The 230,686-nt window shown below is 71.9% G+C and carries 186 protein-coding genes, 3 tRNA genes and 18 pseudogenes (2 of these 207 cut by a window edge); 116 read left to right on the top strand and 91 right to left on the bottom strand.

The genetic code is table 11. From position 1 onward, the window contains the following. Together OV079_RS13425 and OV079_RS13420 are read right to left on the bottom strand one after the other, a co-directional pair. A protein-coding gene (locus OV079_RS13425; RefSeq protein ID WP_267768776.1) for a tetratricopeptide repeat protein crosses the window boundary here: on the bottom strand, positions 1-1,897 show its 5' portion. Its footprint begins 404 nt before the window's first position; only the first 1,897 of its 2,301 coding nucleotides appear in the window; the start codon lies at positions 1,895-1,897; its stop codon lies off the left edge, out of view. Beyond that, positions 1,786-2,709, bottom strand: a complete 924-nt coding sequence (locus OV079_RS13420; RefSeq protein ID WP_267768774.1) for a hypothetical protein — start codon at positions 2,707-2,709, stop codon at positions 1,786-1,788. Before OV079_RS13420 ends, OV079_RS13425 begins: the two co-directional genes overlap by 112 nt. A gap of 440 nt (positions 2,710-3,149) precedes the next feature. Between OV079_RS13420 and OV079_RS13415 the strand changes: the two genes are divergently transcribed. Both OV079_RS13415 and folD read left to right on the top strand, forming a co-directional pair. Next, a complete protein-coding gene (locus OV079_RS13415; RefSeq protein ID WP_267768772.1) occupies positions 3,150-3,467 on the top strand; it encodes an FmdB family zinc ribbon protein in 318 nt (105 codons plus the stop codon). Further along, positions 3,464-4,321: a bifunctional methylenetetrahydrofolate dehydrogenase/methenyltetrahydrofolate cyclohydrolase FolD gene (gene folD, locus OV079_RS13410; protein ID WP_267768771.1), complete on the top strand. Its 858-nt coding sequence runs from the start codon at positions 3,464-3,466 to the stop codon at positions 4,319-4,321. The genes OV079_RS13415 and folD overlap by 4 nt, the downstream gene beginning before the upstream one ends. A gap of 400 nt (positions 4,322-4,721) precedes the next feature. On the opposite strand, the gene OV079_RS13405 is transcribed toward folD, so the two are convergent. Both OV079_RS13405 and OV079_RS13400 read right to left on the bottom strand, forming a co-directional pair. Next, on the bottom strand, positions 4,722-5,657 hold the full coding sequence (locus OV079_RS13405; protein WP_267707790.1) for a ParB/RepB/Spo0J family partition protein: 936 nt from the start codon (positions 5,655-5,657) through the stop codon (positions 4,722-4,724). Further along, positions 5,654-6,478: a ParA family protein gene (locus tag OV079_RS13400; protein ID WP_267768770.1), complete on the bottom strand. Its 825-nt coding sequence runs from the start codon at positions 6,476-6,478 to the stop codon at positions 5,654-5,656. Before OV079_RS13400 ends, OV079_RS13405 begins: the two co-directional genes overlap by 4 nt. 112 nt (positions 6,479-6,590) lie before the next feature. Between OV079_RS13400 and OV079_RS13395 the strand changes: the two genes are divergently transcribed. Then, a complete protein-coding gene (locus OV079_RS13395; RefSeq protein ID WP_267707788.1) occupies positions 6,591-6,764 on the top strand; it encodes a hypothetical protein in 174 nt (57 codons plus the stop codon). 128 nt (positions 6,765-6,892) lie between these two features. Here the strand turns inward: OV079_RS13395 and OV079_RS13390 are convergent, their stop codons facing one another. The 5 genes and pseudogenes from OV079_RS13390 to OV079_RS13375 all read right to left on the bottom strand — a co-directional run bounded on the left by OV079_RS13390 (position 6,893) and on the right by OV079_RS13375 (position 10,166). Continuing rightward, a complete protein-coding gene (locus OV079_RS13390) occupies positions 6,893-7,315 on the bottom strand; it encodes a hypothetical protein (protein ID WP_267768769.1) in 423 nt (140 codons plus the stop codon). Then, positions 7,312-7,812, bottom strand: coding sequence for a hypothetical protein (locus OV079_RS13385; protein ID WP_267768767.1), 501 nt, complete (start codon positions 7,810-7,812; stop codon positions 7,312-7,314). The genes OV079_RS13390 and OV079_RS13385 overlap by 4 nt, the downstream gene beginning before the upstream one ends. Positions 7,813-8,339: 527 nt before the next feature. Further along, positions 8,340-8,534 carry a helix-turn-helix domain-containing protein gene (locus OV079_RS60595; protein WP_276603388.1) on the bottom strand — a complete coding sequence of 65 codons (195 nt, stop codon included), beginning with the start codon at positions 8,532-8,534 and terminating at the stop codon, positions 8,340-8,342. Beyond that, positions 8,526-9,234, bottom strand: a pseudogene (locus OV079_RS55845) (sigma-54 interaction domain-containing protein); the annotation flags it as partial. The pseudogene OV079_RS55845 and the gene OV079_RS60595, both read right to left, overlap by 9 nt. An 83-nt stretch (positions 9,235-9,317) precedes the next feature. Beyond that, the gene (locus OV079_RS13375; protein WP_267768765.1) at positions 9,318-10,166 is read right to left on the bottom strand and encodes an FHA domain-containing protein; all 849 of its coding nucleotides are present in this window, start codon (positions 10,164-10,166) and stop codon (positions 9,318-9,320) included. A 250-nt stretch (positions 10,167-10,416) separates the two neighbouring features. Here OV079_RS13375 and lon point away from each other — a divergent pair, with 250 nt between their 5' ends. The 14 genes and pseudogenes from lon (at position 10,417) to OV079_RS13300 (ending at position 29,121) form a co-directional block, all read left to right on the top strand. Next, positions 10,417-12,813, top strand: coding sequence for an endopeptidase La (gene lon, locus OV079_RS13370; RefSeq protein WP_420829519.1), 2,397 nt, complete (start codon positions 10,417-10,419; stop codon positions 12,811-12,813). 277 nt (positions 12,814-13,090) lie between these two features. Next, on the top strand, positions 13,091-15,034 hold the full coding sequence (gene dnaK / locus OV079_RS13365; RefSeq protein WP_267768761.1) for a molecular chaperone DnaK: 1,944 nt from the start codon (positions 13,091-13,093) through the stop codon (positions 15,032-15,034). Between the two features lie 228 nt (positions 15,035-15,262). Continuing rightward, positions 15,263-16,129: a penicillin-insensitive murein endopeptidase gene (locus tag OV079_RS13360; RefSeq protein ID WP_267707783.1), complete on the top strand. Its 867-nt coding sequence runs from the start codon at positions 15,263-15,265 to the stop codon at positions 16,127-16,129. Positions 16,130-17,509: 1,380 nt separating this feature from the next. Beyond that, positions 17,510-18,124, top strand: coding sequence for a MerR family transcriptional regulator (locus OV079_RS13355; protein ID WP_267768760.1), 615 nt, complete (start codon positions 17,510-17,512; stop codon positions 18,122-18,124). A gap of 106 nt (positions 18,125-18,230) precedes the next feature. Continuing rightward, on the top strand, positions 18,231-18,845 hold the full coding sequence (locus tag OV079_RS13350) for a sigma factor-like helix-turn-helix DNA-binding protein (RefSeq protein WP_267768758.1): 615 nt from the start codon (positions 18,231-18,233) through the stop codon (positions 18,843-18,845). Then, a pseudogene (gene purH, locus OV079_RS13345) lies at positions 18,842-20,448 on the top strand (bifunctional phosphoribosylaminoimidazolecarboxamide formyltransferase/IMP cyclohydrolase). Before OV079_RS13350 ends, purH begins: the two are co-directional and overlap by 4 nt. Positions 20,449-20,468: 20 nt before the next feature. After that, complete coding sequence (purD, locus tag OV079_RS13340; protein WP_267768755.1) at positions 20,469-21,791, top strand: phosphoribosylamine--glycine ligase; 1,323 nt, start codon at positions 20,469-20,471, stop codon at positions 21,789-21,791. Positions 21,792-21,866: 75 nt separating this feature from the next. Further along, positions 21,867-23,162, top strand: coding sequence for a DUF1015 domain-containing protein (locus tag OV079_RS13335; protein WP_267768754.1), 1,296 nt, complete (start codon positions 21,867-21,869; stop codon positions 23,160-23,162). Beyond that, positions 23,159-24,409, top strand: a complete 1,251-nt coding sequence (locus tag OV079_RS13330) for an ATP phosphoribosyltransferase regulatory subunit (RefSeq protein WP_267768753.1) — start codon at positions 23,159-23,161, stop codon at positions 24,407-24,409. Before OV079_RS13335 ends, OV079_RS13330 begins: the two co-directional genes overlap by 4 nt. Next, positions 24,379-25,688: pseudogene (locus OV079_RS13320) on the top strand (adenylosuccinate synthase). Before OV079_RS13330 ends, OV079_RS13320 begins: the two are co-directional and overlap by 31 nt. 406 nt (positions 25,689-26,094) lie before the next feature. Beyond that, positions 26,095-26,661, top strand: coding sequence for a GYF domain-containing protein (locus OV079_RS13315; RefSeq protein WP_267768747.1), 567 nt, complete (start codon positions 26,095-26,097; stop codon positions 26,659-26,661). Next, positions 26,633-27,787 carry a hypothetical protein gene (locus tag OV079_RS13310; protein ID WP_267768746.1) on the top strand — a complete coding sequence of 385 codons (1,155 nt, stop codon included), beginning with the start codon at positions 26,633-26,635 and terminating at the stop codon, positions 27,785-27,787. The genes OV079_RS13315 and OV079_RS13310 overlap by 29 nt, the downstream gene beginning before the upstream one ends. A 307-nt stretch (positions 27,788-28,094) precedes the next feature. Further along, positions 28,095-28,889 (top strand): hypothetical protein, encoded by a 795-nt coding sequence (locus tag OV079_RS13305; protein ID WP_267768744.1) that lies wholly within the window; start codon positions 28,095-28,097, stop codon positions 28,887-28,889. Between the two features lie 160 nt (positions 28,890-29,049). Continuing rightward, a tRNA-Cys gene (locus tag OV079_RS13300) sits at positions 29,050-29,121 on the top strand. A gap of 57 nt (positions 29,122-29,178) precedes the next feature. Here the strand turns inward: OV079_RS13300 and OV079_RS13295 are convergent. The 4 genes from OV079_RS13295 to OV079_RS13280 all read right to left on the bottom strand — a co-directional run bounded on the left by OV079_RS13295 (position 29,179) and on the right by OV079_RS13280 (position 32,147). Further along, positions 29,179-30,156: a hypothetical protein gene (locus tag OV079_RS13295; RefSeq protein WP_267768742.1), complete on the bottom strand. Its 978-nt coding sequence runs from the start codon at positions 30,154-30,156 to the stop codon at positions 29,179-29,181. Positions 30,157-30,303: 147 nt separating this feature from the next. Continuing rightward, complete coding sequence (locus tag OV079_RS13290) at positions 30,304-30,792, bottom strand: N-acetylmuramoyl-L-alanine amidase (RefSeq protein WP_267768741.1); 489 nt, start codon at positions 30,790-30,792, stop codon at positions 30,304-30,306. A gap of 345 nt (positions 30,793-31,137) precedes the next feature. Beyond that, on the bottom strand, positions 31,138-31,944 hold the full coding sequence (locus tag OV079_RS13285; protein WP_267768740.1) for a metallophosphoesterase: 807 nt from the start codon (positions 31,942-31,944) through the stop codon (positions 31,138-31,140). Beyond that, complete coding sequence (locus OV079_RS13280; RefSeq protein ID WP_267768738.1) at positions 31,941-32,147, bottom strand: hypothetical protein; 207 nt, start codon at positions 32,145-32,147, stop codon at positions 31,941-31,943. The genes OV079_RS13285 and OV079_RS13280 overlap by 4 nt, the downstream gene beginning before the upstream one ends. A gap of 189 nt (positions 32,148-32,336) precedes the next feature. Here OV079_RS13280 and OV079_RS13275 point away from each other — a divergent pair, with 189 nt between their 5' ends. The 4 genes from OV079_RS13275 to OV079_RS13260 are packed head-to-tail and all read left to right on the top strand — an operon-like array spanning position 32,337 to position 38,606. Further along, on the top strand, positions 32,337-34,421 hold the full coding sequence (locus OV079_RS13275) for a TrkH family potassium uptake protein (RefSeq protein ID WP_267768736.1): 2,085 nt from the start codon (positions 32,337-32,339) through the stop codon (positions 34,419-34,421). Next, entirely contained in the window at positions 34,355-35,020 is a 666-nt protein-coding gene (locus OV079_RS13270; RefSeq protein WP_267768735.1) for a potassium channel family protein, read from the top strand. The genes OV079_RS13275 and OV079_RS13270 overlap by 67 nt, the downstream gene beginning before the upstream one ends. 20 nt (positions 35,021-35,040) lie before the next feature. Beyond that, entirely contained in the window at positions 35,041-35,472 is a 432-nt protein-coding gene (locus OV079_RS13265) for an MCP four helix bundle domain-containing protein (RefSeq protein ID WP_267768734.1), read from the top strand. Continuing rightward, positions 35,448-38,606 carry an SPFH domain-containing protein gene (locus OV079_RS13260; RefSeq protein ID WP_267768732.1) on the top strand — a complete coding sequence of 1,053 codons (3,159 nt, stop codon included), beginning with the start codon at positions 35,448-35,450 and terminating at the stop codon, positions 38,604-38,606. The genes OV079_RS13265 and OV079_RS13260 overlap by 25 nt, the downstream gene beginning before the upstream one ends. Positions 38,607-39,007: 401 nt before the next feature. On the opposite strand, the gene OV079_RS13255 is transcribed toward OV079_RS13260, so the two are convergent. The 4 genes and pseudogenes from OV079_RS13255 to OV079_RS13240 form a co-directional block, all read right to left on the bottom strand. Beyond that, positions 39,008-40,609, bottom strand: coding sequence for a multinuclear nonheme iron-dependent oxidase (locus OV079_RS13255; protein WP_267768731.1), 1,602 nt, complete (start codon positions 40,607-40,609; stop codon positions 39,008-39,010). 75 nt (positions 40,610-40,684) lie between these two features. Further along, on the bottom strand, positions 40,685-40,924 hold the full coding sequence (locus OV079_RS57815) for a glutathione binding-like protein (RefSeq protein ID WP_267778531.1): 240 nt from the start codon (positions 40,922-40,924) through the stop codon (positions 40,685-40,687). Positions 40,925-41,132: 208 nt separating this feature from the next. Further along, positions 41,133-41,234, bottom strand: a pseudogene (locus tag OV079_RS57810) (thioredoxin domain-containing protein); the annotation flags it as partial. Positions 41,235-41,373: 139 nt separating this feature from the next. Continuing rightward, positions 41,374-43,245, bottom strand: a complete 1,872-nt coding sequence (locus tag OV079_RS13240; protein ID WP_267768729.1) for a radical SAM protein — start codon at positions 43,243-43,245, stop codon at positions 41,374-41,376. 219 nt (positions 43,246-43,464) lie between these two features. Between OV079_RS13240 and OV079_RS13235 the strand changes: the two genes are divergently transcribed. The 5 genes from OV079_RS13235 (at position 43,465) to OV079_RS13215 (ending at position 47,304) form a co-directional block, all read left to right on the top strand. Continuing rightward, positions 43,465-43,950, top strand: a complete 486-nt coding sequence (locus tag OV079_RS13235) for a hypothetical protein (RefSeq protein ID WP_267768727.1) — start codon at positions 43,465-43,467, stop codon at positions 43,948-43,950. A gap of 486 nt (positions 43,951-44,436) precedes the next feature. Further along, positions 44,437-45,222, top strand: a complete 786-nt coding sequence (locus tag OV079_RS13230; RefSeq protein WP_267768725.1) for a hypothetical protein — start codon at positions 44,437-44,439, stop codon at positions 45,220-45,222. Then, positions 45,207-45,605 (top strand): hypothetical protein, encoded by a 399-nt coding sequence (locus OV079_RS13225; protein ID WP_267768724.1) that lies wholly within the window; start codon positions 45,207-45,209, stop codon positions 45,603-45,605. The genes OV079_RS13230 and OV079_RS13225 overlap by 16 nt, the downstream gene beginning before the upstream one ends. A 92-nt stretch (positions 45,606-45,697) precedes the next feature. Beyond that, on the top strand, positions 45,698-46,372 hold the full coding sequence (locus OV079_RS13220) for an aKG-HExxH-type peptide beta-hydroxylase (protein ID WP_267768723.1): 675 nt from the start codon (positions 45,698-45,700) through the stop codon (positions 46,370-46,372). 2 nt (positions 46,373-46,374) lie between these two features. Then, the gene (locus OV079_RS13215) at positions 46,375-47,304 is read left to right on the top strand and encodes a radical SAM protein (RefSeq protein ID WP_267768722.1); all 930 of its coding nucleotides are present in this window, start codon (positions 46,375-46,377) and stop codon (positions 47,302-47,304) included. Positions 47,305-47,560: 256 nt separating this feature from the next. On the opposite strand, the pseudogene uvrA reads toward OV079_RS13215, so the two are convergent. Beyond that, a pseudogene (uvrA, locus tag OV079_RS57805) lies at positions 47,561-50,407 on the bottom strand (excinuclease ABC subunit UvrA). Positions 50,408-50,634: 227 nt separating this feature from the next. Between uvrA and OV079_RS13205 the strand changes: the two are divergent. Beyond that, positions 50,635-50,713, top strand: a tRNA-OTHER gene (locus tag OV079_RS13205). Positions 50,714-50,987: 274 nt separating this feature from the next. Here the strand turns inward: OV079_RS13205 and OV079_RS13200 are convergent. From OV079_RS13200 to OV079_RS13190, 3 genes are all read right to left on the bottom strand, one after another. Then, complete coding sequence (locus OV079_RS13200) at positions 50,988-52,127, bottom strand: hypothetical protein (protein ID WP_267768720.1); 1,140 nt, start codon at positions 52,125-52,127, stop codon at positions 50,988-50,990. 141 nt (positions 52,128-52,268) lie between these two features. Continuing rightward, positions 52,269-53,675, bottom strand: a complete 1,407-nt coding sequence (locus tag OV079_RS13195; RefSeq protein ID WP_267768718.1) for a HAMP domain-containing sensor histidine kinase — start codon at positions 53,673-53,675, stop codon at positions 52,269-52,271. Further along, positions 53,672-54,334: a response regulator transcription factor gene (locus OV079_RS13190; protein ID WP_267768716.1), complete on the bottom strand. Its 663-nt coding sequence runs from the start codon at positions 54,332-54,334 to the stop codon at positions 53,672-53,674. Before OV079_RS13190 ends, OV079_RS13195 begins: the two co-directional genes overlap by 4 nt. Positions 54,335-54,551: 217 nt before the next feature. Here OV079_RS13190 and OV079_RS13185 point away from each other — a divergent pair, with 217 nt between their 5' ends. Together OV079_RS13185 and OV079_RS13180 are read left to right on the top strand one after the other, a co-directional pair. Further along, positions 54,552-55,130 (top strand): hypothetical protein, encoded by a 579-nt coding sequence (locus tag OV079_RS13185; RefSeq protein WP_267768714.1) that lies wholly within the window; start codon positions 54,552-54,554, stop codon positions 55,128-55,130. Continuing rightward, positions 55,114-56,538 carry an OmpP1/FadL family transporter gene (locus tag OV079_RS13180; RefSeq protein WP_267768712.1) on the top strand — a complete coding sequence of 475 codons (1,425 nt, stop codon included), beginning with the start codon at positions 55,114-55,116 and terminating at the stop codon, positions 56,536-56,538. The genes OV079_RS13185 and OV079_RS13180 overlap by 17 nt, the downstream gene beginning before the upstream one ends. 113 nt (positions 56,539-56,651) lie before the next feature. On the opposite strand, the gene OV079_RS13175 is transcribed toward OV079_RS13180, so the two are convergent. After that, positions 56,652-57,251: a fasciclin domain-containing protein gene (locus OV079_RS13175; protein WP_267768711.1), complete on the bottom strand. Its 600-nt coding sequence runs from the start codon at positions 57,249-57,251 to the stop codon at positions 56,652-56,654. A 138-nt stretch (positions 57,252-57,389) separates the two neighbouring features. Here OV079_RS13175 and OV079_RS13170 point away from each other — a divergent pair, with 138 nt between their 5' ends. The 6 genes from OV079_RS13170 to OV079_RS13145 all read left to right on the top strand — a co-directional run bounded on the left by OV079_RS13170 (position 57,390) and on the right by OV079_RS13145 (position 64,578). Beyond that, complete coding sequence (locus tag OV079_RS13170; RefSeq protein ID WP_267768709.1) at positions 57,390-58,442, top strand: vWA domain-containing protein; 1,053 nt, start codon at positions 57,390-57,392, stop codon at positions 58,440-58,442. 22 nt (positions 58,443-58,464) lie between these two features. Next, positions 58,465-58,866 (top strand): PaaI family thioesterase, encoded by a 402-nt coding sequence (locus OV079_RS13165; protein WP_267768707.1) that lies wholly within the window; start codon positions 58,465-58,467, stop codon positions 58,864-58,866. A 46-nt stretch (positions 58,867-58,912) separates the two neighbouring features. Continuing rightward, positions 58,913-60,667 carry a thiamine pyrophosphate-binding protein gene (locus tag OV079_RS13160; protein ID WP_267768705.1) on the top strand — a complete coding sequence of 585 codons (1,755 nt, stop codon included), beginning with the start codon at positions 58,913-58,915 and terminating at the stop codon, positions 60,665-60,667. Positions 60,668-60,797: 130 nt separating this feature from the next. Beyond that, on the top strand, positions 60,798-63,407 hold the full coding sequence (locus OV079_RS13155; protein ID WP_267768703.1) for a penicillin acylase family protein: 2,610 nt from the start codon (positions 60,798-60,800) through the stop codon (positions 63,405-63,407). A gap of 230 nt (positions 63,408-63,637) precedes the next feature. Then, positions 63,638-64,411, top strand: a complete 774-nt coding sequence (locus tag OV079_RS13150; protein WP_267768701.1) for a tetratricopeptide repeat protein — start codon at positions 63,638-63,640, stop codon at positions 64,409-64,411. After that, on the top strand, positions 64,327-64,578 hold the full coding sequence (locus OV079_RS13145) for a hypothetical protein (RefSeq protein ID WP_267768699.1): 252 nt from the start codon (positions 64,327-64,329) through the stop codon (positions 64,576-64,578). Before OV079_RS13150 ends, OV079_RS13145 begins: the two co-directional genes overlap by 85 nt. A 433-nt stretch (positions 64,579-65,011) precedes the next feature. Here OV079_RS13145 and OV079_RS13140 read toward each other — a convergent pair whose 3' ends face one another. Then, complete coding sequence (locus OV079_RS13140) at positions 65,012-66,004, bottom strand: ribulose phosphate epimerase (RefSeq protein ID WP_267768698.1); 993 nt, start codon at positions 66,002-66,004, stop codon at positions 65,012-65,014. 410 nt (positions 66,005-66,414) lie between these two features. Further along, positions 66,415-71,130 (bottom strand): NAD-glutamate dehydrogenase domain-containing protein, encoded by a 4,716-nt coding sequence (locus tag OV079_RS13135; protein ID WP_267768696.1) that lies wholly within the window; start codon positions 71,128-71,130, stop codon positions 66,415-66,417. A gap of 221 nt (positions 71,131-71,351) precedes the next feature. On the opposite strand from OV079_RS13135, the gene OV079_RS13130 reads away from it, so the two are divergent. Further along, positions 71,352-72,677: an aminopeptidase P N-terminal domain-containing protein gene (locus OV079_RS13130; protein WP_267768693.1), complete on the top strand. Its 1,326-nt coding sequence runs from the start codon at positions 71,352-71,354 to the stop codon at positions 72,675-72,677. Positions 72,678-73,358: 681 nt separating this feature from the next. Beyond that, positions 73,359-74,678 carry a lysophospholipid acyltransferase family protein gene (locus OV079_RS55825; protein ID WP_267768690.1) on the top strand — a complete coding sequence of 440 codons (1,320 nt, stop codon included), beginning with the start codon at positions 73,359-73,361 and terminating at the stop codon, positions 74,676-74,678. Positions 74,679-74,855: 177 nt separating this feature from the next. Here OV079_RS55825 and OV079_RS13120 read toward each other — a convergent pair whose 3' ends face one another. The 8 genes and pseudogenes from OV079_RS13120 to OV079_RS13080 form a co-directional block, all read right to left on the bottom strand. Further along, the gene (locus tag OV079_RS13120) at positions 74,856-75,371 is read right to left on the bottom strand and encodes a peptidylprolyl isomerase (RefSeq protein ID WP_267768688.1); all 516 of its coding nucleotides are present in this window, start codon (positions 75,369-75,371) and stop codon (positions 74,856-74,858) included. 472 nt (positions 75,372-75,843) lie between these two features. Further along, on the bottom strand, positions 75,844-76,491 hold the full coding sequence (locus tag OV079_RS13115; protein WP_267768687.1) for a hypothetical protein: 648 nt from the start codon (positions 76,489-76,491) through the stop codon (positions 75,844-75,846). 31 nt (positions 76,492-76,522) lie between these two features. After that, entirely contained in the window at positions 76,523-77,320 is a 798-nt protein-coding gene (locus OV079_RS13110; protein WP_267768684.1) for a phosphotransferase family protein, read from the bottom strand. A 65-nt stretch (positions 77,321-77,385) separates the two neighbouring features. After that, positions 77,386-77,589: pseudogene (locus OV079_RS57800) on the bottom strand (phosphotransferase family protein); the annotation flags it as partial. A gap of 68 nt (positions 77,590-77,657) precedes the next feature. Next, positions 77,658-78,862: pseudogene (locus OV079_RS57795) on the bottom strand (acyl-CoA dehydrogenase family protein). Between the two features lie 12 nt (positions 78,863-78,874). Next, positions 78,875-79,924: a histidine phosphatase family protein gene (locus tag OV079_RS13090; RefSeq protein ID WP_267768683.1), complete on the bottom strand. Its 1,050-nt coding sequence runs from the start codon at positions 79,922-79,924 to the stop codon at positions 78,875-78,877. A 181-nt stretch (positions 79,925-80,105) separates the two neighbouring features. Then, positions 80,106-80,462 carry a hypothetical protein gene (locus OV079_RS13085; protein ID WP_267768681.1) on the bottom strand — a complete coding sequence of 119 codons (357 nt, stop codon included), beginning with the start codon at positions 80,460-80,462 and terminating at the stop codon, positions 80,106-80,108. A 125-nt stretch (positions 80,463-80,587) separates the two neighbouring features. Next, on the bottom strand, positions 80,588-82,282 hold the full coding sequence (locus OV079_RS13080) for a protein kinase domain-containing protein (protein ID WP_267768679.1): 1,695 nt from the start codon (positions 82,280-82,282) through the stop codon (positions 80,588-80,590). Positions 82,283-82,855: 573 nt separating this feature from the next. Between OV079_RS13080 and OV079_RS13075 the strand changes: the two genes are divergently transcribed. From OV079_RS13075 to OV079_RS13060, 4 genes are read left to right on the top strand one after another with little or no spacing between them, the layout of a single operon-like run. Continuing rightward, on the top strand, positions 82,856-83,452 hold the full coding sequence (locus OV079_RS13075) for a hypothetical protein (RefSeq protein WP_267768678.1): 597 nt from the start codon (positions 82,856-82,858) through the stop codon (positions 83,450-83,452). Further along, positions 83,449-88,980 (top strand): tetratricopeptide repeat protein, encoded by a 5,532-nt coding sequence (locus OV079_RS13070; RefSeq protein WP_267768677.1) that lies wholly within the window; start codon positions 83,449-83,451, stop codon positions 88,978-88,980. The genes OV079_RS13075 and OV079_RS13070 overlap by 4 nt, the downstream gene beginning before the upstream one ends. A gap of 22 nt (positions 88,981-89,002) precedes the next feature. Further along, positions 89,003-89,965: a hypothetical protein gene (locus tag OV079_RS13065; RefSeq protein ID WP_267768676.1), complete on the top strand. Its 963-nt coding sequence runs from the start codon at positions 89,003-89,005 to the stop codon at positions 89,963-89,965. Then, on the top strand, positions 89,893-90,321 hold the full coding sequence (locus OV079_RS13060) for a hypothetical protein (protein WP_267768674.1): 429 nt from the start codon (positions 89,893-89,895) through the stop codon (positions 90,319-90,321). Before OV079_RS13065 ends, OV079_RS13060 begins: the two co-directional genes overlap by 73 nt. Before the next feature lie 22 nt (positions 90,322-90,343). Here the strand turns inward: OV079_RS13060 and OV079_RS13055 are convergent, their stop codons facing one another. Then, a complete protein-coding gene (locus tag OV079_RS13055; RefSeq protein WP_267768672.1) occupies positions 90,344-92,350 on the bottom strand; it encodes a hypothetical protein in 2,007 nt (668 codons plus the stop codon). A gap of 248 nt (positions 92,351-92,598) precedes the next feature. Here OV079_RS13055 and OV079_RS13050 point away from each other — a divergent pair, with 248 nt between their 5' ends. From OV079_RS13050 to OV079_RS13000, 12 genes and pseudogenes are all read left to right on the top strand, one after another. After that, entirely contained in the window at positions 92,599-93,075 is a 477-nt protein-coding gene (locus OV079_RS13050; protein ID WP_267778529.1) for a YbhB/YbcL family Raf kinase inhibitor-like protein, read from the top strand. 320 nt (positions 93,076-93,395) lie between these two features. Then, positions 93,396-93,590 (top strand): annotated as a pseudogene (locus tag OV079_RS57790) (type II secretion system protein N); the annotation flags it as partial. Next, positions 93,524-93,910: pseudogene (locus OV079_RS57785) on the top strand (penicillin-insensitive murein endopeptidase); the annotation flags it as partial. The pseudogenes OV079_RS57790 and OV079_RS57785, both read left to right, overlap by 67 nt. A 3-nt stretch (positions 93,911-93,913) precedes the next feature. Then, positions 93,914-94,210 (top strand): hypothetical protein, encoded by a 297-nt coding sequence (locus OV079_RS13040; protein ID WP_338088893.1) that lies wholly within the window; start codon positions 93,914-93,916, stop codon positions 94,208-94,210. Positions 94,211-94,358: 148 nt separating this feature from the next. Continuing rightward, positions 94,359-94,619, top strand: a complete 261-nt coding sequence (locus tag OV079_RS13035; protein ID WP_267768670.1) for a hypothetical protein — start codon at positions 94,359-94,361, stop codon at positions 94,617-94,619. Between the two features lie 65 nt (positions 94,620-94,684). Further along, positions 94,685-96,098, top strand: a pseudogene (gene hflX, locus OV079_RS57780) (GTPase HflX). A 213-nt stretch (positions 96,099-96,311) separates the two neighbouring features. Further along, positions 96,312-96,722 carry a hypothetical protein gene (locus OV079_RS13025; RefSeq protein ID WP_267768668.1) on the top strand — a complete coding sequence of 137 codons (411 nt, stop codon included), beginning with the start codon at positions 96,312-96,314 and terminating at the stop codon, positions 96,720-96,722. After that, positions 96,703-96,939: a ParB N-terminal domain-containing protein gene (locus tag OV079_RS13020; protein ID WP_267768666.1), complete on the top strand. Its 237-nt coding sequence runs from the start codon at positions 96,703-96,705 to the stop codon at positions 96,937-96,939. Before OV079_RS13025 ends, OV079_RS13020 begins: the two co-directional genes overlap by 20 nt. Next, on the top strand, positions 96,936-98,096 hold the full coding sequence (locus tag OV079_RS13015; protein ID WP_267768665.1) for a hypothetical protein: 1,161 nt from the start codon (positions 96,936-96,938) through the stop codon (positions 98,094-98,096). Before OV079_RS13020 ends, OV079_RS13015 begins: the two co-directional genes overlap by 4 nt. Before the next feature lie 14 nt (positions 98,097-98,110). Beyond that, complete coding sequence (locus OV079_RS13010) at positions 98,111-98,710, top strand: hypothetical protein (RefSeq protein WP_267768663.1); 600 nt, start codon at positions 98,111-98,113, stop codon at positions 98,708-98,710. Next, complete coding sequence (locus OV079_RS13005) at positions 98,698-98,958, top strand: hypothetical protein (protein ID WP_267768660.1); 261 nt, start codon at positions 98,698-98,700, stop codon at positions 98,956-98,958. Before OV079_RS13010 ends, OV079_RS13005 begins: the two co-directional genes overlap by 13 nt. Then, complete coding sequence (locus OV079_RS13000) at positions 98,946-99,227, top strand: hypothetical protein (protein WP_267778873.1); 282 nt, start codon at positions 98,946-98,948, stop codon at positions 99,225-99,227. The genes OV079_RS13005 and OV079_RS13000 overlap by 13 nt, the downstream gene beginning before the upstream one ends. Positions 99,228-99,236: 9 nt before the next feature. On the opposite strand, the pseudogene OV079_RS57775 reads toward OV079_RS13000, so the two are convergent. The 4 genes and pseudogenes from OV079_RS57775 to OV079_RS12980 all read right to left on the bottom strand — a co-directional run. Then, positions 99,237-99,626, bottom strand: a pseudogene (locus OV079_RS57775) (DGQHR domain-containing protein); the annotation flags it as partial. A gap of 23 nt (positions 99,627-99,649) precedes the next feature. Next, positions 99,650-99,937: a DGQHR domain-containing protein gene (locus OV079_RS12990; RefSeq protein WP_420829518.1), complete on the bottom strand. Its 288-nt coding sequence runs from the start codon at positions 99,935-99,937 to the stop codon at positions 99,650-99,652. A gap of 242 nt (positions 99,938-100,179) precedes the next feature. Next, positions 100,180-101,496, bottom strand: coding sequence for a tRNA-guanine transglycosylase DpdA (gene dpdA / locus OV079_RS12985; protein WP_267768658.1), 1,317 nt, complete (start codon positions 101,494-101,496; stop codon positions 100,180-100,182). Beyond that, positions 101,493-102,326, bottom strand: a complete 834-nt coding sequence (locus tag OV079_RS12980) for a hypothetical protein (protein WP_267768656.1) — start codon at positions 102,324-102,326, stop codon at positions 101,493-101,495. The genes dpdA and OV079_RS12980 overlap by 4 nt, the downstream gene beginning before the upstream one ends. 303 nt (positions 102,327-102,629) lie before the next feature. On the opposite strand from OV079_RS12980, the gene OV079_RS12975 reads away from it, so the two are divergent. The 3 genes from OV079_RS12975 to thrC all read left to right on the top strand — a co-directional run bounded on the left by OV079_RS12975 (position 102,630) and on the right by thrC (position 105,147). Then, entirely contained in the window at positions 102,630-103,025 is a 396-nt protein-coding gene (locus OV079_RS12975) for a hypothetical protein (protein ID WP_267768655.1), read from the top strand. 56 nt (positions 103,026-103,081) lie between these two features. Continuing rightward, entirely contained in the window at positions 103,082-103,405 is a 324-nt protein-coding gene (locus tag OV079_RS12970; RefSeq protein WP_420829517.1) for a YbjQ family protein, read from the top strand. A 383-nt stretch (positions 103,406-103,788) separates the two neighbouring features. Next, positions 103,789-105,147: a threonine synthase gene (thrC, locus tag OV079_RS12965; RefSeq protein ID WP_267768652.1), complete on the top strand. Its 1,359-nt coding sequence runs from the start codon at positions 103,789-103,791 to the stop codon at positions 105,145-105,147. A gap of 329 nt (positions 105,148-105,476) precedes the next feature. Here thrC and OV079_RS12960 read toward each other — a convergent pair whose 3' ends face one another. Then, positions 105,477-105,767 carry a polyhydroxyalkanoic acid system family protein gene (locus OV079_RS12960; RefSeq protein WP_267768650.1) on the bottom strand — a complete coding sequence of 97 codons (291 nt, stop codon included), beginning with the start codon at positions 105,765-105,767 and terminating at the stop codon, positions 105,477-105,479. A gap of 225 nt (positions 105,768-105,992) precedes the next feature. Here OV079_RS12960 and OV079_RS12955 point away from each other — a divergent pair, with 225 nt between their 5' ends. After that, the gene (locus OV079_RS12955) at positions 105,993-106,859 is read left to right on the top strand and encodes a penicillin-binding transpeptidase domain-containing protein (protein WP_267768649.1); all 867 of its coding nucleotides are present in this window, start codon (positions 105,993-105,995) and stop codon (positions 106,857-106,859) included. A gap of 359 nt (positions 106,860-107,218) precedes the next feature. On the opposite strand, the gene OV079_RS12950 is transcribed toward OV079_RS12955, so the two are convergent. From OV079_RS12950 to hxsA4, 3 genes are read right to left on the bottom strand one after another with little or no spacing between them, the layout of a single operon-like run. After that, on the bottom strand, positions 107,219-108,100 hold the full coding sequence (locus OV079_RS12950; protein WP_267768648.1) for a hypothetical protein: 882 nt from the start codon (positions 108,098-108,100) through the stop codon (positions 107,219-107,221). 28 nt (positions 108,101-108,128) lie between these two features. After that, complete coding sequence (gene hxsC4 / locus OV079_RS12945; protein ID WP_267768645.1) at positions 108,129-109,181, bottom strand: radical SAM protein HxsC4; 1,053 nt, start codon at positions 109,179-109,181, stop codon at positions 108,129-108,131. Further along, the gene (gene hxsA4 / locus OV079_RS12940; RefSeq protein WP_100792712.1) at positions 109,150-109,413 is read right to left on the bottom strand and encodes a His-Xaa-Ser repeat protein HxsA4; all 264 of its coding nucleotides are present in this window, start codon (positions 109,411-109,413) and stop codon (positions 109,150-109,152) included. The genes hxsC4 and hxsA4 overlap by 32 nt, the downstream gene beginning before the upstream one ends. Positions 109,414-109,582: 169 nt before the next feature. On the opposite strand from hxsA4, the gene OV079_RS12935 reads away from it, so the two are divergent. Then, positions 109,583-110,506 carry a hypothetical protein gene (locus OV079_RS12935; RefSeq protein WP_267768644.1) on the top strand — a complete coding sequence of 308 codons (924 nt, stop codon included), beginning with the start codon at positions 109,583-109,585 and terminating at the stop codon, positions 110,504-110,506. Between the two features lie 216 nt (positions 110,507-110,722). Here the strand turns inward: OV079_RS12935 and OV079_RS12930 are convergent, their stop codons facing one another. Further along, positions 110,723-111,091 carry a hypothetical protein gene (locus OV079_RS12930; RefSeq protein WP_267768643.1) on the bottom strand — a complete coding sequence of 123 codons (369 nt, stop codon included), beginning with the start codon at positions 111,089-111,091 and terminating at the stop codon, positions 110,723-110,725. Here OV079_RS12930 and OV079_RS57770 point away from each other — a divergent pair. Continuing rightward, positions 111,009-111,194, top strand: a pseudogene (locus tag OV079_RS57770) (OmpA family protein); the annotation flags it as partial. The gene OV079_RS12930 and the pseudogene OV079_RS57770 overlap by 83 nt on opposite strands. On the opposite strand, the gene OV079_RS12925 reads toward OV079_RS57770, so the two are convergent. Continuing rightward, positions 111,194-111,364, bottom strand: a complete 171-nt coding sequence (locus OV079_RS12925; protein ID WP_267768640.1) for a hypothetical protein — start codon at positions 111,362-111,364, stop codon at positions 111,194-111,196. The pseudogene OV079_RS57770 and the gene OV079_RS12925 sit on opposite strands and share 1 nt — an antisense overlap. Positions 111,365-111,463: 99 nt before the next feature. Here OV079_RS12925 and OV079_RS12920 point away from each other — a divergent pair, with 99 nt between their 5' ends. Next, the gene (locus OV079_RS12920) at positions 111,464-111,850 is read left to right on the top strand and encodes an AgmX/PglI C-terminal domain-containing protein (protein WP_267768638.1); all 387 of its coding nucleotides are present in this window, start codon (positions 111,464-111,466) and stop codon (positions 111,848-111,850) included. A 145-nt stretch (positions 111,851-111,995) separates the two neighbouring features. On the opposite strand, the gene OV079_RS12915 is transcribed toward OV079_RS12920, so the two are convergent. The 5 genes from OV079_RS12915 to OV079_RS12895 form a co-directional block, all read right to left on the bottom strand. Beyond that, entirely contained in the window at positions 111,996-115,253 is a 3,258-nt protein-coding gene (locus OV079_RS12915; protein ID WP_267768636.1) for an error-prone DNA polymerase, read from the bottom strand. Between the two features lie 11 nt (positions 115,254-115,264). Further along, complete coding sequence (locus tag OV079_RS12910; protein ID WP_267768634.1) at positions 115,265-115,567, bottom strand: hypothetical protein; 303 nt, start codon at positions 115,565-115,567, stop codon at positions 115,265-115,267. 11 nt (positions 115,568-115,578) lie between these two features. Then, positions 115,579-116,895, bottom strand: a complete 1,317-nt coding sequence (locus OV079_RS12905; protein WP_267768632.1) for a Y-family DNA polymerase — start codon at positions 116,893-116,895, stop codon at positions 115,579-115,581. A gap of 536 nt (positions 116,896-117,431) precedes the next feature. Further along, complete coding sequence (locus tag OV079_RS12900; protein WP_267768631.1) at positions 117,432-117,575, bottom strand: hypothetical protein; 144 nt, start codon at positions 117,573-117,575, stop codon at positions 117,432-117,434. A gap of 35 nt (positions 117,576-117,610) precedes the next feature. After that, on the bottom strand, positions 117,611-118,189 hold the full coding sequence (locus OV079_RS12895) for a hypothetical protein (RefSeq protein WP_267768630.1): 579 nt from the start codon (positions 118,187-118,189) through the stop codon (positions 117,611-117,613). A 179-nt stretch (positions 118,190-118,368) separates the two neighbouring features. Between OV079_RS12895 and OV079_RS12890 the strand changes: the two genes are divergently transcribed. Together OV079_RS12890 and OV079_RS12885 are read left to right on the top strand one after the other, a co-directional pair. Further along, on the top strand, positions 118,369-119,280 hold the full coding sequence (locus tag OV079_RS12890; RefSeq protein WP_267768629.1) for a cation diffusion facilitator family transporter: 912 nt from the start codon (positions 118,369-118,371) through the stop codon (positions 119,278-119,280). 1,316 nt (positions 119,281-120,596) lie between these two features. Then, a complete protein-coding gene (locus OV079_RS12885) occupies positions 120,597-121,184 on the top strand; it encodes a peroxiredoxin (protein WP_420829516.1) in 588 nt (195 codons plus the stop codon). Positions 121,185-121,254: 70 nt separating this feature from the next. Here OV079_RS12885 and OV079_RS12880 read toward each other — a convergent pair whose 3' ends face one another. Beyond that, entirely contained in the window at positions 121,255-122,403 is a 1,149-nt protein-coding gene (locus OV079_RS12880; protein WP_267768626.1) for a DUF3570 domain-containing protein, read from the bottom strand. Beyond that, positions 122,388-122,480 (bottom strand): DUF4266 domain-containing protein, encoded by a 93-nt coding sequence (locus tag OV079_RS57765; RefSeq protein ID WP_346660429.1) that lies wholly within the window; start codon positions 122,478-122,480, stop codon positions 122,388-122,390. The genes OV079_RS12880 and OV079_RS57765 overlap by 16 nt, the downstream gene beginning before the upstream one ends. A gap of 243 nt (positions 122,481-122,723) precedes the next feature. Here OV079_RS57765 and cmk point away from each other — a divergent pair, with 243 nt between their 5' ends. The 21 genes and pseudogenes from cmk (at position 122,724) to OV079_RS12775 (ending at position 147,630) form a co-directional block, all read left to right on the top strand. Next, positions 122,724-123,452: a (d)CMP kinase gene (gene cmk / locus OV079_RS12875; protein ID WP_276603370.1), complete on the top strand. Its 729-nt coding sequence runs from the start codon at positions 122,724-122,726 to the stop codon at positions 123,450-123,452. A gap of 96 nt (positions 123,453-123,548) precedes the next feature. Next, positions 123,549-125,260, top strand: a pseudogene (locus tag OV079_RS12870) (30S ribosomal protein S1). Between the two features lie 188 nt (positions 125,261-125,448). Beyond that, a complete protein-coding gene (ribH, locus tag OV079_RS12865; protein ID WP_276599918.1) occupies positions 125,449-125,976 on the top strand; it encodes a 6,7-dimethyl-8-ribityllumazine synthase in 528 nt (175 codons plus the stop codon). A 44-nt stretch (positions 125,977-126,020) separates the two neighbouring features. Then, positions 126,021-126,458, top strand: coding sequence for a transcription antitermination protein NusB (locus tag OV079_RS12860; RefSeq protein WP_267768623.1), 438 nt, complete (start codon positions 126,021-126,023; stop codon positions 126,456-126,458). Between the two features lie 138 nt (positions 126,459-126,596). Further along, positions 126,597-126,974: a response regulator gene (locus OV079_RS12855; RefSeq protein ID WP_267768621.1), complete on the top strand. Its 378-nt coding sequence runs from the start codon at positions 126,597-126,599 to the stop codon at positions 126,972-126,974. Continuing rightward, on the top strand, positions 126,971-129,166 hold the full coding sequence (locus tag OV079_RS12850) for a chemotaxis protein CheA (RefSeq protein ID WP_267768620.1): 2,196 nt from the start codon (positions 126,971-126,973) through the stop codon (positions 129,164-129,166). Before OV079_RS12855 ends, OV079_RS12850 begins: the two co-directional genes overlap by 4 nt. After that, entirely contained in the window at positions 129,156-129,722 is a 567-nt protein-coding gene (locus tag OV079_RS12845; RefSeq protein ID WP_267768619.1) for a chemotaxis protein CheW, read from the top strand. Before OV079_RS12850 ends, OV079_RS12845 begins: the two co-directional genes overlap by 11 nt. A gap of 101 nt (positions 129,723-129,823) precedes the next feature. Next, a pseudogene (locus OV079_RS57760) lies at positions 129,824-130,036 on the top strand (chemotaxis protein CheW); the annotation flags it as partial. 406 nt (positions 130,037-130,442) lie between these two features. After that, entirely contained in the window at positions 130,443-131,063 is a 621-nt protein-coding gene (locus tag OV079_RS12835) for a hypothetical protein (protein WP_267768617.1), read from the top strand. After that, positions 131,060-133,096 (top strand): HEAT repeat domain-containing protein, encoded by a 2,037-nt coding sequence (locus OV079_RS12830; protein ID WP_267768615.1) that lies wholly within the window; start codon positions 131,060-131,062, stop codon positions 133,094-133,096. The genes OV079_RS12835 and OV079_RS12830 overlap by 4 nt, the downstream gene beginning before the upstream one ends. After that, on the top strand, positions 133,093-133,953 hold the full coding sequence (locus tag OV079_RS12825; protein WP_267768614.1) for a CheR family methyltransferase: 861 nt from the start codon (positions 133,093-133,095) through the stop codon (positions 133,951-133,953). The genes OV079_RS12830 and OV079_RS12825 overlap by 4 nt, the downstream gene beginning before the upstream one ends. 10 nt (positions 133,954-133,963) lie before the next feature. Continuing rightward, positions 133,964-135,085 (top strand): chemotaxis-specific protein-glutamate methyltransferase CheB, encoded by a 1,122-nt coding sequence (gene cheB / locus OV079_RS12820; protein WP_267768612.1) that lies wholly within the window; start codon positions 133,964-133,966, stop codon positions 135,083-135,085. Between the two features lie 142 nt (positions 135,086-135,227). Continuing rightward, a complete protein-coding gene (locus OV079_RS12815) occupies positions 135,228-136,043 on the top strand; it encodes a GAF domain-containing protein (RefSeq protein ID WP_267768610.1) in 816 nt (271 codons plus the stop codon). Beyond that, the gene (locus OV079_RS12810) at positions 136,040-136,441 is read left to right on the top strand and encodes a response regulator (RefSeq protein WP_267707700.1); all 402 of its coding nucleotides are present in this window, start codon (positions 136,040-136,042) and stop codon (positions 136,439-136,441) included. The genes OV079_RS12815 and OV079_RS12810 overlap by 4 nt, the downstream gene beginning before the upstream one ends. Beyond that, complete coding sequence (locus OV079_RS12805) at positions 136,438-137,436, top strand: site-specific tyrosine recombinase (protein WP_267768608.1); 999 nt, start codon at positions 136,438-136,440, stop codon at positions 137,434-137,436. Before OV079_RS12810 ends, OV079_RS12805 begins: the two co-directional genes overlap by 4 nt. Before the next feature lie 293 nt (positions 137,437-137,729). Beyond that, positions 137,730-138,437 carry a site-2 protease family protein gene (locus OV079_RS12800; RefSeq protein WP_267768606.1) on the top strand — a complete coding sequence of 236 codons (708 nt, stop codon included), beginning with the start codon at positions 137,730-137,732 and terminating at the stop codon, positions 138,435-138,437. Positions 138,438-138,466: 29 nt separating this feature from the next. Beyond that, on the top strand, positions 138,467-141,952 hold the full coding sequence (locus tag OV079_RS12795) for a segregation/condensation protein A (RefSeq protein ID WP_267778526.1): 3,486 nt from the start codon (positions 138,467-138,469) through the stop codon (positions 141,950-141,952). Between the two features lie 950 nt (positions 141,953-142,902). Then, complete coding sequence (gene scpB, locus OV079_RS12790) at positions 142,903-144,951, top strand: SMC-Scp complex subunit ScpB (protein ID WP_267768604.1); 2,049 nt, start codon at positions 142,903-142,905, stop codon at positions 144,949-144,951. 876 nt (positions 144,952-145,827) lie between these two features. After that, positions 145,828-146,868 (top strand): pseudouridine synthase, encoded by a 1,041-nt coding sequence (locus OV079_RS55815; RefSeq protein ID WP_267768603.1) that lies wholly within the window; start codon positions 145,828-145,830, stop codon positions 146,866-146,868. Between the two features lie 65 nt (positions 146,869-146,933). Further along, complete coding sequence (gene rpsN / locus OV079_RS12780) at positions 146,934-147,239, top strand: 30S ribosomal protein S14 (RefSeq protein WP_267684656.1); 306 nt, start codon at positions 146,934-146,936, stop codon at positions 147,237-147,239. 25 nt (positions 147,240-147,264) lie between these two features. Then, positions 147,265-147,630 carry a type B 50S ribosomal protein L31 gene (locus OV079_RS12775; protein ID WP_267768602.1) on the top strand — a complete coding sequence of 122 codons (366 nt, stop codon included), beginning with the start codon at positions 147,265-147,267 and terminating at the stop codon, positions 147,628-147,630. 765 nt (positions 147,631-148,395) lie between these two features. On the opposite strand, the gene OV079_RS12770 is transcribed toward OV079_RS12775, so the two are convergent. Continuing rightward, the gene (locus OV079_RS12770; protein ID WP_267768601.1) at positions 148,396-149,376 is read right to left on the bottom strand and encodes a beta-ketoacyl-ACP synthase III; all 981 of its coding nucleotides are present in this window, start codon (positions 149,374-149,376) and stop codon (positions 148,396-148,398) included. A gap of 300 nt (positions 149,377-149,676) precedes the next feature. Between OV079_RS12770 and OV079_RS12765 the strand changes: the two genes are divergently transcribed. From OV079_RS12765 to OV079_RS12745, 5 genes and pseudogenes are all read left to right on the top strand, one after another. After that, positions 149,677-151,230 (top strand): tetratricopeptide repeat protein, encoded by a 1,554-nt coding sequence (locus tag OV079_RS12765; protein WP_267768600.1) that lies wholly within the window; start codon positions 149,677-149,679, stop codon positions 151,228-151,230. A 79-nt stretch (positions 151,231-151,309) separates the two neighbouring features. After that, positions 151,310-152,542 carry an FHA domain-containing serine/threonine-protein kinase gene (locus tag OV079_RS12760; RefSeq protein WP_267768599.1) on the top strand — a complete coding sequence of 411 codons (1,233 nt, stop codon included), beginning with the start codon at positions 151,310-151,312 and terminating at the stop codon, positions 152,540-152,542. A 9-nt stretch (positions 152,543-152,551) separates the two neighbouring features. Continuing rightward, positions 152,552-153,598: pseudogene (locus OV079_RS57755) on the top strand (hypothetical protein); the annotation flags it as partial. 209 nt (positions 153,599-153,807) lie between these two features. After that, the gene (locus tag OV079_RS12750) at positions 153,808-154,755 is read left to right on the top strand and encodes a hypothetical protein (RefSeq protein WP_267768596.1); all 948 of its coding nucleotides are present in this window, start codon (positions 153,808-153,810) and stop codon (positions 154,753-154,755) included. An 82-nt stretch (positions 154,756-154,837) separates the two neighbouring features. Beyond that, positions 154,838-155,272: a hypothetical protein gene (locus OV079_RS12745; protein ID WP_267768594.1), complete on the top strand. Its 435-nt coding sequence runs from the start codon at positions 154,838-154,840 to the stop codon at positions 155,270-155,272. A 91-nt stretch (positions 155,273-155,363) separates the two neighbouring features. Here OV079_RS12745 and OV079_RS12740 read toward each other — a convergent pair whose 3' ends face one another. From OV079_RS12740 to tilS, 3 genes are all read right to left on the bottom strand, one after another. Beyond that, positions 155,364-156,446 (bottom strand): hypothetical protein, encoded by a 1,083-nt coding sequence (locus OV079_RS12740; RefSeq protein ID WP_267768593.1) that lies wholly within the window; start codon positions 156,444-156,446, stop codon positions 155,364-155,366. Between the two features lie 158 nt (positions 156,447-156,604). Then, the gene (gene ftsH / locus OV079_RS12735) at positions 156,605-158,524 is read right to left on the bottom strand and encodes an ATP-dependent zinc metalloprotease FtsH (RefSeq protein ID WP_338088892.1); all 1,920 of its coding nucleotides are present in this window, start codon (positions 158,522-158,524) and stop codon (positions 156,605-156,607) included. Next, on the bottom strand, positions 158,521-159,681 hold the full coding sequence (gene tilS, locus OV079_RS12730) for a tRNA lysidine(34) synthetase TilS (RefSeq protein ID WP_267768592.1): 1,161 nt from the start codon (positions 159,679-159,681) through the stop codon (positions 158,521-158,523). Before tilS ends, ftsH begins: the two co-directional genes overlap by 4 nt. A gap of 29 nt (positions 159,682-159,710) precedes the next feature. Here tilS and OV079_RS12725 point away from each other — a divergent pair, with 29 nt between their 5' ends. Beyond that, on the top strand, positions 159,711-161,456 hold the full coding sequence (locus tag OV079_RS12725) for a DUF6178 family protein (protein ID WP_267768591.1): 1,746 nt from the start codon (positions 159,711-159,713) through the stop codon (positions 161,454-161,456). A 375-nt stretch (positions 161,457-161,831) separates the two neighbouring features. Here OV079_RS12725 and OV079_RS12720 read toward each other — a convergent pair whose 3' ends face one another. From OV079_RS12720 to OV079_RS12715, 3 genes and pseudogenes are all read right to left on the bottom strand, one after another. Further along, positions 161,832-162,230, bottom strand: a complete 399-nt coding sequence (locus tag OV079_RS12720) for a hypothetical protein (RefSeq protein WP_267768590.1) — start codon at positions 162,228-162,230, stop codon at positions 161,832-161,834. Beyond that, positions 162,200-162,403, bottom strand: a pseudogene (locus tag OV079_RS57750) (PDZ domain-containing protein); the annotation flags it as partial. The gene OV079_RS12720 and the pseudogene OV079_RS57750, both read right to left, overlap by 31 nt. Beyond that, positions 162,316-163,347 (bottom strand): S1C family serine protease, encoded by a 1,032-nt coding sequence (locus OV079_RS12715; protein ID WP_267768589.1) that lies wholly within the window; start codon positions 163,345-163,347, stop codon positions 162,316-162,318. The gene OV079_RS12715 and the pseudogene OV079_RS57750, both read right to left, overlap by 88 nt. Before the next feature lie 647 nt (positions 163,348-163,994). Between OV079_RS12715 and OV079_RS12710 the strand changes: the two genes are divergently transcribed. The 10 genes from OV079_RS12710 (at position 163,995) to OV079_RS12665 (ending at position 172,720) form a co-directional block, all read left to right on the top strand. Continuing rightward, positions 163,995-164,306, top strand: a complete 312-nt coding sequence (locus OV079_RS12710; RefSeq protein ID WP_267768588.1) for a hypothetical protein — start codon at positions 163,995-163,997, stop codon at positions 164,304-164,306. Next, a complete protein-coding gene (locus tag OV079_RS12705; protein ID WP_267768586.1) occupies positions 164,240-165,013 on the top strand; it encodes a polyprenyl synthetase family protein in 774 nt (257 codons plus the stop codon). The genes OV079_RS12710 and OV079_RS12705 overlap by 67 nt, the downstream gene beginning before the upstream one ends. Positions 165,014-165,124: 111 nt before the next feature. Further along, a complete protein-coding gene (locus tag OV079_RS12700; protein ID WP_267768584.1) occupies positions 165,125-165,892 on the top strand; it encodes a ubiquinone/menaquinone biosynthesis methyltransferase in 768 nt (255 codons plus the stop codon). Then, a complete protein-coding gene (locus tag OV079_RS12695; protein ID WP_267768583.1) occupies positions 165,889-166,713 on the top strand; it encodes a UbiX family flavin prenyltransferase in 825 nt (274 codons plus the stop codon). Before OV079_RS12700 ends, OV079_RS12695 begins: the two co-directional genes overlap by 4 nt. Then, positions 166,710-167,438 carry a hypothetical protein gene (locus OV079_RS12690; RefSeq protein WP_267768581.1) on the top strand — a complete coding sequence of 243 codons (729 nt, stop codon included), beginning with the start codon at positions 166,710-166,712 and terminating at the stop codon, positions 167,436-167,438. The genes OV079_RS12695 and OV079_RS12690 overlap by 4 nt, the downstream gene beginning before the upstream one ends. Then, on the top strand, positions 167,435-168,673 hold the full coding sequence (mqnE, locus tag OV079_RS12685) for an aminofutalosine synthase MqnE (RefSeq protein WP_267768579.1): 1,239 nt from the start codon (positions 167,435-167,437) through the stop codon (positions 168,671-168,673). Before OV079_RS12690 ends, mqnE begins: the two co-directional genes overlap by 4 nt. An 802-nt stretch (positions 168,674-169,475) precedes the next feature. Next, positions 169,476-169,763 (top strand): hypothetical protein, encoded by a 288-nt coding sequence (locus tag OV079_RS12680; protein WP_267768578.1) that lies wholly within the window; start codon positions 169,476-169,478, stop codon positions 169,761-169,763. Next, positions 169,718-170,878 (top strand): glycosyltransferase family 2 protein, encoded by a 1,161-nt coding sequence (locus OV079_RS12675; RefSeq protein WP_267768577.1) that lies wholly within the window; start codon positions 169,718-169,720, stop codon positions 170,876-170,878. Before OV079_RS12680 ends, OV079_RS12675 begins: the two co-directional genes overlap by 46 nt. A 10-nt stretch (positions 170,879-170,888) precedes the next feature. Beyond that, the gene (locus OV079_RS12670; RefSeq protein ID WP_267768574.1) at positions 170,889-172,295 is read left to right on the top strand and encodes a hypothetical protein; all 1,407 of its coding nucleotides are present in this window, start codon (positions 170,889-170,891) and stop codon (positions 172,293-172,295) included. Then, positions 172,259-172,720 carry a hypothetical protein gene (locus OV079_RS12665; RefSeq protein WP_267768573.1) on the top strand — a complete coding sequence of 154 codons (462 nt, stop codon included), beginning with the start codon at positions 172,259-172,261 and terminating at the stop codon, positions 172,718-172,720. The genes OV079_RS12670 and OV079_RS12665 overlap by 37 nt, the downstream gene beginning before the upstream one ends. A 378-nt stretch (positions 172,721-173,098) precedes the next feature. Here OV079_RS12665 and OV079_RS12660 read toward each other — a convergent pair whose 3' ends face one another. The 3 genes from OV079_RS12660 to OV079_RS12650 form a co-directional block, all read right to left on the bottom strand. Then, on the bottom strand, positions 173,099-173,902 hold the full coding sequence (locus OV079_RS12660) for an SPOR domain-containing protein (protein WP_267768572.1): 804 nt from the start codon (positions 173,900-173,902) through the stop codon (positions 173,099-173,101). A gap of 235 nt (positions 173,903-174,137) precedes the next feature. Continuing rightward, complete coding sequence (locus OV079_RS12655; protein WP_267768569.1) at positions 174,138-176,132, bottom strand: hypothetical protein; 1,995 nt, start codon at positions 176,130-176,132, stop codon at positions 174,138-174,140. Between the two features lie 231 nt (positions 176,133-176,363). Then, the gene (locus OV079_RS12650; RefSeq protein WP_267768566.1) at positions 176,364-177,938 is read right to left on the bottom strand and encodes a VanW family protein; all 1,575 of its coding nucleotides are present in this window, start codon (positions 177,936-177,938) and stop codon (positions 176,364-176,366) included. Positions 177,939-178,276: 338 nt separating this feature from the next. Here OV079_RS12650 and OV079_RS12645 point away from each other — a divergent pair, with 338 nt between their 5' ends. The 4 genes from OV079_RS12645 to OV079_RS12630 are packed head-to-tail and all read left to right on the top strand — an operon-like array spanning position 178,277 to position 181,128. Then, positions 178,277-178,486 carry a hypothetical protein gene (locus OV079_RS12645; protein ID WP_267768564.1) on the top strand — a complete coding sequence of 70 codons (210 nt, stop codon included), beginning with the start codon at positions 178,277-178,279 and terminating at the stop codon, positions 178,484-178,486. Continuing rightward, positions 178,420-179,589, top strand: a complete 1,170-nt coding sequence (locus OV079_RS12640) for a HEAT repeat domain-containing protein (RefSeq protein WP_267768562.1) — start codon at positions 178,420-178,422, stop codon at positions 179,587-179,589. Before OV079_RS12645 ends, OV079_RS12640 begins: the two co-directional genes overlap by 67 nt. A 53-nt stretch (positions 179,590-179,642) precedes the next feature. After that, positions 179,643-180,503, top strand: a complete 861-nt coding sequence (locus tag OV079_RS12635) for an SCE4755 family polysaccharide monooxygenase-like protein (protein ID WP_267768560.1) — start codon at positions 179,643-179,645, stop codon at positions 180,501-180,503. Positions 180,504-180,561: 58 nt separating this feature from the next. Further along, complete coding sequence (locus OV079_RS12630) at positions 180,562-181,128, top strand: SCE4755 family polysaccharide monooxygenase-like protein (protein WP_267768559.1); 567 nt, start codon at positions 180,562-180,564, stop codon at positions 181,126-181,128. A gap of 464 nt (positions 181,129-181,592) precedes the next feature. Here the strand turns inward: OV079_RS12630 and OV079_RS12625 are convergent, their stop codons facing one another. Then, a complete protein-coding gene (locus OV079_RS12625; protein ID WP_267768558.1) occupies positions 181,593-182,054 on the bottom strand; it encodes a hypothetical protein in 462 nt (153 codons plus the stop codon). Between the two features lie 325 nt (positions 182,055-182,379). Between OV079_RS12625 and OV079_RS55810 the strand changes: the two genes are divergently transcribed. The 3 genes from OV079_RS55810 (at position 182,380) to OV079_RS12610 (ending at position 183,459) form a co-directional block, all read left to right on the top strand. Then, complete coding sequence (locus OV079_RS55810; RefSeq protein ID WP_267768555.1) at positions 182,380-182,619, top strand: Kazal-type serine protease inhibitor family protein; 240 nt, start codon at positions 182,380-182,382, stop codon at positions 182,617-182,619. 232 nt (positions 182,620-182,851) lie between these two features. Continuing rightward, a complete protein-coding gene (locus OV079_RS12615; RefSeq protein ID WP_267768553.1) occupies positions 182,852-183,181 on the top strand; it encodes a hypothetical protein in 330 nt (109 codons plus the stop codon). A gap of 202 nt (positions 183,182-183,383) precedes the next feature. Further along, a tRNA-Thr gene (locus tag OV079_RS12610) sits at positions 183,384-183,459 on the top strand. Between the two features lie 457 nt (positions 183,460-183,916). Here the strand turns inward: OV079_RS12610 and OV079_RS12605 are convergent. The 6 genes and pseudogenes from OV079_RS12605 to mnmG all read right to left on the bottom strand — a co-directional run bounded on the left by OV079_RS12605 (position 183,917) and on the right by mnmG (position 192,429). Further along, on the bottom strand, positions 183,917-184,354 hold the full coding sequence (locus OV079_RS12605) for a hypothetical protein (RefSeq protein WP_267768552.1): 438 nt from the start codon (positions 184,352-184,354) through the stop codon (positions 183,917-183,919). A 162-nt stretch (positions 184,355-184,516) separates the two neighbouring features. After that, positions 184,517-184,654, bottom strand: coding sequence for a hypothetical protein (locus OV079_RS12600; protein ID WP_267768551.1), 138 nt, complete (start codon positions 184,652-184,654; stop codon positions 184,517-184,519). A 287-nt stretch (positions 184,655-184,941) separates the two neighbouring features. Beyond that, positions 184,942-185,283 carry a hypothetical protein gene (locus tag OV079_RS12595; RefSeq protein WP_267768550.1) on the bottom strand — a complete coding sequence of 114 codons (342 nt, stop codon included), beginning with the start codon at positions 185,281-185,283 and terminating at the stop codon, positions 184,942-184,944. 554 nt (positions 185,284-185,837) lie between these two features. Next, positions 185,838-188,954, bottom strand: a complete 3,117-nt coding sequence (locus OV079_RS12590; RefSeq protein WP_267768549.1) for a hypothetical protein — start codon at positions 188,952-188,954, stop codon at positions 185,838-185,840. A 665-nt stretch (positions 188,955-189,619) separates the two neighbouring features. After that, positions 189,620-190,312, bottom strand: coding sequence for a hypothetical protein (locus OV079_RS12585; RefSeq protein WP_267768548.1), 693 nt, complete (start codon positions 190,310-190,312; stop codon positions 189,620-189,622). Between the two features lie 360 nt (positions 190,313-190,672). Beyond that, positions 190,673-192,429 (bottom strand): annotated as a pseudogene (gene mnmG, locus OV079_RS12575) (tRNA uridine-5-carboxymethylaminomethyl(34) synthesis enzyme MnmG). 496 nt (positions 192,430-192,925) lie between these two features. Between mnmG and cobA the strand changes: the two are divergent. The 3 genes from cobA (at position 192,926) to OV079_RS12560 (ending at position 196,945) form a co-directional block, all read left to right on the top strand. Next, on the top strand, positions 192,926-194,485 hold the full coding sequence (gene cobA / locus OV079_RS12570) for a uroporphyrinogen-III C-methyltransferase (RefSeq protein ID WP_267768543.1): 1,560 nt from the start codon (positions 192,926-192,928) through the stop codon (positions 194,483-194,485). A 133-nt stretch (positions 194,486-194,618) separates the two neighbouring features. Then, on the top strand, positions 194,619-195,869 hold the full coding sequence (locus tag OV079_RS12565; protein ID WP_267768542.1) for a cytochrome P450: 1,251 nt from the start codon (positions 194,619-194,621) through the stop codon (positions 195,867-195,869). Positions 195,870-196,381: 512 nt separating this feature from the next. After that, positions 196,382-196,945: a ferritin-like domain-containing protein gene (locus OV079_RS12560; RefSeq protein WP_267768540.1), complete on the top strand. Its 564-nt coding sequence runs from the start codon at positions 196,382-196,384 to the stop codon at positions 196,943-196,945. 55 nt (positions 196,946-197,000) lie between these two features. Here the strand turns inward: OV079_RS12560 and OV079_RS12555 are convergent, their stop codons facing one another. The 12 genes and pseudogenes from OV079_RS12555 to OV079_RS12495 all read right to left on the bottom strand — a co-directional run bounded on the left by OV079_RS12555 (position 197,001) and on the right by OV079_RS12495 (position 208,601). Then, positions 197,001-197,420: a hypothetical protein gene (locus OV079_RS12555; protein ID WP_267768539.1), complete on the bottom strand. Its 420-nt coding sequence runs from the start codon at positions 197,418-197,420 to the stop codon at positions 197,001-197,003. A gap of 76 nt (positions 197,421-197,496) precedes the next feature. After that, a complete protein-coding gene (locus tag OV079_RS12550; RefSeq protein WP_267768538.1) occupies positions 197,497-197,886 on the bottom strand; it encodes a hypothetical protein in 390 nt (129 codons plus the stop codon). A 546-nt stretch (positions 197,887-198,432) separates the two neighbouring features. After that, complete coding sequence (locus OV079_RS12545) at positions 198,433-199,695, bottom strand: type III PLP-dependent enzyme domain-containing protein (protein ID WP_267768537.1); 1,263 nt, start codon at positions 199,693-199,695, stop codon at positions 198,433-198,435. Positions 199,696-199,938: 243 nt separating this feature from the next. Continuing rightward, positions 199,939-201,291 carry a hydroxysqualene dehydroxylase HpnE gene (hpnE, locus tag OV079_RS12540; RefSeq protein WP_267768536.1) on the bottom strand — a complete coding sequence of 451 codons (1,353 nt, stop codon included), beginning with the start codon at positions 201,289-201,291 and terminating at the stop codon, positions 199,939-199,941. 75 nt (positions 201,292-201,366) lie between these two features. Beyond that, entirely contained in the window at positions 201,367-202,272 is a 906-nt protein-coding gene (locus OV079_RS12535; protein ID WP_267768535.1) for a phytoene/squalene synthase family protein, read from the bottom strand. A gap of 19 nt (positions 202,273-202,291) precedes the next feature. Next, on the bottom strand, positions 202,292-203,266 hold the full coding sequence (gene hpnC, locus OV079_RS12530; protein WP_267768534.1) for a squalene synthase HpnC: 975 nt from the start codon (positions 203,264-203,266) through the stop codon (positions 202,292-202,294). A 109-nt stretch (positions 203,267-203,375) separates the two neighbouring features. Next, positions 203,376-204,892 (bottom strand): annotated as a pseudogene (locus tag OV079_RS12525) (hydroxymethylglutaryl-CoA reductase, degradative). After that, positions 204,889-205,629, bottom strand: coding sequence for a mevalonate kinase family protein (locus OV079_RS12515; RefSeq protein WP_267768532.1), 741 nt, complete (start codon positions 205,627-205,629; stop codon positions 204,889-204,891). Before OV079_RS12515 ends, OV079_RS12525 begins: the two are co-directional and overlap by 4 nt. Continuing rightward, a complete protein-coding gene (gene mvaD, locus OV079_RS12510; protein ID WP_267768530.1) occupies positions 205,626-206,621 on the bottom strand; it encodes a diphosphomevalonate decarboxylase in 996 nt (331 codons plus the stop codon). The genes OV079_RS12515 and mvaD overlap by 4 nt, the downstream gene beginning before the upstream one ends. Then, positions 206,618-207,541: a mevalonate kinase gene (gene mvk, locus OV079_RS12505; protein ID WP_267768529.1), complete on the bottom strand. Its 924-nt coding sequence runs from the start codon at positions 207,539-207,541 to the stop codon at positions 206,618-206,620. Before mvk ends, mvaD begins: the two co-directional genes overlap by 4 nt. Further along, the gene (fni, locus tag OV079_RS12500; RefSeq protein WP_267768528.1) at positions 207,538-208,434 is read right to left on the bottom strand and encodes a type 2 isopentenyl-diphosphate Delta-isomerase; all 897 of its coding nucleotides are present in this window, start codon (positions 208,432-208,434) and stop codon (positions 207,538-207,540) included. Before fni ends, mvk begins: the two co-directional genes overlap by 4 nt. Then, entirely contained in the window at positions 208,392-208,601 is a 210-nt protein-coding gene (locus tag OV079_RS12495) for a hypothetical protein (RefSeq protein WP_267768527.1), read from the bottom strand. The genes fni and OV079_RS12495 overlap by 43 nt, the downstream gene beginning before the upstream one ends. A gap of 620 nt (positions 208,602-209,221) precedes the next feature. Here OV079_RS12495 and OV079_RS12490 point away from each other — a divergent pair. After that, complete coding sequence (locus tag OV079_RS12490; RefSeq protein ID WP_267768526.1) at positions 209,222-210,103, top strand: hypothetical protein; 882 nt, start codon at positions 209,222-209,224, stop codon at positions 210,101-210,103. A 149-nt stretch (positions 210,104-210,252) separates the two neighbouring features. On the opposite strand, the gene OV079_RS12485 is transcribed toward OV079_RS12490, so the two are convergent. Then, positions 210,253-210,501, bottom strand: coding sequence for an acyl carrier protein (locus OV079_RS12485; protein ID WP_267768525.1), 249 nt, complete (start codon positions 210,499-210,501; stop codon positions 210,253-210,255). A 521-nt stretch (positions 210,502-211,022) separates the two neighbouring features. On the opposite strand from OV079_RS12485, the gene OV079_RS12480 reads away from it, so the two are divergent. Continuing rightward, entirely contained in the window at positions 211,023-211,430 is a 408-nt protein-coding gene (locus tag OV079_RS12480) for an AraC family ligand binding domain-containing protein (protein ID WP_267768524.1), read from the top strand. Then, a complete protein-coding gene (locus OV079_RS12475; protein WP_267768523.1) occupies positions 211,427-212,077 on the top strand; it encodes an HAD family hydrolase in 651 nt (216 codons plus the stop codon). Before OV079_RS12480 ends, OV079_RS12475 begins: the two co-directional genes overlap by 4 nt. 257 nt (positions 212,078-212,334) lie before the next feature. Here the strand turns inward: OV079_RS12475 and OV079_RS12470 are convergent, their stop codons facing one another. Further along, positions 212,335-213,636 (bottom strand): D-arabinono-1,4-lactone oxidase, encoded by a 1,302-nt coding sequence (locus OV079_RS12470; protein ID WP_267768520.1) that lies wholly within the window; start codon positions 213,634-213,636, stop codon positions 212,335-212,337. A gap of 11 nt (positions 213,637-213,647) precedes the next feature. Further along, a complete protein-coding gene (locus tag OV079_RS12465; RefSeq protein WP_267768518.1) occupies positions 213,648-214,787 on the bottom strand; it encodes a lipoxygenase family protein in 1,140 nt (379 codons plus the stop codon). A 67-nt stretch (positions 214,788-214,854) separates the two neighbouring features. On the opposite strand from OV079_RS12465, the gene OV079_RS12460 reads away from it, so the two are divergent. Next, a complete protein-coding gene (locus OV079_RS12460; protein ID WP_267768516.1) occupies positions 214,855-215,373 on the top strand; it encodes a hypothetical protein in 519 nt (172 codons plus the stop codon). Positions 215,374-215,881: 508 nt separating this feature from the next. Here the strand turns inward: OV079_RS12460 and OV079_RS12455 are convergent. From OV079_RS12455 to OV079_RS12425, 7 genes are all read right to left on the bottom strand, one after another. Beyond that, positions 215,882-219,775, bottom strand: coding sequence for a hypothetical protein (locus OV079_RS12455; protein WP_267768514.1), 3,894 nt, complete (start codon positions 219,773-219,775; stop codon positions 215,882-215,884). A gap of 115 nt (positions 219,776-219,890) precedes the next feature. Then, complete coding sequence (locus tag OV079_RS12450) at positions 219,891-220,058, bottom strand: hypothetical protein (RefSeq protein ID WP_267768513.1); 168 nt, start codon at positions 220,056-220,058, stop codon at positions 219,891-219,893. Further along, complete coding sequence (locus tag OV079_RS12445) at positions 220,040-220,474, bottom strand: hypothetical protein (RefSeq protein ID WP_267768511.1); 435 nt, start codon at positions 220,472-220,474, stop codon at positions 220,040-220,042. The genes OV079_RS12450 and OV079_RS12445 overlap by 19 nt, the downstream gene beginning before the upstream one ends. 16 nt (positions 220,475-220,490) lie before the next feature. Further along, complete coding sequence (locus OV079_RS12440; RefSeq protein ID WP_267768509.1) at positions 220,491-220,868, bottom strand: hypothetical protein; 378 nt, start codon at positions 220,866-220,868, stop codon at positions 220,491-220,493. A gap of 111 nt (positions 220,869-220,979) precedes the next feature. Beyond that, the gene (locus OV079_RS12435) at positions 220,980-221,798 is read right to left on the bottom strand and encodes a hypothetical protein (protein ID WP_267768506.1); all 819 of its coding nucleotides are present in this window, start codon (positions 221,796-221,798) and stop codon (positions 220,980-220,982) included. Positions 221,799-221,880: 82 nt separating this feature from the next. Continuing rightward, positions 221,881-222,540 (bottom strand): hypothetical protein, encoded by a 660-nt coding sequence (locus OV079_RS12430; protein WP_267768504.1) that lies wholly within the window; start codon positions 222,538-222,540, stop codon positions 221,881-221,883. Further along, positions 222,537-224,339, bottom strand: a complete 1,803-nt coding sequence (locus tag OV079_RS12425) for a hypothetical protein (protein ID WP_267768502.1) — start codon at positions 224,337-224,339, stop codon at positions 222,537-222,539. Before OV079_RS12425 ends, OV079_RS12430 begins: the two co-directional genes overlap by 4 nt. Positions 224,340-224,420: 81 nt before the next feature. Between OV079_RS12425 and OV079_RS12420 the strand changes: the two genes are divergently transcribed. Next, a complete protein-coding gene (locus tag OV079_RS12420; protein WP_267768500.1) occupies positions 224,421-225,578 on the top strand; it encodes a hypothetical protein in 1,158 nt (385 codons plus the stop codon). Positions 225,579-225,654: 76 nt separating this feature from the next. On the opposite strand, the gene OV079_RS12415 is transcribed toward OV079_RS12420, so the two are convergent. After that, the gene (locus tag OV079_RS12415; RefSeq protein WP_267768499.1) at positions 225,655-225,990 is read right to left on the bottom strand and encodes a hypothetical protein; all 336 of its coding nucleotides are present in this window, start codon (positions 225,988-225,990) and stop codon (positions 225,655-225,657) included. A gap of 3 nt (positions 225,991-225,993) precedes the next feature. On the opposite strand from OV079_RS12415, the gene OV079_RS12410 reads away from it, so the two are divergent. Continuing rightward, positions 225,994-226,329: a hypothetical protein gene (locus OV079_RS12410; protein ID WP_267768498.1), complete on the top strand. Its 336-nt coding sequence runs from the start codon at positions 225,994-225,996 to the stop codon at positions 226,327-226,329. A 284-nt stretch (positions 226,330-226,613) separates the two neighbouring features. Here the strand turns inward: OV079_RS12410 and OV079_RS55805 are convergent, their stop codons facing one another. Further along, positions 226,614-229,307, bottom strand: a complete 2,694-nt coding sequence (locus tag OV079_RS55805) for an alpha-amylase family glycosyl hydrolase (RefSeq protein ID WP_267768495.1) — start codon at positions 229,305-229,307, stop codon at positions 226,614-226,616. A 26-nt stretch (positions 229,308-229,333) separates the two neighbouring features. On the opposite strand from OV079_RS55805, the gene OV079_RS12400 reads away from it, so the two are divergent. Further along, positions 229,334-230,686, top strand: the 5' portion of a protein-coding gene (locus tag OV079_RS12400) for a glycoside hydrolase family 15 protein (RefSeq protein ID WP_267768493.1). The gene runs 1,002 nt beyond the window's last position; 1,353 of the gene's 2,355 nt are visible here — the first part of the coding sequence; the start codon lies at positions 229,334-229,336; the stop codon falls past the right edge of the window.

Below are 230,686 nucleotides of genomic sequence, written 5' to 3'. Positions count from 1 at the left end.
CGCGGTCGCGGTCGGCGAGGTCGCCTCCGCGCGCCAGCGAGGCGCACGCGAGGGCGATCATCAGACCTTCGTGCTCCGGAGCGGCGAACCGGCGCAGCTCGGTGGCGGCCGCCGGAGCGCTGCTGCGGGCCAGGGCCCACGCGGCGGCGTACCAGCTCTCCCGCGAGGCGTCACCGGTGCGCAGCAGGTCGGCGAACACCGGCACGGCCTCGGGCTCGTCGAGCGCGCCGGCGGCCTGGATGGCGGCGGCGCGGGCCTGCTCGAACGCGGTGCGGACGGTGCGGGTGGCGTCGCGCGGCGGGGTCAGCTGCGCGCCCATGCGCGCGAGCGGCAGCGCGGTCTGGGGCAGGGCGAGGCGGCCGAGGTGCTCGGCGGCGCGGAGGCGACCGGTGACCGGGCCGCGCGCGAGCGCCTCGACCAGCGAGCGCCGGAGCGCGCCGGTCCGCGCGGTGCGCTCCGGCTCGTCGCCGCTGGCCAGCCACGTCTTGACCGCGGAGGTGCTGGCGCGATCGAGGGCGTCGAGCAGCAGCACGCGGCCCTCGTCGGCGCTCGGATCGCGGCGCGCCCGCGCCAGCGCGAGATCGAGGATCGGGGCGATCGCGCCGCGCGTCTCCGCGAGGTCGAGCGCGCGCCGGCCGGCCTGCTCGACGACTTCGGGCGCCCCGCCTTTCTCGACGATCGCGCGCAGCATCGCCTCGGCGCGCTCGGGTCGCCCGCGCGCGAGCTCGATCTCCGCCAGCCGCAGGCGCGCCGGCGCGTTGGTCGGATCGCGCTGCAGCAGCCCCTCGTACAGCTTCGACGCCTGGTCGGGCTCGCCGCGGCGCTCGTACAGCTCGCCGATTCGAATGAGCACCCGCGCGCTGTCGGCCTTGTCGAGCTCGGTGTGCGCGGCGGCCAGCAGCACGCGCTCGATGTCACCTGACTCGAAGGCCACCTCCGCCAGCTCGGCCAGGACGTCGGCGCTGCGCTTCGGGTCGAGCGACATCATCCGCTCGAGGGCGTCCATCGCCGCGTCACCGCGGCCGGCGCGGCGCAGGGCCAACGCCAGCTCCGCCAGGCGCTCCGGGTCTTGCGGCCGCAGGCGCGCCAGCTTCTCGTGGACCGCGACCGCCTTGGCGTACTTCTCCTCGCGGGTGTAGATCTCGGCGAGGAGCAGACCTGCCTCAAAGGCCAGGTCCGTGTCCTTGCCCTCGAGGTCGAGCAGCGCCAGCTTCTCGATCGCCTGGCGGCGGCTGGTGAACTGCGACAGCGTGCCGCCGACCAGGATGTCGACGATCCGCGTGCGCGCCTCGTCGTGGAGGATCCGGTGCTCGGGCGCGCGGGTCAGCTCGAACACTTGCTGCCAGGTGGCGAGCGCCTGGTGCGGCAGGCGATCGTCGGTCTCGAGGATCGCGCGCAGGCGCAGGTACTTCGGCTCGCGCGGCGCGGCGGCCAGGGCCTTCTGCAGCGACAGCACGGCCTCGGGCCGGCGGTGCTCGGCCAGGATCTCCGCGTGCCGGGCCCAGCCGGCGTGGCCCGGGCGGACGAGGCCCGGGAGCAGCGCCCACTCCTTCATCGCCTCCGGCTCGCGGTTCATCTGGAACAGCTGCTCGCCGAGGGCCACGCGCGCGTCGGGGTCGCGGGGGCGGGCGCGGACCAGCCGCTGCGCCACCGCGAGCGCGCGGTCGGGCTCGTCGTGCAGGTTGTAGAAGTCGAGCAGCCGCAGCAGCGCGTCGCCCTGGGCGGTGGCCGACGCCTCGAGCTCGGCCGCGACCTTGAGGCCTTGCTCGCGCTTGCCGGTGCCGATCAGCCGCGCCGCCAGCTCGAGCCCGAGCTGCAGCCGCTCGGCGCTCTTGGGCCCGAGCTTGGCGTACTCGGCCAGCGCAGCCTCGGCCTCGCCACCTGACTCGAGGGACATGACCAAGCAGCACGTGCCTCGGGGTCGTCGGGATCGGCCGCGAGCGCGCGGCGCCAGGCGTCGACCGGATCGGCGCCGCCCGCCGCTTGCGCCCGGGCCAGCGCGCGCCAGCCCGCGCCGTCGCGGGCCTGCTCGGGGCGGCCGAGGAAGCGCTCGATCCGCGCCGGCGTGTCGCCGCTGGCCTGGCGCGCACCTGCCTCGAGGACCAGGTCCCACGCCGACGCGCGTTCGGGGCTGCCGACGCGGGTCGCCTCGACCTGCGCCCACGCCAACTCACCGGCGCCCGCGGCGTCTCCCGCGGCGAGTCGGGACCGGGCCCATTCTTCGCGCGCGTTCAGTTGATCCGCGCCTCGGAGGGCCGCCACCGCCTTGGCGTAGGCGGCCTCGGCAGGCGCTGTTTGCCCCGCGCGGGCGGCAGCGCGGGCGAGTCGGAGCTGGGCTGCGCCGTTGCCGGGATCGCGGGCCAGCGCCTGCGCGAGTCGCAGCGCTTCGGGGCCGAGCTGGTGGCGATCGGCGATGTCGAGCGCTTGCAGGCGCAGCGCGTCGTCGTTGCTCGCCTGGGCCGCGGCTTCGAGGGCGGCCACGGCTCCGCGCGCGTCGCCGCCGGCCTGCAGCGCTTCGACGCGCAGCTTGAACACGCGGCTGCGCAGACCGCCGGCGCGCGGCTCGAGCTCGGCGAGGCGCGCGGCGGCGGCCCGTGGATCGCCGAGGCCGAGCTTGGCCCGCGCGTCGAGGATCCCGAGGGACAGGTCACCTGGCGTTCGGGACAGGCCGGTCTCGATCCGCTTGGCCAGGCCGGCCTTGCCGAGCACCGCCTCGAGCGCGCGCCACTGGGCCTGATCGAAGGGCTGTTTGCGCAGCTTTCGAACCGCTGCTGGACCAGCGCGGGGTCGGCGGCGCTGCGCTCGACGCTCCAGTCGTCCTCTGCCGGAGCGGCGTGAGCAGGCCCGCCGCTGAGGAGGGCGAGGGCGAGCGGGATCCATCCGGTCAGCGCGTGAGCCCCAGCACGCGGGCGAGCCGTTCGCCAACTCGGCGCGAGGCGGGGCCGGAGGACCATCGCAGCGAGCCTAGCAGGTTTGCCGGCGGCGTCGCGGGCGAAGGCCGGCGGGTCGCAGCGCACGGCGAAGCGAGCGCACCCGGCTGCGACGCGCGCCCGGGCCGACCGGACCGGGGTCCGGCGCAAAGTGGCGCGCGGCAGGGTGGGTCTTGACCACAATTCATGCACCCTACATTCCCGCGCGAACCCACGGTCATGCCGATCTACGCCTATCGTTGTCTGCAATGCGAAGCCGAGCCCGAGTTCATCCAGAAGATGAGCGACGACCCGATCACCGTGTGCGAGGCCTGCGGCGGCCAGCTGGTCCGCAAGGTGACGGCCGCGTCGTTCCACCTCAAGGGCGGCGGCTGGTACAAGGATGGTTACGCCAGCACCAAGCCGGGTGAGGGCGGGGACAAGAGCAAGGCCGGGGAGTCGAGCTCGACGCCCGCGAGCGACAGCTCCACCAGCAAGCCCGAGTCGACCGCCAGCAAGCCGGCCGAGTCGACGAGCGCGAAGGCGGCCACGTCATGAGCGCGCGCCGGCTCGACGGCAAGGCTCGCGCGGCCCGTCTGCTCGCGGAGGTCGAGCAGCGGGTCCGAGCCTGCACCGAGCGCGGCGTCCGGCCTTGCCTGGCGGTCGTGCTGGTCGGCGACGATCCCGCGTCGCAGGTCTACGTCCGCAGCAAGGAGAAGCGGGCCGCCGAGATCGGCATCGAAGCCCGCGACCATCGCCTGCCGGCGACCACCACCACCGACGAGCTGCTCGCCCTGGTCGCCGCGCTCAACGCCGATCGCGGGGTCGACGGCATCCTCGTGCAGCTGCCGCTGCCGCCGCAGTGCGACGCCCAGCGGATCCTGCTGGCGGTCGATCCCGCCAAAGACGTCGACGGTTTCCACCCCGACAACCTCGGGCGCCTGATGCTCGGTCAGCCGCGGTTCGTCGCCTGCACGCCGCAGGGCTGCATGTTGCTGCTCGCGGACGCCGGGCTCGCCCTGAGCGGCGCGCGGGCGCTGGTGATCGGCCGTTCCACGATCGTCGGCAAGCCGATGGCGCAGCTGCTCGTCCACGCCGACGCGACGGTCATCGTGACGCACTCGCGCACGCGCGACCTCGCGGCCGAGGTGGCCCAGGCCGACGTCGTGGTCGCGGCGATCGGCCGGCCCGAGTTCGTGCGCGGCGAGTGGATCAAGCCGGGAGCCGTGGTGATCGACGTGGGCATGAACCGCCTGGCCGACGGCCGGCTGGTCGGCGACGTCGAGTTCGCGGCCGCCGAGGCGCGCGCGTCGGCGATCACGCCGGTGCCGGGCGGCGTCGGCCCGATGACGATCGCGTGCCTGCTCAACAACGTCGTGCTCGCCGCCGAGCGGCGCGCCGGCCTGAGCTGAAGAGCATGTCAACGTCGTGCTCGCCGCCGAGCGGCGAGTCGGCCTGAGCTGAAGAGCATGTCAACGTCGTGCTCGCCGCCCAGCGGTGAGCCTGTCTGAACTGAAGGGCATGTCTTTCAGGGCATGCTCTTCAGGGCATGTTCTGCGCGACATGCATGTAGAAACATGTGTTTGGGGACATGGGCCGTGGCGCTCGTCCTGGACGCGCCGAGGCCCGCTGCGGCTGCGGCTCGCAGTTATCGGCCCTGCCGATGCCCGCCGCGGCTGCGAGGTCGCCGCCCGCGGCCTCGGTATCGATTTGCCATGAGCGGCGTCGTCGAGGCCTCACTGGGCTCGCTCAGACTTCGTCGTCACCGCATGGCGCGCTCAGACATCGTCGTCGCGGCGTCGCAGGGCGCGCTCAGGCCTCGTCGTCGCTGCGCTCGCCGAGCAGGTGCTCGAGCAGGCGGTCGAGCTCGTCGAGGCTGCCGTAGGGGACCTCGATGGTGCCCGAGCCCTTCTTCTTCGAATCGCTGCGCACGGCGACCTTGACCCCGAGGCTGCGGCGCAGCCGCTCCTCGAGGTCGCGGACGATCACTGCTCGCTTGTGCGTCTCCGGGTCGGGCTCGGCCTCGGGTTCGGCCGGCCGCAGGCGCTCTCGCACCGCGCGCTCGACCGCGCGGACGCTGAGGCCCTTCTCGATCGCCTCGTAGGCGAGGGACAGCATGTCGGCCGCGTGCTCGAGCGCCAGCAGGGCGCGCGCGTGGCCCATGCTGAGGCGGCCGTCCTGCACGAGGTCTTGCACCTTCGAGGGCAGGCGGAGCAGCCGCACCGCGTTGGCGATCGTGCTGCGGTCCTTGCTCAGGCGCTCGGCCAGCTGGTCCTGCGTGTAGCCGCGGACGTCGATGAGCTGGCGGTAGGCCTGCGCCTCCTCGATCGGCGTGAGGTCGAGGCGCTGGAGGTTCTCGAGCACCGCGAGCTCGAGGCGATCGCTCTCCGGCGTGTCGCGGACGACGGCCGGCAGCTCCTGCAGCCCGGCCAGCTGCGCGGCGCGCCAGCGGCGTTCACCGGCGACGAGGATGTAGTGCCCGGGGAGGCCGGGGTTGGGCGTCACGACCACCGGCTGCAGCAGCCCGTGACGCTTGAGGCTGTCGGCGAGCTCGCGCAGGAGCACCGGCTCGAACTGCTTGCGCGGCTGGTCGGGGTTGGCCGCGATCTGTTCGATGGGCAAGGTGCGCAGCGCCGGTCCCGACGGGGCGGCGGCTGGGGTGTCGGCAGCGGCGGCCGGCGCCGGCGCCTGCGGGATCAGAGCGCCGAGGCCGCGGCCGAGGGCAGGGGGCCGTTTGGGGAGGTTCACGCGTCGGGCCTCGCTTCGATGCGGGACAGCAGCTCCTGGGCGAGCTCGAGGTAGGCGCGGGCGCCCTTGCTCTCGATGTCGTAGAGGAGGACCGGCTTGCCGTGGCTCGGGCTCTCGCTCAGGCGGACGTTGGGCGGAACGGTCGTGGCGAACACCTTGTCCGCGAAGTGCTGGCGGACCTCGGCGACGACCTGCTGCGCCAGGTTGGTGCGCCGGTCGAACATGCAGAAGACGATGCCCTCGATCGCAAGGCGGGGATTGAGCGCGGCGCGGACGCGGTCGATGGTGCCGGTCAGCGCGCCCAGGCCCTCGAGCGAGAAGTACTTGGCCTGCATCGGGATCAGCACCGTGTCGGCGGCGACCAGCGCGTTGAGGGTGATGAGGCCCAGCGACGGCGGGCAGTCGAGGATGACGAAGTCCCAGTCGAGCTCGGCCTCGGCCCGCTCGAGCGCGACCCGCAGCACCGACTCGCGGCCGTGGACGCCCACCAGCTCGATCTCGGCGCCCGTCAGGTCGGCCGAGGCGGGGACGACCTGCAGCGTGGGCAGCTCGGTCGGGTGGACCACGTCCTTGAGCGGGGCGGCGCCCAGCATCAGCTCGTAGGTGCCCTTGTCGACCTGGCCGCGGGGATAACCGACCGCGGAGCTGGCGTTGCCCTGGGGGTCGAGATCGACGAGGAGGACCTTGCGCTCGGCTGCGGCCAGGCTGGCGGCGAGGTTGACGGCGGTGGTCGTCTTGCCCTCGCCGCCCTTTTGGTTGCTGACAGCGACGATCCGCGGTCGCCGCCGCGCGGGCGACCTCGATGCGGTGACCTTCGGCACGGGGCCACTCCCTACCACGGCCGGAGCCGCGCCGCTCGCCCGCGAAGAGGGAGGGTGTGTGATTCAAGGTCGTTTTCTTGCCCACATGTAGGACAACACTTACAAGGTGGGCATGAGCTACTACCGCAACGCGTTCACCAGCTTTGAAGAGTTTCAGCGCGAGGCCCTCCACGGCGACCGCGACGAGCTCGGCAAGGAAGAGCTCGAGCTCATCTATGACCTCGAGGACAGCGACAACCTGGTGCGGCCGGCCGCTCGCGCGCGTCGGCGACGGAGCCGCGAGTAAGCCATGGCCGCGCTGACCGGGACCTTCGCCGCGAACCCCATCGCGGCCGCCCAGGGGGGCGATCTGTCGACCCTCCTGCTCGGCGCCTCCAAGCTGATCGTGTTCGCGATCTTGAGCTGCGCCGTCGCTCAGAGCCCCGGGCTCGGCGCCGCGAAATCCCAGCTCTCCGGCGCGTCCGGTGCCTCCGGCGCGACGCGAACCAGCGCGGCCTCCTGGGTCGCCGGATCCGGCGCCGCCAGCGGGTCCCGCCAGACGCGGTAGCTGCTGCGCAGCTCGCCCAGGTCGTCGCGCAGCACGACCGCCTCGAAGTTGCCGAGCCCCGCGTTGGCCAGCGCGTTGTCGTCGGTCCTCAGGACCAGGGCGTCGCCGACAGGTCCTTCGTACAGGGATCCGACGAGCAGGGCCTTTCGACCCGGTGCGAGGCAGGTGCTCGGCGCGCAGCCGCCGTCGCCGCTGAAGTAGAGCAGGGGATCGGCGCCCGGCGCCTCGGGATCGACCGAATCGGCGAGCGTGAACGCGGCGAGGTCGACGTCGCCGGGTCCGAGGTTCAAGACCTCGACGAACTCGGCGTGCTTCTCGAGGCTGGCCGGTCCGGGCGGGTTGCTGAGCACCTCGACGATCGCCAGCGTCGCGGGGAGGGCGGGTCACCGGTGGTGTCGTCGCCGAGATCGGGCAACTCACCGGGGCTCGGGGCGCAGGCGATCCAGTCGGCGGCGCTGTCGCTGTCGACGGCCGGGTCGACGCGGCACAGCGACTCGCCGGCGCCGGGCACCGCCACCGGCGGGCCGCTCCACAGCGCGGGATCGTCGAAGGGCGCCGGCTGAGCCGCGCCGTAGAGGAGGGCGTCGCCGAGGTTGCCGTCCTGGTCGCGCAGACCGACGGCCCCGTCGTCGTTGCGCAGGCCGCCGCCGTCGGCGAACGCAGCGCGCAGGACCTCGCCCTCGCGCAGGATCGATGGGACAGGTAGATCGGCCGGGCTGGCGTAGCGCACCAGCAGCAGGCGTTCGCCGGGGAGCAGCACTTCGCCGCCGATCCCGAGATCGCCCATCCACAGCTCGGGCCATGCGGGCGACGACGACCAGGCCGCCGAGCGTCAGCGGGCTGTCGCCGACGTGGGTGACCTCGACGAACTCCGGACTCGCAGCGCCGCCGTCCTTGCCGTCGGGATCGGCCATCACCTCCGTGATCCGCAGCACGCTCAGGTCGATGCCCGGCTCGCCGCCCGTGTCCGTGAGGACAGGTCCTCCGGAGCCTGTCCCGAAGGTCGAGGTGGGTTCGGGGAGCCCGAGGTCGACCGGGGCCGCGCCCCAGTCGGTCTGGTTCGGCCACGTGGTGCCCTCGAAGGTGGTCGAGGTCCCGGCGCCGCTGCTGCCGGAGGACGTGGTCGAGGTGTCGCTCGGGACTTCGGCGGGCTGCGGAGTCCAGGCGCCGCAGGCGGAGGTGAAGAAGAGGAGGGGAGAGGAGGTGTCGTGGATGCACACCCCGAGGTCGTGGTTCGCGGGCTCCGCTTTGCAGCCTCGACGCGAATTTCGGCGGCAGCGGCTCGTGAGCGGGCGCGCCAACTCCCGTTGGGCCTCAGCCGAGCGCGTAGTCCTTGAGCTTGCGATAGAGCGTGGTGCGGTCGATGCCGAGGAGCGCGGCGGCGCGGGCCTTGTTGCCGTCGGTGGCCGCGAGGGCGCCGAGGATCGCCTCGCGCTCGAGCTCCGCCAGCGGGCGCACGAGCCGTGCATCGGGCGGGGCCTCGGCCGGGGCGATCGGCGCGGCGCGCATCAACTCGGGCGGGAGGTCGTCGAGGTCGAGGATCGGCCCGTCGCCGAGGACCATGGCCCGCTCGATGACGTTGCGGAGCTCGCGGACGTTGCCCGGCCAGCGGTAGCGCGTCAGCACCTCGAGCGCGGCCGGCGAGACGTCGGTGAGCCGCCGACCCAGGCTCTCGCCGAACAGCTTGGCGAAGTGGAGGGCGAGCCGCGGGATATCGTCGCGACGCTCGCGCAGCGGCGGGATGGTCGTCTGGATGACGCTGAGCCGGTACAGCAGGTCTTCGCGGAATCGGCCCGATTCGACCATCTGCGGCAGGTTTCGGTGGGTGGCGGCGATCAGGCGCACGTCGACCGAGAGCTCCTTGGTGCCGCCGACGCGCATCAGCGTGCGGTTCTCGAGCACGCGGAGCATCCGCGCCTGCGCGGGCAGGCTGAGCTCGCCGATCTCGTCCATGAACAGCGTGCCGCCGTGGGCTCGTACGAACACGCCTTCGTGTTGGCTGACCGCGCCGGTGAAGGCGCCTTTCTCGTGGCCGAACAGCTCGCTCTCGAGCAAGCCCTCCGGATGCGGCGCAATTGACGGCCACGAACGGCCGGGCCGCCCGCGGCGACAGAGCGTGGACCATGCCGGCGGCGAGCTCCTTGCCGGTGCCGCTCTCGCCGAACAGGAGCACCGTGGTCGGCGTGGCCGCGACGCGCTCGAGGAACACGTGAAGGCGCTGGATCGCCGGCGAATGGCCGATGATCTGGCCGGGCGTGGAGCCTGGCTTTTGGGACAGCTTCGCCGCGGCCGTCAGCTGCTGCCGCTCGCCAGCGCTCTCGCCGCTGGCGCTGACGAGCTGGGCGGCGCAGACCAGGAGGAGCAGGGCTTGCTCGTCGTAGGTCGCCCGCACGGCGCGCGCGCGTCCCACTCGGCGTAGAAGATGAGCCCCTCCGCGGGCGCGGCCATGGCCCCGACGATGCCGCGCAGCTGCACGCTGCGGCGGTCGGCCAGGTCGGGCTCGGCGAGCACGTCGCGCAGCAGGAAGCCGCGGCGCTCGCGGAGCACTCGGGCGAGCAGGGCGGGCGACAGGGCCAGGTCGCAGACCGGGCCGGCGGTCGCGCTGCTCAGGATGTCGCTGCCGTCGGGGCTGAGGAGCAGCGCCCGCGTCGCCGGCAAGGCCTCCAGCGCCCACGCCGTGGCGGCGCGGAACACCCCCGGCAACGAGCCGCAGCGGGCGAGCTTGTCGCCGAGCGCGGCCAGGGACGCCAGGCGATTGCGACCTTCGGGGCTGGAGATCGCCCGCGCCGCATCGAGCTCGACCGTGCCGCGGACCGGCCCGGCGGGCTCGGGCGCGGCGAAGCCGAGGGTCGTGTTGCCGAGAGTGAAGGCCGCGCCCGGTGCCAGCTCCTGACCCGCCTTCAGCGCCAGGCGCTGGCCCTCGGCGACGCTCCACACGGGGTTGACGCCGGCGACTTCGACGACGCGGAGGCGGCCGGCGGCGCGGTCGAGCTGGATCGTGAGGTGATGGCGCGAGACCGCCCCGTCGCCGAGTTGCAGGCCCTCGCCCTGGCCGCGGCCGATCGTCAGCGGCCCGTCGCCGAGCTCGAGCTGTCGCCCGCGATCCGGTCCGGCCTGGACGATGAGCAGAAAAGGATGCACTTACCGCGACTATAACATCGTCGCTGCGCCCGGCCGGGGCGCGCGCCGATTCTCGCGGAGTATCGGCGAATTGACGACGCGTCCGTCCGCGCCCGAGACCGCAAATTCCGTTCTCCGGGCCACGAATCAGCCGTCCGCGCGCGTGGAACTCGCGTGGTTGACAGCCTAGGGCCGAGTGTTACGTTTCCGGCACTCTTGTGACCGAAAACACCCTTACTCCGCCCCCAGGTCGCCGCGAAGAGCCCCGGAGCTGCCCGAGGTCATCTCGCTCCTGCCCCTGCGCAACTCGGTGTTGTTCCCCGGCTCGATCATCCCGATCGACGTGGGGCGGCCCAAGTCCGTCAAGCTGATCGAAGAGGCGATCGCGAACGAACGGCCGATCATCGGCATCGTCACGCAACGCGAGGCTCGCGTCGAGGAGCCGACCGAGGCCGATCTGCACGCGGTCGGCTGCGCGGCGCGGATCCTCAAGGTCATCAAGCTCGCGAAGGACAACTACAGCGTCATCCTGCAAGGGGTGATGCGGATCTCGATCGAGCGCGTGGTCACCAGCGAGCCGTTCCTCAAGGCCCGCGTCACCGAGCTGCCCGACGTCGAGGGCGAGGACGTCGAGGCCGTCGCGCTGGTGCAGAGCATCAAGGAGACGGCCAAGCGGCTGATCGCGCTGGTGCCCGAGCTGCCGCGCGAGGCGGCGGCGCTGCTCGACAGCGTCAGCGATCCCAGCCAGGTCGCCGACCTCGTGATCAGCAACCTCGACATCGAGGCCGGCGAGAAGCAAGAGGTCCTGGCCGCCAACAACGTGCGCGAGCGCCTGCGCAAGGTGCTGATGCTGCTCACGCGTCAGCTCGAGATCCTCAAGGTCCGCGAGCGCATCAACTCGCAGGTCCAGGAGGAGATGGGCCACTCGCAGCGCGAGTACGTGCTGCGCCAGCAGCTCAAGGCGATCAAGGGCGAGCTCGGCGAGATCGACGACGAGTCCGGCGACATCGAGGAGTTCCAGAAGAAGATCGTCGACGCGAAGATGCCCGAGGAGGCGGAGAAGGTCGCGCGCAAGCAGCTCGACCGGCTCAAGGCGATGCAGCCCAGCAGCGCCGAGTACACCGTCACCCGCACGTACCTCGAGTGGCTCGTCGACCTGCCGTGGTCGATCTCCAGCGAGGACCAGCTCGACATCGCCACCGTCCGCACGGTGCTCAACGAGGACCACTACGACCTCGAGAAGGTCAAGAAGCGCATCCTCGAGTACATGGCGGTGCTCAAGCTCAACGCCAGCAAGAAGGGCCCGATCCTGTGCCTCCTGGGCCCGCCCGGCGTCGGCAAGACCTCGCTCGGCAAGAGCATCGCCCGCGCGATCGGCCGCAAGTTCGTCCGCATCAGCCTCGGCGGCGTGCGCGACGAGGCCGAGATCCGCGGCCACCGACGCACCTACGTCGGCTCGCTGCCGGGCCGCATCATCCAGGGCATCAAGCGCGCCGGCACCAACAACCCGGTGATGATGCTCGACGAGATCGACAAGCTCGGCCACGACTTCCGCGGCGACCCGGGCTCGGCGCTGCTCGAGGTCCTCGACCCCGAGCAGAACTGGTCGTTCAGCGACCACTACCTCGAGGTGCCGTTCGACCTGTCGCGGGTGATGTTCATCGCCACGTCGAACTACCTCGACCCGATCCCGCCTGCCCTGAAGGACAGGCTCGAGATCCTGCGCCTGCCGGGCTACACGCGCCAGGAGTCGCTGGCGATCGCCAAGCGCTTCCTGCTGCCGAAGCAGATCAGCGAGCACGGGCTCGAGAAGACCGACCTCAAGGTCAGCTTCACCGACGACGCGCTGCTCGAGATGATCGACAGCTACACCCACGAGGCCGGCGTCCGTAACCTCGAGCGCGAGATCAGCTCCGTCATCCGCGGGATCGCGGTCAAGGTGGTCGAGGGCGAGGTCAAGGACGAGGTCGTCATCACCAAGGACGTGATCCCGGAGTACCTCGGGCCGCAGAAGTACCTGCCCGAGGTCGCCGAGCGCACGGCCGAGCCAGGCGTGGCCACCGGCCTCGCCTGGACCCCGGTCGGCGGCGAGATCATGTTCGTCGAGGCGACCCAGATGCCCGGGAAGGGCGGGCTCATGCTCACCGGCCAGCTCGGCGACGTCATGAAGGAGTCGGCCCAGGCGGCGATGAGCTACGTGAAGAGCCACCTCGGCCCGCTCGGCATCGAGAAGTCGGCGATCGAGAACATCGACATCCACGTCCACGTGCCCGCGGGCGGGATCCCGAAGGACGGCCCTTCGGCGGGCGTGGCGATGTTCGCCGCCATCACCTCGCTGCTCACCGGCACCTGCGTCCGCCCGGACGTGGCGATGACCGGCGAGATCACCCTGCGCGGCCTCGTGCTCCCGGTCGGCGGCATCAAGGAGAAGATGCTCGCGGCCCACCGCGCCGGCATCAAGCGCGTGATCCTGCCCGAGCGCAACCAGAAGGACGTGGTCGACGTGCCGGAGGAGATCCGGCAAGACATGACGATCCTCTGCGTGAAGAACGTGCACGACGTGGCCGAGCACGTGTTCGAGCGCCCGGTGGTCCCGGCCGACGCGACGCCCGAGGTCAGCTCGACCGAAGGCGCTCGCGGCGAGCCGCCCGCCACGGCCGCCACCTGAGCGCGGCTTTTGCGGACCGCTGGGCCCTGGGAGTCCCATCCCCGGGCCCGCGGCCTTTGGTTGCGAGCGACCAATTCGTTCGGTCGCCAGAGGCGCTGCGACCCGGTGCATTTTCCGGGCCCTCCCGCCTGCTCGGGCCGCTCGCCGGCCGATTGACATGCGAGAACCGGGCCTTACTCTGCGCCCGTAACGCTTCCCGGCCTTGTGGGCTCGAGAGGGAAGCAGAAGTCCCCCGGCCCGTACGGGCCACAAGTCCGAGAAAGGTCAGAGTTCCACAATGGGCAAGATCATCGGTATCGACCTCGGCACGACCAACTCCGTCGTCTGCGTGATGGAGGGCAGCGAGCCGAAAGTCATCCCCAACGAAGAGGGCGGTCGCACGACCCCGTCGGTGGTGGCCTTCGAAGCGAACGGCAACGTCCTCGTCGGTCAGCAGGCGCGGCGCCAGGCGATCACCAACCCCGAGAACACCGTCTACTCGGTCAAGCGCTTCATGGGCATGGGCCTCGACGTGTCGTCGCACGAGGTCAACCGCGTGCCCTACAAGGTCGTCAAGGCGCCCAACGGCGACGCGCACATCTCGATCCGCGGCAAGGCCTACTCACCGCCCGAGATCAGCGCGCGCATCTTGATGAAGCTCAAGAAGGCCGCCGAGGACTACCTCGGCGAGACGGTCAACGAGGCGGTCATCACCGTCCCGGCGTACTTCAACGACGCCCAGCGCCAGGCGACCAAGGACGCCGGCAAGATCGCCGGCCTCGACGTGAAGCGCATCGTCAACGAGCCGACCGCGGCCGCGCTGGCCTACGGCCTCGGCAAGGGCAAGAGCGCCAAGGAGCAGACCATCGCGGTCTACGACCTCGGCGGCGGTACCTTCGACATCTCGATCCTCGAGGTCGCCGAGAGCGTGGTCGAGGTCATCTCGACCAACGGTGACACCCACCTCGGCGGCGACGACTTCGACGACCGCATCATCAAGTGGCTGATCGCCGAGTTCAAGAAGGAGACCGGCATCGACGTCGGCGGCGACAAGCTCGTGCTGCAGCGCCTCAAGGACGCGGCCGAGAAGGCCAAGATCGAGCTGTCGCAGGCGATGGAGTCGGAGGTCAACCTGCCGTTCTTGACCGCCGACGCGACCGGGCCGAAGCACCTGCAGATCCGCCTGTCGCGCGCCAAGTTCGAGGCGATGATCGAGGACCTCGTCAAGAAGACGATCGAGCCGGTCAAGAAGGCGCTCGCCGACGCCAAGAAGTCGCCGGGCGACATCGACGAGATCCTGCTCGTCGGCGGCTCGACCCGCGTGCCGATGGTCCAGAAGTACGTCAAGGAGTTCTTCGGCAAGGACCCGAACCGCAGCGTCAACCCCGACGAGGTCGTCGGCCTCGGCGCGGCGGTCCAGGCAGGCGTGCTCGCCGGTGATGTCACCGACATCGTGCTCGTCGACGTCACCCCGCTCAGCCTCGGCATCGAGACCCTCGGCGGCGTGACCACCGTGCTCATCCCGCGCAACACCACGATCCCGACCAAGAAGACCGAGGTGTTCACCACGGCCGCCGACAACCAGCCGTCGGTCGAGGTCCACGTGGTCCAGGGCGAGCGCAGCATGGCGACCGACAACCGCACGCTCGGCCGCTTCAGCCTCGGCGGCATCCCGGCCGCGCCGCGCGGCGTGCCGCAGATCGAGGTCACGTTCGACATCGACGCCAACGGCATCGTGAAGGTGTCGGCCAAGGACCGGGCGACCGGCAAGGAGGCCAACATCACCATCACCGCGAGCAGCGGCCTCAAGCAGGACGAGATCGAGCGGATGGTCAACGACGCCTCGAAGTTCGAGGCCGAGGACAAGAAGCGCCGTCAGGCGATCGAGAACCGCAACGGCCTCGAGGCGCTGATCATCCAGACCGAGAAGCTGCTGGCCGAGAACGGCGACAAGTTCCCGGCCGGGCCGAAGGCCGAGGTCGAGTCGGCCATCACCGACGCGAAGGCGGCGTTCGACTCCAAGGACGACGACCGGATCGCTACCGCCAAGGACAAGCTCATGCAGGCCTCGCACAAGCTGGCGCAGGCGGCGTACGGGCAGCCCGGCGGCGAGCAGCAGGGCCCCGGCGGCCCCGGCGGGCCGGGTGGTGCCGGTCCGGGCCCGGGTGGTCCGGGCGGAGCGGGCGCCGGCTCCAAGAGCGAAGGCGACGTGATCGACGCCGAGTTCGAAGAGAAGAACTGACGCGCTTCGGCGCGCACCGGGCCGAGTCCTCGCGGGGCTCGGCCCTTTTCGCTCGCCCCCGTGCGCGCGCAACTCGGGCGCCGCGCGGGGGCTCGGGGCTCTCCTCGGCTCGGGCGGCGGTTCGCGGCGGTCGCCGGGTCTGCAACCTCGGACGCGGCACGACGCGCGCCAGCGCGAGTTTGCCCGTCTTTGGACAGCGTGACGCGGAGGGACTAAAAGAATGAGGGTATGCGTCGTCGCGCGAAGGCCGTCGCGCTCGCGTTCGGGCTCGTCCTCACCAGCTGCGCCGGTCCCAACCTCTGGACCGATGGCACCAGCGTGTCGACGGGCCTGTCGAGCCACGGCCGCCTGCGCCGGCCGGCCAAGCTCGAGCTGACGGGCAGCGGCTTCTCGGTCGGCGAGCGCTGGAAGACGCGCGGCTTCCAGTACGGCACCGAGGAGTTGGTCAGCGCCCTGGGTCGCGCGGCCAAGACGGTGCGGGGCGGGGCGAAGAAGGCGACGCTCGGCATCGCCGACCTCAGCCCGCAGCGCGGCGGCAAGTCGAAGTGGCACAGCAGCCACCAGAGCGGCCGCGACGTCGACCTGATCTTCTACAGCGTCGACGAACAGGGCAAGCCGCTGGCGCCCCCGGAGAACGACATGATCCGCTACGACGGCGAGGGCAAGCCGTACGTCCGCGGCAAGGGCACCTACAACGACGCGATCTGGCAGGAGCGTCGCTTCGACACCGCGCGCAACTGGGCCTTGGTGGAGGCGCTGCTCAGCGACGCGACCATCCGCGTGCAGTGGATCTTCGTGTCGCTGCCGCTCGAGGACCGGCTCCTCGAGTACGCGACGCGCCACAAGAAGCCGCGCTGGCTCATCGAGTACGCGCGTGCGGTCATGTACGACCCGCCCGACGCACCGACGCACAGCGACCACTTCCACGTGCGGATCTACTGCCCGCGCGACGACCGGTTCCACGGCTGCGTCGACCGCGGCGTGGTCTGGCAGCACGAGAAGAAGTCGTATAAGTACGGCGGCCCGGAGCGCTACGACCCGATCGCCTGGCGCTCGCTGGCGTCGCTGTCGACCATCGCGCTGTCGCCGGGTTGAACGAACGCTCGCGCGGCCACGCGAGCGTTCGGCAGCGTGCGACGCGGTGACGCGAGCGAGCGACGTGGGCACCTGTCCTTCGGGACAGCCATGCACGAGCGCGAATTTCAGGGTCGCGTTCGCCAGTCGCTGCGCGGGCCGCTTCTCGCCATGCCGGTACGCGGCGGGTGCTCGAGGAGCCGTGCTCGAGCCACAGGCGGTGCACCCGTACGTGCCTCGACGGCTCACAAGCGGAGCCGATCCGAGGGCCGCAACCCTCAGGCTTCAGGCCGCGCGCGAGTGAGCGCAGGGTCGGTGAGTGGCCGCGGGTCGACGCCGGTGGTCGCACTCGCAAGTTGCGATCGGCGCTCGGGATAGCGGCCAGCCGGCCGGTGCGGAGGTGCGGCCGAGGCTCGCGGGTCGAGGGCAGCGGGCCTCGCAAGTTGCGATCGGTCGGGTAGGGCGGGCCGCGGGGACGTGGCTCGCAGGTTGCGAGCGACGGATCTCTCCTCGCAAGTTGCGAGCGGTCGGGTAGGACGGGCCGCGGGCTCGCAAGTTGCGAGCGGCGGATCTCTCCTCGCAAGTTGCGAGCGGTCGGGCCGAGCGAGCGGCGAGGGCAGGGCTCGCAGGTTGCGAGCGCCGCTGCCTTCCTCGCAACAGGCGACCGCGCGGCGCTCGAGGGCCCAGTCCCGGGAGCGTCACGCCGGCCCCACGCGGGCCGACTCGCAACTTGCGAGAGAGCGCAGCTCCGGCGCAGCGAGCTCGTCTCGGGTCGTGCTGCGTCCCGCAAGTCGGCTCGTGAAGCCGACTTGCTGCGTCGTGATGCTCGCAAGTCGGCTCGTGGAGCCGACTTGCTGTGCACGTGAGAAGGTGGCCGGCAATGCGAGCCGGCTTCGCAGATTGCGATCGCGGGAACCCGCGCTGATCGCCCGTCTGCTGCGGTTTACGGCCAGATCGCGTGAAGCGAGTCGGCGGCTGCGCGCATGCGCCGTCGGCTGCGCCTGGCTCGAAGGTCAGGCGGCGCGAGGCGAGATCTCGGCGATGGAGATCTGCACATCGAGTCGACGAGCGCGTGTCACTGCGATCGCTTGAGTAGATCGAGCCGGCGGTCGGCCATGTCGTGGTGGCGGCGAGATCTCGCGTCTGGCCGGCGTTGCGGCGGCTGAGGCTGTTGCTCGTGCGACGGACTCGCGGGCGCGACAGCTGCTCGTACGGCGCTTCAACTGAATGCCTGGGCAGGGGGGTACTGAACGTTATCGCAGAATGCGAGACGACCGAAACTTGCCGACCTCGCGTGAAAGTGCTTCTAGTGATCTACTCAGTAGATTATATTGCGGACCCACAAGCCAACCTGATCGCGCCAAAGGAACTACACGGCTTGGATCGCACCTCCGCTACCTTGTGAAGCCTCTCCGTCCGGGCACCGCCGTCCACGCGCTCCCGGCCGCGACTCTCCCCGCAGCACCCGCCATGCCGACCGCGCTCACCGAAGCCCAGATCCGCGACATCGAAGCGAGCAGCCCCGAGGGGTTGTCGTCGCAGCAGCTCGTCGCGGTGTTCGAGGACGCCGACGTCAAGTTCAGCGAGGCGAACCTGCGCCGCTACGTGCAGCTCGGCCTGGTGCCGCGCTCGCGGCGGGTCGGCCACAAGGGCAAGCACCTCGGCTCGCACGGCGTGTACCCGATCCGCGCGGTGCGTCGCATCAACACCATCAAGAAGTTGATGGCGGAGCGCTACACGATCGAGGAGATCCAGGCCAAGTTCCTCACCTTCAAGGACAGCATCGAGATCCTCGACGAGGCGCTCGAGGAGCTGCTGTCCGCCTTCGCCGCGAAGATCGACGCCGAGGATCCGTCGCCGCGGCGCGACAGCCTCTACGGCGAGCTCCGCTCGCTCCGCTCGGCCGCGGACGCGCTGCTGTCCGGCGTCTACCGCCTCGAGAAGCTGCTCATCGCCGGCGGCGGCGCTGTCCGTCCACGGGGCGGTGGGGCCGCGAGTCCGACTGAACTTTTGTAACTGTCCTTTTGGACCTGTCCTTTTAGACCTGCCCGTTCGTTCCGCTCACCACCGCGCATTTTTGGGGATAACGGCGCCGCTCCGCGCGCGCCGCATGGGGATCATCATGCTGAAGAACAACTCTCTCGCCACCGGCAGCGACCTCGATCGCGACAGCGACCTCGACGAGGGCCGCGACCACGACACCGACCACGAGATCGCGAGCGACGCCGGTGAAGAAGCCGGCGACGAGGACGCCGGCGACGACGGCGACGATCCGCGGCCGATCGTGCGGCGCGCCCGCGCCAAGACGATCGCCATGAAGCGGCTCACCAAGGAGGAGCTGCGGATCGGCGCGCTGCTCTACCCGGAGCGCAGCTACTGGCGGCCCAAGTCGCGCGGCGAGTGTGCCAACGTCGCCCGCCCGTGCCCGTACGTCAGCTGCAAGCACCACCTCTACATCGACGTGAACCCGGCGACCGGCAGTATCAAGATCAACTTCCCCGACCTCGAGGTGTGGGAGCTACAGCACTCCTGCGCCCTCGACGTCGCGCAAGGCGGCGGGATCACGCTGGAAGAGGTGGGTGAGATCCTCAACCTCACGCGCGAGCGCATCCGCCAGGTCGAGGTCCGCGGCCTGCTCAAGCTCAAGGAAGCGGGCGGCGAGGATCTTCTCTCGTACCTGGCCCGCGAAGAGGTTGACCCGGCCGCCGCGCGGGTGGTACCGCGGGCGCGCCTATGACCGCGCCCACGCCGATCCGTCGCGCCCTCGTCAGCGTCAGCGACAAGACCCACCTCGAGGTCCTGGCGCAGATCCTCATCGACTCCCAGGTCGAGGTGCTGTCGACCGGAGGGACCTACCAGGCCCTCGAGGCGCTCGGCGTCGCGGTCGTCAAGGTGAGCGAGTACACCGGCGCGCCCGAGATCCTCGGCGGGCGCGTCAAGACGTTGCACCCGAAGATCCACGGCGGGATCCTGGCCCTGCCGACCCCGGCGCACGAGGCCGAGCTGCGGCTCCACGGCATCGCGCCGATCGACCTCGTGGTCGTCAACCTCTATCCGTTCCGCCAGGTCGTCGCCAAGCCCGGCAGCAGCTTCGAGGACGCGGTCGAGAACATCGACATCGGCGGTCCGGCGATGGTGCGCGCGGCGGCCAAGAACTGGCAGCGCGTGGCGGTGGTCGTCGACCCGGCCGACTACGCGCGCCTCGGCGAGGCGCTGCGCGAGCACGGCGGCGCGCTGCCCGAGAGCCTGCGCCGCTCGCTGATGCGCAAGGCCTACGCGCACACGGCCGCCTACGACGCGGCGATCGCCGGCTACCTGGCGCGCTTCGACGACGCCGGCCTGTCCGTCGGGACAGATGCGCTGCCCGACCGGCTGTTCGTCGCCGGCGCGGCCCAGGGCGAGCTGCGCTACGGCGAGAACCCGCACCAGCCGGCCCGCTTCTACGCGACCGAGCTGGCGGCCGGCGAGCCGGCCGGGCTGCACCGCGCGGTCCAGCACCAGGGCAAGGCGCTGTCGTACAACAACCTGCTCGACGCCGACGCGGCGCTCGGCCTGTGCCGCGACCTCAGCCGCCTGGGCCTGGCGGCCGCGGTCATCAAGCACGTGTCGCCGTGCGGCGCGGCGATCGCCCGCGGCGACGAGTCGCTCGCCGACGTGTACGTGCGCGCCCGCGAGGCCGACGCCGAGAGCGCGTTCGGCGGGATCGTGGCGCTGTCCGGACCGGTCGACCGCGCCGTCGCCGAGCGGCTGGCCGAGACCTTCCTCGAAGTCGTGATCGCCCCGTCGTTCAGCCCGGAGGCGCTGGCGCTGCTGGCCGGCAAGAAGAACCTCCGCCTGTTGTCGCTCGAGGACATGCTCGTCGGGACAGGTCCCGAGAGCCAGCCGGCCCTGCGCCTGCGCTCGATCGCGGGCGGCCTGCTGGCCCAGCGCGAGGACGCCGTGACGGTGGGGGCGGCGCAGGCCAAGGTGGCGACCCGCCGCGCGCCCACGGCCTCGAGCTGCGCGACCTCGAGCTGGCGCAGATCGTCGGCAAGGCGGTGCGCTCGAACGCGATCGTGCTGTGCAAGGACGGCGCGACCGTCGGCATCGGCGGCGGCCAGACCTCACGCGTCGAGGCGGCCCGGCAGGCGACGGCCCGCGCGGGCCAGCGCGCGCAGGGGGCGGTGCTCGCCTCCGACGCGTTCTTCCCGTTCCGCGACGGGGTCGACGCCGCGGCCGCGGCCGGGGTGACGGCGATCGTCCAGCCCGGCGGCTCGGTCCGCGACGAGGAGGTCGTGACCGCCGCCGACGAGCACGGCCTGGCGATGGTGTTCACCGGTCAGCGGCACTTCCGTCACTGACTTCTTGCGCTGCTGACTTTTTGCGCAGGTCCGAAAGGCCAGGTGCGATCGTGCATGTCCCGAAGAGCAGCTTGAAGGTCCTGATCGTCGGCGGCGGCGGCCGCGAGCACGCGCTGGCGTGGCGCTGCCGCGTCGAGGGCCACGAGGTCCACGCCGCGCCGGGCAGCGACGGCATCGCCGAGGACGCGATCTGCCACGCGGTCGGCGTCGGCGACCTCGCGGGCCAGGTCGCGCTGGCCGACGCGCTGCGCCCGGACCTGGTGATCGTCGGCCCCGAGCAGCCGCTGGTCGACGGGCTGGCCGACCGCCTGCGCGCGGCCGGTCACGCGGTGTTCGGGCCGTCGGCGGCGGCCGCGGAGCTCGAGGGCAGCAAGGCGGTGGCCAAGGCGTTCATGGCCCGCCACGCGATCCCGACGGCGGCGCACGTGACGGTCACCGGGCTGGGCGAGGCGCTGGCGGCGGTGCGCTCGTTCGCCAGCCCGCCGGTGATCAAGGCCAGCGGCCTGGCGGCCGGCAAGGGCGTGGTCGTGCCCGAGAGCTTCGAGGAGGCGGAGCTGGCCGTTCGGTCCTGTCTCGAAGGACATGTCTTCGGCGACGCCGGCGCGACGGTGGTGCTCGAGGAGCGGCTGCACGGCGAGGAGGCGTCGCTGTTCGTGCTGACCGACGGCGAGCGCTGGAGCCTCCTACCGCCCGCCCAGGACCACAAGCGCCTGCGCGACGGCGATGAGGGGCCGAACACCGGCGGGATGGGCGCTTACTGCCCGGCGCCGGTGTGTGACGCGGCGGTGCTGCGGCGGGCGGAGCTGGAGATCGTGGGGCCGACGCTGGCCGGGCTGCGCGCCGAGGGGCGACGCTTCGTCGGCGTGCTGTTCGTCGGTCTGATGATCGCGCCGGACGGCGCGCCGAAGGTCATCGAGTACAACTGCCGCTTCGGCGATCCGGAGGCGCAGCCGGTGCTGTTCGGCCTGCAGACGCCGATCGTCGCCGACCTGCTGGCGGCCGCCCGCGGCGAGCTGACGCCGCGGACCTACGCGGCCGCGCCGGCCGCCAGCGTGGTGGTGGCGGCGGCCGGCTATCCCGGCGAGACCCGGCCGGGTGCGGCGATCCGCGGGCTCGAGACGGTCGCGGAGCTCGCCGAGGTCAAGGTGTTCCACGCCGGTACGCGTCGCGGCGCGCTCGGCTGGGAGACGCGCGGCGGCCGGGTGCTCGGGGTCTGCGCCCGCGGCGTCGACTTGCGGGCGGCCATCGAGCGCGCCTACGCGGCGCTCGCCGACATCGAGGTCGAGGGCGGCCAGTTCCGCCGTGACATCGGCGTGCGAGCGCTCACCCGTCGAGCGGAATGAGACAACCTGCGGAGGCCTGCAGCTGCGAGCCGGGGACGCCCGCGCCGCGCGCGAGAGCGTGGTATACGGCGGGCGATGGCACACGTCCGTCCGCTCCGCGGCTTCCGTTACGACCTCCCCCGCCTCGGCGACGCCGGTCTGCTGCTCGCGCCTCCGTACGACGTCGTCGACGCGGCCGGCCGCGAACGCATCGGCGCTCGCTCGCCGCACAACTGCATCCACGTGATCCTGCCCGCCGGGGAAGGCGACGCGAAGTACGAGGAGGGCGCGCAGCGCTTCGCCGCGCTCGAGCGCGAGGCGCTGGTGCGCGACGACAGCCCGAGCTTCTACGTCTACCACCAGACGTTCACCTCGGAGGGCCAGCAGTACACCCGCAAGGGCTTCATCGGCCTCGTCGAGCTGACCCGCTTCGGCGCTGGGCCGGTGCTCGCGCACGAGCGCACGCTCTCGGGTCCGAAGGCCGACCGCCTCAAGCTGATGCGCGCGTGCGGGGCCCACCTCGAGCTGGTGTTCGGCATGTTCTCGGACCCCGGCCGCGCGTGGGAGGCCGCGACGACGCGGGCTCTCGGCGCGCCGGTGCTCGAGGGCGACTTCGACGGCACCCACCACGTGCTCTACCGCGTCGACGATCCGGCGGCCACCGCCGCGCTCAGCTCCGTGCTCGAGGACAAGAAGATCTACATCGCCGACGGCCACCACCGCTACGAGACGATGTGCACGTTCCGCGACGAGCTCGCGGCCGCGGGCAAGGGCGAGGTGGCGCGCTGGGGCCTCATTTTCCTGTCGAACCTCGATGACCCGGGCCTCGTGGTGCTGCCGACGCACCGACTGATCCACAGCGTGCCCGGCCTCGACCTCGCGGCCGCGCTGGCGCAGGTCGAGCCGTTCTTCACCATCACCCGCGAGCCGCTGCCGGCCGACGCGGCGGCAGTGCGCGCGCGCCTGGCCGAGGTGGGGGCGAGCGGCGCGGCGTTCGGCCTGGCGGTGCCGGCGAGCGGCGAGCTCGTCGTGCTGGCCCTGCGCCCCGACTTCGACCCGGCGGCGGCCGGGCTGCAGCACCTGGCGCCGGCGCTGCAGCGCCTCGACGTCGCGCTGCTGCACGAGCTCATCCTCGATCGCGGCTTCGGCGTGACGCGCGAGGCGCAGGCGCAGAACACCAACATCCGCTACTACAAGTCGACCGACGAGGCGCTGGCGGTGGCCCGCGCCGGCGGCAGCGACGTGCAGCTGGTGTGCTTCATGAACCCGACGCCGGTCCGCGACGTCCGGGCGGTGTGCGACAGCGGCGAGGTGATGCCGCAGAAGAGCACCTTCTTCTACCCGAAGATCCCGACCGGCCTGGTGTTCCACGACCTCAAGGCAGGGCTTTGAGCGCGCGACTCCCCGAGGGCGTCGACGCGGTGCTCCCGCGCGGCGCCCGTGATCTGCTGCCGGTCGCCGCGCGCCGCCGTCGCGCCGTGACCGAGGCGCTGCTCGCCGTGTTCGACCGCTGGGGCTACGACCCGGTGGTGACGCCGGCGATCGAGTACTTCGCGGTGTTCGGCCGCTGGCTGGCCGAGCGCGAGCGGCAGCGCTGCGTCCGCTTCATCGAGGCGGGCTCGGGCGAGCTGGTGACGCTGCGCTCCGACATCACGCCGCAGATCGCCCGCCTCGCGGGGCAGCAGCTGCGCGAGCGGCTCGCGGCCGGGGAGGCGGTGCGCCTGTGCTACGCGGCCGACGTCGTGCGCCTGTCCGAAGGGACACATGAGCAGAGCGAGCGCCACCAGGTCGGCGTCGAGCTGCTCGGCGACGACGCGCCCGAGGCCGACGCGGAGCTGATCTTGCTCGCGGACGAGGCGCTGCGGGCCGCCGGGGTGCAGGGCGCGGCGCTCGAGGTCGCGGACGTCGGCATCGCCCGCGGGCTGTTCGAGCGCCTGCCGAGCTGCGACGTCGAGGCGCTGCACGGGCTGCTCGCGCGCAAGGACGCCGGCGGGGTCGCGCGCTTCGCCGCCGGCCTGGCGCTCGGCGAGGAGCCGCGGCGCTGGCTCGGGCTCCTGTGCGAGCTGTTCGGAGCGCCAGGTATTTTAAAACATGTCCCGGCGGACATCCGCGCGCGCTGGCCATGGCTGGCCGAGCGGCTGGCCCGGCTCGAGGCGACGCTCGCGGTGGTCGAGGCGCGAGCCCCGGAGCTGCACGCGCGCCTCGTCGTCGACCTCGGCGAGGTGCGCGGGTTCGACTACTACACCGGGCTGCGCCTGCGCGCGTGGGCGCCGGGCTCGGCCAGGCCGCTGGTGGTCGGCGGGCGCTACGCGGGCGGGGCAGGCTTCGCGGTCAAGCTCGACGCGCTCGAGGCCTCGCTCGACGCCGACGCGGCGGTCGTGGCGGGGCGAGCGGGCGGCGTGATGGTGGCGATCCACAGTCGAGAGCCGCAGGCGCGCGCCCTGGCGACCGCGCGTGCCGAGGCCGAGCGGGCCGCCGGTCGGCGCGCGTGGGTCCAGGCGGGGCTGTCCCTCGAGGCAGCTCAGGCCGCGGCCGCGGAGGCCGACGTGCTGGTGTACTTCGGCGCCGACGAGCGGGCCGAGATCTGGTCGCAAGGACAGCCGGGCGCGTGGCGCCGGGCGGAGGAGAGCGGAGCATGACGACGCTGATCGTGGTCGGCGCACAATGGGGCGACGAGGGCAAGGGCAAGGTGGTCGACTACCTCGCCAGCCAGGCGCAACTGGTGGCGCGCTACGCCGGTGGCAACAACGCCGGGCACACGCTGGTGATCGGCGGGCGCAAGCTCGTGACCCACCTGGTGCCGTCCGGCTGCGCCTACCGGGGACGCCGTGCGTGCTCGGGGCAGGGATGGTGATCGATGTCGACGTGTTCCGCGCCGAGGTCGAGGAGCTGCAGACGGCCGGGATGCTGCACGGCGGCGAGCTCCGGGTCTCGCGCGACGCTCACGTGATCTTCCCGCACCACCGCCTGCTCGACGGCCTGCGCGAGGACCGGGCCCAGGCGGCCAAGATCGGGACCACGCGCCGCGGGATCGGCCCGGCGTACGAGGCGAAGGCGGGCCGCCGCGGGGTGCGGGTGCGCGACCTGTTCCGCCCCGAGCGGCTGCGGGCGCGCCTCGAGCTGGCGAAGGAGGTCGTGGACGGCGAGATCGCGCGCCTCGGATCCAGCGAACGGGTCGACGTCGCGGCCGAGCTGGCCCGCGCGCAGGCGTGGGCGGCGTGGCTCGCGGACAAGGTGTGCGACGCCGGCGAGCTGGTCGACGCGGCCATCCGCGCCGGCAAGCGCGTGCTCTTCGAGGGCGCGCAGGGGGCCCTCCTGGACCTCGACCACGGCACGTACCCGTTCGTGACGTCGTCGACGACCCTGGCGGGCGGCGTGTGCTCCGGCATCGGCGTCGGCCCGACTGCGATCGACGGGGCCTGGGGCATCAGCAAGGCCTACGCCACGCGCGTCGGCGCCGGCCCGTTCCCGACCAAGCTCGAGGGCCCGCTCGGCGATCAGCTGCGCATCGCCGGCGACGAGTTCGGCGCGACCACGGGTCGCCCGCGCGACTGCGGCTGGCTCGACCTGCCGGCGCTGCGCTACGCGGCGCGCCTCAACGGCCTCACCGGCCTGTGCATCACCAAGCTCGACGTGCTGGCGGCGATGCCCGAGGTCCAGGTCTGCCGCGCGTACGCCGACGGAGCTTCGCCCGGCGACGTCGAGCTCGACGAGGTCGTGCCCGTGCTCAGCCCGGCGCCCGGCTGGGGCGATCCCTCGCTGCGCGGACGAATCTCGGCCGCCAGGCGCCTCGAAGATCTCCCCGCCGCCGTGCGCGCCTACCTCGACCTGATCGCAGACGAGGTCGGCGTCCCCATCACTCTGGTCTCGCTCGGGCCCGATCGAGAGCAGACCATCCTGCTGCGGGACCCGTTTTGAGCCGATTGCCCGTGAGCCGCCGTCACGACCCTGCAGCGCTCTGGCCCTTCGGGCTGGTCGCCCCGCGTCGTGACGGCTCGAAGGTCGCGCCGGCACCGCAGCAGCCCCGAACTCGCTCCATGAACCCTCTGGAGCGCCGCCGCGCGTTTGTCGCGCCAAGCGGTCAAACCCGCGCTGCCAGGCTCCCAGAGGCCGCTGGGCAGATGTCCGGTGGGGTGAGCCCGAACTCGTGTGGGGCAGGGGTCGGCGAAGGGCGGCGCCACGCGACCCTGGCTGCGGCCGTCGGCTGTTTTCTCCGTCTGGTTGTACCTACCAGCCGCATTTCCTATACTGGCGGCCCCGCGGACGTAGTCACTTCTGCAGGACGCCGTCGCGCTCTGGCGAGCGAATCCCAGGAATCACGCTCATGAAGATCGAATGCGATAAGTGCGGAGCCAAATACTCGATTGCGGACGACAAGGTCCGCGGCAAGACCTTCAAGATCCGCTGCAAGAAGTGCAGCAACGTCATCATCGTCCGCGACAAGGCAGGCGGCGCAGAGGATGGTGGTGATGCGCCAGCCGACGAGCCGGGCTGGCACCTTGCGATCGGTGGCGAGACCGTGGGGCCGATCAGCGAGGCCGAGGTCCGCGAGCGCTTCGCCGCCGGAGAGATCGACAAGGACACTTCGGTCTGGCAGGAGGGCTTCGAAGATTGGCTGCCCCTGGGTGACGTGGGCGCGTTCTCCGATCTGGCCGCAGCTCCCCGCCAGCTCGGCGCCCGATCCGTTCGCGGGCGGCAGCGACGACGACTACAGCGCGCCCGCTCCCGCGGCGACGCCGAGCTCCTCGAGCTACGACCGCCAGCCCGAGCCCGCGCGCCAGCCCGCCGCGGCGGCGCCCGCGGCAGCGACCAGCGGCCCGAAGGCTTCGGCCTCGCCGGCAGCCAGCGGCGAGAACCCGCGCGTGTCCTCGCTGACCGGCGCGCGCAATGAGAACTCGGTGCTGTTCTCGCTCGACAGCCTCTCCTCGATCGCGATGGGCAGCAAGCAGGGCGGCGGCGGTCCGGCGCCCAGCGGCCCGTCGTTCTCGCTCGGCAGCGGCGGCGGCGGCGGCGGCGGTGCTCCGGCGGCCTCGCCGACCGGCAACAACGAAGGTTCGGGCCTCATCGACATCCGCGCCATGAGCGGCATGATGGGCGGCGGCGGTGGCGGTGGCGGCGGCGGCGGCGGCGGCGAAGAGGGTCGTGACGACTCGATGCTGCCGAGCTTCGGCGGCACCGGCTTCGGCGGCCTCTCGGCTGCGCCGCTGCTCGTGACGCCGGCCCAGCCGGTGGTCGAGGCGCCGGCCCCCGAGCCGCAGCGCTCGTCGAACGCGCCGCTCTACGCGCTGATGGCGATCCTGCTGCTCGGCATGGGCGGCATGGCTTGGTACATCCTCACCAGGCCACCGCCGACGCCGGAGACGAAGATCGTCGAGGTCATCAAGCCGGCCGAGGTGAAGGAGAAGCCGGAAGACGAGGACGACGGCGACAAGCCCAAGAAGAAGAAGAAGGAAGAGGACGAGGAGGCGGACGAGACCGGCGCCGCCGATACGCCGCCCGCGACCCCCGACGACAAGAAGGGCACGGTCGCCAAGACGACGACGAAGAAGACCGACAAGAAGGGCGAGAAGACGGACAGCAAGTCGACCGCCGTCGACGGTAAGACCGAGCCGAAGACCGAGCCGAAGAAGGAAGAGAAGAAAGAGGACTACAGCGTCGACTGCATCCTCGACCCGTCGAAGTGCGGCAAGAAGAGCGGCGGCGGCGGCGACAGCGGCTCCAAGCCGCCGTCCGACTCCAGCCTGCCGGAGAAGCTCGAGCTCTCCGACATCCAGGCGGGCGTCAACCCGGTCAAGGCCAGCGCCAAGAGCAACTGCGCCAAGAATGCCAAGGGCGGCGAGAAGGTCTCGATCAAGCTGTCGATCAGCGGTCCGTCCGGCACCGTGCTGAGCTCGACCGTGGTCGACGCCGCGGGCAACGACGGCCTCGCCAACTGCGTGGCCGCGGAGCTCAAGAAGGCCACCTTCAAGAAGGTCCAGAAGGAGCAGATCGGCACGCAGGTGTCGGTGAGCTTCTGACCTTCGGCGAGCACGCCGCTGCACAGTCGAGCGGGGTCGTCCTTCGGGGCGGCCCCGTCGCATTTTCGCCGGTCGTCGCCCGCGCGCGGGTTCGTCGCCGCGGACCCGTGGCCGGCCGCACGGCGTCGCTGTGAGCGCCCGGACACGAGGGGCTAGGCAGCGCCATGGTTTTGCGGCAACCTGAAGTTCTGCGCCGCGGCGCTGGCCGAGACCTTGCCTCGGTCGTTCGCGTTGGACCGCCGACCGCCGGACCGAAACTGACTTCCCGGCCCTCCACGGGCCCCGATCTCCAGGAGCACTGCTCGCCATGTCGAACACCGAGAACTCCGCCCTCATCGCCCTGAGTGAGCTCAAGAACCTCGAGGCCGCCCGCGTGGCCGAGGTCGAGAGCGAACGGCGCGCCAAGGAAGACGCAGAGCGCCGTGCCCGTGAAGAGGCCGAACGCAAGGCGCGTGAGATCGCCGAACGCAAGGCCCGCGAGGAAGCGGAGCGGATCGCCAAGGAGACGGCGGAGCGCGAGGCCCGTGAGCGAGAGGAGCGCCTGCGGCTGCAAGAGGCCGACCTGCGCGCCCGCGCCGAGCAAGAGGCCCGCCTCAAGGAAGAGCAGATGCGCCTCGACGCGCAGGTCAAGCTGGCCGAGAAGAAGGCCCGTCCGATGTGGCTGTACGGCATCCTCGCCGTGCTGGTCATCGGCTTCGGCGTCGGCGGCTACTTGATCTACGACTACATCCAGAAGCGCGACGAGGCCGAGCGGATTGCGCAGATCGAGCAGAAGAAGAAAGACGACGAGCGCGCGGCCGAGATGGCGTCCCTCATGAAGGAGCTGAAGGGCCTTCAGGAGGAGCAGAACAAGATCAAGTCGCAGAAGGACGAGATCGAGAACCAGCTCAAGAACGTCAAGGACGAGACGGAGCGGCAAGCTGCTGGCGGAGAAGGCCGCCCTCGACGCTCAGCGGCGGCCAACGAGGACAAGCAGAAGAAGAACAAGGGCAAGTCGAGCAGCGGCAGCAAGTCGAGCGGCGACGGCGAGCCCAAGTCGGAGAAGCCGAAGGGCGGGATCTCGGTCAGCAAGAACGTCGACGATCCGCTCGACGGCCTGTGATCGCCTCCTGCCTGCGGCGCGCGAGCTCCTCGCCGCCGCAGGGCCCGAAGCCGCGGCCGAGGCGATTCGGCCGCGCCGCGGGCGAGACTCGGAGCCGGGAAAAATGCGTGAGAGTGGGCTTGCTCGGCGTTTTTTCCCGTGATAAAGAAGTCGCCCCTTCGGCCTGGTAGCCAAGTGGTAAGGCAGAGCTCTGCAAAAGCTCTATTCGCCGGTTCGATTCCGGCCCAGGCCTCCCGAAGAAGACAGAGCCCCTGCGACTCCGCAGGGGCTCTTCGCTTTGGTCGCGCGCTCAGCGGAACTCGAGCTCGATCCGCGGCAGGCCGAGCTTCGCGTGCTCCTCGGCGGTGAGCATCGTCGAGGACTGCAGCTGCAGCGAGACGCTCCAGCGCAGGTAGCCGAGCTCGACGGCGCGGAGCTCGAGGCGGGCGTCGTAGCGCAGCTCCAGCTGACCATAGAGGCCGTCCGCGACGGGTTGGGCGTAGGCCGGATGGGACAGGACGTAGCCGTCGCTGCGGCTGCCGTCGGCGTGCAGGTGCTGCGAGTCGGGCGGGCCGAGCCAGGCGCGGACCTCGGCCAGCGGGGCTCGCGGTCGAGTGACGGTGCTCTGCAGGAACGCGGCCAGCTCGCGCTGGCGTGCGGGCTCGGGCGTCGCTGCCGCGCGCAGCCCGGCCCAGTGAGCGGGATCCCAGCGCCCGCCGGCGAACTCGCCGCTGCGCGACGCCGGGACTCGCTCCGCCGCGGCCTCGGCTTCCGTTTGGTCGAGGTCGATCACTGCGAGCACCTCGTCGGGGCCCCAGCGATCGTGCATGCCTCCGAGCGCCTGGGAGTCGGCGAGGAGCGCCTGTCCCTTGGGACCTGGCCGAAGAAGCAGAAGATAGCGACGCTCCTCGGCGTAGGCGCGGGGGTAGGCGGGCCCTCGCAGGGCGTGCAGGTCGAGATCGACGCCGGGCGCGTGCGCGGCCCCGCGGACGACCTGCAGCGCGGTGAAGCGGTCCTGGATCAGCATGTCCAGCGAGCCGTCGGGGCCGGGCCGGCACGGGTAGGTGCCCGGCTGGTAGCGGGTCACGAGCCACACCGGCGCGCTGTCGGCGAGTTGCGGGTCGAACGGGTGCCACGGCTCGACGAGGCCGGACAGGCCGGCCGGCAGCTCGGGCGCCTCAGGGACGCTGGGAGCGGGGCGCGTCGGGCCCGACGTCGGCGTGCAGGCGAGGGCGAGGAGGAGGGGACGACGAGGCGCGGAGTCATGGGAGCAGGGTGATCGGTTCACGCTGCAACGCGCGGGGGCGTGGCGACGAGCCTGTCTCGTGGGACATGTCGCGTGCGAGGGAGGTTCGGGGAGGCGCGCCGGCCGGGGAGCCGGGGCGCCCGGCTCGGGCCGGGCCGCTGAGACGGGCCGACAGCGAGAGCACATGGCTCAACGGACAGGTGGGCCCTCGAGCCCGAGGTCGGCCACGCGCGCGCGGACCTTGGCCATGAAGGCGGGGCCGGGGTCGGCCTTGCGGGTGCGGTACTTGGGATCGCGCTCGACGAAGTAGGGGTGGCCTTCCATCGCCAGGTACTCGTGGTGGCCGATGAGGTGCGTGATCGCGGGGAAGCGGGCCTTGAGATCGCGGACCAGCGCGGCGTCGGCCTCGACCTGGGCGTCGGTGAGGAGGTGCGCGTCGAGGTCGCCGACGTTCTCGACGCCGATGGCGACGTGGTTGAGGCCGACGCAGTGGCGGGCCATCGACGTCTCCGGCATGAGGCGGAAGATCGTGCCGTCGCGGTCGACCAGGGATTGCGACGACACGTTGAGGTCGCCGGCGTCGGCGATCGTCTTGCGCGCGCTCTCGATGGTGGGCCGGTCGAAGTAGCGCCAGGTCGCGTCGGCCGAGCCGCCGCCGGTGTGGTGGAGGATGATCATGCGCGGCTCGATCTCGACGCCGCTGGCGGCCAGGTCCTGGTGCGCGCGGCGGTAGGCGATCGTGCGGGCGATCCGGGCCTCGTCGTAGGTGATGGGCCGGTCGACGATCGCCAGCGGCGGGGGGCCGGCTCGGCGGGCGGAGGAGCGGGCGCGTCGGAGGGTCCTGACGCGCTGTCCTCCGGAGCATGTTCGATGGGACCTGGTGGATCGGGCATGTTCGAGGGAACATGTCTCGAAGATCCGGCAGCCGGCGGGGCAGGGGCCGGCTCGGGGGCGACGCAGGCGGCCGCGAGCAGGACGAGCGCCAGCGTCGGCGCGGCCCTGGACGACTTCGCGTCGCGGCGCTCAGCGGTCATCGCCGTCGCTCCGCGGGCGGGCGCGGGCGGCCTTTCGCTCGCGTCGCTCGCGCTTGGCCTCGACCTGCTGGATCCGCTTGTTGCGCTGCTTCTCGGTGGGCGGGCGGCCGGGCAGCGCCGGCTGGTCGACGTGGTGTTCTTCAAAACTCCCGGGCGCTGCGCCGAGCTCGAAGAGCGTGACCTCGCGGCGGGCCCGTTCGCCGACGCGGAGCGGGATCACGGCCGCACCGATGCCTGCGCCCACGTACACCGCGCCGCGCGGGCGCACGTCGACGCGCGAGCCGTAGAGGCCGTGGACGTACTTGTGACCGATGAGGCGGCCGAGCGCGAGCTCGTTGAGGCGGGCGAGGGTGACCTGGCCGGCGTGGGTGTGTCCGGACAGCACGAGCTGCACGCCGGCGGTCCAGAGATGATCGGCCTCCTCGGCGATGTGCGACAGGCCGAGGGTCGGGAGGTCGTGGCGCAGGCCTCGCGTCGCGCGTTCGACGTCGGCGTGGCCGGTGTAGGCGTCGTCGAGGCCGACGACCTGGAGCGCCTGGCCGCGCAGGGTGATGGTGGTGTGGACGTTGTCGAGGACCTCGGCGCCGGCGCGTCGCAGGGCCCTGCGCACCTCGGGGCCGCCGGACCAGTGATCGTGGTTGCCGAGCACCGCCATCACCGGGGCTTCGTAGCGGCGGATGAGCTCCTCGAGCTGGTCGAGGAAGGCCTGGCTGTGGCACACGAAGTCGCCGGTGATGCACACGAGGTCGGGGCGCTCGGCGTTGACGAGGTCGACCGCGGCCCGCTGGATCTTCATCGGCGTGATCCGGCCGACGTGGATGTCGGTGACGTGGGCGACGCGGAGCGGGTGGCGAGCTGTTCCACGAAGGACGCCGGGCCGGCGAACCGGCGCACCTCGATCTGCGCGCTGGTGTCGAACCAGGCCAGCGGGTTCAGCATCCGCGATCGCGCGAGGGCGGCGGCCAGTCCGGCGCCGGCGGGCTTGGGCGAAGCGGGCACGTCTAAAGGAGTATAAAGATCGCGGCCGGACATTCCAGCCTGGGGCGCCTGGACCGCGGCTTAGGTCGGTGATAAAGGCAGGCCGAGCCTCGTCGGCCCGTCGCCATGAGCGCCGCTCCCGTCCCCCGTCCGTCTCGCCGTCTGCAGGCGGCCCGCGTCGCAGGCGCGAGTCTGCTCAGCGTGCTGGGCGTGCGGATCGTGGCGGACCTGCACCGCAACAACTTCCTCGGGCCCGTCGACCAACTGCTCAGCCTCGGCAACCTGTACGCGATCGCCGTCGGGCTCACCACGCTCGTGGTGATCGCGGGGCTGCTCGGCGGTCGCCGCTGGGCGTTCGTGCTCGTGCCGCTGCTGCTCTCGGTCAACGTCGGCATGTTCGTGCCGGCGCTCGCCTCGGACGTCCAGATCGCCGGGTTCCTCATCGTCTGGAACCTGGCGCTGATCGGCGACAGCCTGTTCGCGATCAGCAGCCCGGGCGCGCGGGCGCGGCGGGTCGGCGACCGCGGGGCCTCGTTCGCGTGGCTGCAGCGCTACGGGGCCGCGGCGCAGCACCTGCTGCTGGTGTCGCTGCTGGCCGGGCTGGCGCTGTTCGGCTTCGAGGTCGAGCACGAGTTCATCCCCGATCTGATCGGCGTGGTGTTCGCGCTCACGACCCTCGCGTTGGTCTCGCCTTACGTGCTCGAGCTGCTGCGGCAGCGGCGACGCTACGTCGTCGTGCTCGTGGCGATGCTGGTGCTGTTCGTGGCCACCGCGGTCGCCAGCCCTGGGGCGGCGATCGGGCTGCTGTGGGCGTTGCAAGCGGCGGTGCTGCTGGTGATCGTCGCCCGCGGGCCGGTGTTCGCCGACCTGCTGCAGAGCTTCTATGCCCGACCGGCGCTGCTCATCCTGTCGACGTTCGGCCTCATCGCGTTCTCGGGCGCGCTGGTGCTGACGTTCCCGGCGGCCTCGGCCACGGACCGCTCGATCGCGTTCATCGACGCCCTGTTCACGGCGATGAGCGCGACCTGCGTGACGGGGCTGATCGTCCTCGACACGCCGGTCGCGTTCTCCCACTTCGGCCAGGTCGTGATCCTGCTGCTGATCCAGCTCGGCGGCCTCGGGATCATGGTGCTGTCGACGTTCGCGGCGGTGCTGCTCGGCGGACGCCTGGCGCTGCGCGGGGAGCAGGCGCTCGAGGAGGTGCTCGACCTGGCCAGCCCGGGCTCGGCCTACACGCTGACGCGCTTCATCGTCGCGTCGACGCTGCTCATCGAGGCCGTCGGTGCGTTGGCGCTGGCCCTGCTGTTCCACTTCGGCTACGGCTTCGAGCCGGGGTCGGCGCTGTGGCGCGGCACGTTCCACGCGGTGTCGGCGTTCTGCAACGCCGGCTTCGCGCTGTGGAGCGACAACCTGATCCAGTTCCAGTCCGACGGCCCGATCCAGGCGGTGCACGGCACGCTGATCACGCTCGGCGGGCTCGGCTTCCCGGTGCTCCTGGCGCTGTGGCTGCGGTCGCGCGGATCCGAGCGACGGCTGCCGCTGCAGGCGCGGGTGGTCCTGTGGGTGTCGCTGAGCCTGGTGGTCGGCGGCGCGCTCCTGTTCGCGGCCGCCGAGTGGGACGCGTCGCTGCACGGGCTGTCGCTCGCCGACAAGATCATCAACTCGGTGTTCCAGAGCGTCACGCTGCGGACGGCGGGCTTCAACAACGTCGACTTCTCGGCGCTCGAGCGCTCGACGATCCTGATGATGGTCGTGTGGATGTTCATCGGCGCCTCGCCGGGCAGCACCGGCGGCGGGATCAAGACGACCACCCTGGCGGTGGTGCTGGCGGCGATCCCGGCGCTGATCCGCAATCAGGCGCGGGCCCAGCTGTTCCGGCGGACGATCCCGCACGACATCGTCTACCGCGCCGGGACCATCATGACCCTGGCGACGATGGTCGCGGTGGTCGTCACCTTCGCGCTGCTCGTCAGCCACGACATGCCGTTCGAGCGGGCCCTGTTCGAGACGGTCAGCGCCCTGGCGACCGTCGGCCTGTCGATCGGGGCCACCGCCGAATTGAACGCGCTGGGCAAGTGGCTCATCATCGTGACGATGTTCATCGGCCGCGTCGGTCCGATCTCGCTCGCCCTCGCGCTCGGTACGCCGCGCGGCGCCACGTCCAGTTCCCCGAGGCCAAGATCATGGTCGGCTAGCGCCGGGCCTCATCGCAACCTGAACTCAAGGACATGTCCTCGCGAGCGGAGGAATTCGCGGTCATCGGCCTCGGGCAGTTCGGACGGGCGGTCGCGCTGAGCCTCGTGCGCGAGGGCGCGGCGGTGCTGGCGATCGACCAGCTCGAAGAGCGGGCCCAGCTGGTCGAGTCCGAGGTCGACGCGGTCGCCTGCGCCGACGCGACCGACGAGCGCGCGCTCAACGAGCTGGGGCTCGAGCGCATGTCGTGCGTGGTGGTGGCGATGGGGGCCCGCGCCCGCGAGACGTCGATCCTCACCACGTCGCTGCTGCGCCAGCGCGGGATCCCGCGCATCATCAGCCGCGCGGCCAACGAGCTGCACGCGCGCGTGCTGCTGGCCGTGGGCGCGCACGAGGTCATCAACCCCGAGCTGCAGATGGGCCAGCGCCTGGCCCGCAACCTGGCCCACCCGACGATCCTCGAGCAGATCGCGCTCGACGAGAACACCAACCTGGTCGAGGTCGCCACGCCCGAACAATTCATCGGCAAGTCGATGAACGAGCTCGACATGAAGCGCCGCTACGGGGTGTCGGTGATCGCCATCCGCCGCGGCGAGCAGGTGCTGCCGCAGGTCGCCGGCGACGAGCGACTGGCGCGCGGCGATCGTCTGCTCATCGTCGGCCAACCAGCGTCGGTCCGCCGCGTGGCCAGCCTGGCGTAGACCCCGGAGCCCGCACCGCCATGACCCTCCGCACCCGCCTCCTGCTCGGCTACGGCTACCTGATCGCGCTGCTGCTGCTGAGCGTCGGCACGGCCGCGTTCAACTCGCAGCGGGTCGCCCGCAACGTCCAGGTGGTGGTGCAGAACAACCTGGTGAGCCTGAGCGCGGCGGTGGCGATGCTCGACCAGATCGAGCGCCAGGACAGCGCGACGCTGGTCGGGCTGATGCAGCGCAGCGAGCCGACCGAGATGACGGCGGCCGAGGAGGACTTCGAGAAGGCGCTGGTGCAGGCCCGCAGCGCGGCGATGACGGACGACGACATCGCCATGCTGAAGAACCTGCAGGAGAACTACGAGGTCTACCGCAAGGCCCGCGACGAGCTGCTGCGCAGCATTCCGAGGAGCCGTACGCGGCCTACCACGAGTCGGTGTTCCGCGTGTTCGAGGAGCTGAAGCGCGACGTCAACCAGTACCTCGAGGCGAAGAAGACGGCGCTCGGCGACGCCAACATCGAGGCGTCGCAGTCGGCGATCGAGGCGGCGGTGCTGCTCGGGGTGCTGGTGACCGTGGCGCTGCTGTCGCTCGGGCCGCTGTCGCGCAGCCTGCAGCGCGACGTGCTCGGGCGCCTGTCGGAGGTCGGCAGCGTGACCGAGGCGATCGCCAGCGGCGACCGCCGCCGTCGCGTGCGCGACTTCTATCAGGACGAGCTGGGGCAGGTGGCGCGCCAGCTCAACGCGGCGCTCGATCGCCAGCAAGAGCTCGAGTCGCAGATGCAGGGCCGACTGCTCGAGCAGCGCCGCGTGCTGGTCGGTCTGATGAAGCAGTGGCCGATGCCCGCGGCGCTGATCGGCATCGACGGCAAGCTGGTGGCGTCGACGCTGAGCGAGGACGACGAGGCCGAGCTCGATCGCCTGACGCCGCGCGTGCGCATGGCCGCGAAGGTGCTGATGACGCGCCGCTTCGTCCGCGCGGAGGAGCTGTCGGCCGACATCAAGGCGAGCGACGGCGTGCGCGTGGTGCAGATGCGCGCGCTGGCGTCCGGCGACAATCAGATCGCGGGCTGGCTGGCGTCCTTCGTCGATCCGCGGGTGGGCGTGCTGGCGCCGCCCGGGCCGGGCGATCCGCGCCGTGCGACGAGGCGAGCGAGGAGACGGCGGAGCGCGCAGGCGAGGCCAGCGAAGCGGCGGCGAGCGAGAACGACGAACCGGCAGCCGCCGCCGGCGAAGCGGGCGAAACCGCAGTCGCCGCCGCGGCGGTCGACGACGATCCCGCGTTGCGCTCGGGCTGAGCGCGCACGCCAGGGCCTAGCGAGGCCTGGTGTACGATGCGGGCATGGCGCAACAGCGGAAATCAGGCTCGCCCAGCGGCGGCCAGATCCTGGGGGACCTCCAGGGGAAGCTCAAATCGATGACCGGCGGCGGCGAGGCTCGAGCTGGTTCGACTGGGTGTGGATCGGCGGGGCGCTGATCGCCGGGCTCGTGTTGATGACGACCTCGTTCACGGCGATCGAGCCCGGCCAGGTGGCGGTGCGGATCAACAACGTCACCGGCGGGCTGGTGACGGTGACGCAGCCGGGCTGGATCACGCGGCTGCCGTTCGGGATCCATTCGGTCTACGTGCTCGACGCGAGCCCGCAGACGTTCTCGATGCACGGGTCGAAGAACGTCGACGACCTCGAGGTCAGCGAGCTGACGGTGCGCGCCAGCGACGGCTCGAACTTCCACTTCTCGGACACGACGATCATCTTCCAGATCGCCGGTGACGAGGCGCAGACGGTCATCCGCGACGGCGGCGAGGACCGCGGCTACCTCAAGTGGATGCGGCCGTACGCGCGGGCGATCCTGCGCGACGAGTTCGGCCGCGAGTCGACGATCTCGGTGTCGAACCCGACCAAGTTCGGCGAGGCGACCGAGCGCGCGAAGAGCCGGCTCAACGAGCTGCTCGGCGTCCACGGGGTGATCGTGACCCAGATCGTGACGCCGCGGCCTGCAGTTCAACGACGAGTACGAGAAGCTGATCGAGGAGCGCAACAAGCTCGGCAACCAGCTCGAGGTCATCAAGTCCAACCTGGCCGCCGCGGAGACCAGCCGCGAGCGCCGGCTGGCCGAGGTCAACCGCGACCAGAACCGATCGATCCAGGAGAAGCGGACCGAGCTCGAGTCGGCGCTGGCGACCGCGATCGCGGCCCAGGCCGACGCGACCCGCGAGGCCGACACCTACAAGATCTCGAAGGTCGCCGAGGGCCAGGCGGCGCTCAGCGCGGCCAAGCAGCAGGCGGCCAAGCTCCGCGGCCAGCTCGACGCGGTCTACCGCGCGCGCAAGGCCGAGATCGACGCGTTCCGCTCGCAGCCGGTCGAGCGCGTGATGGAGCGGCTCGGCGAGCGCCTGCGCGGCGTGACGATCGCGATCGAGCCGTGGGCCAACGACGCCAACCCGTCGCGGGTCGAGGTCGAGAAGATCGGGGGTGCGCAGTGAAGGGCTTCGTCCGGATCTGTCAATTGACGCTGCTGTCGCTGCTGTTCCTGTGGATCGCGCCGACCTGCTTCATCTCGACGGTGCCGCTCGGCAAGATCGGGGTGCGCAGCAGCAACGCGTCGGGCGTGCTCGCGGCCGACCTCGAGCCGGGCTGGACGCTCAACATGGCGGGGATCCACGCCCTGACGCTGCTGCCGAGCCACTACCTGTTCCTCGACTACGGCTCGGAGGACGGCCAGGGCCTGCAGATCCGCACCCGCGACAACAACAACGTGTTCGTCGACGTCAGCGTGCCGTACCGCATCAAGCCCGGCGAGGCGCATCAGATCATGATGGCCGGCAACCACGTCGAGAGCACCAACGGGCAGTACCGGTTCCAGCGGCTGGCGCAGGAGACCACGGTCAGCGTGCTGCGCGAGGGCCTGGCCAACCTGACGAGCTCGGACTTCTACCACGCCGACACGCGGCTCAAGGTCGCGGACGAGACGCTGGCGCGGCTCAACCAGGAGCTGGCGCCGCTGCACCTCGAGGCGCAGGCCGTGCTGGTGCGGGCGGTGACGTTCCGCGAGGAGTACGAGAAGCAGCTGCAGCAGATCCAGCTCAACGAGCAGAACAAGCTGCTCGACGGGGCGCGCGAGAAGGTCGCCAAGCAGCAGCAGGAGCTCGACAACTACGAGCTCGGCACCAACGCCCTGGCCAACGCGCGCCAGCAGGACTGGATCAAGCGCCAGGCCGACCTCGAGCGCGCGTACCAGGTCGGCTTCGTCGACACCAAGGGCGACAGCACGCCGGGCTCGGCGCGCCGGGCCCTCAAGGCGCTGACCGAGGAGGAGCAGGTCAAGCTGCGCGAGCAGGTCGGGAAGGTGCTCGACATCGACGCGCCCGAGGCGATCGCCGACGGCTACTTGCTCGGGATCCAGAACATCTCGGCCGAGACGCTGGAGTACCGCCAGCGGGTGAACGCCGAGTCCGACGGCGTGTCGCAGCGCCTGTCGGCCGAGGGCGCGGCCGAGGTCGCCGCGGTCCAGGGCGAGTTCGAGGCAAGATCAACGCGCTGCTCGGCAGCCCGGCCGGCCGGGCCTACGTCGCCTACAAGAGCGCGGAGAACGTGAAGTTCGCCGAGACGCTGACCTTCCAGAGCACCGACGGCATCCCGGCGGTGCTGCGCCTGCGAGACTTCGCGCTGCGCTTCATGGGCGGCAGCTGAGACGCAGGCCGAGCCGACGAGCGAGCGACGCGCGACCTCGAGGCGAGGCAGCGCGCCGCTCGTGGGGCGTCGTTCCGTCGCGCATCACCCGGCGGCCTCGGCTCACGTCCGTGGGCGAGGCAGCGCGTCGCTCGTGGGGCGTCGTCCCGTCGCGCATCACCCGGCGGCCTCGGCTCACGTCCGTGGCCGCTGTTTCGCGTCCGTCGTCGCGCCTGCGGAGCCTGCGGGCGCGTCGCTCCCTGCCACGGGAGGCGGCCGCATCGCCGGGTCAACGCGCGACGAGCAGGCCGTCGGCGACCAGGCCTGTCAGCAGCTCGTCGGCCTCGTGTGGCTCGGCGCCGAGCCGCACCGCCTCGGCAGCCAGCGCGGCGTGCAGGCGGCCGTCAGCGGCGAACAGCAGCAGGCGGACCAGCGGCTCGCTGGCTGTCCCGAGGGACACCTCACCGCCCGGGCCGGCCTCGACCAGCAGCGGCTCGCGATCGGGCCCGCGCGGCGGACGCTCGCGCGTCGGGCGGGCCTTCGCCAGCGCGGCGGCCGGGTCGGGGCCGAGGCGGGCGCGGACGCGCTCGGGCAGGCCAAGCTGCCGACCGGGACCAGCAGCGGCGCGACGCACGGGTTGCACGCCAGGCCCTCGCCGGCGCCGGGGCGCGGGCGGCGGGCGCGGGCGATCGCGGCCTCGATCCGGCCCGGGCCACCGGCCTGGCCTCCGAGCCATGTCCCGAAGGACAGGGCCATCGAGCCATGTTCGAACGCGCAGGTGCGGAAGGCCGCGCTCGGAAGAAGGCGTCGACCGCCGGCACGCCGAGCAGGGCGGCGGTGGCCGGGTACTCCTCGAGCAGGGCGTGCACGGCCCGCGCGCGGCGGTACGGATCGACCGCGAGGGCCCGCGGGTCGACGGCGCGCAGCAGCTCGCGCTCGCGCTCGGCCAGCTCGGGCAGCGGCCCGGTCCCGCGCACCGCCGCGGCGTAGGCCGGATCGAGGTGCATGCAGACCAGCGCGGCCTGGACGCGCCGCGGGTCGAGGCGGCTCACGCGGCCTCCGGATCGCGGGCCGGCCACAGCGCGGCGACGCGGTCGAACAGCGGCAGCACGGCGTCGATCGGGTTGCGCTCGCACTCGACGACGATCGCCCGCAGGTTGACGGCCCGCGCCACCGCCTCGGCGGCGATCTCCCAGGTGTCGGGCAGGACCTCGGTGCCGTGGTCGTCCTCGACCCCGCGAGCCCCGCCGTGTCGTGCACGCGCCCGCCGGCGACGTGCAGCTCGACCACGCGGTCCCACGGGAAGCCGTCGAAGCCGGTGCGCGGGGCGTGGCCGCGGGCCCGCTGGAACATGGCCAGGTGGGCGCAGTCGAGCAGCAGGCCGGTGTCGGCGCGACAGGCGACGCGAGCGAAGAAGTCGAGCAGGTGCAGCTCGCCGACGAAGGCCGCGCCGGGCGGGTTCTCGGGCAGCACCTCGAGGCCGGTCGCCTCGCGCAGCGCGACCAGGCCGTCGGCCAGCGGCGCGACGGCCTCCTCGACGAGGATCGGCGGCAGCAGCAGCATGTGCCCGCGATCGCGCCGGCCGAGGTGCCACAGGCCGGCGTCGCCGCACAGCCACGCCGGCCGCAGCTCGGCGGCCAGCGTGCGCACGGCGGCGAGCCAGGGCGGATCGAAGTCGTCGGGGTCGTCGAGGTTGATGTCGAGGAAGTGGTAGGTGGTCGGCAGGCCGGCCGCGGCCCAGGCCCGCGCGTCGTCGTCGAGGCCCTTGACGACCTCGACGCCGACCTCGAGGAAGCCGGCGCAGTCGGGCCGGCGCCGCCGCAGCTCGAGCGGATCGAGCGCGCCGTCCTGCCGCCGCGCGCCGTACTCGGTGCTGACGCCGAGGCCGAGGCGGGGGAGGGCGCGGACGCGGGCGAGGAAGTCGGGCATGAGGGACAGGTCCTGAGGGACATGCCCGAACGGGCAGGTTTTGAGGACCTGTCCGCTCGGACATGGCGAAAAGCGCTAGGCGCCGTGGGCGGCCTGGTTGGCGGGCCGGCGGGTGCTGCGGTCGAGCCAGGCGGTCAGGTTCGACAGGCCGGAGGTGTCGACCTTGATGAAGCTCAGGGCCCAGGCGATCGCGGCGGCGTTGGCGGCGTCGACGAGGGTGAAGCGGTCGCCGAGCAGGTACTCGCGGCCCTGGAGGCGCTGCTCGAGGATCTTGAGCTGGGCCTCGAACTCCTTGCCGGCGGACTCGGCCTGCAGCGCGTTGCGCGAGTCGGCCGGGAACCACTCGCTGGTGTTGTGGAAGATGCGGAAGATGGTGCCGCCGAGGGTGACCGAACCCCACGATCCACGCCAGCGCCTCGGCGTGCTCGCCGGAGCCGACGCGCGGCCACAGGCCCTTGTCGACGCCGAAGCGGTCGCCCAGGTAGATGATGATCGCCAGCGACTCGAACATCGGCGTGCCGTCGACCACGAGGGCGGGCACCTTGGCGTTGGGGTTGATGGCGAGGAACTCCGGCTTGTGCTGCTCGCCGGCGCGGAGGTCGAGCTTGACCTTGTCGTAGGGGATCCGAGCTCTTCGAGGACCCAGTGCACGCGCGAGGCGCTGGTGTTGGGGGTGTAGTAGAACGTGATCGACATCGGTCTCCGCGGCTTGTGTACGCGATCGGGCGGGGAGCGGTAGGCGAGCGCAGCGGTCGGGAACCGCCTCAGGCGAGGCTGTAGACCAGCAACCACTGGTTGCTGGTGCCCGGGCCGATGTCGCGGCGATCGAGGGCGGCGAGGCTCACGCCCAGCCCGGCCGCGGCGGCCTCGATCCGCCCGGCGGCCTCGACCGCGGTGTCGTTGCGGTAGTGCTCGCGCCGGACGCTCGAGCGCTCGCCGCGGGTGGTCTGGGCGGGGGTGCGGGCCAGGCCGAACGCGGTGTTGTCGCAGACGACGAGGACGCCGCCGCGACGCAGCCGCAACAGGGCCGTGACGAGCACGCGATCGGGGTCGCGCAGGTGGTTGTAGCTGCGCAAGATCGTGACGGCGTCGAAGCGGCGCTCGCCGAGCTCGAGGGCCTCGGCGTCGCCGACCTCGAGCGCGGCGCCGGGCGGCAGGCGAGCGCGCAGGCGGGCCAGCGCGGCCTCGTCGGGGTCGACGCCGGTGTAGCGGATCGCGCCGCCGGCGATCCGCGGGGCCAGGACGTCGAGGTAGGGCGCGTCGCCGCAGCCGAGGTCGAGCACGTCGCCGCCGAGCTCGGCCAGGCGCGCGCGCACGACGGCGTCGTCGCGGGTGAAGATGTCCTCGAAGACAGGTTCGAACATCCCTGTACACGAGGACAGGTGCGGGCAGCCGGCGCACAGCGGGCTGCGGGCCAGCGGGACCAGCTCGCGGGCGAAGTCCTGGGGGGCCGGGCCGCGGGCGGCGTCGACGTAGACCTGGCCGAGGTCGTGCTTGACCGCGGCGATCTCCTCGTCGGTGAAGTCGCGGGTGTCGGCGCGGTAGCGGGCGATCGCGGGGCCGCGACGGACGAACAGATGCCGGCCGCGCTCCCACGGGGTGACGCCGAGCGGACCCTGGCGCAAGGGACAGGTGGCCTCGGGGGCCTCGTGGACGGCCTCGAGCGTGTAGTTGAACGAGTTGGCGCGCGGGCGATCGGTGACCGGGCGCAGCTCGCCGTCGCCGTGGACGTCGAGGTAGCCGCGGTAGAGCCCGGGGCAGCCGCCGCGCAGGCTGCAGCCGGCGCAGGCCGGCGGGTGGCGCTTGTTGTCGTCGTCGACCGGGAACAGGTCGGGCTCGCCGATCTCGACCATCGTCCAGTAGCGGTGGCTGCGGAGGTCGCTGTAGCTGTCCTCGAGGCCAGGTAGGAGGCAGCGCGGGATCCCGCCGTGCTGGACCCGGACGCCGCGCTGGCGCGCGTGCGCGGCCGCGGCGAGGACGGCCTCGGCGACGGCGCCGATCCGCGGCACCAGCAGCTCGAAGTTGCGCGCAGCGCCGCCCTTGGGCTCGACCATCGAGAACTTGAGGGTGACGTCGGCGAACGCGGCGACGAGGTCGACGAGGCCGCGCAGGTGGGCGAGGTTCTGGCGGGTGACGACGCAGTTGACGGTGAGGTCGAGGCCGCGGCCGCTGAGGTTGCGCAGGGCGGCGACGGCCTGATCGAAGGCGTCGCTGCGGACCAGGCGGTTGTGCACGGGGGCGCTGCCGCCGTGGAGCGAGAGGTAGACGTAGCGCAGGCGGTGGGCGACGAGCTTGTCGGTGAGCTCGGCGTAGGCGAGGGCGCGGCCGTTGGTGACGAGGCCGAGGTCGAGGCCGAGGCCGGCCACCTGCGCGGCCCAGCGGAGCAGCTCGGGGCGGATCGTCGGCTCGCCGCCGGACAGGACGACCATGGCGTGCCCCAGCTCGGCGGCGCGGACGATCTTCCGCTCGACCTCCTCGGCGTCGCCGTCGATCGGACGCACGTCGAGGGTGTGACAAAAGGTGCAGTGCTCGTTGCAGCCGTAGCCGACCTTGATCAGCGCCTTGTAGTCCCCGGGCTGGAGCTTCGGCGGCTGCGAGGGCCGCGCGGCGCGTCCGAGGTGGCTGCGGTCGTCCATGCGCGGCGCCGATGCTAGCGCGTCCTCGCGGCGGTCGCCGGGCGCCCGGCGTGGTCGAGGGCTCACGCGCCGTCTCGGTGGCGGCGGCGGTGGGTCGGCGTGGCCGCGGTGGCCGGCGCTGCGGCCACGCGTCGGCATACGCGTGAGAGGGCGGCGGCGCCGTCGCCTTGACGGAGGCTGCGGCGGGCGGGTACGTTGGGCTCCAGTAGGAAAGACTGCATGAAGCCTTCGCCGCGTGTCGCTCGTCGCAAGGTCCTCGCTGCCCTCGGAGTTGCCGCTGCCGGCGTCTCGACCGCGTGTACGCTCCGCCCGCGCACGACGGCGCCGTCAGCCGCGGCGCCGCTGGCCGAGCTGGTCGGGCCGGTCGGCGAGTGGCGCGTCGAGCAGGTGCTGCCGCTGGTGGCCGGGGCGGTGCCGGTGTTGATGCGCACGCCGGAGGGCAAGAAGTTCCAGGTCGATCTGCTGCGCGCCGAGGTCGACGGGCCACGCGCGGTCGCACAGGCGGGCGGGCTGGCGCTGTACCTCGCCAACGGGGGCGAGGGCGATCGGCCGTCGACGGCCGTCGAGGAGCAGGGGGCGCGGGCCCTGGCGCAACGGCTGACGCAGCTGGCGACCGAGCGCGGCGACCCGGCGATCCCCGGGCTGCTGACGCTGTCCGAGCGGCTGACGGCGCACCGCCAGGCCGTGCTGACGCCGTGGACCTGAGCGACGCGGGCAGGGCGGCAGACGGCGCACCGCCAGAATGGTGGTCGGCGCGGCGCGGGGGACTGCGAGTTGTCCGATGGGACAGGGCGCAGCGAACATGTCGCGGTGGACAGGTGCGAAGGGGCCTGGTCGAAGGGGCAGGCGATGAAGTTGGCGGACGCCGATTCGTCCTGTCTGGAGGGACAGGGCGTTTGGGCCCTGTCGCGGGGGACAGGGGCGAAGGGGCCTGGCCGGAGGGGCAGGCGATGAAGTTGGCGGACGCCGATTCGTCCTGTCTGGAGGGACAGGGCGTTTGGGCCCTGTCGCGGGGGACAGGGGCGAAGGGGCCTGGCCGGAGGGGCAGGCGATGAAGGCGGCCGAATCGCCCGGTCCGGAGGGACAGGGCGTTTGGGTCATGTCGCGGGGGACAGGGGCGAAGGTACCTGTCCGAAGGGGCTTGTCGTGAGGGCCGACGTCGAGCCGTCCAGTCCGGAAGGACGGGGCGTTTTGGCCAGGTTGCGAGGGACAGGCGAGGCCCTGACGCTGGCCGGCAGCTTCGAAGAAATGGCGGTTTGGATCGCGGCGGCGCGCGCGGCAGGGGTCGCGCGGGTGCTGGCGGCGCCCGGGCCGGCGGGGCTGACGGGCGAACAAGTGGCCGCCTTGAAGGCCGCGGGGATCGACGGGCTGCGGGTGCGGCTGTACGCGGCCGAGGCGGCGGCGCACGACTGGCACGCGGGCCGCGAGGGGTCGTTCCGGGCCGCGACTGCGACGCTGCGGGCGGCCCGGGCTGTGCGCGTGCCGGTGACGGTGACGACGCCGCTGACGCGCTCGAACACGCGGGTGCTGGCGGCAGTGCCCGGACTGGTCGCCGACGTCGGGGCGCTCGGGTGGCAGGTCTCGGTGGTCGCGGAGGTCCGTCGGCAGGGGCACGGGGCCGTGGCGCCGCGGTTGGCGGTCGCGGTGCCGTACGCCTTGCAGGCGCTCGTGGCGGCCGAGCGAGCCGGGCTGCTCGCGGCGATCGCCGGGGCGCCGCTGTGCTTGCTCGGGCCGCTGCGCGACCGCGCGGTGCCTTCGCCGACGCTCGCGTTCGCCGCGAGCTGCGGCGAGTGCGGGCTGCGGGCGAGCTGTCCGGGGGTCGACGGCGAGTATCTGCGCCGCTTCGACGCCGGCGAGCTGACGCCCGCGCGGTCCGGCGAGGGGAGCGCTGCCGGCGGTTCGCGTGCGAAGAGACTTCGGGACATGTTCTCGGGGCCATGGCTCGGATTGTCGGAGGCGTCGTGCTGGCCGATCTGACGCTGCCGGCGCCCGGATCGGAGACGGCGCGCGGGCTGTTCTCGATCGCGCTGCGGCGAGCGCTGACCGACCTGCTGCGCCTGCCGCCCGGACCGGGGCCGAACGGCGCGGCGTGGGGGCGGTTCGTGCCGGAGCTGCGACGGATCGCCGTGCGGGCGCCCGGGGCCCTGGCGAGCGCGGTGCGGCGGCCGACGATCGGGACGCTGATCCGTTGCCTGCGCGGACGGCCGGACCCGGCGTTGCAGGGCGAGCTGCTGGCGACGCTGGCGCTCGAGCTCGCGGTCGCGGGTGTCCTCGAGGACAGGTTTCAGGTGCCGCAGCCGCCGCGCGGGTGCTGTGTCTCGGGGCTCGCTGCGCCCTGCAGCCGCCGCCGGGGCCGCTGACGATCGGGCCGAGGGGCTGGCAGGCCGGCGGAGCGGGCGGGCCGCTCGGAGAGGACTTCGGGACATGTCCGTCCGAGCATGTGACGAGGGACATGTATGAAAGCTTCGCCGGGCCCATCGCCCTGGCGCTGCGGCGCGACAACAACCCGCTGGCGGAGCTGGAGGCCCACCCCGACAAGTCCGGCAGCGGGCTCGATCTCGGCGGGCAGCCGGTCGCGGCCTGGCTGGCGGGGCTGCGCGCAGGGCTGGGGCTCGTCGAGGCGCACCTGCCGGGGCTGCGGGCCGAGCTCGACGTCGGCCTCGCGCTGGTGGTGCCGGTCGGGCACGACCGCGAGCGGCACCTGTCGGCGTCGTATCAGGAGGCGATCGGGACGGTCTACCTGAGCCTGCACCCGAGCGCGCTGACTCTGGCGGAGGCGCTGATCCACGAGTTCTCGCACAACAAGCTGCACGCGCTGCTCGAGCAGGGGCCGATCCTGGAGAACGCCTGGTCGCCGCTGTACGCGTCGCCGGTGCGGCCCGACCCGCGGCCGCTGCACGGGGTGCTGCTGGCGGCCCACGCGTTCCTGCCGGTGGCGGCGATGCTCGAGTCGATGCTGTCCTCGGGGACATCCGAGGTCGAGGGCCGGCTGCGACAGGTCGCGCGCGGCAACCACGAGGCGGTCGAGACGCTGCGGCAGCACGCGCGGACGACGGCCCTCGGCGCGCCGCTGCTGGCGGAACTGATGCGGCTCGACGATCGCTTCCGCCGCTTCCGGGAGGGCTGACCGTGCCGGGGCTGCTCGACATGATCCTCGGCTACGACTGCAACCTGTGGTGCGACTACTGCACGATCGGGCCGGAGCTGCGCGGGCGAGCGCTGTCGACGGCGCACGCGCTGGCGTCGCTGCGGCAGGGGCGGGCGCAGGGGCTCGACGCGCTGTCGATCACGGGCGGCGAGCCGACGATCCGCCCCGACTTGCTGGCGATCGTGCGCGCCGGGCGGGCGCTCGGGTTCGCCGACATCAAGGTGCAGTCGAACGGGCTGATGTACGCGCACGGCGACAACCTGGCGCGGCTGCTGGCGGCCGGGACGACGCGCCTGCACGTGTCGATCCACACCCACCGGGCCGACCGCTACGAGCATCTGGTCCGAAGGACAGGTACGTACGCGGCGATGGTCGGCGGGCTGCAGCGCGCGGTCGCCAGCGGAGCGGCCCTGGTGGTCGATCTGATCGTCAAGCGCGACACGATGGCCGACCTGCCGGCGGCGATCGACTGGCTCGCCCAGCTCGGGGTGCGCGCGGTCGACCTCTGGTACGTATCGCTGACCGACGCCAACGCGGCCCGCCCGGAGTCGCTGCCGCGGATGTCGGAGGCGCTGCCGTTCGTGACCGAGGCGCTGGCGCGCGGGCGCAGGCAGGCGATGACGCTGCGCTCGCTGCACGTCCCGCGCTGTCTGCTCGGGGAGGACCACGCGCACGCGTGGGATCCCGGCGCCGACCGCGTGGTGGTGGTGACGCCGGAGGCCACGTTCGCGCTGAAGGACAGCCGCCTCGCCGGTCGGGTCAAGGTGCCGGCGTGCGCGGGCTGTCCTTTCGAGCAGGTCTGTCCGGGCGTGCGGCCAGACTACCTGGCGGTGTTCGGCGACGGCGAGATCGCGGCCGCGCGGGGGCAGGCGGCGACGCGCGGGCCGACGCGGCTGCCGATCGCGCGGTGAGGCGGCGAGGCCCGGCCGCCGGCGTGGACGCGCGGGGCCAGCAGCTTCAGCCGTCGTTGCCGTGGCAGCACTCGCCGACGACGCCTGCTCGAGGTCGACGGCGTAGTGACGCTCCGAATCGATGCGCGTCGGCCGCAGTCTCGCGTCCGACCGCGAGCGGCGCGAAGACGCGGGCCTGCGAGCCGACATGTCGCCAGGGACATGTGTAAGCGGGCATGTCCCCGGCGACATGGCGCCGGGGACATGTCCACACGAGCTACTTGCGACGCAGCAGCGGGGCGAGGAAGCGGCCGGTGTGCGAGGCCTCGATCTTGGCCACTTCCTCCGGCGTGCCCTCGGCGATGACGAGGCCGCCGCCCTGGCCGCCTTCGGGGCCGAGGTCGACGATCCAGTCGGCGCACTTGATGACGTCGAGGTTGTGCTCGATGACGAGGACGGTGTTGCCGGCGTCGACCAGGCGCTGGAGCACGTGGAGCAGGCGGGCGATGTCCTCGAAGTGGAGGCCGGTGGTCGGCTCGTCGAGGACGTAGAGGGTGTTGCCGGTCTGTACCTTGCACAGCTCGCGGCTGAGCTTGACGCGCTGGGCCTCGCCGCCGGACATCGTCGTCGCGGTCTGGCCGATCTTCATGTAGCCGAGGCCGACGTCGACCAGGGTGTTGAGGATCCGCTTGAGCGGCGGGTGGTTCTCGAAGATCTGCAGGCAGTCGTCGACGCTGCTGTCGAGGACCTCGGCGATCGTGCGGCCCTTGTAGGTGACGCCGAGGGTCTGGGCGTTGTAGCGCTTGCCGCCACACACCTCGCACGGGACGTATACGTCGCTGAGGAAGTGCATCTCGACCTTGATCACGCCGTCGCCCTGGCAGGCCTCGCAGCGGCCGCCCTTGACGTTGAAGCTGAAGCGGCCGGCCTTCCAGCCGCGCGCGCGCGACTCGAGCAGCTGGGCGAACAGCTCGCGGATCAGGTCGAACGACTTGGTGTACGTGCCGGGGTTCGAGCGCGGGGTGCGGCCGATCGGGCGCTGGTCGATGGCGATGACCTTGTCGAGCTTCTCGAGGCCGGACAGGCCCTTGTGGGCGCCGATGCGCTCGAGGCTGCCGTGCAGCTTGTTGCTGAGCGCGGGCAGCAGGATGCCGTTGACGAGCGAGCTCTTGCCGGCGCCGCTGACCCCGGTGACCGCGACCAGGCCGCCGAGCGGGATGGTGACGTCGATGCCGCGGAGGTTGTGCTCGGCGGCCCCGAGGACCTTGATCTTGCCCTTCGCGGGCCGCCGCGCGGCCGGGACGGCGATCTCCTTGCGGCCCGGAGATAGGCGCCGGTGAGGCTCTCCTTGCAGCGCGCCAGCTCCTTGGCGGTGCCGCTGAACACGACCTTGCCGCCGAGGTGGCCGGCGCCGGGGCCGAAGTCGACCACGTGGTCGGCGGCGCGGATGGTGTCCTCGTCGTGCTCGACCACCACGACGGTGTTGCCGAGGTCGCGCAGGTGCTGCAGCGTGCGGATGAGCCGCATGTTGTCGCGCTGGTGGAGGCCGATGCTCGGCTCGTCGAGCACGTACATCACGCCGCTGAGCTCGGAGCCGAGCTGGCTGGCGAGGCGGATCCGCTGGGCCTCGCCGCCGGACAGGGTGGGGCCCGAGCGATCGAGGGTGAGGTAGTCGAGGCCGACGTTGAGCAGGAAGGTGAGGCGGGCGGCGATCTCGCGCAGCGCGCCCTCGGCGATGGTCTTCTGCTGGCCGGTGAGGGTGAGCGCGGCGAAGTGCTTGCTGGCCTGGAGGACGGTCAGCGCGGTGGACTCGGCGATGTTGGCCCCGGACACGCGCACCGCGAGGCTCTCGGGGCGCAGCCGCTTGCCGCTGCACACGTCGCACGGGACCTCGCGGAAGTACTTGCGGTAGTAGTCGCGTGCGGCCTCGCTGTCGGTCTCGCGGAAGCGACGCATGAGGTTGGGGATCACGCCCTCGAACCGCATGCCCCAGGTGCCCTGCGAGCTGCTGTTCTCGCTGCCCCACTTGACGGCGATCTTCTGCTCGCCCTGGACCCCGAACAGCACGGTGTCGCGCTTCTTCTTCGGCAGCTCCTTCCACGGCTTGTCGAGGTCGACGGCGCAGGCGTCGGCCAGCGCCTCGACGATGCGGAAGGTCCAGCCCTCGCCGCGCTCCATGGCCGAGGCCCACGGGGCGATCGCGCCGTCGCGGATGCTGAGGCTCGGGTCGGGCACGACGAGGTCGGGCGCGGCCTCGTTGCGGGTGCCGAGGCCGTTGCAGTCGGGGCACATGCCGAGCGGGCTGTTGAACGAGAAGCTGGCCGGGTTGAGCTCGGGGAAGCTCTTGCCGCAGCAGCTGCGCGACTCGGAGAACTGCAGCTTGAGCCCCGGGGCGTTGCCCTTGCCCTCGGCCTCGGCCCGCAGCTCGCCCTTGCCCTCGCGCAGCGCGAGCTCGACGCTCTCGGTGATCCGCCGCCGGTCCTCGGCGCGGACCGTGATGCGGTCGACCACGAGGGCGATGGTGTGCTTGAATTTCTTGTCGAGCTTGGGCGGGTCGTCGAGGCGGTGGAGCTCGCCGTCGACCTCGACGCGGAGGAAGCCGCGCCCGCGCAGTTCCTCGAACAGGTCCTTGAACTCGCCCTTGCGGTGGGTGACGAGCGGGGCGAAGGGTCAGCTTGCTACCTGGCGCTTCGGCCAGGAGCGCGTCGACGATCTGCTCCGGCGAGGAGCTGCGCACCGGCTTGCCGCAGTCGGTGCAGTGCTGGGTGCCGACGCGGGCGTAGAGCACGCGCAGGTAGTCGTAGATCTCCGTGATCGTGCCGACGGTCGAGCGCGGGTTGTTGGAGGCGCTCTTCTGCTCGATCGCAATCGTCGGCGACAGGCCGCGCAGGTGCTCGATCTTCGGCCGCTCGAGCTGGCCCAGGAACTGGCGCGCGTAGGCCGACAGGCTCTCGATGTAGCGCCGCTGCCCCTCGGCGTAGAGGGTGTCGAAGGCGAGGCTCGACTTGCCCGAGCCGCTCACGCCGGTGAAGACGACGAGCTTGCGCTTGGGGACGAGCAGCTCGTCGATCTGCAGGTTGTGCTCGTGCGCGCCCTTGACCTCGATGAAGTCGGGCTCGCGCACGGGGCTCAGGCGGGCGGTCCGTTCCGGGGTGTCCACGTCGCCGTGTTAGCACGCGTTTTCGCGCCCGCCGACACCGCCGCTCGCCTGTGCAGGTGAAAGTTGCGCACGTGTTCGGGTGTTCAGGTGCGATCTCGCGCCGATCTCCCGGCCCGACCTGCGCTCCGGCCCGGGCGCGCGGCTTCTCAAGCTTCTCAAGCGGGCCGCGTGCCCCTATTAGAGGGCCCCACGCCCGGGTGGTGGAATCGGTAGACACAGGGGACTAAAATCCCCGGCGCAAGCGTGCGGGTTCGAGTCCCGCCCCGGGCATCGTCGACCTGGCCAGGCGCGGCGAGATCTGCGGCCGCGACGGCGGCCCGTCCGCCGGTCGGGCCGCCGAGCTGGCCGGCAGGCCATGTCTTTCAGGACATGGCCGAAGGAGCAGGCTCGGCGGCTGGCGAACGATCGGTCGCGGCCGGGTCGCGGTGCGTGAGCCGGTCGAGGCGCTGCTCCGAGCTCTCACGAGCGCCGCGCCCGGACGGGCCGTGGCGCGGACAGCCGCGGGCAGGGGCGCCGGTGCGCGCCTGGTCTCGAGGGCATGCTTTTAAAACATGGCTGAAGAGGCATGCCCGAGAGGACATGTCCTCAGGGCTTGTACGCGTCGGCCAGCCACACCCAGCGGAACTCGCACTGGTCGGCCGGGCCGGCGTACGAGCGCAGGTTGTGGAGGCTGCCGGCGACCGAACCGACCGGGTTGTGGTTCTGGTCGTAGGGGGATCTTGGCCTGCTTGGCCTCTCCCATGCCGGCGACGACCTCCAGGCCCGAGAACTGGCCGACGAGCTCGTAGCTGCCCGGCGGGTTGCCGCACACGTTGTTGCCGGGGCACGCCTGCACCTGCGACGGGGCGACGGAGAACTCGAGCGCGTCGGGCCACGGCGCCGGCAGCTCGGCGGTGCCGGGCACGCGCATGCCGGCGACGAACATGCTCGAGGCGAGGTTGTTGAGGTTGCCCGGCTTGGCGAAGCGGACCATCCGCGTCTTGCAGGTGTTGGCGTCGGCGAAGCCGGTGCCGACGTAGGCGACGCTGACGCAGGTGCCGGGCGGGATGTCGGGGATGGCCGACTCCGGACCCTCGACGTGGACCGCGAAGGTCTGGTTGGCGAGGCACTGCGTGTTGCCCATGATGCAGTCCTGGACCGAGTTGCAGGCGCGGAACTTGAAGGTGCCGGCGTCGGGCTCGGCCGCGAGGATGCCCTGGATGACGGGGCCGAACGCGGCGTTGCAGAGGGCCGGGGCGGGGGTGTGCTGGACGGTGATCTCGAGGTTCGGGGCGGCGATCTGCGGACACAGGTCGCCGGGCGAGAGGTCGGGCTTCGGCTGCGAGGTGTCGTTCGTCGTCGTGCTCGCGGTCGAGTCGCCGTCGCTGGTGCTCGTGGCCAGGGTGTCGACGCTCTCGGTGGTGCTGGTGGCCGGGTCGGTGGTCGCGGCGGTGCCGGTGGTCGCCGCGGCGGTGGTGTCGCTGGTCGCGGCGGTCGGGTCGACCGTGGTGCCCTGACTGCTGCTGCCGCCGCCGCCGCTGGTCGGATCGGCGGTGGCGGAGGTGCTGCCGGGGCTCGTCGTGCTCAATGAGTCGCCGGTGTCGCTCGCGAGGAGGCCCTGGCTGGCGTTGTAGGCCGGGTTCGGGACGGTACACGCCGCGAGGAGGACGATGCCGAGGGCGGGAGAGCAGGTCGGGCGGCGCATGATGCGAGGCTAGTCGGCGCTCGCGCGCGCAAGCAAGAGCGAAGACGCGCCCGGTGATTTCGCCCCGGGGCGCGGCCCTGCGGCGGTTTGGCCCGGCCGGAGGCGAACGACCTGGCCGAACGGCCAGGTGGTGGCGAGGGCTCAGACGGGCGGGACGCTCTCGGCGAAGGCGAGGTGGAGGACCATGCGCGCGCCGCCGGTGTGGCGGGTGTCGAGCGCGAGGCGGCCGCCCGAGCCCTCGGTGAGGCCGCGGGCGATCGCCAGGCCGAGGCCGGCGCCCTCGTGGTTCTCGCCGCCGGCGCCGCGGAAGAACGGGGTGAAGATGTGCGGCTGATCCTCGACCGGGATGCCCGGCCCCTGATCGACGACGGCGAGCTCGACGCCGCCCTCGACGACGACGACCTCGACGCGGACCTCGCCGCCGGGCGGGCTGTGGACGACGGCGTTGTCGATGAGGTTGCGGAGGGCGCGGGTGAGGTCGGCCGCGCCGCCGCGCACCTCGACCGGGAACTCGTCGATCGCGGGCGGCACCGCGATGGTGACGCCGCGATCGTCGAGGTGGCCGCGGGCCATCCGCACGGCCTCGCGCACGACGTCGGCGACCCGGGCGCGCCCGCGCGTGGCCGGGGCGCCGCCCTGGGCCCGCGCGAGCCGCAGGAGGTCCTCGGCGAGGGCGATGAGGGCGTCGACCGAGGACAACATCTCGCGCAGGGCGGCGCGGTACTCGTCGACGTCGCGGTCGCGTCGCAGCGCGAGCTGCAGCTCGCCGCGCAGCGAGGCCAGCGGCGAGCGCAGCTCGTGGGCGGCGTGCGAGATGAAGCGCCGCTGCGACGACACGACCTCGTCGAGGCGGCTGATCATGTGGTCGAGGTCGGTGGCGAGCGAGCGCGTCTCGTCGGCGCCCATGACCCGCGGATCGCCGACGCGCGCGGCGAGGTCGCCCTCGGCGACCAGGCGGGCGACGTGCGCGACCGAGTGGACGTCGCGGGCGAGCCGCTCGCCGAGCCAGCGGGCGATCAGCGCGGTGGCTCCGGCGGCACAGACGAAGATGAGGAGGAGGAGCTCGAACAGGGTGGTGGTGTCGTCCTCGACGGTGCTCTTGGAGACGGCGTAGAGCAGGGCCTCGCCCTGATCGCCGGTCGGCATGACGACGCCGCGCAGGCGCGCCTCGCCGAGCTCGAGGTCGACGGCCACGCCGTCCCACGGCAGCGCGTGCCGCAAGCCCAGCGCGGCGAGCGTCCCGGGGGCCTGGCCGGCGAAGCTCTCCGACGCGGTCTCGAGCACGGTGTCGGGGCCGTAGATCGCAGTGTAACGCGGGGTCGGATCGATGCTCTCGGGCACGTCGGCGTGGCCCTCGTCGAGCGGATGGCCGGCGTAGTAGGTGCCGGGCAGGTGCTGGGCGAGGGCGGTGGCCTGGCGGAACAGGGCGTTGTCGAGGTCCGAGATCTCGAGCGCGCGGATCAGCAGGTAGAGCGGGACGAACGACAGCGCGAGGGCGACGACGGTGACGCCTGTGACCGCGGCGACCAGGCGGTTGCGGAGCTTCATGCCTCGTTCTGCCAGCGGTAGCCGACGCCGCGCACGGTCTCGATGCGAGCGGCGTGCTCGCCGAGCTTGGTGCGCAGGTTCTTGACGTGGACCTCGACGACGTTGGAGCCGGGGTCGAAGGACAGCTCCCAGACCTTCTGCAGCAGCTCGGTGCGCGGGACGACGCGCCCGGCCTCGCGCACGAGGTAGCTGAGCAGCAGGAACTCGCGCGGGGTGAGGTCGAGGCGCCGGCCCGAGAGGGTGACGGTGCGCTCGTGCCGGTCGATGCGCACGGGGCCGACCTCGAGGTAACGATCGCCGTGGCCGCGCCGGCCGAGCGCGCGCACGCGGGCCAGCAACTCGCCGAGGTCGAACGGCTTGGGCAGGAAGTCGTCGGCGCCCGCGTCGAGGCCGGCGACGCGCTCCTGGATCTCGGCGCGCGCGGTGAGCATGAGGATCGGCATGGTCGCGCCGGCCGAGCGCAGCGTGCGGCACACGGTCAGCCCGTCGACCGAGGGCAGCATCCAGTCGAGGATCACGAGGTCGTAGCTGATGCTGCGGCTCTGGCTGATGGCGACGCCGCCGTCCTCCACGAGGTCGACGACGTAGCCCTCCTCGGCCAGGGCGCGCAGCAAAAAGCTGGCGAGCTTCTTGTTGTCCTCGACGATGAGGATCTTCATCGCGCGGATGATAGCGCCGGTCGTCGCGGCCGGCCGGGGTGCCCGGGCCGCAGTCGCGTCCGCAGCGCGGCCTGGCGCGGCGACGGGAGCGGGCGCGGGCGGGCATCGGCGTGCCCCGGAAGCGTGGGCGCAAAACGCGCGAGCGCTGGCGGGCCCGGGCGTGGCGGCGGGGCGCGTCCGACTCGCGGCGGCGGTCAAAGCGAGTATGCTTGCACCCGTGACGCGCGCCTCCAGACGCCTCGCGCTCGCGCTGCTGCTCGTGAGCGCCGCCTGCCTCCCCTCCGGCGAGCTCGTCGCCATCGACGGCAGTCACCGCATGCTCGCCCGCGACCCGCAGTCGGGGCTGAGCGTGGTTTTGACGACGGGGGCCTGGCAGGGCATCCCGAGCGACCTCGACGAGCAAGTCACGGTGATCCACGTCCTGGTCGCCAACCTGGGCAACCGACCGATCCGCCTGGCGCCCGGCGACATCGACCTGATCGACGAGCGCGGCTTCCGGCGCGATCTCCTCGACGCCGGCGGCTCGTTCGTCCAGGCCGGGCAGAACGACAACGGCTATCACCCGGGTCGTCAGCTCGACTTCGGCCGCATCGAGTGGGTGGGCGGCGACGTCGCCTCGTCGGCGCTGCCGTGGGGCGTGCTGGTGCCGGGCACCTCGATGCGCGGCTACGTGTACTTCGAGAAGGTCGATCGGGCCAACGCTGCGACCCTCACCTGGCACTTCCACGACAGCGACAGCCGCCCGGTCGTCGACCTCACCTTCGATCTCTACGTCGCCCGTGGCTCGCAGACGTGAGCCACAGGCGAGCGGCCGCCTGCGCCGCCGGGGTCGCACCTGTCTCTCGGGGCTGGTGGTCGCGTGCGCGGCGGCGGCGGGGCTGTCGGCGCGTCCGGCCGCGGCCGGCAACCGCGAGACCAACCCGCTGAGCAACGAGGCGGCGCTGACCGGCGGGGCGGTGACGGCCCTCGGGCGCGACACCGGGGCCATCTACTACAACCCGGCCGGGCTCGGGGCGGTGCGGCGGACGCAGTTCAACCTGTCGACCCAGGCGGCCCAGTTCCGCGCCCGCATCGTGCCGTACGCGGCGGTCGCCGACCTGCCGAACGGCTCGCGCGACGCGGCGACGCTGAGCAGCTTGCAAGGTCTGGTGATGCCGTCGTCGCTGGCGGTGACGCGCCACGTCGGCCGCGGGGTCACGCTCGGGGTCGGCTACTTCGCGCCCGACTACGACTACTATGACTACTCGGCGTCGCTGCAGGGGGCCGGCGGCGGGACGGAGTACGACGCGCGCATCCAGGTCGACGGGTGGGTCTACCGCTACCACGCGGGGGCGGCGGTCGGCTGGCAGCCGCACCCGCGCTTCCGCATCGGCGCGACGCTGTTCGGCACCTACGGCTGGCAGCGCGAGGAGATGCGGATGTGGATCGACGCGGCGTCGGGCACCGCGGACGCGCGCACCGACGCCACCCGCACCGTCGACTTCGACAACAAGCGCTCGATCTTCGGCGGCGAGGCGGTGGTCGGCCTGCAGTGGGAGTTCGCCAAGAACGTCCACCTCGGCCTGACCTTTCGGACACCTCGCTTCGTCGCCTTCGAGATCCACCGCAGCTACCTGCTCAACAACTCGAACGTCGACCGGCCCGACGGCGACGACGAGTACAAGTTCGAGTTCGACGACTCGCCGTCGCCGTCGCGGCGCGGGCGGGTGGCGCCGATGCGCCTCACCATGGGGGTCGCCTACGCGCTGCCGAAGCGGCGCGGGTGGGTCAGCGGCGAGATGGACTTCAGTCCGGGGCTGCGGCCGAAGGGCTCCGACATCAACATCCGCCCGCTCTGGAACGTCCGCGCCGGCGCCCGCCTGCGCACCGCGGAGCGGCTGTACTTCGGCATCGGCGTGTTCTCCGACCGCGACGATCAGACCCACACCTCGGCGTTCCCGCAGTTTCGCATCAACTATTACGGGGTCACCACCGGGGTCGAGTTCTTCTCGCCGGTCCGCCTCGGCAAGGGCGAGCGGGCCCGCAGCATCGTGTTCTCGACCTGCATCGCGGTCCGCTACAGCTACGGCCGCGGCTCGGCGGCGCAGATCATCTTCGACCTGCGCGACGCGCCGAGCGGCCGCGTGGGCTACGACATCGGCACGGTCGACCGGGTGGCGTTCCACCTGTTCGCCGGCCACCTCGGCATGGGCACGTACTTCTAGCCGGCGCGGCGAGGACGTGTCCCTGCGGACAGCTCCGGCGCGCGGCCGGGGCAGGAAAGAAAGGTCTCTCGGGACATGTCCCGAGAGACCTGGCTCAAGGGCTGGCGAGGCCCTCACTTCTTGGTGACCAGCACCTTGTCGATGACGTGGACGAGGCCGTTGCTGGCGGGGATGTTGACCTCGAGCAGCTTGGCGCCGTCGATCGTCATCTCGGCGTCCTGGGTCTGCTTGATCGGCAGCTCGGGGCCGGCGGCGGTCGGCGCGGTGCGGTAGTTGCCGATCTTGGCGGTGTCGTTGAGGCCCGGGATGAAGTGGTACTTGAGCGCCTTCTGCAGCTGCTCCTTGTTCTTCTTCCACTTGTCGAGGGTGCCCTTGGGCAGCTTGGCGAACGCCTCGTCGGTGGGGACGAGGATGGTGAGGCTGACGTCGGCGCTGGCGAGCTCCTTGTCGAGCTCGGCGGCGACCAGCAGCTCGTGGAAGGTCTTGCCCTTCTCGAGCCCGGCGACGACGGCGGCCAGGTCCTTGGCGGCGGGGGCCGGTTCGGGGGCAGGGGCGGCCTCCGGCTCGGGGGTGGCCTCGGCCTCGGGCTCCGGCGCGGGGGCGGGTGCGGGGGCGGCCGGCTCGGGCGTCTCGGAGGCCGAGTCCTTCTTGCAGCCGACGTTCGTGCTCGCGCTCGCGACGAGCAGGGACAGTGCGATGAGTCTCAGGTTCACGATGGGGGCCTCCAGATCTCGACGGTAAACCGGCGAGCGCCTCGGCGGCAACTTTTATCGGCGCTGCGAGCTTGACGGGCGACGGAGCGATGGGCTGTGCTCTTGACGATGTTTTGTTCGCCTCGGTGTGTCTCCTCGGTGCTCTCCTGTGTCCTCGCCGGCGCGGCGCTCTCGGCCTGCGGCGAGCCCGGCGGCGATACGAGCGACGTGTCGGCCACGGCGCCGACGACCCAGTCGCCCACGGGCGCGTCGACGGTCGATCCGAGCGCGTCGGGCAGCGCCTCCGAGGGCAGCAGCGACGCGAGCGACAGCACGGACGGGCAGACCGGGTCGTCGGGGGCCGTGAGCACCTCGGGGCCGCAGCCGACCACAGGGACCGATCCGACGGCGACCGCGACGTCGACGACGTCGACGACGACGTCGCCGTTCACCACCGGCGAAGACACCGACACCGGCTGGTGGGAGACGACGACCGAGGGCGGCGACATGTGCAAGGTCAACATCGACATCGTGTTCGTGATGGACGTGTCGACGTCGATGTCGGCGATCTTGCAGAAGCTGGCCGACGAGATCCTGGTGGTCGATCAGGCGATCGCGGCGCTCGACGTGGAGACGCAGCCGAGCTACGGCCTGGTGGTGTTCGTCGACGACGCGACGATCATCAACAACGGCGCGCCGTACGCCGACGCGGCCTCGCTGCAGGCCGACTTCATCGAGTGGAGCACGTTCACCCAGAGCAACTCGCAGACCGACGGCAACGGCTCGAACGGCGACTGGCCCGAGAACACGATCGACGGGCTGTACCTGGCGGCGTACGGGTTCCAGTGGCGGCCGACGGAGTCGACGCTGCGGATGATCATCCACACCACCGACGACACGTTCGGGGACAAGGGCGCCAACCAGAGCGGCGAGGTCATCCAGCACAGCTACGACGAGACGGTGCTCGGGCTGCAGGAGCGCGAGATCCGCGTGTTCAGCTTCGTCGACAACGACATGACCGGCGGGCCGGGCAACAACGAGGACGTGAGCATGGGCTTTTTCACCCCCTACCAGGGGAAGACCCCGATCCCGCAGGCCACCGACGGCGGGGCGTTCAACATCAACGACGTGTACGAGGGCCAGCTCAGCCTGTCCGCGGCGATCAATCAGTCGGTCGAAGACAGCCTGTGCTCGCAGTACATCCCGATGTGAGGCCGTGCTATAAGCGCGGGCGATGACGGACGCGGCGATCGCCACTCACCCGCGGATCGATCCCAGCCTGTGCGGCGCGCCGGTGACGGTCGCGCCCGGGCGCGCCGAGGTGCGGCTCGTCGCCACCCCGGTGATGGCCGTCGACGACCACGGCCTGTGCCACGGCGGCTTCGTGTTCGGCGCCGCCGACTACGCGGCGATGCTGGCGGTCAACGACCCCAACGTCGTGCTCGGCGCGGCGACCGTCAAGTTCCTGAGGCCGGTGCGGGTCGGCGATGCGGTGCTGGCCCGCGGGACATGTTCGATCGAACATGGCCGAAAGCGCATGGTCACGGTCGAGGTCGTGCGCGAGGCCGGCGGCGAGGTGGTGTTCACCGGCGAGTTCGCGTGCTTCGTCCTCGACAAGCACGTGCTGGCCGGCTGAAGTTCTGGCAACGAGACGGATCGAAGACCTGGAGAAGGAGCCCACGATGGACGGAGGAGACCGGATCGCCGAGGTGCTGCGCCGACACGGGGTGCAGTTCCTGTTCACGCTGTGCGGCGGACACATCTCGCCGATCCTGGTCGGCGCCAAGCGCCGCGGGATCCGCGTCGTCGACACCCGCCACGAGGTCAACGCGGTGTTCGCCGCCGACGCGGTCGCGCGCATCACCGGCGTGCCCGGGGTGGCGGCGGTCACGGCCGGGCCGGGGCTCACCAACACGATCACGGCGGTGAAGAACGCCCAGCTGGCGCAGTCGCCGGTGATCGTGCTCGGCGGGGCGGCGGCGACGGTGCTCAAGGGCCGCGGGGCGCTGCAGGACATCGACCAGATGGCGCTGATGCGGCCGCACGTGAAGTGGGCCCACGCGGCCAAGCGGGTCCGCGAGCTGGTGCCCATGCTCGAGGAGGCGTTCCGCGTGGCCCAGGAGGGCGTGCCCGGGCCGGTGTTCCTCGAGTGCCCGGTCGACCTGCTGTACCGCGAGGACGTGGTGAAGAGCTGGTACGTGGCCAAGACCAAGCCGGGCCAGGCGCCCAGCCTCGGCGAGCGCGCGCTGGCGACGTACCTCGGCTTCCACACCTGGCGCATGTTCGCCGGGGCCGACGACGCGCGGCCGCAGACGCCACGGCCGGTGCCGCCGCCGCCGCTGGCCCGCGACGAGCTGCGCGCGGCCGCGGAGGCGTTCGCGCGCGCGGAGCGGCCGGTGATCGTGGTCGGCAGCCAGGCGCTGAGCATCCCGGGCGAGGCGCGCGGGATCGCCTCCGCGCTCGAGGCGATCGGCGCGCCGGTCTACCTCTCGGGCATGGCCCGCGGCCTGCTCGGCGCCGGCCACCCGCTGCAGATGCGGCACGCCCGCAAGGCCGCGCTCAAGCAGGCCGACCTGGTGGTCCTCGCCGGCGTGCCGTGCGACTTCCGCCTCGACTACGGCCAGAACATCAGTCGCAAGGCGGTGCTCATCGCCGCCAACCGCAGCGAAGAGGAGATGCAGAAGAACCGCAGCCCCGACGTGCCGGTGCTGGCCGACGCCGGGCGGTTCCTGCAGGGCCTCGCGGGCCGGCTGGCGGACGCGGGCCAGGTCCGCGACCGCTCGGCCTGGCTGGCCAAGCTGCGGGCCGCCGACGACGCGCGCGACAAGGACATCGCGACCCAGGCCGACGGCGCGTCGACCGAGCCGGAGGCGCTGGTCAACCCGCTGCACCTGTGCCGCCGGATCGAGGCGGCGCTCGACGACCGCAGCCAGCTCGTGGCCGACGGCGGCGACTTCGTGGCCACGGCGTCGTACATCGTCCGGCCGCGCGCGCCGCTGTCGTGGCTCGATCCGGGGGTGTTCGGCACGCTCGGCGTCGGCGCCGGCTTCGCGCTGGGGGCGGGGCTCGTGCGCCCCGAGGCCGAGACGTGGATCTTCTACGGCGACGGGTCGGTCGGCTACAGCCTGAGCGAGTTCGACACCTTCGTCCGCCACAAGGTGCCCGTCATCGCGGTGGTCGGCAACGACGCCTGCTGGGCCCAGATCGCCCGTGAACAGGTCGAGATCCTCGGCGACGCCGTCGGCACCGAGCTGGCGCGCACCGACTATCACCGCGCCGCGGCCGGCTTCGGGGCGGTCGGGCTCGAGATCCGCGAGGCCGCCGCCGTCGACGCCGTGATCGCCGAGGCCAAGGCGGCCGCCAAGGCCGGCAAGCCGGTGCTGATCAACGCTCACCTCGGGGGCACGGACTTCCGCAAGGGCTCCCTGTCGATGTGAAGCCCGCCGGGGCTCGCGCATGAGAACTGCTTCATGCGTCGTGTGACGCACGCCGGCGCGAGGACTCGGACCCGCGGGGCCTGGTGCGCGGGGCTTGCTGTGCGCACCGACCTGCGGAAGAGTTCAGGCCATGCTCGTCCGCCTCGCCCCTGTGACTCGCGCGCTGCTCGTCTCGTTGCTCGCCGCCTGTAAGGCCGCCGAATCGGGTGCGCCGGGCGACACCGAGGACACGGGCGACACCGGCTTCGAGGGCGATCCGGAGGTGTTCTCGGAGCTGTCGGCGCCCGTCGACATCCACATCGACGACCGCGGCGTGCCGCACATCTACGGCGAGACCGACGCCGACGTGTTCTTCGCCGCGGGCTACCAGGTCGCGGTCGATCGCCTGTTCCAGATGGACCTGATGCGGCGGCGGGCGTACGGGCGCGGGGCCGAGGTGCTGGGCGCGGGCAAGGTCGACGAGGACCGGATCTCGCGGCTGTTCGACTTCCCGCGCTGGGGCCGGCTCGACGCCGAGCGCCTCAAGACGGAGAGCCCGGAGGAGTACCACCTGTTCGTCGCCTGGACGGCCGGCGTCAACCGCCGCATCGAGGAGATCAACTCGGGCGCCGCGCCGCTGCCGTACGGCTTCGGCAAGGCGGAGCTGGACTACGCGCCCGAGCCGTGGGACCCGGTCGACGCGCTGGTGATCGGCAAGATGGTCAGCTTCGGCAACTCGAACGTGCTCGAGTACGAGTTCCTCGCCACGGTCGTCACCCGCTTCGTGCCCGCCGTGCTCGAGGTGGTGCAGCTGCCGCGGCCGGGCTGGGAGGTCTACACCGTGCCGCCGGAGGACCGGCCCGCGGCCGGGACCGCGCCGGCGCCGAGCGGGGCCGAGCCGAGCAGGACTTCAGGACAGGTCGCAAAGAACAGGTCCCAAGAGCCAGCCCTCAGCCTGCCGCCGGACGCCAAGGCCGCGCTGCGCCGCATGCACGACGCGCTGTCGGGCTTCCGCGTGGTCGGCAGCAACAACTGGGCGGTCGACGGGCGGTTCACCGCCAGCGGCAAGCCGCTGATCGCCAACGACCCGCACCAGCCGCTGCAGAGCCCGTCGGTGATGTACGCGATCCACCTCAACAGCGCCGACGCCGGCGGCAAGTTCGACGTCGCGGGCTTCGGCTTCGCCGGGGTGCCGGGGGTGCAGCTGGGACACAACCGCAAGATCCAGTGGGCCGCGACCACCGGCTTCGCCGACTGCATGGACCTCTACTCGGTCAGGTCGGCGCCCGACCAGGCGACGATCGACATCGGCGGCAAGACGGCGCCGGTGGCCTGGCGCGACGAGATCATCAAGGTCGCGGGCATGGGCGACCGCAAGTTCCGCGTCGGCGACGTCGAGGGCTACGGGGTGCTGGTCGGCGACGCCTTGCCGCTCGACCCGGCGCTGGTGGTCGACGCCGACCGCAAGCTGCTGATCAACTGGACCGGCTTCCGCGCGACCAACGAGGCGCGCGCGTTCCTGCGGATGGGCAAGGCGCAGTCGATCGACGAGTGGGAGCAGGCGGTCGACATGATCGAGGTCGGCACCTTCAACTGGATGGCCGCCGACGCGACGGGCATCACCTATCACCTCAACACCAACGTGCCCGACCGCGGGGCGCCGGCGGGCCGGCCGATGCCGATCCGCGTGGTCGACGGCGACGACCCGGCGTACGTGTGGAGCGGCAAGTTCCTGCCGGGCGATCAGCTGCCACGCAGCCGCGCGCCGCAGACCGGCTTCATCGTCACCGCCAACAACGACCCGTGGGGCTTCACCGGCGACGGCGACCTCAGCAACGACCCCTGGTACTACGGCGCCTTCTACGACCCGGGCTACCGCGCGGGGCGGGTCGAGCAGCGGCTGCACGAGCTGACGCAGGCCGGCAAGGTCACGGTCGCCGACATGCAGTCGATCCAGTCCGACACGCACAGCCTGGTCGCCGACAAGATGCTGCCGGTGCTCGCCGAGGTGTACGCCAAGGTCGCGACCGACGACACGCTGCTGGCCTACCGCGGGCGCAAGGACCTCGAGGTGCTGAGCGACCTGCTGACGAAGCAGTGGAACCGGCGGATGGACCGCCAGGAGGCGGGGGCGCTGGCGTTCCACGCGTTCGCCCACTTCCTGGTCCAGCGGATCCTCGAGGACGACCTGTCGCTGGTGTTTGGCGCCATCATGGACGCGTCGCCGGTGTACGCGCTCAAGTTCGCCGCGCTGGCGGCCACGGGCATGTACCCCAACGCGAACGAGCTGATGCAGGAGGGCCGCGACGTGCTGGTGATGGAGGCGCTGGTCGACGCGTCCGACTGGTTGGTCGGCGAGTTCGGCTCGGTGGCGCCGCACCGCTACCACTGGGGCGACCGTCACGGCACCGGCTTCCGCAACGCGTTCGGCGGCGAGCTCGACGGCGGCTGGCACCCGACCGACGGCGGCGAGGACACCGTCAACGTCTCGGGCAGCTCGTTCTTCGAGCCGGAGTCGACCGACGTGCGGCCGCAGTTCGAGTCGAACGACGGCGCGGTCTTCCGGGTCGTCACCGGCTTCGACAGCGAGGGGGTGCCGCAGGCGGTCGTCAACTTCCCGCCCGGCAACAGCGCCGATCCGAGCAGTCCGCACTTCGCCGACACGCTGCAGGACTGGATCGAGGACCGCTATCACCACTATCCGTACCGCCGGCACGAGGTCGAGGCCGCCACCCGGGAGACGGTCACGCTCGAGCCGTGACGGTCGCGTGCGCGCCTGCGTGCGCGCCGGCGTGCGCGCCGCGGGTGGTCCTGGCGCGGACGAATGCAGGTATAGTCCCGCCGTGTCGTTCCCCCGGACGCTCCGCATCCTCGTCGCCGGCGCGCTGCTGGCGTGTACCCCGAAGGGCCCGACCGAGTCGACGCCGCCGGACGCCGCCGGCGACGACGAGAGCGTGCCCGAGGCGCCGCCGGTCGAGCGCAGCGCAGCTGATGCACGCCGGCAAGACCGCCGAGGCGATCGCGGTGCTCGACGCGGCCCTGGCCAAAAAGCCAGCCGACCCCGAGCTGCACTACGCCCGCGGCATCGCCCTGCAGCAGGCCGGCCGCGGCGAAGAGGCGGTCGCCGCGTGGAAGGAGGCGGTGCGCATCGATCCGAAGTTCTACCCGGCGCACAACGGCATCGGCGCCGTCGCCCTCGACGGCGGTCGGCTCGACGAGGCGGTCGCCGCGTTCGAGGCCGCGATCGCGGCCAAGCCCGACTTCCCCGACGCGCACTACAACCTCGGCCGGGCCGCGCGGGCGCAGGGGCAGAACGAGCGCGCCGCCGCGGCGCTCGTCGAGGCCAACCGGCTCGCGCCCGAGGACGTCGACGTGCTGTTCCTGCTCGCGCAGGTCGACCGCGACCTCGGCAAGCGCGACGAGGCGCTGGCCGCCGCCACCAAGGCGGCCTCGCTGGCGCCCGACGACGCGGAGGTGCGGCGCACGCTCGGGCACCTGTTGATGGAGGCCGACAAGGTCCGCGAGGCCCAGGTCGAGTTCTCGGTCGCGCTGCAGAAGCGCCCCGACGACAACGACGCCAAGCTCGGCCTGGCGCGCGCGCTGGTCAAGCTCGAGCGCGCCGACGAGGCGCTGGTGCACCTGGCCGACCTGGCGGCGCGGCTGCCCGATCAGGCGGTCGTGTGGAGCGAGTGGGGGCCGCGCTGGCCAAGCTCGGGCGGCTCGACGGGCCCGAGGGCGCGCTGGCCAAGCTCGACAAGGCGCTGAGCCTCAAGCCCGACCTGGCGTCGGCGCACATCCGCAAGATCGGCGCGCTGGCGCAGGCCAAGCAGTGCAAGCCGGCCAAGGAGGCCCTCAAGGCGTTCACCGCCAAGAGCCCCAAGCCCGACGCGCTGGCGCAGGCCAAGGCGGCCCTCGGCAGCTGCGGGAAGTGACGGCCGCGACGCGCGAGGCGTCGCGGGCGAACCGTGAGCGGCCGCGAAGGCTGGTCGCGGACGGGGCGGTCTGACCTGAGGGACGCGGCGTCGCCGGACGGGACGGCCTGAGGGACGCGGCGTCGTGGACGGGACGGTCTGACGGACGTGGCCGGCTCGGGCCGGATCGAGGACCTCGGCCAGCCGTCGGCGCGGTGGGGGTGCGCTTCGACCCGGACGAGCGCGGCTTCGCCACCAGCCGGGCGCTCGGGCCCGTGCCGCTGCTCATGCGGCTGGCTGTTCGGACATGCCGAATCGGACAGGTCGCAAAGGACATGGCCGATGCAGCATGTCCCTGGGCGCAGATGCAGGAGTACGCCGCGAAAGCGGCACAGCCGCCTCCCCGAAGGGAAGGCGGCTGCGACGGCGAGGGCGGGCAGGGGCCCGCCGGGGCTCACTGCGGGAGGCCGCAGAAGCCGACGTTCTCGAGTCCGGGAGGAGCCATGCCCTCCTCGTACAGGGCGAGGCACTCGGCGTTGGCGCCGGTGCACTCGGCGGCCGTGAGGTCGCAGAACGGGAGGCAGCAGCCGGCCGCGTTCGGGTCGCACTCGGTGGCGAGCTCCGAGTTGAAGCAGTACAGGCCCGGGTCGCACGCGTTGGCGTACTCGCACACGTCGAACTCCTGGCCCTCTTCGCCCGAGGCGTCGAGCACGCAGATGAAGCTGTCGGAGTTCTGCGGGTTCGGGATGCAGAGGTCGCCGCCGGGGCAGTTCTGCAGCAGCGGGTCGCACGAGGGCAGGCAGAGGATGAGCACGCCGTCGTTGACGATCGTGCACGCGGTGCCGGGGACGTCGCAGCTCGGGGCGTCGGGCGAGCCGGAGCAGAAGCGGACGCAGGTGCCCTCGCCGGTGTCCGGGTCGGTGTTCCAGCACATGTGGCCGACGTCGCAGCTGTCGATGCCGCTGACGCCGCTGCCCTCGACGGTGCACGGGTCACCGGTCTGGCCGGGGTTTTCCATGACCGGCGTGCACTTCAGCGACTCCCACGAGTTGTCGCCGTCGCCCGAGTAGGGCATGCACTTCTCGCCGGGCGGGCAGTCCTGGGTCCACGGATCGCACTCCTTGGTCCCGCCACCGCCGTCGGGCGGCATGATGAAGCTGCCGTCGGTCGTGTCGGTGTCCGTGGCGGGGGCGGTGTCGCTGGTCGGGCCGTCGGTGGTCGGCGTGGTGCCCGGCGAGCTGGCGGTCGTCGTGGTGCCCGGCGTGGTGTCGGTGTCGCTGGCGCTGCCGGTCGAGGTGTCGCCGTCGGTCCCGTCGCTCGAGTTGCCGTTGGTGTTGTTCGTGGTGGGGTTCGTGGCGGTCCCCGACGCCCCGGGCTTGCCGTCATCGCCGCAGCCGAACATCAGCGCGGAACAGAGCAGGCTAGAAACCAAGCTGAACTTCTTCATGGAGTCCCTCGTGAGTGCGATTTGGAGCTGTCGGCGCGCAGCCTACGGTGTGCGAGGCACGCGCATGTCAGGTCTGGCAGTTGAGGTCGCATTGGGGTGAGTCATTACCCGCCGATCCTCAAGTCCTCGGCCGCCAGCATGGCATAGCCTACGGAACAAGCGCAACTGGCTAATTGGCTTCGCATGCCCGCGTATGCGTGCCTGCCCCGCACTCCGTCACACGTTTCCGCCGAACAATTGCCGGGTGACGAGGATTGTTTCAGGCGCCGTGACGGCCCGGACGAGGGGCGCAAACGTCGATCGGGGCGGTGCACGGGCGCGCCGGACGGCCGCCGGACACGACAACGGCCCGGCGGGTCTGCCGCCGGGCCGTTGATTTTTCCGGAGATCGCTCTCCTGGAAGGGCGCGACTACTTGCGGAGGTCCGCGGTCACGAGCTGGCGCCGCAGGTGGTCGTCGAACAGGACGATGCCGGGGATGGTGACCCCGCCCTCGATCATGGCAGCGCCCTGGCGGCGGATGCTGTCGAGGCCGAGGCGGCCGATCATGCCGCCCACGTCGTCGCCGTCGACCGCCTGCACGAGGCGCCCGAGGTGGCCATGCAGCTGCCGCGACAGCGCCTTGGCCGCCGGCCCGTCCCACGGCGACTGGTAGACCATGCGCGCCAGCGCGTCCTGGAGGGCGCGGAGGTGCATGTCGGCGGCCACCTGCAGGCGCAGGCGCAGCACGTCGAGCGGATCACGGCCCGTCTCGGCGGCGACCCGCAGCGAGGACAGCGCCCCCGTGAGGTGCTCGATGCGCGCCAGGCGCCCGGCCAGCGCCGGCGCGAAGCCGGCCGACTCGAACTCGTGCGCGCGGGCGTGCAGCTGCGGGATCTGGCTGGCCGGCAGGGCGTGCTCGACGTGGTCGAGCAGCTCGCGGGCGCGGTCGATCGTGCGCTGATCCACGGTCGTGTAGGCGTCGCCCTCGAGCAGGACCACAGTGGTCTCCTCGAGCGCGGCCTCGACGACGTGCATGGCCCGGTAGATGGCCTCCTGGCGGTTCTTGTCCTCGCTGGCGTAGAGGTCGCGGCGGAGCGCGTCGACGTCGCCGGCCGCCGACGCGGTCATGTACGCCTCGGCGATCGCGTGCGCGGGGCGGCTGGTGCTCGTCATGAGCTCGGGGAAGAAGGTCGCGCCGGCGTTGTCGACGATCCGGTTGACGACCATCGTGGTCGCGATCTCGCGGCGCAGCAGGTGGCTCTTCACCGCGCCCTCGGCGGCCTCGACGATCGCGGCCGGGAAGTACTCGCGGACCATGCGGTCGACGAGGCCCTCGGACAGCGGCTCGCCGTCGAGGAGCACGCGGTAGACCAGCATCTTGGCGTAGGCGCACAGCGCCGAGGCGTCGGCCTTGAACAGGCCGATGCCCTTGCGCGCGCGGTTGGCCAGCTCGTCCTCGGTCGGCAGGGCGAAGGTGTCCGGGTTGAACGGCACGTGCTGCACGAGGTACGACAGCGTGCGGGCGTAGCGGTAGACGTCGACCTTCGAGCGGCGGACGTCGTAGCTGACCATGCGGCTCTGCGAGCGGTTGTTGGCCAGCACCATGTCGCACACCTCGGTGGTGGCGGCCTTGAGGACCTCGTTGCGGCGCTCGCGGGTGACCTTGCCGCTCGCCAGCAGCGGCGCGAACAGGATCTTGATGTTGACCTCGTGGTCCGAGGTGTCGACGCCGCCCGAGTTGTCGAGGAACGAGGTGTAGTTCTGGCCGCCGATGCGGGCGAAGGCCGGGCGACCGCGGTCGGTGATCGCCAGGTTGGCGCCCTCGGACATGACGCGGAAGCGCAGCTGGTTGGCGTTGACCCGCACGGCGTCGTTGGCCTTGTCGCCGACGTCGGCGTGGGTCTCCTCCTTGCTCTTCACGTAGGTGCCGATGCCGCCCATCCAGCACAGGTCGACCTTGAGCAGCAGGATGGCGCGGATCGCCTCCTCGCCGGACACGACCTGCGTCGGCGAGAAGCCGAGCAGCTGGCGCGCCTCGGGCGACAGGTCGAGCGACTTGGCGTTGCGCGGGAACACGGCGCCGCCGGGGCTGAGCTTGGCGGGGTCGTAGTCGGACCACTGCGAGCGCGGCAGGACGAACAGCCGCTCGCGCTCGCCGAAGCTGACCTCGGGGTCAGGCGTCGGGTCGATGAAGACGTGGGCGTGGTTGAAGGCCGCCAGCAGCTTGATGGTGCGGCTGCGCAGCAGGCCGTTGCCGAACACGTCGCCGCTCATGTCGCCGACGCCGATCGCCGTGATGACGTCGGCCTCGGGGTCGATGCCCATCTCGCGGAAGTTCCGCTTGGTGGTCTCCCACGCGCCGCGGGCGGTGATGCCGGTGGCCTTGTGGTCGTAGCCGTTCGAGCCGCCCGAGGCGAACGCGTCGTCGAGCCAGAACTTGTGGCTCATGCTGACGCTGTTGGCGGTGTCCGACAGGTGCGCGGTGCCCTTGTCGGCGGCGACGACGAGGTACGGGTCGGGGCCCTCGGTGTGGAGGATGCCCGGCGGGGTCACGATCTCGCCGCCGACGACGTTGTCGGTGACCGACAGCAGCGCCTCGACGAAGATCTGGTAGTAGCGGTCGCCGGCGGCGCGCAGCTCGTTGCGGTCGGTCGGGGCCTGGCGCAGCACGAAGCCGCCCTTGGCGCCGACCGGCACGATCAGCACGTTCTTGACCATCTGCGTGGCCATGAGGCCGTGGATCTCGGTGCGGAAGTCGTCCGGCCGATCGGAGAAGCGGATGCCGCCGCGGGCGACGCGGCCGCCGCGGAGGTGCACGCCCTCGAAGTCGGGGTGGTAGATGAAGATCTCGCGCAGCGGCTTGGGATCGGGGCCGAACGGGACGCGCTGGCCGTCGAACTTGAACGCCATCGCCGGGGTCTGATCGCGGCGCGCGCCCGCGGGCGCCGTGATGACGAACGCGTTGGTGCGCAGCGTGGCGCGGACGACATCGGCGACGGCCCGCAGCACGCGGTCGGCGGTGTAGTCGGCGACGTCGCGCAGCTCGGCCTCGAGGGTCTTGTCGGTGACCTCGGCCAGCTGCGGGCTGGCGCTCGTCGGGTCGTAGCGGGCGTCGAGCCACGAGACCAGCGCGGAGGCGACGGTCGGGTAGGCGATCAGCGTCTGCCGGATCAGCGCCGAGGTGAACGGGCAGCGGACCTGGTGGAGGTAGGCGACGTAGGCGCGCAGGATCTCGACCTCGAGCGCGGTCATCGTCGTCGACACGATGAGCTGGTTGAGCGAGTCGCGGCCCATCGTGCCGGCGTAGACCTGGCGCAGGGTGGTGCGGATCTCGTCGGCCCGGCTCATGACCGCGGGGATCCGCTCGGGGCGGACGTCGAGGCGGTAGTTGTCGAGCTCGAACGGGGTCGTGTGGGCGATGTGGACCGGGCGCGCGTACTCGTCGACGACCTTGAAGCCGAAGCTGCCGATCAGCGGCAGCTCGTCGCTGAGGTTCATCGCCTTGCGGCTGAACACGCGCAGGTTGAGGCTGCCCGGGTGGTCGCCGGTGACCGAGACGTAGAGGTCGAAGTCGAACTCGGCGCCGCGGCGGATGTTCTCGATGCAGCGCAGGTCGCCGAGCAGCCGCTGGTCGCCGGCGCGGCGCTTGTGCTCCTCGCTGAAGGCGCCGTGGTACAGCTCGAACAGCTCCTCGACCTGGTCGGGCGGGGCGAGCTCGGACAGCGCCTCGCGCAGGCGCTCGTTCCAGCCCTTGGCCAGCGCGAGCACCTCGCTGCGCACGCGCTCGGTGTCGACGGCCGCGAACGGCGTCGGGCCGGTCATGTAGTAGTGGATGATCGCGTTGTCGTAGCGATCCATGTACACGCCGAAGTCGGAGTAGGTCGCCCCGAACTCGCGCTGCAGCTTCTCCTGCACCTGCAAGCGCAGCTCGTCGTTGAACTGCTCGCGCGGGAGGCTGACGAAGGCGAACACGAACCGGCCGTCCTCGCCGACGTTGATGTGGACGTCGGAGCCGCCCTCGACCTCGGCCCGCAGCACGCGGTCGGTGAGCTCCCAGATGCTGTCCTCGCTCTGGGTCAGCAGGTACTCGAGCGGCAGCGAGTTGAAGGCGTTCGTCAGGCTCTTGCCGCGGTGGCTGTCGATCGAGACGCTGCGCTCGGTCAGCAGCTTGCGCAGCATGACGCGCAGGAACGGGATCTCCTCCGGCGGGGTGTGCAGCGCCTTGTAGGTGAAGAGGCCGTTGATCAGGCAGGTGCCGACCGGCTGGCCGTCGCGACCTACGCGGGTGACGACGAAGTGGCCGGGCTTGCCGCTGCGGTGGACCGGCGACTCCTCGTTGCTGCGGTGGTAGCGGACGGTGCGATCGAGGTCGCGGGCGTAGGCGGCGAAGCGATCGGCGTCGCGCTCGCTGAGGTTGACGGAGGCGGTGCCGAGCGTCGAGATCCGGTGGCCCTGATCGTCGTACTCCTCGATGCCCAGCAGCACGAGGTTCTCCTCGCACAGCCAGCGGACCATGCCCTCGGTCTCGCGCAGGGTCAGGCTGCGATCGTTGCTCTCGGCGTTGGCGGCCCGCAGGTAGTCGTCGGCGAGGTCCTGCAGCCGGCGCTTCATCGGCTGGAAGTCGCGCACCATCGCCTGCACGATCCGCAGGCGGGTGCGGAAGCGGTCCTCGATGTCCTCGGGGACATGTTGGCCGGGGTCGAGCTCGACGCGGATCACCGACTCCGGCGCGCCCATGCCGATGCTGGTCAGGTTGCCGGCGGAGTCGCGCCGGACCTTGATGACGGCGTTCATCAGGCTGGCGATCTCGAGCCGCTCCGCGCCGAACAGCGCGCGCAGCGAGGACACCAGGAACGGCTGGTCCTCGAGGCAGCTCTCGAGGACGACGCTGTCGCCGTGTCGACGCACGACGGAGTTGATCTCGCCGCGGCCGCGGGTCTTGATCGTGCTCAGGACCTGCTCGAGCTGCTCGACGAGCTCGGCGCTCGCCACTCGCCGGATGTCTCGAAGGTCGACCGAGGTCAACACCGCCTTGCAGAGGGCCGCCAGGAGGTTGACGTCGGTCCCGGGCAGCTTGGGGACGTACGAGGCGAGGACCTGCTGTACCTCGTGGATCCGCTGGTTGCTCAGTTTTTGCGTCGCCATCGGCGGCAACTCTCCGCCGGCCGGCGGCTGGGTGCAATCCCTCCGGAGCGGAGCGCACGCGACCGTTGCCGCGGAACGTCGCCGCAATCGGCAGCCGACCCGCGGCCGACTCGCGCAAACCCCCGGAAGGGCTCGCGCAGGGCGTTGCGCACCGCGGCTGCATGACATCCCGCACGCGGGATCCGAAGGGGCCGCAGTGCTTGCGGTCCTATTCTTGCCTCGTGCCTCAGCCCTCCGTCGCTGCACCGGATCTGGCGGCCTGCGCCGCGCGTCGCTCCCGCCTGTCCGCGCGCCTCGGCGACGCCGCGCTGCTGCTGGCCGCCGGCGAGCCGCCGACCCGCTCCGGCGACACGCGTTACCGCTTCCGGCCGGACTCGAACTTCTACTACCTGACCGGCGCGGCCGAGCCCGGCGCGGTGCTGCTGCTGCGGCCGGGTCGGGCGCCGGCGAGCGCGCTGTTCTTGCCGGTCCAGGACGAGCGCGACGTGCTGTACCACGGGCGGCGGCCGAGCGCGGACGAGGCCCGCGAGCAGCTCGGCGTCGACGCGGTGTTTCCGATCGCGCAGCTCGAGCTCGAGCTGCCGCGCCTCCTCGACGGGATCGAGGAGCTGTACCTGCCCTTTTCGACATGTCCCGAGCTCGATCGGGCGGCGTTCGCCGCGATCGAGCGGCTGCGCGCCGGTGACCGCCGGGGCGAGGTCGCGCCGACCTGGCTGGGCGACGCGCGGGCGCTGCTGGCCGAGGACCGGCTGGTGAAGGACGCGGCGGCGATGACTTCGCTGCGCCGCGCGGTCGACATCTCCGCGGCCGGCCACGTGGCAGCGATGCGAGCGACCCGACCCGGCTTGCTCGAGCTCGAGATCGAGGCGCTGCTCGAGCACGAGTTCCGCCGCCGCGGCGCGAGCGGGCCCGGTTACGAGACGATCGTCGCCGCGGGCATCAACGCCAACACGCTCCACTACACGTCCGCCCGCGGGGCGCTCGGCGCCGGCGACCTGCTGCTGGTCGACGCCGGCGCGGAGTGGGAGCTGTTCACCGGCGACATCACGCGCACGTTCCCGGTCGCGGGTCGCTTCACGCCGGTGCAGCGCGACGCGTACGAGATCGCTCTGGCCGCCAACGAGGCCGGGATCGCGGCGTCGGTGGTCGGATCGAGCCTCGACACCATCCACGAGGCGTGCCTGCGCGTGCTGTGCGACGGGCTGCGCTCGCTCGGCCTGGTCCAGGCCGGCGTCGACGAGGCGATCGAGGAGGAGCTGTACAAGCCGTACTACCCGCACAAGACCAGCCACTGGCTCGGCGCCGATGTCCACGACGTGGGCCGCTACACCGTCGACGGCCGGGCCCAGCCGCTGCGCGCCGGCTTCGTGCTGACGGTCGAGCCGGGGCTGTACTTCCCGGTCACCGACGAGGTGCCGGCCGGGCTGCGCGGGGTGGGGATCCGCGTCGAGGACGACGTGCTGGTCACCGCGGGGGCGCCCGAGGTGCTCAGCGCAGGGGCGCCCAAGCGGGTCGCGGAGCTCGAGGCGCTGGTCGGCCAGGGCTGACGGCGGCGGCCGCTCGCGGCGGCCGCTCGCGGCGTTCGGTTCGGGGCGTAGAGGGGCCGCGCACGAGCGAGACGGCCGCTTGCGACGCGCCGAGCGGAGGGGCCGCGGACGCGCGCGGGAGGGCATGTCGTAATGGGCATGTCTCTGACGACATGTCGAAGCGGGCATGGTGTAGAGGACATGTCGTGATGGACATGTCTCCGGGGCCATGACTGCCGGCGACCTCTCCGGCCCCCGGCGGGCGCGAGGAGGCGGCCCGTGAACGGTGGTCTGGGCGCGGGCGCGGCCTGCACGTAGGCGGCCATCGCCATCGTCCACCCGAGGAACGGAGCCCAGGACAAAGACCTTCTCGCCACGCACCGACGAGGACGAGCGACCCGCACGCACGCGCGCTCGCCGAGCGGCCGCTCGCGGCCGTGGATGTGGATCCGCGAGGCGCCGAACAGAGGGATGCAGCGGCTGGCCCAGGTGATCGCGTACCGTGCGAGAACCGTCGCTGCGGGTCGAAGGGGCGACGACGAGCCAGACGGCGATCCAGAACACGGCCAGGCTGAACGCGAGGTCGGACCGGAAGAGGGCCGAGCGGTGGCGCAGCAAGGCGGTTCACGTCGTCGTCGCGGGGGCCGCCGCTGGCGAGCCGGGGTGCGTGCCGAGGCGCGCGGGGTCTGGCATGCTGGGGCGGTGTCGCCTCGTCGTCGTCGCCTCGCTCCGCTCTCGCTCGCGCTCGCCGGCACGTTCGCGTGCGCGGAGCCGGCGAGCCCGTCCGCGCCCGCTCCGGCGGCCAAGGTCGAGCCGGCCAAGCCGCGCCTCGTCGCCGCGCCCGAAGCCGGCGACGTGGCGACGATCGTGCGCGAGGAGGCGGCGCGCGAGGGCGGAACGCTGATCGTCGCCGTCGGCGCCGGCTGGTGCGAGCCGTGCGTGGCCTTCCACGACGCGGTGAAGTCGGGGCAGCTCGACCAGCGGCTGACGGGGGTGCGCTTCCTCGAGTTCGACATCGATCGTGACCGGGCGCGGCTGGAGGCTGCAGGCTACAAGTCGCGCTTCATCCCGCTGTTCGCCGCGCCGGACGCGGAGGGCGCGCCAGCGGCAAGCAGATCGAGGGCGGGATCAAGGGCCCGCGGGCGGTCGAGCACATCATGGCCCGGCTGGGCCCGTTGGTGGCCGGCAAGCCTTGAGCGCGGGCGAGGGAGCCCGTATGGTCGTGGGGTGCTGCGGATCGCGGCCGCCCTGCTGTTCGGGCTCTACTTCATCTTCAGCCAGCCGCTGTGGTTCGCCGGCGCCCTGGTGATCACGGCCGTCACCGCGCCGTTCGACCGCAGGCGGGCGCTGCTCCACCGCTACACCTGCCTGTGGGGCGGCCACTACGCGCTGCTGATGCCCGGCTGGGACGTCCGCGTCCGCGGCCGCGAGCACATCGCACCGGGCGGGGTGTACGTGCTGTGCTCGAACCACCAGTCGCACGTCGACACGCTGGTGCTGTTCACCCTGTTCCGCCACTTCAAGTGGGTCGCCAAGACGAGCGTGTTCCGGGTGCCGTTCATCGGCTGGAACATGACGCTGAACCGCTACGTGGGGCTGCGCCGCGGCGACGCGGCCAGCATCGCGGCGATGCTCCGCACGTGCCGCGAGAACCTCGACGCCGGCTCGTCGGTGTTCATGTTCCCCGAGGGCACGCGCTCGCGCGACGGCCGGATCCACGGCTTCAAGCACGGCGCGTTCTCGCTGGCGGTCGAGGCCGGGGTGCCGGTCGTGCCGATCGTGATCGACGGCACCAGCGCGGCGCTGCCGAAGTCGTCGTGGCGGATCGGCCTCGATCGTGCGCGGCTGCCGATCACGGTCCAGGTGCTGCCGCCCGTCGCGCTGCCCGACCTCGGTCCCGGGGCGGACGCGACCGACCTGCGCGCGGAGGTGCGGGCGCGCATGCTGGCGGGGCTGGCGGCGGTGCGCGACGTGACGGTGGCCGAGGTCGACGGCGAGCCGGCGGCCCGGGACCTGTCCTGAGGGGCAGATGGCTCGCGCGCGCGGCCCAGGGAGAGCGGGCGGGCGGGGAGCAGGATCGGCGGCGGGCGCCGGTCGCGGGCGAGCGGGTGCCGCGCACAAAGACATGCCCCGAAGACCAGGCGTGCCTGGTCCCGGGGACATGGCTGAAGAGGCAGGCGGGCGGGGCGCCGCGCCGGATTACTCCTGGCCGGAGTCCTCGATGGTGACGGTCTTGCTGGTCGGGCCGTTGCGGGAGCCGACCTTCTCCATCGCGTCGATCACCTCGGTGCCGGACACGACCTTGCCGAACACGACGTGCTTGCCGTCGAGCCAGGGTGTCTCGGCGGTGGTGATGAAGAACTGCGAGCCGTTGGTGCCGGGGCCGGCGTTGGCCATCGACAGCAGGTACTTGCTGGTGTGCTTCAGCTTGAAGTTCTCGTCGGCGAACTTCTCGCCGTAGATCGACTCGCCGCCGGTGCCGTTGCCCCGGGTGAAGTCGCCGCCCTGGCACATGAAGCCGGGGATGATGCGGTGGAAGCTCGAGCCCTTGAAGTGGAGCGGCTTGCCGGACTTGCCGACGCCCTTCTCGCCGGTGCTCAGCGCGCGGAAGTTCTCCGCGGTCTTCGGGACGACGTCGGCGAACAGCTCGAACACGATGCGGCCGGCGGGAGCACCGCCGATGGAGATGTCGAAGTAGACGCGCGGGTTTGCCATGAGGCCGCGGACTCTACCACAACCCGGCGCGGACGCCGGTGGCCGCCGGACGTGAACTACGTACACTCTGCGCCCAGGACGGCGGCTTTTCGGCGTCGCGTCGCCTCACGACGCGAGGCCGCGACGACGGGTCGGCGGAAGCCGCCTTCGCCTCGCCGCGGTCGGCTCGACGCGACTGCGCAGGACGCAGCTTTCAAGGACGCGTCGAGAGCACGGAAAAAACGCGAGCGGGTCGCCCGACATGATGTGGCCGAAGTTCAACCCCTACATCTAGTAGGTGGGATCTGCGTTAACCGCGTCGGGCTTCTCGTCGGACGAGCCTGCACACCTGCTGGTCAGAGACGGACCCCTGGTCGAACGGAGTAGGTAGAACTTTAGGCCTCATGCCGAGCGTCCCGCTCGCGTCCTGTCACTGTAGCACCACTTCGTCGGCGTGGCGACGTGCGCGGCGCCCGACATCGTCTGGATCACCTCACTGCAGCGGCCACGGTGTGAGGACGTAATCGGACCCACCGCCGTGGCAGCCGGTACACAGGTTGACGCCGATGTCGTCCGCGTACACGGTGGTGTCGAGGCGCTCGTACCAGTACCAGCCGTCGCCGCCGGCGCTGTCGGGGGCGAGCTTGACCATCACGGCGTAGCCGACGATCTCGTCGGTGCCGTCGCCGTACAGCTCCTTCACGCTGGCGGCCCCTTGCGGGTGCGTGGCGCCCGTGGCGAGCGACTCTGCGAGCGCGGGGTTGACGAAGGTCCGCACGTTGCCGCCGTGCGGGCCCGCGGACGCGTGGATCTGCGACTCGGCGGGCCAGCTCTCGTAGACGCCCGCGGCCAGCCAGGCCTCGAGCTGCTCGGCGGAGTCGGTCGGCGGCAACGCGTCGTCGTCTCCGGTCGTGCTCGCTGGTGAGGTCGTGCTCGCGTCGGAGGTCGTGCCGCCGTCGCCGGTGGTGCTCGAGGTCGTCGGTGCGTCGGCCGTCGAGGCGGCTTCGGTGGTGCTCGCGGTCGCCGCGGTCGAGGTCGTGTCGTCGCTGCTCGATCCGTCGTCGCCGGGGTCTCCGTCGCTGCCGCAGGCGGGGACGAGGAGGGCGAAGACGAGGGCGAGGGGCGTGCGGTGGCTCGGCATGCGCGGCGTCAACGGGGCGCCGCGGCGGACGTTACAGGTGGGCCGAGGCGGTGGCGCGCTCGGCCTGCGCGGCGAGGACGCGCACGGCCTCGATCATGATGGCGAACCGCGGGTCTTGCGTGTGGCCGCGGGCGAAGCGGAGGTAGATCTGCTGGGCCACGACGGCGGTCTTGAACAGGCCGAAGGCGTAGTAGAAGGGGATGGCGTCGAGGCTGCGGCCGGTGCGACGGGCGTAGTGCTCGGCGAACTCGGCCCGGGTGTAGCTGCCGGGCGCGTGCGTCGGGCCGAAGGCGAAGGCCTGCAGCTCGGGCGGGTCGTCGGCCTGAACCCAGTAGCAGAGGGCGGTGCCGAGATCCATGAGCGGGTCGCCGACGGTGGCCATCTCCCAGTCGAGGATCGCGGTGATCCGCGTGAGGTCGTCGGGCGCGAGCACGAGGTTGTCGTACTTGAAGTCGTTGTGAAGGAGGGTGGGCGCGCCCGAGGTCGGCATGTGTCCCGAGAGCCAGGCGGCGACGGCCTCGACGGCGGGGATGTCGTCGGTCCTGGCGGCCAGGTAGCGCTTCGTCCAGCCCTCGACCTGGCGGCGCACGTAGCCGTCCGGGTGGCCGAGCGCGACGAGGCCGGTGGCGTCGATGTCGATCGCGTGCAGGTCGGCGAGCGCGTCGGCGGCGGCGCCGGCGAGGCCCCGGGCGAGCGCGGGGGTGAACTCGACGCCGCGCGGCGGGTGCGGCGGACGACGACGCCCTGGCGCCGCTCCATCAGGTAGAACTTGGCGCCGAGGATCGACTCGTCGAGGCAGAGGTGGACCGGCCGCGGCGCCCGCTCGCACACGGGCGCGAGCCGGGACAGGAGGGCGTGCTCCCGCTCCATGTCGTGCGCCGTCTTGACCTGGGTGCCGAACGGCGGCCGCCGCAGGACGTAGGCGTCGCCGCCGACGGTGACGAGGTAGGTGAGGTTGGAGTGGCCGCCCGGGAACTGCTGGACGGCGACGTCGGCGTCGCCCGGGGCTCCCAGGACGCCGCGCAGGTAGGGCGCGAGCCGCCCCAGGTCGAGCTCCTCGCCGGGGCGGACAGGGCGCGGGGTGTCGATCGCAGTCATGAGTCCTCCAGGACAGGTCGAATGGATAAGGTCGGAAAGGACAGGTTCGTCGGGACAGGTGCGAAGGGTCAGCCGGTCCGGCCCGGGCGGTGGCGGGCGAGGATCCGGCGGGCGGCGGCGATCTTGTGGACCTCGTCGGGGCCGTCGTAGATCCGGGCGCCGCGCTCGCGGGTGTAGAAGAAGGCGAGCACGGTGTCGTCGGTGAGGCCGAGCGCGCCGTGGACCTGGATCGCGCGGTCGAGCACCTCGGACAGGACCTCGGCGACGTGGAACTTGATCAGGGAGATGTCGTCGCGGGCGGCGGCGAAGCCGTGCTGGTCGATCAGCCAGGCGGTGCGCAGGACCAACAGGCGCGCGGCGTCGATGCGGGCGCGGCACTCGGCCAGCCAGGCCTGGACGATCTGCTTGTCGCCGAGGCGCTCGCCGGGGGCGAGCTCGCGGCTGACGGCCCGCGCGGCCATGAGGCCGAGGGCGCGCTCGCAGATGCCGAGCCAGCGCATGCAGTGGTGGATCCGCCCGGGGCCGAGGCGCTCCTGGGCGATGACGAAGCCGCCGTGGGCGGGCCCGAGCAAGCTGTCCTTGGGGACACGACAGGCGGTGAACTCGAGCTCGGCGTGCGAGTCCCAGCCGGCGCCGGCGTGGCCGAAGATCGGGACGTTGCGGACGCGGCGGAAGCCGGGGGTGTCGGTCGGGACGATCAGCATGCTGGCCCGCTTGTGGGCCTCGGCGGCCGGATCGGTGACGGCCATGACGACGGCGAAGGCGGCCCCGTCGGCGCCGGTGGTGAACCACTTGCGACCGTCGAGGACGTAGTCGTCGCCGTCGAGGCGAGCGGCGCAGCGCAGCAGGTGGGGTTGGAGCCGGCGGTGTCCGGCTCGGTCATGGCGAAGCAGCTGCGGATGTCGCCGCGCAGCAGCGGCTCGAGCCAGCGCTCGCGCTGGGCGGCGGTGGCGTAGCGGTGGAGGATCTCCATGTTGCCGGCGTCGGGCGCCTGGCAGTTGCAGGCGAGGTGGCCGAGCGGGCTGTGGCCGAGGACCTCGCTCAAGAGGCCGTGATCGAGGAGCGAGAGGCCGAGCCCGCCCTCGTCCTTGCCCATCTGCGGCAGCCACAGACCCTCGGCCCGCGCCGCGGCGCGCAGGCCGGCGACGATGTCTTGGCTGTCGGCGACGCCGCGCGCGAGCACGGTCGGCTCGACCGGGAAGACGTGGGTGCGCATGAAGGCGCGGGCTCGGTCGAGCAAAGCCTCGGTCGCGGGCGGGATCGCAAAGTCCATGATGACGCGAGGCTACCGCAGGAGGCGCGTGCGGAGCCACGACGCGTGAGAGAATGGTGCGGCGAGAAGAGGTGGGACGACCAGGTGGGGCCTCGCCGGCCTCGCGCTCGGGCGGTGAGCCTGCCGAGCAGCGTTCACGTCCACGGGGCCCGGGGCGATCGGATCGAGCGCGCGAGGTCCGAGCGCCTCGCAGTAACCGAGGGCTGCGCGCGAGGTTCGTGGGCAGTGCAGCCGCGGAGAGGAGGACCCGTGGGGGCGAACGAGATGTGCGCGCCGTCGAGGACGTGAGGGCCCCAGGCTGCTCACCCGGCCTCGGGGCGATCTCGCTGCAGGCCGAGGATCAGCGCAAAGTGACGTGGGCGCGCTCGTGGATGTGCGGGAGGGATTGAAGACTCGCAGCTGCATCTCGCCGGGGCGGTAGGCGAGCTCGGTGAGCGAGGCGTTGTGGACGATGAAGCTGGTCTTGAGGCCAGCCCAGGTGTCGAGACCGAGCGCGAGGGCCGTGACGACGCCGACCGGCCCGGCCGAGGTGACGACGAGGACGGTGCTCTGGCGCGGGTGCTGCTGCATGACGTGGTCGAGGCCGCGGGCGACGCGGGCCTGGAACTCGCGGAACGGCTCGACCGCGGGGTGCTCGACGTCGCCGGCGTGCCAGCGCTGCATGGCGGCCTGGAACACCAGCTCGAAGGCCCGCTGGTGCCCAGGCGTGCCGCGCTCGGCCGCCATCCACGCGGTGGCCAGAGCGGCGAGCTCGGGGTCGCGGTCGCACAGCGAGGGCATGGCGTCCTTCATCAGGGCGATCGCGGGATACTCGTCGAAGTCGAGCAGCTCGCGCGGGTCCGGAAAGTCGGCGCCGATCTGCCGCGCGCCGGCGACGAGCAGCGCCGCGGTGTCGCGCTGGCGCTTGCGCGGGCCGGCGTAGACGGCGTGCGGCGGATCGATCATGCGCGCGAGGTAGCGGCCGAGGGCGTCGGCCTGCTGCTCGCCGAGCGGCGAGAGGACGTCGTAGTCGGCGGCGCCGAGCGAGGCCTGGCCGTGGCGGATGATCAGCAGTCGGCTCACCCCGCGATCGTGCCCGCGCCGGCGCGCCGGATCAACGCGACGGCGGGCCGGCGCGTGTGAGGCGTGCGGGGCAGGAGTTCTTTAGGACAGGTCCTTTAGGACAGGTCTGAAGGGCCATGTCCGAACGGGAACGTGCGAAAGGACAGGTCCCAAGGGCCTGTCCTTCGTGCCATGCGCCGGCTCAGCGCTTCGAGATCTCGGCGTCGAGCTGGCGCTCGATGGCCTCGAGCTCCCGCATCTTGCGCTCGAAGTCGTCGCCGCCGCTGCGCTTGCGGCCGGGCCCGAGGGCACGGGCGCTGCGGCCGCCGGTGACGGCCTTGCGCTCGCTGCTGCCCGCCACCAGGCGGTAGCCGATGTAGCCGGCGCCGGCGAGGGCGCCGACGAACAGGACGTTGCCGATGACGGCGAAGAACAGGCCGAACACCATCCTGGCGGCGATCATCAGGGCGAACAGGCCGCCGAGCACGAGCAGCGAACCCTTGGCGAAGCGGGCGGCGACGCCGGGGCGATCGTCGTCGTCATGTTCGTATGAACCCATGGACATCATGGATAGGCGATGGCGGAGGCGGTGGCAAACCCTCCGGCGAGGTCGGCCGCAAAGTCGCCCGGGGCGGCCCCACGCGCGGTCCCGACGACCCCCCGCGCCGTTAAGTCACACGCGCGTCACGGCGCCGGAGCGGCCGGCCGCGGTCCGGCCGGGTCCGGCAGATCGTCGCGGCCGTCGTCGGACGGCCTGGCGCCCGGAGCCGGCTTGCGCGGCGACGCAGCGGGCTTCGGGCGCGCTGCGGAGCGGCTGTCGGCGGCTGGAACGCGGTCGTCGGCAGGCGGGGCGGACGGGGACGCCTGGGACGGCGCGGAGCCGGACGGGGGCGGGTGGAGGGCCAGAGCAGCGAACGGCGCGGCCGGGGGCGGGCCGCCGGGGACGTCGGCTCCTGGCGATGTGCCGCCAGGATCGCCCGGGAGGCCCGGCGCGGGCGATGCCTGGGGGACGAGGCCCGCTGCGAGGCCCGGGAGGGCCGGCTGCGCGCCGGACGGGCCGTGGAGCGCGGCGGCTTTCTTGGCCGCAGGCGGAGGCGCGGGGTCTGCTGCCTGCGGGGCATCGTCGGCGGCGCCCGAGCACTCGCCGTGCTGCGGGTCGGCGCAGGGCTCCTCGGGGACGCTGGCCGGCTTCAGGGTCGAGGCGGGGATGACAGGACCCATGCGGCTCGCGGCGGCGGCGGACGGGGACTTCGTGGCCGCGCGCGGGGTCGACAGGGCGACCGCGCCGTCGAGCGAGCCGCCGATCGCGGGGCGGCCCGGCGCAGGGCGCAGCGAACCGCTGACGATCCCGGCGGTGACGAGGCACAGGCCCGCGGCGACCAGCAGCGGCACCAGGCGACGCGGCGACAGGCGGGGCGAGCCCGGGTCGGGCGGCGGCACGGTCCAGCGGGTGGCGGACTCGCTGGCGCGGCCGTAGGGCAGGGTGGGGGCGCTGTCGTGGATCGAGGCGGCGGTGCGCGAGAGGACGGCGCTGCTGTCGGCGGCGTCGAGGATGTCGCGCAGGGCGTGCTCGCCGGTGCTGGCGGCGTCGGACACGGGCACGAGGCCGGCGCGGCCCGACAGGCGCGCGGCGTCGATGCGCATGCTGATCGCCGAGGCGCGCGGCCCTGGGTGCTCGGTGAAGTCGTCGGCGTCGCCGGTGTCGAGCGTGCCGCTGAACTGCAGCCGGCCGACCTCGATCGCGGCCATGGCGTTGGCGAGCGCCATGACGGTGGGCCAGCGATCGTCGGGCGACTTGGCGAGGGCGCGCAGGACGATGGCCTCGAGCTCGGCGGGGATCCGGCGCCGCACCGCCGCGGGAAACGGGGCGGGCGGGGTGATGAGGTGAGCCGCGAGCACGTGGGCCGGCCGCGGGTCGACGAACGGCGCCCGGCCGGTGAGGCACTCGTAGAGGATGACGCCGAGCGCGTAGACGTCGGTGCGGCGATCGATGACGCCGGTGCTGATCTGCTCCGGCGCGGCGTAGCGGGCCAGCCGCAGCGCGGCCCCGGGATCGGCGCACGACCACACCCGCCCGCCGCTGGCGACCAGCAAGCCGGGGCTGACGACCTTGAGCGTGCCCGGGTCGTTCTTGTCGCGCACCGGATAGAGGCTGCTGGTCGAAAGATCCTGGCGGATCATTCCGTGCTCATGGGACAGGTGGACGATCTGGCAGGCGCGCACCATGAGCGAGCGCAGGCGCTGCCACGGCGGCGGACCCTGGCGCACCAGTTCGTCGGCCAGGCTGGCGTCCGGGAACACGTCGGTGACGAGGAACAGCCGGCCGCGCTCGTCGTGCCCGAGGTCGAGGAGATCGACGAGATCCGCCAGCAGCGGCACGTCGGCCCGGGGCAGGCGGAGGTTGCGGCTGCGGCGGAGCTCGAGGCGGGCGACGAGCTCGGCGCCGCCGACGAGCTCGGGGGTACGAACCTCACCGCGATCGGTCGCCCCAGCTCGAGGTCCTCGCCGCGCATGAGCTCGCCGAGCGTGTCACGCCCGAGCCGGCTGGCGAGGCGATAGCGGCCGCCCAGCAATACACCTGGCCCCGAGGTCATCGGGCCGTCGGCGCGCGGGCTGTCGTCGGTGCTCGCCATGATCGATCCGCCGGAAGCATAGTGACCAGCGGACGGACGAGCGCAAGGAATTTGCTTTCTCGAGGCTGACCGATCGGTCAGATCGATCACAGGCCGCGATCGCATTCGATCTTCGGTCGCGAGCGAACGCCGTCGCGACGGCGCCATCGCCTCGCTACGGACGGCCTCGCGACGCGGGGGATCGCGGTGCGCCGGCCGGGCGAACCGCCTGCGGATTTCGCGCAAAACCGGCCGAAGCGCGCAAGTACGGCGGAATTCCGGTCGCAAGCGCCCGGCCTGCAGGTCCATCGGCCGCCGGATCGGGCATACTCGCGTCACCGTGGCGCAGCAAGACGACAAGGGTGGAAAGCCCGCGAGCTCTCCGGGTCGGCCTCCGATCAATCTTCCCGGCGGGCCGCTCCGGGACGACGAGATTCCCCGCGATCCCGCGGATCTGTTCGACGCGATCATCGTCGACGAGCGAGCGACGGGGCTGGGCGTGGCGGCCCGGCCCGGTGCGATCCCGCCGATGCCCACGATCCCGCCGATCGAGGTCGACATCGACGACGACATCGAGCTGCAGGCGGACGAACCGGCGCGTCCGCCGACACGGCCGGTGCCGCCGGCGCCGCGGGCGCCTGAGGTGAAGACCGAAAAAGTGGAGCCGCCGAAGGCGTCGGCGCCCGCGCCCGCGAAACCGGAGCCGTCGCGGCCGTTCGCCAAGCTCAACGAGCCCAAGCCGGCGGCCGAGTCCGGCAAGCCGGCGCCGCCGAACCTGGGGCTCGGCGGGCTCGGCAAGAGCCTCGGCGCCATGCCGATGCGTGGGGTCTCCCGACCCACGCCGGCGCTCGGCAACACCACGCTGATCGGCAGCGGCGCCAACTCGAAGGCGCCCTCCAGCCGCAGTCGGGCGCAGCCGCCCCGGTCGCGCCCGTGATCCCACCGGTCGTCGGCGCGGGCGCCCCGCCGGCTCGCGCGGGCAAGCCGGAAGAGGTGCCGGTCACCGCGGCGAAGACGATCCCGGTCGATCTCGAGGTGGACATCGACGCCGAGCCCTCGGCGGCCACGCCCCAGATCGACGTCCTGGCGGCGACGGCCCGCGACGGCGAGATCGATCCGGCCGTGGTCCAGGCGGCCCGCGCGCCCGTCGAGGCGCCGCGCGCCTCCGACTCGGCGACGCGGCTGGCCTCCGACTCGGCGACGCGGCTGTCCAACCCCGACACCACGCCGCGGCCCGGCCCGGCGGCGCCGATGCCCGAGGCGCTGCGGACCCGCCTGCTCGCCCGCGGCGCGCCGCCGCCCAGCCCGAGAGGACAGGCTCCTTCGGACAGGTCCCCTCTGCCAGGTGCTCCGGGACAGGTCTTCGGGGACAGGTCCTCGGGGCCAGCTCCGCTCGCGCCCGGCGAGCCGCCGCGGTCGCGGACCACGCCGATGTCGGGCCCCTCGGGGGTGCCGGCGACCGGCGCCCGCGGACCCTCGGGGCCGGTGACGCGGACCATCTCGAGCCCGGCGATGGCGGCCGAGAACCCGTTCCTGCGCGCGGCCCAGGCCCAGATCGAGGCGTGGGAGGCCGAGCTTGCGACCCAGCCCGACCTGTTCCGCGCGGCCCGGCTGTCGTACGAGATCGGCCGGCTCTACGAGTACCCGCTCGGCGACGTCGCCCAGGCGTCGACCTACTACCTGCGCGCCCACGGGCTGGCGCCGGAGTTCCTGCCGGTGGTCCGCGGGGCGCGGCGCTCGCTGCTGGCGCAGAAGAACTGGTCGCGCGCGCTGCCGCTGTTCGACACCGAGATCCGGCTGACCTCGGACCAGAAGCGCAAGGCGGCGCTGCTGGCGGCCAAGGCGACGGTGCTGCTCGACGGGCTCAGCAACGACGGTGAGGCGCGGGCGACGTTCGCCCAGGCCCGCGACCTCGACCCGAGCAACGTCGCCTACCTCCGCGCGCTCGAGCAGCTCGACGCCAAGGCCGGCGCGTGGGACCAGCTCGAGCGGACGACGGCGCAGCTGGCCAGCGCGGTGGAGAAGGACCCGCGCCTGCGCTCGGCGCTGGTGGCCCGCCGCGCCCACCTGGCCGAGGTGCGGCTCAAGAGCGTCGGCAGCTCGGTCGAGCTGCTCGAGACGGCGCTCGACCTCGACCCGGCGGCCTCCGGCGCGTTCGCGGCGCTCAAGCGCCTGCACCACGGGCAGCACCGCTGGCGCGAGCTCATCAGCGTGCTCGAGCGCGAGGCGCAGCAGCTGAGCGACCCCGACGTGCGGGCGATGTCCTACTACCGGATCGCCCGCCTGCACTCCGAGCGGCTCGGCAGCCGCGACAAGGCGATCGCCGCGCTCGAGCGCTCGGTCGCCGAGAGCCCGCGCTACCGCCTGGTGCTCGAGGAGCTGATCCGCCTGTACGAGGCCGCGGAGCGCTACGACGCGATGACGCGGACGCTGCAGACGCTGGTCGAGCTGCTCGAGCTGCCGTCGGAGAAGATCAGCGTCCTCTATCAGATCGGCGACATCGTCGAGAACCGCCTCCACAACGAGGACGAGGCGATGCGCTGGTACGAGGCGGCGCTGGACATCGAGCCGGCCTACCGCCCGAGCCTGCGCGCGCTGTCGAAGCTGCTGACGCGCAAGAAGCAGTGGGACCGCCTGCTGCACATGCTGCAGGCCGAGGCCGAGGCGGTCAACGACGCTCAGCGGGCGGCCGCGGCCTACACCAAGATGGCGGAGATCCACGAGATCCAGCTCGAGGATCCCGAGCGGGCGATGGAGTACCACTCGCGCGCGCTGACGCTGCACCCGGGCCTGGCGACCGCCTTCAAGGCGCTGCTGCGCCTGTTCGCCGCCGCGGGCCGCCACCACGAGCTCATCGAGCTGCTCGAGCGCGGCATCGACTCGGCCGAGGAGGACGATCGCCGGATCGCCTACCTCACCCGCATCGCCGACCTCTACATCGATTATCTCAATGAGCCGGTCCAGGCCGCCCACACCTACCGCCGGATCTTGAAGATCGACCCCGACCACATCGGGGCGATCCACGCGCTGCAGCGGGCCTGCGAGGTCGCGGGCCGCTACAAGGAGCTGGTCGAGGCGATCGAGCTCGAGGCGAGCAAGACGCTCGACAAGCCGCGCATCGTCCAGCTGCTCCACCGCGCCGGCGAGGTGCTCGACGAGAAGCTCGACGACCGCGACGGCGCGCTGGTCCGCCTGCGCCGGGTGCTCGAGGTCGATCCGAAGTACGCGCCGGCGCTGGCGAGCATCGGCCGCCTGTACCATCGGACAGGTCGCTGGGACGAGCTGCTGAACACCTACGAGCGCGAGCTGGTGATCACGCCGCCGGGCAAGGCCGCGGTGGCGCTGCTGCACACGATGGGCGGGCTGTGCGAGAGCCGGCTGGCCGACACGCGGCGGGCGATCGGCTGCTACCGCAACGCGATCGAGATCGACCCCAAGCACGGGCCGTCGCTGCACGCGCTGCAGCGGCTGCTCGAGCGCGGCAAGAGCTGGCAGGAGTTGGTCGACGTGCTGGAGACCGAGCTGCGCGGGCTGTCGGAGCCGCGGGCGCGGGCCCAGGTGGCCTACCGGATCGGTCGCGTCTACGAGGAGCACCTCGGCGACCCGCCGCGGGCGGTGGTCGCCTACCACGCGGCGCTGCAGGCCCTCGGCGACTACCGGCCGGCGCTCGACGGCCTGGCCCGCGTGCGCGCGGCGCTCGAGGCGTGGCCCGGGGTGGTCGAGGACCTGGCCCAAGAGGCAGCCACGGCGAAGGACGGCTCGCTGGCCACCGCGGCGCTGCTGCGCGCGGGCGAGGTGTTCGCCGAGCAGCTCGGCCAGCCCGAGCGGGCCATCGCCGCCTACGAGCGGGTGCTCGAGCGCGAGCCCGGCAACCTCGCGGCGATGCTGGCCCTCGACGCGCTGTACCGCCTGCAGGGCATGTGGAAGTCGCTCGCCGATCTGCAGGTGCGGCTGTCGAAGCACGTCGCCGACGACGGCGCCAAGGTGGCGGCGCTGCGCGAGCTGGCCCGCCTCTACGAGGGCCCGGTCGGCGCCGACATCGACACGATCCGCAACACCTACGCGTCGGTGCTGCAGCGCGCGCCCACCGATCCGATGGCGCTGTCGGGGCTCGAGCGGCTGGCGATCGCCGGGCGCGACGACCAGACGCTGGCCCGCATCGACGCCCAGGTGGTGAACATCGAGGGCGAGGACCCGACGCTGCTCGGCGCCTACTACACGCGGCTCGGCGAGACGCTCGAGCGCGCCGGATCGCTGCAAGCGGCCGCCAAGAGCTACGAGATGGCGCTCACCGGCGATCCGGAGAGCCTCGGGGCGATCCTCGGGCTCGTGCGCGTGTCGACGCTGATCGACGACCCGCGGGCGCTGGCGGCCGCCAAGGCGCGCCTGGCCGCGGCCGAGCGCAGCGGCGAGACGGCGGCCAACCTGCTGGTCGAGACGGCCAAGATCCGCCTGCAGCGGCTCGACGATCCGGAGTCGGCGACGCGGGACCTCGAGCTCGCGCTCGAGCGCTACCCCGACCACGCCGAGGCGGCCGACATGCTCTACAAGATCCTGCTCATGCTCGAGCAGGGCACGCGCCTGCTCGAGAAGCTGTCGCAGGCGGCCGCGGCGGCCCGCGGGGCCGAGCGCTCGGCGGCGCTGTGGCTGCGGATCGCCGAGCTGTACGCCGACGAGCTCGGCAACCTGGCCGGCGGCATCAGCGTGCTGCGACGTGTCCTTCGGGACAGGCCGCGCCACGTGCCGATGCTGCTGTTCCTGGCCGACCTCTACAACCGCAACGCGCAGTGGGGCGACGCGGCCGAGATCTACGGGGAGATCCTGCAGGTCGCCAGCCAGCCCGATGCGCTGTTCACCGCCAACCGCAACCTCGCCGGTCTGCTCGCCGATCACATCGGCGACCTGCCGCGCGCGCGTCAGTGCCTCGAGGCGGCGCTGCAGGCCCGGCCCGACGATCGCGGGGCGCTCTTGGCCCTCACCGACGTCTACGCCCGCATGGGCGACGGCGCGGCGGCGGCCGAGACGGCGCGGCGGCTGCTGCGGGCCTCGACGACCATCGACGACCGCGTGGCGGCGATCGTCCACCTCGCGCACATCGAGCTGCACCAGGGCCGCCGCCTGCAGGGCCTCGAGGCGCTGCTCAGCGCGGTCGCGCTCGAGGGCCCCGACGGCGTCGCGGCCGGCGAGTACGCCAAGCAGGTGCAGAGCGCCGACGACTGGGAGCTGTACGAGCAGGCGTTGATGCGGCACCTGCAGCAGGTCGCCGGCGACGACGCCAAGCTCGGGCGCGCCTACCTCGAGCTGGCGCGCGTGCAGGGCGAGGCGATGCAGCGGTCCGACAAGGCGATCGGCACGCTCGAGTTCGGCATCGCCGAGGTCAAGCAGAACCTGCCGCTGCGGCTCGCGCTCGGCGAGCGGCTGCGGGCCCAGGGGCTGGCCGACCAGGCCGGCACCGTGTTCCGCCAGGCGGCCGGGCTCTACCCCGCGTCGCCCGATCCGTGGCGTGGCCTCGTGCAGTGCTACGTCGACCGCGGCAAGATGGCCGAGGCCGCGCTCGGGCTCGGGCCGCTGTGCGTGCTCGGTGCCGCGAGCGAGTCGGACATGCGGGCGCTGACCCGCATGACCCCCAAGCCGGCCTCCGCGGCCCCCAACTCGTTCGCGCCCGAGGTGCTGCGGAGCCAGCTCGATCGCAGCCAGCAGGGCGCGGTGGCCGAGAAGCTCATCAACGCGATCAGCCTCAGCCTCAGCAAGCTGTACCTCGGCGACCTCAATCGCTTCAGCGTCAACGCCAAGGAGAAGATCACGGCCCGCTCCGGCAACCCGCTGCGCGGCTTCGTCGACAAGATCGCGGGGCTGTTCGGCTTGCCCGACTACGACCTCTACGTCTATCGCGGCGCCGGTACCACGGTCAGCCTCGAGTTCGGCGCGTTGCCGGTGGTGCTCGTGCCGGCCACGGTGCTGCGGCTGTCCGAGCCGCAGCAGGCGTTCGTCATCGCGCGCGCGCTGGCCTACGTGCAGCGCGGCCTGCAGGCGGTGACCCGCTTCAAGGCCTCGGAGCTGATGCTGATCCTCGCCGCCGCGGCTCGCACCGCCGCGCCCAACTACGGCTCGAACCTCGCCGATCCGAGCGCGCTCGACGACCTCCAGCGGCGCATCGTCAAGGTGCTCGGCCGGCGCGAGCGGCAGGTGCTGCAGGACGTCTCGGCCGAATACGCTCAGTCGGCGCCGGTCGACTTCCACGCGTGGTACGCCGACCTCAAGACGACGGCGCTGCGCGCCGCGGCGCTCATCGCCGCCGACCTGCCGTCGTGCGCGGCGCTGCTGCGGCAGGAGGACCAGGCGCTGCTCTACCTCGAGGGCGAGGAGCTCGTCTTCAACTCCGAGGTCATCGCCGACCTCCTGCGCTTCTGGTGCAGCGAGAGCGCGATCGATCTGCGCCGCCGCACCGGCCTCCTGACGGGGTAACATCCCCGTCCGGAGGTTGGACATGACATATCGCGGAACGTGGGTCGCGGCGGCCGTCCTGGCCGTCGCGTGCGGGGGCGGGGGCGGGACCGAGACCGAGGCGACCGGCGCCTCGACCGGCGAGACGGGAGCTGGCCCGACGACCATGTCCTCGGAGACAGCCTCGACCGGCGGCCCGACGAGCGCCGGGCCGACGTCCGAGCCGACCACCGCGGGTCCGACGACGGGCCCGACGACGGGCCCCGGCACCAGCGGGCCGACCACCGACACGACCGCGGGGCCGACCACCGAGCCGGGCACGACCACGGACACGACCGGCCCCGACACCACCACCGGCGCGGGCGACGACAGCACCCTGTGCGCCTCTCAGGCCGAAGGCCTGTTCTTCCCGGCCGACGCGATCTGGTACCACGACGCGTCGAGCGACCCGGTCGCGCCCGACTCGGCCGCGATCACGCAGTGGATGGTGCAGAACTCGCCGCCGAACGGGTGGGGCACCGGGACGATGCGGATCGACTTCAGCATCACCGCCATCGACGCGCCGGCCGGCACGGAGAAGCGGACCTACGCGCTCGACAACGACTACTACTACTCGCCCGACTGCGACGTGGCCCCGATCCCGCTGCCGCCCGGCGGCGTGGTCGAGGATTACCCGCAGGACATCCCGCCGGCGGACAGCTTCGAGGGCTACGACTGCAGCGGCTACCAGGACGGCGCCGACTGTCACATGATCGTGGTGTCGCGCAGCAGCAGCGGCTCTACGAGATCTACCACGCGACCGTCGACGCGCAGACCGATCAGTTCACCGCCGGCTGCCTCGCGCTGTGGGACACCTCGAAGACCTACGACCTCGACGGCCGCGGTCAGCAGTGCACCAGCGCCGACGCGGCCGGCTTCCCGATCGCGCCGCTGTTGTTCTCGGCCGAGGAGGTCGCGGCCGGCGAGATCAACCACGCGATCCGGTTCATCCTGCCCAACTCGATGATCCGCGCCAAGAAGTACGTGGCGCCCGCGACCCACGGCACCAACACCAGCGGGCCGATGACGTCGATCCCGTACGGCGGCCACATGCGCCTGCGCGCCGACTACCCGCTCGAGAACCTCAGCCCCGGCGCGCAGGTGATCGCCAAGGCGCTGCAGAAGTACGGCATGTACATGTCCGACGGCGGCAACATCGCCCTGACCGCCCAGAGCGACGTGTACGGGTGCGCGACGTGGGACGGCGTCGGCGTCGACCCGTTCTCGCTCGAGGACCTCAAGGCCACCGACTTCGAGGTCATCGATCACGGGCCGACGATCGACGTGACCTACGAGTGCGAGCGGACGCCCATCATGGAGTAGGGCGCCCGCTCGCGGCGCGGGTTCACGGCAGGCCGTGGACCCACTTCGACCACGCGATCAGGACGTCCGCGGCGGCGTCGATCTTGCTGAAGGTCTCGACGCCGATCGAGTTGGTCTCCTCGTAGTGGTCGCCCTCGGCCTCGGTGATCCACGGCGGATCGCCGAGCACCCAGTCGTACTCGGGCACGATGTAGCCGAGCTCGTCGTTGCCCATGCCGATGATGAAGCGGTAGGTCCCGTGCATCTTGTCCTTGAGGTACGGGGCCTCGGGCGCGCTCTGCAGGTTCGGCGGGTTGGTGTTGTTGGGGTCGACGAGCGGCTTGGTCGGCACGTTGATGTGGCTGCCGTCGTAGCCGCCGATCGCCAGCTCGGGGAACAGCTCGCCCGGCACGGTGAGGAACTGCGCGGGCCCGAGGTTGATCAGCGCCGCCTCGGTCTCGATGTACATGCCGTCCATCTCCATGAACGTCTCGCGGTCGAAGATCCCGAGCTGGAACATGGCCTGGAAGTTCTGGTTGTCGACCCGCAGCTTGAACTTCTGGGCCTGCAGGTCGAGCTGCGGCGCGTCGACGGCGTCGCCGTTGGCGAGCGCGTCGAGGGCCATCTCGCCGAGCAGCTGACCGATCGCGTCGGCCTTCTCGAAGGTGCCCGACTGGTAGGTCTCGCCGTCGGGGGTCTTGACCGCCATGCCGAGCGGCGTCATCAGGCCGCCGACGGCCGCGTTGAGGAACAGGCACGGGCCGCCGACGCCGGGCTTGCCGGGCGCCTGCAACCACTGGCTGCCCTGCTCGAGCGTGCGCCGCAGGCCGTGGGCGAAGTCGCTGGTGATCAGGGTGTTCTCGTCGGACAGCGCCTCGGGGTGGTTGCCGAAGCTGACGAGGCTGGCGATCGTCTGCGCCTCGCCGTCGAGCAGCTGGACCGCGCCGATCATCTCGTCGACGACGAACGGGTCGCGGCTGTCGTTGATGACGTTGCCGACGCCGTTGGCGTGGTACGTCGAGGTGTCGACCTCGCCGACGACCATCTGCGCGACCTGCTTCTTGGCGGCGTCGGCGGCGACGATCGACTCGACGATGGCCTGCCGCACCTGCTCGCGGTAGGCCGGGTCGTAGCCGCTGACGAGCTGCTCGGGGCCCCACAGGCCCATGCTGTCGGGGCCCTCGTGGTTGTGCAGCGCGTGCAGCAGGACGTAGTCGACCTCGAGGCCCATCTGCGCCAGGCTGTCGCGGATCGCCAGGGTCTCGTTGTTGAAGAAGCCGACCAGGTCGAGGGTGACGATCGCCAGCTTGGTGTTGCCCTGCTCGAGCACCAGCGCGCGCGCCCACAGGCCGTCGCCCTCGCCGACGAGGCCGAGGCCGTCGCCGCGCACGCCGGTCGCGGGCCGGCCGTTGTGGAAGCCGGCCAGCCAGCTGGCCTGGAACTCGCCGTCGCCCTCACCGGCGTCGGCGTCGACGTAGCCGGGATCGCCGGGGCACAGGCGATCGCAGCCGCAGTCGAGGAAGACCTCGCCCGGCGGCTCGTACTCGGCGTCGGCGTCGAGGTCGGTCCACGCCTCGAAGCAGTTCGGCACGATCGACAGCACCGACGCGCCCGCCAGCAGCTCGGCGTCCGGCACCGGATCGCAGTGACCGTCCGGATCGCCGGGACACACGAGCTCCGGCACCACGTCGGGCGGAGGCGGACCGTCGGTGTCCGTGTCCCCGGTGGTGGTCGTGGTCGACGTGGTGGTCGTCGTCGAGTCGGTGGTGGTCGTGGTCGACGTGGTGGTCGCGGTGGGATCGGTGGTCGTACTCGTGGTCGTCGTCGACGTGATCGCGTCGGTGGTGGTCGGCGCGATCGTGGTCGTCGGACCCTCGGTGGTGACGGCAGTGGTCGAGGTCGGACCGGTCGTGACCGGGTCGTCGCTGGTGGTCGAGGACGACGACGAGCTCGAGGAGGAGGATGAATCGGTGTCCGTGGTGGTGGCGGTCGAGTCGCCGCAGGCCAGCGGAAATACGGCCAGGGTGAGGAGAAGCGGGCGGGATATCATCACGACGCATCGTAGCCGAGCCCGCCCGCGCCCTGGACGCGCGCGCGTGAGGACGGGCGTGGTCGCGGGCGAACGACCGGACCGATCGGGCATGTCCTCCGGGACAGGTAAAGGGCTGAGCTTGCGCACGGGCGCCGCTCCGCTACGTTTGCCCGGCCATGCACCGTCTCGCGCTCGTCGTCTCCTGCGGCCTGCTGGCCTGCCAGCCCAAACCCGAGCCCGGCGGCCTCGATCCGCCCGCGAGCGGGATGAGCCTCGAGTCGGAGGCGTTCGCGGCGGGCGCGGAGATCCCGAGCGAGTACACCTGCGAGGGCCGCGACGTCTCGCCGCCGCTGCGCTGGTCGGGGGTGCCGGCGGCGGCCAAGAGCCTGGCCCTCGTCGAGACCGACCCCGACGCGCCCGACCCGGCCGCGCCGAAGACGATCTACACCCACTGGATCGTCGTCGACCTGCCGCCGAGCGACGGCTCGCTGCCCGCCGGCGTGACGCCCGACCGCCTGCCCGCGGGCGCGCGCGAGGGCACCAACGACTTCAAGCGCGTCGGCTACGGCGGGCCGTGTCCGCCGGTCGGTCGCCACCGCTACTTCCACACGCTCTACGCGCTCGACACCACGCTGCAGTCGCTGCAGGCCCCGACGCGCGCGCAGCTCGAGCAGGCGATGGCCGGGCACGTGCTCGCCAAGGCGAAGCTGATGGGCACGTACCAAAAGCAGAAGGACCGGTGAGCGGGCCCGCGCGCGTGCCGGGCTGTCGCTCCGGCCGCTCGCCCGGCGACAAACTGTCACCGCGGTCGGCGCGGCGAGGCGAGGGGAGACGCGGAGATCCAGCCACCGCGAGTGGTGCGGATCTTGCCTCGGAGTGCATCGTGACCCCTCGCTCGACGCTGCTGCCCGCCTGTCTCGGCCTGCTGCTCGGGTGCGGCGATTCGACCGCCGAGCCCGAGGTCGCGCTCGAGGCGGCGCCCGCGGTCGAGGCGGCGCCGGCGCTCGCGGCGACGCCCGCGGCCTGCGACGGCTGTTCCAACGGACAGGTCCCCGAGGACAGCATGGCCGAGACCGAGCTGCCGCTGACGCTGCTGGCCACCACCGCCGCGGCCGACCCCGCCGGCAGCCAGGCGACCATCCGCGACGATCCGAGCGGCGTGATCCGCGGGTTCCGCGTCGGCGACCTGGTGTGGGAGGGCACCACGATCGCGGCGATCGAGCGCGGCGCGGTGATCCTGGCCCGGGCCGGGCAACAAGAGCGCCTGGCCATGGGGACAGATCCGGTCGAGCTGCGCCAGACCGACGTGTACTATCCCGATCTGTTCGCCGACGAGGACTTCGCCGGCGTCTTGGCGCAGGGGGTGAAGCTGCCCCCGGGGCCAGGTTACGTGGTCAAGAACGACGACCACGCGTGGGGCACCCGCGGACGGTCCGGCTGCTCCAGGAGTCGATCCGCGCCTATACGCGCGGCGGACGGGGCGGGCCGAAGGTCCACGTCGGCGACATCAGCTTGCACGGCGGCGGCGTGTTCCCGCCCCACCTGTCGCACCGTCACGGGCGCGACGTCGACGTCGGCTACGTGCTGCAGGGCACCGACGCCGACGTGACACGGTTCATCACCGCATCGAAGGACAACCTCGACGTCGCGCGCTCGTGGGCGCTGATCGAGGCGGTGCTGGCCACCGATCAGGTCCACTACGTGTTCATGGACTACGGCCTGCAGAAGCTCTTCTACGAGCACGCAATCGCTGCGGGGGCGAGCGCTCGCCGGTTGAACGACGTGTTCCAGTACCCGCGCGGCGAGGGGGCGCCGTTCGGCGTCATCCGGCACTGGCGAGGCCACCGCAATCACTTCCACGTCCGCTTCCGCGAGTGAGTCGCTACAGGCGAGGGCTTGCTCGCCGCGCCCGTGCTCGGCAACACTCGATCGCAGCGGCGCAGCGCTCCGCGCCGTGAGACCGAGCGCACGCGCTGCCGTCGCGCCGGTCGCGCGAGCCCGCGAGAGCGTCCATCTTGAGGCCGAGATGACCAGCGTCGACGTCCATGCCCTCGCGCTCGAGAAGGTCGGACGGATCTTGGGTCCCCAGCGGGCGCGGACGCTGCTGCAGGCGTATCTCGCCCGCGCAGAGAAGCTCGCGCTGGCGACCACCGACGACCTGCACGCGTTCGGCGAGGCGCTCGGCGCCTACGGCGGGATCGAGCAAGCGGTCGGCGCGCTGCTGATGGTCCAGGCCGTGCTCATCGAGACCGCCGAGCCGCCGCTCCCGCCTCGCCAGCCGCGCTGACACGGCCCACTCGCGCCGCGACGGACTTGCCGCCGGCGGTCCGGGGCGTCAGTCTGTCGCCCCCGATGTCCGAACGACCTGCCCACCGGCCCACCGCGATCCTCGTCGGCGTTCAACTGCCCGGCGTCAGCGACGCGGAGTACGCCGCCGACCTCGCCGAGCTCGCCCGCCTCGTCGACACCCTCGGCTACGACGTCACCGCGACGGTGACCCAGCGCCGCGAGATGCTCAGCAAGTCCGTGGTGCTCGGCGAGGGCAAGCTCAAGGAGCTGGCCGAGCTCACCGGCGGCCGCGGCTACGTGCCCTCCGCCGTGCCCGCGCGCAAGGACAAGGCCCGCCAGCGCCGCGAGGACGAGAGCGGCGAGGGCGACGACGAGGTCGAGTTCGACGACTTCGACGACGACCCCGGCCAGGTGCCGATCGTCGGCAAAGATGTCCCCGAGGACAGCAAGAAGCGGCCGAAGCTCGTCGCCGTCGATCACGAGCTCGGGCCCAGTCAAGCGCGCAACCTCGAGCGAGCCACCGGGGTGCAGGTGCTCGACCGCACCGGCGTGATCGTCGAGATCTTCCACCGCCACGCGCAGCCGCGAGGCCCGGCTGCAGGTCGAGCTGGCCCGTCTGGCCTACGTGGCGCCGCGCCTGCGCGAGACCGGCTCCCGCGGCGAACGCCAGGCCGGCCGTGGCGCCGGCGAGACGGAGCTCGAGTTCGATCGCCGGCGGATCCGCGACCGCATGGCCGAGCTCCGGCGCGAGCTCGAGGCGGTCCACCGCGAGCAGGACCACCGTCGCGAGCACCGCGCGGGTCAGCCGACGGTCGCGCTGGTCGGCTACACCAACGCCGGCAAGAGCTCGCTGATGCGCGCCCTCACCGGCAGCGAGGTGCTGGTCGCCGACCAGCTGTTCGCCACCCTCGACACCACCATCCGCGCGCTCCATCCCGAGTCGCACCCGCGGATCCTGGTCTCGGACACCGTCGGCTTCATCAAGAAGCTGCCGCACGACCTCGTGGCCTCGTTCCGCTCGACCCTCGACGAGGCCCGCCACGCCGGCCTGCTGCTGTTCCTGGTCGACGCGTCGGACCCGACCTTCCGCGACCAGTACGCGGTCACCCGCGAGGTCATCGGCGAGATCGGGGCGATGCAGGCGCCGTCCCGCCTCATCCTCAACAAGGTCGACCGGCTCGACGAGGAGCAGCGCGCCGAGCTCCAGCGCGAGTTCCCCGACGCGATCCAGATGTCGGCGCTGAACAAGGACGACGTCGCCCGCCTGCACGCGACGATCGTGGCGTTCTTCGGCCAGGCGCTGGTCGAGGCGGAGCTGCTGATCCCGTGGCCGCAGCACGCGCTGGTCGCCCAGCTCCACGGCGAGGCGCAGGTGCTGTCGGAGGCCCACGAGGAGGCCGGGACGCGCCTGCACGTGCGCATCGAGCCCGACACGCTGAAGCGCGTGCGCGGGGCGCTGGGCGAGGTCGAGGCGTGATCCTCGCGGGCGATTGCCGGGCGCCCGCACGGCTCGCTGCGCGGAGCGGATGGCCGAGGGCCGGTTACTCCGGCCTAATAGGATGGCCCGGTCATGGCCGACGATCCCGAGGCGCGAAGGGTGTCCGAACTGCCCGACCGGATCACGCGCCGCGGCATGAACGCGGAGGGCGGGGGCTTGCCTGCGTAAGCATGGTACGGATACACTGCCTCCATGAAGATCGTTCTCCCGCTCCTCGGCATCGTCAATGCTAACCTAGCGAAGAACGCTCCGCTGAGAATGAAGCACGTCGTAAAGATTAGCGCGGAAACGCTTTCGCAATATTTGCAATATGAAAGAAGGGGTAAGCGCAAATCCGATCCATTCAGGATTCTGCCATCCTCGCTTATTAAGATTGACGACGAGATCCAGAGAGGCCTCGATGCGGAAGGATTTCACCTGCAACAGCCAGCGAAAATCGCCGATATTGCTTACTGCCTCCTGGGTGACGCTCGCGCAAGCATGCAACGCGCCTACCTGAGCTCTCTTATCTGGAATGTTCAAGCGAGAACGCCTTCAAACGTCGCAAGATCGAAATTGAGGGCGGGGGCCGGCGGAGTGGGAATTGCAGATCGAGACCGATGAGATTTACTTGACGGATTCGGCCCACCGGCATTTTGGGATTGTTGAAGCATACCGTATGTACCGAGAGAATCCGCGTGAATTTCCGCGCTTCTCTCCTTCTGTAGATTTCCTCGTCGAGATCTACAACCTAGATCGAACCGGAGAAAAGGAGCTCTTCTCTGAATTGAACTCGAAACAGAAGAAGATCTCTGCGGCGAAGCAAAAGAGCTTGACGTGAGCTCGCCGATCGGTGCCATCAAGGATGCGATTGTGGAATATGACCGTACACATGAAAAGTTGTTCGCCAACAATATCGAGGTTACTTCAAATACCAACGACAAACATACGCTAATGACAATGTCAGTCTTCGTCGCTTCGATTGGAGAAATGTTCTCCTCAGAAGAAATCAAGAACGCTCGGGCGGACGATGAGCTGAAAGAGGATCTTGCAGAGTACTACTGTAATTTCTCGTACGAACTGTCTAAGTCCCTCGTCGTGCGATGTGATCTCGATGGAACGGGAACGGAGGTGGACGTTCATCCGTTCGATAATCTGTACGTGCAGCTGATTAAGGCCGTGGAGGATCGTTACGACGAAAATAACCCGGCACGTTACGAGCAAGATCTTGACGCAGTGCAGAAGGAAGCCGTGCGTAGGAACAAGGCTCTTCGTAGGGTGGATATTACTAATAACAATGCCACGATCAAGGCACTGTACAGGCTTGGTGGGCAGGTGCGTCGGATGCCAAACTGGCCTACCGTTATCAGGCGGCTCCAGACTGCCTTGATTGTTCCGGCTGGTGGAAAGTTCTTTCAGAAAGAAAATCCGGACCTGTTTGCGAAGGCATCGGATTCCGATATCCCTATCGCCTCTCTTAACGAAGATGGTGCTATTAACGTCCAGGTGCAGACGAAGAATATCAATAAACTGTATAATTATCTCTTGTCCAAGCTTGGCCTTGCTTTGCCTCCGACAGTGGTCGTGATGAATGACAATGATGAGACGGAGTTGTCGGGCTTGAGGGCGAACGTCAGCTTGGAACTTGACAAGCAGAGTGAGACCGTTCTGTCCGTGGAACTGAGATTTATCGGCGTAGCCGGCTCCCTCGTGAACGAAGCGGATTTGGCCTTGGCAATCATTCCCTCGATTGAGTGGAAAGAAGCTACGCGCAAAGCAGCCAAGCAACTAAGTCCACTCAGCGTGTATCAGGACAAGAGCTACGGGGATCAGTTCTACGAAGATCTGGTGCGCTGGGTGGCAACTTTCGAAGTGAAAGTGCCAAAGGCCTCAAAGCTCAAGAGTGAGGAGTTTGAGTTTTCCTTCAGATTCTCGTACCCATCCATCAACATGCTACGCGAAAAGATCGTAGCAAAGATTTCTGCGCGGGTGGTCTAGTCGAGATGCTGATCGTGCCTGAGATCTTCGCCGAGTCGATGAGGCAACGCCGTTGCGTTGTAACCCAGGCACGGCTTGGCCCAAATGAACTTGTCGCAAGCCGAAGCCGCATGCCCTCTCTGTACGGCGGAAGGCCCATTGCCGACGAGGTAAAGATTTTGGACTACTTACTGCAATGTGCCCATGCTGTGCTCGTATGCGACATGCTTGAAAGAAGCCACGTCGATACGATTCGACGCTTCTTCCTCACGATCATTGATAACAGCCAGCTTCGCAGCGAGCGTTGCCTGCACTTGTATCTATACCATTTTTGGGATCAATTGTGGCGCCTGGACTCCGAGGGCATCCATCTGACCGAGAAGTTCTACGAGGGCATGTCAAACAGCCAATCCAGCAGGTTCGCTGAGCGGCTCTTGCCTCGGCTTTGCGACCAAGAAGCGCGGACGGATATTGTGGGCTTCGATGAGTTGGGGCGTAAACTGTACCTGGTCGAGGTTAAGCAAGGCGAATTGGATGATCGAGCGATCGGTCAATTCTTCGCTACTATTCGCACGCTCGCACACAATGCGATCGTGTCCGCCATGATTTGGACATCCGGAGCGTGGTGCCGGTGATAATTATGGAATCCGCCCGGATGCAGTTTTGGGAAGCGGTTCCTTTCTACTTCCGGGAGTTCCTTGAGATTTTCTTTTACACGGTGGACAATGAAAAGGGCAAGATCTGGTTGCGAGACGGTAAAAAGCACTTCGTACATCCGGGCGCTCCGCACGTGTGGCTGTGTGATGCGCTATCGTCGCTTTCTGGTGATTGGGAAGCGGGGACTGCGTGTGCATGGTCGATCGTGCATCCTTGCTGCCGCTGAACTGGGGACTAAGGGCTCTGGAGACGCTCGAAGAGGTTCTGCAGGTGGTTCGTGAGAAGACAAACGTCTTGTTTGGTGTTCTGAAGGTCATTCCAAGGGATCTCACGGCCATCGCTAAGAGCCCACGAACCCTTGATCCATGCGCAGACAGGCACCAGAGGGCTAAGACGCCCTCTATAATAGGATCGCAAGTTGGATTCGGGAATGTTGGGCACGCCGATGTGGTCCATGATGTTGCCAAGGCTGAGGATCCCGATGCCGTGCGTTAGCCGGGATTTCTTCGGCGGGAGGTCCCATGCCTCAGCGAAGACATCGCGGACGGCATCCCAGAAGGGGAAGAGGAGGCGGCCCATCAACGCGATTCCTCCGTCTGGTGCGTCTTCGCGGCGGAGCTTGTAGAGGACGCCGTCAGAGAGGCTGTTGTCCAGCATCCGCAGGATCGAATTGTCCTTGATCGATGCACGCGGGGTCGTCTGGGTTTGGATCTTGTGGTGGAAGGGCGAGCGCTCGTGGTGGTTGAGGTACTCAAGGAGGCGGGCGGAGAGGCGACGTTTCTGGAGTGGGGTCGGAAGGCGGGCCTTGGTGTTGGGGATGAGTTCGTAGATGAGTCCCTTCGCAAGGGGCTTCGCCGAGTTGACGAGGATGAACTGTTCGGTCTGGTGTTCGATGTCGTCGGTGATGAAGGCGGTTACTACGACGGGGAATCGCGGAATTGCGCATCGCGGATGGCCGCGACACGCTGCTGTCCGTCGACGATGCAGCCCGGCTTCGGAATGTCCGTAGTCCGCGGCACGGGTATGGTGAGCATGCCCATCCGCGAGTAGGAGGTCTGGAGGTTGGCGGCCGCCATCGGCTGGAACTTCACCCGCGAGTCGAAGGCGACGATGATTCCGTTGGGAAGCATGGGCGAGGGGCTCTCGAGGTAGCAGCGGATTTCCTCGATATGAGCGATGACCTCGGGACGCTGGTAGCCTTGCAGCTTCGTACTGGTGGAACGTCGTAGACGCGAGATGCAGGCGAAGGAATGGATTTTTTACCGTCGACGGCGAAAGAATAGAGCTTCCGCCCCTTGGACTGGCGGATTTCCATGGCCGGAAGGGTGATCGTATCAAGTGGGGCTGGCATGCTGTGTCGTCCTGAACAGCGGCGCGCTCTGGATCTGCAGCGATCCACGATTGCGACCGTGATCAGATACGATCATGCGCGAAAGCGCGCCTAAAGTCAAGCAGAGAGCAGAGTCAGCGCCGGATCCGGCAGAGCTTTTGTTGCGGCATCCGCTGAAGGGGTTTGGCCAGTCAGCATCCGAAGACGCTGATAGAACACCGCGACATTGTGGAAGCCGCGACGGCGGTTACGCTCGGCCCCGCGGAAAAGAATGACGTGGTGCTTGAGCTGTTTGCAGACGGCGCACCGGCACTTCTTCCACGGGCTATCCTCGAGCGCCTGGCGGGCCGACTCCGTGCGGGTTTTCTTGTCCGGTTCGTGGAGTTCCTCGTATGCGCGCAACGCCTTCAGTACGGGGACGAGGGAACGACCGCCGGCATCGTACTCCTCCAGGCGCCGAAGGCAAAGTTGCTCGGCCTTCCGGGTCTTTTCCTGATCCAACTCGCCCGATCGGATGCGCGCCTGGAGGCGAAAGTTCCCCTGCACCTGGGGGACGCGGATGGCAGTATAGGTCCGCTCCAGAGTATGATAATTGTCCTTGTCGTCCATGAACGCTTGGCGCAAGGGTGACGTGCTGTCGATGCTCGCCACTCCGAGGCTGGAGAACGTCGGCAAGTGGGCGAAGCGGGTTACGCCGAGCAGGTGAATCTTCGTCTCCGGGCACCGCACCTCGGACACGGCCTTGAGACAGTTAAGGATGTCGTTGGTCTTGAGCGGTACCATCCCGCCGAGCGCGATGTAGCGGAAGCCGATCTTCTGTAGTTCGGCAAACGCATGGGCATAGGAGACAGGGCTCCATCCCTGCGCGACGCCGATGGGAGTGAAGGGTAGTTTGTCCCGCTTGTGGGTGGCAAAGAACTCGGATGCGAGAGCGAGGGTCAGTTTTTGGCGCTGACGGACGTTGTCCGGGGCGCCCGAGCCGAACAGGTCGGCCTCCCATTGCGGCTTGTACTCGGAAATGACATGATCTACGGAGAAACCGTAGTCGAAGCCGCAACGGACGTAGAAGTTGATGACTTCGTCGACCGAGAACGGGGGCGCTTCTTCCTTGATATAGGTGAATGCCCCGCAATCACCCATGCTCTCGATTCGCCGGTCCCAGGGATGATCTTCCAGGCGGAAGAACGCCCGGACGCCTTCGCGCAGGATCCGTCGTTGCTGAGCTTGAGTGTACTTGGCCTGGCTCGCCGCGCCGGTGCCCTCGACGATGGCCTTAGAGACCAGAATCCCGTCGAATACCGGGCCTTGCTCGCTAAAGACCTCGTGGGCGTAATGATCGTCCTGATGCCGGATACGTTCCGGGTTGCGGGTCTCGCGCTGGAAGTCAAAACTGGGATCGACGAGGTCCTGGCTGTCGGGGAGGAAGTACTTCATGGAGTGGTTCCGGAACGGATCTCTTCCGCGATTTCGCTGTGCAGCCGGCGAAATCGGCGCTGCTCACAAGCGCGACCGCCGTCGCGTAAGGCGCGCAGGAGGCCCGTCCAGCCCGCCTTGGGCTCCTTCGCCAACTCGGCGCGGATGAAGGAGACCACGTCCTCGTCGGTCATGCGGGCACGAGCGAGTTTCTCGGGTTTCGGAGTGTCCGCCACGAGGGCTTCATACTGCGCTCGCAGGTCGGCTGTCGAGAAGTGCGTCTGCAGCGCCCCAGGCTGTTTTAGAAGGTTGAGCGCAGTGCGCGCATGGAGTCCTTGCATGGAACCTCCCCAGGCGCTTTGCGTCCGCGCGTCGATGACGAGGACGTTGTCACGCAACGGCGTGTGGTCCCAGCCGGCTCCGCTCGTGATGATGGTCAATCTCTCAGGATGTCGCAGGACATCGAGTGCCATGACGAGGTCCTCGCGCATCGCCTTGGCGTAGTCCGGGGAGCACAAGAACAGGTAACTGGCCTTCGGGGAGTCCTCGGCTAGGCCGCGCAGCGTCGTCGGCTCGTCGCTGGGCTGGCGCACGCTTGCCAAGGCGGACCACCACGCTTGATTGTAGCCAACCCGGGCATCTCCCTGTCGCCCCAACGAAACCTGGTCGGGCGAGCCCTCGGAGAAGGTGCATGAGTACGGCGTGATGGGCGTGCGCTCAGACAGCAGACCGTAGCCCGCCGATGCGATCCAAAGGTTTGCGTGCCAACCGGCTTGGCGAACCTGATTGGTCAGATCCTGGACAAGTTTCCAGTGTTCTCCGGCGTATACATGCGATGCCTGGACGCGCAATAGCGGCCTGGCCGTATCGAGTCGAGCCCACCATTTGGCGGCGCGTGCGCTGGCCTCGTCCGGGGGGATCTCTCAAGCGAAGCTCGCTGGGGATCTCGCCGTGTTTCCGATCCGTGCAGGTGGCCACGATGTGGAGATGGGGCGCGCGGAGCGACATCGGCGTGGAGAGCTGTCGACGAGTGCCATGTAAGCCGCGCGATCGCAAGCGTAAAGTCGCGGCCCACGTTCTGGCGGAAGAGACAGGGTGCAAGGGACATGTCTATAGGCGTCTTCGGATGGCTCCCTGTATCCTCGGGCCCCGTCATGGCCGACGATCCCGAGGCGCGAAGGGTGTCCGAGCTGCTCGACCGGATCACGCGCGGCGAGCTCGGCGAGGCCGAGGCCGAGGAGCTCGAGCTGTACGCGCAGCACGAGCCGGAGCTGCAGGCGGTGATCGCGGCGCGGAAGCGGCAGGCGGCGCTGGGCGGCGGCTGGCTGGCGCGGGTCGAGGCGGATCACCGCATCGCGCGCGCCGAGCGGTCGCCGCGGGTGCTGCTGGAGCGCGGGCTCGGCGGGCTGCTGGTGGCGCTCGGCTGGCTGACGTGGGCCGGGGCGCCGGCGCTCGGCCCGGGGATGGTCGTGGTCGGCCTCGGCCTGCTCGTGTACTCGTGGATCCGCGTGAACCACCGCCAGGACCCCTACAAGGACATTCAGCGATGACCAGCACCCCCGCCGTCCTCCACGCCGCCGACCTCGCGCACCGCCGGGCCGGCGAGATGCTCGTGACCACCACCGAGACAGTCGCGGGGTTCCGCGTCGTTCGCGTGCTCGGGCTGGTCCGCGGCAACACGGTCCGCACCCGCAACCTCGGGCAGGACTTCCTGGCCGGGCTGCGCAACATCGTCGGCGGCGAGGTGACGCAGTACACTGCCATGCTGTCGCAGAGCCGCGAGCAGGCGCTCGACCGCATGCGCGCGGAGGCCCTGGCGCTCGGCGCGAACGCGATCATCGCCATGCGCCTGACGACGTCGACGGTGATGGCGGGCGCGGCCGAGATCCTGGCCTACGGGACGGCGGTCGTCCTCGCGCCCGAGGAGTGAGCGCTCGACATGGTTATCCGGGCATGTGCCGAGAGCCATGTGCGTTCGAACAGGGTTTCCGAGACATGGTCCTCAAAACATGCTCGGAAGTGCATGGCGCAGAGAGCATGGTCATCGCACCATGCCCGAATGGACATGGAAGGCATGAATGTCTCGATGGACATGCCTTTCTGAACATGATCTGAAGGGCATGCTGCGCAGGCGGTCGCGGCGGCGCCGGCCGGGCCGAACCGTCCTCACCTCGCTGGATGGATCGCCGCGGCGATCGCCGCGCCCGGCCGAGCGACGCGCGGCGCTCGTGTAGCCGATGCGGCCGCGGTCCAGACACGGCGGCGCGCAATCCCGGCGCGGCCCGGCGCGCGGAGTTGTGGCATGCTGCGGGCGTGACTTACGCCGCCTGGTTCCAGTGCTTTCGCGGGTGTCCCGGCCGATTCGGGCTCACCGAGGTGATCTATCGCTGCCCGCAGTGCCACGGCCTGCTCGAGGTGCAGCACGATCACGCGGCGCTGCGCTCGCGCTCGCCGGCGGCGTGGATGCGGCTGTTCGACGAGCGCTACGGACGGACGCAGTGGCCGTTCGGCAGCGGGGTGTGGTCGAAGCTCGAGTGGGTGCTGCCGCGGATCGAGCCGGGCAACGTGGTGTCGCTGTTCGAGGGCAACTCGAACATGCTGTGGGCCGAGCGCTTCGGCAAGTCGATCGGGCTCGACGACCTCTGGGTGAAGCAGTGCGGGATCAGCCACACCGGCTCGTTCAAGGACCTGGGCATGACGGTGCTGGTGTCGGCGGTGAAGCAGGCGATCGCCGAGGGCCGGCCGATCCGCGCGGTGGCGTGCGCGTCGACGGGGGACACTTCGGCGGCGCTGGCGGCCTACGGAGCGGCGGCGGGGATCCCGGTGGTCGTGCTGCTGCCGGCCGGCAAGATCAGCGCGGCCCAGCTGATCCAACCGGTCGCCAACGGGGCGATCGTGTGCAGCCTCGACACCGACTTCGACGGCTGCATGCGCGTGGTCCAGCGCCTCACCGAGGACCCGAGCATCTACCTCGCCAACTCGATGAACTCGCTGCGCGTCGAGGGCCAGAAGACGGTGGCGCTCGAGATCGTGCAACAGTTCGACTGGCAGGTGCCGGACTGGGTGCTGATCCCGGGCGGCAACCTCGGCAACGTGTCGGCGCTGGCCAAGGGGTTCGAGATGATGCTCGACCTCGGGGTGATCGCAAGGCTGCCCCGCATCGTGTGCTGCCAGGCGCAGCACGCGGACCCGCTGTACCTGGCGTTCGCGCGCGCGCAGGCGGAGGGCCGGCCGCTGCGGGAAGAGGACTACGCGCCGCAGCAGGCCCGCACGACGCTGGCGTCGGCGATCCAGATCGGGGCGCCGGTGTCGCTGCCGAAGGCCGTGCGCGCGCTGCAGCGCTGCGACGGGCTGGTCGAGGAGGCCAACGAGGCCGAGCTCGCCGACGCGGCCGCGCTCGCCGATCGCTCGGGGATGTTCAACTGCCCGCACACGGGCGTGGCCCTGGCGTGCCTGCTGAAGCTGGCGAAGCGCGGGGTGATCGGCCGGCGCGAGCGAGTGATCGTGATCTCGACCGCGCACGGGCTCAAGTTCACCGAGATCAAGGCCCGCTACCACGAGGGCAAGCTCGAGTTCCCCAGCACGTACGCGAACCAGCCGGTGCCGATGGGCAGCGAGCCCGAGGAAGTGGTGGCGGCCCTTCACCGCGTGCTCGACGCGCGGGCGGGGTAGCGGCGACTGCGATCGTTCATGTCGGAGTGATCGCACGAAGGGGCCGATGTCCGTCGGGGTCGCCGGCAGCGAGCCCGAAGAGATGCGCTGTCTTGCGACTTGTTCGCGCGCAGGCGGTCCGCTGCGGCTGAGACCGCGGTCTGCACGCTTGCGTAGGAAACCTGTCCTTTGGGACAGATGACGGCCGGCTGGCGCAGCGCCGAGTCGCGCTTGCGGGCCGAGCGCGCGCCTTCTGCATCTTCCCGTCGGCACGACTGGGAGTACGTAGACGAGGTCGCGCGATGACTGCCGCGGATCTCGGTCTGTCCTTCAGGACTTGCAGCGCCTGCTCAGCCGACGAGCTTGTCGAGCTCTTCCTTGACGCGATCCTCGACGCGACCCTTGAAGGCCCGCAGGAGCAACGGGAGAGCGACCTGGACGCGCACGTGCGACTCCTCGACGCTGATCGTGCCGGCCGTGCCGCGGGCAGGGCCCTGTGGGGCGTTGAACGCGAGGTCGTCGCCCTTCCATTGCCAGCGGATGTCGAACTTGGCTTCGAGGCGCCTGGCGAGGGCTTCGGTGCGCTCGCGCGCCGTGGCCTTGCCGAGCGGGTTCGCGCGACGGATGTCGATCTGGGCCATGACTCTACCTCCGGACCACAGAGCAGGATGAACGGAGCACCGCGGCCTGTCCAGGCGAGGGCGGAGATGCAGATGTCCGAAGGGACAGATGCATCTCGTGGCGACGCATGCCGATGCGTTGCGAGCGTGGATGCGGTGTTGGTGCTCGTCGCCCAGGGCCTGGAGCGACGGTGTGCCGCTGCGCGGGCTCGGGAATGCGCGGCCGGGTTCGCGCGTCGTGCGGGTGTGCGCGCCTGGCTCTCCATCGTCCCGATCCTGCTCTTCGCCTGTGCGAGGCCGACGCCCGCGGCCACACCGCCGATCGCGGCGGCGCCGAGCAGCCCGGCGCCTCCGGTGGTGGAGCGCGTCGACGCCTCGGCGCAGCCGCTGTTCGCGGCGGCGCAGGTCGAGGGGGTGTTCGTGATGCGCTCGCTGACGACGGGCGAGCAGATCGTGACCGACGCGGCGCTCGCGGGGGTCGGCGAGCTGCCGGCGTCGACGTTCAAGATCCCGAACGCGCTCATCGGCCTCGAGCGCGGGGTGCTCGCAGGGGCCGACGCGACGCTGAAGTGGGACGGCGCCCGGCGCGGGGGTTCGCCCGAGTGGGACCGCGATCACGACCTGGGGTCGGCGCTGCGCGACTCGGCGGTGTGGTTCTTTCAGGAGGTCGCCCGCAGGATCGGGGCGGAGGCGATGCGGGCGTCGCTGATCGCGTTCGCCTACGGCAACGCGGACATCGGCGGCGGCATCGACCGCTTCTGGCTGCAGGGGGCGCTGCGGATCTCGCCGCGCGAGCAGGTCGAGTTCATGAGCCGACTGCACCGCCGCGCGCTGCCGGTGGCGCGTGAACACATGGCGCTGGTCGAGCACATGCTGACGCGCGCGCAGGCTCCCGGGTGGTCGTGGCGCGGCAAGACGGGGCTCACCGCGCACGAGGGGCGCGCAGTGGGCTGGCTGGTCGGGCTGGTCGAACGCCGCGGCACGACGTGGGCGTACGCGCTGATGCTGCGAGCGCCGGAGGCCGAGGCGGAGCGGCTGATGCCTGTGCGCGTCGAGCTGGCGCGGGCGCTGCTCGTCCGCTACGGGGCGCTGCCCGCGGAGGCGGGGCGCTGAAGGCTGCGGGGTGCGGCCTGAGGCGAGGTGCACTTTGGGACAGGTCATTCGGGGCGCGTCGTCTCCCCGAACATGTACATCGAGACAGGTGGATAGGAGCTTCGGGACATCCTCGGTCCCCAAGAAACTGGGGCACGGTCACACCGATGCGCCGAGGTGTGCTCGGGGACAGGTGCCGCACCCTCACGAGGCTCGCGCGGGGCGAGTGAGGGGGAACGCCGGGCAGGTGTCACGACGTCTCTCGAGCATGTACATCGAGACAGGTTGAGCTCCAGGTCGTGCTCACGACGAGGGGGCTGCGGTCGAGGGTCCTGAGGCCGTCGCGCCGAGATGTCCTCGGGGACAGGCGGACACCGCCCTCACGAGGCTCGCGCGGGGCGTGTGATGCGGAACGACGGGCAGGTGTCGGCGTCGTTCCACAGCCAGGTGTGCGGGCCGGCGGCGGACTCGCGGAGGCGGTCGTCGACGGCCCGCCACAGTTGCTCGAGGTTCGCGGGCAGGAGGCAGGTCGGGGCGAATTGCGCCGGGTCGGCGAGGTCGCGCCAGATCTGCTGGCAGTAGGCGAGCAGGTCGTTCTCGTAGAAGCGGACCAGCGGGGCCGACACGAGCGGGCCGTGGTGCCAGCGGCGCAGGCCGCCCGCGAGCGCGCGGCCGAGGTCCAGGAGGAGCGGGCGCGGGACCAGGTGCGTGAGCAGCAGGTGCTTGCTCAGGTCGTGCTGCACGCCGAAGAAGTGGTAGTCGCGGCCGGCTCGCACGCGCCGCGGCTCGGGCAGGCGCAGGCGAGACGCGGCGGCCAGGGCGGCGTAGTAGGCGCCGGTGCCGAGGGCGAGCGGGAGCTCGCCGCGGAGGTTGCCTTCGAGCCATGTCCGTTTATTCATGGCCGAAGAGGCAGCCTGGTAGTAGCGCGGCCGCGGGCCGAGAGCGGGGGCCCGCGCGATCAGGCTCGCCGGCGCGGGGGCGCCGTCGACGACGCCGCGCGCGTCCCAGGTGAAGCCGAGCCGACGCAGGTAGGCGCGCACGGCCGCGTGGCCGCCGAGGACGTCGACGCGGCCGACCACGGCTGCGTGGGCAGGGGCGTCGTGGCCGGGGAAGCGGAGCAGGAGGCCGTGGTCGTCACAGGCGAGCGTGGGGGCGACGCCGAAGCGCCGGCGATAGGCGGCGAGGAAGGGGCGGAGCAGGGCGGCCTCGGCGTCGGGACCCGCCGGCTCGGGCAGCGGCGCGGTGGCGACGTCGAGGAGCATGCGCGGCCTTCAGGGCGGCGAGCGAGCGTCAGGGCACCGGGACGAACTCGTCCCAACCGTAGCGGCGGAGGTAGTTGCCCCACACGCCCTCGCACACGCGATCGTAGCGGCAGCCGGCGCACTCGGGCCGCTTGTGGCGGGCGCTGTCGTCGAGGTCGGCGCGGCGCACGGCGACGAGGCCACCGTCCGGGCCGGAGCGGCGCTCGGCCAGGCGCTCGGCAGGGATGAGGTCGGTGTGGACGGCCACCGGCGGCTCGAAGTGCACGTAGTCCTCGACGTAGCCGCGGTTGTGATCGGGCAGCCGGGTGGTGGTGCACAGCGGGATGTCGACGAAGAACGCCTGAGCCTGCCGCTCGCGCGCGGACGCCTGCTGCAAGAAGGCCTCGGCGGCCGCGGCGATCTCGGTGTAGGTCGGGAACAGCTGGTCGAAGAAGGTGTTGGCCCGGCCGTTCGCCTGCATGACGTTGAACACGACCTGGTCGACGCCGCGCTCGCGCAGGAACACGTAGATGTCGTGGAGGTGGGGCAGGTTGCGCTTGGTGACGACGGTGCTGGTGTGCAGCGCGACGCCGTGGCGCTTGTAACGGGCGATGGTGGCGATGCCGCCCACCGTCTGCTCGAAGCTGCCGGGCGTGCGGGTGAGGCCGTCGTGCAGCTTGGCGGTGTGGCCGTGGATGCTGACGTAGACCTTGTTGAGCCCGGCGGACAGCAGCAGGCGCGCGTAGCGGTCATAGCTGAGTGCGCGACCGTTGGTCATCATGCTGATCTGGCGCGCACCTGCCTCTTTGGCCATCTTCACCCAGACGGGCAGCCGCTGGTTGGTGGTCGGCTCGCCGGAGGTGAAGCACACCTCCTCGAAGGCGTCGTGCTGGCCGAGGATCCAGCGCACCGTCTCGTCGGTGGTGGCGGAGTTGACGACGTAGCGGCCGTCGCGGTCCTCCTCCATGCAAAAGATGCAATTGTTGTTGCACACCGCACCGGTCAGGATATGCACCCGCGGCGCCTTGCCGGCGATCCGCGCCTCGATCGCGCCGCCGGTCGGCGGGCGCTCACCAGGAGCCGTGGGAGCCGTGGGATCCATGCGAGCCGTGCGAGCCGTGCGAGCCGTGTGAGCCGTGCGAGCCGTGAGAGCCGTGCGACGCGTGACCTGGATCGCCGGGCGCGAAGGTGGCTGCGGCGACGAGGTCGCCGCTCGGTACGCCCGTCTCGGCGTACTCCAGCGCCTTGTCCGAGATCTCACGATGCTCGGGCCCAAGCACGGCGCTGGCCTTCTTGCGAAATGAGACGAGCTCGTCAGGATCAGGGGCGGCCATGGCTGCACCATAACCGAACCTCCGCGCGCGTCCGCAGCACGAACCAGTGAGCTCGCGCGGGGCCGGTGCGAAGCGGCGGTAGCACCAGCCGAACGGCTCCAGAAGCGGCATTGCCGACAACTTGACACCGGGCGGGCCCCGCTCGTAGCGTCCCAGAAAGGTTCTTCGCATGCAGATTCGGGCACTCTCCCTCGTGCTGTTGGTCGCCGCGGCCTCGACGTCCGGCTGCAGCGACGACTTCGAGTTCCCCAACAGCTCCGGCAAGCCGACCGCGCCGGACGCCTCGAGCACGACGACGACGACGACGGGTGAGACGCCGGTGACGTCCACGCAAGGGACGACGGCCGTGGACACGACCACCGGCGATCCCACGGAGACGCCGACGACCTCGACGACCGACCCGTCGGGCGGCGGCATGTGCAACATCTACGACCAGGACTGTCCCGGCGACCAGAAGTGCACGGCGTACGCGAGCCCCAACACGTTCATCCCCGAGGGCATCAAGTGCGTGCCCGTGCCGGACGACCCGAAGGCCCCCAATGAGCCGTGCAGCGTCGGCGCCGAGGGCCTCGGCGACGACAACTGTGCGCTCGGCACGGTCTGCCTCGACCTCGACTACGACGGCAGCGGCTTCTGCCTGCCGTACTGCACCGGGGACTCGCAGAACCCGGTGTGCGAGGGCAGCGACACCACCTGCGTGAAGCTGTTCTTCGGCTACGACTTCGGCAACTGCTTCAAGCAGTGCGACCCGCTGCTGCAGAACTGCGCCGACGGCGAGGGCTGCTACATGGACGCGATCAAGGTCGGCGGCACCGGCTTCGTGTGCCTGCCGGTCGTGCAGGGCGGGGCGGAGGCGACCTTCCAGGACACGTGCATCGGCTGGTCCTCGTGCGCGCCGGGCTTCGCCTGCATCTACGACTCGCTCGTGCCCGACTGCAGCTTCTCGTATTGTTGCTCGCCGTGGTGCGATCTGTCCGAGGGCGACGGGCCGTGCCAGGAGCTGAGCGACAAGATGTCGTGCATCGCGTGGTACCCCGAGGATCAGGCGCCGCCGGGGTTCGAAAACGTCGGTGTCTGCGGGATCCCGGAGTAGCGGTCCCCCGGACGATTTCGGGCGGGCCGCGCGCAATTACGCTGTGAAATCAGCGTTTGGGCCTGGAAAAGCCGAGAAGACCGCCAAATTCGAGGTTTGTGCGCGATCGTTGGCGAAGTGGCGTGAGTCGGTAAAGCTGCCGTAAACTCACCGCCCGGGCCGTCCCGGCGGTGTATCAAAGCCGCCGGGGGCCACTGCGGCCCCCACGGAGGAGACTCAGATGCCAATGTCTCGGACAACTTCCCTCACCCTGCCGATGCTGCTCGCGTTGTTCGCGTCGCAGCTCGCCGCCTGCGCGCCGACCGTGTTCGACGACGCGACGGCGCTGGCCGTAGTCGGGGACCCGCCGCCGTTGCCGGCGCCGCCGCCGCCGCCACCACCGCCCGAGCCCGAGCCGGAGCCGCCCAAGCGCGTGGTGGTCGAGGACAACAAGATCTCGATCGGCGAGAAGATCCAGTTCGACCTCGACAAGGCGACGATCCGCCCCGAGTCGGACGGCCTGATGGCCGAGATCATCTCGGTCATCAAGGAGAACCCGCACATCAAGAAGATCGCCATCGAGGGCCACACCTCGAGCGAGGGCACCGACAAGCACAACCTCAAGCTGTCGGACGCGCGCGCCAAGGCGGTGATGGAATATCTCGTGAAGAAGGGCGAGCTGCCCAAGGAGATGTTCACGGCCAAGGGCTACGGCGAGACGCGCCTCATCGCCGACGAGTCGACGGAGGAGGGCAAGGAGAAGAACCGCCGCGTCGAGTTCAACATCGTCGAGCAGGACGTGACGAAGAAGAAGGTCGAGATCGATCCGAAGACCGGCCAGAAGAAGGTCGTCGAGGAGTCGACGTCGACCGTCGCCAACCCGTCGCCCGAGACGCCGGCCGAGGTGGCGCCGCTGCGCCCGCGCCCGAGCCCGCCGCCGACCCGGCCAAGGCCGCCAAGTAGAAGGGAGCCACGACCATGCGCACTTCCACGATCCTCTGCTCCCTGTTCGTCGCCGCGATGGCGACCGCCTGCTCCGGCGTCAAGCGCGACGCCGAGACCTACCGCGCCGACACGCGCTCGCTGCTCGAGACCAAGAACAGCCAGGTCAAGGCCTGCTACGACCAGGCCCTCGTCGACGACCAGAACGTCAGCGGCGAGGTCCTGGTCCGCTTCAAGGTCGAGAAGAAGACCGGCCGGCTGTACGACGTCGCCGTCGACCCCGCCGGCACGCAGGCCCCCGAGTCGCTGCAGCAGTGCATCGTCCGCGCCGTCGACGGCCTGGTGCTCGACCCGGTCGACCGCCGCGAGGGCGTCGCCTCGTACAAGTACACGTTCAAGGCCAACCCGCCGGTCCAGCTCTGAGCTGAGCCGAGGGTGAGGTGCGGCCGTCGGGGTTCGCCCCGGCGGCCGCGTTCGCGAGCGGACGGGGTATGGATGTCCTTCAGGGCATGCTCGGATAGGCATGTACTTCAGGGAATGTCCATGAGGACATGTCTGAAAGTACACCTCATCCGAGCGCGCTGCGGGGGTCCCACAGGGTGTCGGCGATCAGGTGCAGCACGCCTTGCTCGCGCTGCAGGCGGCCGCTGACGCCGAGGATCTGGGCGGTGCGGCCGATCAGGCCGTAGCGCTCGTAGACGCTGGCCCAGACGATCACGCTGAGCATGCCGGTCTCGTCTTCGAGGGTGTAGAAGGTGACGCCCCCGGCGGTGGGCGGGCGCTGGCGGCAGGTGACCGCGCCGACGTAGTCGATCGGGGTGCCGCCGGGCAGGCGGGCGACGGCGGCGGCGCCCTCGATGCCGAGGCGGCGCAGGGCCGGGCGCCACTCCGACAGCGGGTGGCCGCGGGTGCTGTGGTGGGTGCGGCGGTAGTCCCAGAGGACCGCCTCGCCGGCGGTCAGCGGGGTGAACAGCGTCTGCTGGGCGGGCGGAGGGGCCGCCTCGGGCAGCGCGAGGGCGTCGCCGCGGGCGGCTGCGAGGCCGCGGACGCGCCAGATCGCGGCCCGACGGTCGAGGCCGAAGCCGATCAGCGCGCCGGCCTCGGCGAGGGCGTGCAGGGCGGGGGCCGAGAGGCGGGTGCGGCGGGCGAACTCGTCGAGGCTGGTGTAAGGGGGCGGTGCGCCCGCGAGCGCGGCGCGATCGAGCACGCCGAGGCCCTTGACGTAGCGCAGGCCCATGCGGAGGGCGACCTTCGAGCTGTCCTCAGGGTCATGTTCCAAGGTGCAGTCCCAGGCGCTCTGGCGGACGTCGATCGGGCGCACCTCGATGCCGTGGCGCTGGGCGTCGGCGACCAGCGTGGAGGGGTGGTAGAAGCCCATCGGCTGGGCGTTGAGCAGCGCGCAGGTGAAGGCGGCGGGGTAGTGGCGGCGCAGCCACGCGGTGGCGTAGGCGATCAGGGCGAACGAGGCGGCGTGGCTCTCGGGGAAGCCGTACTCGCCGAAGCCGCGGATCTGGGCGAACACCCGCTCGGCGAAGGCGCGGTCGATGCCCTTGTTGGCCATGCGCTCGACGATCCGGTCGTGGTGCGGCTCGATGCGCCCGGGGCTGCGCCAGGCGGCCATGTCGCGGCGTAGCTGGTCGGCCTCGCCGGGGGTGTAGTCGGCGGCGAGCATGGCGAGGCGCATGACCTGCTCCTGGAACAGCGGCACGCCGAGGGTCTTGGCGAGCACGCGCTCGAGGCTGGGGTGCGGGTAGACGGTCGGCTCCTCATTGTTGCGGCGGCGCAGGTAGGGGTGGACCATGTCGCCCTGGATCGGGCCGGGGCGGACGATGGCGACCTCGATGACGAGGTCGTAGAAGGTCTTCGGCCGCAGGCGCGGCAGCATCGCCATCTGCGCGCGGCTCTCGATCTGGAACACGCCGACGGTGTCGGCCGCGCACAGCATGTCGTAGGTCGCGGGGTCCTCGGCGGGGATGGTGGCCATCGACAGCTCGCGGCCGTGGTGCACGCGGATGAGCTCGAGGGCGCGGCGGACCTGCGCCAGCGCGCCGAGGCCGAGCAGGTCGACCTTGAACAGGCCGAGGTCCTCGACGTCGTTCTTGTCCCACTGCACGATCGTGCGGCCGACCATCGCCGCCGGCTCGATCGGGCACAACGTGTCCACCGGGTCATGTCCCAAGAGGAAGCCGCCGGGGTGGGTGGCGGCGTGGCGGGGGAAGTCGAGGATCTCGCGCGAGAGGCGGAGCAGGTGGCCGTGGAGCGGGATGTCGGGGTCGACGCCGGCGGAATTGAGCATGGCGACGTCGAACTCGGAGCTCCAGGCGCTCTGCAGCTTGGCGGCGCGGTCGAGCAGGTCGGGCGCGGCGCCGAGGGCCTTGCCGACGTCGCGGATCGCCGAGCGCGGGCGGTAGCGGATGAAGGTCGCGACCATGGCGGCGTTGCGCCGGCCGTAGCGCTGATAGACGTGCTGGATGACCTCCTCGCGCCGCTCGTGCTCGATGTCGAGGTCGATGTCGGGCGGCTCGGCGCGCTCGCGGCTGATGAAGCGCTCGAACAGCAGGTCCATGCGCACGGGGTCGATCGCGGTGATGCCGAGGCAGAAGCAGACGGCCGAATTGGCGGCGCTGCCGCGGCCCTGGCACAAGATCTGCTGCGAGCGGCAGAACTGCACCAGCTCCCACATGGTCAGGAAGTAGCCGCCGTAGTCGAGCTCGTCGATGAGGGCGAGCTCGCGGTCGAGCTGGGCGGCCACGGCCGGCGGGACATCGCCGCGGTAGCGCTCGCGGGCGCCGCGGAAGGTCAGCTCGCGCAGCCAGGCCGAGCCGGAGGTGCCGTCGGGCAGCTCGCCGCCGGGGTAGCGGTAGCGCAGCTCGGCGAGCGAGAAGGTGCAGCGCTCGGCGACCTCGAGCGTGCGCGCGAGCGCGGCCGGGTCGTCGCGGAACAGCGCGGCCAGCTGGGCCGGCGACTTGAGGTCGTGCTCGGCGTTGGCCCGCAGCTGCGCGCCGGCCTGGGCGAGGCTGATGTTGCGGCGGATGCAGGTCAGGACGTCCTGCAGCGGGCGGCGGGCGGCGTCGTGGTAGAGCACCTCGGTGCCGGCGACGACCGGGACGTCGAGCAGCTCGGCGGCGGCGCGCAGGCGGGCCTCGAGCGGGGCCTCGGCGGCCTCGCGGTGGCGGGCGACGAGGGCGTAGAGGCGGCCGGCGAACGACTCGCGCAGGGCCGGCAGCATGTCGGGGTCGAGCGCGAGGGCCACGAGCTCGCGGCCGTGCTCGGGCAGGTCGGCGAGGCGGACCCGGCTGTGTCCCTTGGGACAGGACATGCGCCCGCGCGACAGCAGGCGGCACAGGTCGGCGTAGGCGGCCCGGGTCGGCGCGAGCAGCAGGAGCGGGCGCCCGGGCGGCGGGGCGACGGGGCGGGGCTGCTGAGCCGGCCGGCCGCGGCGGTCCTGCTTCGGCGGGCTGGTGGCGGGGCGCTTTGCGGCTGGTTGCTTGGACATGCTCGATGGAGCATGTCCTTTCGGATATGCTTCATGGGGCATGTCGGATAGGACATGCTCTTCTGGATCGTCGGGCGGGGCCTCGGGGGCGACGCCGAGGAGGTCGTCGGGATCGCCGATGGTGACCTGGGCGCCGGTGATCACGGGGAGGCCGAGCTTCTGCGCGGCGACGTGGGCGCGCACGAGGCCGTAGACGCCGTCGCGGTCGGTCAGCGCGAGGGCCTGGAGGCCGTGGGCGTGGGCGGCGTTCACCAGCTCGTCGGGGTGCGAGGCGCCCTCGAGGAAGGAGAAGTTGCTCTTGACCCACAGAGCGGCGGCGCGGACGGTCATCGCTCCGCCTCTCAGTCGAGGATCCCGTGGATGTACCAGCGGTCGCGCGGGCGGTCGTAGAACAGCCAGGCGATGTCGCCGTGGGCGGTCTCGGCGAAGTAGTAGTCGCGCTCGACCTCGCGGGCCCACCAGCCGCCGCTGATCCGGTACGGCCCGGCCATGCGCACGACGGGGCCGCGGACCAGGCCGCTGGCGGCCAGCCAGTGCTCGTCGGCCTCGTCGCGGCGCGGCAGCGGCACGGGGCGCGGGAGCAGGCGCCGGCACAGCGGCGGGGCGGCCAGGGCCTCGTGGTGGTTGGCCGGAAGGTCATGCACGATCGGACATGTCACTTCGGACACGGGCTCCCAGGCGAAGCTGGCCTCGGGGAGGTGGGCGGAGCGGAGGGTGGCGCGGGTGACGGCCTGCTCGCCGAAGGCGGCGCGGACGCGGGCGAGGGCCCGGGCGGCGGCGGCGAGATCGCGACCGCGGCCGCGCAGGAGGGCCAACTGCTCGGCGCGGGCGCGGGCGCCGAGGCCGACGAGGACGACCCGCTGGACCGGGGCGGCGAGGGTGAGGCCGTCGAGGCGCAGGCGCAGGAGGTCGAGCAGCTGCAGCAGATCGTCGGGCTCGGCCTGCAGCGGGGCGGCCGGCTCGACGACGGTGACGACCGGGTCCTCGTGGTCGAGCTCGAGGGTGAGGCGGAGCTCGACGAGGGCGTCGCCGCCGCTGCAGACCTGACGCAAGAGACAGGCGATCGGCTCCTTGAGCGCGAACAGCAGGCGCTCGCGGTCGTCGTCGGGGGGTCGATCTCGAGCGCGACCTCGGGCGGATCGTCGGGCTGGGCCGGGCGCAGCGGGGCGTGCTCGCGGCCGGAGGCGCGGGCGTGGAGGGCGGCGGCGGCGCTGCCGAGGCGGGTCCGCACGTCGGCCGCGGGCAGGGCGAGGAAGCCGCCGAGGGTGGAGATCCCGAGCTTCTCGAGGGTGTCCTGAAGGACAGGTGAGAGGTCGAGCGCGGCGAGCGGGACCGCGCCGACGCGGGCGGTCTCCTCGGCCGGGCTGGCGAGCACGAGCGGGGCGGTCAGCGAGCCGAGGCGGGCCAGCGCGAGGGTGTGGAAGCGGGTGAAGCCGACGGCGACGCCGGCGGTGTAACCGAGCGCCTCGAGGTCGCGGCGGAGGCCGCCGGCCCAGGTCGGGAGATCGCCCTGCAGCCGCTCGAGGCCGGTCGGATCGAGCCAGAAGGCGCCGCGCGGATCGAGGCACGGCTCGACCCGCGGAGAGCGGCGCAGCAGGGTCCGCAGCAGCTCGTCGGCGGACTCGTCGAGGATGTCCTCGGGGACAGGTTCGGCGTGGAGGTCGGGCACGAGGCCGCGCGCGGCGGCGCAGCGCATGCCGCGGGCGACGCCGCGGCGTCGCGCGGCCTGGCTGGCCCACAGGACCTCGGCCTGCGGACCCTCGCGGCGGAGCACGGCGACGGGGGCGCCGCGCAGCTCGGGCCGCCGGCGCAGCAGGACCTGCAGCGGGAAGGCGGGCAGGTGGGCGCAGGCGAGGCGCGAGGGCGCGGGCGGAGACGAGCTGTCCTCGGGGACATGCGCCGGAGCGCGCGCGATCCCGGCGCTCGCAGGCGGAGCGCCGAGGAAGAGCGCGGGCTGAGACGGACGAGCCATGAGAGGGACGGCGAGGCCGGCGAAGCGAACGCAGTGATGCGGAGGGATGCGAGGCGGCGCCGGCGAGCGCGAGCGGAGGCGGTGATGCGAGGCGAAGGAGCGAGCGAGGCGCGAAGCGGCGTTGCGAAGCGCGAGCGGAGGCGGTGATGCGAGGCGAAGGAGCGAGCGAGGCGCGAAGCGGCGTTGCGAAGCGCGAGCGGAGGCGGTGATGCGAGGCGAAGGGAGCGAGCGAGGCGCGAAGCGGCGTTGCGAAGCGCGAGCGGAGGCGGTGATGCGAGGCGCAGAGAGCGAGGCGCGAAAGCGACGCTGCGAAGCGGGAGCGACGGCGGTGATGCGAGGCGAAGGGAGCGCGGGCGAAGGCGGTGATGCGAGGCGAAGGGAACGAGCGAAGCGACGTCGCGGAGCGCGGGCGACGGCGGTAATGCGAGGCGAAGGGAGCGAGCGAGGCGCGAAGCGATGCTGCGAAGCGCGAGCGACGGCGGTGATGCGAGGCGAGCGAAGGCGCGCGACGAGGAGGCTCGTCGCGCGCTCGACTGTCAGGCCAGGCCCCAGGGGCCGCGGCGGAGCTCGCTGGCGGTCTGGCGCGGGGCGGCGCCCTTGTGCTTGAGGATGTCGGGGCGGACGGCGAACAGGCCGGCGCCGCGGCGCTCGCGACGGGGCTGGAGACGCAGGCCGACCATCGGGCCCAGGGAGTCGCGCTGGGCCGAGCGGCGGGTCAGGAGGACGACGCGGCAGCCGTGCACGCGCGCGAGACCGGCCAGGCGAGCCTGCCAGGCGCTGCCGTGCAGGCCGCGAGGACAGGTCCGAACGGGCATGCCCTCGGGGACAGATCGATCTCCGGGGGGAGCTTGTCGCTCGCGTCCGCGCGCGGCGGCGGCGGGGCGCTGAGGTCGAGGACGCACAGGCCGTAGCCGCCCGAGCGCAGCAGCAGCTCGGCGGCGCGGGCGATGCCGGCGGGACCGCGATCTTCGGGGATGTGGATGACGATCAGGGCGTCGAGGTCGACGCCGGAGTCGGCCAGGTCGGGCGGGAACAGCGGGCCACCTGCCGGCTGAATCCACACGGTGGTTTCGCCCTCGAGCTGGGCCTGACGGACGAGCGCGACGGCGGTGGTGAGGCGAGCGCCGGCGGCCCCGCCCGAGACCTCGATCAGCTTGCCGGGCGCGGCCAGGGTGACGAAGGAGGCGGGAGAGGCGACGCTCTCGGTCGCTTCGGAAGCTGTCCCTTCGGCCAGCTCGTCACCCGTCCTCTCCTCCTCTTCAACCCCCTCAGCGCCACGACCGTCATGCGACAAAGTTACTGAACATCCAATCAGAATCAAAGAAATTTGTGTGTTCTGCATTACGCTCGGAACCGAACGGCGCGGATCGGCGCACCTGCGCGCGAGTGCGCAGCGCGGATGTGCTCGCGCGTCGAGCTGTCCGAAGGGACATGTCAAAAGCGCGCGCGGACGCGTGGTAAAACCTGCGGCCGATGGCAGGGGACCACTCGACCGCGCACATCATCCAGTCGCTCGTCGCCAACTTGCTCATCGCGGTGGCGAAGGGCGTGGCGGCGGTCATCACGGGTTCGGGCGCCATGCTCGCCGAGACGCTGCACTCGTTCGCCGACTGCGGGAACCAGCTGCTGCTGCTGCTGGGCGTGCGCACGAGTCGACGGCCGCCGACCGAGAGGCACCCGCTCGGGCACGGTCGGTCGCTCTACTTCTGGTCGTTCATGGTGGCGCTGCTGCTGTTCTCGGGCGGCGGGGTGTTCTCGCTGTACGAGGGCATCCACAAGCTCGAAGAGGCCGGCGAGGTGGAGAGCGTGGAGGTCGCCCTGGCGGTGCTGGCGCTGTCGCTGGCGATCGAGGGCTGGGCGACGCTGAAGAACATCGGCGAGATGAACAAGCGCCGCCGCGGCAAGCCGTTCTTCCAGTACCTGCGCGACAGCAAGGACTCGGACCTGGTGGTGGTGTTCGGCGAGAACGCGGCGGCCTGCCTCGGACTCATCTTCGCGCTGCTGGCCCTGCTGATGGCGAGCGTGACCGGCGATGCGCGCTGGGACGCGATCGGCACGCTGGCGATCGGCGTGGTGCTGATCGGCGTGGCGGTGTTCCTCGCCGTCGAGGTGAAGTCGCTGCTGGTCGGCGAGGCCGCCGACCCCGAGATCGCGGCGGCCGCCGCGGCGCTGGCGGTCGAGGACCCGAAGATCACGCGGGTGCTGCGGCTCATCACGGTGCAGCAGGGGCCCGGCGAGGTGCTGGTCGCCGTCAAGCTCGGCTTCGCCGAAGGGATGACGGTCGAGCAGGTGGCCGGGACGATCAACGAGTTCGAGACGCGCCTGCGCGGTCGCTGCCCCGAGGTGAAGTGGTGCTTCGTCGAGCCCGACATCCCGCGCACGTGAGGCGGGAGCGCGCGTCTCGTCCTCGGATGCTCGCGCGGTGAGGCGGGTTCACCCGCGACGGGAGTCGAACACGAGGCGCCGCGCGAACTCTCCCTCGACGAGCGCGGCGGCGGCCTCGGCCAGCTGCGCCACGCGATCGCTGCGCTCGCCCGGCGCGAGGTCGCGGATCCGGTCGAGCAGGGCGCGATAGGCGGCGAGCAGGGCTTCGCGCGTCTCGTCGAGGCTGTCCGAAGGGTCAGGTGATGCTGCGACGCCCGCAGGGGCAGGCTCGGAGCCTGAGGAAAATGGGATGGCCGAAGGGGCAGGAGCCGAGGTTGGGAGCGGAGAAGTGTGCGAAGGGACAGGCTCGGAGCGAGGTGGTTGCGGGATGTCCGAAGGAACAGGAACCGAGCGAGAATGTCGCGGGTTGTGCGAAGGGGCAGGCTCCGAGGTCGGGAGCGGAGAGGTGTCCGAAGGGACAGGCTCGGAGCGAGAGGGTCGCGGGTTGTGCGAAGGGACAGGCTCGGAGCGAGAGGGTCGCGGGTTGTGCGAAGGGACAGGATCGGAGCGAGGGGTTGTGGGTTGTCCGAAGGGACAGGCTCCGAGACCAGGATCGAAGAGGTGTTCGAAGGTGCATGTTCGGCGCCCGAGGTCATCGGGCGGTCCGAAGGGGCATGCTCTGCGTGTGGAAGAGAGGTGTCCGAAGGGGCAGGTTCGGAGGAGGTGGCCCGCCACATGTCCCTGGGGGCAGATTCGGAGCCGGGCCGGGTGGCCGTTGCTTCCTGGGCTGCAGGTCGGAGGAGGGGTCGGCGGCCCGCTTGCTGGGGTCGCCGCGGCCGGGTGGGGGGCACCGGGTGCCTCGAGGGGGTCCATCGTCTCCAGCTCGTCGTCGTGCATCCCGGCCTCCGTGGGCGAGTCGCTCTGGGCGAGACGCTCGGGTCTCGCGGCGCGGGCGAGGTGTCCGCGCCGACCCACGTTCTTCCGCGGCGAGGCGGGGGTGTCAACGTTCGATCGGGCGCGCGCGGACGCTGTCGCGACCGCGCGGCGCGGGTCCGTGCGCGCGGCGGATGTCCCGAGAGACATGTCGTGCGGGCGGCGGAGCCGGCGCGCCGCGGGCGGTGGCGGACGAGGTCGGTCCTCGCAGGCGGCCGCGCGAACGGTGGTGCAGCGGCGCGGTCGGTTTTGGCTCGCGGCGGCGTCGGCGATAGTTCGCGCGCGCCGCAGGCGGCCCGTGGCGGGCGGCGCAAGGAGAGTTCCATGTCTGAAGCGGTTTCTGGCGCGATCCCTCGCATCGGCGAAGTGGCCCCCGATTTCGTGGCCGAGACGACGCAGGGCGCATCAAGTTCTCGGAGTGGCAAGGCGGCAAGTGGGTGGTGCTGTTCTCGCACCCGGCCGACTTCACGCCGGTGTGCACCACCGAGCTCGCCGAGTTCGCGCGGAAGAACGACGAGTTCGCCGGGCGCGACGCCAAGCTCATCGGTCTGTCGATCGACTCGATCCACAGCCACATGGCGTGGCTGCAGAACATCAAGGAGCGGCTCGGGGTCGAGATCCCGTACCCGCTGATCGCCGACATCGACATGAAGGTGGCGCAGAAGTTCGGCATGCTGCACCCCGAGGCGAGCAGCACCGCCACGGTCCGCGCGGTGTTCTTCGTCAACCCCGACCGCAAGGTGCAGGCGCTCGTCTATTACCCGCTGACGAACGGCCGCAACATCGACGAGGTGATCCGCCTGCTCGACAGCCTGCAGACCTCGGCCAAGCACTCGGTGGCGACGCCCGCGAACTGGCGCCCGGGCGACAAGGTCATCATCCCGCCGCCGCGCAACGTCGAGGCGCTGCAGCAGCGGATGGCCCGCACCGACATGGAACACGTCGACTTCTATCTCGGGTTCAAGCAGCTCGAGAAGCCGTCGTCGTCGTAGCAGCCGGCCGCGCCCGGACCTCGGCTCGCGGCATCCTCTTATACGAGGGCTCGCGGCGCGGGCACGGGCGTCAGAACGGGACCGAGAAGGCGAGGCTGCCGAGGCGGGCGTAGGGCCCGAAGCGGTAGCCTTCCGAGTAGAAGACGTGGTTGTAAGTGGCCTGCACCCACGCGCCCTTGAGCCAGTGGAGGCCGCGCACCTTGGCCAGGCCGTCGAGCTCGACGGTCATCTCGACGCCGGGCGTGTGCGAGTGGAACTTGGTCATCTTCGGGTCGGCGGTGCGATAGATGGTGTCGCTGCCGTAGTTGCCGTCGGCGCGCCAGAAGTAGGCGCCGGTCTGGGTGTAGAAGCGGTAGCGCAGGCGCAGGATGACGCGCCGCAAGAAGCGGACGTGGGCCCGGACCTCGGGGGCGTGGGCGAGGATGGCCCAGTCGTCGGCGTAGAAGCGGTAGCGGCCCTCGAGCACGAGCGGGGTCTTGGGCACGGCGTAGCGCAGGAAGCCGCTCAGGGCGACGCGCCGGCGCAGACGCGGGTGCGACTCGTCGAGGCCGTCGCGGACCTTGCGGTACGGGTTGTCCTGCGGACCCTTGGAGACGATGCCCTCGGCCAGCACGCCGCCGAGCAGCCGGCGAGTGAGGGCGTGGGTGTACCCGAGGCCGAGGTAGTGGACCTGCAAGAGGTTGGACGGTCGGCCACCTGTCTCCGGGGACATCTCTTCGAGGTTCATCCGGCCGCCGGTCCAGGGGATCGCGCGCCCGCCGTACAGCTGCAGCACGGAGTCGAGGTTGGCCATGTACTGCAGGCTGACGGTGCCGGCGCGGCCAAAGACGTCGCGGGCGCCGCCCAGGCCGAAGCTGCGCGAGACCCAGTCGCTCTCGGTCGAGTAGCGGAAGAAGCCGCCGAACGACCACTCCTTGAGCCGCGCCGAGGCCCGCAAGGTGCCCTCGTGGCGGAACTCGGTGAAGAGGAAGTCGCCGCCGGTGACGGCCGCCGCGCCGGCGCCGATCGAGGCCGAGGTGACGGCGTCGAGCAGGTACTCGGCGCCGATCGTGAAGCGCTCGTCGGGGAGGTCCTTCTCGACGTAGACGACCGGCGCGAGCACCCGGGTCGAGGTCTCGCGGTAGTAGTTGCCGCGCACGGTGACGCGATCCTCGGCCGCGAGGTCGCGGGCGACGAGGAGCGAGACGAAGCAGGCGAGAACGACTAGCCGCAGCCGCATCCGCCACCTGCGGCGCCGTGGCCGCCGAACCCGCCTTCGCGCGCCGATTCGACGTGCGACTGGAACTTCTCCTCCATGCCTTCGGCGGCGGGGTTCATCTCGGGGCGGCTCAGGACCTCGCGCTCGGACGGACGAACGGTGGCGCAGCCGGCCGGGAGGGCGACTGCTGCGAGGACGAGGGCGACGAGGCGCGCGGGTCCGGCGAACATCGGCCCGACCTTAGCCGCAGAAATCTCGCGGCAGCAAGGCCCCGCGGATCGGGCGTCGACAGGCGCAGCACTCTTGTCAGCGCGGCGCGCCTGGTCTATCCCCCCGTGCGAATGGGCCTCCTGATCGTCATCGACGGGCCTGCCGGCGCGGGAAAGAGCACGGTCGCGCGCCGCGTGGCGCAGCACTTCGGATTGCCGGTGCTGGACACCGGCGCCATCTATCGCACGCTGGCGCTGGCCGCCCGCGAGCGCGGGATCGCCTGGAGCGACGAGCCGGGCCTGGTGGCGCTGGCCGCGAGCCTGCCGATCCGCTTCGAGGCCGCCAGCGAAGCCGGCGGCCCGCGGGTGCTCTACGACGGGCGAGACGTCACGCAGGCGATCCGGACGCCGGAGATCTCCGAGGGCTCGTCGCAGGTGTCGGCGCTGCCGGCGGTGCGCGCGAGCCTGCTGGAGATCCAGCGCCGGCTCAGCCGCGACGGCTGCGTGGCGGAAGGTCGCGACCTCGGGACGGTGGTGTTCCCCGATGCGGCCCACAAGTTCTTCCTCACGGCCAGCGACGCCGTCCGCGCCGCTCGCCGCCAGGCCGAGCTCGAGGGCGCCGCGCTGGCAGACGTCCTGCGCGACCTGAACCGGCGGGACGAACGCGACCGATCCCGGGCGACGGCCCCCATGACCCGGGCCGCGGACGCCGTTCTCGTCGATTCCAGCGATCTCGACGCCGACGCGGTGGTGGCCGCCATCGTCTCGGCGGTGTCGTCCAGGCTCTCAGGGCCCGGCGGGCCGCCGGCGGGCCGGTTGACGGGTCGCCCAAAAGCGCCTAGCTTCCCCCCGCTCGCGTAGGCCAGGGTGGCGTGCGTCGTGCGTGTCCGCGAGGTCACGTCACGAGGCCCTCCCACTCAAGAGCCAGCGCGGGTTGGAAGGAACTTTCACCCCAACATGCAAGAGCAACACAACCTGCGCGCCGAGGGAGACGACGACTTCGCGGCGCTCTTCGAGAAGAACACCCAGGAAAATCCAGAGATTCGTGAAGGCACGATCGTCCTGGGGACCATCGTCGACGTGATCGGCGAGTACGCAGTCGTCGATGTCGGTTGCAAGGCCGAAGGCCAGGTGCCGCTGCGCGAGTTCGCCGAGGAGGACGGCACGATCAACGTCCGCGTGGGCGACAAGATCGAGGTCCTGCTCGAGGCGCAGGAGGACAACAACGGCCTCGTGGTCCTGTCGAAGGACAAGGCCCGCAAGCGTAAGGTGTGGGACGAGATCCAGTCGGCTTGCGAGGCCGAGGGTCTGGTCCGCGGCACCATCCAGGCGCGCGTGAAGGGCGGCCTCGCGGTGCTGCTGCAGGGCGGCGTGAAGGCGTTCTTGCCGGGGAGCCAGGTCGATCTGCGGCCCGTCCGCAACCTCGACACCTTCATCGGCAAGGACTTCGACTTCAAGATCATCAAGTTCAACAAGAAGCGCGGCAACATCGTCCTGTCGCGCCGGGTGCTGCTCGAGGCGGAGCGCGCCAACCTGAAGAGCGACACGCTCAACCGGCTGCAAGAGGGCGAGATCGTCGAGGGCGTGGTCAAGAACCTCACCGACTACGGCGCCTTCATCGACCTCGGCGGCATCGACGGCCTGCTCCACATCACGGACATGTCGTGGGGCCGCGTCAACCACCCGAGCGAGCTGTTCCAGGTCGGCGACAAGGTCCGCGTCAAGGTCCTGAAGTTCAACTCGGACTCGGAGCGCGTCAGCCTCGGCCTCAAGCAGATCACCGCGGACCCGTGGGTCAACGCCGAGCAGCGTTACATCCCCGGCACCGTGGTCGAGGGCAAGGTCGTCAGCATCAAGGACTACGGCGCCTTCATCGAGCTCGAGGAGGGCATCGAGGGTCTGGTCCACGTGTCCGAGATGTCCTGGACGCGCCAGATCAAGAACCCGAAGCAGATCCTCAAGATCGGCGATCAGGTCCGCGCGGTGGTCCTCGACATCGACGTGTCGCAGAACCGCATCTCCCTCGGCATGAAGCAGCTCGAGGAGAACCCGTACGACAAGGTGCTCGAGACCTACCCGCCGGGCACCATCGTCGAGGGCGTGGTCCGCAACATCGCCGACTTCGGCGTGTTCGTGGAGCTCGAGCCCGGCATCGACGGCCTCGTGCACATCACGGACCTCGCTGGACGCAGCGGGTCCGTCACCCGAGCGAGCTGTTCAAGAAGGGCGACCGCGTGCGCGCGATGGTCCTGAACATCGACAACTCGGGCGAGAAGCCGAAGATCAGCCTCGGCCTCAAGCAGCTCGCGCAGGATCCGTGGGACCGGATCCCGTACGACTACCCGATCGGCAAGATCATCGAGGTCAAGATCCTCAAGCTGACCGACTTCGGCGCCTTCGCCGAGCTCGAGCCCGGCATCGAGGGCCTGATCCACATCTCGGAGATCAGCGAGGAGCGCATCGAGGACCCCCGCTCGGTGCTCGAGCCGAATCAGCGGGTGCGCGCGGAGCTCATCCAGATGGATCCGGGCGAGCGCAAGATCGGCCTGTCGATCAAGAGCGCGAAGCGTCAGGACGAGCTCGCCGACGCCCAGGGCTACGCCAACGCCAGCGAGGCCGGCGCGACCCTCGGCGACGTGTTCGCCAACAAGTTCCGCGACCGCTCGTAGTCGCGGGCCCGCGCTGCTGCGCGGGACGTGAGCTCGCGGCGCCGACCTCCGCAAGGGGGTGGCGCCGCGGAGCATGAAGGCCCCGTCCGATCCGCGGTCCCCGCGGGTGCAGGCGGGGCCTTCGCTGTTCGCGGCGGCGTGCGCGACGGCGCTTGATCGCCCCACGAAGTCGGGGTAAGCCGCCGGGCATGGCCGAGGTACTGGCGAAGGTGCAGACGATCGAGGGCACGCTCGACGCGGCGGGGCTGCGGCTGGCGATCGTCGTCAGCCGGTTCAACAACTTCGTCACCGAGCGCTTGCTCGAGGGGGCCGTCGACGCGCTGGTGCGCTCGGGCGCCCGCCCCGAGGACATCACCGTGGTGCGCTGCCCGGGGGCGTTCGAGATCCCGATGGTCGTCGGCCAGGTGCTGTCGGCCAAGAGCTACGACGCGGTGATCACTCTGGGCTGCCTGATCCGCGGCGACACCATCCACTTCGACCTGATCGCGGCCGAGTGCACGCGCGGGGTGTCGCAGATGGCGCTCGCGTTCGAGGTGCCGGTGACGTTCGGCGTGCTGACCACCGACACGCTCGAGCAGGCGATCAACCGCGCCGGCGCCAAGGCGGGCAACAAGGGCGCCGAGGCGGCGATGGCGGCGGTCGAGCAGGTCCGGCTGTACCGCGAGATCGCGGCCCGCGGGGCGGCCGACGCCCAGACCGAGGCCTCCGGTGGCTGACGCGAAGCCGCGGCACCCGCATCGGGCGCACGGACGAGGTGGCGTTGCTGGCGCTGTGTCACCTCGAGTCGTATCGCCCCGAGGAGCGCGCGCGGGCGCTCGAGCTGTTCTGGGCTCACGTCCCCGCCGAGGCCGGCGACGGCGGCCAGGAGCTGCGCGGCTGGCTGGCCGATCCCAAGGTCGTCGAGTTCGCGCGGCGGCTGCTGACGGTGAGCAGCGAGCGCGCGGCGGAGATCGACGGGGCCATCGAGGCGACGTCGCGCTCGTGGCGGCTGGCGCGGATGGATCGCGTCGACCGCAACGTGCTGCGGCTGGTCGGCGCCGAGAGCCTCGGCCTGTCCGAAACGCCACGTACGGTGATCGTCTCCGAGGCGGTCCGACTGGCGGCCCGCTACGGCAGCGAGCGCAGCGCCCCGTTCGTCAACGGGGTCGCGCAAGCGCTGGCGGGCAAGCTGCGCGGCGACTCCCGCGAAGAGTCGTAGCGCGGAGGCGGGTGCCCCGGCACGGGTGAGGAGGGGCGCGCGCCCGGCGGCCGTACAGTTGTCCGCGCGGTGACTGCGCGATCGCTGTCCGTCCGCGATGTTACGGGGGGACGGGCGTCCGGGCGTATACTCGCCGAGATGCCGATCCGCGCTCTGGTCGTCGATGACTCCCCGGCGATGCGGAACTTCGTCAGCTCGGTCCTGGAGTCGTCGGGTGAATACGACGTCGACGAGGTCGGGCACGGGTTCGAGGCCATACGCCTGTTGCCGCGAGGCGACTACGCGCTGTTCGTGTTCGACGTGAACATGCCCGACTTCAACGGGCTCGAGCTGATCCGGGCCGTGCGCGAGCAGCCGCGTTACGCCAAGACGCCGCTGGTGGTGATGACCACCGAGGGCCGTCTCGGCGACGTCGAGCGCGCGAAGCAGGCCGGTGCGCACGTCGTGCTGACCAAGCCGTTCACGCCCGAGGTCCTGCTCGCGGCGGTCGCCAAGGCGCTCGGAGGCGGCGATTGACGAGCATCGACCAGAACGCCGCCGAGTTCATCGCCGAGGCGCAGGAGATCATCGAGACCTTCTCGCGCACGCTGCTCGAACTCGAGGCGCAGTCGCGCGGGTCGGGTCCGGAGCCGGACCTGATCAACGCGGCGTTCCGGGCGATCCACAGCCTCAAGGGTCTCGCCGGCCTGTTCGGCGCGGCGGCCATCGGCGGGCTGGCCCACAGCCTCGAGAACACGCTCGACAGCCTGCGCCTCGGCAAGCTCGACCTGTCGCGCCCGGTGCTCGACGTGCTGTTCGAGGCGATCGAGATGTTCGGCCGGCTGCTCGCGCCGCAGGGCGAAGAGGGCGGGGGCGGCGAGGTCGACATCGAGCCGGTGCTGCAGCGGCTGCGCCAGCTCGGCGAGCGCGAGGCGGAGTCGACTGGCCCTCAGGACAGCCTCGAGTGGGTCGGCGAGAACATCCTCAGCGTGCTCACCGAGTACGAGGAGCACCGGCTGCGCGAGAACATCAAGGCCGGGCGCAACCTGTACCGCGTCCACGCCAAGTTCGACATCATGCAGATCGATGTCGGGCTCGAGCAGCTGAAGGACAAGATGAAGGGCTACGGGGAGGTCATCACGTACCTCCCCAGCGCCGACGGCTCGTCCGACGACGCGATCGAGCTCGACATCCTGCTCGGCTCGAAGGGCAGCCTCGGCGAGATCAACGGGGCGCTGGCCAACCCCGACGTCACGGTCCACCGGCTGACGCCCGCGGGCGACGCCCCGGCCGCGCCGCAGCCGGCGCCCGGCCGCTCGGCGCCGCCGGCGGCAGCTCCGAAGCCTGCCCCTCCGACCATGTCCGAAGGGACATCTCGTCGCGCCGAGCCGCCGCCGCGCGCCGGGTCGCCGACGCAGACGCGCACGGTGGTGACGACGACGGAGGAGCCCGACCCGACCAGCGCGGCGTCGAGCGAGGCGAGCCTGCGCAGCCTCAGCCAGACGGTGCGGGTCGACCTGCGCCGCCTCGACTTGCTGATGAACCTGGTCGGCGAGCTGGGCCTGGTGCAGGCGAACCTCACCGGGGTGCTCGACGAGCTGCGGCAGATCGATCACAGCGCCGACGTGTCCCGCGAGCTGCGGGTCCAGATCCGCGACATGCACCGCAAGCTGGCGCTGCTGCAGCAGGGCATCCTCGACGTCCGCATGGTCCCGATCGGCCAGGTGTTCGACAAGCTGGCCCGCGTGGTCCGCAAGCTGAGCCGCGACCTCGACAAGGAGATCCGCCTCGTCATCTCGGGCGCCGAGACGGTGCTCGACAAGTTGATCGTGGAGGAGCTGTCCGACCCGCTGATGCACATGATCCGCAACTGCATCGACCACGGGATCGAGCCGGCGGCCGAGCGCGTGGCCCTCGGCAAGCTGCCGGGCGGGAAGATCGAGCTGCGCGCGTTCCAGAAGGGCAACCGCGTGGTCATCGAGGTCGAGGACGACGGCCGCGGGATGGACTGGACCCGTATCCGCGACGTCGCGGTCCGCCGCAACCTCCTCAACGCCGAGGAGGCCGCGTCGCTGACCCCGGGCGAGGCGGTCAACCTGATCTTCCAGCCGGGCTTCAGCACCCGCGACTCGGCGACCGAGCTGTCGGGCCGCGGCGTCGGCATGGACATCGTCAAGACCAACATCGCCCGCCTGTCGGGGATGATCGACGTCACCACCGACCTCGGCCGCGGCACGACCTTCTCGATCACGCTGCCGGTGACGCTGGCCATCATCCAGGCGCTGGTGATCCAGTCGGCTGGCCACACGTTCTGCATCCCGCTCAACTCGGTGCTCGAGTCGATCATGGTCGAGACGCGCGAGATCGGGACGGTCGAGGGCCACGAGGTCATCACGCTCGGCGGCCGCACGCTGCCGCTGCTGCAGCTGTCGCGCCTGTTCGGGCTGAAGCCGCTGCACAAGAACTACCGCGACCCGAACCGCCTCTACGTGGTGGTGGTCGGCCTGGCGCAGCACCGCGTCGGCCTGGTGGTCGACGAGCTGCTCGGTCAGCAAGACGTGGTCATCAAGCCGCTCGGCAGCGCGGTCCGCAACGTGCCCGGCATCGCCGGCGCGACGGAGCTCGGGGCCAACCGCACGGTGCTGCTGCTCGACGTCGGCCGGCTCGTCGACGAGGGCGTGCGCCAGGTGGACGCGGCGTACCAGATCGGAGGCGGCCATGTCCGGTGAGCGCGAAGACCTGTGGCAGGCGCTGCTGCGCAGCGGCGAGGGCGTGGTCACCGACGAGGACTACGAGCACGGCTACAAGCGCGAGGTCCGCCAGGACCTGCAGCAGTACGTGACGTTCCGCGTCAGCGGCGAGGTCTACGGCCTGGCGATCCACGAGATCGAGGAGATCAGCAAGGTCTTCCAGACCACCCACGTGCCGCGCACGGCCGACTTCCTGCTCGGCATCGGCAACGTCCGCGGCCGCATCATGCCGGTGATCGATCTGGCCCGCCGGCTGCGCCTGCGCCTGGTCGAGCGCGGACGAGCGGCCCGCGTGCTGATCGTCCACTTCAACGACGAGCCCTACGGGCTGGTGGTCGACGAGGTGATGGACGTGATCCGGATCCCGCCCGAGGCGATGGAGGACAAGCCCGGCGGCTTCACCGGCGCCCGCGCCGAGTACATCCGCGCGCTCGGCCGCACGGGCAAGGAGCTGGTCATCATCCTCCACTTGCCGGCGCTGCTCGACGCCAAGGACTTCGTCAAGGCGACGGTCTACGAGGAGGGCCGCGCGTGACCGACGTCCGCGACGCTCGCGACGGCCGCAGCGCTGCCGGCGAGGAGGACCTCAAGGTCGCCGGCTTCTACGTCGGCCCGGGCCTCTACGGCATCGAGATCATGCGGATCAAGGAGGTCATCCAGGCCCGCCCGTACCCGATCCGACCGGTGCCGTATGCGCCGGAGATCGTGGAGGGCGTGATCCAGCTGCGCGGCGTGGTGATCCCGGTGGTCGACCTGCGGCGCCGCTTCAGGGTGCCGATCGATCCGGCCATCGACCACCTCAACAAGCTGATCATCGTCAGCGTGGCCGGCCGGATCGCCGGGCTCAAGGTCGACCGGGTGATCGGCGAGCTGCGGGTGCCGGCCGGCGGTCTGCGCCCGGCGCCGTCGATGCTGCGGCCCGAGCTCGATCGCAGCGCCGACGGCAACATCTTCAGCGGGGTGTCGCGGGCCCATCGACACCGCGACCGCTCGGAAGGGCGTCGCCAGCCGTTGATCGGGCCCGATCGTCGGGCGCCGACGCAGGTGGGCGGGTCGGGTCAGCCGGCGCCCACAGAAGACCGTCAAGCAGGTGAAGACATGGTGTTCGTCATCAACCTCGATGCGCTGCTGCGCACGGGGGAGGTAGCGCGGGGTGAGCGAGGCGCAGGCGAGGCTCAAGATCCTGGTCGCGCACGAGCGCTTGGCGCTCGGGCAGGCGATCGGCCGCGTGTTGGCGGCGCAAGGGTTCGCGGCGGTGACCGTGACCGACACGGCGGCGGCGGAGCAGGCGATGCGCGGCGACATGTTCGCGGCGCTGGTGCTCGACGTCGCGTTGCCGGGCGGCAAGGCTTGTCACGAGCTGATCCAGCTGGCGAAGTTCGAGCTGCCGGCGCCGATCCCTGCGGTCGTGCTGGTGGCGTCGGTGTTCCGCAAGACCAGCTACAAGCGCCGGCCGACCCAGTTGTACGGCGCCGACGACTACGTCGAGATCCATCGCCTCGGCGATCAGCTGCCGGGCAAGCTGTGGCACCTGCTCGGCGGCGATCCGGCGGCGATGCCGGGGCTCGTCGAGGCGGAGGCGGTGCTGTCGACGATCCAGGACGAGGGCGATCAGCGGCTGTTCGAACAGCGCGGCCGCACGCTGCGGCTGTCCGAGCTGATCGTCGCCGACCTGATCCTCTACGCCGGCGACCGCGTGCTGGCGGCGACGACCCAGGCCGAGGCGCGCGAGCTGCTCGCCGGCGACCTCGAGTCGGCGCGCCAGCTGTTCCGCCAGATCAACCCGGTCCCGCTGGCGCCGGGCGTCGATCCGATCGGCGCGGCCTTCGACGACATGATGCGGATGTTCAACCTCGATCCCGGGGAGCCCCGATGAACGCGCTTCGCTCCGATCTCGCGCGGTGTCTCGAGTTTTTCGGGAGCGAACGCTGGCGCGAGCGCAAGGACGCGGCCCGCGACCTGCTGGCCGCGGTCCGCGAGCAACCACCCGCGCCCGACCAGCTCGCCATCCTCGTCGAGCAGCTGCTCGACGGTCTGGTGACGCCGGACTCGGTGGCGCGGCGATCCGTGTGCCACGAGGTGCTGACGGGCATCGGTCCGTCGGTGGTGCCGGCGATCCGCCGGCGACTCCGCGTCGGCGGGGCAGGGGCGCGCATGATCGTCGACCTGCTCGGCGACGTCGGCGGGGCCGACGACGTGCCGCTGCTGGCGGCGATCCTCGGCGCGCCGGGCGACGACAACGTGCGCGCGTCGGCGGCCGCGGCCCTCGGGGTGCTCGGCGGGGCGGAGGCCGAGCGCGCGCTCGCGAATGTCCTTTCAGACAGCTCGGAGATGCTGCGGATGTTCGCCCTCGACGCGCTGGCCCGCCTCGGGACGGTGATGCCGCCGGCCCGCCTCGGGCCGCTGCTCGCCGATCCGGTGACGCGCCGGGCCGCGGTCGCGGTGCTCGGGCACAGCGGCGATCCGGCCGCGGCGAGCCAGCTGGTGCGCTTCCTCGGCGACGCGATGCCGGGCGTGCGCGCGGCGGCGGCGGTCGCGGTGGTGCGGCTGCACGCGACGCTGTCGATGCGCGGCGATCCGGTCGCGGTGGCGGCGGCGCTGGCCGCGGGCGACGGCGAGCCGCTGCGCCAGCGGATCCGCGAGCTCGTGGAGCACCGCCAGCTCGAGGTGAAGCTGGCGGCGCTGGCCCTGGCCGGGGCGCTCGGCGACGTGCGCAGCCTGTCGCATGTCCTGCGGGCCATGTCGGATCCGGAGCTGCGCGAGCGGGCGGTCGAGTTCGCGGCGGGGCTCGGCGCGGCGGCGGTGCCTGTCCTTGTGGACATGGTCGAACAGGCAGCCCCCGAGACGCTCGGCGATCTGTTCCTGCTGGTGAGCGGGCTCGGTCCGGCCGGTGCGCACCCGCGGCTGGTCGAGGCGTTGACGACGGCGCTCGCGGGGCCCGACGGTCACGCCGCGTGCATGGCCGCGACCGCGCTCGGCAAGGTCGGCGGGATCGAAGTGATCGCGCCGCTGGCCCGCGCGCTCGCGCTCGAGGGTCCGGCGGGCGAGGCGGCCGCGGTCGCGTTCGCGGCGGTGGCCGGGCGCGCGCTCGGCTCGCGTCACGCTCGCGTCGCGCCGCACCTGCCGGCGGACGCGGGCGGCGGGGCGCTGGTGCGCAACCTGTGCCGCGCGTTCGGCCTGCTCGGCCGCGGCGGCGACGTCGGCTTCGTGGGGCCGCTGATCGCCCGGCTCGGGGATCGTGACGTCGGCGTGCGCCTGCTGGCCGCGCGCGCGCTGGGCCAGATCGGCGGCGAGCACGAGGGCGCGGCGGCGCTGGCGTTGGCGCTGCAGGACGAGGACGCGGGGGTGCGCGCGGCGGCCTGTCGCAGCCTCGGTCAGCTCGGGGCGGCCGAGTCGGTGCCCGCGCTGCTGACGGCGTCGCGCGACTCGAGCTCGTCGGTGCGGGCGGCGGCGGTGCAGGCGCTGGTGGGGCTCGACAACCCGATCGCGCTGGCGCGGCTGCGCGAGGTGGTGCTGGCCGACAGCGCGCCGGCGGTGGTGATCCAGGCGATCGCGGGGCTGAGCCGCTCGGGCACCGATCAAGATCTGGTGATGCTGATGAGCCTGTGCCGCGCGCCCGACCACGAGATCGTGAAGGCGGCGGCGCGCGGGCTGGCGGGCTGCCGCGGCCATCGAGCGACCGCGGCGGTGCTCGGGCTGCTCGAGCACCCGCGCTGGGACGTGCGCTGGGCGGCCGCGGAGGCGCTCGGCGAGCGCGGCGACTCGACGGCGTTGCCGCCGCTGCGCCGCGTCCACGCGGTCGAGCCGGACCCGCTGGTGCGCAAGGTGCTGGCCGGCGCGGTGGCGCGGATCGAGGCGCAGGCGGCCGAGCGAGCGGCGAGCGACGGCGAGGGAGCGCCAACGGCGTGAACGGTCGGACTGCCCCCGGCGGGATCGAGCCCCCGGTGCGCGTGCGCATCACGCCGGAGGAGTCGCGGCTGTTGGCGGAGCTGATCCTCGACCACTGCGGCGTGCTGCTGGGCGGCGACGCCGGGTTCCTGCTCGAGCGCAGGTTGGCGCCGCGGCTCGACCACCTGTCTCTCGGATCCTATCTCGAGTACTACCACTACTTGAGCTACGACCTCGGCGGGTCGGCCGAGCTGCTCGAGTGCATCGAGCGGGTCACGACCCACGAGACCTACCTGTTCCGCGAGCAGTTCCAGCTCGACGCGTTCCAGCGCGAGATCCTCCCGGTCCTGCTCGGGCGGCGGGGGGCCGGGGCGCCGGTCGTGTGGAGCGCCGGGTGCTCGACGGGCGAAGAGGCGTACACGATCGCCTCGCTGCTGGCCGAGAACGCCCGCCCGGGGTCGCGGGTGATCGGCAGCGACATCAGCCTTCGCGGGGTCCGGACGGCGGAGGCGGGGATCTACGGGCCGAGCAGTTTTCGCACGACCCCGGAGGAGCGGCGGGAGCGCTGGTTCGAGCCGCTCCCGACCGGGCAGTGGCGGGTCGTCGAGCCTCTGCGGCGGATGTGCACCTTCGTCCACCTCAACCTCCTCGATACCGCCCGTTACTGCGAGCTCGGCGCCATCGACACGATTTTCTGCCGCAACGTCCTGATGTATTTATCGAGCCAGGCGAGGCGGCGCGTGGTCGAAGGGTTCTACGACGCGCTGGTGCCGGGAGGCTACCTGTTGCTCGGACACTCGGAGAGCCTGATCAGCGTGCCAGGGCGCTTCGATCTCGTGAACCTCAGCAACGACCTCGTGTATCGCAAGCCGGGTTAGAGGAACTGCGATGGACGGTCACAAGCTCCGCGCCCTGGTAGTCGACGACTCGGCCTACAACCGGCAGACGATCGCCGCGATGCTCGAGCTCGATCCGGGCGTCGAGGTCATCGGCCGCGCCTCCAACGGGAAGGAGGCGCTGCGCATGGTGTTCGACCTCCAGCCCGACGTCATCACCCTCGACCTCGAGATGCCGGAGATGGACGGCTTCGCGTTCTTGCGGGTGCTGATGGCCAAGAAGCCGCTGCCGGTGATCGTCGTCAGCGGCCACGCCGAACGCGACCATGTGTTCCGCGCGCTCGAGCTCGGCGCGCTCGACTTCATCGCCAAGCCGGGGCGTCACATCGGCCCCGACCTGCGCACGATCCAGGAGGACCTGCTGGCCAAGCTGCGCGTGGTCCGGCGGCTCAGCGTGGTCCGCCTGCTGCAGCGCGCGCAGCACCTGGCCGAGCAACGCGGCGAGCGGACGACGCTCGAGGTGCCGGCGTTCGACAGCGGCCGCTACGAGCCGCAGAAGCGCCGCGGGCCGCCGCTCGGGGTGCTGGGGATCGCGGCCTCGACCGGCGGTCCGCCCGCGTTGCAGCAGCTGCTGTGTGCGCTGCCGGTGACGCTGCCGATCGCGATCCTCGTGGCGCAGCACATGCCGGCCCGCTTCACCCGGGCGTTCGCGGCGCGGCTCGACAAGATCTGCTCGTTCCACGTGTGCGAGGCGACCGACCAGCAAGAATTGCAGGCGGGCATCGTGTACATCGCCCCCGGCGCGGCGAACCTCGAGATCGACGCGGGGCCGACCGGTCCGCGGGTGCGCGTGCGGCCGCCGCGGAGCGGGGCGACCATCGTCCCGTCGGGCGACCTGCTGTTCAAGACGGTGTCCGACCTGTTCGGGCCGCGGTTCTGCGCGCTGATCCTGACCGGCATGGGCAGCGACGGGCGCGAAGGGGCCGAGCTGGCCAAGCGCCTGGGGGCGACGGTGCTGGCCGAAGATCCGAACACGGCGGTGATGCCGGGCATGCCGGCCGCCGCGATCGACGCCGGCGTGGTCGACTCCGTGCTGTCACTCGAGGAGCTGCCGGTGGCGATCCAGCGGTTTGCAGACGCCTGCCGACCCCGGGTGGAACCGCTGCTGCCGTAGCGCCGGGGCTGTTCCGAGGCCGGTTGCGGGCGGGCGCGGGCTGCCCGCGATCGCGGCGGTGGAGTTCGTGATGCGAAATCACCCCCAGGACCTGTCGCCGGCGGGCGCCCATCAGGGCAAAAGCCGTGATATCTTCGCCCCGATGCGTGCGCAGGACGCCGGCCAGGGGGACCTTCACGACAAGACCCGCGCGGCTCTTCATGAATTCTTCGGGCGCGGAGAGGCCTTCGTCCGTCAGCTCATCGCCGAGAACGAACGCCTGCGCAGTGAGCTCAACGAGGCGCAGCCCGATCGACCGGCGCGGCCCGAGCTGACCCCGGGCTCGGTGATGGAGGGCCTGATCGGGCGGATCGTCGAGCTCGAAAAGGCGCGAGCGGGCGAGGGCGGCGCTTCGGCAGGCGCCGAGACGCGGCTGCGCGAGCGGCTGGTGCAGCTCGAAGACGAGAACTACCACCTCGCGTCGATGTACGTCGCGGGGCTGCAGTTCCACGCGTCGCGGACTATCGGCGACGTGCTGCAGACGACCACCGAGATCCTGCTCAACTTCATCGGCGTCGGGGCTTTTACCCTCTATCTCGTCGATGAAGAGCGGCGGGTGTTGTTCCCGATCGCGCGCGAGGGCGGCGAGATGAACGAGCTCGTCGAGCTCGAGATGGACGAGGCGAGCCCCGCGGCGCAGATGGTCCAGCGCGGACGGCCGTGGTCTCGCGGAGATCCCGCATACGCCTCGGACGACGTGATCATGTATCTTCCGCTGGTCAGCGGGCGGCGCCTCGTCGCTGTCCTGCGCCTCGAAGCCTTTCTGGCGCAAAAGCCCGGCTTCGAGGACAATGACTACAGCCTCCTTTCTATGATCTCCGAACACGCCGGCATCGCGATCGAGTCGGCGTGGATCCGGGCCCACGCCAAGGCGGTCGCGCTGCAGCGGCAGGCCGTAGAACACCTCCTCGGAGCATGACCCAGGACACCCAAACTCGCCGGCTCAACGCGTTGGTGGTCGAAGACAGCCCGCCGATGCGTAAGATGATCGTGTTCGCGTTGTCGCGGATCCGGGAGCTCAGCGTGGTCGAGGCCGATGACGGCGTCGACGCGCTCCGCCGCCTGTCGGGCACCAAGTTCGACATCATCATCACCGACATCAACATGCCCATCCTCGACGGGCTGAAGCTCGTCAAGCGCCTCCGCGCCGACGAGACCTACCAGGACGTGCCGATCATCATCATCACGACCGAGGGGGCCGCCGAGGACCGGCAGCGCGCGCTGGCGCTGGGCGCCAACGCGTACATCACCAAGCCCATCCAGGCCCCCGCGGTCATCAAGCTCGTGCGCGAGACCCTCGGCCTGGAGGAGCGTTGACCCCAGGCCGCCGCGCCGGGCCCGGCAGGGCTCGCGGCGGGGCGGCCGGCGCTGGCCCTTCGAGCAGGTCCGAAGGGACAGGTCCGAAGCGCCAGGCGAACGCGGCGACGCTGGCGCGGGCGATCGAGGACTACCTCGAGCACCTGAAGGTCGAGCGGCGGCTGCGGCCCAACTCGCTGCTGGCGTACACGGGCGACCTCGCGGCGTTCGCGGGCCACGCCGAGGCGGCCGGCGTCGCGGCGCTGGGCGCGGTGACGCCGGCGTTGCTGCTGCGGTTCGCCGTCGGCCTGTCGCAGGCGGGGCTGTCGCCGCGCAGCCAGGCCCGGCGGCTGACCGCGGTGCGCGGGCTGTTCCGCTTCCTGCGCGAGGAGGGTCGGCTCGACATCGACCCGGCGCAGGCGCTGCGGCTGCCCAAGCTGCCCAAGCGACTGCCGGAGCTGCTGAGTCGCGGCGAGGTCGAGGCCTTGCTGGCCGCGCCGGGGCAGGACGGCCCTCTCGCGCTGCGCGACACGGCCCTGCTCGAGCTGCTCTATGCGACAGGTTGCCGGATCTCCGAGGCCCTCGACCTCACCCTCGACCGGCTCTACCTCGACCAGGCGATCGTCCGGCTCACCGGCAAGGGCGACAAGCAGCGGCTGGTGCCGCTCGGCTCGCCGGCCATCGCCGCGCTGCAGGCGTGGCTGACGAGCGGCCGGCCGGAGCTCGTGCGCGGGACGGTGCGCTGGGTGTTCGTCAACCACCGCGGCGGGCGCCTGTCGCGGCAGGGCTTCTTCCTCAAGCTGCGGGAGTACGCGCTGGCGATCGGGGTCACGCGCCCGATCTCGCCGCACAAGCTGCGGCACAGCTTCGCGACGCACTTGCTCGAGGGCGGCGCCGACCTGCGCGCGGTCCAGGCGCTGCTCGGCCACGCCGACATCGGGACCACCGAAATCTACACGCACGTCACGCGCGACCACCTGCGCGAGCGTCACAAGCGGCACCACCCGCGGGCGTGACCGTCGCCCCTGCGCGAGCGTCGTGAGCGGCGCCCCGCGGGCGTGACCGTCGCCGGGCTTCGCATGGCGCGAGAGACATGGTCGAACGGGCATGTTCGATCGGTCATCCGTGATCCGCGTCGGCGGGCGCGGACGGGGTCGGCGGGGCCGGATTTGCGCCGGCTCACGCCGCCCGGGGGCCGGGTCTGCGAGCGCGGGGGCCCCAGGTTTGACTCGGGCGGGCGCGGGCGGTATTTGCCCGGTCCCGCTCGTGCGGGCGTCTCGCCGTGGATCGCGCTCTCTCCCAAATCGCTGTGCTCGGCTTGCTCGGCGTCCAGGCCGCCGACGTCCGGCGCATGCTCGTCTTCGTCGTCTGCCTGGTCCTTGCCACCGCGGTCCACGAGTTCGCCCACGCGTACACGGCGGACCGCCTGGGCGACCCGACGCCGGGGCGCGAGGGTCGCCTGACGTTGAACCCGCTGGCGCACGCCGACCCGATCGGCACCATCGCGCTGCCGCTGTTCGCGGGGCTGACGCGCGCGCCGCTGTTCGGCTGGGGCCGCCCGGTCAACACCCAGCCGCGCTACTACAACCGCAAGGTGAGCATGCGCGGCGGGATGGCGCTGGTCGCGTTCGCGGGCCCGCTGTCGAACGTACTGCAGGCGCTGCTGGTGGCGCTGGTGGCCTGGGGCCTGGTGGCCGGCGGAATCTCGCCCGAGGCGCACGCGAGCCTGTTCGGCGTGCTCGGCCTGTTCTTCATCATGAACATCACGCTGGCGGTGTTCAACCTGCTGCCGGTGCACCCGCTCGACGGCGGCAAGGTGCTGGCGTGGCTGCTCCCGTCGCGCGCGCAGGCGATCGACGACTTCCTGGCGAAGTGGGGCTGGGCCATCCTGCTGGCGCTGCTGCTGTCGCCGGCGCTGGCCGTCATCTTCGAACCGGTGATGCGGCTCGCGTTCAAGAGCATGGCGCTGGTCGACGTCCGCTGGCTCACCGCCTACGCCGGCCTGCTGGGGCGCTGAAGCGGGGCGTGAGCGAGCGGGAACGGGCGATGGAGCAGGGAAGCACCGGCCTCGGCGAGGGCGGCCCTCGTCCGCGCGAGCGCAAGGGCGCCGCGAGCCCGATCTATTCGGTCGAGCTCGAGGTGTTCGAGGGCCCGCTCGACCTGCTGCTGCACCTGGTGCGCAAGCACGAGCTCGACATCCTCGACATCCCGATCTCGTTCGTCGCAGAGAAGTACCTCGCGTACCTCGACGTGATGCGCCAGCTCGACCTCGAGATCGCCGGCGACTATTTGGTGATGGCGGCGACGCTGGCGTACCTCAAGAGCCGCGAGCTGCTGCCGCCCGAGCCGCGCGCCGGCGAGGCGGGCCAGAGCGAGGAGGAGGAGGGCGAGGACCCGCGCGAGGCGCTGATCCGCCGGCTGGTCGAGTACGAGCGGTTCAAGCAGGCCGCGGCGGAGCTCGACTCGCTGCCGGTGTCGGGGCGCGACGTGTTCGCCCGCGGCGCCGAGCTGGTGATGCCGCCGATCGACCCGGGCCTCGCGCCGGTGTCGCTGTTCAACCTCGCGGAGGCGTACTACCGCGTGCTCACGCGCGCGAAGGTGAAGTCGACGCACGAGGTGCAGATCGAGGCGGTGACGGTGGCCCAGCGGATCAAGCAGCTGGCGCTGATCCTCGACGAGAAGCCGCACTTCGAGTTCGAAGAGCTGTTCTTGAACCGCACGTGGAACAGCGAGCGCGAGCTGCGGGCGATGCTCGTGGTGACGCTGATGTCGATCCTCGAGATGGTCAAGCTCGGGGTCGCGGGGGTGCAGCAGCCGGTCGACAGCACGGCGATCCGGATCTACCGCCGCGCGTCGGCCCAGGAGACGCAGCAGGCGCTGGCCGACTACGACGAGGACGCGAGCTTCGGCGCGCCGAAGCCGAAAGAGGGCGAGAGCCCGGCGCCGAGCGCCCCGAAGCGCCCGAGCGAGGCCGAGCTCGACGCGGTCGAGGAGGCGGCGCTGCTCGCCGAGGCGCTGGCGTCGGTGCAAGAGCCCGAGGAGCCGGTGGTCGGTTACTCCGACGAGGGCGAAAACGTGGCGGCGAACGACCCCGCCAGCGAGTACGACGACGAGCCGCGCCCGGCGCCACGGCGCACCCGGAGCGAGGGCCGGGCCGCCCGCACGGATGTCCTCGAGGACAGGGACGAGGGCTTCGACGACGAGCCGGAGGGGCGGCTGGTGATCGTCGAAGGGACGAGCGCCGAGGTGCCGCGCGAGCACGAGGGGCCGCGGTGGGGCCGGCGTTCGGGCGAGGAAGAGCCGGCGGCGCGCGTGGCTGACGAGTCAGGGCAGCGCGAGGATGTCCTCGAGGACATGGCGGCGCTGCGCGAGGACGCGGGCGTCGGAGCCGAGGATGTTCTTGAGGGCGGGTCGGAGGCGGACGCGAGTGACGCGACGCCGAGATCCGAGAGTGTCCTGGAGGACAGGTGGGAGAACGAAGGGCCGGACGCCGAGGATGCCCGCGAGGCGGCTGCCGCGGGTGAAGAGGCGCGGGACGCCGAGGATGTCGTCGAGGACAGGTCGGAGGCGGACTCCGAGGTGCCGTCGCACTCGAGCGAGCGCGAAGGGGAGGCCGTCGGCGTCGCGGCGGACGGCGGAATTCTCGACGACGCGCTCGGGGACGAAGGGGTCGTCGGAGGCACATCGGACGCACGCAGCAGCTGGGACGAGGACGAGGATGTTCTCGAGGTGGCGTCGACAGTTCGCCGCGAGTTCGAAGATTCGCCGGAGGGCGAGCCGTCGTCAGAGCGTCACGACGAAGGCGACGAGTCCGAGAGCGCCGGTGTCGTGGCGGGCCGCGACGACGAGCGAGGCCTTGCGGATGTCGACGACGCAGAGAGCGAGCCGGAGCTTTCGGCGTCGTGGGGCGAGGAGCCGGAGGGCCTCGAGGGGCGTGACGAGGCGTTCTTGCCAGCCGTTCAGGCAGGAGCACCGGAGCGCCAGGCGGATGGCGCTGGGTCGTCGAGGGAGGACGCTCGTTCGAGCGAGGTCGACGCGGCGGCGGGCGCCGGGTGGCCGCTGGGTGAGGATGACGCTCCGAGCAGCGTGCTCGTGGAAGCTGCCGTCGAGTCCGGCGAGAGGCCACGTGCAGCGCTGTCGACTGAGGATGTCCGGCAGGATTCTTCGCATGCCGATGTGGACGGTCTCGCCGAGACATCGGGCGGCCTCGAGTCGGCACGAACGGAGGACACGGCGAGCGGCGCGGGTGAGGCGGAAGTCCCCGGCACGCTTGCTCATGGGGTGGACGACGGTCGGGTCGACGCGGATGCCGCCGTGCTGGCTGCCAGCGCGGCGTTGCCGCCGGCAGCGGCCGGGGACGAAGCTGCAGGCGATGTCCTCGGGGACAGGTCGGCGTCGAGGGGTTCCGAGGTAGCGGAGTCTCCGGCAGCGACCGGGGATGTAAATGCCCTCGAGGACAGGCCCGCGGCTGAAGAGAACGAGGCGTCCGAGCCGGCGGAAGCACGAGCCCTTGGAGCGGGCTTGACGGCCCTCGGGCGCGAGGCCTCCGAGACGGCGAGCTCGGCGGCGGGGGTCGATGAGAACCTGGCGGCCGACGAAGTTGAGGCCACGGAGCCGACTGATTCGGCGGCAGAACAAGGTCTCGAAGAGAGCTTGGCGGCCGACGGGTTCGAGGCTTCGGAGCCGACGAGCTCGGCGGAAGAGCGAGTTCTCGAAGACAACTCGGCGGCTGACGGGATCCAGGCCACGGAGCCTGCTCTCTCGGCGGGGGGCGAGGCTGCGGAAGATGGCGTCGATGACGGCTTGACTCCCGGCGAGGCCGAGTCGACGGTTGCGGCTGAGGACGAAACGGAAGATGTCCTCGAGGCCAGCTTGGTGGGCGGAGCCGCGGCGACGGAGTCGACGAGCGCGGCCGGGGATGAAACAGAAGATGTCCTCGAAGCCAGCTTGATGGGCGGAGCCGCGGCGACGGAGTCGACGAGCGCGGACGGGGATGAAGCAGAAGATGTCCTCGAGGCCGACTCGGAGGGCGGAGTCGCGGCGACGGAGCCTCTGGCGGCGGATGATGAGGCGACTGCGGAAGATGTCCCCGGGGACAGCTCGCTGGCGAACGGGGTCGAGGTCGCGCTCCGGGACGAGGTCGTGGAGGATGTCCTCGGGGACAGCTCGGCGACCGGCGAGCTCGGGGCGTCGACGGCAGCGGGCGAGGATGGCGCCGCGGACGATTCCCCCGGAGAGCGTCTCGGCGCCTTCGACAGCGAAGCCGAGTCTGGGCGGACGACCGAGGCGTACTCAGGCGCAGCCGCGGAGCCCGACGATGTCCTCGCGGACAGTCAGGCGAGCGGCGCGAACGAGGGCGAAGCGGCGGCGGACGTCGAGGCGTCGGACACCGAGGATGATGAGAGCAAACCTGTCCGATCGGACAGCGACGAAGACGAGGCCGGCGGGTTGTTCCTCAACACCGGCGAAGGCCTCGGGGCGCGCGAGCTCGGCGACGTCGACGAGGACGAGGATGAGGGTGACGCGCAGTGACGGCGGCCGCGACAGGGGGTAGGAAATGGTAAAGCCGCGCAAGACGGGCCTGAAGGCCCCTCCGCGGGTGCATGCGGGCGAGAGCGTGCCGGCCGTCGATGCCGAGGCGCCCGAGTCGACCGAGCCGACGTCGGAGCCCGAGCGTGACGACGCCGCGCCGCCGGAGGACGCTGGAGCGGAAGAGGTCCCGAGCGAGGGGACGGGCGACGCAAACTCCGAGGAGAGCGGCGAGAGCTCGCGGCAGAGACGACGAGCGTGGAGGTCCCGACGGCCAGCGACGCGGAGCCGGCGGAGGAGGAGTCGCGTCCCCGGCGTCGCGGGCGTGGCGCGGGGCGCAGCAAGAGCGGCGGAGACGAAGGGCGCTCCGGCGACGAGGCGCCGCGGACCCCGAAAAACGCCGCGGACGCGCGGGGCGAGCGAGCGACGAGCGCGAGGACACCGGCGGTGAGTCGGACTCGCAGGCGGCCCCGGGCGCTTCGGACGAGCTTGCAGAGGAGGCGCGACGCGAGGGCGTGAGCGCCGATTCGGAAGACTTGAACGACGCCGGCGCGGCCAGTGCGGCCGAGGGGAGCGGCGAGGCGGCCGACGCGGCGGGGCTGTCCGAAGGGACAGATGGCGAGCCTGCCGAGAGCGGCGCGGAAGTCGAGGCGGACGCCGGGGTGCTGTCCGAAGCGACGGGAGCGGACCGCGTCGGGGATGGTTCGGCGAGGCCGCGCCGGGGGCGAGCTGCCCGAGGGGACAGGTCGTCTGCGGCGGACGCAGGATCCTCAGCGGGGGAACCGTCGGAGCTGGCCGAAGCGACAGGGGGCGAGGTTTCGCCGCCGGAGGCCGGTGCACCTGCGGACGGGAGCGACGGCGCGAGCGAGAGCCCCGCCGAGGGTGCAGGTGACGATCCGATCGCCGCGGCTCTCGCGGCAGCCTCGGCGCCGCGGACCGCCACGCCGGGGGTCGTGCTCAGCGACGAGCTGCCGATCGATCCGGACGACGACCTGCGCGGGATCGAGGGCGAGGCCTCGGCGCGGCTGGTGTCGATCCTCGAGAGCCTGCTGTTTTCGGCGGCCAAGCCGTTGTCGGTCAAGGACCTGCGAAAGGTGTTGCAGGAGACCAGTCAGCGGCAGATCCAGCTGGCACTGCGGCACCTGCTGGAGGTGACGAGCTCACGCGGGGTGGTGCTCGCGCAGGTGGCAGGCGGGTTCCAATTCCGCACGCACCCGGAGAACGCGGTGTGGGTGCAAAAGATGCTGCAAGCGAAGCCGGCGAAGCTGAGCCGCACGCAGATCGAGACGCTGGCGATCGTCGCCTACCGGCAGCCGGTCACGCGGCCGGAGATCGACGACATCCGCGGGGTCGACAGCGGCGCGGTGTTGAAGTCGCTGCTCGAGCGCGAGCTGATCCAGATCGTCGGTAAGAAGGACGAACCAGGGCGCCCGCTGCTGTACGGGACGACCGTTCGTTTCCTCGAGTTCTTCAATCTCCGCGGGCTGCGCGACCTTCCGACGCTGCGGGACTTCCGTGACCTGTCGGAGGAGTCGAAGGCCACGGTGCGCGAGCGGCTGGGCGATCTGCAGGTGGCCGAGGCGCTCGGGCAGGAGGTGCTCGGTTTCACCGGTCCCGAGGGACAGGTCGCCGGGGACATGGCCGTAGAGGCAGGCTCGGAGGCGGCCGCCGCAGCTGGGGCCGAGAGCCCGGGTGACGCCGGTGGTGAGGCGCCAGGGCCGAGTGGCGAGGCCGGGGCCGAGGCTGGGCAGGGCGAGGACGCGGCGGCCAGCGCCGGCGAGAGTTCGCAGGCAGGCGAGGCCGCGGATGAAGCGGGCGCCGGAGCTGATGACCAGGCGGCGTCGGCCGCCGACGGCGCTTCCGCGGAAGATGCGGCCGCGGAGGGGAACCTCGAGCCACGGTCGGAGGCGGCCACGTCCAGCGAGCCGGGTGAGGACGAGAGCTCGCGTGGAGGCGAGGGCGCAGTCGGCGAAGCCGGTGAGGGCACGGCGGTCGACGAGGGCCCGCAAGTGGATGACGAGAGCTCGCGCGACGGTTCGCAGGACGAGAGCGCCGGAGACGACGAGGGCGTGCAGGCTGGCGACGCGAGCGACCGGGACGATTCGGCGGACGAGAGCGCGGAAGACTCGGACGACGAGGGCTCTCCGGCTGTCGACGCGAGCGAGGGCCCGGGCGCGGAGGGGGTCCATGAGACGAACGAGGAGCGTTCGATCGGGGACGACGAGAGCGCGGAAGACTCGGACGACGAGAGCTCTCCGGCTGTCGACGCGAGCGAGGGCCCGGGCGCCGAGGGCGTCCATGAGACCAACGAGGAGCGCTCGCTCGGGGACGACAAGAGCTCTCGCGGAGACGACGAGAGTTCGGGAGATGAAGCGCCCGACAGCCTCGACGGCGTGACCGAGCGCAGGTACGAGCCGGACGACGAGGCTGGGCTCGAGTTCGCCGAGAGCTTTGACGCGGACGAAGCGAGCGAGGTCGATGACTCGCTGAACGAGGATGCAGACGAAGCGAGCGAGGACGAAGACTCGCAAGACGAAGAAGCGGTCGAGGACACAGACGAAGCGAGCGAGGACGAAGACTCGCGAGACGCGGTCGAGGCGAGCGAGCGCGACGACTCGGAGGATGCGGACGACGAAGATTCGCACCTGGACGAGGCGAGCGAGCGCGACGACTCGCAGGATGCGGACGAAGAAGGTTCGCAGCCGGACGAGGCGAGCGAGCGCGACGACTCGGAGGATGCGGACGACGAAGATTCGCAGCCGGACGAGGCGAGCGAGCGCGATGACTCGGAGGATGCGGACGACGAGAGTTTGCCGCCGGACGACGAGCGCGACGATTCGCTGGTCGAGGACGCGACGGCAGAGGACGAGCGCAGTGATTTGGACGCCGCCGAGGCGGACGACGCGGAGCCGCGCGAGAGTGACGAGGGCGACGATCGATCGACCGGGCCTCGACGCTCGCGGGACGAGTCGGCGGCCGAGGACGAGGAACCCGAGAGTTGAGCCGCGAGACGGCGCAGAGGAGCAGCGAGTATGAAGCGAACGACCAACCAGGGCAGGAGCGGCGGACCGAAGGCCGCCGCGCGGTCGCAGGGCGCCCGTCACCAGGGCAAGGCGCAGGGGCGCAAGGATGCGGGCGGGGCGGAACGTCCCGCCGGCAAGGGCGGGGCGGGACGAGCCCGTCCGGCCGGCGCGGCGGGGGCCCGGCGAGCGAGCGCTGAGAGCCGCGGCGGCGCGGGCTCGGGTACCAAGGGCGGGTTCGAGCGCCGCGGAGCCGCGGGCGAGGCGACTGGCCGAAAGGGCAGGTTTGAAGCGCCAGGGCGCGGGGAGCATGTCCGAGGGGACAGGGCCGCCGGCGCGAGCGGCGGCCGGCGCGGCAGGGCGACCGCCACGGACCGTGACGGCGCGGAGCAGGCATATCCGAGCGATCGCCGGCCGCGAGCGGCGGCGGAGCGCGAGGGTCGGGCTGTCCGCGGGGACAGGTCGGAGACGCCGGCGCGCGGGGCCCGGAAACCTGTCCGCAGGGGCAGGTCCGAGGGGGCGGAGCGCGAGGGTCGGGCTGTCCGCGGAGACAGGTCCGAGGCTCCGCGCGCGGGCCGGGCTGTCCGCGGGGACAGGTCGGAGGCGCGCGGCGCGGGACGGGCTGTCCGTGGGGACAGGTCGGTCGCGGCCGAGCGAGGGGACCGGGCCGTGCGCTCGGACGCGGCGGCGCGGCGTGGCCGCGCGGATGCGGGTGCCGGCGACGACTCCGCGCCGCGGCGGTCGGCCGCGCGCGGGACCTCGGAGGGCAGGGCCGGGGGCGAGCGGTCGAAGCCGCGGGCCGGCGGGGCTGTCCGCGGGGACAGGTCGAAAGCCGGCGCGGCGAGCCGCGGCGCGAAGGTGCGGCCGTCGGGCGCGAAGGACAGCGCCGCGCGGGGGACTCAGGCCCGCTCGGCGGGCGCGAAGGACAGCACCGCGCCGCGCGGGCTCACCGACGCGGTGGCGCTGCGACAGGCCGAGCGGACGGCCGCGGCGCGGACCGGCGCGAAGACCCGGGCGAAGACGGGGATCGCCGCGGCCCCGGAGATCCTCCGGCCGGCCAAGGTGCGGCTGCAGAAGGCGCTGGCGGCGGCCGGCGTGACCTCGCGGCGCAAGGCCGAGGAGCTGATCGCGGCCGGGGCGATCAAGGTCAACGGCAAGCGGGTCACCGAGCTAGGCTCGAAGGTCGATCCCGACCGCGACGTGATCGAGGTCCGGGGCTCGCGCGTGCAGCTGGAGAAGAAGGTGTACTTCCTGCTCAACAAGCCGGACGGCGTGGTCTGCTCGGCCGAGGGGCCCAAGGACAACGAGGGCCGGCCGACGGTGCTGTCGCTGTTCCCGGAGCTGCCGCAGCGGATCTACCCGGTCGGCCGCCTCGACTTTCACACCCGCGGCGCGCTGATCCTGACCAATGACGGCGATCTCGCGGCGGCGCTGACCCACCCGCGGCACGAGATCCCGAAGACGTACCACGTGAAATTCCAGGGCAAGCTCACGGAGGCCGAGCTCGGGACCCTGGCCACCGGGGTCACGCTCGAGGACGGGACCGTCACCCGCCCGGCGGCCGAGGTCAGCGTCATCAAGGACACCTCGACCAACAGTTGGGTGCAGATCACGCTGCGGCAGGGCCTAAACCGGCAAATTCGCCGCATGGGCGAGGCCATCGGCAGGCCCGTGCTGAAGCTGATCCGCGTCGCCATCGGCGACGTCACCGCGGACGGACTGGCAGATGGTGAGTTTCGTCCGCTGACCCCCACCGAGGTCTACGACCTCATGGCGGCCGCGTCGCCGGCCGCGCATCCCGGCGCCAAGGCCCGGCCCCGTGTCGGGGGCCAGGATTCCACCTCCGATGCGGGCGGACGGGCGCGGTCCCGGCTTGCGCCGCGGAAGCGGGCGGGGTAGTGTCCGCGCCCGCTCGTCGTTCAGGACCCGCAGGGTCGTGAAGACAATTTCCGCCAGGACTTCGTATGGCCAAGAACTCTCAAGTTTTGCGCGACAAGAAGCGCGACAAGCTGATCAGCAAGTACGCTGCCCGCCGCAGCGATCTGCGCGACAAGCTCAAGGATCCGAACATCGATCTCGAGGACAAGCTCGCGATCTCGGCGCAGCTCACCAAGCTGCCGCTCAACTCGTGCCCGACCCGCAAGACCCGGCGCTGCATGCTGACGGGCCGCTCCAAGGCGGTCTATCGCAAGTTCGGTCTGTGCCGGAACATGCTCCGCGAGCTCGCCCTCAAGGGCGAACTGCCGGGCGTGACCAAGTCGAGCTGGTGAACTTCTCGCCTGCCGCAGGAGAGTCATGAAGTCCGGAATCCATCCCAGCTACCGCAAGGTCCTGTTCGTCGACGCCTCCTCGGGTGACGAGTGGGTGTCCTACTCGACGATGACCGGCAGCGACACGCGCGCGCACAAGGGCGAGGACCTCCCGGTCGTCCGCGTCGACATCTCGTCGTTCAGCCATCCGTTCTGGACCGGTCAATCGCGCGAGGTCGACACCGAGGGCCGCATGGACCGCTTCCGCCGCCGCTACGGCGTCAAGGGCGGCGCTTCGGCTGCCCCGGCCGCCGCCGCTGCCAAGCCCGCCGCCGCTGCCGCCGCCCCGGCGCCCGCGAAGGTCGAGGCCGCTGCGACCGCCAAGCCCGCCGGCAAGGCGAAGAAGAAGTAAACCCCGTCGGACCCACGGTCCGGCGACGAGCACCACGCGCGTCACGACCTCCGGGTCGTGATGCGCGTTCGCTTTGGGTCGCTCACGAGGCGCCGCGCCGGGTCGCTGCCTGTGTGCGAGGCGCGATCCGGCGAGCATGTCCTTGCGGACATGTCCTTCGCACCTCGTGCGAGGCTCAGGATGGGTCCGGCCCGGCCGCGGTGGGTCGTTGTTGACGCCGTTGTCGCAGGCCGCGGTCTCGGAGCGTGGCCAGGTGAGCGCCGCTTTGGCGGGCGGTCCCGCTGCGCCGCTCGGCCGGTTCATCACATGTCCCGAAGGACAGCCCGTGCGGTCGGCGACTCGTCGGACAGGCCCGCTCGACAGGCGGAAGTCCGGCATGGGCTCAAGTCCAGCACGTCACCGGCGGGCTGCGCCGCTGCTTCCCGGTCGGCTCAGCGCAGCTCGTGGAGAGGTCGGAGCTCGGCGACGCGAGAGGCCGGCGAACTTTGGCCGTGCTCGGGTCGCTCGTCGCGTGCGCCGATGCAGGAGCTCCTGCTCGCGGACGCGTAGGCCGAGCCAGGCTGCTCGTCGCGGGCGTCGACTGCAGGAGCTCACCGCTCGCGGGCGCGCCAGCCGAGCTCCGCTGGCCCGTCGTCCGGCTCGCCACATGTCCCGAAGGCCAGCACCTTGCGAAGCGCCGATGCGATGCATGCTCGCGGGGCGTTTCTGAATGGGCCGGGGCGGGCGAGTTGCGCTGTCCGGCCGACCGCGCCGGACGGCGCTCGCTCACACGCGCAGGACCTGGGCGGCCCAGGTGAAGCCGGTGCCGAAGGCGGTCATCGCCAGCAGGTCGCCGTCCTTCAGTCGTCCGGCGGCGCGGGCCTCGTCGAGGGCGACGGGGATCGTCGCGGCCGACATGTTGCCGTAGCGATCGACGATCGACACCATCTTCGCCGGCGCGATCGCGGTGCGGGCCCGCGTGGCCTCCATGATGCGGGTGTTGGCCTGGTGCGGGATGAGCAGCGCGACATCCTCGGGGGTCACGCCGGCGCGCTTCAGGGCCTCGATCGCACCCTCGCTCATGGCGGTGACGGCGTGCTTGAACACCGTGTTGCCCTCCATGTGGACGGTGTGCGCCCGGGCGGCGACGCTCTCGGCGCTGGCCGGCTGTCGCGAGCCGCCGGCGGGCTGGTAGAGCACCCGGGCGAGCGTTCCGTCGGCGCCCCAGGCCGAGCCGAGCAGGCCGCGATCTTCTTCGCAGGCCGTGAGGATCGCCGCACCGGCGCCGTCGCCGAACAACACGCAGGTGCTGCGGTCCTCCCAGTTGACGACCTTGCTCATCACCTCGGCGCCGATGACGGCGGCGGTGCGGGCGCCTCCGCCGGCGATCAAGCTGGCCGCGAGCTCCATGCCGTACAGCCACCCGGAGCAGCCGGCGCTGACGTCGAAGGCCGCCGGACCGCGCAGGCCGAGCTTGTGCTGCACCCAGCAGGCGGTCGACGGGAACAACGTGTCCGGGGTCGACGTGGCGACGATGAGGACGTCGAGCGCTTCGGGTCCGAGGCCGGCGGCGTTGCACGCCGAGAGCAGCGCCTCGGCGGCCAGGTCGGAAGTCGCTACTTCGGGAGCCGCGATCCGGCGCTCACGAATTCCGGTCCGCTCGACGATCCACTGATCCGTGGTGTCGATCATCGTCTCGAGCTCGGCGTTCGTCAGCACCCGCGGCGGCAAGGCGCGCGCAGTGGCGAGGATCTTGAACCGACGCATGCGTCACCTGCTAGCTCACCCTGCGACTGCGCGGCAATCGAGGAGGATGTGCGGCAGCGCCGTCCGCGGAGGGATGGAGCCAACACACGTCCTTTTGCACGCAATTGCCGGGATATGGCCCCGGGCTGGTACAGTACCGGGGCCATTTTGCCCCTCGCCCGTATGCGCTCTCCTCTCTCTCTCTGCGCAACTCTCCTCGCGGCCTCGACCCTCGTCGCCTGCGCCTCGTCGCTCGACAAGGCCCGGGTCGCACGCAACGCGAATGACGACGTCAGGGCCGAGCAGTACCTCCGCAAGTCGATGGCGAGCGATCCCGAGGACCGCGCCGCGGCGCAGCGTGACTTGGCGTCGCTCAAGTTCGCCCAGGCGCAGGACAAGGCCAAGCAAGATCCCGCGGCCGCCGAGAAGTTGGTGCGCGAGAGCCTCGCGCTGGCCCCGGGCGACGAAAAAGCCGTCGATCTCCTCGGCCGCGTCATCCACGCGCAAGGTCGCCTCGACGAGGCGATCCAGGTGCTCGGCGAGGGCGACGGCAAGTCTTGCGACATGTGCAAGCGCTACCTCTCGGTGTTGCTGCTCGAGCGAGCCGGCAAGCGCGAGGCGGCCAAGGACTTCGAGGCCGCGCGCGCCGATTACTCGCGGGCGACCGAGCTGATCCCCGACGCCACGACGGCGCTGGCGGTCGCGCGCAGCAGCGAACAGCTCGGCGATCTCGAGGGCATGACGCGCGCGATCGAGAAGGCGGTGCCGTTGATTCGCCCCGACGACACCGCGGCGCAGACGGAATTCCTCGGGTTCCGCGAGCGAACCGTGCTGGCGGCCGCGGGTCGCGGCGACGTCGCCACCTGCGATCGTTGGCTCAACTTCTTCCCGCCCGGCGCGGGCGGTGACGGCTGGTACGTGTTGCAGCTGCGCGTCGCGCAGGAGCTGTACCGGCAGAAGAAGGTCGACGTCGCCATCACGCGCGCGCGGACGATGCTCGGCTCGACGCACACCGACACGCTGCCGGCCAACCGCAAGACCGAGTTCCAGCGCTTCCTCGCCGACATCTATCGCCTGCAGGGCGTCGGTTACCTGCGCGAGGGCAAGCTCGCCGAGGCCGACGACAATTTCCGGCTGGCGATGGAGTTCCTGCCGGGCGACGACAAGATCAAGCTGTTGCGGGCGCTGGCGATCGGCGGTCACCACGAGACCGAGAAGGCGCTGCAGGTGGTGAAGGCGCTGCCCAAAGAGACCAAGGGGCACGCGGAGGTGATGGCGATCCTCGAGAGCATGCAGGTCGCCGATCGCCTGGCCGAGGGCGACGTCGACGGGGCCAAGGCCGCGCTCGCGCGCGCGCAGGCGGCCAGCGCGGAGACGCCCGAGGTCCACGTGGCGATGGCCGAGATTCTCTTCATCACCCCGGCGGCGGGCGTCAACAAGGGCATCGTCCGCCAGCTGAAGAAGAGCGGGATCGTCAAGTACCCCAACGACGAGGTCAATCGCTACGGCGAGGCGCTGTCGGAGCTGGCGTGGGCGCGCGAACAAGCGCGCGGGCTCGGCGAGGGCTACCTGTTCCGCGGGCCCGGGATCGACGCGCGCATGGCCAACCTCGACCGTCAGCTGCGCGCCTTTTACCCGTTCCCGGTCGAGTTCAACGCCGACAGCACGGCGATCCTGAAGATCCGCTTCAAGAGCGGCGCGGCGGGCGAGGTCGGGGTCAAGACCGACAGCGGGGAGCAGACGATCCGGGTCCCTGCGGGCAGCGAGGGCGCCGAGGTCATCGTGCGCGACCCGGGCCTGACGTACTTCCGGATCAACGGCAAGGTCTCCAGCTTCGTGACCGAGCCCTACACCCGGGTGACGATCGACCTCTGATGCTCGCGCCGCTGAGCCCGCCGGTGGTCGGCGCCGATCGGCGCTGCACGGCGGGCGGGGCCTGATAGACTCGCCGGCGATGCAGCCCTGTCCCTATCGCAAGATCCGTCCGCTGGGCGAGGGGTCGATGGGGGACGTGCACCTGTGCGTCGACGTGCAGCAGCGCCGCCTGGTCGTGGTCAAGTGGCTGCGAGCGGAGCTGCACGAGGGCAGCCAGGCGGCGGTCCGGTTCCGACGCGAGGCCGAGCTGATGGCGGGGGCCAACTTCCCCGGCGTCATCAAGGTCGAGGAGTGGGGCCTCGACGAGTTCGGTCGCACGTGGATGGCGATGGAGTTCGTCGACGGGCTCATGCCGTCGGCGGTGATCGGGCCGGGCGATTGTTGGTCGGTGCATCGCCTGCTGGCCGGCGTCGGCCAGGGCCTCGACGACCTCCACGGCCTCGGCGTCGTGCACCGCGACCTCAAGCCGGACAACGTGCTGCTGCGCAGCTCGGTCGACGGCTGGGAGCCGGTGATCATCGACCTCGGGATCGCCAAGTGGTTGGCGCAGGAGACCGCGACCGCGAGCGGCTCGGTGTTCGGCACGCCGCACTACATGAGCCCGGAGCAGTGCCGCGACACCAAGAAGGTCGGCCCCGCGACCGATCGCTACGCCGTCGCCGTCATCATCTTCGAGCTGCTGGCCGGGCGGCGGCCGTTCGAGGGCCGCACGATCCCCGAGCTCCTGCGCCAGCACCTCGACGATCCGGTGCCGGAGCTGCAGATCCCCAAGCGCGTGCGCTCCGGGGCGATCCGCGACACCGCGGCCAAGGCGACGTACCCGTCGCCCAACCTCGACGCGTTCATGCGCAAGGCGATGGCCAAGGAGCCGCGGCTGCGGTTCGGCAGCGGGCGCGAGATGGCCTCCGAGTTCGAGCGCGCGGCCAAGGCCGACGGGCTGTGGGAGATCCCTGACCCTTCGGACATGGCGCCGCTGTTCCCGGCGCTGACCCACCCGATGGCCGAGATCATCATCGACGGCGAGTCGCGCCAGCGCTTCGACGTGCGGCACGGGCCGCTGGTGCTCGGGCGTCACGAGTCGTGCCAGGTGGTGCTCGGCTCGCCGCGCCTCAGCCGCCTGCACGCGTGCGTGTACCTGCACCGCGGGCGGGTGTGGGCCGCCGACCTGCACAGCCAGAACGGCACCCTGTTCCAGGGCCGCGCGCTCCAGCCGGGCGTGCCGATGCCGTTCCCGCCGGGCGGCCAGACCGCCGTGTTCACGCTCTACAACCGCAACATCGCCGTCCGTCTGTGCACCACCACGGGGCCGTGAGGCCGCGTCATGGCGAGCGCGGCGGGGGAGGGTGCTTCGGGACATGTCCTGAAGGACAGTCGTGACGGGCGGGACGAGGGCGCTTCGGGGCATGTCCTCGGGGACAGCCGCGAGAGACACGGAGCCGGCGGGCCGGGGAATGTCCTCGGAGACAGCATCGAGGGACGGCGCTCCGAGGCGGCGGGACACTTCTTGAAGGAGAGTGATGCCGCGGCGGTAGCGAATCGAGAGGGAGCATCGGGATATGCTTCGAAGGATAGTGACGCCGCGGCGGTAGCGACTCGAGACGGGGAAGCGTCGGGACATGTCTTGAGGGACAGCGAGGTCGTCGCGCGGGGCGAGGCTGATGGTTCATCGGGACATGTCGTAAAGGACAGCAGCGACGCCGAGCCGGGACCGACGGGGACGCGGCGCCTGGCCGCGGCGTTGCTGTTCGGGCCGGCGCTGGCGTGGGCGCTCGCGGCGGCGGCCGGGCTGGCTTGGGCGGGCGCGCGGGCGGACGCGTGGGGACCGGCGCCGCGCCGGGAGGCGGCGGTGGTCGGCTCCGCGGCGTGCCGCGCCTGTCATCCGGCCGAGCACGCCAGCTGGTCGGCGACCTACCACCGGACGATGACGCAGCGCGCCGAGGGCGAGGCCGTGCTGGCGCCGTTCGCCGGCGAGCACGTCGACCACCTCGGCTTTCGCGCGACGATGACCCGCAGCGCCGAGGGTCGCCCGCACGTGCGCGTGGCGCCGCTCGACGACGAGGGGCGCGAGGCCGGGGATCCGCTGCTCGACGTCGACGTGGTCATGACGGTGGGCAGCCACCGCTATCAGCAGTACCTGGCGCAGCTCGACCGCGGCGGCGGGCCGGGCGAGGTGTGGCGCCTGCCGGTCGCCTGGCACGTCGCGACGGCGCGGTGGATCCCGATGAACGCGGCGTTCCTCGAGCCGGAGGGCGCGCGGGGCGATGCGGAGGCGTACCTGCGTCACCTCAGCCGCTGGAACGACAACTGCGTGCTGTGCCACAACACCGAGCCGCGGCCGGGGCTGGCGCAAGAGACAGGTGGCGCGCCGCGCTTCGACACCACCGTGGGCGAGCTCGGGATCGCCTGCGAGGCCTGCCACGGGCCGGCCGGGGCGCACGTGCAGCGGCACGCCGATCCGTTCCGGCGCCTGCTGGCCGGTGGGGCGGGGGACGGATCGATCGCGCACCCGGGCCGGCTGGTGCCGCGCGACGAGAGCGGGTGTGCGGGCGCTGCCACGGCAATCGGATCAGCGCCGACGTGGCCGCGGTGCTGCGCGAAGGCGACGGCTTCCTGCCGGGCACCGACCTGGCCGCGGTGTCGCGGCCGATCTTCCGCGACGCGACGGTGGGCGGCGAGGCGCTGTTCGCCGAGCGCTTCTGGCCGGACGGGACGCCGCGCCTGTCGGCCTACGAGTACCAGGGGCTGCTGCTGTCGCCGTGCCATCAGGACGGCCGCGAGGGCGGGCTCGGCTGCGACGACTGTCACGCGATGCACGGAGACCGGCCCGACATGCAGGTCCGCCGCGATCGCGCGGGGGCGAAGGCATGTACTTCGTGCCATGTCCTGGAGGACCTGTCCTCGGGGACACGGCACGGAGGACATGGCGAAACGGTCACGTGCCAGGGCTGCCACACTCCGCGGATCACGTACGGATTGCTCGAGGGGATGATCGGGCACCGGATCGCGGTGCCGCGGCCGCAGGCGTGGATCGGCCGCCACGACCAGCCGGACGCCTGCACGCAGTGCCACGTCGATCGCAGCCGCACGTGGGCCGCGGAGGCGCTGCCGCGGCTCGGGTTCCCGGACCCGGGTCCGCTGCCGCCGCCCGCGCCGGACGAGGCGTGGGGCTCGCGGGTGCAGCTCGATCTGGTCGGCGGCGACCCGCTGCAGCGGGTGCTGGCGATCCACGCGCTGACCCGGCCGGAGGTGCCAGTGGCGGTAGCCCTGCGGCGCGCGTGGATCACCGACGCGCTCGACGACGAGTACCCTGCCGTGCGGTGGTTCGCCTGGCGCGCGCTGCGGCAGCTCGCGCAGCCGGAGCAGGCCGCGCGGGTCGACGCCTACGACCCCCACGCCGACCCGGAGCGCCGGGTGCCGGCCGCCGACGCCCTGCGCGCGGCGTTCGGCGGCGGACCGTTCAGCCCCGAGCAGCGCGAGGCGCTCGAAGCCCGGCGCGAGCGCACGGTGCTGTGGATCGGCGAGTGAGGCGTTCTCCAGCCTGGTAGCGAGGCGCGGGCCCGCGACGGAAGATTTGGCGGGCGAGCGGTCGTGGGGCTAGATTCGCCCCGTGCGCGCCGAACGGCACCACCGGCTCTCGCTCGGATTGCTGGCGATCTTCCTCGCCTCGGGGTTGTGGCTCGAGGCGATGATCGGGCTGCGCGCGGGCGGTTGGGTCGACGATCCGCTGCGCCGCGAGTTCCTGCGCCTGGGCCACGCGCACGGCGGGATCCTGGCGCTGGTCAACCTGGCGATCGCCTGGTCGATCGGACAGCTCGGCACGCCCGAGGTGTGGGCCGCGAAGATCCGGATCGCGGGGCTGCTCGGCGCGCTGCTCGTCGGCGTCGGCTTCATGGCCGGCGGGCTCATGCACGGCCCGACCGACCCGGGCCCGCCGATCCTGGTGGTGCCGGCGGGGGCGTTGCTGACGCTGGCGGCGGTGACTGCGACGGCGCTGGTGCGCCCGACCGACCGCGCGCCGGGGAGCCGAGCTCCTCGTGAGTGAAGACGGCTGAGAGTATGTCTCAAGGGATATGTTATAGAGAGCATGCCCCGAAGGACATGTCTCCAGGGACCGGCGAGCATGGGCGCCGGCTTCAAGGCGGATCGCCGGGCGTCGGGTACTTCGCGCCTTCGACCGTGATCAGGCGGACGCGCTCGGGAGAGCACTGACGCGGACAACCGAGCGGCGACACCTCGCCGCAGCAGGGCAAGCCCATGAGCGCGGAGACTTCGCGGGCGACCTCGGCGACTGTGGCGTCGGGTCGGACGCGGATGGCGGGGTCGGAGGTGTCGGCCCAGGTCACCGGTAGGGCGGCGAACGGTTGAAAGAGGTCGCCGGTGGCGACGACGAGCCGCAGGGAGTCGCCGCCGAGCGCCACCGCCCGCGCGATGTGCAGGAGCACGGTCCCGGAGGTCGAGGCGTCGGCGAACAGCGCCACGTCGTCCGAGTCCGGCGGCGCGAACAGATCGACGAGCTTGTACCACCACTCCGATTCGCGGACGTCGGCGACGACTTTCCCGCGGACGCGGATCTCTCCGCCATGCAGGTACAAGTCGAAGGTGTTGCTGATGAACGAGACGGCCAGCGAGCCCGCGACGCGCGGCAGCTCGAGGCCGGCCGGCATGTCCTTGACGAGCGACCAACCGGGCCAGGACAGCAGGGCGCGCATCAGCCCGCGCGTGGTGTCGGCGGACACGCCCGACTCTCGCAGCCAGGGGTAGATCGTCCAGGTGATGAGCGTGTAGCGGGCGACGATGCGACCCTCGTGCGCAGTCAGGACGCCGAGTCGATCGAGGTCGCATTCTTCGTATAGCTTCGCCTTGAGCGTCCGGCTCAGCCCCAGCGCCGCGAGCTCGCGGCCGGCCGGGCACACCTCGCGCCACAGCCGCTCGAACTCCGCGTCCTCCTCGACCACCGGGTAGATGCCCGGGTCCCGGTGGAGGTCGCGGAGGTAGCCGAGGTGCGACGTCACGGTCGGGGAGGTGGGGGCCGGGCAGGCGCGAAGGATCGCGCGCGCGGCCTCGACCGGGCGCTGCGGAGGCGCAGTGGACTCCAACTGCGCGACCGTCGTCGCCAGGGCGGCCTCGTCGTACGGGCGGCGATCGGGGCCGCAGGCGACGCAGAGCGCTGCACCGGCGACGAGGCTCAGGAACGCGCCCGCGGACCTACGTACCATCAAGACATATCGTAGCACCGAGCGCGGGGCGCGGCGATGCCTGCGCGCACGGGGCGTTTAGGACATGTCTTTTTGAACATGTCTTATTGAGCATATTCATTCGACCCAACGAAAACGGCCGGGCTTGCGGGCCCGGCCGTCTCTTGCTCCGCGGTCGCTCAGGAGGGCTCGGCGACGAGGCCGCCCGGGGGCACCGGCGCGGGCTTGCGGCTCGGCTCGCTGGTGGGGACCGGGGCGCTGTTGCGGGCGCGGGTCGGCGGGAGCGGGCGGCCGTCGATGACGGTGGCGACCTCGACCGCGGACAGCACCTCGCGCTCGAACAGGGCGCGGGCGAGGCGCTGGAGCGCCTCGGCCTTGGTGGTGAGCAGCTCCTTGGCGAGCGTGTACTGACGGGTGACGATGTCGTGGATCGTGCGGTCGATCGCCTGGGCCGTCGACTCGGAGTAGTTGGGCGACTGCTGGATCTCGCGGCCGAGGAAGGGCTGGCTCTCGGCCTTGGTGTAGGCGACCGGGCCGAGTTCGTCGCTCATGCCCCACTCGCACACCATCTTGCGGGCGAGGGCGGTGGCGCGCTCGATGTCGTTGCTGGCGCCGGTGGTCTTCTGGCCATTGAAGGCGATCTCTTCGGCGATCCGGCCGGCCATGAGGATGGCGATCTGGGCCAGGGCCTGCTCGCGGTCGAGGCTGTAGCGGTCCTCTTCGGGCAGCTGCTGGGTGACGCCGAGGGCGCGGCCGCGGGGGATGATCGTGACCTTGTGGATCGGGTCGACGGTCTCCTTGGGCAGGCTCATCGCCACGAGGGTGTGGCCGGCCTCGTGCCACGCGGTGGTCCAGCGCTCCTTCTCGGAGATGATGGCGCTCTTGCGCTCGGAGCCCATCAGGACCTTGTCCTTGGCGCGGTCGAAGTCGTCCTCGTGGACGCGGTCGCGGCCGTTGCGGGCGGCCATCAGCGCGGCCTCGTTGACGAGGTTCTCGAGGTCGGCGCCGGAGAAGCCGGGGGTGCCGCGGGCGATCAGGCTGACGTCGACGGTGTCGTCGACCGGGACCTTGCGGGTGTGGACCTTGAGGATCGCCTCGCGGCCGCGCACGTCGGGCAGGCCGACGATGATCCGGCGGTCGAAGCGGCCGGGGCGGAGCAGGGCGGGGTCGAGGACGTCGGGGCGGTTGGTGGCGGCGACGAGGATGACGCCGTCGTTCGACTCGAAGCCGTCCATCTCGACGAGCAGCTGGTTGAGGGTCTGCTCGCGCTCGTCGTGGCCGCCGCCGAGGCCGGTGCCGCGGTGGCGACCGACGGCGTCGATCTCGTCGATGAAGATGATGCAGGGGGCGTTCTTCTTGCCCTGCTCGAACAGGTCGCGCACGCGCGAGGCGCCGACGCCGACGAACATCTCGACGAAGTCGGAGCCGCTGATGCTGAAGAACGCGACGCCGGCCTCGCCCGCGATGGCCTTGGCGAGCAGGGTCTTGCCGGTGCCCGGAGGGCCCATCAGCAGCACGCCCTTGGGGATCCGGCCGCCGACGCGCAGGTACTTCCGCGTGTCGCGGAGGAAGTCGATGATCTCCTCGACGTCCTCGCGGGCCTCGTCGACGCCGGCGACGTCCTTGAAGGTGACCTTGTTCTGGTGCTCGTTGAGCAGGCGCGCCTTGCTCTTGCCGAAGTTCATCGCCCGCCCGCCGCCGGCCTGCATCTGGCGCATGAACACGACCATCAGCACGACGATGAAGATCAGCGGGAGGTACATCAGCGCGAACTGCAGCAGCGCGCTGTCCTCCTCGGGCTCGACGCGGTAGTCGATCTGCTTCTCGCTCAGCTTCTGGTACAGGTTCTCGGCGACGGGGCCGGTGGCCTGGTAGGTCTTGCCGTCGAGGTCGTACGAGATGTCGACGTAGCTCGGGTGGACCGCGATCACCATGTTCGAGCTGTGCTTGAGCGACCCCCAGTCGCGGTCGACCGTCTCGACGAACTTCGCGTACGAGATGTTGACCACCTCGTGGCTGGTGTTGAACATGTTGGCCAGCGCGAGCACGCCTACGATCAGGCCGAGCCACACCAGGAGGGTCTTCGTCTGCTGTTTCACGGTGAGAAGGTTCCAGAGCCGCGCCTGGAGCTTTGCGAGCATAGCGGAAGACGGATCGCCCGGCCAGCCGCGCGGGTCCGGATCGCGCACGTTCGCCGCTCTGCTCGCCGTCCGGGCCGTACCTCGGCGCTACGGGCCCGGATCTCCGCGCCGGGAGCGGCCCCCGCGAGCGTGAGGCCTTGGCGGTCCAGGCGCACGTGAACGCCGGGACGCAGGTGCCAAACATGGGGCCGGAGCACCGCGTCGGTGCCCCCGAGCGCTGCGGCGCGCGCGAGCACGGCGCGGTCGATGTCCTCGATCACGGCCGCTCGCAGCGCCCCGAGGTCGGCGCCCCCGAGGCCGCAGATCCGGCGCAGGACCCGGGTCCGCACCGCTCGCGGCAAGACGTGCAGATCGTCGGTCGACCACCGAGTGGCCGGACCTCGCCGCCGCGCGGCCTCCTCGCGCTCGGCCCAGCCGGCTAGCGCCTCCTCCGCGTCGGCGGCGTGTGTGGCGAGACACACGAGCGCCGCCTCGACGCGCGGGTTGAAGTCCCGCAGCTCCGGCAGCACGCGCTCGCGCACCCGCACGCGCGGCTGCTCCTCGTCGGCGTTGGTCGGGTCGTCGACGAAGGGCAAACCCATGCGCTCGCACAGGGCCCGCGTGGCGGCCCGCGGCAGCTCCAGCAGCGGCCGCAGCCACGGCGCTTCCCACGGCCGCATCGCCGCGAGGCCCTCGAGTCCGCAGCCGCGGGCGGCGTGCATGAGCAAGGTCTCGGCCTGATCGGTGGCCGTGTGACCCAGCGCGATCGCGTCGCACGCGTGCGCCGACGCGAACGCACACAACGCGGCGCGCCGGGCCTCGCGAGCCCGCGCGGGCAGGCCCGAACCTGGCGTAAGGGACAGGCGCGTCGCGACCGACGGGAGCCCGCGCTGCGCGGCCGCCCGCGCGACCGCCGCGGCCTCGTCGGCCGACTCGCGGCGCAGGCCGTGGTCGACGTGGGCGACGATCAAGGCGAGCGCTTCGTCGCGGGCGAGGAGGTGGAGCAGGCCGACGAGCGCGGTCGAGTCGGCGCCGCCGGAGCACGCGACGAGGAGCCGCCGCGGAGAGCCGGCGGCGCGGAGGCTGCGGCGGACCAGGCCGAGAGCGCTGGCGATGGTCGGGTGGCGGGGTGGCACGCGCGTGCGGCGATGATACCTTCCCGCCGATGACCTCGCCCGCAGAGCTCCCCCGCGCCGGCTACGACCTCGCCAGCGTGCAGCGCGATCCGCTCTCGCTCGATCAGCGCGACGACCTCCCGGAGCTCGTGCCGACGCTGCCGCCGACCGCGTTCGTGCAGATCGCCCGCGGGCTGCGCGACGAGGACCGCCTCGACCTGGTGCTGCCGCACGCGTCGCCCGAACAATTGACGGCGCTGCTCGACCTCGACGGCTGGTCGCGCGATCGCCTGGCCGTCGAGAAGGCGCGCGGGTGGCTGGTGGCGATCGTCGACGCGTACGCGATGACGGGCAAGCGGCGCGGGCACCTGCGCAACGTGATCGAGGACATGGACCCCGAGATGTGGACGATGGCGCTGCTGCCCGGCACCGCCGTCTACGAGCTCGATCCGGACGACGTCGAGCTGCGCGACCAGGCGCTGGCGGCCGTCGACGCGCTGTTCCCCTACGAGACGCCCGACGGCGGCTTCATCGTCGCGGTGCCGGACAACGAGCTCGGTCACATGGCCATCCACGTGCTCGAGCGGGTCTACGCCGACGACCTGCAGCTCGGCCGCGACATGACGCTGTCGCTGCGCGAGGCCCTGCCGGCCCAGCTCGAGGAAGATCTGCTGCGCTGGCGCAGCGGTCGCCTCGCCGACCTCGGGTTCGTCGACTGGGAGGAGGCGATGAAGCTGTTCCGCCCGCTCGACGCCAAGTCGGCGCGCGAGGCCGCGGCGGAGCCGACGACTCCGGCCCCGGTGCGCGAGGGCGAGGCGCTGTCGGTGGCTTTCCCGTCGCCGTCGGCGGGGCTGCTCCGGCGGGTGCTCGGCGGGCTCCCGGCCGGCGAGCAGGGCGTGCGCGCGCGCGAGTTCACGTTGCTGGTCAACGAATTGATGTCGGCCCAGCGCAGCGAGCCGGGCGATCCGAAGGCGCAGGAGCGGGCGTTCCACCAGGCCGAGGCGACGGTCAGCCTCGGGCTCGAGGTGCTGCTGGTCGGCCTCGGCCTGCCGCCGGCCGAGGTCGATCCGTTCCTGGCCGGACGGATCGCGGCGCTCGGGCTGCGCGGGGTGTTCCGCGTCGGCTACGGGCCGCTGGCGACGCTGCGCAAGACGGCGCTGGCGCTGCACCGCGAGGGCCGGGTGTCGCTGTCGAAGATCGGGTCGCTGCTCGATCGCCCGTGGGGGCCGGCGCTCGAGGGGCTGTCGCGGTGGTTGCCCGAGCTGCCGATCGAGTCGGCCGGCAGCGGCTGGCGCCCGATCGCGGGCCTGCGCGACGTGGCCCGCGCGACCGAGCTCTTGGCCCAGGCCGGCGCGCTGGCGGCGTTGACGTTCGACCCGCGCGGCTACGCGATCGACCCGCAGTGGGTGAGCCGCGTCGACGAGCCCGATCGCCTGACGCTCGGCGACCTGGTGCGCACGTCGGCGCTGCGCCGGCAGCTGCCCGGGATGTCCGAAGAGACAGCCGCGGCGTTCGCCCCGGTCGACGCCGACGACCTGGCCTGGGCCGCCGACCACCTGTTGGTGAACGGCCGCCTGGCGCCGGCCCTGGCCGCCGACCTGCGCAAGCGCTGCCTGGCGATCGGGGCGCCGCAGCACGCGGAGGCGTTCGTGTCCGCGGTGCTGCTGCGGCTCGAGGTCGAGCTCGGGGCGCTCGAGCGCGACGAGGAGGGCGCGGTCGACCTGAGGCGCGCCGGCGGGGTGATCACGCCGCAGCGGATCGGCGTGTGGCTCAAGACCGGGCTGTCGGCGTCCTGAAGGCCGGCGAGCGGGCTCCGGCGTGGGGAGCTGCTCGTTCGGGCATGCTCGAACGGGCATGCTCGAACATGCATGTTCGATGGGACATGCTCGCAGGAGCATGCTCCATGGGCCAGGCGTAGCGATCCGTGCGTCGCGACCGTCGACCCGGACGAAGTGGTTCGTCGGGCGAGCTCGCGGAGTCGGTTCGCCCGCGCAGGCGTCGGGCAAAGCCGTCGTCGCGCGAGCTCGCGGAGTCGGTTCGCCCGCGCAGACGTCGGGCAAAGCCGTCGTCGCGCGAGCTCGCGGAGTCGGTTCGCCCGCGCAGGCGTCGGGTAAAGCCGTCGTCGAGCGAGACCAGGGAGCCGTTTCGCCGGCGCGGAGTGGGCCAGGTCGTCAGTCCGGCGAGACCGGGAAGTCGCGCACGCGGAGGGCGCGGCCGTCGGCGAGGACGAAGCCGACCTGCACGGCGGCGAAGCGGCCGATCTGGCGCAGCTCGGTGAGCAGCGGGCCGAGGTCGTCGCGGCTCTCGACCGGGATGCCGGCGATCTCGGACACCCGGGCGTTGCGCAGCAGCTCGCGGCCGCGGCTGCGCGAGATCGGGGCGTCGGGGCGCAGATCCTTGACGATCGGCTCGCGGCGCGACTCGTCGAGGCGGAGGCCGAGCAGGGCGTCGGCGTCGATGAGGACCTGCTGGTCGGGCGGGGCGGCGGCGACCGGGATGTTGAACGAGAGCCGGTCCTTGCCGCGGACGACGGTGAGGTTCAGGACCTCGCCCGGGAGCAGGCCGCGCACGGTCGAGACGAAGTGGTTGGCGAGGCGCAGCGGGCCTCGGGGCCGGTGCCGAAGGAGTCGAAGCGCTGACCCTGGGCCTCGACGATCAGGTCGTCCTTGCGCAGGCCGGCGGCGTCGGCGGGGCGGCCGGGCAGGACGCGGCTGACGCGGAGGCCGTTCTGGTAGCCGAGCGCGCGAGCGTCGTCGTCGAGCTCGCCGTTGGGCGCGACCTCGGCGCCGACCTGGCCGAGCGCGCGCCGTGGCCGGCGCGCAGGGCCTCGAGCAGGGCGGCGATGTGATCGATGGGGATGGCGAAGGCGATGCCCTGGGCGCGCTCGAGGGTGGCGGTGGTGATGCCGACGAGCTGGCCGCGGAGGTTGAAGATCGGGCCGCCCGAGTTGCCGAGGTTGATGGCGGCGTCGAGCTGCAGGAGCGGGGTCTGTCGGCTGCGCAGCAGGCCGGTGCGGCCGATCGCGGCGACGATGCCCTGGGCCACGCTGTGCTCGAGCCCGAGCGGGTTGCCGACGGCGAACACGCTCTCGCCGACGCGCAGCTCGTGCGAGCGGCCGCGCGTGGCGAAGGCGAACCGCTCGGCGCTGTCGGCCGGGCGCAGGCGCAGGAGGGCGATGTCGCGGTCGCGGTCGGCGACCAGCAGCTCGGCCGGCAGCTCGCGACCGTCGACGAAGCGGGCGCGGATCGGCTGGGCCAGGGCCGAGGCGTCGGTCACGCCGCCGAGGACACGCTGCTTGGGGTCGCGGATCTGGCCGGCCACGACGTGGTAGTTGGTGAGGACCAAACCTGTCTCATCGACCAGGACGCCGGCGCCGAGAGCGTCGGTGCCGCTGAGGGTGACGACCGCGTCGCGCGTGCGCTCGACGGCCTCGACGAGGCTCGGTCCGCCGTCGCCGCGGACCTCGGGGCAGTCGCACACGGCGGGCGGAGCGACGGGCGGCAGGGCAGGGACCGGCACGGACGGCGCGGGGCTGTCGACAGGGACAGGTGCGGGCGGCGCGGTCTGGATGCCGACCAGCACCGCGACCCCGCCGAGCAGCACGCCGAGCACCGCGGCTCCGGCGGCGATCCACAGCGATTCGCCGCGCGCAGGTCGCGGCTCGGGTCCCGGGGCAGTCGTGGGCATCGTCGGGACAACCTAGCGCGTCCTCGCCGCATTCCCAAATGGCCGCCGAGGGCCGGCGGCGAGGGCGGCGGACGCGGTTCACGGACCTCCGAGGGACGCGCTCGCTCGCCCCGGCGAGGCCGGCGGCAGGCGACGCTCGCTCGCCCCGCAGCCGCATCGGCGAGGCCGGCGGCAGGCGACGCTCGCTCGTCCCGCAGCCGGACCGGTGAGGCCGGCGGCAGGCCGCTCGCTCGCCCCGCAGCCGAACCGTTGAGGCCGGCGGCGGGACGCTCGCTCGTCCCGCAGCCGAACCGGTGAGGCCCAGGGTCAGCGACGCGTTCGCGGGGACCGCTGCGCCCGGCCGGGGTAGGCGACGCGCTCGCTCGGTCCGCCGCGCGGCGACCCGCCGTCGAAGCTGCTCCGCCGTGCGCTCGGTGTCCCGCGATCGGGATCGTGCTTGCGAGGGGCGGCAGCGCGATCGCCGGCCGCGGCCGCGACGCCGGGTCGCAGGCGCGGATCTTCGCCCCCGGCATGTCATGCTCGGGCCGGCGGGCCGATCCGGGCGCCCGCGTGAGAAAATGGCCGCCGGGCGCGTGGTGGCGAGGTGAGCCGCGCGCGCGTTTCTGGCATCCTCTCGCACCTGCGGCGCCGCGCCGCGCCGCCTGCCAATGACACCTCCGGCCACGCACGCAGCCCTGCAGTCCTCGCCCGCTACCCCAGGAACGGCGCTCGAGCAGGCCGTCGGCCTCGTCGCCGGCGAGCTCTCCGAGGTGGACGCGCGGCTCGAGCAGCTGCTGCAGTCGTCGATAGCGATCATCCCCGAGCTCGGAGGCAAGCTCGCGTTCGCCGGCGGCAAGCGGTTCCGGCCGCTGGTCACGTTGTTGGCGCGCGCGCGGCCGGCTTCATCGACCCGGTGCGGATCACGATCGCGGCCGTCGGCGAGCTGCTGCACACGGCGACCCTGCTCCACGACGACGTGATCGACGGCGGCGAATTCCGCCGCGGACGGCCCACGGCGCGCCTGCAGTACGGCAACGGCATGGCGGTGCTCACCGGCGATTTCTGCCTCGCGCGCGCGATGCAGGCGATCGCCTACTCGGGCCGGCTGCCCGCGGTGCAGACGCTCTCGGACGCGGTCACGCGGATGGCCGAGGGCGAGGTGGCGCAGCTCGAGATCGCCGGCGACGCGGCGCCCGACAAGGCCCGCTACTACCTCGTCATCGAGCGCAAGACCGCGGCGCTGATCGCCTGGTGCGCCAGCGTCGGCGGCCTGCCGGCGCCGGAGCGGTCGGTCGCGCTGCACCGCTACGGGCTCGAGATCGGCTACGCGTTCCAGATCGCCGACGACGTGCTCGACTACGCCGGCGACCCCCACGACACCGGCAAGACCCGCGGCCAGGACCTGCGCGACGGCAAGCTGACCCTGCCGCTGATCCTCGCCTGCGAGCGCGATCCCGGGCTCCAGCGCGCGGTCCACCAGCTGCTCGCCCACGGGCCGCCGGTCGACGGCGAGGCCGCCGAGGCGATCGTCGCCCGGGTCGCCGCGTCGCCCGGGGTCGAGCTGGCGGCCCGCGCCGCCGAGACCCACGCCGAGACCGCGGTCGCGCAGCTGGCCGAGCTGCCGCCGTCGTCGGCCCGCGACGCCCTGGTCGAGCTGGCCCGCAGCGTGTCGCGCCGCGTCAGCTGAGCGCCCGGCGCCTGGCGCAAGGCACATGTCGCAAAGTACCTGTCCGATTCACCCTGTCGCTTCCGCCCTGTCCTGACGTTCCTGTCCGAACCGACCTGCCCCGAGGACCCGATGACTGAGCCCGCACCGCTCGCCGAGACCGTCGCCGCGATCGACGCCCACGGGGCCCGCGTGCAAGGCATGTTCTCCGACATCGCCCGCGGCTACGACCGCGCCAACCGGTGGATGAGCCTCGGGATCGACGTGCTGTGGCGCCGCCGGGCGGTCGCCGAGGTGCTGCCCGCGGGGGCCGGCGCGGGCGGGGCGCGGCCGCGGATCCTCGACCTGTGCGCCGGCACGCTCGACTCGACGCTCGAGCTGCACCGCCGCTACCCCGAGGCCGACATCGTCGGCGGCGACTTCTCGGCCGGGATGCTGGCCGTCGGCGAGGCCAAGCTGCAGGGCCCGGCGCGGGCGCGGATCGTCGCCCGCGAGATGGACGCGCACGCGCTGCCCGAGCCCGACGCGAGCTTCGACGCGGTGTTCTGCGCGTTCGGGGCGAGAAACCTCAGCGACCTCGAGGCCGCCACGCGCGAGCAGCTGCGGGTGCTGCGGCCCGGCGGTCGGCTGACGGTGCTCGAGTTCTTCCGCCCGCGCGGGCTGTTCTCGCGCACGTTCCACGCCTGCTACAACCGCACGGTGCTGCCGGTGGTCGGCTGGGCGGCGACCGGCAACCTTGGGGCGTACCTCTACCTGCCGCGCAGCATCGGCGCGTTCGTGACGATCGAGGACTACGGCGCGCTGCTGGAGCGGGCCAATCTGCGCGTGGTCGGGAGCGAGCGGCTGTTCGGCGGGGTGGCCGGGATCGTCCGGGCCGAGCGGCCGGGAGGTGGCACATGAAGTTGGTCGTGATCGTGACTGGGGCGAGCGGGGCGATCTACGCCCGCCGGTTGCTGCATGTCCTCGCGGACCTGTGCGCCGGGACATGGCCGAACGAACCTGCCCACAAGGACCTGCAGGTCGACTGGGTGGCGTCGGCGACGGCGCCGCAGGTGTGGCTGACCGAGCTCGGCGAGCCGATGCCGCAGGAGATCGGGGCGCCGGCGTTCGCGGCCCCGGCCGACGCGCCCGAGGACCGGCCGGTCCCGCCGTCGCTGCCGAGCGCGGCGGCGGCGCGGCGCGAGTCGGGCCCGCTGCGGGCCAGCCCGCCGACCGAGGTGTTCGGCTCGAACGTGCTGGCGCGCGGGGCCCGGGCGCTGAGCCCGTCGGGGACGCCGACGCTGCGCTCGGGCGGGTCGTCGGAGTCGCCGCCGCTGGTCAGCCAGATCCGCCGCTGGGACCGGCAGGACTTCTCGGCCCCGTTCGCGTCCGGCAGCAACGCGCCCGACGCGGTGCTGGTGATGCCGTGCTCGATGAGCGCGCTCAGCCGGGTGGCCCACGGCGGCGGCGAGGACCTGGCGGCCCGCGCCTGCGAGGTCGCGCTCAAGGAGCGGCGGCGCCTGGTCCTGGTCGTGCGCGAGACGCCGCTGAGCCTCGTGCACCTGCGCAACATGGTGGCGGCGACCGAGGCCGGGGCCGTCATCCTGCCGGCCGTTCCTTCTTTCTACGGCGGCATCCAGACGCTCGAGGAGGCGGTCGACACCGTGGTCGCCCGCGCCCTCGACCACGTCGGGCTCCGCGTCGCGCTGACGCGCCGCTGGGGCGCCCCGGAGAGCGCATGACGCCCGCCGAGCTCGCGCGCCTGTTCGACCTGCCCGCCGAGGCCGGCGCCCGCGCTCAGGCGGCCCGCGCGGCCCACTTCGGCCGCCGGGTCCTCGTCCGCGGGGTCGCGCCGCACGCGTCGCCGGCCGTGGCCGCGCTGGTGCGCGAAGGCAGGCCGGCGCTGGTCGATCTGGCGAGCTGGTCCGAAGAGCATGTCGCGCAGGCCATGGCGGATGGGGCAGGGCCCTCGGGACAGGTAGCTACGGACATGTCCGATGGCGCCGGTCCGAACGGGCACGCGAGCGGCGATCCGGGTTGGCCCGAGCCGGGGGCGCTGCGGGCGGGCGACCGCCTGGTGCTGCAGGTCGACCGATCGCGGCTCGGCGCCTACTTCGAGTACCTGAGCCGGCTGGCGACCGCGGCTCCGGAGGGGCTGTCGGTCGCGCCGTTCTGCGCCCTGGCGGGCGGGCTGATGCGCCTGCACCTGATCGCGGCCGCGCGCGTGGCCCTGCCGGGGCGGGTGCGCGTGGAGGCGCGGCACGATCTGCTGGGCATCCGCCTGGCCCAGGTCGCGCTCGGCTTCGGCGCCGACACTCTCGCCGGTCCGCTGGCCCAGACGCGCAAGCTGCCGCTGGCAGGGGTGCCCCGCCCGGACGAGGCGACCCCCGCGGGCCTGGCCGCGCTGATCGAGCGCGCCGGGCTCGAACCTGTCCTTGACGACATGACCTCGGAGACATTGCCATGAGCGAATCCGCCGCCCATCCGTCCGCCGCCCACGCCTCCGACGCCGCCGCGCCGGCGATCCACACCGGCGACCGGAGCTTCGCCGCGATCGCGGCCAAGGTGCGCGCCGGGGTACCGTTAGGCCGCGACGACGGGGTCGCGCTGTACCGCCACCGCGACCTGCTGGGCCTCGGGGCGCTGGCCAACGAGGTCCGCGAGCGCCTCCACGGCGACCGCACCTACTTCAACGTCAACCTGCACATCAACCCGACCAACGTGTGCGAGGCGGACTGCAAGTTCTGCTCGTTCGCCCGCCTGACGCCGGACATGCCGCAGGCGTACACGATGACGGTCGAGCAGGTGCGGCAGAAGGTGATCGAGCGGGCACACCAGCCGATCACCGAGGTCCACGTGGTCAACGGGCTGCACCCGGGGGTGCCGTTCTCGTACTACACGGACATCCTGCGCGGGCTCAAGGAGCTGCGCCCGGACGTGCACCTGAAGGCGTACACGGCGGTCGAGATCCACTACTTCGCCGAGAAGTACGGGATGACCTACGAGGCGGTGCTGCGGGCGCTGATCGAGGCCGGCCTCGGCAGCCTGCCGGGCGGCGGGGCCGAGATCTTCGCCGACCGCGTGCGCCGCAAGATCTGCCGCGACAAGGCCGACGCGCGTCAGTGGCTCGAGGTCCATCGCACGGCCCACCGCCTGGGCCTCCGCACCAACTGCACGATGCTCTACGGCACCGTGGAGACGCTCGAGGAGCGGGTCGAGCACATGCTGGCGCTGCGCGAGCTGCAGGCCGAGACCGGCGGGTTCCAGACCTTCATCCCGCTGGCCTTCCACAACGAGCACAACGACTTCCGCAAGCTGCCCGAGCCGACCGGGGTCGACGACCTGCGCACGTACGCGGTCGCCCGCCTGATGCTTCACAACATCCCGCACATCAAGGCCTACTGGGTGATGATCGGGGTGAAGACGGCCCAGATCGCGCTGAGCTTCGGCGTCGACGATGTCGACGGCACGGTGCAGGAAGAAAAAATCTATCACATGGCCGGCGCAGACACGCCGATGGCGCTGTCCCGCGCGGAGCTGGTGCGGCTCATCCGCGAGGCCGGTCGCACCGCCGTCGAACGCGACACGCTCTACGGGGTGCGCTGGATCGACGACGGGGCGCCGCTGCCGGAGATCCGGATGGACGCGAGCGTGCCGTTCTCGGGGCACAGCGACCGCGTGCAGCTGCCCGTGGTGCGCTGAGCGCCTCCGCGGCGGGGCACGGGGCCGCGCCGAGAGACGCGACGCCGAACGTCGGCGCGGGGTGTCGTCTCTCCACCGCCGGCTCGCGGCACCCGGGATACCTGGTCTTTCAGCCAGGTCATCCGTCGAGGTGCCCGACGGCGATCGGTAGAGGACCGAAGCGGCGAGACGAGGCGCCGCGGACGGAGGACTCGCTCGCGGACGTCGAGCGCGCGGCGCTGCGGGTCCCACTGGAGACTCCCAGGCTCGAGCATTCCGTCGGGCCACGCCGATTCGATGGCACCTGCCGGGCCGGTCCGGGACCCCCGGGATTGCGTGGTGCCCTGATTCCTCGCATTCCTGGGATTGCAGGGAAATGCCTCCTTCCAGCGTCTGGGCGTGCCCCGGAGCGGCGTCTCAGGGCGTTTGGCTGCGGCGGCGAGCACGGAGGAAGGGGGATTCGTCGATTGAAAAAAAAATCAGCCGACGTCGATTTCGTGAGGCGAGCGCTCGGTGCGGATGACATTCATCGTAGCGCCGCGGGATGCGCGTTCCAGGCGCGATTCTGCCTCTCTGAGGATTTCTGGCGGCTCAGTCCGGTGATTGGCGCCACCTCCGCCGTGCTTGCGATCATTCGTGGCAGTATTTGCGGCATATCGTCGCCGTGAATCTTTCCCCGCCGAAGGAATCGGTCGCAAATGGCGCTAGTACGGCGTTCTGGCGGGCGGGCGACCGGTTCCGGTGGTGCGCGCGCCCCGCGATTCGCGGCCCCGGGCCATGACCCGGCACTCCCGCCTTCGCATTCCACGACGGAGAATCATCGATGCATCGTCAAACTTCGAGACGGCCGGATCCGGCCCGCAATCAGGTGACCGCGCGGCTGCAGTCGCTGCTCGGGCGGGCCGTGCCCGAAGCGGGGCGCGGGCGGCCGGGGCCGATTGATCCGCTGCTCAAGCTGGCCATCGTCTGCGCCCTCGCGGGCCTCATCGCCGTGCCGCTTCACTACGGGCTGTCGCCGTTCCTCGTCGAGTTCGACGAGCTGGTGGTCTGCCGGTGCTGCGCGCGGTGCTCGTCACCAGCGGCGCGCTGCTGCTCGGGCACGCGGCGCTGACCCTGTTCTTCTCGCTGCTGTACCGGCCGACGCCGGCGCCGCGCGAGGGCCTGCCGCGCTGCACCGTGATCGTGCCGGCGTACAACGAGGGGCCGATGGTGGGGGTCGCGCTCGGATCGATCCTCGTCGGCGATTATCCGCGCGACCGGCTCGAGGTCCTCGCCATCGACGACGGCTCGACCGACGACACGTGGACGCACATCCAGCGGATCGCGCGCGAGCACCCCGACGTGGTGCGGGCGATCCGGATGCCGAAGAACGGTGGCAAGCGCGAGGCGCTGCGCGCGGGGTTCTCGGCGGCCACGGGCGAGGTCGTGGTCTCGGTCGACTCCGACTCGCGCCTCGACCCGGACGCGCTGCGCCAGATCGTGGCGCCGATCATGGCCGACGCGCGGGTGGCCGCGGTCGCCGGCAAGGTGCTGGTGCTGAACCGCTACAGCGGGCTCATCACCCGTCTGCTGGCGATCCGCTTCTTCCTCGCGTTCGACCTCGGGCGGGCCGCGCAGTCGCGGTTCGGCGCGGTGCTGTGCTGCCCGGGGGCGCTCACGGCCTATCGCCGGTCGGCGGTGATGGCGGTGCTCGATCGCTGGGCGACGCAGACGTTCCTCGGCGAGCCGTGCACGATCGGCGAGGATCGAGCGCTGACGACCTGGCTGCTGCGCACCGGTCACCGGGCGGTGTACCAGTCGACCGCGGTCGTCCACACTCTGGTGCCGACGCACTACGCCGGGCTGACGCGGATGTACCTGCGGTGGGAGCGAGGCAACCTGCGCGAGGGGCTGACGCTGCTGCCGGTGCTGCTGACCCGCTGGCGCCGCGAGGACCGCTGGTGGCCGACGATCGACATCCTGCTCGAGCTCGGCCAGGTGCCGCTGGCGTGCGTGGCGGTGGTGTTGCTGGTGACGCACCTGCTGGCGGCGCCGCTCGACATCCTCCGCGTGGTGGCGACGATCTCGGTGTTCGCGCTGGTGCAGTCGCTGTACACGCTGCGGTCCGAGCGCAGCACCGACTTCCTGTACGGGGTGGGCTACGCGTTCTTCGCGTTCCTGTGCCTGCAGTGGATCTACCCCTGGTCGCTGGTCACCGTGCGCAACGGCCGGTGGCTGACGCGCTGACGGACGCGCCGTGCCGCCGATGCTCGGGTGGCTGCCGCTCGGGGCGGCGGCGTTGTGGCTCGGAGGACATGTCCTTGCGACCATGTTGCTGCCGGGCCCGGAGCCGCTGCGCGAGCGGCTGTGCCTCGGCCTGACGATCGCGCTGGCGGCCGCGTTCGGGCTGGTGGAGCTGCTCGGGGCGCTCGGTTGGCTGACGGGGTCTGCGGCGCTCGTCGGGTGCCTGGGTCTCGCCGCGGCGGTGACGCGACGGGCCGGGCTGGGGGCCGTGCGGCGCGACGCGGCAGGGCTCGGGCGGGTGGCGCTCGCGGCGCTGCGCGGGCCTTGGGCGCTCGCGGCGGTCGCGGGGCTCGTCGCGGTCGGGCTGGCGTCGCTGGCGGCGCTGTGGCTCGAGTCGTGGGGCTGGGACGCGCTGGCGTATCACCTGCCGCCGGTGCACGACGCGCTGCAGACCGGCCGCGTGCGCGAGGTGCCGACGCACGTGGCGTACGTGCGCGCGTATCCGCAGGCGATCGAGCGGGTGTTCACGCTGTGGCGGCTGCTCTTGCCGGACGAGCGGCTGGTCGACCTGGGGCAGCTGCCGTTCGCGCTGGCCGGCGCGGCCGGACTGGCGACTCTGGCGCGGCGCGCCGGGGTGCGAGCGGGGCGCGCGGCCGGGCTGGCGCTGGCCTGGTGGGCCACGCCCGTGGTGATGCTGCAGCTCGCGCACGCGTACGTCGACGTGGCCCACGCGGCGCTGGCCGTGCTCGCGGTGGTGTTCGTGACGGGGCCGGTCGATCGCGGGCGGCTGGTCGGCGCAGCGCTGGCGCTCGGGCTGTTCCTCGGGAGCAAGCCGTCAGCGCCGCTGCCGTTCGTGCTGCTGGCGGCGACGCTGGCGATCCGCGGCGGCCGGCAGTGGCCGGGGGCGCTGGCGGCCGTCGCGGCGGCGCTGGTGCTCGGGGGCGAGAGCTACGCGCGCGGCTGGCTGGTCCACGGCAACCCGGTGTGGCCGGTGGCGCTGCAGGCGGGGCCGATCGCGCTGCCCGGGCCGGTGACCGCGAGCATGTTCTTCGTGCTCCAGACGCCGCCGGGCTTCGCGGAGCTGGCCTGGTGGGACCGGCTGGCGGCGTCGTGGTCGACGCTGCCGGGACCGGGCGCGTACGGCTACGACATGCGGCTCGGGCTGCACGGGCCGGTGCATCTGCTGCTGCCGCTGGCGATCGTCAGTCTGGCCTTCGGGACATGTCGTCGGAGGTCGCTGGCGATCGCGCTGCTCGGGGTGGTGAGCCTGGCGACGCCGGCGGCGTTCTGGCCGCGCTTCACCCTGGCGCTGCCGGGCGCGCTGCTGGTCGCGCTGGCGGCGGGCAGCGAGGGCTGGCCGCGGCGGGGCGGGCGCTCGTCGACGTGTCGATCGGGGCGCTGGCGCTCGCAGGGGTGGTGATGGCGGCGCCGGGGTTCACGCCGGATGGGCCGCCGATCTGGACGCTCGCGGGCGCGACGTCGCTGCAGCGGGCCGAGGCGGCGACGGCGATCGGACAGGCACGCGCCTGGCTGGCGGCGCGCGAGACGATCGGGGACGGCGAGTGCTTCGCGTACGACGAGAGCGTCGAGGTGCCGGGGCTGTTGTGGCGGCCGGACGGTCGCGGCCGGGTGGCCTACGTGCCGCCGGAGGTGGTCGAGGGGCCGGCGCTGGCGGCCTGGCTGGCGGCCGAGCGGGTGCGCGCGATCGCGGTCGATCGCGAGGGACCGCGCGCGGCGTGGTTGCGCGGACAGCCCGAGCGGTTCACGCGGCTGTTCTCGTGCCGCACCGCGACCTGCGAGGTGTTCGCGGTGCGAGCTCGTGAGGGCGCGGCGTCGATCCCGTGAGCCGCGGTGTCGGGTTCCGCTCAGGGGGCTTCGCTCCGCGTTGACCCTGCTCGGAGCGGACTCCGTGCGCGGCCCGTGTGGGCTACGGACGGCGAGTCGGTGGACTTTCTAGGTCTCAGGTCCGGTGACGACGCGGATCAGGAGCGCCGAGCGACGGTCCGGCGGGGCGGCATGGGCCTCGGGTGATGCCGGGACGAACATGAACTCGAGGGATGTCGGGCATGCAGCTTCGAGGCTTTTAGGACATGCTCTCGAGAGCATGTGTCGAATGACATGCATAAAAGGGCATGTCCTGGCGGACATGCCCCTTTATTTGAAGGCACAAATGAGAGAGGCCGCGGCCCCCGGGGAGCGCGGCCTCGCGCGGCGGCGCGTCGCTCACAGGGAGACGACGTAGGCGATCACCGACTCTTGCTTCTCGAACGCCAACTTGGCGGAGACGGCGGCGTCCCACGAGGTGAACTCGCCGAGCCGGACGCGGTGCCACATGCGGCCGGCGGTCTCGCCCGACTCGACGCGGACGTCGTGGCCGTTGCGGCGCAGCTTGTCGGCCAGCTTGGCGGCCTCGTCCTGGCTGGCGAACGCCTTCATCTGCAGCGCGAAGCCCTTCTTGCCCTTGGCGGCCGGGGCGTCGCCCTTGACGGCGGCGTCGCCCTTGACGGCGGCGACGATGCTGTCCTTGGCGGGCTCCTTCTCGACGATCGCGGCGGGCACCGGGGCGGCCGGCGGCTCGACGCTGGCGAGCGGCGGGAGGACCTTGGGCGCTGAGGCCATCGCCGGCTCCTTGCCGGGCGCGGGGATCGGCTTCTTGCTCTTCTTGTTCTTGCCGGGGACGCCGCCCATCGCGGCCTCACGCTCGGCGCGCACGACGTCCTCGTCGCGCGGCGGGACCGCCGGATCGCGGGTCTCCGGCACGCCCTCGGTCGCGGGGTGCTGGAGGCCGTCCTTGAAGCTGTACCCGGCGTCGGCGACCAGCGGCTCGGGGTCGGCGAGCACCGCTCGAGCCTCGTTCTGCGCGACGACCTGGGCGTTGGCGTGGCCGGCGTCGTTGCGCCGCCCGACCATCACGCCCAGCGCGAAGACGAAGCATCCGACCACCGACAGGCCGAAGAACAAAAAGAAGACCTGGCGGTTGTCGAGCGAGAAATCGACCTTTTCCTTCGAGGCGGTCAGCTCTGGCATGGTGGGGCTCCGGCGAATGCCTCCTTGTAGGTCAGGTCCGGTGTGGGACAAAAAATTCGGCGGCGCCGACGATCCGCCTCGTCGCCAGCCGCCGTCCGCCCGACGGCGCCGCGATCGGCGCGGTCGCGCGGGCGGCGGGTGATGGCGCGGCGTCAGTGCCTCGCTGGTGAGGGGGAGCGGCGGCGCCGCGTCGGCGCGGGTCGCAAGTCGCCGACGATGCCCCGGCTGCCGCCGGTCAGCCCTGGTAGGGCTGGTCGAACTCGTCCCAGGTGCCGGTGGGCTGCAGGCCGGTGCCGGGGAAGGCGTCGCGGTGGACGTCGGAGCGCAGCTCGTCGGCGGCGGCTGCGAGCGCCTCGATCGACAGCATGAGGTCGTTCATGACCGGATCCTCGGCGCCCTCGAGGTCGATGAACCACGTGCGCATGAACCGGCAGGCACGCAGGACCTCCTGGCGGTCGTAGACGGCGCCGGAGAGGGCCAGGTCCTCCTCGACCAGGTACAGCCACATGCGCGCGAAGTTGGCGAACATCCGCTGGTGGGTGGCGAAGCGCGGGTCGCCACCGGGCGGGTGGCTGAAGTTGTTCCGCAGCTGCTTGAACGAGAAGGTGCGGACGCTGGCGATCTTGCCGTGACCCTGGCGCACGTCGGCGACGTCGAACCAGTCGGCGGCGGCCGACTTGGCGACCGCGAGCTTGGCGACGAGGAAGGCGTGGTGGATGTCGTAGTGCGGCAGCAGGACTGCCTCGATGTAGTCGCCGACGATGGTGGCGAAGTCGTCCCCGGACAGCAGCAGGGCCGGGTCGCGCACCCACGCCATCAAGAACCAGCTCTGCTGGAACACCTGGCTCTGCTTGATCCGCGCCTCCTGGTAGGTCGGCTCGGAGTGGATGGTGTCGTCGACCGGCGGCGGCAGGAGGGTGCAGGGGTCGTCGTCGCCGGCGAAGCAGGCGTTGTCGTCGGTGCGCATCAGCGGCTGCACGCGCAGGAAGTCGCCGGCGTGCCAGATGGCGATCCGGTCGGCGGCGAGGGCGGTGTGCTGCTGGACAGGGCCGGCCTGGTCGACGAGGAAGTCGGGGTAGTCGTGCCGCTCGTTGCGCAGCTGATGCGAAAACGTCTGCAGCGAGCGCCACTTGAGGCGCATCCAGTTGCAGGCGCGGCGGTAGTACTGTGGATCGCCCATGCCGTCCAGCGGATCGACGCAGTCGGTCATGCCGGCGATGGCGTCGTAGTAGGCCCACAGCTTGCCGTCGTCGCCCGGATCGGCGAGGTACTGGTCGACGACGGCGAAGAAGGCGCCCTCCATGCCCGGCTTGGGCGCGGAGGCCATGCCCGGGTACCACTCGAACACGGAGAGGTGCGGGGCGCCGTAGAAGCCGTCCTCGGACAGGAGATCGAAGGGCAGGCCGAGGCGCAGCTGGGTGAGGTCGATGGCGTGGAGCTCGTCGTAGGCCTGGTGGGCCTGCTCGAGGGAGTCGACGGTGCCGCCGGCGAGCAGGAGCTGACGGTCGTCGAGGAGGTGGCGCATGAAGGCCTCGTCGCGCTCGTCCTGGGCCTGCGGATCGGTGACGTCGAGGCCGGGGGTGGTCTCGGGCCAGGGCAAATGGCCGGGCTGCAGCGGCCGGAACTTGGCCGGGTGCAGCAGCTCGGTGAGCTGGTGCTTCTGGCGCAGGGCGTGGACGTAGTCGACGAGGACGGCGGCCTGGGCGTCGTCGACGTGATCGAGGGCGCGGCGGACGATGGCGTCGTCCGAGAAGCCGACGCGGGCGAGGTCGTAGCCGTCAGGGCTGTGACAGCCGGCGCAGGCGCCCCGGATGCCGGGGAAGCGCCAGGTGTCGAGGCCGAGCTGCAAGGCCTGCTCGAGCTGGTCGGGCCCGAGCGGGTCGGAAGGATCGTAGGGCGGGCCGCAGCGGTCGTCGCCGGCAGGCGGACAGAGGAGCTCGGGCGGGTAGTCGACCGGGTCGCCGGGCTCGCCGGTGGTGCCCTCGGTGGGGTCGCCGGTGGGATCGCCGGTGGGATCGCCGGTGATCGGGTCGCTGGTCGAGTCGACCGAGGTGGTGGGTGTGGTGGTCGAGCCGGTGGGGCCGCTGGTGGCGCCCGTGAGGTCCGGCTCGGTCGCTGTCGCGGCGCTGGCCGAGGCCGGATCTCCGGTGCCGGCCTCCGTGCTGCCGTCGCCGCCGTTGCACGCAGTCCATAGCCATACGCCCGCCGCCACGCCGATGCTCCGCCGCATGCCCCACCTCCGCGGTGTTCACGGTAGCGAGGCCCGGGGCGCGGCGGTAGTGGCGTGGGCTGGCTCGGGTCTGTCTCTCGGGACAGATGATGCCGACGTCCCCGCGCAGCGGTTCAAAGGCGGCGCGCGAAAGCGGGGGCCGAGGGCGAGCGCGGGCGCGCGCGCGCGCGCGGCAGAGGCTGGTGCCGCGGAGCCACAGCGCTGCTGTCTGAAGAGACAGCAGCGCGGCGGCTACTGGACGATCCGCAGCTCGCGGGCCGGGTCGCGCAGGGGCTGCAGCTTCTTGGCCTCGGGCCGCTCGCCGCGGGGGTTGGTGCCGCGGCGGAGGATCTCGGTGGTGGGCGGGTAGAAGAGGTCCCAGGACTCGGTCTTCGCCACCTGGCCGGCCTGGTAGAGCTTGCGCGTGCGGACGACCTTGAAGCCTCGCATGCCGCGCTGCGACACGGTCTCGGCGCCGGAGGCGAGGGCGGAGTCGTTGCGGACGATGGTGTTGAAGGGCAGGACCTCCTGCACGCGCCGCTCGAAGGCGACCTCGTCGAACACCTTGCGCGCCCCGAGGACCTCGACCCGCACCTTGCCGGCGGCGACCCGGGTGTGAAACACGACCGGGAAGTCGAACGAGTTCTTGAGCTTCATGTCGACGTGGCCGTAGACGACGGTCGAGTCGAGGCCCATGTCGACGTAGGCGCTCGGCCGGCTGTGCGGCCGGCTGTGCAGGAGCTCGAGGCCGGCGAAGAAGGCGGCGCCGTAGAGGGTGGAGCTGATCTGGCAGATGCCGCCGCCCACGGTGTCGATCAGCTCGCCGTCGGCGATGCCGCCGGCGTAGCGATATCCAGCCTCGCCGGTGCGATCGCCGACGACCTGGTTGAAGGACATGACGGCGCCCGGCATCAGGACGTAACCGTCGAGCGGGGCGGCGCCGATCTTGAGGTTGTAGGCGCGGTCGGCGTAGTTCGCCTCGGTCGAGTAAGGGGTCTCGAAGGAGGCGAGGACGGCGCCGATGTCGAGGCCGTCGGCGATGCTGGCCCAAGGGTCAGGTACTTCGGGACCTGGCTGAGTGACCAGGTCGATGCGCTCGGCGCCGGAGGCCAGGCCGACGGCCACCGCCGACAGCGAGTCGAAGGCCGAGAGGCGAGTGCCGCGCTGGGCCGGCAGGACGCGCCGGTTGTCCATGTCGAAGCGAGTGGCGAGGCTGGGCCGCTCGACCTTGGGGGCGAGGGCGAGCAGCTGCTCGAGCGCGACGTCCTCGTTGAAGCGGAACCCGGGGGCGAGGTCGACGTCGCCGCGCAGGGCGCGGTCGCGGGCGCGCAGGTCGGCGAGCAGGTCGCCGCTGTGACCGACGCGCAGGGCGGCCGCGATCGCGGCCTCGGGCGCGGGGACGGCCCCGAGCGCGCGCGCGGTGGTCTCGACCTCCACGCCGGGGGCGGCGAGCACGAGCTTGCGGTCGAGGGCGGTGAGGACGGCGGTCTCGGCGATCGCGGGCAGCTCGGTGGCGGTCAGGCCGCCGACCTCGTGGCCGCCGAGGCGCACGCCGGCGACGACGTGGTCCTGGTCGCGGGCCGCGGCGAAGTCCTGCCAGAGAGCCGCGGCGACGGCGGCGAGGCCGATCGCCATGGCCGTGGATTCGAGCACCGGCAGGACGCCGAGACGACGTCGACGCGCGACAGGGGCGGTCTCGGGCGCTGCGTCAGAAGTCTCGAGGAGCTCGAGCGCGGGCGCGGCGGTCGGCACGAGCGTGCGCGGCTGGGCCCGGCGAGGGGCCAGCGTGCGGGCGGCCGCTGCGGCGCGCGGGGCTGGCTGCGACATACAGGGGGACGCTAGGCACGTCCGCGGCGGAAGTCCAAAAAACGGCGAAACAGCGGGCGCGATGGCTGGCGACTTACTCGGGCCGCCGGGTCGCAAGGGGTGTAGGGAGTCGGCGAGGTCGCGCGGCAGGTCGGAGACCGAGGCGGGGGCGCCGGGGCCGATCTGGAGGGACGCGCGGGCCGGGGTCGCTTGTTTCCGGGTCGGCCGCGGACGGCGGGAGCGAGGTTGCCGGAACCGGTCGCCCCGGGCGGCGTCCATCCGCGGTATGACGAGCCCCGTGGCGCCCGCCGAACCCTCCGGTCCCCCCTGGTTATGGTCCGCGTTCGCGCGGGATCCCCGTGCGCAACAAGCTGCTGGTCGCCGCGGTGATCGCCAACCTGGCCGGCATGATCGCGGCGGTCTACCTGGCCCGGCTCATCCGCGACGTGCCGGCCGAGGCGTCGATCGAGACCATGCTGCTGGTCGGGTACTACACTGCGATGTGCGCGGTCGCGGTCGCCGACGCGCTGCTCGTCGACGAGTTCATGTTCGGGGGGCGTTCCGCCTGACCCATCTGCAGGGCAAGGACCCGAAGTACGCCAAGGCGAGCGACGAGGCGGCGATGGTGGCGGCGACGATGCAGCGCTCGTCGGTCAGCTTCCCGATCGTGTTGTTGCTGTCCGGCGGGCTGACGTACCTGCTCTTCAACTTCGTGAACCAGGACTTCAACTCTTATTACCGAAGGGTTGGAATTCACGTCGGTTCTCTGCGAGGGGATGACCCCGAGAATCAGCCCCGCCGGCTGCAGGCGATCGCCGAGCTGTCGGTGCGCCGGCACCCCACGATCGTGCCGACCCTGCGCCAGCAGTTGGCGCGCGGAGGCGAGGTCGGAGCGTGGGCGGCCTGGGCGCTGGGGCGCTTCATCGACGTCACGTCCGAGCGCAAGGCCATCCTCGGCGACCTGCGGGCCGCGTTGAAGTCGCCGGACCCGAGCCTCCGGCGCGAGGCGCTGATCTCGCTGGCGCGCTACCAGGATCGCGAGGTGGCCGACCCACTCGTCGGTGAGCTCGAGCGCGACCTGGCGGCCGGGGTGATCGACCGCCGGCTGCTCATCGCGGCCGGGTACATCCAGGTGCCGAAGCTGTTGCCGGTGTTGCAGCAGGTTCTGCAGCGCGGCGACGAGAGGGCCCAGCGGGTGGCGGCGTGGGCGATCGCGCAGCACCGCGACCAGCGCGAGGCCAAGGACCTCGACACGATGCTGACGGATCGCCTGCCGTCGGCCGCGTTCCCGGTGCGCTGCGCGATCGTGTTCAGCCTCGGGATCCTCGGCAACGAGCGCGCGAACGTGCCCCTGATGCACGCGTACGACACCGCGACGCCGGAGGAGCGGACGACGACGTGCCCGGTCGAGGTGGTGTACCTCCGGCCCGACGGTCAGCAGGACCACTTCGACCTGCTCCTGCCGGTCGACAACTACGAGAACCACATCTTCAAGGGTTTGGGCCAAATCCGCGCCACATCTCCAGAAATTCGCGCTGAGGTCGAGCCGTGGCTGGAGCGCCTCGTGGCCGCGCACAAGGGCGACGGGACGCTCAAGGCCGAGCGCGCGCAGTCGCTGCTCGACGGGATCCGGAGCGCGCGCGACGACTCGAAGTTGGCGGCGCCGGAGTAGGCGCCGCGGCGCTGGAGCCGGTACAATCGGTGTGCGCGAAAGAGCACATCGACATGCACCGCTTCGCTTTTCCTGTCCTCGCGTTCGCCTCGCTCGCCATCACCGCGACGGCGGCGTCCGCCCACATCGCCCTGAGCTCGCCGTTGCCGCGGCACGTCGAGCAGAAGTCCGGACCGTGCGGGGTGGGGCCGAACGACGCGCGCGGGGACGAGGTCGCGACCTTCCAGGGCGGCGAGACGATCATGGTCCGCTGGACCGAGACGGTCGACCACCCGGGGCACTTCCGGATCAGCTTCGACAACGACGGGCACGACGACTTCGGCGACCCGGCGGGCTACGACGACTTCTACTCGAACCCGGCGGTGCTGGTCGACGAGATCGCCGACAAGAGCGGGCCGCAACAGATGTACGAGCAGGCGGTGACGCTGCCGCTGATGAGCTGCGACAACTGCACGCTGCAGGTCATCCAGGTGATGACCGACAAGCCGCCGTACGAGGTCGGGACCAACGACCTCTATTACCAGTGCGCCGACATCGTGCTCATGGGCGCGGCGGAGACGACCGGGGAGGAGACGACGGGCGAGGCGACGACGGGCGAGGCGACGACCGGCGAGGAGAGCACGGGCGAGACGACCGGCGTCGGCACCACCACGTCGGGCGAGCCCGGGACCTCGACCGGCGGGGACACGCAGCCGACCACGGGCGGCAACGTCGGGACGACGGCCGGCGACGGCACGACGGGCGACGGCACGACGGCCGCGAGCGGCAACGACAGCGAGGGGACGGGCAGCGCGACCGAGAGCATGTCGGGGGGCGAGGGCGGCTGCGGGTCGTGCCGCACGGACGGCGCCGGGGGCAGCGGCGCGGCGGCGGTCCTCTTGTTGCTGCTCGCGCGCCGGAGGCGGCGTGCTTAGCACCCGGCGCGTAAGCAGGCAGCCTCCTGGCGCGGGATGGGTCGGTCTGGCGCTGGCCGTGTCGTGCCTGCCTGCGACGGCCCTGGCGCACATCCGCCTGATCGAGCCGGCTCCGCGCCACGAGCAGCAGAAGGCCGGGCCCTGCGGAGCCGGCACCGACGACGCGCGCGGCGAGGCGCCGAGCACGTTCCGGCCCGGGCAGACGATCACGGTGCGCTGGCAGGAGACGGTGCCGCACCCGGGGTACTTCCGGATCAGCTTCGACGCGGAAGGACAGGACGCGTTCGCCGATCCGCCCGCGGCCGGCGAGCGAGGCGACCCGGCGGTGGTGTTGGTCGATCTCATCGCCGACAAGGACGGGACGCAGACGTACGAGCAGGCGGTGACGCTGCCGGACGTGAGCTGCGAGCGCTGCACGCTGCAGCTCGTGCAGGTGATGACGGACAAGGCGCCGTACGGGGACGGCAACGACCTCTACTATCAGTGCGCCGACCTCGTGCTCAGCGAGGACGCGCCCGAGACGAGCGGGGCGCCGGCCGAGGACGACGCGGGCGGCTGTCGTACGGCCTCGGCGGGGCCGCTGGTGCTGGTGCTGGTGCTGGGCCGACGGCGCCGGCGAGCGTGAGGCGGCGAGCGGCGGAGCCGGCGGGCGAAGATGCCGAGCGCTCGACAGGCCCGGGACGGCGAGCCGGATCGAGCGGACGGGCGAGCGTGCAACCGCAGCGCGAGCGCGCCGGCGACCGGTTGCTGCCAGCCTTCCGGTCGTCGCGGTCGCGAGAAGGGTGTCGGCGGGGGAGCGGCCAGGAAATGCAGCGCGAGGCTGCTGGTGGCCGATTTGGCCGCGGAGCCCGGCGAGCGCTCGCAGCTCGGAGGGGCCGAGCGCGCCGGTGAAGCGGGTGCCCACGGCCATGAACAGCCGCTTGAGCGCCCACACGAGCGGGCGATCTTCGGTGTCGCGCAGCCAGAAGTCGGCGCACAGGGGCCCGACAGCGGGCGTGCCAGGGAATACAGCGCGAGGCCGCTGGTGGCCGATTTGGCCGCGGAGCCCGGCGAGCGCTCGCAGCTCCGAGGGCCCGGCAGCGGGCGCGCCTAGAACTGCAGCGCGAGGCCGCCGGCGGCCGGCTTGACGCGGACGCGGGCGGTCCAGTTGTCGCGGTCGCGAGTGAAGCGCTCGTAGCGGACCGCGCCGACGGCGGTGAGCGGCATGCCGACGAGCATCATCAGGGCGCCGGGGATGAGGAAGTGGAGGCCGGCGTAAGGGCCTCCGGGGGCCGGGCCCTCGGGGACGGGCTGCGGGTTCATGACGAGGAGGGCGCCGATGATGGTGGTGGGGATCCCGAAGGCGAACAGGCTGGCGCCGACGATCAGCGACTTGAGGCCGCGCGGTCGCGGGTACTGCACGGCGAGGTCGGTCGTGCCGGGGTCCTGACAGGGCGTGCCGGCCGCGGCCGAGCGCACCGGCAAGCGACAGGAGCGGAGCTTCGCGGTCGCGGTGGTCGGGGCGAGCGCGACGAGGGCAGCGAGCGAACACAGGCACAACGCGCGGCGCATGAACAGCTCCCGTGGAGAAGGGCAGAAGTCTCGACCGCATCAGCGTCCGCCATGCTCGTGCGATCTGCAAGCGGGCAGTAGCCGGATGCGCGGCTCGCCGAGGCGTGCTACCGATGCGGCGTCAGGAGAGCCCCATGATCCAGCAGGCCCTACTTCGCACCCTCACCCTCGCGTTCGGCACCACGGTTCTGTTCGCTGGGGGCTGCAAGGACACCTCGGGAGCCGGCTCCGGCGTGCCCGGGCCCGTCGCCGACCCGGCGGGGACCGCAGGCGCGGGGGTGGAGGCGCGCAGGCGCCGGTCGAGGCGACGCCCGAGACCACGCCCGTGGCCGCGACGGCCGGCGATCCGGCCTCGCCGACGAATCCGCCCGCGTCGGGCGACTCCACGACGGTGTTCGTCGAGTGCACGACGCGCTCGAGCATGTGCACGCGCGAGTACAGCCCGGTCTGCGGCAAGCTGTCCGACGGGGCGCGCAAGTCGTACTCGAACAAGTGCGTGGCTTGCAGCGATCATGCGGTCGTCGGTTACTCGCCCGGTGCGTGCCCCGAGCCGCCGCCGACTTGATGCGTCGCGCCCGATGATTTCGCCCGTCCTCGCTCGTTCTCCGCCACGCGGCGGCAGCGTGCCTCCTCGCGCCTGGAAAGCCGATCGGCTCCCGGCGCGAAGGTCGAGATGACCCGGGAGCGGCGCCCGGAGAGCTGGGCCGCCCCGCGAGCAGCCCACGTGTTCGTGACTGCCGAGCGACCGCAGGTCGGCGAGGTTGCATGGCCCGGGAGCGATGCACTATCCCACGGGGGTGATCGGCATGCTCCTCGCGGCGCTGGTGACCGAACCAGCGGCGGCGCCGGTGTTGGAATGGCAGGCCCCACCGTCCTGTCCGTCGGCCGCCGAGGTGCGCGAGCTGCTGCTTTTCTATCAGCAGGTTCCGCGCCAGCGGCCAGACATGACATCCGAGGCGACCGTCACGGCGACGGCGGACGGCTGGGCGCTCGCCCTTGGAGATCGCCGCTCCCGAGGGCGGGGAGATCGGCAGCGGTGGAACGACTCATCGGGGGACGCTGGCGGCGTCGGTCCCGCCGCGCGCGACCGTCCGAGTCGGATGCGGACGCCGCGCTGGCTTGCCTGAGCGGGGCGTATTGCGATCGTGCAGGGCAGTCCGGGGGCTCGGGCTGGCGCGAGGGCGAGCGCGAGGAGGGGCGCTCGCGGCGCCTGTCGGAGCGTCGGGGCGAAAGAAATTCCTTGACCGCCAGGACCCCTTCGAGGATGCTCCGCGCCCGCCCCCCAGGCGGGAGAGGCCGCGTTGGCCAGCGCCAACCCGGTCCAGGTGCGCCACTTTAGCTCAGTTGGTAGAGCAGCTGATTCGTAATCAGCAGGTCTCCGGTTCGAGTCCGGAAAGTGGCTCCAAGCTGAGGCGAGTTCTGACCCCTCCCGCAAGGGAGGGTTCCCCTCTCAAAGGGGAGCAAGGACCCCGTTTCCACCCTGGCAGAACGCGCTAAACCGCGTCTATGCCGGTGGAAACGGGGCTTCTTTGCGAGATTTCACGACTTTCGGAGATATGGGGTCGCCGGACACTCGTCCAGGGTCTCCGTGCAAGGACCGACTCTCGGTCAGTTTGCCCCGTCTTACCTGAGCTTATTCTCACGAGGTCGCGCGAACGACGATGCGCGACTATCGGCGGTACGGCGCCGACATCTGCGCCGCGCCCCGCAACGTGAACTCGGAGGGTCAATCCTGAGCGCGATCGGGGGCTGCGGCTGGACGTGCTCTACGCCGCGATCGAACACGCCGCGCTTCTTGGTCGCTCTCGCGGGCTGGCCGTCAGAGTCGACGAACTCCTCGGGCAAGCGCGGGCTCGTATGACTCAGGCGAGCAGCGCGTCAACGGCCGACCGGGCTTCGTCGCGTCTGTCCGAGACGTCGTCGTAGGTCAACGTGGGCAGCGACGCGGCTCGCTCCGGCGCGAGTGCCTTCGCGAACCCGATCACCTGGATCAGATGCCGCTCATCATGGGTCCGTCCGGTTCGCGTGACGGCGTCGTCGATCTCGACGTAGAAGCGCAGCGCCGGCTCGAGCGCGGCAGGATCGCCGATCAGGCGCAGCGCCTTGAGCAGGTAGTAGACGCGTTCGCCGGTGTCGCAATTGGCATTCGCTTCGGTCAGGGCGGCGAAGGTCAGCAGCCCGGCGAGCGGCCCGACCGACTCCCTGCCGTGGCGCACGAGCTCCTCGACGCCGCTGGTCGCGTCGTCGTCGTCGTAGGTGTTCGAGATCCGCGAGAGGGCGTGGGAGATTCGTGGATTCATCCTGGCGGATGGTATGCCGGGAGCTGCGCGAACCCAAGCCGGCGGCGCGTCGACGAGTCTCGCGCGAGGTCTCCGGCGGGGTACAGGGCTGCCGCATGGCGACCCATTACGACGCGCAAGGGTTTCGAGGGAAGGTGCGCATGAAGCCCGTCTCGATCCCTTTCACCACTGCGCAGCTGAAGAGAGGCGCGCTCGCGGCGACCTGCCCGTCGGTGCGGTCGTCATCGGCGTGGCGATCACGATGACGACCGCGCTCGCGTTCAGCGGCACGAGCACCGGCGTGACGATCAAGGCCGGCACAGGGCGGACGACGACGGCTTCTCCCGGCCACGCAGGCCAGCGGCGGCGTGGGCAGCAAGCCGATCGCCGCAGCCGGCGCGCTGGTCGGCACACGTCCCGCGGGCGGGGCCGGGTCCGTGCTGCTGGTGTTCGCGGCGACGGGCGGCGGGGCGGTGCGCCGGGCTGATTCTTGATCAGTAGGTCTCCGGTTCGAGTCCGGAAAGTGGCTTGAAAGTTCCTCCGCCCGAAGCGACCTCCTCGCGGCTCCGCGACGGAGGTCGCTCGCGTTTGCGGGGTCGACATCGGTGTCAGTCTCGCCGCGTCGTCGACGCGCGCTCGCGTTGCAGCGTCGGGGCCACGGACATGCCCGAAGCGACATGTCCCCTGGAGCTCGCGGCGGCGCGGGTCTCGGCGCTGCCGCGGTAGATGAGCAGGGCGACCGCGCTGCCGGGTCGTGAGCCGCCGTCGCGGAAGTGGGCCTGGACCTGCACGCGCCAGTGGAGGTCGTCGTGCTTCTCCATGCGGCAGGTGAAGCCCAGCATCGCGTCGTCGATGGGCCGCTGGTTCGGGACGTCGGACGGGAGCACGACCCACCACCAGTCGCCGACGCGGGTGCCTTCGTACACGCGGTAGAGCTCGCCGTCCTGCACGTTGGCAGCGTAAGCCGACGGGATGGGTCGCGCCGTCGGACAGTCAACGGCATCCGCGGCGATGCGCTTGGCGTCACTCTGATTCACGGCTCACCTCCTATGCGGCCACTACGGTGGAAAAGGCCGCTTTCCCGGCAAGTGACCCCGGCTAATTCGCGGCGCGGCGGGCCGGCCGCTGGCGCCGGCGCCGTGCAGGCCGAGGATCGGCGCGGGTCGTCCGCTTCGCCGCCCGGCGCGGTGCTCTCCTCGCGGCATGGAGCGGCGGCGCGGCGGGTCCGGCGGTGTCGAACGGCCGCGCCGATCCGCGCGGTGGCTGTGATGCACGCGGTGGCAGGCCGCGAGGTGCGGTGAGGTGCTCGCGACGGCCCGGCGTGTGAGGGCGCATCGGCTTGTCGAGAGGACATGTCTTTTCGAGCATGCCCGATAGGACATGCGTGCGCGGGGTCCGAAGCTTGCGGGCGACGGCGACGCGTGGCGCGGGCTCCGAAGCTGCGGCGACGGCGACGCGTTGCGCGGGCTCCGAAGCTGCGGCGACGGCGACGCGGTGCGCGGGCTCAGAAGCTGCGGGCGACGGCGGCGCGGAAGTAGTTGAGGCCGAACTCGTCGTCGAAGCCGCGGGCGTACTGCAGCATGAGGTCGATGGCGTCGCCGTAGCCGAGCTTGAAGCTGGCGACGAAGCTGGCGCCGACGCCCCACTTCAGCATCTGGCGGGTGAACTTCTCGCCGTTCGCGCCCCAGGCGGCGCCGAGGTCCATGAAGGGGACGAGGGTGAGGCGGCGCAGGAAGCCGGGCAGGGTGCCGAGGCCGCGCTCGACGTCGGCGAGCGGGATCCGGTACTCGACGTTGAGCACGCCGTAGTAGCGGCCAGGGAACGCGAACGGGCGATAGCCGCGCAGGTTGCCCCAGTCGCCGTAGGGGGCGCGGAGGAGGAAGCTGCGCAGGACCTCGTTCTGCTGCGAGGTGCCGCCGATGTAAAACGGCGAGCGCCGTCCGAGCGTGCCGGCCGAGGCGCCGCCCTCGAGCGAGATGCCGAGCACCTGGTGGCCGCGCCACGGCATGCGCAGCATCTCGACGTAGCGGCCGGTGAGCCAGATGTCGGAGTAGCGGCCGCCGAGGTGCGGGTCGATGAGGTTGACGGTGATGCTGGCGGCGCGCCCGGTCTCGTTGCCGTAGGCGTAGCGGGTGCCGCGGCGGCTGTCGTAGTCGAGGCCGAAGGCGACGGAGCCGAGGCCGCCGAGGTCGGGCAGCGTGGAGGACGGGGCGTTGGGGTCGACCGCGGGGGCGTTGTTGACGTTGGCGTAGTGGGTGTACGCGTAGCTGATGCTGGCGTTGGCGTTGTGCACCGGGTGGCGCACGACCGGGACGCTGATGGAGCCGCGCGCGGTGGTGATCCGCTCGTCGTAGCCGCGCTGCAGGTAAGACGGGGGCGAGGCGCCGGGGGCGAGGTCGTCGGGCGGGCCGTACTCGTAGCGCTCGAAGCTGCCGCGGCGAGCGTAGTCGCGGCTGACGAGCACGCGGAAGGTGGGCAGGAGGCGCGACCACTCGTAGACGATCGAGCCGCTGGGGGCGCGGAAGGCGGTGTTGTAGCCGCCGTTGATCGAGAGGCTGTGGAACTGCAGGACGTCGCTGACGCCGATCGAGGCGCCGATCTCGGTGCCGAAGCTGCCGGAGGTGGCAGAGGCCAGGGCGGAGGGGAAGATCGTGCGCGGGAAGAAGGTGCGGTAGGCCTTGTAGCGCTGGCTCTTGAGGCTGACGGGCCGGCCGCGATCGCCGACCTCGTCCGGGGTGGGATCGTCGATGGTCGGCAGCGGATCTTGCACCGGCATGGGCTCGAAGAACTCGGCAGGGTCGAGCTTCATGACCCAAAGGTCATATCCGTGGGCGGTGAAGCCGAGGTAGACCAGGCGCTTGCCGTCGTGGCTGACGACCGGCTCGAAGGCGCCGCCGAGGACGTTGGTGACCTGGTGGACGCGGGCGTTGGCGACCTCGTAGGCGTAGATGTTGAAGACGCCGTCGCGGTCGCTGTTGAAGAGGACGTACTTGCCGTCGGGGGTCCAGCTCGGCTCGCTGTCGAGGAAGCGGTCGGCGGTGGCCCGCACGGTGGTCTGCGACTCGCGGTCGTAGATGTAGATGTCGCGCATGCCGCCCTCGCGGAAGGCGGAGTAGGCGACCTTCTTGCCGTCGGCGGACCACCGCGGACCCGTGACGATCTGGATCCGCTCCATCGGCGCGACCTCGGTGACCTCCTTGGTCTCGATGTCGAGGAAGGCGAGGCGCGCCTGGGCCGAGTCGTTGCGCGAGAAGACGACGGTGCGACCGTCGGGCGAGACGTGCGGGTCGCGGGCGCGAGCGCCGAAGGTGAGCTGCTCGAGGTCGCCGGGGTTCTGCCGGACGTTGCGCGCGCCCTTGGCCGGGGGCCGCCAGCGCCACAGGTCGGTCCACGAGTAGCGCAGGTCGTGGACGCCCCAGATCTCGAAGACCATGTCCTCGGAGACGCCGACGAAGGAGCCCGAGCCTGCGTCCTGCAGCTCGACGATCCGCTCGACGCCGACGGTCTGGCCCTGCTTGCCGATGCCGATGCCCTCGCGGAGCGCCCCGCCGGTGCTGCGGATCCGCCGAATGCCGGGGTTCGAGTGGCCGTCGTCCTCGAAGTAATAGATGTGCCGATCGTCGGGCGACCAGAACGGGTGCCGCACGAAGTTGCCCGAGGCCTGGGCAGAGGTGGTGAAGGTGATCCTTCGGCCCTCGCGGATGCCCCGCGCCCGGATCGCGCGCGCCTGGCCCTGGAAGCGGCGCACGGTGTCGAGCTCGAACTCCTCCCACAGCTTCTCCCAGCTGACGCCGAGGACCTTCTCGACGGCGCGGTTGATGGCAAACGGGAGGGTCTGGCCGCCGTAGACGTGGTTGAGCTCGGCGAGCTTGTCCTCGCCGTAGCGGTTGCTGATGTAGCGCAGGAGGTAGAGGCCGTAGAGGTAGACGCTGCTGCCGTGCGGGAAGATGTTGGCGCCGGAGGAGACGCGATCGATCGGGATGAAGCCGTGCTCGAGGATCGGCGCCCGCAAGTACATCTCCCACTGGGTGTGCCGCCCGCGACCCTGGCTGGTGAGCCGCGTCTCCTCGTGGCTGGCGAGGCCCTCGACGAACCACCGCGGCTGAATGACGTTGGGCTGCCAGACCTTGCCGGCGCGCCCGAACCCGAGCAAGGCGTTGATGAGCCGCGGGACGCCGTGCGTGGTGTCGAGGTGGATGATGTGCGTGTATTCGTGGGTCAGGAGGATGTCGATCCAGTCGTCGTATCCCTCGAGCACGGACATCGAGTCGGGAGCGGTGACGTAGGCGACGATCCGCGGGTAAGGGCTGGTGTTGGCGAGGCCGTTGGCGGCGTCGGTGTGGTCCTGGTAGACGACGTGGGTCTTGAGCCACGGGGAGTGCGAGAGGCTGGTCGAGAGCCGCTCGTGGGCCCGCTCGAGCACCATGGCGGCCTTCTCGGCGGCGTACTCGTTGCCCTGGTAGTAGTGGACGTAGAAGTGGTCGGTCTCGAGGGTGCGCCAGCGTGGGTCGCGCGTGGCGGCCCACGCTGGCCGCCAGACGAGGCAGGCGAGGACGAGCCCGAGCAGCGCCAGAGCCCCGCGCAAGCGGCGAGGTGCACGGGCAGGGCGCAACGCGGACACGGGCGCCAAGCCTAACAGGACGCTCCGCCGGCCGGGACGCGAAGCAGCGGCGAGAGGGCGTGCGCGAGGTCGGTGGCGCGCACGATCCGGCGATCGTGATGCGCGCGGCGCCTCGGGCGCGGGCCTGGCGAGGCGGTCGGAGCCGCGGCGTCAGCCGGCCTCGCGGGGCGCGAAGGCGAGGACCCCAGGGGCCGCGTCCTCGCAGTGAGGCGCTGCGGGGATCCACCGCGCGAGGGGAGGCGCCAGCCGGGGCGCGGGGGTCCGAAGCCGGGCGGGTAGTTGCCGTGGATCGCTTCGGGGCCGCCGACGGTGCGAAGCGGCTGCGGCGATCGGCGGGGTGCTTCGGGGCCGCCGACGGTGCGAAGCGGCTGCGGCGATCGGCGGGTGCTTCGGCGAGTGGATGAGCGGCGGGGTGCTTCGGGCGCCGACGGCGGGGTGCTTCGAAGTCGCGGCGGAGGGTGAGCGACGCGCGGCGATCACGTCGGCGCCGGCAGAGTGCTTCGAGGTCCGGCGCTACGACGCGGCGGAGAGCGAGCGACGCGTGGCGTTCACGTCGGTGACGGTGAGGTGCTTCGAGGTCCCGGCGCTACGACGCGGCGGAGGTGAGGAGCGCTTCGGGATGGCGCGTACGCTTCGAGGTTGTCGGCGACAGGGGGTGACGGCGATCAGGGGCTGGCGTCGGTGCAGGCGCCGTCGTAGCAGCCGAAGAAGGGCGCGCAGTCGTTGTGGCTGGCGCAGGGGTCGCCCTCCTGGCCGTCCCAGCACTGACCGAGCATGCACACGGGCGAGGTGGGGCCGCAGTCGTGGTCGTTCTTGCAGGGATCGCCCTCGTTGCCGTCGTAGCAGACGCCCTGGACGCAGCTCGGGGTGAAGTCGGCGCAGTCGCCGTCGTTGTCGCAGGGGTCGCCCTCGTCGCCGTCGTGACACTGATGATCGTCCTGGGCGCAGTAGGGGGCCTGGTCAGGGCAATCGTTGCTTTCGAAGCAAAGCTGGCCCTCGCCGACCGGGGCGGGCGGAGCGGTGGTCGAGGCGCCGCCGCTGGTCGGCTCGGGGGCGCCGGTGGTGGTGGTCGTGGTGGTGCCGTCGTCGACGGGCAGGTCGGGCGGGGTAGCGCCCGAGGTGGTGGTGACGTCGGTGGTGGGCGCGACGGGCTCGGAGTCGGCGTCGGTGGCGGCGCTGCCGGTGGTATCGGTGCCCGCGACCGGCGGGCCCGCGCTGGCGGTCGGGGTGGCCGTGGTGACGCCAGGCGGCGGTCCGGCGCTGTCGGTGAGGCCGACGCCGAATCCGGACGGCTTCTCCGGCTCGACGCAGGCCATGAGCGTCGCCAGACCGAGGGGCAAATACACGATGTGTCGCATGTCGGGCCTCGCTGGATCGCGGCTGTCCGTCCTCAGCATGTGCCCACATTTCCGCTCGGCATGATCAACTATATTGATGTGACCCGGACGCCGCGCCCCCGCCCACGACCCGCAGGAGCGGCTGGAGAGGGGGAACGGGGCGAATCGGCGGGAACGGGAGCGCGCGGCTTCGCGTCGCGGGCAATGTGGGGTGTGGCGGTCACGACATTGGCCGCGGCGGAGGTGCGCGCGGTGATGCGAATCATGATTGTGCAGAGTCGGTCGCGAACGGCGACGCGAGGCACCACGCGCCGGGGCCTTCGCGGGCCGGTGGCGCCGGCCACACGGTAGGAGGTGGTGAGAGACGAGGCGGGGCTGCTATCAGCGCGGATGGGCGGCGGCGAGGGCGGCCGCCTCGGCGCGGCGCTGGGCGGCGCGCACGTGGGCCCACAGGCACATCAGAGCGGCGGGGGTGATGCCGGGGATCCGCGCGGCCTGGCCGGTGCTGGTCGGACGCACGCGGGCGAACCGCTCGGCGGCCTCGGAGGTGAGGCCGGGGAGGCGGCGGTAGTCGGTGTCGGGGTCGATCGGGAGGTCGGTCGCGCCGCCCCGCATCACCCGGATCTCCTTCTCCTGGCGCTCGAGGAAGCCGGCGTAGCAGCGCTGCGACTCGGCCCGCTCGCTCAGCCACGCGGGGGCGTCGGGGTCGGGGCGCGCGAGCAGCTGCTGGACGCGCTCGCCGCGGGCGCGGGCCCTGTCGTAACGGACAGGGTCGATGAGACCTGCTGCAAAGGACATGTCCGAAAGGCGGGCGTCGGCGTTGTCCTCGCGCAAGAGCAGGCGGTACTCGGCGCGCGCGGTGAACATGCGGTAGGGCTCGTCGCAGCCCTGGGTGACGAGGTCGTCGATCATGACGCCGGCGTAGGCGTGCTCGCGGCCGAGGACGAGCGGGGGCGCCCCAGGGCGGCGAGGGCCGCGTTGGCGCCGGCGAGGAGGCCCTGGGCGCCGGCCTCCTCGTAGCCGGAGGTGCCGTTGATCTGGCCGGCGAACCACAGGCCGGGGATGTCGCGCGCGCGCAAGGTGTGGTCGAGGTCGCGGGCGTCGACGGCGTCGTACTCGACGGCGTAGCCGGGGCGCAGCATGACGGCCCGCTCGAGGCCAGGAATGGTGCGGATGAAGGCCTCCTGCACGTCGGCGGGCAGGCTGGTCGAGATCCCGCCGGGATAGACGCTGTCGGTGCCGAGGCCCTCGGGCTCGAGGAAGATCTGGTGGCGGTCGCGGGCGGCGAAGCGGACGATCTTGTCCTCGAGCGAGGGGCAGTAGCGCGGGCCGCGGCCGACGACCTGGCCGCTGTACATGGCCGAGCGGTGGAGGTTTTGGCGCACGAGCTCGTGGGTGGCCTCGGTGGTCCAGGTGATCCAGCACGGGACCTGGGCGAGGACGGGCGGGGGGCCGTCGTCGGGCAAGGTGAAGCGCGGCAGCGGGTCCTCGCTCGGCTGCTCCTCGGTGCGCGCGTAGTCGAGGGTGCGGCCGTCGAGCCGCGCAGGGGTGCCGGTCTTGAGGCGGCGCAGGGCGAAGCCGAGGGCGCGCAGGTGCTCGGACAGGGCCAGGGCCGGCGGCTCGCCGACGCGGCCGCCAGGGGTGGTGCGCTCGCCGGTGTGGAGGAGGCCGCCGAGGAAGGTGCCGGTGGTGACGACGACGGCGTCGCCGGGGACGATGGCGCCGTCCTCGAGGACGACGCCGCGGGCCCGCTGGCCCTCGAGGTGGACGGCGGCGACGAGGCCCTCGACGACGCGCACGCGCGGGTGGCCGAGGAGGGCGGCGCGGGCGTATTCGCCGTAGCGAGCCTTGTCGACCTGGACCCGGGTGCTGCGCACCGCCGGGCCCTTGGAGCGGTTGAGGACGCGGCCGTGGATGGCGCAGGCGTCGGCGGCGCGGCCCATGAAGCCGCCCATGGCCTCGATCTCCTTGACGAGGTGACCCTTGGCGACGCCGCCCACGCTGGGGTTGCAGGGGGTCTGGCCGATCGTCTTGAGGCTGCCGGTGACGACGAGGACGCGCGCGCCGACCCGCGCGGCGGCGAAAGCGGCCTCCAGCCCGGCATGTCCGGCTCCGACGACGATGACGACGGGTTCCACGGCGGCGCGAGGGTAGCAGACCGCGGCGAGCGTCCAAGCGCCGGCGCGAGGCCCCACGTACCCCCAAGAGCGCGGCGGGCGGCCCTGGATCGAGGCGCCGGGGGGCGGCTTGCGCGGGTTCGCGCGTCATGGTAGTTGGCCGCCGATAGGGTCGCTGGTAGAGCTTCCCGGGCTGGTGTGCCGCCAGCAGAGCAGCTGATTCGTAATCAGCAGGCCCGGGCTGACGTGCGAGGAGCATCGGTCGCGGTCGAGCGGAGCCGTGGAGCGGGGAGCATCGGGGCTGACATGCGTCGCAGGAGGTCGGACGGGAATCGAGCAAGTCGCCGGCGGGCTCGCGGACGCGGGCCGTGAGGGCGGCGGGCGCCGAGCCGCGGAGGCGCGCGAGTGCGCCCCTGGGACGCGGGGGTCGCGGACATGCCGCGGCTTTCCGCGGGCGGGGGCGCGGACGCGCGCGTCCTTGGAGCCATTCGTCGGTAGGTGGGCTATCTTTGCCGACGTGACGGGCTTCGTCTCGATCGTCGGCGCCGGTCCCTGGGACCCGGAACTCCTCACCCTGGCGGGCCGCGAGCGGCTGACCCGCGCGGACGTGGTGATCGCGGATTACCTGGTCAATCCGGCCCTCTTCTCCCATTGCCGCGCGGACGTCCACCTGTTCCAGCGCACCGAGAGCCCTCACGGCGGGGCTCACGGCGAGCCGGTGCCGGACCAGGAGGCGATCAATCGTCTGATGGTCGAGCGCGCGGCGGCCGGCCTGTTCGTGGTGCGCCTCAAGGGCGGCGACCCGATGGTGTTCGGCCGCGGCGCCGAAGAGGCCGAGGTGCTGGCGGCCCGCGGGATCCCGTTCGAGTTCGTGCCCGGGGTCAGCGCGGCGATCGCCGCGCCCGAGGCGGCCGGCATCCCGGTGACGCACCGCGACCACGCGCCCTGCGTCAGCCTGGTGTCCGGCTACGAGGCGTACGAGAAGGGCGGCCGGGCGGTCGACTGGGAGCACCTGGCCAAAGGGACAGGTACGCTGGTGCTGATGATGAGCGTCCGCAACTGCCGGCAGAACGCGGAGCGGCTGATCGCGGCCGGGCGCGATCCGGCGACGCCGTCGGCGGTGATCCGCTGGGGCACCCGCGGGATCCAGCGCACCGTGATCGCGCCGCTGGCCCAGATCGCCGACCGCGTGGAGGCCGAAGGGCTGCGCCCGCCGGCGGTGATGGTGGTCGGCAGCGTGGTCGACCTGCGGCGGACGACGCAGTGGTTCGAGCGCCGGCCGCTGTTCGGCAAGCGCGTGGTGGTGACGCGGGCGCGGCATCAGGCCAGCGAGCTGCTGCAGCTGCTCGCCGGCCAAGGCGCCGACGCGGTGTCGGTGCCGTGCCTCGACATCGCGCCGCCCGAGGATCTGGCGGCGCTGAGCACGGCGGCCCAGAGCCTCGACGAGATCGACGGAGTGATTTTGTCGAGCCCGAACGGGGTGCGCGCGTGGTTCGACGCGCTCGCCGGGCTCGAGCTCGACGTCCGCGCGCTGCACGGCAAGTGCCTGGCGGCGATCGGCACCGGCACCGCGACCGCGTGCTGGGAGCGCGGGATCCGGCCGGACATCGTGCCGTCGGCGGCCCGCTCGGAGGGGCTGGTCGAGACGCTCGGCTCGCGCGGGCTGCTGGCCCGGCGCTGGTTGCACGTGCGCGCCGACGAGGGCCGCGACCTGATCGCGGAGGCGGTGCGCGCGGCGGGCGGGAGCTACCGCCTGGTGATCGGCTACCGCGTGATCCGCCCGAAGGTGCCGGGGCTGCTGACGCGCTCGCTGCTGCCGCCGGAGCACGGCGGCGAGGGCACCGACGCGATCTGCTTCGCCAGCGGCAAGACTGCGCGACACTTCGTGGAGACGCTGATGGAGGCCCACGGTGAGGCGCTGACCCGCGAGGTGCTGCGAAGGGCGCGGCTGATCGCGCTCGGACCGGTGACGGCGGGTGCGCTGGAGTCGATGGACCTGCACGCCGACGCGGTCGCCGGCGGGCTGACGGACGAGGCGATGCTGGCGGCGGTGGTCGAGGCCATGAGCCGCGGATGACACCCGCGGGTCGGACCCGCGGCGGCCGGGCCGCGGGCAGGACCGGCGATCGCGGATGCGCGGGGAGGTTCACGCCGGCCGCGCGGGTGGCCGAGCATTTGTCCGTTGCCGGGCGGACCGGTATCGTTGGGCGATGAGCTTTCTCCGCGAGTACGCGGCGAGCGAGGCCGGAGCGCGCAGGGCCCTGACGTTGCGGTGGCTGGCGGAGCGCCCGCGCGAGCTGTTCGCCGAGCTGCAGCGCGAGCGGCCGATCTTCGCCGCGCCGAACCTGGTGGTCGTGACGCGCCAGGCCGAGGCGATCGAGGTGCTGACCCGCGGCGATGTGTTCTTGGGACATGCCCTCGAGGCCAGGCGACAGGCGCTGTTCGGCGGGTTCTCGCTCGACGAGCGCGAGGGGCCGCGCGCGGCGGCGGAGGCGGCGTTGGTGCGGCTGTGCGTCCGCGGCGACGATGCCGACCGGGTGGCGGCGATCGCCCACGAGGCGGCCACCGCGGCGGTCTCGGCCGGTTACCGCCAGGGTCGCTTCGAGGTGGTGCGAGATCTGGCCCACGTCGTGGCCGGTCGCGTGGCCGCCGAGTACATCGGGGTCGGAGGTCCGGAGGAGAGCACGCTGGTGCGGTGGGTCGACGCCATCGGCCGCGACATCGAGCGCAACCCGACGGGCGACAGCGAGATCCACGAGGAGGCGCGCGCGGCCGCGGCGGAGCTCGGCGGTTACACGGATACGATGGTGGCCTCGCGCCGGGCTCAGCGGTCGTCGGGGCGGATGGCCGGCGACGACGTGCTGGGCCGGCTGGTGGCGCTGCAGAACGTGACGCACCTGCGGCTCGAGGAGCGTCGCCTGCGCGAGGTGCTGCTGGGGTTGCTGGTGGCGGGGGTCGAGCCGATCGCGGCGTCGATCTCGCTGGCGCTCGGCGAGCTGATCGACCGCCCGGGCGCGCTGCAGGTGGCCCGCGCGGCGGCGGCGAGCGGCGACGACGACAAGCTGTGGGCGGTGCTGCGCGAGGCGCTGCGGTTCTCGCCGCCGCGCCTGATGCTGGCGCGGATCTGCGGGCAGAGTCATCACCTGGCCCAAGGGACAGCCGACGAGGTGGTCGTCCCCGCGGGCGCGACGGTGGTGGTGGCGACTGCGGCCGCGGCCTTCGATCCGGCGCGCGTGGACGAGCCGGAGCACTTCCGCGTCGACCGGCCGGAGCACCCCGACTTCCTGTTCGGCGAGGGGCCGCACGCGTGCGTGGCCCGCCAGGTGGCGACCGCGGCGATCCGCGAGACCTGCAAGGCGCTGCTCGGCCACGAGTTCCACCTGTCGGGGCCGCTGCGGCGCGACGGGGGGCGGCCGATCGCGTTTCCTGTCGGGCTGGCGCCGCTGCGCGCTGCCGGTTGAGGCCGCCGGGCAGCGCTGGTCGCGGGGCTGGTGGGGTCGGGTGAGGCCCGCGACTGCGACGGGCCGCGCTCGGCAGCAGCGGCGCCGATGCGGCGCGCCGTGACACGTTCTCCGGCTGGAGGTCGCAGTGCAGCACGCTGGCGCGTGTGGGCGTAGGCGACCGCGCGGGACCGACGGGTCCTTCTTCCCTCGAGGCGTCGCCCAACTTGGCTCGCTGTTCTTCGGGACAGGTACGAATTCGGTCGCCCGCGAGGTGCGGACGAGTTCCGCGAACTCGAGTTCGGCGTCCGACGGGAGCTGGTCTTCAGGACAGGTCCAGATCCAGCGAGCTCGAGCGTTGTGAGGCGCGCCTAGCGCCCAGCGGCCTGGCGAGGTCGGCCGAGGCTGGCGCCGAGTCCGCGGCGGGCCCGGCGATGGGCCGTGGGAGGCCGATTGGGACGGTTTTACGGGGGGAGCGGGAAGCGTCGCCGGCGTGCAGGTGCGTGCCGCCGCGCTCGTGCCATGGAGAAGCCATGACGACAGGGCAAGGCAGTTTCTCCACCGACATCGCGACCATCCGCAAGCGAGCGCGCGAGCACCTCGAGAAGGGGGCGCTCACGCCCAACTACGGCGCCGACGTCGAGACGGCGATCCGCGTGCTCAACGAGGCGCTGGCGACCGAGATCGTCTGTGTCCTCCGCTACCGCTTCCACGCGGTCACGGCGACCGGGATCGCCAGTGAGTCGGTGAAGGCGGAGTTCGAGGAGCACGCGCAGGAGGAAGAGGCGCACATGCTGTGGATCGCCGAGCGCATCAACCAGCTCGGCGGCAAGCCCAACTTCAACCCCGACGGGCTGTCGAGCCGCTCGGCGTCGCAGTACGTCGAGGGCAAGAACCTGGTCGACATGATCAAGGAAGACCTGGTGGCCGAGCGGATCGCCATCGAGACGTACCGCGAGATGATCCGCTACTTCGCCGAGCACGACCCGACGACGCGGATGCTTCTCGAGAAGATCCTCGCGCAGGAAGAGGAGCACGCCAACGACATGCACGACCTGCTGGTCGCGCACGAGGGCAAGCCGATGCTCGACCACTAGGCGGCGGCGAGCGCTGCCGGCAGGTGTCTTCTCGGACAGGTGCGCTCGCGGCCCGTCAGGCGTAGCTGTCGACGATGCCGCGCAGGTAGCCGCGCTTGCGGCGATCGAGCGCGGCGGTGATCATCGTCAGCGGGCACTCCTCGGCGCCGTCGGCGAGGCGGACGATCGGCAGGCGGTAGTAGGCGTTGTCCTCGTCGTCGAGCTCGATCGCCCAGGCCGCGCCGTCGAGGTTGAGCAGCATGACGAGGCCGACGTGGCGGGCCGCGGCGTCGAGGATCTCGCGCTCGCCGAGCTGCAAGATCTTGCGCTGCGTGCGGTAGCGGGCCAGGAGGAAGGCCTCGAGGACGTCGAGCGAGTCGAGGTCGGTGGCGAGCGGCTCGCCGATCAGGGCGTAAAGCTCGTCCCGGACCTCGACATCGCCGGCGAGCCAGATCTGGAAGGCCTCTCGTGAGTGGAGCTGCAGCGCGCCGAGCATGGTCGAAGGATAACGGAGGCAGGGTCGAGCGTCGCGCCCGGTTCGAGCGCGGCGATGGCCCGAGGGACAGGTCCCGCTAGCCGGTTTTCGCGATCTGCTCGTCGAGCCAGGCGAGCGCCTCGGCCTCGGTGCCGAACATGCGGAGGGTGTTCTTACGCCCGCTCAGGCGCACCATCAGGTTGACGGCGGCGCGGACCAGCGGGCTGGTGGTGACGGTGGCGGTCGGACCGGCGTCGCCCATGGTCTGCAGGTGCTTGCGCGCGTCGCTGGTGTACTCGGTGCCGCGCGGGACCACCGACATCGAGGGCTTCATGAAGTAGGGCCCGTCCTTGCCGAAGCGAGTGACGAACTGCTGGGCGTCGGCGAGGTCGAACTCGCCGGTGACGGCCACGCGCACGTAGGGACGGCCACGGGGCGTGGCGAGCTCTTCGAAGGCAAGGGCATGGTCGTCGCGGCTCCGATTCATGACTTTAAGAAAGGTGGCGGAGGAGGGTCAATCTCGCCGCGCGCGAGGGTCTGGCGGGCGGGTAGGGCATGCGGCGTGGCGCTCGTACTCGCGGCGCGGCCGGAAGCGGGTCTCGGCGCCGCGGGAGCCGGCGGCGCCGGCGGCGGGGTGAAGGCCGGCGCTCCGGCGTGATCTCGCACGGTCGAATCGCGGGTCGCAGCGCAGACGCGGAGCGGCCGGCGGCCGTCGAGATGCGCGCGAAGTCGGCGGCGACCCGACGACCGGCCCGGACGTGACCACCGGCACGACCATCGCGCCGACCCCCATCGGGCACGACCACCACCGGCGACACCGACACGTCGACGACGTCGGTCGGGATGGCGTCCTGCGAAGGGGGCCGGCGGCGACGGCGTGTCGAACTGCGGCGGCGCCGGCAGCGGGCCGTCGTCGTCGAGCAGCGACCCGGTGCGCCGCTGCGAACGAGAGGTGCGCGGCGGCTTGACGCTTCGGGACATGTCGGTGTGGATATGTCTGATGGGTCATGCCCGCAACGACATGTCTGAAGGGCTAGCCGCCCCAGAAGGCGACGACGTCGGCGATGCTGTCGCGCGGGCGCAGGACGGTGACCTCGCCGCGGTCGAGGCCGAGGGCCAGGGGGATCGCGCGGCTGCAGTAGCGCGACCACATCGACAGGGTGTAGGCGCCGGTGTCGCGGATCAGGACGTGGTCGCCGACGCACAGCGGCGGGAGCGGGAGGTCGCGGGCGAGCACGTCGCCGCCGAAGCAGAGCGGGCCGGCGAGGGTGGTGGGGACGAGGTCGCCGGCGAGGGGCAGGCCGTCGCGGCCGAGAGCGATGAAGTCGTGGTGCCACTCGTGGGGGCGATAGACGCGGCGCACGAACAGGTCGGCGCCGACGTGGAGGACGGCGACGGGGCCGGGTTTGACGACCTCGACGCGCGAGACGACGAAGCCGCAGTCGGCCAGGAGCGCGCGGCCGAACTCGGTGACGAGCAGGGCGTCGCCGTGAAACAGGTCGGGGACGGCGGCGCGCAGGGCGGCGGCGTAGGCGGCGGGGGTGAGGCGCGGGGCGTCGTCGCGGTACTGCGCGGGCAGGCCGCCGCCGAGGTCGAACATGTCGATCGGGACAGGTCGCGCGGCGAGCAGCTCGCGCCGCAGCTGCCACACGCGGGCGACGCCGTCGACGAGCTCGGGGATGGTGACGCCCTGCGAGCCGATGTGGACGTGCAGGCCGGTGAGGAAGGGGTAGCGGACGAAGGCGTCGACGATGGCGGGGCGCTGCGACAGGGGGACGCCGAAGCGGCTGCCGCGGTGGCCGACGCTGGTGAGGGCGAGGGCGGCCTCGGCGAGCTCGGGGTTGATCCGCAGGCCGATCCGGCTGGCGCTGGCGGGGCCGTGGAGGGCGGCGATCCGCTCGAGCTCGGCGAAGTTGTCGGCGTTGATCCGCAGACCCAGGCGCAGCGCCTCGGCCAGCTCGGGCTCGGTCTTGGCGGGCGAGTCGAAGACGATCCGATCGGGGTTGCAACCTGCTCGCAAGGCCAGGTGGACCTCTTCGATCGAGGCGGCCTCGAGGCCGGCGCCGGCGGCCACGACGACGCGCAGGACGTTTAGAAGGGGGTTGGCCTTGATGGCCACGGTGTGCAGGGCGCGCGGGGCGGCGAAGGCCGCGGCGAGGGCGTCGAGCTTGGCGCGCAGGCGATCGAGGTCGTGGACGAGGACGGCCGGCTCGTCGCCGTGGCCGGCGGCGCGGAGCTTGCGGACGGCGTCGACGAGCTGTTCAGGGGCTGGACGGACGTCGACGGCGATCGGCACGCCGGGCAGCGTCGCCCATGTCGCGCGGGAGCGCCAGAGCGGGGTCAGGCAGCACGGAGCGGGTCATGCGAGCAAGGAGCGGCGAGGGCGGTCGCTGCGAGGAGCTCGCGGCGCCCGTCCATTCGCTATGCGCGAGCGCCGAGCGGGCGCCTGTTCGCGGAGCGGCGCGAGCGCTGCGGGTCGTGCGAGACGAGTTCGTGCGCCGGGACCGTCGCTGCGAGGAGCTCGCGGCGCCGCGGCGCTTCAGTTGCGCTCGCTGGTGAGGATCGCCTTGGCGGCGTCGTGGCCGCTCTGGACCGCGGACTCGATGGTGGCGGGCAGGCCGGTGCGGACCCAGTCGCCGGCCATGTAGAGGCCGCGCACGGGGCCGGTGACCTCGGGGCGGCAGTGGTAGGTGCCGGCGGCGTGCGAGATGGTGGCGCGCTTCTCCTTGATGACCTTGAAGCGCTTGATCTTGGGGCCCTGCGGGCCGGCGGCCGGGAAGTAGCGCTGCAGCTCGGACTGCAGCAGCGCTTGCAAGGTCTCGGGCGGGTCGTCGACGCACGAGCGGGCGGCGCTGATCGTGCAGTTCATCATGACCTCGCCGCCGACCTCGCCCTCGATCCGCGAGCGGTTGAACATCCAGTGCAGCGGGCCGGCGACCAGGCCGATGAACGGGTCCTCGAACGGGGCGCGGTCGACCGAGAACCACAGGTTGACGATCGGCGACGGGCGCAGGCGGGCGATGTCCTGGTAGACGGGGTGGCTCGGCAAGGTGCCCGGGAGCATGTCGAGGAAGGCCTGCGGGGGGACGGACGAGACGACCACGTCGGCGGCGAGGGTGTCGCCCGACTTGAGGGTGACGCCGGTGACGCGAGAGTTCACGACCTCGAGCGCGCGCACCGACTCGCCGAGGCGCAGCTCGCAGCCGCGGGCGCGCAGGTAGGCCAGCGACTGTTCGACGTAGAGGCGCGACAGCGGGACCTTGGGCACGCCGAGGCGCGAGGCGTCGCGGCTGGTGAGGAAGGCGCGGTCGAGCACCGCGGTGAACATCGCCGCCGACGACACCAGCGGGTCGTCGTTGAGGGTGCCCCAGATGAGCGGGTCCCAGAAGGCGTTGCGCAGGGTCGGCGTCTGGCCGAGGCGGCGCAGCCAGCTGTCGCAGGTCTCGTTGTCGTCGGGGCGCTGGACCTCGCCGCGCAGCATGAGGCCTGCGCGCAGGGCCGCGGCCTTGTCGAGCAGGCCGAGGCCGCGCATGGCCAAAAGGCCGGTGGCGAGGTGCAGCGGCGCCGGCAGGGCCGGGCACTGCAGGTGCAGCCGCTTGCCGCCCGGCTTCACCATCGTCACCTCGAGGTTCTTCTGGAAGTAGATGCCGTCGGTGCTGTCGATCGCGCGCAAGAACGCCAGGGTCTCGCGGTAGCAGCCCATCATCAGGTGCTGGCCGTTGTCGACCTCGCGGTCGAGGGTGGCGTCGTGGAACGAGCGGGCCCGGCCTCCGCCGGCGCGCGTGGCCTCGACCAGGGTGACGACCCGGCCGGCCTCGGCCAGGCGCACTGCGGCGGACAGGCCGGCGAGGCCGCCGCCGATCACGATGACGCTGCGGGTGCTTTCGGACATGACGGAAAGGGCATTCTCGAGAGGACAGGGCCGAAGCGACAGGTTCTGGGGGACATGGCCCTCAGGACAGGGCGCTCAGGACAGGACGCTGGCCCCGGCGCGGGCCAGCGCGAGGAAGGCGACGCGGAGCTTGTCGCGGCGGCGCAGCGAGGCGCGGCGGGTGAACACGTTGTAGTTGCGGGCCCGGATCTCCTGCAAGATCTCGTAGTAGGTGCGGCCCATGATCTCGGCCGGCAAGAGGCGGCGCTGCTGGATCTCCGGCAGCAGCGCCCAGGCGGCGTGGTACTCGCGCTCGGCCGCGGCGGCGAAGTCGGCGGCGGCGCCGACGAATCGGCCGTCGTAGCGGTAGTTGAAGATGTCGTCGGGCCCGAGGCCGTGGCGGGCCAGCAGCTCGAGCGGGAGGTAGATCCGGCCGCGCGCGGCGTCCTCGGCGACGTCGCGGAGGATGTTGGTGTACTGCAGCGCGAGCCCGAGGTGCTCGGCGTAGCGGCGGGCCGGCTCGCGCTGGTCCTTGAAGATCGCCACGCACAGGAAGCCGACGCAGCTGGCGACGCGGTAGCAGTACAGGCGCAGCTGCTCCATGTCGTCGTAGGTGCTGCGGTCGAGGTCCATCGCCACGCCGGCGATAATCTCGTCGAAGGCCTCGCGCGGGTAGTGGAAGTGCTTGTTGCTCTCGGCGAGCTGGCGCCCGAGCTCGGTGTGCGGCGGGTCGTCGTCGACGTAGGCGTCGCCGTAGATCCGCGCGACCTCGGCGCTCCAGCCGGCCAGGGCGCGGCGGGCCGACTCCTCGCCCTCGGGCCCAGGCTCGCGCTCGTCGACGATGTCGTCGACGACGCGGCAGAACTCGTAGACCTGCTGCAGGCCCTCGCGCTGCTCGGGGCCCAGGAACAGGAACGCGAACTTGAAGTTCGAGTTGGAGCGCTGGATCAAGCGCCGCCACAGCGCCGCGGCGCCGCTCGGGATCGTGCGCGCGAGTTCCATGAACTGGGCCATCGGACAGCTACACCTCGCCGCGGAGGAAGCGGCGGCCGAACGAGAAGATCGAGCGCGCGGCGATGCCGAGCATGTCCTGCTTCTCGAGGGTGGGGCGGAAGCCGAGCACCTCGTAGTCGAGGTCCTCGATGCGCTGGAGGATGGCCATGCCGCCGCGCCAGGTCGCCTCGAGCTCCATCGACAGGCCGGGCTCGACGCGGCGGATCAGCGGGTAGCCGCGGAGGAACATGCTGCGGCAGCGCGACACCGAGAACGCCATCAGCTCCTTGAAGGCGCGGGTGTGGCGGCCGGCGAGCAGGTCCTCGCGCGTGACGTTGAAGTGGACGAGGTCCTCCTCGGGCAGGTAGCAGCGGCCGCGCGGGGTGTCGACGCTCAGGTCCTGCAGGAAGTTGGCGATCTGCAGGGCGGCGCAGATCTCGTCGCTGAAGCGGTGCAGCTCGGGCTCGTGGTGGCCGTGGACGTAGAGCACGAGCTGGCCGACCGGGTGGGCCGAGTGCTTGCAGTAGTGACGCAGCTCGGCGAACGTGCCGTAGCGCTTCTGCGTGAGGTCCATGCGGAAGGCGGTCAGCAGCGCCTTGAACGGGCCGATCGGGATGTTGTGGCGGCGCACCGTGTCGCGCAGCGCCAGGAACACCGGGTGCTGGATCTCCTTGTGGTAGGCGGCGACCAGCAGCTGCTCCCAGCGATCGAGGGCGTCGACGCGGCGGGCCTCGAAGCGCGGCTCGTCGGCGAAGTCGTCGGCGGTGCGGGCGAAGGCGTAGATCGCCATGATGTTCGGCCGCAGGTGCGCCGGCAGGAAGCGCGAGGCGACCGGGAAGTTCTCGTAGTGCGTGGTGGCCATGCGCTCGCAGTAGCGGTAGGCCGTCTCGAGGGTCCACGGCCCGGGCGGGGCGCCGTCGGGCGAGCTGACGCGCTGGCCCTCGAGGTCGCCTTCGGGAGGCGGAGGGACGCAGAAGAGGCGGGGTTCCGTGGCGCTGACCATGGCGGGTTCTCCGAGGAGTAGCAGACGAGGCGAGGTAGGGACGGCGGGTCGATCGTGCTGGTGCAGGAGGAGCGAGGCCGCCGTGGGGCTCGCACACGTGAGCGGGAGTCTAACGGGTTTCGGATCGGAGCTCGTGCAGCAGGAGGACGGCGCGATCGTGCTTGATCTCGGCCGACTCCACGAGTCGGTGGACGAGGAGGTCGACCTCCGCGCCCTGAGCCCCGGCCCCGAGCGCGACGGAGCGGGCGTGGAGCGACATGTGGCCGCGCTGGATGCCCTCGGTGGCGAGCGCGCGCAAGGCCGCGAGATTGCTGGCGAGTCCGACGGCGGCCATGACTTGCCCCAGCTCCGCGCCCGAGCTCGGTCCGAGGATCTCGAGCGCGAGCCTGGCCGCGGGATGGACCTTGGTGGCGCCCCCGACGACGCCCACAGCCGCGGGCAGGCTGATCGCGCCGCTGAGCCAGCCGTCGGCGTCGACCCGCCAGGTGGCGAGCGGACGGTAGGCGCCGGTGAGACCCGCGTACGCGTGGGCGCCGGCCTCGATCGCGCGCCAGTCCTGGCCGGTGGCGAGCGCGACCGCGTCGACGCCGTTCATGACGCCCTTGTTGTGGGTGGCGGCGCGGTAGGGTCGAGCTCGGCGAAGCGCGAGGCGGAGGCGATGCCGGCCGCGGCGGCGGCGCCCGAGAAGCCGCGCCCGGCCAGCGCGCCCGGAGGCACGCGGCAGGTGACGTGGGCGCGCCGACGATCGGCGAGGTTGCTGAGGATCCGCAGACCGGCTGTCCATCCGGTCATGTCCGAAAGGCGGGGCGCGAGGACCTCGGCGATCGTGTTGAGGAGGTTGGCGCCCATGGCGTCCTGACAGTCGACGACGACGTCGACGACGAGCATGTCGGGCGCGAGGACGCGGACCAGCAGATCGCGGGCGCCGCCGCCGCGGGCGACGAGGCGCGGGTGGGCCGAGTCGGCGAGGGCGAGCAGGTCGGCCCGCGCGGCGTGGACGGCCGCGACGGCGAGCTCGGCGGCCTGGCTGCCCTTCGGCGCGGTGAGCTGGACCTGGGCGATCATCCACGGCGGGTCGCTGCGGGCGTAGAAGCCCCCGCCGGCGCGGATCATCTTGGCGGCGTTGGAGGCGGCGGCGACCACCGAGGCCTCCTCGACGGCCATCGGCACCAGGAAGTCGCGGCCGTTGATGCGGAAGTTGGTGGCGACGGCGAGCGGGAGCTCGAGCGTGCCGATGACGTTCTCGATCAGGTTGTCGGCGCTGCCGAGGTCGAGGCTGCCGGGGTCGAGCGCGGCGAAGCGGTCGCGGGCGATGCGGGTGGCGCTGGCGACCGCGTCGCGGCGGCCGTCGACGCCGAGGCGGAAGAAGCCCGACATGCGCGAGGACAGCGGCGGCCGCTCGTCGCGGCGCAGGCCGGGCGCGGCGACCGGGAGGCGGCCGATCGCGCACAAGTTGTGCTCGCGCTGCAGCCGCTCGGCGAGCAGGTCGAGGTCGGCCTGGCGGCTGGCGAACACGACCACGAGGTCACCGCCGCCGGCGCCGCTCGGCTTGGCGGCGAGGCCCATGCGCGCGGCCTGGTCGACGATCGCGGCGATCGTCGGGGTGACGATCGGCGCGTCGCTCATGCGCTGCAGCGCGCGCAGGCCGTCGTTGTGGAGGGCGACGGCGTCGCGGATGGCGGTGAGGCCGATCGCGGCGTCGGGGCTGTCGTAGCCGCTGCGGAACAGCTCGGCGGCGCGGCGCAATGGGTGGTGGCGGCCGCGTAGGCAGCGGGGTCGCGCTCGCCGGCGGCGCGCACCTGCTGCACGAACGAGGCGGTGTCGGCCGGGGCGCCGGCGTCGAAGAAGCCGACGTGCAGCCAGGCCGGATGAGCGACCGGGACGGGGGCCTCGCCGCGGGTGAAGGCGATCGTGCCGCCGAGCACGGCGCAGGCGACGTCGGCCCCGCTGCCGCCGCCCTGGACCTGGGCGTGGGCGGCCTGGGCCAGGCGCAGGGCGACCGCGCGGACGGCCGGGTCCTCGGGGTCGTGGCCGGCCTCGGCGAGGTGGAAGCCGACGACCGCGGCGACCGCGGCGGCCGAGCTGCCGAGGCCGAGCTTGCGCGCCCCGGCGGCGAACGAGCCGGTGTCGACGCTGGTCAATGGGCCAGGTGCTTTGGTTCCTGCGCTTTCGGACAGGAACTGACGGACATGGGCGTAGGCGGCCTCGGTCAGCGGCGAGGCCGGCGGACGATCGGGGTCGTCGCAGTCGGCGGCGACGGCCCGGCGACCGACGGCGGTGACGAGGGCGGTGGCGCCGGCGAGCACCGCGTACTCGCCGATGAGGAACGCCTTGCCCGGGGCGGAGACGGCGAGGCGGGTCACGCGGACACCTCGACGGTCGGATCGGGGCCGGGGCCGACGACGTCGACGGCGTGCACGCCGGGGACGGCGCGCAGGCGGACGGCCAGCTCTTCGGCCTGGTCCTCGGCGCACAGCACCTTGACGTGCGGGCCGGCGTCGCTGGTGACGTAGCCGCGCAGGCCCTCGGCGCGCAGGCGCCACACCGCGTGGATGACGTCGAGGGTGGCGCCGCGCCAGTACACGATCGGCGGGCGGCTGGCCATCATGCAGGCGTGCATCTTGAAGCAGGAGTGCTCGAGGATGTCCCCGAGGACAGGCAAGTCGCGGGCCGCCAGCGCGGCCTCGGCGGCGGCGAGGTCGGCCTCGGAGGTGTCGACCCACGGGCCGTAGTAGGGCGAGGTGTCGCGGCTGCGCTGCATGCCGGCGGTCGAGCCGATCGCCTTGGGGCCCTTCTCGGTGTGGACGATGAGCAGGCGGACGTCCCAGAACGACTGCGGCTGCAGCGGGTAGGCCCGGCAGTCGCTGCCGTCGGGCAGGACGCCGCGGTCGAGGCGGACGAAGCCGCCCCACAGCGAGCGCGCGGCCGAGCCGGAGCCGCGGCGCGCGAGGGCGGACAGCGCGGGGCGGCCGGGGTCGTATTCGAATGCGGCGGCGGCGGCGAGGGTCAGCGCGGCGAAGCCGGAGGCGGAGCTGGCGAGGCCGGCGGCGGTCGGCAGGTAGTTGTGCGAGCGGACCTCGCAGGTGGGGCGCGCGCCCGCGTGACCGGCGGCCTGCCACACGCGATCGAGGTGGCGCAGGACCTTGGCCGCGACCTCGCCCGAAGCTGGCTCTTGGTTCAGGTGGAACGAGTCCTGGTCGGCCGGCGCGACGGTGGTCTCGCTGCGCAGGCGATCGAGGGTCAGCGACAGCGAGCCGACGGCCGGCAGGTTGAGGTCGGCCGGCGATGACTCGCGCTTGCCCCAATACTTGACGAGGGCGATGTTGGTGTGGGCGACGGCGCGGGCGCTCTTCATGACGCGGCGACCTCGACGAACAGCGGGCGGAGGTTGGGGAAGGCGGCGGTGAGGGTTTCGGGGGCGTCGCCGACGAGGGCGAGCAGGCAGCCGCCGCGGCCGGCCCCGGTGAGCTTGGCCCCGCGTGCGCCGGCGGCCCGCGCGTCGGCGGCCATGCGGTCGAGCGCGGGCGAGGAGACGTCGAGGGCGCCGAGCAGGCCGTGGGCGACGTCGAAGAGGACGCCGAGGGTGTCGAGGTCGCCGTGCTCGATGGCGTGGATGCCCGACTCGACGGCCTGACCTACGGCGATGAGCACGGGGCGGACGACGCTCGGCAGGTGCTCGAGGCGGCTGCGGCAGCGCGCGACCTGATCGGCGGTGCTGCGCGGGATGCCGCTGGGGATGATGCACAGCGGCAGCGGGGCGCCGGGGTTGATGGCGCGCGGGGGCTCGCCGCGGACGTAGCGGAGGACGCCGCCCTGGGCGGCGACGCGGCTGTCGAGGCCCGAGGGCTCGCCGTGGAAGACGCGCTCGCCGGCCAGCGAGGCGGCGACGACGTCGTCGATGCTCGCGTCTGGCCCATAGACCAGGCGGGCGAGGGCCACGGTGAGCGCGGCGGAGGAGCCGAGGCCGGCGCGTGAGGGCAAGGCGCTGGCGCCACGGATCGCCCAGCCGGTGACGGGGCCGTCGCAGTGGGCGAGGACCTCGAGGCAGGCGCGCGCGACCGGGTGGTCGCTGGCGGGGTGCAGCTCGAGGTCGAGGTCCCAGGCGGGGATCGTGAGGGTGACGGGCAGGCGCGGGTCGGGCCGCGGCTGGGCCTCGAGGACGACGCCCTGCGGCAGGCCGGCGGCGACGGCGGGGTAGCCGTAGACGACGGCGTGCTCGCCGAGGACGATGACCTTGCCGTGCGCCTCGGCGCGCGGGTGCAGCGGGATGGTCATCGCCGCGGCTCCGGGACCCAGCGGGCGAGGGTGGGCCCGAGCACCCGCGGGGCGCGCTGCAGGTCGGCGACGGTGCGCGAGCCGGTGAGGAGCATGATGCTGCGGACGGTGAGGACGACGCGGCGGAGGAAGGCGACCACGCCGTCGAAGCCGCCGGCGCGGTGGGCCTTGAGCACCGGCGCCGCGAGGCCGCCGGCGGTGGCGCCGAGGGCCACGGCGCGGGCGACGTCGCTGCCGGTGCGCAGACCGCCGGTGGCGACGATGCCGCGGAAGCCGAGGCCCTGGACCTGCAAGACGCTGGCGGCGGTGGGGATGCCCCAGTCCCACAGCTCGTCGGCGAGGGCCCGCTCGTCAGGGTCGACCGCGCGGTGAGCCTCGACGGCGACCCAGCTGGTGCCGCCCGAGCCGCTGACGTCGAGGTGCTCGACGCCGACGCTGCGCACCCGCTCGGCGACGCCGCGCGACAGGCCGCAGCCGGTCTCCTTGACGACGATCGGGATGTGCAGCTCCCCGACGAGGCGGCGCAGGGTGTCGAGGCCCTGCGAGAAGTCGCGATCGCCGCCCGGCTGGACGATTTCCATGGCCGGGTTGAGGTGGATGCAGAGGGCGTCGGCGCCGGTGTCGCGGCACAGGGTCGCGATCTCGGCGGTGGTCATGCTGCGGGCCTGGACGATGCCGAGGTTGCCGAGCAAGAGGACGTTGGGGGCGTGCTCGCGGACCTTGAAGGTGTGCGCCGTGTGCGGGCGGACGAACATGGCCCGCTGGCTGCCGAGGCCGAAGCCGAGGCCGAGCTGGTCGGCGGCGCGCGCGAGGTCCTGGTTGATGACCGCGGCCTCGTCGGTGCCGCCGGTCATCGCGGCGATGACGACGGGCGCCTTGAGGCGCTTGCCCAAAGCTCGACGCTCGGGTCGACGTCGTCGAGGTGGAACTCGGGCAAGGCGTCGTGGACCAGCTCGACCTGCTCCAGGAGGCTGGTCTTGTCGCGGAATCCGACGTTGTCGCCGGCGCACAGGGCGAGGTGGTCCTTCTTGCGCTGCGAGATGTCGAGGCGGTCGGCCATGAGCCCCGGCAATGTAGCTGCTAGCCCCAGGAGGCCGCCCGCTCCGCCGCGCGCCGGCCCGTGCGGAAACTCGTTCGCGCGACCGGATGTCGCGCAGGACGGGCGCCGGCGCCGCCCGGACCCGTGATCCGCAGCACAGGGCCGGCCGCCTTCGGGTGATCCCGCAGCCCGCCCGCATGCGCGCGAACAGCCGCCGAACTGCGTTCTCAGGACATGTCGGATCGGGCATGACCGATCGGGCAGGTTGTTCCAGGCCGGACACGATGGTGCGCCGCCGGCCGCTCGCAGGAGCAAGACGCGAGGTCGCCGCGGTCGCGCTCCAGGAGCCGCGAAGCGGCGGCGAGCGAGCCGGCGTTTGCGGGGGATCGTGGGGCTCTGATAGAACCCCTCGCGTGATAATCGCCGCTCGTAGTGTCCTGGCCTCTTTCGTCCTGTCCACGCTTTGCGTCGCCGCGTGCGGCTCCGATCGGGACCCGCTCGACTCTGCCACCGGGGCCTCGAACGGTCCGACGGGCGGACCGAGCGGGGGCCCGAGCGGGGGCCCGAGCGGGGGCCCTGGCGGCGATCCGACCGACGGGGGCACGAGCAGCGGGACCGACACGGGCGGCCAGAGCCACGGCGTGTGCGAGCAGTATCTGGCGTGCGTCGCGGTCGTCTCGCCCGACACGCTGCCCACCGCAGAGTCGACCTTCGGCCCGGCCGGCACCTGCTGGCAGAGCTCCCCGGAGGTGGCGCAGGGCTGTATCGACTCGTGCGCGTCGAGCCTGAACACCTTCGGCATGCTGTACCCCGAGGAGGCGGCGTGCGGCGGCGGCGGCACGACGGGCGAGCCGACGACCGGCACCTCCGACAGCGAACCTTCAGGCGGGCCGATGACCACCGACGTCGGCCCGTGCAACGACACGCCGAATCAGCCCCAGGACGCGGCGTGTACCGACAGCAGCGGCTGCGGCTGCAGCTCGGGCAAGTGCTTCATCGTGCCGGCCCTGGGCGGCTTCTGCGGGGAGTGCCTGGCCGACGCCGACTGCGACGGCGGCGGCTGTACCCCGGCCAATCTGTTCACCGGCGGCGGCTCGGTGTGCAACGAAGGTGGCCCCGGGGACGGCTGTCAGAGCGACGCCGTCTGCTCCGATCCGAGCAACGACGTGTGCGGGACGCTGTTCGAGGTGCCGGGCATCATCACCGTCTCGACCTGCGGCGAGTGCGAGACGAACGCCGACTGCGGCGGTCAGACGCCCGTCTGCGCGCCGACGTACGACCTCGCCAATCTCAGCGGCCGGTTCGACTGCGTCGCGCCGGGCTCGGTGGCGAACGGCGGCGGCTGCGAGAGCGACGCGGCCTGCACGTCGGGCCACTGCGGCGAGGCGTCCATCATGGGCCTGCTCAAGCTCGGGGTCTGCGGCGAGTGCGTGGCCGACGGCGACTGCAGTCCCGGCGAGCAGTGCAGCGACGCGCAGGTCGACCTCCAGAGCGGGCAGGTGTTCGGCGCCACCTGTCAGTGACGGGAGCGACACGGCTCTCGGGACATGCCCTCGCGGGCATGTCCTTTCAGGCATGGCTTGTTCGACATGTCCCGATGCGCAGGTGGCCCGCGCCTACGTCCGAACCGCGGCGCCTCGGCGGGCGGCCCCGGCGCAGACCCGCGGGGGCCTCAAGCGCCAGGCGACTCCGCGAGCTTGCGGCTGACGAGCGCGCCGAGGTCGTTCAACGTCCCGACCGACGTGAGCTCTTCCAGGCTCAGCGCGACGTTGCACTCCTTCTCGAGCTTGCCCAGCAGCTGCACCGCCAGGATGGAAGTCATGCCGTAGGCTCCGAGCGGGGCGTCCTGGTCGATGCGATCGGCAGGCATATCTACCAGGGCCGCAAACTGCTGCGTCACGACTTCTTGAACGTTGGTCATTGTCATCCTCCTGAGGCGGGCGACGATAGCACTCGATGACGAGCGCGGCACAGGGCGAGCAAGTCGAGCGGACACGGACCTGAAGTCCACGTCGTCCCGAGCCGCCGGACGCCGCCGTGATCGACAAGATGCTCGACGATGCCCAGCGTGAGCGCGTGTCCGTCCGTCATGCACGGAGTTGCTCGTCGAGGTGCGCCGCGGCGTGATGAATGCGTCCTCGACACCTGAAGCCGAAGACGGGGAGCACCCGACGGCCATCGCCGAGCAGCACGCGGTGAAGTGGGGCGTGGGCCGAGTGCAGTCGCCGCGACTCGTCGACGACTCCGCCCGGCACGACGGAGATCGCCGGCGGGCCGCCTGCCAGGAGTTCTCGTCGGCGGGCGCCGGCGCACCGCGACGCTCGCAACGCGCTGCGGCGACCTCCGCGGCGCGGAACATCGAGCACCGCCCGCTCGCCTGTTCGAGCACGTCGGCGGCGCAGGTTTGCGCGGGGGCGCCGGTTCGCGCTACAGATCGGCGCGATGCAACCGACGCAAAGGCTCCCCAACGGCGTGACCGTGTACAAGTGGCCGCACAACGTCGAGCCGACGGCCGAGTCGGTGGCGGCCGAGATGGCCCGGTTCGGGTTCCGCAGCTACGACCTCCAGACGGTGCCGCCGTGGTTCTTCCGCAGCCGCCACGCGCACGACGAGGAGGAGATCCGCGGGGCCGTCACGGGAGTGACGACGTTCCACTTCGACGAGGGGCCGGTGACGCTCGAGGCGGGCGACATCCTCATCATCCCGTCGGGGGTGCAGCACGAGGTCCGCAGCCACAACGGGCGCACGTTCTCGGCCTACAAGGGCTCGCGCAGCGGCGAGCGCCACGTGACCGAGCACGGCGACGGCCGCGGCAGCGTCGAGGCCCTGGCGCGGGAGGGTGAGGCGTGAGCCACCTGATCGCGCTCGATCTCGACGGCACGCTCGAGGACAGCCGCGACGACATGGTCGCGGCGGTGCTGCGCGTGCGGTCCAGCTTCGGCCTGTCCGAACAGCCAGGCGAGATGTGGCGCCCGCACGTCAACGCCGGGATGGACCACCTGTACCGCCAGTGCTTCGCCGACTACGTGGGCGCCGGCGGGACGGTGGACGACGTCCGGGCGGCCTACGAGGCCGACTACCTGGCGCACATCGCCGACACCACGCGGCTGTACGCGGGCATGGGCGACGCGCTGGTCGAGCTGGCGGCGCTCGGCGCCCTGGCCTGCGTGACCAACAAGCCGGAGCGGCTCAGCGCGGCGCTGCTCGAGGCGCTGGGGGTCGGGCGCCTGTTCTCGGCGGTGATCGGCGGCGACACGCTGCCCGAGAGCAAGCCGAGCCCGCGGGTCCTGGTCGAGGCGAGCCGCCGCGTCGGCCGCACCGGCGCGGCGCTGATGATCGGCGACTCGGCCGCCGACGTGAAGTGCGGGCGCGCGTTCGGGGCGACGACGATCTGGTGCGCGTGGGGCTACGCGGCCGATCCGGGCGCCGAGGCGCCCGATCACCGCGCGGCGACGCCGAAAGAGCTGCCGCGACTGGTCCGCGCGGTGCTCGGGTAGAGCTGCCCGAAGGACATGTGAGGCGGTCGCGGCTCGCGCCGTCGCGGCTGGCGCGAGCCGCCCGGGCGAGCCTGTCCGCGCTCGAGAGCGGCCGCGGCGCGAGCCCGGTTCACCGGGTCGAGTATGGCATGTCTCATCGGGCATGCTCGAACGGGCATTGCCGGGAGGCCATGTCCGAGCGGGCATGTTCGATCGAACCTGTCCTTTGAACCATGATCATGGGCGCAGCTGGAACACCGCGTCCTCGAGCCAGTCGTTCAAAAAATGCCGTCGGGGTCGAGGGCGGCGCGGTGGGCGAGGAAGTTGTCCATCTGCGGGTAGCGCTCGCGGACGGCGCGGGGGTGCAGGAGGTACTTGCCCCAATGCGGGCGGGCGCCGGGGATGGCGAGCATCTCGCCGCTCCACTGCTCGTAGAAGGCGTCGGCGTCGCGGGCCGAGCGGGTGGTGACGACCTCGATGTCGCAGATCGCCCGGCCGTGCGCGGGGGCCAGCAGGGCCGCGCTGGCGCCGATGAAGCGGGCGTGCACGACCATGTTGACGGGGAAGCTGGCGGCGCGGGCGAGGTGCTCGATGAGGCCGATCGTGCGCCGCCAGGCCTCCTCGGCGTCGGCGAGCGGCACGCCGTAGGACATGTCCCAGCAGCGCGGGTAGGCCCGCTGGTAGTGGAAGGCGCGCGAGGCCGGGGCGACCGCGCTGCCTTGAGTCATCGTCAGCCACGGCGCGAGCTGCATGAACGCGGGCGTGAGCTCGGGGGCGACGCGGCCGAGCAGCGGCAACAGGCCGTTGCAGGAGGCGAAGGTGCAGGCGTAGGTGAAGGCGAACTTGAGCCGGTCGGCCAGGCTCGCGCCGACGTCGGGCTCGTCGGTGCGGCGCATCAGCTTGCACCACAGGGTGTCGGTGAACGGGAACCAGTAGAGCTCGACGAATTCGTAGGTGGCGAGCAGGTCGGGTAAATTGCCGAGGACGTCGTCGACGACGATCATGCGGTCCTCGACGTGGAGGTGGAACTCGGGCCAGCAGCGCATGGTGATGTCGTGGACGACCCCGAGCGCGCCGAGCGAGCAGCGGGCGGCGTCGAACAGCGAGCCGTCGGCGGCGCTGAGGTGGTGGACGTCGCCGCGGGCGTCGACGAGGGTGAGGGCCACGACCTCGTCCGACATCGTCGAGGTGTGAAGGCCGGTGCCGTGAGCCGCCACCGCGATCGCGCCGCCGACGGAGATGTCCTGGTAGATGGTCGGCGTGATCAGGGTGAGGCCGCGGGCCTGCGTGAACTGGACGAGGTCACGCACGGTCGCGCCGGCCTCGACGCAGATCGCCGGGGCGCCGTCGAAGCTGGTCTCGTGCATGCCGCGGAGCCGGCCGAGATCGATGAGGCTGCCGCGGGTGGGCACCAGCGGGCTCCACGAGCACGAATTGCCGAGCGGACGGATCCGGCCCTTGCGGCTCGCCCGGCGCACCGCCTCGCGCAGGTCGTGCAGGCCGCACGGGCGGTAGAGGTCGGCGGTGCAGCCGAGGTTGTCGTTCCAGTTGCGCCACTTGTAGTTCGCGATCAGCTCCACGGGTTCGCTCGTCAGATGTTGATGCTGTTGGGGACCAGCCGCGGCAGCAGGTACGGATAAGGCCGCGGCCGCGCGCGGTTGCGACGCTCGATCTCCTGCTCCACCGCCGCCAGGTCGGCGTGCAGCCGCGCGACCAGCGGGCGGGCCGCGGCGACGCGCCCGAGCTCGTAGCGGTCGTAGTCGCCGAAGCGATCGAAGCGGTAGCAGGCCATCTGGTTGTTCTGGAACTGGGCGACGCCGACGTCGAGCGGGGGCAAGGTGTCGGCGATCCGGGCGGCGTCGACGAGCTCGCCCTCGCGCGGCGGGGGCCGGTAGGCGGCGCCGGGGAAGGCGGGGACGTAGGTGAAGTGGTCGGTCTGCGGGAAGTGGACGGCGGCGTGACCGGGGCCGGCGATGAACAGGAACTGCGCCAGGAGGTCGACGAGGACGTCGCGGCCGCCGAGCTCGCCGGCGGGCAAGAGGCCGCGCAGGCGCCCGCCGTCGTCGGCCTGCAGCTCGGCGACGAAGGCCTGCAGCTCGGCGTCGGCGCGCACCGCCGCGTCGCTCGGATAGTAGAGGGCGACGTAGTCGGCGACGAAGCGGCGCAGGACGGGGGTCCACAGGCGGGCGTCGTCGCGCCACGGGTACTCGCGCGGGCCGTCGGCGACGCCGCGCGCGGCCAGGTCTGCCTCGATCTCCTGCTCGCGCACCGACCAGCGCTCGTAGCTGCGGCGCATGATGTTGCGGGTCTCGCGGAGCTCGCCGGCGTAGAGGGTGGCGAACACACCGCCTGGCTTTTTGAGCAGGTTGAACGCGGCCCGGTTGACCGCGATGGTGTGCTGGGTGTGCGGTCGCAGCAGCACGTGGATCGGGTGCGAGGGCGCGAGCTGGCGCCGCGAGCTGACCGCGAACGGCTCGGCGACGTAGTGGTGGCGGTAGATGTGGCTCGACAGCGCCTGCAGGTTGAACTCGGCGATCTCGACGTAGGTCTTGGCCAGGTCCCAGCGCGCTGCCGTCGCGCAGGTAGACGGGGTTGGGATCGGCGGCGCCGGGCTGGTCGACGCGGATCGCCACGGGCACGAGGTCGCACTGCGGATCGCGGCCCGGCCGCTGGCAGAACAGGGCGATCGGGCTCGGGAGGTACTTGCCGCGCCAGCGCGAGTCGCGACCAACGGCGCCGCTCTGCCCGAGGCTGCGGGCCAGCAGCTCGAAGTCGGCGACGAACAGGTTGCCGGCGGCGTGCTCGCCCGCCAGCGTGACGCCGGGGCCGAGCACGCGGGCGAGCTGGTCGTCGTCGACGGGGAGGCGCGCGCGCAGGTCGGCGAGGTCGCGCACGCGCGCGAGCAGCAGCGGGTTGGGACCGTCGATGCGGTTGCGCGCGAACAGGCCGTCGCGCTGGTGCTCGGTCACCGCCGCGGGGGCGCGCAGGCCGAGGCGCTCGCTGAACAGGCCGCGGAAGCCCGCGAGCTTGTCGACGCCGCCGAGGACGCCGCGCAGGCGGTACCACAGCTTCTTGCCCTGGGCGCCGGCGACGGAGCGCAGCAGGTGCGGGAGGTACGGCAGGGCCCAGCGCGGGCCGTACAGCTCGTCGAGAGGGAACTCGCCGGCGACGGCGATCGGCGCCAGGGGGTTGTCCTCGCTACGCGCGTAGGTGTAGCGCTCGCGCGCGAGGCACAGCGCCCGACGCCGCGCGGCCGGGTCGGGCTCGTGCTGCGGCAACGAGGGCGACGGGTCGGGCTTCATCGAGCTCGACCGTAGCACGCCGATCCAGGAGGGGGCGCAAGACACCTGTTCGTAAAGACAGGTCATTCGAGCACGCGGCCGTCGGGCTCCGGTTCGGCGGACGACGATCGCCGCGGCGGACACTGCATGGGTCCAAACCGCGTCCTGGCGCCCCCAGGCGAGGTCACGAGCGCGAGGGCGAAATCATCCATGACCTCGAGGACAGGTATCGATCAGGCTGTCTCTCGGGTCATGTGGGATGGCGAGCGTGACGGCGTTCGGCGGCGGCACGACGGGACGCGGCGCCGCGCGCGGGGCCCGACTGCGCGGCCGGCGACGCGGCGGAGCAGCGCGGCCCGGTCGCGCGCGACGCTGCGGCCGCGGCCGGGCGCGACGCGCGGACGTGTGTCCTTGAAGACATGTCGATCCGGCGCTGCCGATCGCGCCATGCCCGTCGCTGTCCTTGAAGACATGTCGATCGGGGAATGTGCGGATCGACATGTCGGTGACGACATGTCTGTTCGCGCAGGTCCCCGCGGACGCGTCAGGCGGTCCGCTTGCGGCGGGCGAACGAGCGGATCAGGGCGGCAATGTTGGCGCGGACCTGGGGGTCGGTGCTGAGGCGGTAGCCGGGGGTGCGCATGGCGGCGGGCAGGAGCGGGAGCAGCTGGTCGTTGAGCCGCTTCTCGGCGCGGGCGTCGACGATCTTTTCAAAGAGGTCGGCGACGACGGTGTCGCCCTCGAAGTCGATGCTGAAGCGGGCGTCGCCGAAGCTGTAGCGCAGGCCGCAGACGAGGAAGTTGAGGCGGGCCGGGCCGTCGACGACGAGGGCCGGGTCGGCGCCGATCTTGAGGCCGCGGTCGTCGAGGCGCAGGCGCACGCTGGTGCCCGGGAGCAGCAGGACGTCGACGAGGGGGTGGTGGAACAGGACGAGGCGGCCGCGCTCGTCGGCGGGGAAGCGGTCGAGGACGCCGCGCACGCCGGAGGCGCCGGGGTCGGCGGGGTCGCCGATCTGGCGGCGGACGAGGGCCTCCACCAGAGCGTTCTCGAGCTGGCCGAGGCCGCCGACCTGGACCTCGCCGGACTGCAGGTGATAGCGGGCGCCGCGGAGCTGGATCGCCAGGCGCAGGCCGGGCATGCGCGCCGACAGGCCGCGCTCGCTCTCGACGGCGATCTCGATCTCGTTGGCGGTGAGGGTGACGGTGTCGGCCGGATCCATCAGCAGCGCGAACTCGCCGTAGTCGCCGGGCAGGCGGGCCGAGAACACCGCGATCCGCGAGGGATCGTCGGGCGGGGCCGGCGGCAGCGGAGGGCGCGGCAGGCCGAGCCGCTGGGCCCACGCCGCGGGCAGATTGGGCGCGGCTAGCACTTTGTACAGGTGCGAAAGGACAGCCTCGGTGACGGGGCTGACCGCCGCGGCCTCGTGGTAGTGCTCCTCGGCGATGCCGCTGATCGCGAGCTTCACCGCGGCGTCGCGGGCCCGCAGGCTGAGGTCGTGGAGGTAGAAGTCGGGCAGCCAGTCGAGCGCCTCGCCGGTGACGAACAGGCCGGCGGCGGAGCGCAGGGCGAGGCCGTCGTGGTCGAGGTGGAGGTCGATCGAGCCGCCCTTGGCGACGCAGATCTTGAGCGGGCCCCACGGCTTGTCGGCGCCGACGGCCAGGAGGGTGTCGTGGCCGGCCCGCGGCGAGCGATCGCTGGGCCAGAAGTGGCGCATGAACTCGGCGAACAGCGCCCGCATGGCGTGGCTGAGCAGGTGCTGCCCGAGCTCTCCGGCCGGCGGCGAGGCGTCGATCACGAGCGTCCACGGCAGGAAGGTGAGGTCGACCGTGCGCACCGTGATGTGCAGGCCGAGGCCGACGACGCGCACCGTGGCGCCCTTGCCGAAGGCGATGTGGGCGCCGCCGCGGCGCAGCGAGAGGTCGACCGTGCGGGCCTGGTCGGCGCTGACGCGCACGGCCCCGAACGCGCCGACGGTCTGCTCCCACACGACGGCGCCGGGCGGGACCGGCAGCGGCGGCGGGAGCGGGGCGGCGGCCGGCAGGGCGAGGCGGCGGAGGAGCTCGGCGAGCGGCTCGGCGGGCGCGAAGCGGGCGAACAGTCGCCGCAAGATCTCGTGGACCAGCGGGCCGGCGGGCGGGTCGCTCAGCAGCTCGAGCGAGGCGACGGCGGGGCGCCAGCGCAGGCCGTGGACGGCGACCTCGGCGAGCAGGGCGGTGCCCTCGGGGACGAGCTGCAGCGGGGCCTCGGCGCGCAGCTCGAGCGCGTCGGGGCGCCGCTCGAGGCGCAGGCCGGCCCCGGCGGGCAGCTCGGCGCGCAGGCGGACGCGCTTCGAGGTGTCCTTGGGGACATGCGCCAAGAGCCATGGCGCTTCGGGCAGCTGCTGCGGGGCCAGCGGGAGGTGCGGGCGCACGCGGGCGAGGCCGAACTGCTCGACGCAGCGGGCCACGAGCTGCGACAGCCAGTCGCCGAGCGGCGGGTCGCTGTCCGCGCGCACGGCGACCGCGGCGATGTCGTGGTCGATCGCGGCGAGGCGCACGACGAGGCCGAGCTCGGGGGCGACGATCGCGAGCTTGCGCGCGCTGGTGAGGCGGAGCGCGTCGGGGGCGAGGCGGACCGCCAGGACGTCGGCGGGGTCGAAGCGGACGTCGAGCGGGCCGACCACCGGGACGCGGACGCTGGCCAGCAGGGCCGGGAGCTGCTGCTCGAGCTCGGGGTCGACGCTCGGGCCGCCGTCGCGGCGCACGCCGAGGATGTCCGGAAGGACAGGTGCGGCGCGGACCCGGATCAGCTGGGCGAGGGCGAGGTGGCCGAACTCGCCGAGGTCGGGGGTGGCCTCGGTGACGACGCTGCCGTCGTGCCAGCGGTACTCGAGGCGGTGGATGTCGGCGTCGGGCAGGACCGGCAGGCCGTGGAAGCGCAGGCGCAGGCCGGCGGGCGCCTCGACGACCAGAGCGTCGCCGGCGTGGCGCACCCGGACCTCGGCGTCGGCGTCGGTGGTCAGGCGCACGCCGGTGCGCAGGTTGAAGGCCTGGTCGAGGAGCACCAGCTCGTCGGGGTCGTGCGCGCCGACGAGGCCGAGGCGGGCCAGGAGCGCCGGCGAGAGGCGAGGGATGACGCGGGCGTCGACGACGCGGCGGATCAGCGCGCGCATCAGCGGGCCGAGCGGCGGGTCGGTCTGGATCTCGAGGCGGACCCGCGGCTCGACGCCGGGCGCGGCCGGGGGCGAGGCGACCAGGAGGGCGCGGACCAGCCGCAGCTCGGCCAGCTCGGGCAGCTCGTCGACGTGGACGTGGAGGCCGCCGGCGGCCTCGAAGCGGCCCCGCCGGCCGCCCGGGTGAGGAGGAGCTCGCGGTCGCCGAGCACGGCCAGCTCGCCGCGGGCGCCGAGGGGGATCCGGGCCAGCACCCGGGCGCCGGGCGGCGGGTGACCGGCGTGCAGCTCGCGCGGGACGATGTCGGCCAGGCGGGCGCGCAGGCCCGTAACTGGCGCGGAGGACAGGTCGCCCGGGCCAGGGGCTCCGGGACCTGTCGCAGCGGACATGTCGCCAGGAGCATGGCCATCGGGACCTGTCGCAGCAGACATGTCCTGGGGGGCCTGTCCGATGGGACCGGTGGTACGGCGCGCGGGACCCCGGCGCGGGCGCTTCTGGCCGCGGAGCCGGCGCACGAGGTCGGCGAGGCGGACGCGGCGCTGCTCGTCGGCGAACAGGTCGTAGCCCGGGATGGTCATGGCGGCGGGCAGGCGCGCGCAGCCAGCGAGAGGCGACCCAGGCGGCGAAGCGCAGCATGGCCCGGCGGACAGGTCCGGTCGGGCCGGGGTCGATCTCGAGGCGGGCCGGACCGAACAGCAGGCGGACGGCGAGGATCGGCAGGGCGAGGCCGAGGACGCGGAGCACCGCGGGCCGGCTCAGAGCGACCTCGGCCCGGTCGCCCCGCAGCTCGGCGACGAGGCGGGCGTCGGTCGGCAGCCAGGCGCTGGCGCCGAGCGGGCCGTGGACCAGGCGACGGGCGCGGCTCTGCGGATCCGCGGGCAGGTTCTGGGTCAGGAATTCGACGACGCTGCGCCCGGGGTGCCAGCCGAGGCCGCGGCGGAGGGCGATCCGCAGGGCCACGCCGGCGGCGGTGAACAGGAACGGACCGATGGCGTCGGCGTCGGCGCTGACTGTCCCATGGACCAGGTCGATCCGGGTCCGCCGCAGCTCGACGGTCGGGAGGTCGGGCAGGCGCGCCAGCAAGGCGCTGCCTGGGTCGATCTCGAGGACCTCGGCGTCGACCGCGAGCCGCAGCGGGGCGGCGAGCGCGAGCTCGAGATCGAGGGGACCGACGACCGGGAGCTCGAGCCGCCCGAGCGCCTCGCGCGGGCCGTCGGTCGCGGCGGCGGGACGCGTGTCCTCGTGCGGTCGGCGATAGCCGGGGACCTGATCGCCTGTGCCTGCCATGCTTCGGGTGTATCGGATCTGGCGCGGCTTGGGCAGACGAAGCGGACCGTCGGCGAAGTCTCGCCGACGACTCGGAGTGCCGGAACACGTCGACGCGGTTTGGCGGCGTACGCGCTCAATCGCCCGTGCCCTGGCGGAACGGGGCCGTACGGGCCCGTTCGTGCGGGACGGCGATCGGCGTCAGCGTCGCCTCGACGAGCATCCGCAGCGCCCGCTGCTGGCGACGCAGGCTGCTGCGATCGGCGGCGAGGAGGCCGACGACGATCAGGAACGGGACCAGCAAGGTGGCAGCGACGACAGGTCCGGCGATCGCCAGCGAAAGCCGGCCATCGCCAGGCCGAGCGCGATGATGTATGCGAACGCGGTGCGCGTGAGCGGGTGGAGGCGGAAGCGGACGACGACGCGGGCACCCTCGCCTTCGCGGGTCGGCTCGACCTCGCAGATCGCCCGCGTGCCCGGCCGCCACGCGCCCGGATCGGCGGTGAGGTAGAAGCCCCGCGGGCTGCGCTCGAGCGCGTAGCCGGGGTCCTCGCCGTGGCCGGTGTGCGCCTGCAACAACGCGACCTCGGGCGAGGCGAGGAAGCGCCGCTCGACGTCGGCCGGGTCGGCGGTGACGGTGAACTCGAGCACCGCGGGCACGCGGCCCAGGGCGCCCGCGCGGCGCGGGACGAGCGAGGCTGGCGGCGGCGAGGAGGGCATCGGCCGCGGAGGCGACCTAGCCCTTGGGCAAGGTCTTTTTGACCAGGTCGCTGGCGACCACCGCGAGCTTGCCCGCGGCCTCGGCGACCGCGGCGGAGGTGCCCATGGCGCGGACGATGCCCGACAGGCCGACGATCGCCTGGCGCAGCCCCGCGAGCTCTTCGCGCGAGAGCGGCACGAGCTCGACGACGACGAGGCTGACCCGCTGGTGCTCGTCGCGGAGGACGCTGATCCGCTCGTCGAGGCCGCGGATCTGGTCGTTGATGGCGCTCCAGCGGGCGGGCTGCTCGTACGGGTCGACCTGGTCGAGCCGCTGACGCATGCGCTCGCTGGCCTCGGTCAGCCGCGCGAGCGCCTGCGACAGGTCTTCGAGGAGTTCGTGTTTGTTGCTCATGCCGAGGTTCGGGGCCGAAGGGCCGGAGAGGGACTTCGCGGGCGGTGCGGCGGCGGGGTCGCCGGGCCGCACGGACCGCTTGCGTTGCCGTCTGTCCGCCACCGAGAAACACTACGCAACTCGCCGCGAGGGCGCCAGCCGGGCGATGCGGCGCGATCGCGACACGCGGGCGACCGCGTCACGGCGGGGTCGGGTTCGGACCCGCAGGGTTGCCGGCTCGCGGTGCGACTCGGTCGGGCGCCGCTCGTCAGGCCCGCGCGTCGGCGGGGTCGGATCGCCCGGCTGCTGGTCGTCGGGGGCGGTGATGGTCCCCGGACCCATGACGCCGTTCCCGCTGCCTCCGCTGGTTCCGCCGCCCGAGCTGCCGCCGCTGGCCGTGGCGGCGCCGACGGTGGCGCGGACGTCTTTGAGCCCGGCGTCGACCTGCTGCCCGACGATCGCGCCGTACTCGACGTAAAACCGCGCGCCGTCGAGGAAGCGCGGCGGGCTCGAGAGGATGAGCAGCTGCTGGACGAAGCGGTGCAGCGCGGCGCGGTCGATGGTGAGGGCGTGGGTGCGCGCGAGCACCGACTCTTCCCACTCGAACGAGCGATCCTGCACGGCGTCGGCGGCGGCCGAGGCGGCCACCAGCGCGTCGTAGAGCGCGAGCTGCTTGGCGCGCTCGGGATCGCCGGCGATCTTCCAGAAGTGGATCGTGCGCACGTTGAACTGGCCCTGCTCGGCGATCTGCTGCTGGCGCTCGACCAGGTTGCGCTGGCGCAGCTGGGCCACCGCGGCCCGCGCGGCCGCGAACTCGGCGGTCTCGCGCTCGAGCCGCGCGCCGGCCTCGGCCAACACCGCGGCCTGGGCCCGCATCTCGCGCTGCGCACAGCCTGGCGCGAGGGACAGGGCGAAGAGGACAGGTCCGAAGGTCCATGTGCGATGGGACATGGCGATCACGGGGCGAGGACGGCGCCGGCGAGCAGGGCGAAGAGGACAGGTCCCAAGGTCCATGTGCGATGGGACATGGCGATCACGGGGCGAGGACGGCGCCGGCGAGCACGCCGAAGCCGACGGTGGAGACGATGAGCTGGGCCAGGGCCTCGGGGGCCATGCCGCCCCTGGTGAACTTGACCAGCTCGGTGACGCCGGCGGCGAGGTAGACCTGGCGCAGGGCCATGGCGGCGCGCGAGCGGACGATGCTGGCGTCGTGGCGCACGCCGAGGTCGAGCGCGTCGGCCCGCTTCTGGTCGGCGCGGCCGAGCGTCCACGCGTTGCCGAAGGCGACCAGGGCCTTGGTGAGCTCGTCGCGGCACTTGCCCTCGTAGGCGGCCATGAGCGCCTGCGCGGGGCAACCGGCGCGCTCGAGCTTGACGAGGCTGGCCTGGGCCTCCATGAGCAGGACCGCCTCGTCGAGCTGGGCGACCAGCTTGGCCCGGGCGAGCCGCAGCCGCCGCTCGCCGAGGCCGATGGCGGCGACGAGGGCGTCGTGCTCGACCCGCAGGGTCTCGCGGATGAGCGCGAGGACCGCGAGCTCGAGGGTGTCGACGGTCTGCTGCAGGCGGTCGATGCCGACGATGGTGGTGTGGACGACGCGGGCGAACCGCGGGGCGCCGGCCAGCGCCTTGGCGGCCGCAGGATCGGCGTCGGCGGCCGCCTTGCGGCGAGCCCGGATCTGGCGCGCCTCGATCAAGGCGTCGACGGCGGCGAGCTGCTCGGCGAGCTGATACCAGCGCCCGAGCTCGGCCAGCGGTCGCAGGTCGTAGGCGGTGAGGATCGCGGGGACCGGGACCTCGGCGAGCTCGGCGAAGCGGGTCTGCAGGACGGTGTCGTCGCAGGCCTGGCTGCTCGGGGTGGTGACGGCGGGGGTGAACGACGGGGTCGGCGCGGGAGCGGGGTTCGGTGCGACCGGCGAGGCGGTGGGTCCCCGGAAGCGGCCTGCGTGCCGCCGGGCGAGGGGGTGGTAGGTCCGCCGGAAGCGGCCTGCGTGCCGCTTGGCGAAGTGGTGGGCGCGGTCGAGGCCGGCGCGTCGTTACGCGCGGCGAGTGGGTCCGCGGCCGGAGCGACGCCCGCGGGGCCGGTGACGAGCCAGGGCTTGCCGATCAGGCCGGCGCCCGCGAAGAGCTCGACTGTCCGAGAGGGCAGGTCGAAGCGGACAGGCGCGAACGGACCTGTGTACGAAGACATGTCCTTCAGAACATGCTCTGAAGGACCGGTCTCAGGCGACATGGCGCTCGGGCCAGGCGCTCGCAGGTCCAATGACATGGCCGTAGCGACAGGTGCGTTGGGACCGGTCCAGGAGGACATGGCGCTCGGGCCAGGCGCTCGCAGGTCCAATGACCTGGCTGTAGCGACAGGTGCGTTGGGACCGGTCCCGAAGGACATGGCGCCACGGCCAGGCGCGAGCGGATCGGATGATCTGGCCGAAGCGACAGGTGCTTCGGGACCGGTCTCGAGGGACATGGCCCCAGGAACAGCACGCGAGGCGACCGAGGCGGGGCGCGGCTGCGCGGGGGGCGGGGCCGACGAGGTCGACGCGGCGGGCGTGGGCTCGGGCTGGCTCGCGGACGGGGACTTCGCGGGCCGGGGCGCGGGGGTGAGCGCGGCCTTGCCCTTGGCGGGCGGCTCGAGCGCGGAGCAGGGCTGCTTGGCGGCCTCGTAGGCGAACAGGCGGCGCGACAGCTCCTCGTGGTGCTGCTGTAGCGCGTCGTGGACGGCGAGGAGCTGATCGACCTGGGCCCCGAGCTCGCTGGGGGCGCAGGCGGGGCCGTTGCAGACCACGCGCTCGCGCAGGGCCGCGAGGTCGTCGCGGCGGTCCATGCACAGCCGGCGCTGGCGATCGCGGCTGGCCTGCAGGACAGGTGAGGTTCCGGGCTGCTCGAGGGCGGGGCAGCCGGGGCCGGCGGCGTCGGCCGAGCCGAGGTGGAGGGCGCGCGCGGCCATCTGGTGCTCGTTGACGGCGCGGGCGAGGCGACTCTCGCCGCTGTCGGGGCCCTTCCAGTGGCGCTGCAGGGTCCGCAGCTCGCGCAGGAGGTCGGCGGCCGGATCGGGGGCGGGGGCAGGCGGCGACTTGGGCCGGCCGACCACCGGCGCGGGCGCTTCGGCGAGCGGAAAGGCGTGGCCGACGAGGGCGTGCAGGCGGGTCGAGATCTTGCTGCAGAAGGTGGTCCAGCCGTCACCCTTGAAGCGCGCGCGGCAGCGCGTGAAGAAGAGGACCTGGACGTCCGGGTCGGCCTCGCCGCGGGCGCCGAGGATGTCGAGGAGATCACGGTCGCGCCCGACCTCGGCCCAGGCCTGGGCGGCGGCGACCTCGTCCGTCAGCATCGCCTGCGACTGCGCCAGCTCCTCGGTGAAGCCGTCGACCAGGCGCGAGGCCTTGAGCTCGCCGTCGGCCCCCTCGGCCGTGGCCGCGTCGCGCGGACGGTGCAGGTGCAGCCCGCAGCCGAGGGCCGCGGCGAAAAAGAGCGGGACGAACCGAAGCCGAGCGGGCACGGGGAGGCCAGCACTAGGCACGGCCCCGCCGCACAAGCCAGCGCCCCGGGCTGCGAGCAGTCGGGTAGGATCGCGCCGACCATGCACTCGGGCCCGGAAGCAGGTCGCGCCCCCCGGGACTCCACCGGGGCGCTGCGACGGCTGCACGACCGCCACGCGGAGCGGCTGCGCACCGCGGCGCGCTGGCTCGGGATCGACGAGCACGAGCGTGACGCGGCCGTGACCCGGTGTTTCCGCGGCGTGGCGGCGGCTGTCCCCGAGGACAGCGCGACCGGCTGGGCCGCGCTCATGCGCGCGCTGGCGCGGGCGCGACCGTCCGAGGTGCCGCCGGGTCCGCGCGCGAGCGGCGAGGCGGCGCTGCTCGGCTTCTTGAGCCGCCGTTCGAGCGAGGAGCGGGCCGTGTTCGCGCTGGCCGAGCTGGGCGGCTTCGACGCGATCCAGCTGGCGCAGGCGATCGGGGCCCCGCCCGCGGCCGGCCAGGCGCTCATCGTCGGGCTGCGGCGCGCGTTCGCGGCCGACCCGGCGGTGGCGGCCGCGGGCGGTCCGGCGTCGGTGCTGGCCGAGTCGGTGGTGGTCGACCGCGCGCCGCCGGGCTGGCGGGCCCAGGCGCTGGCTGAACTTCTGGGCATGTCCGAAGAGGCAGGCGATCCGGGGATCCCGCGGGCGGCGGCGGCGGCGGTGGCGATCCTGGCGGTGGCGGTGCTGGTGGCCCTGCGCCCGCGCGCGCCCGTGTCCGCGCCCGAGCCGGCGCTGGCCCCGGTGGCCGCGACCGCGAGCGAGCGGCCGCCGCTGCACGAGGCGGCGGTGCCGCTCCCGGCGCCGCCGATCGAAGCGGCGCCGATCCTGGATGCTCCCAAGGACATGGCGAAAAGCACAGGTTCCAAGCGCCAGGTGGTGGTGCGCAAGAAGGGCGGGCGCGGCCCGGACGCGGCGGCGAAGCAGGAGGCGCAGGCCCGACGCGAGGCGGAGGCGGCGGCGCAGGACCCGGGCAACGTGATCGTCGAGCTCGAGATGCTCGGCGCAGCCCGCAAGGCGCTCAAGGGCTCGCCCGGGCAGGCGCTGGCCTACGCGGACCAGCACGCGCGCGACTACCCGCACAGCCAGCTGGTCGAGCACCGCGCGGAGGTGCGGGTACGGGCCCTGTGCGCGCTCGGCCGCGCCGACGAGGCCCGCGCGGAGGCGCAGCGCCGGCCGTGGCCGAAGGTGCAAGCGGCGCTGCGCGAGGGCTGCGCGAAGTGAGCGGCGGGTCGGGGCGAGCTCCCTGTGCCGAGAGCAGCGAGCCCGTAGCGAGTCGGCGAAGGACGTTGAGGCGCAGTCAGGCGGGCTCGCGCAGCCAGGTGTCCTCGTTCGGCAGTTTACCGGTCAGCGACAGGCGCAGGACCGGGGCGCCTGCGTCGACCACCTCCGAGCGAACGGCGGCGGCCGAGACGAACCTCCCGGCGGGCTCGTCGCTGGTCTCTCCCTCGTAAGAGAACCTGGGCGTGGCCCAGCGGGCGTCGCCGAACACGATGTCGCGGTAGGCGGCGCGCGACGGGCCCTGGAAGTACAGCGAGTGATCGAAGCGCGCGGTGGCGTGCATCCGGCCGTCGTGGACGTGCACGGTGGGGAAGTACAACCAGTCGGGGAAGCGCGACGGGAACTCGAACGCCATCGGGTGCACGTCCTGCGCGCCCGGGCGGAACTGAAACACGACGAAGCCCCAGTCGTCGTAGGCCGGCAGTTCGTGCCAGACGTCGACGGGCAGGCGGAAGCGGGGGTCGAGGCGGTCGAGGTCGGCCCGCGTCGGCGCGAACGAAGCCTCGAAGGAGCCGACTGTGTGGACCTCGAGGAGCGGGGCGACCTCGTGGTGAGGAAGCCGCTCGCCAGGCTGGCGAACAGGTCGGGGACAGCGGACAGGTCGCGGAACACGACCGCCTGCTCGCTCGCGTCGGGGACGAGCGGGAGCGGCAGGATCATCGCCGACGCCGACCCGGTCCGCAGGCGCATTTGATAGACGAGCAGCTGGCGCTCGGCGACGCGGCGGGCGAAGATCTGCGTCTTGTCGATCCCGACAGGGCCGCGCGAGCCGACGATGATGCACATGGGCGCAGCTTATCAGGTCGGCGATCGCACCGACACGCCGCGGCGCGATGGGTCCGAGAGTTGACCCGTCTTGGGGCGGCCTCGGCCGGCCACCGCGAGGCTGACGAGGCCTGCCTCAGGGTACATGTCCTTTGAAACCTGCTCGTCAGGACATGCCGCGATGGGCATGCCCTGCGCGACATGTCCGAAGGGTCACGGGGCGAAGATCAGCGAGCCGCCGGCCGGGATGGTGAAGCTCAGCTTGCCGAGGGCGGTCACGGTCGCCTTGCCGCCGGCGAGGGCGTCGGTGAGCTCGGTGGCGGCCGCGAAGCCGAGCGCGGGGCCGGCGTCGACCGTGACCATCTGCGGGGCGCCGGCGCGGGTGAGCGCGACGATGGCCGCGTCGCCGTCGGCGATCTTGCGGCCGAACACCAGGGTGTCCTCGTCGGCGTACAGCGGCACGTAGGCGCCGCGGCGCAGCGGGGCGAGCTGCTGGCGGGCCGTGCCGAGCTTGCGCGTGTGCGCGAGGGTGGCCAGCTCGTCGGCGGACAGCTCGTCCTCGGGGCGCCACATCAGGCGGTTGTTGGGGTCGGCGCCGCCCCACTGGCCGTACTCGTCGCCGTAATAGAGGAGGGGCGCGCCCGGCAGGCCGAACAGCCAGGTGAGGGCCAGGCGGGCGCGGCGGTACGGCTCCGGGTCGCTCGGCGCGACGGCGGTGTTGTCCCACTGGTTGCCCGGGACGCCCTTGTCGTGCTGGCCGTCCTGGCCGCGATAGTCGGCGTGGCTGACGAAGCGCGGGGTGTCGTGGCTGCCGATGTACGGGGTCATGACGGCGCCGGCGGGCCACTTGTCGAGGCCGTGGCGCACCCAGTAGTCGGCGTGCAGCATGCCGCTGTCGCCCCAGGCGAAGGTGCGGTAGCTGACGCCGTGGTAGAGGACGAAGTCGAACTGGCCGTCGAGCCCGAACGGGCCGATGTAGCGGGCGATGGTGCCGTAGTTGTCGTCGTTGCACGGGTCGTCGCAGTCGCTCCAGCCCATCGCGGTCTCGCCCATGAGGAAGTACTTGGTGCCGGCGCGCTCGAAGCCCTCGCGCACCGCGGCGGCGAGGTTGCGCGTGGCGGCCTCCTCGACGTGCTTGACCGCGTCGACGCGCAGGCCGTCGAGGTCGAACTCGTCGAGCCACCAGGCGGCGTCGGCCACGAACTGGGCGTTGGCCTCGCCGACGCTGTGGTCGATGTCCGGCAGGTAGTCGGCGAACATGCACTCGAGCGCCTTCTCGGTCCAGTCGCAGCCCGGCGTGCCGCACACGCAGCCGGTGCGGAACCACTCGGGGTGGGCCTGCATGTACTCGTGCTCGGCGTGGACGTGGTTGATGACGTAGTCCTGGAGGACGCGGATGCCGTGGCGGTGGGCCTCGTCGATCATGGCCGAGAGCGCAGCTTCGCCGCCGAGCCGCGGGTCGACCTCGCGGGCGCGGATCGGCCAGTAGCCGTGGTAGCCGGTGACCCAGTGGACGCCGTCGGCGGCCTTGAAGGCGTCCTGAGGGCCCGTCTGGAACGGGGTCAGCCAGATCGCGCGCACGCCGAGCTCGTCGAGGGTGCCGTCGGCGATCGCGGCCCGCAGACCCTCGAGATCGCCGCCGTCCCAGTCGCCCCGCGGATCGGCCATCGCCGTCGGTCCAGGGCTGTCGCCGGGCTCGCCGTCGCGGAAGCGATCGGTGAGGACCATGTAGACGAGCGCGTCGTCCCAGCGGAACGCTTCGGCCTCGATCCAGAACGGCAGGAGGATCGGCTCGCTGTGGTGGCCGTCGGCGGAGGCGACGGTGAGCGTGACGCGGTGCTTGCCGTCGGGCAGATCGGCGAGGGCGATCGTGATGTCGCCGGTGGCAGGATCGACGACGAACTCTTCGCCCGTCAGCGGGCGCGTGTCGCTGCCGGTGCGCAAGCTCGCGGTGAAATCGCCTACCGCGGGACCGGCGCCGGCGAGGCCGTCGACGTAGCGCAGGGTGGCCTTGTAGACGCCTGCGCCCGGGCCGGGCCGCTCGGGTTGAGAGGCGACCACGTCGACGCCGGGCAGGCGACAGTCAGGCACGAGGATCGCGGAGTTCTCGGTCCCGCCGACGTACTTGCGCCGGCCCTGGCCCGGGTCGAGGACCCACTGGTCGGCGCCGCCCTGGCTGTAGACGACCTTGTAGCCGTGCAGGCCGGGCGGGAGGTCGACTGTCCCTTGATACATGCCATCTGGGTCAGGACCTTCGAGCCATGTCGCAGAGGCCAGGTCGAAGCCGTGCCACTCGCCGGCCACCCGCGGGCTGTCGCCGCCCGACGGCGGATCGAAGCGAAAATGGGTCGGGCAGGCGAGCGCGCCGCCGCCGGTCGGATCGTCGGTGGTGCTGGTGGGCCCGTCGGTGGTGCCGGTGGTGGTGCCGGTGGTCGGATCCGTGGGTGCGGTCGGAGCTGCGTCGGTGCCCGGGAAGCTGCTCGGGTTGTTCGTCAGTCCTCCCGTGGTGGCGCCGTCGGTCTCGCCCGGCGTGGGCGCGCCCGACGAGCAGGCGCCGAGGAGCAGCAGGGCGGGGAGGAGGCGGATCGGCGGACGCTCCATGCGGGCCGACGATAGCAACACGCCGCGCGACGAGACAGCGTCCGCGCCCGCGCGGTAGTGTGGGCGGGTCATGACTCGCTCCTCCTCCGTCGCCCTACTGGCCCTGCTGGCGTCGACCTCGATCGCCGCGGCGGCGATCGCCGCCGAGCCGCAGCGGACCCGCTTCGCCCTGCCCAGCAGCAACGGCTGGGGCGCGCTCCTGGTCGACCTCAAGGCCGGCAAGGTGACGGAGCTGAGGAGCACGCGTTCGCAGCCGAGGAGCCGGAGATCGACGAGCAGGGCCAGGACATCTGGGACGGCGAACACGTGCGACAATCCATACTCGCGATGTGTTGTACGACGCGTACTTCGGGGTCCGCGCCGAGGGCGAGCAGCTGTGGCTGCCGTCGGTGCCGGTCGACGAGGACGCCAGCGGTTATTACGCGTGGAGCGACAGCGAGGCGGTCGGGACCGGCATCGTCTCGATGGTGCAGCCGCTCGGGGCGCTCGAGGCGACGACCTTCGCGTTCGCGCCGCAGGGCCTCGAGGCGGCCGGGATGGTGCTGCTGCTGCGCCTCAAGAACACCGGTCAGCAGCCGCTGCAGGGGGTGCAGGCGTTCTCCCTGCACAACTTCCACCTCGGGTTCGGCCGCGCCGATCGCCCGTGGGACGTCCACGAAGACATCGGCAACAACGGCGAGACGGTCGAGTTCGTCGGCGGCAACGAGGCCCGCTTCCGCGAGCGCGGGTTCGCCGGGACGATCGTGACGCAGGCGCTGGCGCCGATCGTCCACCGCGGGGTCGGGCCCGGCGTCGACCTGTTCGCGCTGGTCGATCAAGGCCTGGCCGACCTGCCCGACAATCCGCCGCCGCCGAACGCGGTCGACAACGCGACGACCGCGTTCCAGTGGAACGTCGGCGACCTCGCGCCGGGCGCGGAGAAGTGGGTCGGGATCGCGGCGATCCACCGCGGCGACCCGTTCGCCGGCGCGGAGGCCGAGACCGCCCTCGACGCGTGGATCGACGGCGTCGGGCCGCAGCTGCTGCTGGCGCGCGAGCGGGGCGTGTGGGCCGACCTCCACCAGGACCAGTCGAAGCTGCCCGACGGGCTGGCGGCGATCGAGGTGCCGATGCTGCGCCAGGCGGTCGCTATGTTGCACATGGGACAGGTCCTCGAGGACAGGTCGTTCGCCCGCGAGTGGCTGAGCCAGGACGGCGAGCCGCGGCGCACCCGCTTCCCGGGACTCGACGACGACCCGGCCGTGCTGCCGGCGTGGATCAAGCACCACGGCCGCGGCGGGGTGCTCGCCAGCCTGCCGCCGGGCGAGTGGACGTACTCGTGGATCCGCGACGGCGCCTATGCGACCGCGGCGATGGCGGCGCTGGGGATGCAGGAGCACGCCAAGGCGTCGCTCGGCTTCTACCTCGACGCCGAGGCCGGGCGGTTCCAGCAGTGGTCGGAGCTGCAGCCGTACGGCATGCCGCCGTACCAGATCAGCCTGGTGCGCTACTATGGCTTCGGGGTCGAGGAGACCGACTTCAACGCGTTCGGCCCGAACCTCGAGTTCGACGGCTTCGGCCTGTTCCTGTGGGCGCTGCGGGCCTACGAGGTGTCGACCGGCGACACCTCGCTGGCCGACGAGCGCTGGGAGCAGATCGCGACGAAGGTCGCCGACGTGCTGGTCGCGCTGGTCGACCCCGAGACC

Origin of the sequence: Nannocystis pusilla, assembly GCF_026626665.1 — a bacterium.
Classification (GTDB): Bacteria; Myxococcota_A; Polyangia; order Nannocystales; family Nannocystaceae; genus Nannocystis; species Nannocystis pusilla.
The sequence above is the reverse complement of the archived record's forward strand: the minus strand, read 5'-3'. Positions and strand labels throughout refer to the sequence as shown.

Excerpts from the sequence above, each read along its gene's own strand:
- OV079_RS13415 (WP_267768772.1), top strand. The coding sequence starts at position 3,150 with ATGCCGATCTACGCCTATCGTTGTCTGCAATGCGAAGCCGAGCCCGAG.
- folD (WP_267768771.1), top strand. The coding sequence starts at position 3,464 with ATGAGCGCGCGCCGGCTCGACGGCAAGGCTCGCGCGGCCCGTCTGCTC.
- OV079_RS13395 (WP_267707788.1), top strand. The coding sequence starts at position 6,591 with ATGAGCTACTACCGCAACGCGTTCACCAGCTTTGAAGAGTTTCAGCGC.
- OV079_RS13385 (WP_267768767.1), bottom strand. The coding sequence starts at position 7,812 with ATGGGCGATCTCGGGATCGGCGGCGAAGTGCTGCTCCCCGGCGAACGC.
- OV079_RS60595 (WP_276603388.1), bottom strand. The coding sequence starts at position 8,534 with ATGCGCGCCGCGCCGATCGCCCCGGCCGAGGCCCCGCCCGATGCACGG.
- dnaK (WP_267768761.1), top strand. The coding sequence starts at position 13,091 with ATGGGCAAGATCATCGGTATCGACCTCGGCACGACCAACTCCGTCGTC.
- OV079_RS13360 (WP_267707783.1), top strand. The coding sequence starts at position 15,263 with ATGCGTCGTCGCGCGAAGGCCGTCGCGCTCGCGTTCGGGCTCGTCCTC.
- OV079_RS13350 (WP_267768758.1), top strand. The coding sequence starts at position 18,231 with ATGCTGAAGAACAACTCTCTCGCCACCGGCAGCGACCTCGATCGCGAC.
- OV079_RS13335 (WP_267768754.1), top strand. The coding sequence starts at position 21,867 with ATGGCACACGTCCGTCCGCTCCGCGGCTTCCGTTACGACCTCCCCCGC.
- OV079_RS13315 (WP_267768747.1), top strand. The coding sequence starts at position 26,095 with ATGAAGATCGAATGCGATAAGTGCGGAGCCAAATACTCGATTGCGGAC.
- OV079_RS13305 (WP_267768744.1), top strand. The coding sequence starts at position 28,095 with ATGTCGAACACCGAGAACTCCGCCCTCATCGCCCTGAGTGAGCTCAAG.
- OV079_RS13290 (WP_267768741.1), bottom strand. The coding sequence starts at position 30,792 with ATGATCATCCTCCACCACACCGGCGGCGGCTCGGCCGACGCGACCTGG.
- OV079_RS13285 (WP_267768740.1), bottom strand. The coding sequence starts at position 31,944 with ATGAAGATCCAGCGGGCCGCGGTCGACCTCGTCAACGCCGAGCGCCCC.
- OV079_RS13270 (WP_267768735.1), top strand. The coding sequence starts at position 34,355 with ATGTCCTCGCGAGCGGAGGAATTCGCGGTCATCGGCCTCGGGCAGTTC.
- OV079_RS13265 (WP_267768734.1), top strand. The coding sequence starts at position 35,041 with ATGACCCTCCGCACCCGCCTCCTGCTCGGCTACGGCTACCTGATCGCG.
- OV079_RS13255 (WP_267768731.1), bottom strand. The coding sequence starts at position 40,609 with ATGCCCGACTTCCTCGCCCGCGTCCGCGCCCTCCCCCGCCTCGGCCTC.
- OV079_RS13240 (WP_267768729.1), bottom strand. The coding sequence starts at position 43,245 with ATGGACGACCGCAGCCACCTCGGACGCGCCGCGCGGCCCTCGCAGCCG.
- OV079_RS13235 (WP_267768727.1), top strand. The coding sequence starts at position 43,465 with ATGAAGCCTTCGCCGCGTGTCGCTCGTCGCAAGGTCCTCGCTGCCCTC.
- OV079_RS13220 (WP_267768723.1), top strand. The coding sequence starts at position 45,698 with ATGTATGAAAGCTTCGCCGGGCCCATCGCCCTGGCGCTGCGGCGCGAC.
- OV079_RS13200 (WP_267768720.1), bottom strand. The coding sequence starts at position 52,127 with ATGCGCCGCCCGACCTGCTCTCCCGCCCTCGGCATCGTCCTCCTCGCG.
- OV079_RS13195 (WP_267768718.1), bottom strand. The coding sequence starts at position 53,675 with ATGAAGCTCCGCAACCGCCTGGTCGCCGCGGTCACAGGCGTCACCGTC.
- OV079_RS13190 (WP_267768716.1), bottom strand. The coding sequence starts at position 54,334 with ATGAAGATCCTCATCGTCGAGGACAACAAGAAGCTCGCCAGCTTTTTG.
- OV079_RS13165 (WP_267768707.1), top strand. The coding sequence starts at position 58,465 with ATGACGGACGCGGCGATCGCCACTCACCCGCGGATCGATCCCAGCCTG.
- OV079_RS13160 (WP_267768705.1), top strand. The coding sequence starts at position 58,913 with ATGGACGGAGGAGACCGGATCGCCGAGGTGCTGCGCCGACACGGGGTG.
- OV079_RS13155 (WP_267768703.1), top strand. The coding sequence starts at position 60,798 with ATGCTCGTCCGCCTCGCCCCTGTGACTCGCGCGCTGCTCGTCTCGTTG.
- OV079_RS13150 (WP_267768701.1), top strand. The coding sequence starts at position 63,638 with ATGCACGCCGGCAAGACCGCCGAGGCGATCGCGGTGCTCGACGCGGCC.
- OV079_RS13140 (WP_267768698.1), bottom strand. The coding sequence starts at position 66,004 with ATGAAGAAGTTCAGCTTGGTTTCTAGCCTGCTCTGTTCCGCGCTGATG.
- OV079_RS13135 (WP_267768696.1), bottom strand. The coding sequence starts at position 71,130 with ATGGCGACGCAAAAACTGAGCAACCAGCGGATCCACGAGGTACAGCAG.
- OV079_RS13120 (WP_267768688.1), bottom strand. The coding sequence starts at position 75,371 with ATGGCAAACCCGCGCGTCTACTTCGACATCTCCATCGGCGGTGCTCCC.
- OV079_RS13115 (WP_267768687.1), bottom strand. The coding sequence starts at position 76,491 with ATGCCGAGCCACCGCACGCCCCTCGCCCTCGTCTTCGCCCTCCTCGTC.
- OV079_RS13085 (WP_267768681.1), bottom strand. The coding sequence starts at position 80,462 with ATGGGTTCATACGAACATGACGACGACGATCGCCCCGGCGTCGCCGCC.
- OV079_RS13065 (WP_267768676.1), top strand. The coding sequence starts at position 89,003 with ATGACATATCGCGGAACGTGGGTCGCGGCGGCCGTCCTGGCCGTCGCG.
- OV079_RS13055 (WP_267768672.1), bottom strand. The coding sequence starts at position 92,350 with ATGATATCCCGCCCGCTTCTCCTCACCCTGGCCGTATTTCCGCTGGCC.
- OV079_RS13050 (WP_267778529.1), top strand. The coding sequence starts at position 92,599 with ATGAGCCTCGAGTCGGAGGCGTTCGCGGCGGGCGCGGAGATCCCGAGC.
- OV079_RS13035 (WP_267768670.1), top strand. The coding sequence starts at position 94,359 with ATGACCAGCGTCGACGTCCATGCCCTCGCGCTCGAGAAGGTCGGACGG.
- OV079_RS13025 (WP_267768668.1), top strand. The coding sequence starts at position 96,312 with ATGAAGATCGTTCTCCCGCTCCTCGGCATCGTCAATGCTAACCTAGCG.
- dpdA (WP_267768658.1), bottom strand. The coding sequence starts at position 101,496 with ATGAAGTACTTCCTCCCCGACAGCCAGGACCTCGTCGATCCCAGTTTT.
- OV079_RS12975 (WP_267768655.1), top strand. The coding sequence starts at position 102,630 with ATGGCCGACGATCCCGAGGCGCGAAGGGTGTCCGAGCTGCTCGACCGG.
- OV079_RS12970 (WP_420829517.1), top strand. The coding sequence starts at position 103,082 with ATGCTCGTGACCACCACCGAGACAGTCGCGGGGTTCCGCGTCGTTCGC.
- OV079_RS12960 (WP_267768650.1), bottom strand. The coding sequence starts at position 105,767 with ATGGCCCAGATCGACATCCGTCGCGCGAACCCGCTCGGCAAGGCCACG.
- OV079_RS12950 (WP_267768648.1), bottom strand. The coding sequence starts at position 108,100 with ATGCTCCTCGACGTCGCCACCGCGCCGCTGCCCGAGCCGGCGGGTCCC.
- hxsC4 (WP_267768645.1), bottom strand. The coding sequence starts at position 109,181 with ATGGATCCCACGGCTCCCACGGCTCCTGGTGAGCGCCCGCCGACCGGC.
- hxsA4 (WP_100792712.1), bottom strand. The coding sequence starts at position 109,413 with ATGGCCGCCCCTGATCCTGACGAGCTCGTCTCATTTCGCAAGAAGGCC.
- OV079_RS12935 (WP_267768644.1), top strand. The coding sequence starts at position 109,583 with ATGCAGATTCGGGCACTCTCCCTCGTGCTGTTGGTCGCCGCGGCCTCG.
- OV079_RS12920 (WP_267768638.1), top strand. The coding sequence starts at position 111,464 with ATGCGCACTTCCACGATCCTCTGCTCCCTGTTCGTCGCCGCGATGGCG.
- OV079_RS12915 (WP_267768636.1), bottom strand. The coding sequence starts at position 115,253 with ATGACCGTCCGCGCCGCCGCTCTGTGGGTCAAGAGCAACTTCTCCTTC.
- OV079_RS12905 (WP_267768632.1), bottom strand. The coding sequence starts at position 116,895 with ATGGCTCGTCCGTCTCAGCCCGCGCTCTTCCTCGGCGCTCCGCCTGCG.
- OV079_RS12900 (WP_267768631.1), bottom strand. The coding sequence starts at position 117,575 with ATGGTCGGCCTGCGTCTCCAGCCCCGTCGCGAGCGCCGCGGCGCCGGC.
- OV079_RS12890 (WP_267768629.1), top strand. The coding sequence starts at position 118,369 with ATGGCAGGGGACCACTCGACCGCGCACATCATCCAGTCGCTCGTCGCC.
- OV079_RS12880 (WP_267768626.1), bottom strand. The coding sequence starts at position 122,403 with ATGCGGCTGCGGCTAGTCGTTCTCGCCTGCTTCGTCTCGCTCCTCGTC.
- OV079_RS57765 (WP_346660429.1), bottom strand. The coding sequence starts at position 122,480 with ATGGAGGAGAAGTTCCAGTCGCACGTCGAATCGGCGCGCGAAGGCGGG.
- cmk (WP_276603370.1), top strand. The coding sequence starts at position 122,724 with ATGGGCCTCCTGATCGTCATCGACGGGCCTGCCGGCGCGGGAAAGAGC.
- ribH (WP_276599918.1), top strand. The coding sequence starts at position 125,449 with ATGGCCGAGGTACTGGCGAAGGTGCAGACGATCGAGGGCACGCTCGAC.
- OV079_RS12855 (WP_267768621.1), top strand. The coding sequence starts at position 126,597 with ATGCCGATCCGCGCTCTGGTCGTCGATGACTCCCCGGCGATGCGGAAC.
- OV079_RS12845 (WP_267768619.1), top strand. The coding sequence starts at position 129,156 with ATGTCCGGTGAGCGCGAAGACCTGTGGCAGGCGCTGCTGCGCAGCGGC.
- OV079_RS12830 (WP_267768615.1), top strand. The coding sequence starts at position 131,060 with ATGAACGCGCTTCGCTCCGATCTCGCGCGGTGTCTCGAGTTTTTCGGG.
- cheB (WP_267768612.1), top strand. The coding sequence starts at position 133,964 with ATGGACGGTCACAAGCTCCGCGCCCTGGTAGTCGACGACTCGGCCTAC.
- OV079_RS12815 (WP_267768610.1), top strand. The coding sequence starts at position 135,228 with ATGCGTGCGCAGGACGCCGGCCAGGGGGACCTTCACGACAAGACCCGC.
- OV079_RS12810 (WP_267707700.1), top strand. The coding sequence starts at position 136,040 with ATGACCCAGGACACCCAAACTCGCCGGCTCAACGCGTTGGTGGTCGAA.
- OV079_RS12795 (WP_267778526.1), top strand. The coding sequence starts at position 138,467 with ATGGAGCAGGGAAGCACCGGCCTCGGCGAGGGCGGCCCTCGTCCGCGC.
- rpsN (WP_267684656.1), top strand. The coding sequence starts at position 146,934 with ATGGCCAAGAACTCTCAAGTTTTGCGCGACAAGAAGCGCGACAAGCTG.
- OV079_RS12775 (WP_267768602.1), top strand. The coding sequence starts at position 147,265 with ATGAAGTCCGGAATCCATCCCAGCTACCGCAAGGTCCTGTTCGTCGAC.
- OV079_RS12770 (WP_267768601.1), bottom strand. The coding sequence starts at position 149,376 with ATGCGTCGGTTCAAGATCCTCGCCACTGCGCGCGCCTTGCCGCCGCGG.
- OV079_RS12765 (WP_267768600.1), top strand. The coding sequence starts at position 149,677 with ATGGCGAGCGATCCCGAGGACCGCGCCGCGGCGCAGCGTGACTTGGCG.
- OV079_RS12760 (WP_267768599.1), top strand. The coding sequence starts at position 151,310 with ATGCAGCCCTGTCCCTATCGCAAGATCCGTCCGCTGGGCGAGGGGTCG.
- OV079_RS12740 (WP_267768593.1), bottom strand. The coding sequence starts at position 156,446 with ATGGTACGTAGGTCCGCGGGCGCGTTCCTGAGCCTCGTCGCCGGTGCA.
- OV079_RS12725 (WP_267768591.1), top strand. The coding sequence starts at position 159,711 with ATGACCTCGCCCGCAGAGCTCCCCCGCGCCGGCTACGACCTCGCCAGC.
- OV079_RS12715 (WP_267768589.1), bottom strand. The coding sequence starts at position 163,347 with ATGCCCACGACTGCCCCGGGACCCGAGCCGCGACCTGCGCGCGGCGAA.
- OV079_RS12710 (WP_267768588.1), top strand. The coding sequence starts at position 163,995 with ATGACACCTCCGGCCACGCACGCAGCCCTGCAGTCCTCGCCCGCTACC.
- OV079_RS12700 (WP_267768584.1), top strand. The coding sequence starts at position 165,125 with ATGACTGAGCCCGCACCGCTCGCCGAGACCGTCGCCGCGATCGACGCC.
- OV079_RS12695 (WP_267768583.1), top strand. The coding sequence starts at position 165,889 with ATGAAGTTGGTCGTGATCGTGACTGGGGCGAGCGGGGCGATCTACGCC.
- OV079_RS12690 (WP_267768581.1), top strand. The coding sequence starts at position 166,710 with ATGACGCCCGCCGAGCTCGCGCGCCTGTTCGACCTGCCCGCCGAGGCC.
- mqnE (WP_267768579.1), top strand. The coding sequence starts at position 167,435 with ATGAGCGAATCCGCCGCCCATCCGTCCGCCGCCCACGCCTCCGACGCC.
- OV079_RS12680 (WP_267768578.1), top strand. The coding sequence starts at position 169,476 with ATGCATCGTCAAACTTCGAGACGGCCGGATCCGGCCCGCAATCAGGTG.
- OV079_RS12660 (WP_267768572.1), bottom strand. The coding sequence starts at position 173,902 with ATGCCAGAGCTGACCGCCTCGAAGGAAAAGGTCGATTTCTCGCTCGAC.
- OV079_RS12655 (WP_267768569.1), bottom strand. The coding sequence starts at position 176,132 with ATGCGGCGGAGCATCGGCGTGGCGGCGGGCGTATGGCTATGGACTGCG.
- OV079_RS12650 (WP_267768566.1), bottom strand. The coding sequence starts at position 177,938 with ATGTCGCAGCCAGCCCCGCGCGCCGCAGCGGCCGCCCGCACGCTGGCC.
- OV079_RS12635 (WP_267768560.1), top strand. The coding sequence starts at position 179,643 with ATGCACCGCTTCGCTTTTCCTGTCCTCGCGTTCGCCTCGCTCGCCATC.
- OV079_RS12625 (WP_267768558.1), bottom strand. The coding sequence starts at position 182,054 with ATGCGCCGCGCGTTGTGCCTGTGTTCGCTCGCTGCCCTCGTCGCGCTC.
- OV079_RS12605 (WP_267768552.1), bottom strand. The coding sequence starts at position 184,354 with ATGAATCCACGAATCTCCCACGCCCTCTCGCGGATCTCGAACACCTAC.
- OV079_RS12585 (WP_267768548.1), bottom strand. The coding sequence starts at position 190,312 with ATGCGACACATCGTGTATTTGCCCCTCGGTCTGGCGACGCTCATGGCC.
- OV079_RS12565 (WP_267768542.1), top strand. The coding sequence starts at position 194,619 with ATGAGCTTTCTCCGCGAGTACGCGGCGAGCGAGGCCGGAGCGCGCAGG.
- OV079_RS12560 (WP_267768540.1), top strand. The coding sequence starts at position 196,382 with ATGACGACAGGGCAAGGCAGTTTCTCCACCGACATCGCGACCATCCGC.
- OV079_RS12555 (WP_267768539.1), bottom strand. The coding sequence starts at position 197,420 with ATGCTCGGCGCGCTGCAGCTCCACTCACGAGAGGCCTTCCAGATCTGG.
- OV079_RS12550 (WP_267768538.1), bottom strand. The coding sequence starts at position 197,886 with ATGAATCGGAGCCGCGACGACCATGCCCTTGCCTTCGAAGAGCTCGCC.
- hpnE (WP_267768536.1), bottom strand. The coding sequence starts at position 201,291 with ATGTCCGAAAGCACCCGCAGCGTCATCGTGATCGGCGGCGGCCTCGCC.
- OV079_RS12535 (WP_267768535.1), bottom strand. The coding sequence starts at position 202,272 with ATGGAACTCGCGCGCACGATCCCGAGCGGCGCCGCGGCGCTGTGGCGG.
- hpnC (WP_267768534.1), bottom strand. The coding sequence starts at position 203,266 with ATGGTCAGCGCCACGGAACCCCGCCTCTTCTGCGTCCCTCCGCCTCCC.
- mvaD (WP_267768530.1), bottom strand. The coding sequence starts at position 206,621 with ATGAAGAGCGCCCGCGCCGTCGCCCACACCAACATCGCCCTCGTCAAG.
- mvk (WP_267768529.1), bottom strand. The coding sequence starts at position 207,541 with ATGACCATCCCGCTGCACCCGCGCGCCGAGGCGCACGGCAAGGTCATC.
- OV079_RS12495 (WP_267768527.1), bottom strand. The coding sequence starts at position 208,601 with ATGGCCGACCGCCTCGACATCTCGCAGCGCAAGAAGGACCACCTCGCC.
- OV079_RS12485 (WP_267768525.1), bottom strand. The coding sequence starts at position 210,501 with ATGACCAACGTTCAAGAAGTCGTGACGCAGCAGTTTGCGGCCCTGGTA.
- OV079_RS12480 (WP_267768524.1), top strand. The coding sequence starts at position 211,023 with ATGCAACCGACGCAAAGGCTCCCCAACGGCGTGACCGTGTACAAGTGG.
- OV079_RS12455 (WP_267768514.1), bottom strand. The coding sequence starts at position 219,775 with ATGGCAGGCACAGGCGATCAGGTCCCCGGCTATCGCCGACCGCACGAG.
- OV079_RS12445 (WP_267768511.1), bottom strand. The coding sequence starts at position 220,474 with ATGCCCTCCTCGCCGCCGCCAGCCTCGCTCGTCCCGCGCCGCGCGGGC.
- OV079_RS12440 (WP_267768509.1), bottom strand. The coding sequence starts at position 220,868 with ATGAGCAACAAACACGAACTCCTCGAAGACCTGTCGCAGGCGCTCGCG.
- OV079_RS12435 (WP_267768506.1), bottom strand. The coding sequence starts at position 221,798 with ATGTCCCATCGCACATGGACCTTCGGACCTGTCCTCTTCGCCCTGTCC.
- OV079_RS12420 (WP_267768500.1), top strand. The coding sequence starts at position 224,421 with ATGCACTCGGGCCCGGAAGCAGGTCGCGCCCCCCGGGACTCCACCGGG.
- OV079_RS12415 (WP_267768499.1), bottom strand. The coding sequence starts at position 225,990 with ATGGCGTTCGAGTTCCCGTCGCGCTTCCCCGACTGGTTGTACTTCCCC.